The following is a 171,631-nucleotide window of genomic DNA, read 5'->3' as shown; positions in this document are numbered from 1 at the left end:
TTATGTCCCGGTTCGGCCTCGACGGGGGCGCGCCCCAAACGCTGGACCAGATCGCGGTCGTTCAGGGGGTGACCAGGGAGCGGGTTCGCCAGATCGAGAAACGCGCCCTGGCCCTGCTGCACGTCCCCCGTCTGGAGCGGTATCTGCGCGACTGACCCCCGGTGGACCCCGGCCGAGCGTGATGCCCGTGTGAACCCTGAAGTGGAGCATAGCCACGGGCACCCGTTCACGCTAACCTCGAAGTCAACTTTGTCAACGGGGGTCACATGGGAAAGCTCACCTACAACTCGACCCTGACCGCAGATTTCGATGACCGGGTGCTTGCTCACATCCAGGTTGTCATCGGGGCGAAGTTGCGTCGAGGTGAGTGTTTCTACTTCACATGGCGAGACGACCCGCAGGGCGGAGACGGCCGCAGCACGATCTGGCTGCACCCAGCCATCCCCCTGTCCTACAAGTACTTCGGCGGGCGCTCCCCCAGCCTCAACCGCGAATGGATTGAGGCCCTGATGCTGTCCGCCAATTCCTCCGGCGGTCTACAGCTGGTGCCGGAACCGCACCGCCCCACGTCAGTACTGGTGAAGGATGAATCGTGAAGCGAGTCGATATTGTCTATGGCGGCGGGCAGTACTCGCTCGGCGGCCGGACCCTGGAATCCATCCAGAACGAGGTTGAGACAGCGCTGGCATCCGGCAAGCCCTATTGGCTGCGGGTGAACAGCGGCGGCGGGGTCTTCGAAGACGCCTACCTGCTGATCGTGCCGGGCATCCCCTTCGCCATTCTCAACGTCAAGTCGGACAACGGCACGGGCATCGATCTCGACGTGGACGGGGCGTTCAACCCCGACGTGCTCTGACCCCTCAGACCCGAGTGCTCTTGCCACGGGTTGTCGACGCCTTCCGCGTCACCTGGGCAGGCCCCTGGCTGGCACACTGGGAACATGCTGCCAACACTGCCTGAGTTGCTCGGATCTGCCCGCGTCGTCGCGTTGCCGCTGGTGACGCGGTTCCGCGGTATCGACACCCGGGAGGCGATGCTCCTGCACGGGCCGCACGGCTGGGCGGAGTTTTCCCCGTTCGCCGAATACGGCGACGCCGAGGCCACGGCCTGGCTGCGGGCGGCCATCGATTTCGGCTGGGAAGCGACCCCCGCTCTGCTCCGCGAGCGCATCCCGGTGAACGCCACCGTGCCGGCGGTCGCCGCCGAAGAGGTCCCCGGCGTGCTCGCCCGGTTCCCCGGATGTCGCACCGCCAAGGTGAAGGTCGCCGATCCCGGCCAGACCCTCGCCGACGACGTGGCTCGGGTGCGCGTGGTGCGCCGGGTGCTCGGACCCGAGGGGCGCATCCGCGTCGATGCGAACGGCCTCTGGAACGTCGATGAGGCCGAGCACGCCATCCATGCCCTGAACGAGTTCGACCTCGAATATGTGGAGCAGCCCTGCGCCACGATCGAGGAGCTCGCCGAGATCCGTCGGCGCACCGCGTACCTCGACGTCGGCGTGGCCGCGGACGAAAGCGTGCGCCGTGCGGAAGACCCGCTGCTGGTGGCCCGCACAGGCTCCGCCGACATCCTCGTGATCAAGGCCGCGCCACTCGGCGGGATCCACGCCGCCCTGGCACTGATCAAGCAGGCGGGCCTTCCCGCCGTCGTCTCCAGCGCCCTGGACACCTCGGTGGGCATCTCGATGGGCGCGCATCTGGCCGCAGCGATCCCCGAGCTCGACTTCGACTGCGGGCTCGGCACGGCTTCGCTCCTCGCAGCCGACGTCACCACCGAACCGCTCCTGCCGGTTGACGGCGGCATCCCGGTGCGCCGGGTGACCCCCGACCCCGAACTGCTGGAGCGCTACGCTGCCCCGGATGACCGACGCGATTGGTGGCTCGCCCGCCTCACCCGCTGCCACGCGCTGCTCACCGACTGACGCCGGCGCCGAACCGATTCGACGGAGATTTTGGACCGGAAGACGACTTTCGGCCGATTTGGGGCCCATCCGAGCAAAATCACCGTCGAATTCGTGCGCGTTCGCCTCGGCGACGGGGAGGCGTTGGCTCAGAGGCCGGAGTAGGCGTGCAGACCCTTGAAGAAGACGTTCACGATCCCGAAGTTGAACATGACGGCGGCGAAACCGATGATCGACAGCCACGCCGACCGTGAGCCACGCCAGCCGCGGGTCGCCCGGGCGTGGATGTAGCCGGCATAGATGGTCCAGATGATGAACGTCCAGACCTCTTTGGTGTCCCAGCCCCAGTACCGGCCCCAGGCCTGTTCGGCCCAAATGGATCCGGCCATCAGGGTGAAGGTCCAGAGGATGAAGCCGATTATGGTTACGCGGTAGGCGAGGTTCTCCAGCGTGGCCGCCGACGGCAGCGTGGCGAGGAAACGCAGGCGCGCGCTCCTCGCGGACGCGACGAGCGACTCGCGTCGGAACTGCAGCAGATGCACGGTGGACAGGGCGAACCCGAGGGCGAAGAAGCCCGTGCCGAGCGAGGCGACAAAGACGTGGATGACCAGCCACGCCGACTGCAGCGCCGGCGGCAGGGGTGCGACCTCGACGTAGAAGCGCAGCGCCGCGATCCCGAGCAGTACCAACACCATGCCCGTGACGAAGGTGCCGAGGAAGCGCAGGTCGGCGCGGGTGAGCACGATCAGGAACACGGCCACGATGAGCAGGGTGCCCGTCATAGCGAACTCGTACATGTTCGCCCACGGCACGCGTTCGGCCGCCACGCCTCGGAGAACTGTGGCCATCAGGTGGGTCAGGAAGGCGAGCACGGTGAGCGAGACGCCGACCCGCAGACTGGGCGACCGACCGTAGGGCGTTGCCGCGTCGTTCTTGATCCGAGCACTGATGCGCGTGAGGGTCGTGGTCCCGCCCGACGCGCCCGCGGCATCCGTGCGCGGCGTTTCCGCCTGGCGTTCCGCCTCGTCTGCCGCCGCGGTGGAACCGACCGCCGCAGACCGCTTGGCCAGGTCGAAGGAGAAGGCGATGAAGGCCAGTGCGTACACGGCCATGGCCGAGTAGAGGCTCAGGATCGAGAGCTCGTTGAGATTCACTGTTTCAGCCTATTTCTGTTCGAATGCCGGGGTGGCCGATTGGGAGGATAACAGCAGGTCGGTGTGCCGGTCGGCAATGTCGCCGACGGCGGATTCCAGGGCCGGGTCCTCACCCCGGGCCAGCCCCGCGTACTCGAGGCGCAGCGATCCGTCGGCCTCAGGCACGGCCTTCACCCACACCCGCCGGCGCGGCACGAACAGCGACGTCAGCAGACCGAGCAGGGCCAGCACGGCGAAGGACAGCACCCAAAGCTGGGTGGGGTCGTGGTGGATGTCGAACGAGGCGAACCGGAGCACCGAACCGGAAAAGTCCCCGGTTTTTGCGCCCGGGGCGGCGTCATCGAAGGTGACGGTGCCGAGGCCGTTCGGCAGCTCGCTGGACTGGCCGGGCTTGAGCTCGATCGACTCCACCCTGGTCTTGCCGCCGGTGAGCTGATCCATCTGATCGGTGTCGAGCGAGTAGACCGACGTGGGCACCCCCGCGTCGAGCCCGAGGTCGCCCGAGTAGACGTTGAGGGTCAGCAGCGGGTATTCGAGGTCAGGGTACGACGAGAAGTACGCCCCCGACTCCATGGTGGCCTGCGTCGGGTAGAAGAATCCGATCATGCCGAGCTGTTCCGCCAACCCATCGGGAACCTTCACCACTCCGAGGGAGGTGAGGTTGGCGTCCTGCGGCAGGAACGGAACGGAATCGGTGAAGACGACCACCCCGTTCGGGTCCTTCACGGTGATGGTCGGGGCGTAACCGTTGCCGAGCAGGTAGACGTCGGTGCCGCCGGTGCGGGCGGGCCCGTTCACCTTCACCTGGCTGGCCTCTGCAACCTCGCCCCGGGGAGTGATGGTGACGTCCGCGGTGAAGTCGATCGGCTGGCCGTAGGCCTTGAGGTTCTTGTCCTCGTAGGTGACGTCGAAGTCGTCGAGGGTGAGCTTGTACGGAGTCAGGCTTGCGTCATTGAAAAACCGGCCCGGGTTGAATGAGTCGTAGGCCAGCAAGGTGTTCACGAACGTTTGTCCCTCAACAAGAACGCGCTGCCCACTGAAACCGAACCCGCCGCCGAAACCAACCGTGATCAAGATGCCGACCAGAGCGAAGTGGAAGACCAGGTTGCCGGTTTCGCGCAGGTAGCCGCGCTCGGCCGAGACCGAGGTCTCCCCGCGATTCTTGAAAACCGATGCCCGGTAGCCGCTGGTTTTCAGAAGCCGGCGGGCGGACTCGACGGCGGCCTGAGCATCCGTGCCGGCCGGGGCCGTGCGCGTCGTGAAGCCGGCCAGCCGGGACAGCCGGGCGGGCGTGCGCGGCGGCTTGGCGCGCAATGCCAGGTAATGGTGTTTGGTGCGTGGGATGACGCAGCCGATCAGCGAGACGAACAACAGCAGGTAGATGGCCGAGAACCACGCCGACGAGTACACGTCGAAGGCCTGGACCTTGTCGAGCAGGGGAGCCAGGTCGGGGTTGTCTGTGAAGTACTGGGTGACCCCGTTCGGATCGGAGCTGCGCTGGGGCACCAGGGAACCCGGCACGGCGGCGATCGCGAGCAGCAGCAGCAGGAACAGCGCCGTGCGCATATTCGTCAGCTGGCGCCAGAACCAGCGCAGCCAGCCGACGAAGCCAAGGTGCGGCTGGACGATCCCCGCGGAGGCGGGCGCGTCGTAGTGGTCAGATGGCCGGGACATAACTTCCGATCGTTCCTTGCAGGTCGAGGAGCCAGGCATTCCACACGCCGCTCACCATGAGCACGCCGATGACCACGAGGAGGAGGCCACCGAACAGGTTGATGGCCCGGACGTGGCGTTTCAGGAAGGAAACGGCGCCGGTCGCCCAGCTTAGGCCGAGCGCGATCAACAGAAACGGGATGCCCAACCCAAGCGCGTAGAACAGGGCCAGTAGTCCGCCCTGCCAGGGCGAACCCGTGGTCAGGCTCAGCGAGTTGATGGCGGTGAGGGTTGGGCCTGTGCAAGGCGTCCAGCCGACCGCGAAAACGGCTCCGAGCACTGGCGCGCCGGCCAAGCCCATCCTCGGTTTCCAGGCGGCCTTCACGCTGCGCTGGGCGAACCCGAACTGGCCGACGAAAACCAGGCCGAGCAGGATCACCAGAACACCGGCGATGCGGGTGATCGCGTCGCGGTACTGGTTCAGCCAGAAACCGGCCACCCCGAAGATCACCCCGGTCAGCACGAAGACGAGAGTGAAGCCGAGGATGAACAGAACAACCCCGAGCAGCAGGCGGTTGCGGCCGCGGCGGTCGCCGCGGGCGGCGGTCGAGCTGCCGTCGGCGAAGCCGCCGATATAGGCCAGGTAGCCGGGGACGAGCGGCAGGATACAGGGGGAGGCGAACGAGACCAGGCCGGCCAGCACGGCGATGGGAATGGCCAAGAAGAGCTGGCCGCTGAAGACGATTTCGCCGAACGGGTTGTCCACGCCTACGATTCCTCGGCGATCGCGTCGCGCACGAGGGTCTCGAGGATCGTGGGTTCCGAGACCGCACCGAGGATGCGCGCTGCGACCCGGCCGGACCGGTCGAGCACGAGGGTGGTGGGAACGGCGTTGGGCGGGATGCTGCCGCTGAACGCGAGCTGCATGCTCCCGTTGTCGACGTCCATCACCGACGGGTACGTTATGCCGAAGCTCTCGTTGAACGCCGTGGCGTTTGCGGCCTGATCCCGAACGTTGACTCCGACCCAGCGGGCATCCGTGCCGGCGAATTCCTCGTTGAGCTTCTGCAGGGCCGGGGCCTCCGCCCGGCACGGCGCACAGCTGGCGTACCAGAAGTTGACCACGACGACCGTGCCGGCGTAGTCCGCGCTGGAGAGCGCGGCGCCGTTCTCGTCTACGCCGCTCCAGACCACGGGATCGCCGCGCTCAGCGATCGGAATCTCGGTCCAGCTGCCGTCTCCGGCTATGAAGCCCTTATTGCTGCCCTCGCGGTACTGTTCGGCAAGTGGGTCGGTGGAGCACCCGGTCAGCAGCAGCGCCACGGCGACGAGGCCGACCAGAGCGGCACGCGGACGGAGTTTCATACGGCCCCCACATCCGTGGCACCGGCCTGCAGCGACAGGGCCGGGTTCGCGTAGCCGGTTTCGGCCGGGTGCCCGCCCGGCCAGGAGAGCGTCGTGATGCTCGACAGGTCGCAGCGGCGCTTGCGCGGGTCGTGGGCGAGGCGCTGTCCGGCGAGCGCGCGATGCATCATCCAGATCGGCAGCTGATGACTCACGAGCACGACGTCACCTCCATCCACGGAGCGGCGGGCGTCCTCGATGGCGGCCAGCATGCGCTTCGCGATCGAGTCGAACGACTCACCCCAACTGGGTCGCAAGGGGTTGGCCAGGGCAGGCCAGTTGCGCGGGTCGCGCAGCGCACCGTTCGAACCTCGCATCCGTTTGCCCTCAAAGAAGTTGGCCGGTTCGATGATGCGTTCGTCGATGTCGACGGGAAGACCGAACGCCGCGGCGATCGGCACGGCCGACTCGCGGGCCCGCTGCAGGGGTGAGGAGATGATTCGGGCGACGGGGCAGGCGCGCTGCAGCAGATCGGCGGCCGCGGCCTCGGCCATCTGCACGCCCAGGTCGGAGAGCCGGAATTCGGGCAAGCGTCCGTACAGCACGCGTTCGGGGTTGAAAACCTCACCGTGCCGCACGAGATGTACCTGATTGGCTACCACCCTTCCAGTGTACGGAGGAGGTACCCGCGAATACGCCGAGAGCCGTGCGGCTAAACTTGACTAGTGACTGAGCGCATATTGATCAAGAACCTGGCCGCCCTCGACAACGGCCCCGTAACGGTATCCGGATGGGTCGACACCGTCAGAGACCAGAAGAAGGTGCAGTTCGTCGTGCTGCGTGACGAATCCGGCGCGGTGCAACTTGTGAACCCGCGCACCACGGATGCCGCGGGTGTCGTTGTCGCCGACGAACCGGCCAGCACGATCTCTACCCTGTCGCAGGGCAGCTTCGTCACCGTCACCGGCGAACTCAAGCACGACGAGCGCGTCAAGCTCGGCGGCATCGAGATCAAGCTCGCAACCCTCGAGGTCGTCACGGTCGCGATCCCCGAGACGCCCATCGCCGCCGACTCCAGCCTCGACAAGCGCCTGGATTGGCGCTTCCTCGACCTGCGCCAGCCCAAGCAGAACCTGATCTTCCGCCTGCAGACCACGTTCGAGCACGCCATGCGCACGTATTGGATAGACAACGACTTCATCGAGCTGCACACCCCGAAGCTGATGGCCAGCGCGAGCGAGTCCCGCGCCGAGTTGTTCGAGGTGGAGTACTTCGACACCAAGGCCTACCTCGCGCAGAGCCCCCAGTTCTTCAAGCAGATGGCCCAGTCCGCCGGCTTCGGCAAGATCTTCGAGGTCGGCCCGGCATTCCGCGCCGACCCGTCGTTCACCAGCCGCCACTCCACCGAGTTCACCAGCGTCGACTCCGAGATCAGCTGGATCGACAGCCACGAAGACGTCATGCAACTGCACGAGAAGCTGCTCGTCGCCGGATTCACCGCAGTCAAGGAGAAGCACGGTGAAGAGGTCCTGGCCCTCTTCGGCGTCGAGGTCACCGTGCCCAGCACGCCGTTCCCGCGCATCCCGCTGGCCGAGGCCAAGGAAATCGTCAAGAACCGCGGCTACGAGGTCCCGCGCGACGACGACGACATGGACCCGGAGGGCGAACGTCAGATCGCCGCCTACGTGCTCGAGACCTTCGGCCACGAGTTCGTCTTCCTCACCGACTACGCCTCGAGCATCCGGCCGTTCTACCATATGCGCCACGAGGGTGACGCGAGCATCACCAAGAGCTACGACCTGATCTTCAACGGCACCGAGATCTCGACCGGAGCACAGCGCGAGCACCGCATCGACATCCTGGTCGAGCAGGCCAAGGACAAGGGCGTCGACCCCGAAGAGATCGAGGGTTACCTCGACTTCTTCCGATACGGCGTTCCGTCGCACGGTGGATTCGGCATGGGCCTCGCACGGGTGCTCATGCTCATGCTGCATCAGGCCAGCATCCGCGAGGTCACCTATCTGTTCCGCGGTCCGACCCGCCTCGAGCCGTAGGCGGGAAGGCTGTCCCGCCTCGGCGGGGCAGCCCACACTTCGGCCCGAGCAGGTCAGACGACGATATCGACGGCCATCCTGGCCGAGACGACAGAGCGGATGAAGGCTCCCGCCGCCTGATGCGCGGGATGAACCTGATAGCGGCTGACCGCGTCCAGGTCGTCGAAGTCCGCCACGAGCACTACATCCCAGTTGGTGCCACCGGCCACGTCGGCGCCCACCCGCAGTGCTTTGATCTCGTCGACGACGCCCACAAGTGCTTCGAGGCTGGCCGCGATCTCGGCCGCGTCGGCGGCTTTCCGAGCCGGGTCGGACTCGGAGAGCTGCCAGGAGACGATGTGCCGGATCATCGCACGGCCAGAATCGCGCCGCGCAGTCGCACCGGATCGATGCGCCAGTAGTTGTGCACCTTGCCGTTGAGCAACAGCACCGGGATGTCGTCGAGGTAGAGGGCGTGCAGTTCGGCATCGTCGAGGATAGAACGTTCCTCGAGCACGATTTCCGGGGCGGACGGATCGTCGGCCAGCTTGGTCACGACACTGCCGACCAGGTCCCGCGCGTCGTCGCAGAGGTGACAGCCGGGCTTGCCGATCAGGGTCAGGAGGACGGTAGCCATGGCACCAGCCTATGCGGGCCCCGTGAGCGATTGAGGCAACTAGACTTATTTGCACACATGTCCGAAGCCACTGCCGCCCCAGCCATCGCGTTCTTCGACGTGGACAACACCCTCCTGCGCGGGGCCAGCCTGTATCACCTCAGTATCGGCGCCTGGCGACGGCGACTGCTCACCGGCCGGGACATCGCGTCGTTCGCCTGGAAGCAGGCCCGCTTCCTCGCGGTCGGCGAGAACGGGGTGCACCTCGCCACCATCCGCGAGCGCGCGCTGGAAGTGGTCGTCGGCTACACCCGTGCCGACCTCGTCGCGTTGAGCACGGAAATCGTCGATGCCCGCCTGCTCCAGCGTCTCTGGCCCGAGACGGTTGCCGTGGCCAGGGCCCACCTGAAGGCCGGCCGCGAGGTCTGGCTCGTCTCCGCGACGGCCCAGGAAGTGGCCGACGTCATCGCCGAGCGCCTCGGGCTCACGGGCGCGCTCGGCACGCGTCTCGAAGCCATCGACGGCGTTTTCACGGGCCGACTGACGGACGGCGTCTGCCATGGTGCCCAGAAGGCGCGCGCGGCCAGCATGCAGGCTCTCAGGAGCGGGGCCGACCTGGCCGGCTGCTGGGCCTACTCCGACTCGCACAACGACATCCCGTTACTGGATCTGGTCGGCAACCCGGTCGTCGTGAACCCGGATGCGACGCTCCGGCGCTACGCCGCAGCGCGCCACTGGCCGGTCATGATCCTCAAACGCCGCAGCATCAAGGCTGCTACCCGGGCAAGCAAAAAGCGCTAGGCCCCGAGGGCCTAGCGCTCACGCCAGTACAACTTGCTGACGGGTGAACCGTCTACTTCTTGTTACGACGCTGGTGACGAGTCTTGCGAAGCAGCTTGCGGTGCTTCTTCTTCGCCATACGCTTGCGTCGCTTCTTGATTACAGAACCCACACGGACCTCACAAAAGAAATTGGTTTCGCCGCGGGATTCGCGACAGACACGGTAAATGGCAGTCTACCGGAAAAAGAACGCACTCCTACGCGGTGTGCGCATTCGGGCGCTGGGCAGCCTCTCGGCTCAGTCGTTTTTGCGCCATTTCCGGGGCTTGGCGTCCTTGACCGCATGCGCCATTTGGAATGACGTGTCGGCGAAGGCCTTCCCGATGGCGGCAGCGAATGCCCGCTGTTCGTCCTTGAGCCCTTCGGCCTCTTCGGCGATCTCCCCGACCGTGGCGTCGAAGTCGACACTGAGGAAGGGAATCAACCAGTCCTCGATCTCTTCGAGCGGCGCGTAGTCCAAATGGTAATAACGGTGCTGACCGGCTTCCCGAACCCCGACCAGGCCGGCTTCCCGCAAAACCTTGAGGTGCTTCGAGATAGTCGGCTGGCTCAGTCCGAGTTTGTCGACGATGTCAGACACGCTGAGTTCGCCACCGGCCGTGCTCGATTGGTTGTATCGCTCAAGGAGAATGCGTAGAATTTCGCGTCGGGTCGAATCCGCCACCACGCCGAATATGTCTGCCATGCCCCAAGGCTAGTCATTCCCGGTGGGGGATACCATGGCGGCGGTCGTTCGTCGCGGGTGAGTCGGAGGTTTCAATGCAGACACGGATGGCGGGTTCCGCCTTCGCGCCGCGTCCCACCAGCTGGTATGCCTGGCTGCGCGACTCCATCGACGGGCTGGTGCGCCGCTCGCCGTCCCGCTTCGCCATCCTCGTGTTCACGGCCCTGATCATGGTGTTCACCCTCCTGTTCTCCCTGCCCATCGCAACCGCGGACCGCACCGTCACCCCCCTGCACGACGCCCTCTTCACCGCGGTGTCGGTGATCTGCGTGACCGGCCTCGCGACGGTGGACATGGCAACGCACTGGTCGGCGTTCGGCAACGTCCTGGTGGTGGTCGGCGTCAATATCGGCGGTGTCGGCGTGTTGACCCTCGCCTCCCTGATGGGCATGGTCATCTCTCGGCGCCTGGGCCTGCGGGCCCGGCTCATGGCCGCCAGCGACACGAACCCGTCCCGGATCCATGCCGGCCCGGTCAATGAAGGCCAAGCCATCCGGTTGGGCGAGGTCGGCAACCTTCTCGTGACGGTCGCGATCAGCGCCTTCGTGATCGAACTGGTCGTGACTGCGCTGATCTTCCCGCGCATCCTGGCTGTCGGGACTCCCGCCGGCGAGGCCGTCTGGCAGAGCGTGTACTACGCGGCCATGGCTTTCACCAACAGCGGTTTCTCCCCCAACGTCGGAGGCCTCGCCCCCTTCGCGAACGACTATTGGTTCCTCAGCGCCCTCATGCTGGGAGCCTTCCTCGGCAGCCTGGGCTTTCCGGTGATCTACGCCATCGCCCGGGGCTGGCGCAGCCCCCGGCGATGGTCGCTGCACGTGAAGCTGACCCTCTTCACGACCATGGTGCTGATTGTCGCGGGCATCGCGGTATACATCGCGCTCGAGTTCGACAACCCGAAGACGTTCGGGTCCCTGAACGCGGGCGACACGATCTTCCAGTCGCTGTTCATGTCGGTGATGACCCGGTCGGGCGGTTTCGCGACCATCACCGTCAGCGACCTGCACGGGTCGAGCCTGCTCGTCACGGACATGCTGATGTTCATCGGCGGCGGTTCGGCGTCCACCGCGGGCGGTATCAAAGTGACCACCCTGGCCATCCTGTTCCTGGCCGCGTTCGCCGAGGCCAGCGGGCGAAGCCAGATGGAGGCGTTCGGCCGCCGCATCCCCGGGGACATCCTTCGGCTCGCGGTCAGCGTCGTGCTGTGGGGTGCCACGACTGTGGCTGTGTCCAGCATCCTGATCCTGGAGATCTCCAAGGCGCCGTTCGACCTGGTGCTCTTCGACGTGATCTCCGCGTTCGCCACCTGCGGCCTGTCGACGGGGCTGACCGCCGACCTCCCTCCGGCAGGGGTGTACGTGCTGGCGGCGACCATGTTCATGGGCAGGATTGGTACAGTGACTCTCGCGGCTGCCCTCGCCGCGAGCCAGAGCAGGCAGCTGTTCTCCCGTCCGGAAGAGAGACCCATAGTTGGCTGACCGCTTCAAACACGACGCTCCCGTGCTCGTGATCGGACTCGGCAGGTTCGGCGCGGCCACCGCCGGTCAGCTCGACCGTCTCGGCCGAGAGGTGCTCGCCGTCGACGACAGCGAGGCCCTCGTGCAGAAATGGTCCGAACGGGTCACCCACGCGGTGCAGGCTGATGCCACGTCCATCGACGCGCTGCGCCAAATCGGTGCGCAGGAATTCTCGATCGCTGTCTGCGCCGTCGGCTCATCCGTCGAGGCCAGTGTGCTCATCGCGGCGAACCTGGTCGATCTCGGGATCCCGCAGATCTGGGCAAAGGCGATCTCCAAGTCCCACGGCACGATTCTCGAGCGCATCGGCGTGAACCACGTCGTCTTCCCTGAGGCTGAGGCCGGCGAACGCCTCGCGCATCTGGTGTCCGGACGAATGCTCGACTTCATCGAGTTCGACGACGATTTCGTCTTGGTCAAGATGATCCCGCCGAAGCCGATCAGGGGGCTCAACCTGACCGAATCGGGGCTGCGTCGCAAGTACAACGTCACCGTGGTCGGCGTGCAGAGCCCCGGCCGTCCCTTCACCTACGCCACCGAGAAAACGATCGTCACCGACCGGGACCTCATCATCGTCTCCGGCACGGAGTCCGACATCGAACGGTTCGCGGCACTCGAGGTCTAAACCTGGGTCTAGTGGCCCGCGAGTTCGCGCGCTCGGGCGAGCGCGGCATCCGTCGCACGATCGAACAGTTCTTTGAGGCCACCCTTTTCGAGTTCCCACACGGCGCGCTCGGTGGTGCCGCTCGGACTCGTCACCTGGCGGCGCAGCTCGGTCGGGGACAGGTCGGATGCCGCCAGGAGCGTGGTCGCGCCGAGGAAGGTGCCGTTCACCATGACCGCGGCCTCCTGCGGGGTGAAACCCTTGTCGAGGGCCGTGGCCGTGAGTTGCTCGATCAGGTAGAAGACGTAGGCCGGACCGGAGCCGGAGATCGTGCTGAGGGCGTCGAGCTTCTCCTCGGGCACGACCAACACATCGCCGACGGTGGCGAATAGGGCAGTGGCGAGCTCGAGATCGGTGGCGCTGGACCGCGTGCCCGCGCTCAGCCCCGTGACGGCCTTGCCGACGAGGGCCGGCGTGTTGGGCATCGAGCGGATGACCGACACCGATTCGGGCAGCCGGGATTCGAACGTCGCGATGGTGACGCCGGCAGCGACGCTGACGACGAGGGCTCCGGGCTCCAGACTGTCGGCGATCTCGGTCAGGAGGTCCGGGACCATCGCGGGCTTCACCGCCACGATCACGATGCGCGCCCCGGCCACGGCCGTGCGGTTGGCTTCCGGATCCTCCGCGGTGGCGTAGGCGGTCACACCTTCGGTCGCACGGAGTTCGGCGGCCTTGGCGGCGCTGCGGTTGGTGGCCCGGATGCCGCCTTCCACGGTCACACCCGGCTGCAGCAGTCCGGTGAGCACGGCCCTCGCCATGGAGCCGGCGCCGAGGAACGCGATCGTGGGCAGGGTGGTCGATGCAGTCGAAGTCATCTGACGAGTCTACTTTTGAGCCCCGGGCCCGAAGCCGGGCGTGGTGACCAGCGTTCTAGGATTGCCCCATGAGAACATCGGGCGGGAACAGGGCAATCGTGGCGGCACTCGGGGCCAATCTGGGCATCGCGATCACGAAATTCGTGGCCTGGGCGTTCTCCGGTTCCTCCTCGATGCTCGCTGAGGGGGTGCACTCTCTCGCCGATTCGGGCAACCAGGTGCTGCTGCTGGTGGGCGGACGCAAGGCGCGGCAGAGAGCCGACACGGAGCATCCGTTCGGCTATGGCCGCGAACGCTTCGTCTACGCCTTCGTCGTGTCGATCATCCTGTTCTCGGTGGGTGGCGTGTTCTCCCTGTACGAGGGCGTGAACAAGCTGCAGAACCCGCACCCGCTCGAGGTGCCGTGGCTGCCCATCGTGGTGCTGTTGGTCGCCATGGGTCTCGAGTCCTTCTCACTGCGCACTGCCATCAGGGAATCGAACCTCGTGCGCGGCACGCAGAGCTGGGTGCAGTTCGTGCGGCACTCCAAGGCGCCCGAACTGCCCGTGGTGCTGCTCGAAGACGTCGCCGCGCTCACGGGCCTGGTCTTCGCATTCCTCGGCGTGGGCCTCACCATCATCACCGGCGACCCGATCTGGGACGCCATCGGCACCCTGTTCATCGGCCTGCTGCTCGTTCTCGTCGCGATCGTGCTGGGCATCGAGACGAAGAGCCTGCTGGTCGGGGAGGGTGCCGGCACCACGGATGCCGCGGCCATCGAGCGCGCCATCCTCTCGGGCCCGGAGACGCAGAAGATCATCCACCTCAAGACCCTGTACCTCGGTCCGGACGAACTCCTCGTCGCCGCAAAGATCACCTTTGACGCCGACAACCGATTCGCCGATGTGGCGGCGGGCATCGACACCGTCGAAGCCCGCATCCGTGAGGCAGTGCCGTCCGCCCGCGTGATCTACCTGGAACCAGACCTGTACGTCGATCCCAACCGGCGCCAGCCGCCCACCGACGCCATCGTCATCAAGGGCAGTGAGTGAGCCGCGTCGCGATCGTTCTGCGGCACGATGACACGATCCACCTCGGCAACCTCGAGCCCGTGCTGCGGGAGCACGGCTACTCCGTCCGTTATGTCGACACCCTTCGGGAGGACGTACGCGGCCTAGACCCGGCGCGGATCGATCTGCTGGTCGTGCTCGGCGGTGAGATGGGGGTGTACGAGGCCGACAACTTCCCGGCGCTGAACGACGAGATCGCCCTGCTCGAGCAACGGCTCGCGTCGGGCCGTCCCGTTTTCGGCGTGTGCCTCGGCGCCCAGCTCATGGCCGCCGCCCTCGGCTCCCGCGTCTACCGCGGGCCGACGAACGAGATCGGCTACCGGTCCGTGGAGCCCACTCTGGCCGGGGCGACTTCCCCCGTGCGACACGTAAGCGGCGTCCCCGTCTTCCAGTGGCACAGCGACACCTTCGATCTGCCCGAGGGAGTGACGAGACTGGCCGGGTCGCCCCAGTACGGCAATGAGGCCTTCTCCATCGGCGACTGGGCTCTGGCCGTGCAGTTCCACCCGGAGGTCACCGCCGAGATGCACGAGGTCTGGCTGGTTGCCTCGGAGGCCGAGGTGGCCGCAGAAGGTTACAACCCGGCCGACCTTCGCCGCGACCGTGAACTCTACTCCAGGGGCATGCAGGGCGCGTCCAGAGCCATGTTCAGCGAATGGCTCGACGGGCTGGATCCAGAAAGAACGTCCTGAGCAGTTCCCCGCACTCCTCCGCGTCGACTGCGGCATACACCTCGGCCCGATGATTGAGCCGGCGGTCCCGCAGCACGTCGTACACGGACCCGGATGCGCCGGCCTTCTCGTCCCACGCGCCGAATACGACCACGGGCACCCGCGCCGCCAGGATCGCCCCCGCACACATCACGCAGGGTTCCAGTGTGACCACGAGGGTGCAGCCGGTCAGGTGCCAGTCCCCCATTGACGAGGCGGCCTGACGGATGGCGACGATCTCGGCATGGCCGGTGGGATCCTGCCGCGCTTCGCGCTCGTTGCGCCCGCGCCCGATGACCGTGCCGGTGGCGTCCAGCACGACCGCGCCGACGGGAACATCGCCCGTTTCAAGGGCTGCCCGGGCCTCGTGCAGCGCGAGCCGCATCCATTCACTGTGCCGGCGATCGACCTCGCCCATCCGGATTCCTTCCCCGACTAGTAGATTGAGCCTATGCGAGTCCACGTAGCCGACCACCCCCTGATCACCCACAAACTCACGGTTCTCCGGGACAAGCGCACCCCGTCGCCGATCTTCCGGTCACTTGTCGAAGAACTGATGACCCTCCTCGCCTATGAGGGAACGCGCGGCGTGCGGGTCGAGGAAGTGACCGTGCAGACCCCGGTTGCCACAACCCGCGGCGTGCAGATCAGCAACCCCAAGCCTCTTGTCGTGCCGATCCTCCGCGCCGGGCTGGGCATGCTCGAGGGCATGGTCAAGCTTCTGCCGACCGCAGAGGTCGGCTTTCTCGGGATGGCCCGCAACGAGGAAACCCTTGAACCCACGACCTACGCCGAACGTCTGCCCGACGACCTGTCGGACCGCCAATGCTTCGTTCTCGACCCGATGCTGGCAACGGGAGGTTCACTGATCGCGGCCATCCAGTTCCTCTTCGACCGTGGAGCCGTCGACGTCACGGCAATCTGCATCCTCGCCGCACCGGAAGGACTCGCCGCAGTCGAGAAGGCCCTCGAAGGCCGTGAAGTGACCATCGTGCTCGGCGCCGTCGATGACCACCTCGACGAGCACGGCTACATCGTGCCCGGCCTCGGCGACGCCGGCGACCGTCTCTACGGTCTGGTGTAGTAGACCCGACTGTTCACCGCCGGTCGCGAATGCAGGTCCTGCGACCCACACAGCATTCATGCCTAACAAATTCACGAATCTTTGATGGACTGCCCTTTGGTCAAGGATCATTTTCTCAATTTCTCTCTCTGCGGCGGATCCTCCGATCCGTCGCAGAGTCACCGAACGTGATGCGCGTCGCACAGTGTCATCCTCGGTCATAAAATTGACACACGCCGTAACAGTGGGCTTTACTCGCAACTATGACAACGAGCGCACGCCCCCAGACCTCCTTCGAGGCCCCCGGGACTGCCGGCATGATGCTGATGCCCGGCAGCTGCTTTGCGTGTTGCCGAATGTCCCGCTAACGAGCGACCGAATCGCCCCGTTCCCGCCCCGCTGACGTATCGCGGTCGGCCGGTTGAACTCCGAGTCTCTCCGACTCCCCTCCGGCCTTTCTCCGGCCGATATTTTACGAACCTGAATTCGCTTAACGCATCGGGTTCACCTGCAGCATCCCAGCCAAGGATTACTCCCATGTCGCTTGCACACATTGACTCCGCCCGGTCGGCCCAGGCCGCCCGCCTCGAACTCCAGGCCCCTTCCGCACCGACCGCGCCGCGCATCCGCGCCGTGCCCGATGGCACGCAGGCCCGCGGCTTCGTTCTCTACGTCGGCATCGACGAAGCCACCGCAGCAGCGGCAGGCACCAGCCTCAGCCGCATCGTCGAGGCCCTCAAGGCTCTGACCAGCACGATCGCGCCGGCCGCGGAGACTCATGCAGCCGTGGCACTGGCCCCGGCCGGAGCCGGCGGCCGCGACGTGGACGTCGTACGCCTCGCCTTGCAGGACCCGACCGCGCTGGCCAAGCACCGCAACGTCGCCGAGGACCCCGACCGGGCACCGGGCGGCGTCGTGGTGGACATCTCTCGCAAGCGCGTCATCCTCGACAACGAGACCGCGGCGCTCACCTATAAGGAATTCGAGCTGCTGCAGTACCTCGTGCTGCGCGAGGGTCGCACCATCGAACGCGCCGAACTGATCTCCAAGCTGTGGAACGCCGCGGACGAAGAGGATGCCCCCAACGAGCGAACGATCGACGTGCACGTGCGTCGCCTGCGTGCCAAGCTCGGCCGCTACGAGGACATCGTGCGCACTGTGCGCGGCGTCGGCTACCGCTTCGACCGCCACGCCGACGTATCGATCCGTCAGTCCAGCACCCCGAGCCCGGACGTCTTCTAACGTCTGGCGTGGTGAGTCCCGCCCGCGACCCACCACGCCGAGTGGCCCATCCTGCCGAAGGGGGCCGGCATGACAGAGGGCCGGTCGTAGTAGCTACGACCGGCCCTCTTCCCTTGCACCAAGAGTGTCCTGCAATCACATTTCGCGTCTTCCGCCACAGCAAACGGTTGACGCACTCCGAATATATAACGAATGCGTAACGAGAAGCTAGTTATCTGATCGTTATTTTTCTCTGAATTCACCATGTGTGGATGAGGCGGCTCAGAATGGAGTCCCTATTCTTGAAGTTCAGAGATGTGGAGGCAGCGTGACCGATCGAGCCGTGGCTGTGGCCGCTTGGGAGTCCCTGTTCCGCGCCCAGGTCGCCATCATGCGCAGCATCGCCGCCGACTTCCCTTCCCGGGACATCTCCTTCAACGAGTACGACGTGATGTTCAACCTGTCCCGGGCCCCCGAATGGCGGCTCCGGCTGCGCGATCTGAACCGGAACGTGCTGCTCACCCAACCAAGCGTGAGCCGCCTGGTCGACCGGCTGGCCTTGCGCGGCTATGTGCAGAAACACATCGACCCGGCCGACGGCCGCGGCGCATTGATCGAGTTGACGGATGCCGGCTTCGAGCTTTTCCGCCGGGTCGCGCTGCAGCACATGGCCACCATTACCGAGCGCATCGGCGACAGTCTCAGCACCGACGAACTGACACAGCTCATCGGACTCTGTGATCGCCTGCGCGCCGGCGACTGACCCGCGCCGCGCCGCGTGCGGCCCCGGCCGGCAACCCCGCATCCCCTGTGCAGGCAGGGCGGGCGGGCGTACGGTAAGCCGCGAGGAGGTGATTCCCATGCACGCAGCGCAGGGAGACCGGATCGTCATTCGAGGCAGGACGGTGGAAACCCCCGACCGGCACGGCGAGATCCTGGAGGTTCGCGGGCCGAACGGCGAACCGCCCTACCTCGTGCGGTTCGGTGAGGGGCACGAGAGCATCGTCTACCCCGGCACGGACTTCATGATCGAGCAGATCGACCGCACCTAGATCAGCGCTCCGAGACGGCCGAGCACACGCATCCGCCTGGGTCAAGGGGGTACTGCGCCGACCTGACGCGAGTTAATTTCGAACTACGCGTTGCAGATCGTGGCGGGTACGAGAGCAGGAGCCTCAGCCATGAGAATCACGTGTCCCTTTTGTCATTCGGCCGCTCGCCTGACGCCGAACCCGGCGCACGCCGAGAGTCACGCCCACCCGGTCTACGTTCTGAACTGCAACGGATGCGATCGCACCACTGTGCGCCCGAAGGGATTCGAAACCCCAACCTTCTGATCCGTACTAGTTGTCAACGACTGGTGTTGTGTGAGGGTGTTGGCCTGTCAGGCCCGGCATGGTTCTTGCCCCCAGTCGCCCATGATCCGAGGGGTGTTGTCACCGGGCCCGACTGGCATCAGGTGATCGCTGATAGGGGCTGGACCGGGACTCGTCCCAGGCCTGCCGAACAGCTCGCCGCGCTCCGCCGGCAACGGGACGAGATCGCCGTCGAAGTCGAGCGGCTCGTGGAGGCGCACCCTCTTCACCCCGTCCTGATCAGCAGGCCCGGAGTCGGGGTCGGGACCGCAGCCAGCCTCCTCACCGAAGTCTCCGGCAAGGACTTCGCGACCGCCAACCACCTCGCCGCCTACGCTGGCCTCGCCCCGGTGACCAGGCGCTCCGGCAGCTCCATCCGCGGCGAACACCCGTCCCGGCGAGGCAACAAGATCCTCAAACGGGCACTATTCCTCTTGGCCTTCGCGGCCCTCCGCGACCCGGTCTCACTAGAACCACACGAGAGTGGCCCTGTTTTCAGTCGGCAGGAGTGGCCCTGTTTTCAGTCGGCGTGAACAGCCGGGGCTCCCCGGCCAGAGGTGCAGGGCCAATTCGGCTAGGTTCCGACGTCTCGGAGGAGCGACATGGGGAGACTTGAACGGGCAGTAAATCCTGAGAGCTTGTTCCCAGCCGAGAGATCCTGGTTGGGCCAACCCGGCCTATAACAGGGGCGTGGAGCCCGAGACCGGAGGTATGCCGGAGCCGAGGCGGTCTCGTAGCGCAGCGGCTACTTGTTCACGTGCTCGCGCAGCTAAGTTCCCTCAGCAAGCCACGGCCGTGCGGACGAGTTCGGAGAGTTGCTTGACCGGAACCTCACGCCGATAGAGGAAAGCCTTCAAGGCTTCGTTGTAGATGGCGCTGCGCACGGGGAAGGGACGACCTTTGCCGATCTGGAGCATTGTTTGACCGTTCCTTGACTCGAGCTTGTGGCCTTTGTAGATCACCCATGTCGCGTCGGGACGGGCCTTCGTCATCACTTCCGCGACATACGCCTGCATCTCGTCGATAAGAGCGAGCTGCATCGAGGTGAACGGGCCGCTCCCCGGCATACCACTCTCGGCTGTTGGTCTTGCCGGGTTCCACCAGGACGGCAGGTCCGCCGTCTCCGCGTCTCTTGGTTCGAGTACTCGTGTCAGGAACCATGCATTGACTGCGTCCAGACTTTCAATGCTGTCGTCGAGCCGCGGATCGCCAGGTTCGCTCAGACGCACGCGAAACCGGGCCTGCGCCGGCTCCAAACTTCGCAGGTACGCCTCGTGCAGCTCCACGACCTTCTCGCGACTGGCGTTCATGGTGTCCCACATGGACTCAGGCTACCCAAAGGGTGAAGGGGATGCCGAGCCGGGCTAGCCTCTCGAGCAGCGCGACGTCTGGTCCGAGGGTGTTGTTGTGGCTGGTGAAGAAGTGCCATTCGACAGACAAGACGTCGCTCAGAGGGTCTTTCGTCATCGCATAGTCTCGCTCTGCCTGGCTTGCTGCGCGTCCGACATCTCGTGCCCGGCCGTGCTTGATTTCGATCGCGTGTCCGGTTTCGGGGTCCAGAACGTCGTAGTAACGCTTGTCGCCGGCGGCCGTTTGGGACCTGATCTGCGTCGGCAGAGCTCCGGGAGTGTTGGCTCGTAGGAATGTTTCGGCGTCTTTTTCGAGCCGGTAGGTGTTCGGTGCCTTCTTGATATCGTTCGCCGCTTTGACCATGTCGTCGAAGTGTTTGGCGCTGATCATCCGTGAGGCGAGGCGGACGATATCGGCGTCTGGAAGTCCCACGGCGGCGAGCTTGGTCACCGCGGTCGGTGAGACTTTCCGCAGCAGGTCCATCTTGTCGGCGGTCGACTTGCCGAAGTCTTTCATGGTGGAGCGGAGCGCGGCCCCCGACGGGATCTCGTCCGCAGCCTTGATGAATTTCTCGGTCTTCTTGATTCCGGCCGCGATGTCGCCACCGATGGGGATGAGGGCGGCGACGCTGAATGCCGTGGAGATGAAGTCCAGGTTCACAACACCAGCGATCGCATCACGGATGTCACCGATGAAGATCACTCCGCTGGAGATGTTTCCGGCGAGGTAGGCGAGGCTTTGTCCCTCACAGAAGGGGCCCACATCTGTGATGTCTCCGCACAGCGCACCGCGCGAGAATTCGCCGATGTACTCGAGGACGCTTGTCTGATAGTCGAGGATGAGGGGATCGAATCCCTCGCTGGCGTGATCGATCTCCCACGTGTCGGTGTAACCGTCGACGTCCGTGTCGTCGCTGAACGCCTCCGTGCTGTTGGTCTGTGTCTCCTGGGCGTCGTTCAGGCCGTCATGGTCGAGGTCGGCTTTCCACGCCGAGAGTCCTTCCGCCCGCTCATACAGGTCGCTGAGGGTGTCGCGGTCGGTGTCTGCCCGGGTGGGGTCCGAGAATGCGCTGTAGTACGTTCCCCGGCCGAAGGCGCCGCCGGTCGTGAGCTGCCCGGCTTCTTCGCCGTCGCTGAGTCCGTCGTTGTCGGTGTCTGCGTCGTTCGGGTCGGTGTGGAACACGCGGCCGCTGCCGTCGCGCCATCCGCTGGTCTCTGCAGTGTCGGCGAGTCCGTCGTTGTCGGCGTCGGGTTCGCCGGTGTCACTGCCGATGCCGTCGAACACGTCGGGCAGACCACTCGCATCGGGCACGTAATAGAACTTGCCGCCGGTCGAGGCCGCGATCGAACTCAGCAGGGCGGCGTTGGTCCCGTACCCGAGGCCCACCGTGTAGACGGTGGTGTCGCTGGCCGCGGCACGAGTCGTGGACGATTCGTCGTAATAGCCGTCCCCATCGGTCAGGAACACGATGACCCGTTGGTGTGCGGAGTCGCCGTTAGTGTCGAGTTCGTTCAGGGCCGCGTCCATGCCAGCTGAGAGGTTGGTGCCACCGCTGTCGTCGACCCGGTCGATCGCGGACTTCACGGCGTCAAAGTCTGTGGTCATCGATTGATACACGGACGCTGAGTAGTCGAAGTCCACAACAGCAGCCTGATCCCCGGCCCGCAGGGAATCGACGAAGGACTTCGAGGCCGTCTTGCGGGCCCCGCCAGGGTCATTCCACGACATCGATCCCGAGGAGTCGAGTGTGAGGACTACGTCGATATTCCCTGACGCATTGCCTCCGCGTGGGGTCGCTATCTCGGCAGCCCAGATGGCGTCGAACTCGTCGACATCGACAATGACGAATTGTGAAGTCGGTGTGGCTGGAGCAGCAGTCGCCAACGTCTGAGAGAAGCGCGAGCCCGAAACCGCTTCTCCTTCGGGGATCCCGGCTCCGCTATCGAGCTCGGCCCAGTCGGCCGGACGCGTCTGAGTGGAGCGTTGCGCCGAGATGATCCCGCCATCGGGGGTCTGAACTGTCGCGATTCCCCTCTCAAGGTCGACGGCCTGATCGGCCGGGAACTCAAATGTTTGGGTGTCATTGTTGAAGCGGAGTACCGCCAGGTTGGCCCCCGGGTCGAGGTCCGCCGTGTCGAACGGGATCGTGAGTATGCCCGGCTCCAGCGCCAGGGGGGCATCGATCTCGATCGGCGGGGCTCGCTGGCCCGGCACTTCATTGAGCCGCTCGTCGTCAGAGACGCTTAGGCTCACGGACAGCACCGCCTTGCCGAGTCCTCGGGCTTCGTAGGTTGCAGCGGATTCGGCGGCAAGGACATTCTTAGCAAAGCTGTCGTCACCGTCAGCGATGCCGTTTGCGTCCGAGTCGACGACGGTCGGGTTTGAGCCCAGGGTGACTTCCTCGAAATCAGAGAGGCCGTCCAGATCGGTGTCGACCGCGAGTGGGTTGCTCCCTCGCGCGACCTCTTGTCCGTCAGTCAGCGAGTCACCATCCGTGTCGGGTTCGCCGGCCTTGGTGCCGCGGCCCAGTTCATCCGCCGTCGTCAGCCCGTCAGCATCGGGGTCGTCGGCTGCGTCGGAGATCCTGTTCCCGTCGGCGTCAGCCTTCGTCGGGTCCGTGATGCTCTGGAGTTCGGCGCTATCCGAAAGACCGTCAGCATCCGTGTCCGCCTTGAGAAGGTCGGTACCAGCCCGGATCTCAATCGCGTCGACGACTCCATCGGCGTCAGTGTCAGCCCATTCCCCAGCCGGATCGGCGCCGCCCGGGTTCACCGTCGTCGAGCAGCCAGCGAAGACGTTGATGCCGGTTCCACCGTCGCAGGTGTTCTTACCCTTGTCGCCGTTGAGGTTGTCGTCGCCGGGGCCGCCATAGAGAGCGTCGTTTCCGAGCCCAGCGAGGAGGGAGTCGTTCCCAAATCCGCCATACATGCTGTCGGCGCCGTTCTCACCGATGAGCCGGTCAGTGCCCGGCCCGCCGTCGAGAACATCGTCGCCCAGCTGGCCGTTGACAACGTCATCGCCCGCCCCGCCCTGCAGGGTATCGGCATCATTGCCGCCGTCCACGGCGTCGTCGCCCTCACCGCCATCAAGCTTGTCCGCACTGTTTCCGCCACTCAGCGTGTCATTGCCGACCTGACCGAAGAGAACGTCCTGCTCGTTCCCGCCGAAGAGAACGTCATCCCCGTCACCGCCGGAGAGGACATCCCTGCCACCGCCACCATAGATCGTGTCGTTTCCGCCACCACCGTCGATCGCGTCGGAACCGTCTCCGCCGCAGATGACGTCGTCACCGCTAGTGCCACGGAGAACATCATTGCCAGCGGTCCCCGTGATCGTGCACGACAAGGCGAAGGCCGGGGCGGTCACGACAGGAAGCGCCGTGGCCACCAGGGCCAGACCGGTTGCGATGGCGATCAGCCTCAGGAGGCGAGAGCCTGGCAAAATCGGGGTCGAGAATGGTCTGGTCTTCATGGGGCGTCCGTCTCTGCGTGATGTTGCCCAGCACGTGCAGGTGTCAATCCGACGCAAAGCTATCGGTGCGCACTCACCTCTGAACACCCCCACGTTCGGGAAACCCATCTGTGAGGACGGATGAGGTACGTCTCATGGCACTCGTTTACGCGAAACGGTCGAGTGGCTGGAGATCCCGTCCATGTTCCGCACGGGAACGGCTTACGCGACGATGGTCGAGCTGTCGGTGCATCTTGGAGTCACAACCAGGGTGACGTACAGTTTTTTGTACGTGAAAGGATCCCAATGCGCACCATGACATATTCAGGATCCCGAGCGAAGTACGCCGAGACACTCTCAGCAGTGGTGGATGACCGAGAAGAAGTTGTTATCACTCGTGCAGGACACGAACCCGTGGTCATCGTCTCCCTCGACGACTACGAGTCGCTCAAGGAAACCTCCTACCTGCTGAAGAACCCCGCGAACGCGCGACGCCTCCTCGGATCGATCGATCGACTCGAGGCCGGCCACGGCACGCAGCACGACCTTGACGAATGAGGTTGATCTGGGACGAGGATGCCTGCGACGACTCCTGCTGGAGGCAGCCGCAAGACCGCAAGATCCTCAAACGCATCAATACGCTCCTGAGCGACGTTTTTCGCAACGGCACTGAAGGCATCGGAAAACCCGAACCCCTCGAGCACGGCTTCCACGGGTATTGGTCACGTCGGATTACAGACGAACATCGCCTGATCTACACGGTCGAGAACGACGAAATCCGTATCGCCGGATGTCGATACCACCACGGGCGCTAACGCAGGGCCGTAGGCGGAACCCTCAACGGGAAGGCCATGCATCGTGAGCACGTGCGCCCTGTCGAGTCGTGCTTGTTCGCCTGGTATGGAAGGGGATGTGTCCGAGGATCCGACATGTGATCGCAGAGAAATTCGGGGTGCGATCACGAGAACTTTCGACACGTGTAAAACTAAGTGTTGTATTAACCTCTGTCGAATGCGTATTATGGCGTGTGACCGGCACTGCAGACCCAAGTCGTCGATCCTGGTGGGCGCCACGCCTTGTGAAAGTCTCTCTCGTCACCGCCTCAAGGAAGGCTCTCCCAGAGCCCGCGCATTGTTCCGCATCACACTCAAACAAAGGATTTTCAATGAGGAAAATGACCACTCGGGTGCTGGCACCCATCGTCGTCGTGGGTTTGGCTCTCAGCCTTGCCTCATGCGCTGCGCCCTCAGCATCGGACACCGCTGACGCGGCTTCCGGCCCGCTCACCGTATGGGTGATGGGCGACTCCGGCGAGAACCTGCAGGCGCTCGTGGAACCGTTCACGGAAGACACGGGGGTCAAGGTCAAGGTGGTCGCGATCCCGTGGGACAGCATCGACGAGAAGCTGACCACAGCCGTCGCCTCCGGTAAGGGGCCTGACGTTCTGCAGATCGGCTTGTCCAAGCTGCGCGCCTTCGCGGATGCCGGCGCCCTGCTCCCCCTCGACGCCGCCACACTGGCCGACTATCCCGCTCTCGACGCGTCGAACTTTCCCGACGGAGTGGGGGGAGACGCCACGGCGGTCAACGGCGAGGTCGTCAGCGTTCCCTGGGTAAGCGACACTCGCGTGCTCTTCTACCGTTCGGACATCCTGGAGGCCAGCGGCATCGCTGCACCCCCGTCCACCTGGGAGGAATTGCGTGCAGACGCCAAGGTTCTCGCCGGCCGCGGCGAAGGCCAGTACGGCTTCTACATCCAGCAGTGGGCCGCCCCACTGCCCGTCACCATGACCTGGAGCAACGGCGGAGACGTGATCACGACCGACGGTGCTGTCGACTTCAACACACCCGAATTCGAAGCGGCCGTTGACACCTACACTGGCCTGTACGCCGACAAGAGCGTGCCCACCAACAGTGACTTCGACGAGATCCAAGGATTTGTCTCGGGCGTAGCACCGATGGTGGTCAGCGGCCCGTACCTCGGCAAGGGAGTCGCCGACTCTGCCCCCGAGCTGGACGGCAAGTGGGCGGCCGCTCCGCTTCCCGCCGGTTCCGACTCGTCGACCTCGCTGTTCGCCGGATCCAACCTGGGCATCTGGGCCAACACGGAGAACAAGGACTCCTCGCTGGAGCTGCTCGACTTCCTGGCCCAGCCCGAGACCCAGCTCGAGTGGTATTCCGTCTCCGGCGAGCTGCCCAGCGTCAAGGCCGCCCTCTCCGATGCCTCGCTCAATGAAGACCCGAACGTCAAGGTCTACACAACGCAGCTTGATAGCGCCAAGGTGCTTCCGCTGGTCTCAAACTGGGACGGCGTGGTGGGAACGGAACTACTCACGGCCCTCAACGGGATTGTGCTGCAGGGCGCGGACCGTGATTCGACACTGTCGACCTTCTTCAAGAAGACCGGCAGTCTCAGCGTCGACTAGCTGAAGGGGGCCGTCCCCCGCTCCGCGGGACGGCCCCCTTCCTCTCCTTCCATTTCCCCTCTGCCCGAGGAAAGGCTCTCGTGCGCACCCGCCTCACCCCCTACCTTTTTGTTTCCCCGGCCATGCTGCTGCTCATCGCCTTCGGCATCGTTCCCATCCTCATCGCCGCCGTGATCAGCACCACCAATATGAACATCTCGGCTTTCATGAACTGGGGCAACGTCAAGTTCATCGGCATCGACAACTACACCACGCTCTTCGCCGACCCGGACTTCTGGAACTCCATCGGCAACACGGCGCTCTTCGCTGTGGTGGGCGTACCGGCAATCCTGGTCCTGTCCCTGTCGGCTGCCCTGCTGCTCAACCACAGCCAGAACCGTTTCTTTCAGGCCCTGCGCTCTTTCTACTTCATTCCCGCGATCACCGCGATCGTGGCCGTGTCGCTGGTCTGGGGATACCTCTATAACACCCAATTCGGTGTCTTCAACTACGTGCTCTCACTCGTTGGAGCGGATCCGGTGCAATGGCTGTCCGACCCGACCCTGGCAAAATTCTCGGTCGGCCTCGTTGCCGTCTGGCGAGGGACGGGCCTGAACATCATCATCTTCCTGGCCGCCCTCCAGGCCGTGCCCAAGGAGTATCTGGAAGCCGCGTCCCTCGACGGCGCCTCCGGGTGGAAGAAGATCTTAACGATCACCATTCCACTGCTGCGGTTCGCGATCTTTTTCGTGGGAGTCACCACCACAATCGCCTGGTTGCAGTTCTTCGACGAACCGTTCGTCCTCACAGACGGCGGGCCATTGGGTGCCACCACGTCGGCATCGATCTTCCTCTACAAGGAAGGCTTCCGGCTCAACCAATTCGGTTACGCGAGCGCCGGTTCCATAGTGCTGTTCGTGATCATCGCGGTGATCACCTTGGTGCAACTACGCGTGAAGGGCAACGACGATGACTAACCGGCTCAGCGGGCGCAGTGAGCTGCGCACTGTGTCACGCACGCTGCTTCAGCCAGAGTCGGACGTGGAGGGTGGCCGGGTCTACCAGCAGCCTCAGCGCGCCCGCAACAAGTCGGCGTCGTCCCGCGGTCGTACCGTGACCGTGATAATCGGTGTCGCTCTGGTCATCGGTGCGCTGATCACCGCCTTCCCGTTCTTCTGGATGATCGCATCCTCGTTCAAACCACAGCGCGAGGCGGTGCAGTATCCGCCGTCGCTGCTTCCGCAGGCACCCACCCTCGAGTACTACCTGCGCCTATTCACCGAGCTGGACTTCGGTCGATACTTCGTCAACACAGTGATCGTCGTGCTCATCGGGTTCATCGGCCTGTTCCTGATGGCCATGGCCGGCTACGCGTTCGCAAAATTCGATTTTCGGGGCCGCAAGGTGCTCTTCTTCATCGTCCTGGCCACGATGATGATCCCTGTCCAGGTGACGATGATCCCGACCTACCTGATGCTCAACGGGATGAAACTGACAAACACCCTGCTCGGCATCGCCCTGCCCACGCTTGTCAGCGGATTCAGCATCTTCCTGTTCCGGCAATTCATGAGCACGATCCCAACCGAACTCCTCGAAGCCGCCCGCCTCGACGGCGCCGGCGAATTCCGCACCTTCTGGCAGGTCGTGCTCCCCATGTCCGGGCCCATCCTCGCCGTGCAGGTAGTACTCACTTTCATCGCGGGCTGGAACAGCTTCCTCTGGCCTCTGGTAATCGCCAGCGATCAGCAGTTCTACACGCTTTCCGTCGGCCTTGCGCTGCTCAACCAACAAATCGCGGTGAACCCATCCCTGCAGATGGCCGCCGCATCGATCATGGTCGTCCCGATTCTGATCGTTTTCATCATCTTCCAGCGCCATGTAATCCAGGGCTTCGCGCTCTCGGGCCTCAAGTAACAATCGGAGTCCACTATGACTGACACCACGACCACCATCGCCCCCGAGCGATCATTCGAACCACGTCCGGCCACCTTTGACGGCTTCGTGCACGCTCGCAACGCCCGGCTCGTCGACGGGCTGGGCCGCGAACTGCTGCTTCGCGGCGTGGGCCTGGGCAACTGGATGCTGCCGGAAGGCTACATGTGGAAATTCGGGGAGGGCGCCGCATCACCACGCGAAATTGAATCCCTGGTCGAACGACTCATCGGCCCCGAACGGGCATCCGAATTCTGGACCGCGTTCCGCGCTTCGTTCATTACAGAGGCTGACATCGAACAGATTGCCCGAAGCGGCTTCGATCACGTGCGCCTGCCGATCAATTCACGCCTGATCCAGAACGAGGACGGTTCACCAATCGAGGCCGGTTACGCCCTTATCGACCGGCTGATCGGCTGGTGTCGCACCCACAAAGTGTGGGTGCTCCTCGACCTGCACGGCGCGCCAGGCGGCCAGACCGGCACCAACATCGACGACTCGCCCCACAACCTGCCTGAGCTGTTCATGGACCCGATTTATCGCGACCGAACGATCCAGCTGTGGCGGCAGCTGGCCAAGCGCTATGCCCACGAGACGGTGGTGCTGGGCTACGACTTGCTCAATGAACCCCTGCCCAACGAGTGGCAGTACCGCTATGCCGGCGAGCTAGCGACCCTGTACCGCGACCTGACCGCTGAGATTCGCCTTGTAGACCGGGATCACCTCATCGTGTACGAGGGCTCGCACTGGGCGACGAACTGGGACATCTTCACCGAGGTGTGGGACAACAATTCGCTGCTCCAGTTTCACAAGTACTGGTCCTCTCCCGACCGGGCCAGCATCGCTGCCTTCCTCGAAGTGCGGGACCGACTCGGCCTGCCGATCTACATGGGCGAGGGCGGCGAAAACACCCTCGAGTGGATCTACGCCGCGTTCCGGCTCTACGAAACCCACGACATCGGCTGGAACTTCTGGCCCTGGAAAAAGATCGACACGCTCACCTCACCCGCCTCGATCGTCGCCCCCCGCGGCTGGAGCAAGGTCGTCGCCAGCGTCCAAGATCCCTCAGCACTCAGCCGGGACGAGGCGCAGGTCATCTTCGACGGCCTGCTGAGCGCGATGAGGATGGAAAACTGCACCTGGCAGGCCGACGTTGTGGCCGCGCTACTCGCCGACCGGCCGACCGTCATCCCCGGCTGGGGATTCGGCTACCGTGGTGCGGGCGAGTCATATTCAGTGGCCGATGCGCGGCCCCTCCCCGGCATCCGCGACGACGAGAAGGTCACGCTAATATGGGCGTGGCCGGGTGAAAACCCTCAGAACCCATTCGAACAGACCGATGGCCGGCCGTATAGCCCAAACGAGCAACTGGTCGTGCGACTCGCGACCGACGACTGGCTGGAATTCGAGCTTGCGGCCAGCGCCGGAACGTGTCGGGTACTCGACGCTTTCGGTGAGGACGCCCGGGTCACCACTGAAATTACAAGCCGAGGATTGCGGGTCACCGCCACCGATATGACATCCATCGCACAGATCGTATTGGAGCCCAGGACGTGAAAGGTTCAGAACAGAAGAACACACGCGCCGCTCACTCCCGTCCGGGAACGCCAGGATCGGCTCCTGCGACGGTAGGTGATGTGCGCCAACGAAACCGGCGCCACGCCCTGCGGAGCATCATCCTGTCCGGCCAGACCACGCGCGCCGAAATCGCTCTGGAGTGTGGGCTGTCTGTCGCGTCGGTGACGAACCTCGTGTCGGAGCTCATCAACGAGGGCCTAGTAATCGAAGCCGGCCTGATAGCGTCCACCGGCGGCAGGCCGATCACACTGCTCACCCCCAACCCCTCCGGCGCATACATGATCGGCGCCGACGTTGGCGAGCGTGGTGTCGCCGTGGAGCTCTTCGACCTCTCCATGACACGGATCGACCGGGAGTTTCGGGGCGGCACTGCCGGCGAACCCGTCGAAGCGATCGCCCGCGATCTCGACGAAGCCCTCGACGCACTCCAGCTACGAAACCCCGACGCCTGGGAACGCATGGTCGGGGTGGGCCTCGGCCTTCCGGGCATCGTCGAGACGGATGCGGACGGTCGCCAGGTGCTCCATGCGCAAGGCCTCGGCTGGCCGCCCATCCCAGCGCACCAACTGATCTCCCACGACATTCCGGTCTTCGCCGAGAACGGGGCGAAGACCCTGGCGATGGCCGAACTGTGGGATGGCGCCGCCCGCGGCATCGACGAAGCCCTCGTCGTGCTCCTCGGTCGCGGCGTGGGCCTGGCCATCGTGAGTGGCGGCGAACTCGCCCACGGCTGTAGAAGTAGCGCCGGAGAATGGGGTCACCTCAAGATCGCCCGCAATGGTCGCCCCTGCCGTTGCGGCGGCCGCGGCTGCGTTGAGGCGTACCTGGGCGCTGACGCGATCCTGGATACGTGGCGCGATGAAGGCGCCACTGTGGAGGGGTCAGGCTGGCGCGCCATCGGCGAGCTCCTCGACGCCGATAGAGCCGGTGACCCCGTTGCGGTTGCCGTGGTTGAGGAACTGGTCGCCACGCTGGGCTCCGCCTTGGGTGGTCTGGTCAACCTCACCAACCCGCAGCGCGTCATTGTCGGCGGGTGGGTGGGCCTACGCCTGATGGAAACCTTGGGCGATCGAATCTTCGCGGCAACCCAGACCGAGGCGCTCGACCGTCCGGGCAGCCAGTTCGAACTCGTAGCCTGCCACTTCGGTGGCGACACCGTGGCCCTTGGAGCCGCGATGATGCCTCTGGGGGCGCTCATGAACGAACCTCGCGGAACTCGCACTGTTCGGTCCGCCCCGGAACAATCATCGCTTGCCCTGAAATAGGGCGTCACCGGAAGCGCGGGTAGCCGGCCTAGGCCGCCAGCTCGCGGCCTGCAGCACGCCCAGAATCACCGTCGAGGCAATCCGTCAGGAAGCGACGTTGGGCCCCAGTTTCGTCCCTCCGCACTGGTTACACGCCGTCAGTCGACCACGGGCACCGTGATGGAGACGGTCGCCGTCTGCTCCGGGTCGAGGGGCACCTGGGTAAAGGCCTTCAGCGCCATATCAGCCCAGCTCACCGAGGTGACCAGGACAGTCACATAGGCCTGCACTGTCTCGACAACCGCACGATCGCCGACGTTGTGCAGTGTGATTTCGGCCCTCACGGTGTCAATTCTCGACAGGTCGGCACACTGAAGCCGCAGGTTCGAATACTCAACCCGCGTGTAGGGAAGCCCCTCGCCGAAGCTAAACGACGGGCTCTGGTTCAGATCGGCGTACCGGTCGCCGTGCTGCCCACGGATCTGGTTGTAATAAGTCGGCTGCTGGCCAACGTGCCGGGCGAACGAGATCGGCAGCCGCATTCATCGCCGATCCCGGCAGCACCAAAGGTTTGGACGCCATCAGCAGGACAAGCATAGGAGTTCCAATGACCGCCAACGCGTCCAGCAAGGCAATTTGACCGCCCACCAATTCGAGCGTCGCGGTTGACCGGCCCTCGCCGACCAGCTCTATCCGATCACCCACGACGGCCACCACGTAGTCTGCGGCAGTCGTGGCTTCGACGGCCTCGTGAATCAAGTCCACGTCAGGCCGACATTGCCGCAGTTACCACTAACGGCCGGAGTCGCCCCGGTCGGAGTGACCCTTGTCGTCACGGTCCTTGTCGGCGCTGCGATCACGCTTCTTCCCCTCTGCGGCAATGGCGAACAACGTCGTCGTTCCGGAGACCTCGTTGCCGACCGCGAGCATCGGCCTACCGCTCGGCGAGTCCTTCGCAGAGACGAAGACGAGGCCCTCCGGGCCGAGGTCGCCCGCCCGCGGCAGATCGGCCGCGCCCGTTCCGGCCTCAACCGACCCCTCCATCGAAACGGAAAAGTCACGATTGTTGATATAGAGCACGAACGTGGCCGAGGCGGGGTCGGTGATGTCGTAGGCCATGATCCCGCCGACGCGCTCAAGTCCGATGAAGGCGTAGCTGCGGCCGTCGATCTCGCCGATCGCGAGGTTTTCCGGCTCAGGACCCTTGTCGTCGCTGCGGCCCTCCAGGTTGGACACACTGTGGTTGGAGTTGAAGAAGTCGGGGTTGGCCGCGGCCGTGATCTCCTCGAGCTGCTGAGCCGAGTCGAAGACCTGCTCACCGCCGGTCGTCCAGATCGAGAAGGAGCGAGCACCGAAGGCGTAGAGCTCCTGGTAGCAAGTGCCTGCCTCGTTCAGACCGTTCTCGGTGGTCACGTTCAGCCGGCCGAGATCGGCGTCGCCGGTCAGGCCGGCCAGTGGGCTGTCCGCGCAGATCGGCAGGAGGCCATCCGCGCCCAGATCCTTCACCCTGACACCCTCCTCGTAGTCACCCCATTCGCGGGCGTCGCCCTCGTTGGCGGTGACCAGGTAGGTCTCGTCGTCGGCGGTGTATGCGGTGATTCCGTCGGGCATGTACATGCCCTTGAGACCCTCATAGCTTTTGATGTTGAGGGTCGGCGCGCCCGTCGGATCGCGGTCCGAGGCGTCGATTCCGTTTCCGTCCAGGCCGTGGTCCTTGAACCCGAGCGGCCAGATTTCGGTGATGTCGGCCTCCGCGAGGCTCACGACGGCCACCGCGTTGGCCTCCTGCAGGGCGACGTAGGCGACCTCGCTCCCGGCGTCGATCGCGACATACTCCGGTTCAAGGTTCACCGAGACCGGGTTGGCCCCCAATCTGGGCCCGAAGACGCGAACATCCTCCGGCAGGGTCTTGCCGCCGCCCGCCTCGAACGCGTGGAAGTCGGCGGCTCTGACCACCGATTGCACCGGCGCGGTCACGCGCCCCGGCAGGGTGACGATGCTGACCGAACCCTCCGGGTCGACGGTGAAGTCCTCGTTGGGCTCCCCCTCGTTTGCGACGACGGCATAGCGGCCGTCGGCCGAGATGCTGACCATGTCGGGGAGCGCGCCCACCCGCACGGCTCCCAGCACGGCCGCCTCGTCGGTGTTCGCGTCGAAGAAGACCAGCCAGCCGGCATCCGTCTTCACGTCGGATTCGATGGCGATCGCACCGAGCCCGTCCTCGCGGACCGCAACGGAGTTCGCGGTGGTTCCCGCCGGGATCACCGAACCGTCGTCGGCCGTGATGCCCTCCGCCGTGAGGTCGAAGAGCTTCGTGGGGACCGCGGGGTCTACGGCGTCGAGCACGTCGACCGCGCCGGCCTGCGCGTTGACGACAAAGAGGCGCTCGCTGTCGGCGTGATAAGTGACGATCTCGGCGGCCGACGCGTCAAAGACGCCGGTCTCGTAGCGGCCGAGCACACTCAGCGTGAGCCCGGCGGCCTTTCGCGAGGGCGAGTCGCGCTCGTCGCCGTCGTCAGCTGATGCCGCCGGTACCATCGCCCCGGTGGCGAGGACGCTTCCGATAACGAGCGCCAATACGGTGGCCGAGGCACTGCGGCGGCGGCTGATTGCGGGCATTCGAAGTCCTCCAGGGTCGTGGTCAATCGTTCCCCCTGTTGAGGGGCAGCAGATGGCGAACGGGTGAATTCCAGATGTCGGCGAGGGGAACTACGGGATCAGGGGCGGGCGCTGAGGAATTCCCTGAGGCCGACCAGATCGTCGGTGTTGATGTGGTCGACTCCGGCCTCATAGAGCTGCGTCCAGACCGCGTCGCGCGCCGCACCGGCCACATCCGTCGTCGCCCAGAAGCGCACGCGGTAGCCCTTGTCGTGCGCGGTCTGCACGTACTCGTGGAGCTTCGCCCGCTCGGCCTCGGGCATAGCGCCTTCACCGTTCCAGGTGAACAGCCTGGTCCAGTTTTCGCTGACCAGCGGCATGAGTGTGGCCGGGATGTCGCCGGCGAGGTCGCCGGAACGGCCATCGTAGAAGCTGAACCGGTTCGTCTGGGCCCGCATCGTCGCCAGGGGGCGATTGCCGCTCACCACCGCGGTGACCGCCCCGCGCTTGGTCTTTCCGTCGGAGTAGCGGGTCATGATTCCGGAGTGTTCCGCGAGGGCTGCTTCGATCGCCGCGTACGTCGTCTCCGGCTCGGACTTGATGTCGATCAGCAGCTGCACGCTGCCTTTCCAACCGGGGTACACGCTGCGACCCTTCGCGATCTCGTCCAGCGGTTCGAGGTAAAGGCTCTCGAGCGTGACGCCCGGCCGTACCGCCTCGAGGCTGTGCGCGACGAGAAGTTCGCCGCCGATCAGCCAGACGTCGGCCTCCACGCTGGTGAAGCCCTGCTCGAGGGCATCGAAGAGCGGGCGCTCGTGCTCGTAGTCGTTGTGGGCGTGCGCGGCCGCCAGCGGCTCGCCGAGCACGACGTCGACGCCGCGTGAGCGCGCAGCCGTGTGCTGCTCCGGTGGTGCCGCGGCGCCAGCGAGCGTCGCGAAGGCAAGGGCGGCCACGAGGGCCGAGGAAACGGGTGCGAAACGGATGGGAGACTCCTTCAGACTCTGAGCTGCGGTGCGCGTGGTGCTGCAACTTCCTGTGGAAGCCTGCCGAAGTCCCCCTGCATGCTCAAGCCGGCGCGGCGGTGTTCACCAGGGCGTCTTCCGCCCGCCGGTATCTGTTCACGACGACGGATGCGCCTCGGCGTCGGCGTCCGGCGTCGCGGTCAGCAGCCGTCACCAAATCGGTGTGACAAGACATCGCGGTCCATGACCTTCGGAGTTTCCCAGTGCGCGAATGACGCGGAGAACGAAAAGAGCCACTCACCCATGGCCTCGTAGACGGCTGATTCGGGGCCTCGGGCGCCCAAGCTCGCGGCCAGGTGTTCGCGGACGATGAGGTCAGGAGCGCGCCGACGAAGGGATTCGTTTGGTGTGCGCGCACGTAGCAGGTGGATCGGGTATGGCTGACCGTGTGACTGAGCATGGCCCCTCACTCCTTCTGATGAGGAGTGAGCGACGGCCGAAGACCCGCGGAGTTCCGGTCTTCTCTTACTGTGCGCCCGAAGGGATTCGAACCCCCAACCTTCTGATCCGTAGTCAGATGCTCTATCCGTTGAGCTACGAGCGCAGGCTGTCAAACAGCTAAGCGCTCTATGACAACTTGAAAACTATAACAGCTATTCGGCGTGCTCTGGTGCCGCAAGCGCAGCCGGGGTGCGAATTCCGAGCCAGGACACGATCCCACCGGCGATCATCAGGCCCGCCACGACCACCATCACACGCTGGAATCCGCCCACATCGAGCGCGCTCCCGATGATCGTTCCGGCCAGGGCCACCGCGATCAACCCGGCCACGCGGGCCACGGCGTTATTGACGGCCGACCCGATCCCGGCCTGCTCGGCGGGGATCGAGCCCAGCACCGCGGAGGTCAGAGGCGCCACGGTGATGGCCAGACCCAGTCCGATCATCACGATGGCCGGAACGACTTGCACCCAGAGGTCGATGGGCGGCACCGCCCCACGCAGCAGCAGGAAACCGAGGCCCGCGACGACCGGACCGACGGCCATGAACATCCGTGGACCGTAGCGGCCGGCGAGCGTGCCGAACAGGGTCGCGAGCAGGAGCAGCATGACGGTCGCCGGGATTCCCGCGAAGCCGGCCGCGGTGGCGGAGAAGCCGCCGACCTGCTGCAGATAAAGCGTGAAGACGAAGAACCCGAGGCTGAGGGCCGCATAGACGCCGACCGTGGCGAGGTTGCCGACCCCGAAATTGCGGATCCTGAACAGGTCGAGGGGCATCATCGGATGCGGTGCGCGCGCCTCCCACCACAGGAACCCGGCGAAGGCGAGCAGCCCGACGATGAACGGAACGAACACGATTGGGCTGGACCAGCCCAGACGGCCCTGCTCGATCAAGGCGAAGACGGCACCGCCCAGGCCGAACGCCGCCAGACCGGCACCCCACCCGTCGAGGGGCGCGGCCGGCCGGGTGCGCACGGGCTCGTGCAGTCCCACCAGCAGGTACAGGGTGACCGCGATGGGGATCACGTTCAGCCCGAAGATGAGGCGCCAGCTCAGGGTGTCCACCAGGACGCCGCCGAGTACCGGGCCCATGATGCCCGCGATCCCCGTCCAGCCGGTCCAGGTGCCGATCGCTCGGGCCTGTGCCGGCCCCGAGAAGTTAGAGGTGATCAGCGCTAGGGAGCTCGGCACGAGCAAGGCGGCTGCCATGCCCTGCAGCACCCGGGCGACCACGAGGGCGCTCCCCCAGGGTGCTACCGCGCACGCGAGAGAAGTGATTCCGAAGCAGACCAGGCCGATCCGAAGCACCCGCACCCGGCCGAACGTGTCGGAGAGCGACCCGGCCACGAGGATCAGGGCACCCAAGGAGAGCAGATAGCCGTCGACCACCCACTGCTGCAGCGCCAGCCCGCCGCCGAGCTCCCCCGAGATCGCCGGCAACGCGACCGTGACGATGGAGCCGTCCAGAAATGCCACGAACGACGCCAGAATCGCCACGATCAGCACCTGGCGTTCTCTGGACATCATCCTCACACTCAACCTCCTCGGAGCCTGCGGGCGCACCCCGGAGCCCCGCGAGCCGCCCTTGCCGAGGTCGGCGGCCGGTGCAAAACTAGTATCCATGACCGCGACCCACAACACCCAGTCATCCTTAGAATATGCGGGCCTGCGGGCCTTGTTCATCAATTGCACCCTGAAACGAAGTCCGGAAGTCAGCCACACGCAGGGTCTGATGAATCTCAGCATCAACCTGATGCACGAGCAGGGCGTCCACGTCGAGACCATTCGGGCCGTCGACCACGACATCGCCACGGGCGTCTACCCCGATATGACCGAGCACGGCTGGGCGACGGATGCCTGGCCCGCCCTGTTCGAAACGGTGCGTACCTCCGACATCGTCGTGATCGGCGGTCCGATCTGGCTCGGCGACAACGGCTCCGTCACCAAACGCGTCATCGAACGCCTTTACGCCATGTCGGGCGAGTTCAACGACCAGGGTCAGTATGTTTACTACGGCAAGGTGGGCGGCGCCGTCATCACCGGCAACGAAGACGGTGTGAAGCATTGCGCGTCGAACGTGCTCTACAGCCTGCAGCACATCGGGTTCACGGTCCCCCCGGCGGCGGACGCCGGCTGGATCGGTTCGATCGGCCCGGGGCCGAGCTACCTGGACCCGGGATCCGGCGGACCGGACAGCGACTTCACGAACCGCAACGTGACCTTCATGACCTGGAACCTGATGCATTTGGCTGCGATCCTGAAGGCCAGCGGCGGCATCCCCGCGTACGGCAATCTGCGCGGCGAGTGGGATCAGGGCGAGCGGTTCGGATTCCAGCCGAACCCGGAGTACCGGTAGCGGCGCCGTCGCGCCGGAAGAGAGGGCACTGCATCCCTGACCCTGACCTTAGTTCCGGGCAGCCGGGGGCAGCGGATCGGCTATTCATTCACGAGCACGGGCACACCGAGAGCCACTCCGACAGCCTGGCCGGCCAGGACAGCCGGGACCTCGATCCGGAAGATCATTCGTTCGTCCGGAGCTGTCTCGTGGGCATGCGACGGGTCAGTCGAGCCGAGATGGTGCACGAAGCGATCGGTGCCGAGCAGATTCCCCTGCTCGTCGTAGAACCCGGCCAGAACCTGTAGGTCGATCACCTCACTTACGTCGCTGGTGACCCGCACGGCCCCGGTGACGGAGGCGCCGTCGAAGGCCAAGTCCTCCAGGGAGAACCGGTCATCGAACGGGCCGGCCACCTGAACGATCTCACCACGGCTCGGCTGGGCCTGCGCCATGCCGACAAGTTCGGGCTCCCCCGTCGCCGCGGCGAGCCCGGCAAAAGACATCTGCGGTGTCACCACGGCGGGCACAGCATCCGTGCCCGCCGGGTTGGTGACGGCCAGTGTGACCGTGGCCAGTCCGGCGACCAACCCCACCACGATGACCAGGGCCGCAAGCTGAGGTGTTCTGAGTTTCATTCGATTCTCCTGAGGTGCGGTCGCCGGCTGGGTGGTTGGTTCGGTCCGCGCTATCGGATGACGCGCAGGGCGTGGCCGACGATGGTGAACAGGGCCGTGTTGTCGGTGGTGCCTTCCAACTGGTCGGAGCCGGGACCGGAGGCGTAGACCGGGACATCCGCGCCGGTGTGGTTGCTGGAGAGGTAGCTCAGCCACAGACCGGCCTCTGGGGAACCGTCGGTGACACCGGCCGGGTCGGTGGGTGTGCGGAAGGTGGCCGGGCCGAAGTTCTTCGCGTCGGCCGCGCCCGATCCGTTCACGATGCCGGTGGATCGGGCCGCATCCCGCGCATTGCTCGGCCTGGTCGGCGCGGAGTTGTTGGCGGTGTTGCCGCTGTCGACGTTGGCCGGAGGGGTCGACGCCTCAGCATTGGTGAAGGTTCCCTTTTCAATGATGTTGAACCCGGCGCATTCGTGGTCTGCCGTGACGATGACGAGGGTGTTACCGTCGCGCTGGGCAAAGTCCTGCGCGATCGTGACGGCGTCGTCGAAGGCCTTGATCTCATCGAGGGTCTGGGCTGCGTCGTTGGCGTGGGAGCGCTTGTCGATCAGCGCCCCTTCGATCTGCAGGTAGAAGCCCTTGTCGCTCTTCTCGCCCTTCTCGTTCTTCTCACCCTTCTCGCCCTTATGGCTGAGCAGCTCGATGGCCTTGCTCGTCATCTCCGGCAGGCTCGGCTCCTGCGCTTGGGCCGACGAGGGGTTGTCACGTTTGGACTTTTCGACGGTGAGGTTGCCTCGGTTGAACAGCCCGAAGACCTTCTGGCCGGTGGCGGCCGCGAGGTCGGTTTTCGTGGCCGTCCTCTGGTTCGCGATCGAACCGAGCACCGAGTAGCCCTGGGCGGTCAGCGCTGCCTCGTCGGCGGCATCGAAGCGGCCGAGGCCACCGCCGAGGATCACATCGGCGGTGCCGTTGCGGGCAATCTGATCGGCGATGGGGGTCACCCGTACGTCGGTCGTGGGCAGAGCGGACCCGGTCAGCGCGAGGTCCTGGCAGGACGCGTCGGAGTAGACCGGCCCCTGGCATCCTCGGGCGAGGGCGTGGCTCATCTGGCCGGCCGGCGTGGCGTCGGTGACCTCCGCCGTGGACACGTTGCCGGTGCGATAGCCGGCCTTCTTGGCAAGTTCCATCATCGTCGGCACGGCGACGCCTTTGGCATCGACGCCGAGGGCGGCGTTGTACGTCTTGACACCCGAGGCCCAGGCGGTCGCGGCCGAGGCGGAGTCCGTGACCGGGTTGGGGCGGAAGTCTGCCTGGCCGGGCTGACCGGAGAGTTTCTCCACCGCATAGGTGCTCACATGCCCCTGCGCCTCCAGAGTCTCCATGGCCAGCTTTCCGTCCGAGCCGTAGAAGCGCTCCCGGGCAGCGGTGACGTGGGTGCGACCCATGCCGTCCCCGAGCAAGTAGATGACATTCTTCGCTCGACCCTTGTCGTCGTCGGCCGAGGCCGAGAGGGAGGTGCCGACCAGGCCGGTGAGGGTGGCGGTGGCCGCCAGGGCCACCACCAGTGTTGTGGCAGCCAGCGCCGAGAAGGGACGTCGCATGTTTCTCCTGAGGTGGGGACAACGAGAGTGACAGCTTCTGTTGCCACCCTCGGACTCTAGATGTCAGTGGTGTCCCCCGAATGGCCGCCGGATGAACAACCTTTCCGGCTCGGCTTGCTCGGCTTGCTCGGCTTGCTCGCACCCGGCTTCAGTATCGATGGAGCGAAATGGTTTCGATTTAAGTTGTTAACATATTGACGCTATATTAGAAGATAGCTACTATATAGGTATGGCAGGAGCCCCCACTCCGAACTCTCCGACCGCCTCTATTCCGGCGGTTTCTTCCCTCGTGCAGCAGCTGCAGCAGACCCGTGACCTGGCCGCGGCGGTTCTCGATTCGGTGTCCTTCTCGCTGCTGAGCGAGGCGGATGCGATGGCAGTGCTGGGCACGGTGGAAGACCTCGGCCGTCGAGTCGATGCCGCCAGGGTCGCATCCGCCGCTGACATCGCGGTGCGGTCCCGAAGCATCCTCGGCCACGAGTCCCTCGCCCACAAGAACGGCGCCTCCAGCGGCACCGACCTGATCACCCGGTTGACGCGCATCTCATTCCGGGAGGCGAACCGGCGGGTGCGACTCAGCGACAACGTACTGCCTCGCATGGCCGGCACGAGCGTGTTGCCGCCGTTCTACCCGGCCGTGGCGGATGCCCTCGCGGCCGGTGACCTCGGTGTGGATGCGGCGGAGAATATCGTCACCGCCCTCGACCGAGTCGCGGCGCGGGTCGCGCCGGACGACCTTGGCATGGCCGAGCGCACCCTGGTCGCCCATGCGACCGGTGCTGTCACCGAAGAGACCCTCGGGCTTCCCGGTGAGGGGTTCGCGTTCCCGGCGGACCTGGTGCGGGGGATGGCAGGGCAGTGGCAGGCCCACCTCGACCCTGACGGCACCGCCCCCACTGAGCCCGTCGCTCAGGCCCGCAGCACTGTCGGATTCGGCCTCTTCCGCGACGGCCTCTATCCGCTCCGCGGCGGGGTCACCCCAGAACTGCGCGGCATCATGAACGGGATCTTCGACACCTACCTCTCCGCGCACGCGGCGCCAGCGTTCCCCACCGAGGAGGAGCAGGCGCGGATGGATGCTGGGGAGCTCATCCCGGGAGCCGAGGCCGCGGCCCTCAGCGATGACCGAAACGGTGGTGAGAAGCGGGCCGACATCCTCCGGGGTGTCCTTGAGGCTGCCACTCGGGATGCGGGAACCCCGTCGATGGGTGGTGCCGCGCCGACGGTGATGATCCACGTGAACCAGTCTGACCTGGTCGCCGACCGCGGAGTGGGCTGGATCGACGGCGTCGAAGCGCCGATCTCGCTGACCAGCGTGACGCAAGCCATCTGCGCCGGCGGTTTTCAGCAGATCGTGTGTGGACCGAACGACGAGGTGCTCACCCTCAGCACCGAGAGACGCTTCTTCAACCGGTCCCAGCGCCGCGCCATCGCCGCCCGCGACGGCGGTTGCATCATTCCGGGGTGCACGGTGCCGGCAGCCTGGTGCGAGGTTCACCACGTGATTCCCTGGTCCCGAGACGGGAGGACCGCGATCGAGAACGGGGTGCTGCTCTGCTGGTATCACCACCACAGCATCGACACCTCCGGGTGGGAAATCCGCATGGCGAGAGGCAAACCCGAAGTCAGGGCACCGCTCTGCTTCGACCCTGGCCGCAGATGGCGGGCAGCTGGGAATAATCGGGCGGGGTCTGGGCTCCGGTCTCGACAGGCTCGACCAGCGCCAGACTAGTTTTCTGGGATCGGGGTGCCCGGTAGACGGGCTCAACCAGCGCTGGCAGCCGATTTCCTGGGCAATCACGCGCTCCACTTCGTCCCTCGTCGCGCCGAGCAGTCGACGTCGCGCGACCCATCGCCAGGGTCTCCGCGCAGTCCACCAGGTGCAGCGGATCGCGCGTGAAGAACGTCGAAGCCCACCCGGCCGCTGGCAGGCCGCAGAGGGGTACCCTCGGAGCATGGTGAACCCCGACGGGACTGAGGCATCGAACAAGTTTCCCGCCGACCCGGTCGAGTTATTCTTCGATCTCGCGTTCGTCTTCGCGTTCTCCCAGCTCGTGAAGCTCCTTCTGGGGGGCGCCGACCTGGGCCACCGTCGGTCAGGCAACGCGACTGTTCCTGATGCTGTGGCTGCCATGGACCCAATTCACGTGGTCGGCCAACGCTGTCCCCAGGCGATCGAGAACCGTCCGCGTGCTGTTCCTGATCGCGACCGCTGCCAGTGTCCCGATGGCGGCGGCGCTCCCGAGCGCCTTCGCTGAAAGCGGCCCCTTCTTCGCGATTCCTTTGGCCGCCATCTCTCTCATGGGTGTCGCCCTCATGGTCATCGGCCTCCCTGTGCAGGCGCGGGCGTACCGATCGGTGCTGAAGTACTCGGCGCCCACGCTAGTGGCCATGACGCTGTTCGTGATCGGCGGGTTCCTGACAGATATAGCCCGTGACGTGGCATGGATCCTCGGCGTGCTCGTCATGAAGCCCCCGATCCAGGCCGGCGGACAAGACTGGGTGATCCGTCCGTACCACTTTGCCGAACGCCACGCGATGTTCATCATCGTCGCACTCGGGGCCCCCGGCGTATCGAACGATGGGCGCAGTCGGCTTCGTGCTGTACTTCGGCAGTATGGGCTACGCCGCGCGCCGCTCCCACGGAATAATCACCTACGAACGGTTCATCGCGGTCGCGCTGATCGTCGCCCTCTTGTTCATCGGCAGCAATATAAGTGGCGTCGTCCTGCTGGTCGCTATCGACCTCATCCTGCTCACCGCACTAGTCCTCGAACACCGGCGATTCGAACCCACCCCGACCGGGGCACCAGAAGAAACTTCGACTGCAACCTGAGTCCCGAAAATTGTCAGCCCTGCAAGCCTTTTCCAGCGAATTGTTCGCATCAGTCGCGGAGGGGTCAAGCCGAAACGACTCTGCTCTGCCGATCACCGCCGGCAAGCGTCGCGCAGTGTGAGTATGCTGCCACGCTTCGGGGCCCACCTCGGGCTGTGCCTCTACAATGTGGGCGAACGCTGTGCTCCACACATATGCGAGAAAACCCCCAGCTCGCCAGGGGTTTTTCAGCGGAGACGGTGGGATTTGAACCCACGGTACCCCGTGAAGGGTACTCCACCTTAGCAGGGTGGTGCACTAAGCCGTACTATGCGACGTCTCCTTGGTGCCTGCACTGCAAACACACGATAGCAATCATAACCGTACTGACGGCATCCGCACGAACCGGGCCGCGTGGTGCCCGTCGGGCGCTACTGGTCGTCGAGCGTGCGCCCGACCGAACAGGTGAGTTCGCCCGCGGTCTGGCCGGTCACGGAGTCCGAGAGCACGGTTGTCGACGGATCCGTCACAGCCGGGTCGGGGACGGCGGGGTTCGCAACCTCGCCGGTCTCCGGGTCGGTGGTGGCTACCGGCGCAGGTTCGGCTTCCACTGGAGCGCTCGGGTCGATGGTCGCGCCTCCCCCGGTAGTTCCGCCCAACTGGAGCGAGGCGTCAGCGGCAACCGCAGCGAAGAGGTCCTCAAAGTCGGGTTCGATCGCCTCCACCCCGCCGTCGACCGTGCCGGTCGGCACCTGAATGAAGACGACCTTGCTGAGGTCGATGTCCTTCAGCGCCACCGCGATCGAGGCAAGAGTGGAGACATCGTTCAGATTCGTGGACAGGCTCATGTTCGCCGTCACGGCTTTGGCCAGCGAGTAGACCTTGAGCGGATCGGTGAGGGTCTCGGCGCTCTTGACCGTGCGCATGAGCGAGGAGAGGAACACCTGCTGGTTGCTGATCCGGGTCAGGTCACTGCCGTCGCCGACGCCGTGGCGGGTGCGCAGGAACTGGAGCGCGGCCGTGCCCTCCAGGGTGTGCATGCCGGCCTCCAGGTACGTGTTCGTGTACTCGTCCTCGATGTCCTCGGCGACACAGACCGGAACGCCTCCGACCGCCGTGGACATGGCGATGACCCCGTTGAATTGCACCTCCGCCGCGTAGGGGATGCTCAGACCGGTGAGCTTCTCCACGGTGAGCACCGTGCAGGCCAGGCCGCCGTAGGTGAGCGTGGTGTTGATCTTCTGGCTGCTCATCGCGTTGAAGGTGCCACCCTCCGGGTCGGGGCACTCGGGGATGGGCACGTACAGGTCCCGAGGAAAGCTGATCACGGAGGCGTTGCTGTGGTCCTCGGAGATGTGCAGCAGCATGGTCACGTCGTTGAGGTCGCCGGTGGAGTCTTCGGGACCGAATGATTCGCCCTGGCCTTTGCGGCTGTCACTGCCGACGATGAGCAGGTTCACCCCACCTTTGATCGCATCGATGCTGGGTGCCGGGCCCTCGGTCTCGTTGGCGAGCTTCACGCTCGGCTGCACGCTCGCGGCGACGTCGTAGGTCGCGATCGCGGCAACGGACACGCCGCTCACGAGCAGGACGGCCAGTGAAGCGGCAAGAACCTTGGCCAGGGCGGTGAATGGGTTGGAGCGACGGAGGCGACCGTGGCGGGCGATGGTGGCGAGCTTCCTCGTTCGTGACGAGCGGGGGCGCATTTGGTCGCTCACTCAGGTCCCTTCGTTGATGCAGGCCGTGCAGAGTAAAGGTGCGGAGGGCGTGGGATTCGAACCCACGAGACATCTCTGCCCACCAGTTTTCAAGACTGGCTCCATCGGCCGCTCGGACAGCCCTCCCGATTCACTGCCCGACTGCGCTGATCGAACACGCGACGCGGACTTGCGAATACCGACCGATTCTAACCGCTCGCCGACTGACCACAGTGCCAGAAGATGCTGGCAGCCGGCTGGGCACCCGCTACAGGCTGCCTAGAACGACAGCGAGCCCGTCTTCGTGCACGGCCCCGGTGATCTCGCTCGCCACGGAAAGAACGTCCTGCGGTGCCTGGCCCATGGCCACTCCACGGCCGTGAATCGCCGCCCACTCCAGCATCTCGATGTCGTTGCGGCCGTCGCCGACGGCCATCACCCGGCTGCGCGGAATTCCGAACTCGGCCCGCACCCGTTCCATGGCCGTGGCCTTGTTCACGCCGTCAGGGGCGATGTCCAGCCACGCGGTCCAGCCGATCGCGTAGCTCACCCGGTTCAGACCCATCCGGTCCACGACCTTGAGGAAGTCCTCCATGTCATGATCGGGCGAGATCACGACCACGCGGGTGGCGTCCTGGGTCAGGAGATCGTCGAAACCGACGTGCTCGCTGTCCAGCCCGATCGTGGCATCCGGGAAGGGCTCGGTGTACCGGTAGAAACCGTGTTCGTCCTCGACCGCATATCGGGCGCCGACCAGGTGCGAGCGGATCTGGAGGAGCACAGCCGTCGGATCGAAGGTCTCGACCCATTCGCGCCGGTAGCCGGTGGGTGCGTCCGGGTCGCGGTGCAGGGTGATCGCGCCGTTCGAGCAGACCACGAACCGCGGCTTGATGTCGAGACGGTCCAGCACCGGCAGTGTGGCGGCAGCCGAGCGGCCGGTGGCGAGCATGACCTCGTGACCGACGGCAGTGAGCCGCTGAATCTGGTCGACTACTCCGGCGCTGATCGTGCCGTCTTCGTGCATGGTGGTGCCGTCGATGTCGAGGGCGACCAGCCAGGGGGCATCCGTCATCATTGTCATGCACCCACCGGACGGATGATCTCGAGGCCGCCCAGCCAGGGGCGCAGTGCCTCGGGGATCAGCACCGAACCGTCCGCTTGCTGGTGCGTCTCGAGCAGGGCCACGATCCAGCGCGTGGTCGCCAGGGTGCCGTTGAGAGTGCCGACCGGCGCGGTCTTACCCGATTCGGTTCGGTAACGGATGTCCAGGCGACGTGCCTGATATGTGGTGCAGTTGCTGGTGCTGGTCAGCTCACGGTAGGCGTTCTGGGTGGGGATCCAGGCCTCGATGTCGAACTTGCGAGCGGCGCTGGAGCCGAGATCGCCGGCAGCCACGTCGATGACACGGTAGCTGAGGCCGAGAGCCTGGAGCATGTCTTCCTGCAAAGCGACGAGGCGGTCGTGCTCGGCCTCCGCGTTCGCAGGCAGCACGTAGGTGAACATTTCCAGCTTGTTGAACTGGTGCACGCGGATGATGCCGCGGGTGTCCTTGCCACCCGAACCAGCCTCGCGGCGGTAGCAGGTGGACCAGCCGGCGTAGCGGAGCGGGCCGTCGGTCAGGTCGAGAATCTCGTCCGAGTGATAGCCGGCTAGCGCGACCTCGCTCGTGCCGGTGAGATAGAGGTCCTCGGCGGGCAGGTAGTAGATCTCGTCGGCGTGCTCGCCGAGGAAGCCGGTGCCGTCCATGATCTCCGGACGCACCAGCGTGGGGGTGATCAGCGGGATGAAACCGGCCGTGAGCGCCCGGTCGAGCGCCATGTTCATCAGCGCGATCTCGAGGCGGGCGCCGATGCCGCGCAGGAAGTAGAACCGGGCGCCGGACACCTTGGCCCCGCGTGCCATGTCGATGGCGCCGAGCAGTTCACCCAGCTCGAGGTGGTCGCGCGGCTCGAAGTCGAAGGTGGGCACGGAGCCGTGGGTGCGGAGAGTGACGAAGTTCTCCTCGCCGCCGACTGGGACACCGTCGATGACGGGGTTCGCGAGGGTGCGCAGGACCGTCGTGAATCGAGCCTCCGCCCCGGCGGAGGCTGCAGCGGCCGCCTTGACCTCGGCGGCCAGGTTCTGCGCCTGGGCGACGAGGGCTTTCTTCTCCGCGGGGGGCGCGGCAGCGACCTCCCTTCCAAACTGGTTCTGAGCCGCGCGCAGCGCCTCGAACGCCTGGATCGTGGCGCGACGCTCCGCGTCGGCGGCGAGCGCATCGTCGACCGCCTCGACCGACGCACCGCGCGCTTTCTGCGAACGCTTGATGAGGTCGGGATTCTCTCGCAGCAGCACAGGATCAATCACCGGACCAGTCTACAAGCGCCTGCCCCGGCAGCTTGCTAGCCTTGCCGGGTGGATACTCCCGATCAGCCTCACGTTGTTCGGCGAGCCGCGGTCGTCTACAACCGCCTCAAAGTCGACCAGGACCGTCTGCGGGCCAGTGTGGCCCGAGCCGAGGGCGCGGCCGGCTGGGCGGAGTCCCTGTGGTTTTCCACCAGTGCCGATGATGCGGGCCAGGATGCCGCTCGGCTGGCACTCCGGCAGGGCGCGACCCTGGTTCTCGCGGCCGGCGGCGATGGCACCGTTCGAGCCGTCGCCCAGGTGCTGCAGGGCTCGGGCGTGCCTCTGGCCATCGTGCCGCTCGGAACCGGCAACCTACTGGCCCGCAACCTGCGCCTGCCGCTGTCGAGCGTGGACGAGGCCACCACGATCGCATTCACGGGCCTGGACAAACCGATCGACGTCGGGGTGGCATCCGTTCGCAGCGACGACGGCACCACGTCCGACCATGTCTTCCTCGTGATGGCGGGCATCGGCATCGACGCACAGATGATCGCCAGCACCCGACCCGATTTGAAGAAGACGGTGGGCTGGCTGGCCTACGTCGACGCCGTGGCGCGGGTGCTGCCCCGGGTGAAGCCGTTTTTGATCCGGTACAGCCTGAACGGTCGCCCCCACCGGCCGGCGCACGTCAGCACCATCCTGATCGGTAACTGCGGCCAACTGCCGGGCAATATCCAAATCCTGCCGGATGCCCGCATCGACGACGGCATCCTCGACATTGCGATGCTGCAGCCCAAGGGATTCCTCGGCTGGCTCACGATCTGGCGCCGGGTGACGTGGGAGAACGGCGTGCTGCGGCGTTCGGCCGTTGGGCGGCGCATCCTCAAGCGCACCGAATCGACCACGGCCCGGGTGATGACGACGCTGCAGGCCGCCGACGTGCGCATCGTGCTGGTCGAGGCCCACGATTTCGAGATCGACGGCGACGCGCTCGGTCCCGTGCGCGCGGTCTCGCTGCGCACCGACCCGGTCTCTCTGGTGATGCGCGTCCCCGCCACGGCCTGAGCGCCTCAGCGGGCTGGGTCTGGGACTAGTCCTCGCCGAGCAGGCCGCTCAGCCAGGCCCGTGCGCCGCTGAAGACCTCGTCGTCATAGCGAGAGGTGAACTCGATCGGTTGCTTGTCGGCCCGCGGGTACGACCCGAGGAACATCACCTGCGGGCTGAACCGGCGCAGGCCGAGCAGCGCATCGGCCACCCGCTCGTCGTGGATGTGACCGTCGGCGTCGATCACGAAGCGGTAGCGCCCCATCGCGTCGCCGATCGGACGTGACTGGATCAGGCTCAGGTTCACCCCCCGAGTGGCGAACTGTTCAAGCATCTCGAGCAGGGCGCCGGAGCGGTCCTCGGGCAGCTCCACGATCAAGCTGGTCTTGTCGGCGCCCGTCCGGGGAGGCAGTGCGGTCGTGCGACTGACGAGAACGAAACGGGTGACCGCATTCGGGTTGTCGCCGATGCTGCGGGCCAGCACGTCTACATCGTGGTGCTTCTCGATGCCGGGCGGGGCGATGGCGGCATCCGCCTGCGCGGATTCGGACAGCGACGCGGCGGCGGCCACGTTGCTCGACGCGGGAAGGTGGCCGTGGTGCGGCAGGTTCGTCTCCAGCCAGCGGCGGCACTGCGCATAGGCGACCGGATGCGCGTTGACGGTTTTCACATCGGCCAGCTCGGTGCCCGGACGAGCCACCAGGACGAAGTTCACCGGCACCAGGTACTCACCGATGATGCGGAGCCCGGGAACGCTGGCGAGAGCGTCCTGCGTGGCGGACACTCCGCCGTCGACAGAATTCTCGATCGCGATCATAGCGGCGACGCTGCGTCCGGACACGACGTCGTCGAATGCCTCTCCCACGTTGTTCACGGCCCGCCACGGTTTGTTCCTGGCTTCGGCGACCTGGGCGAGGGCAGCCTCCGTGAACGTGCCCGTCGGCCCGAGGAAGCTGTAGCTGACATTGGAGGACTCGGGCATGGAGATCAGCCTAGTTGCAGTGCAAGACTGGGAACCATGAACGAACGCGCGGGCACAGCGGCCCTGGAATCTGACCTTGTCGATGTCGAAGCGCTGGTGAAGGCGTACTACAACCTGAAACCGGATGTCACGGTACCAGCCCAGCGGGTTGCCTTCGGCACCTCCGGACACCGAGGGAGCTCCCTCAACACCGCCTTCAACGAAGACCACATCATCGCGACCACTCAGGCGATCGTGGAATACCGCGCATCCCAGGGCATCTCCGGGCCGCTCTTCATCGGCACCGACCCGCACGCCCTCAGCGCGCCGGCGTACACGACCGCCCTCGAAGTGCTCGTCGCCAACGGCGTCCGCGTTCTGGTCGACGAATTCAACGACTACGTGCCGACCCCGGCGCTCTCGCACGCGATCCTGGCTTACAACCGAGCGGGGAACAGCGACGAGGCCGACGGGATCGTGGTCACCCCGAGCCATAACCCGCCCTCCGACGGCGGCTTCAAGTACAACCCGCCCCACGGCGGACCGGCCGACAGTGATGCCACCTCCTGGATCGCCAACCGGGCCAACGAGCTGATCGCGGGCGGGCTCACAGACGTGAAGATGAGCGAGCCCAGCGCGGTCGAGACCTACGACTTCCGCGGCGCGTACGTGAACGACCTCGAGAACATCATCGACATGGCCGCGATAAAGGCCAGCGGCATCCGGATCGGCGCCGACCCGCTCGGCGGGGCGAGCGTCGGATACTGGGGCGCCATCCGCGACCGCTACGAGCTCGACCTGACCGTGATCAACCCCCACGTCGACCCCACCTGGCGCTTCATGACCCTGGACTGGGACGGCAAGATCCGGATGGATCCGTCGAGCCCCTCGGTGATGGCATCCGTCGCCGCCCATAAGGACGAGTTCGACATCGTCACCGGCAACGACGCCGACGCCGACCGCCACGGGATCGTCACGCCCGACGGCGGGCTGATGAACCCGAACCACTTCTTGGCCGTGGCCATCGATTACCTGTACAGCCACCGCGACGGCTGGCGGGCGGATGCCGCCATCGGCAAGACGCTCGTCTCCTCCACCATGATCGACCGGGTCGCGGGCTTCCTCGGCCGTGACCTCTGGGAGGTTCCGGTCGGATTCAAGTGGTTCGTTCCGGGTCTGATCGACGGCTCGGTCGCCTTCGGCGGGGAGGAGAGCGCTGGCGCCAGCTTCGTGCGCTTCGACGGAACCGTCTGGACCACCGACAAGGACGGCATCCTGCTTGCCCTCCTTGCCTCCGAAATCCTAGCCGTGACCGGCAAGACCCCCAGCCAGCGCTACGCCGAACTGGCCGAGCACTTCGGCGCCCCGGCCTACGCCCGAGTGGATGCCGCGGCAACGCCGGCCCAGAAGGCCCAGCTGTCCAAGCTCGACGGCGACGCGATCACGGCCACCGAGCTCGCCGGCGAGAAGATCATCGCGAAGATGAGTCATGCGCCCGGCAACGGTGCGGCGATCGGCGGAGTCAAGGTCGTCACCAAGAACGCCTGGTTCGCAGCCCGACCCAGCGGCACCGAGGACGTCTATAAGATCTACGCCGAGTCGTTCCAGGGCCCGGAGCACCTGAAGCAGGTGCAGATCGAGGCGAAGGCCATCGTGGACGACGCGATCGCCTAGCGCACCCCCAGCGCCGTTACGCGGGTGGCGTGCCACCCGCGTAACGGCGCTGCTTCAGCGCGAGGCCGTGGCGACGTGCCCACTGCGGTTTACGTGACGACGGTCGAGCCTGTCGAGACCAGCGCTAGGGAATGCTCCAGTAGTACGCCGTGGCGCCCGGGTGCTTCTCGGTGATCGCGTAATCCACCGAGCGGTAGTCGGTGTCGTCGGTGTGTCCGGCGTAGAAGATCTGGATGTCGTCGCCTGATCCCTCGATCCGGGTCACCACCCCGGTGTGGTCGCGGTCGCCCGAATTGTCCCAATCGAACTGGGCAACGTCGCCGATCTTGACCTGGTCACGCTGATCATCCGTCAGAGCCGTGGCCCGTCCGGACTGCGCGATGTAGTCCCGGAATGCGGTGGAGCTGATCCAGGGCGAGGATGTCTCGAAGTCGGAGCCGGTCCCCTCGGACCACCACTCCTCGTCCATGGTCCAGCCGCGCTCGATCAGGGACTGGCTGGTGAAGTTGACACAGTCATTGTCGGTGATCACGCCGTAGGCGTCGGTGTTGTAGTTGGTCCAGTGGGCGAGCATGTAGTTCACCTGGGCCTGCACCCGGGAGTCGATGGGAACGGGCTCTCCAGCGTCGGCCGGCTCGGCCCGCTCCGGTTCCGTCGCGTCGGCACCCGTCGTGCCGGTGCCGTCCGCGGAATTCGTCGACGCAGCATCCGGGGCAGCCGGGGTCGAGGTGGCCGAGGGCTCGTCTGTGCCCATCGAGGCCACCGCAGCCGTTCCGGCGACCAGGCCGCCGAGGACGAGTACGACAACGCCGATACGGAAGCGTCGAGTCAAAACCACAGATATCTCTATTCGATCGGGGTGTCACACATGCGGGCGACGAAAGACCCCGGATGGGGGACACGTCCAGATAATCACACTTATCCGGGAAATGTCAGAGTGTTCCTGTGAGGCGTGGACTCAGTTGTAGCCGGGAGCCGCCGGCAACCCGAAGAACTCCTCGAGGGTGGTCACCCCGACGGCGTGCATTTCGGTCGCGAGCTCGGTGCCGATGAAACGGAAATGCCAGGGTTCGTAGGCGTAGCCGGTGATCTCCACCTTGTCGGCGGGGTACCGCAGCAGGAAGCCGAATCGCCACCCGTTCTGCGCGAGCCACTGCCCCTGCACGGTGTCGCCGAAGCAGGTGGCCAGGGAACAGTTGCCGGGCAATGCGCTGATGTCGATGGCCAGCCCGGTCTGGTGCTCACTGGTTCCCGGGCGTGCCGTGCTCCTGTCGGCGACCGCTTGGCCGTTGGCGTCGACGTCGCCGGCGTAAAGGTCGACCTGAGTGGTGTAGCTGCGGTAGGCGCTCTGCGATTGCAACTGCAGCCCCGTTTCCGCCTCGAAGGCCGCGAACAGCGAGACGACGGAGGCGGCGGCCTCCTGGCGCAGCAACGGAGTCCAGACGTGGGCCACCGGCACCTCGACGAGGTCCGTCGGGGCGTAGTCGGCGGGGTTCAGCGGCCGGGTCTTGTCGACGACGAGCCACAAGCTGGCCGGGTCGTCGAGGGAACGCGCCGACCGGTCGAAAGTCGGCACGACGGCCGGCTCCGGGGAGTCGGTCGGGGCAGCCCGAGTCGGGGTGGGGCTGATGGTCGGTTCACTCAGGGGTACGGATGTCGGATCCACGACGGGGCTGACGGCCAACGGCGACGTCACCCCAGTGACGGCTCCGGCCAACACCGCCACGGCAGAAAGCACGGCTATGACGATGGACAGCGCAATGATGCGCCTCCGCCGGAACGGGGGTGCTGCCCCCTGTGCTTGTTTTCCCCACACGTTCGCGAGCCTAGACCGGCCGGGGCCGGGCGGGCATCCGACGGCCCGAAGATGCTTGAATATTGTTTGCTTGTCCTGTAAATTTGCGCTTGATGCAAACTTCTCCTGCCCTCTCCGCCCCGCCGCTCATGTCCCACCGGCAGATTCTGTTCGTCATCGTCGGGCTGATGGCCGGCATGTTCCTCTCGGCTCTCGACCAAACCATCGTGGGCACGTCGATGCGCACCATCGCCGACGACCTCGACGGGATGGCGCTGCAGGCCTGGGTGACGACCGCCTATCTCATCGTGTCGTGCATCAGCACGCCCATTTACGGCAAGCTCAGCGACATCTTCGGTCGGCGTCCATTGTTCCTGATCGCGATCACCATCTTCCTGGTTGGTTCGCTCCTGGCCGGAATGGCGAACTCGATGTACGAGCTCGCGATCTTCCGGGCCGTCCAGGGGCTTGGGGCCGGCGGTCTGATGGCACTCCCCCTCACGATCATGGGCGACATGCTCGCTCCCCGCGAGCGCGCGAAATACCAGGGGTACTTCCTGGCCGTCTTCGGGGTGTCCAGCGTGATCGGGCCGCTCATCGGCGGCGTGCTGTCGGGATCGGAGTCCATCCTCGGCATCACGGGCTGGCGCTGGGTCTTCCTGATCAACCTGCCCATCGGCATCGTCGCCCTGTTCGTCGTGCTCAAATTCCTGCACGTGCCACACTTCGCCCGCCCCGTGCGCATCGACTGGTGGGGGGCGGTGACCGTGATCCTGGCGGCCGCCCCGCTGCTGCTCGTGGCCGAACAGGGCCGCACCTGGGGCTGGGGCTCGGTCGCCTCTGTCACCTGCTACGTGATCGGCGCACTCAGCGTCGTGGGCTTCATCCTGGTCGAGCGCAGAATGGGCGACGACGCGCTCATCCCGCTGAAGCTGTTCAGGTCGTCCACCTTCTCGATGGCGACCGTCCTAGGCGTCCTCGTCGGCTTCGGCATGTTCGGCGCCATGATGACGGTGCCGCTCTACCTCCAGCTGGTGAACGGTGCCACGCCCACCGAGAGCGGTTTCCTGATGCTGCCGATGATCGCGGGACTGATGATCTCCTCCATCGTGAGCGGCCAGCTGATCGCCCGCACCGGGCGCTACAGGATGTTCCCCACGATCGGCACGGCCTTCATGTCGACTGGTTTCCTGCTCCTCACATTCGCCACCGCCGACAAACCGGTCGGCTTCATGATGGCCGGGATGCTTCTGATCGGCCTCGGCCTCGGCCAACTCATGCAGACGCTCACGATCGCCAGCCAGAACGCCGTCGGCCCGCGGGACATCGGGGTGGCCACCTCCGCCTCGACCTTCTTCCGGCAGATCGGCGGCACGCTCGGCACTGCAGTGCTGTTCTCAGTGCTGTTCAGCCGCATCCCGGATACGATCGGTGCGGCGTTCGGCGATTCCACCCTGGCTGCCGGCGTCAGGGCCGCCTCAACGGACCCTGCGGCGCAGGCGGATCCGGCCAACGCCGGCATCCTGAAGCTGCTGGCCGACCCGGGGGCGGTGGGCGGTGCCCTGGACGGGGACACCTCGTTCCTGAACGCGGCCGACCCGCGGCTCGCCCAGCCGTTCCTGGTTGGCTTCAACGACGCATCCGTCACCGTCTTCTGGGTCAGCCTGGCCGTCGTGCTGACGGCGTTCGTGCTCAGCTTCTTCCTCACGGCCCCGCCGCTGCGCACCACCTCTGCTCTGCAGGAAACGGCCGACGAGAACGCAGCCGAACTGGCCGGGCAAGCCGAGCTGACCCTGGACGCGCAGCGGGCCGCGGACACCATGGGAGCCCTGATCGAGCCAGGGATCGACGGGGGCGAATTCGAACGTGCGGCGCGCGCGAAGTCCCACTAGCGCCCCTCACGAATTCGACGGAGATTTTGCTCTCCCGGCCCTGTTCTGGGCTCAGATCGTCGAGTTGAGCCGACATCTCCGTCGAATTCGCACAGCGGGCCGGGAATTGTGCGGGTCGGCCGGGCGTTGTTCTCTGCATGCGCATTGTTATTGCAGGTGGACATGGAAAAATCGCTCGTCAGCTGGCACGGAAGCTGGCACAGGACGGCCACGAGGTCGTCGGACTGATCCGCTCGGACGAACAGCGGGCGGATCTCGTCGCCGACGGGGCCGTGCCGGTGGTGATCAGCCTTGAGCAGTCATCGGCCGCCGACGTCGCCCAGCTCTTGGCCGGCGCCGACGTGGCGGTGTTCGCCGCGGGCGCCGGGGCAGGCGGCAGCGAGGAGCGCCGGCAGGCCGTCGACTTCGGCGGCTCGGTGCTGCTGGCCGACGCGGCCGAAGCAGCGGGGGTGCCCCGTTTCATTCAAATCTCCTCGACCGGCACCGAGAAGGTGCGGAACGGCCAGACCCCGGCGGATGTCCCGGCGGACTTCCTTGGCTACCTCCAGGCCAAGCTGGCGGCCGAAGACGACCTCGTCGCCCGCTCCCTGAACTGGACGATCGTTCGTCCCGGCGGCCTGCTCGATGAGCCCGGCACCGGCATGGTGCGCCTGAGCCCCGCCGGCCCCGGCCTGCCGGAGGCACAAGCGAGCGTGCCCCGCGCCGACGTCGCCGCCGTGCTGGCCGAGCTGATCACGAGTGGCGCCGCACCACGCCGGGTGCTGCATCTGGTCACCGGTGACGACTCGGTCACCACCGCTGTGGCCGCGTTCGCCTAGACCGATCCGGCTCTAGACCGGCCCGATGTCCTGGCGAACCGAACCAACGGCGCCTGGACCATCACGCACTGAGTCACCTCGGGGCATGCTCGTCTGGAGAGCGGCAGCTTGAATGCGCGACGGATGTCTGAAATGCTGTGAGAGCGCTCTCTCGGTGACCCGGGAAGCCCAATCCCGCCGGAACATCCGTCGGGGTGAATTCAATGGAGGATCCCATGTCCCTCGAGCCCATCATTCAGCACACCGACCGGGGCGAGATCCCGCTCGACCCCGCGGAGGGCTCTGTTCGGGGTGGACCGGTGGATCTGGACGGGCGCCGGTTCTACCGGATCGAGGCCTACGACCAGATGCCCCCGTTCTTCATGACCCTCGTCGGCGCGAGCGACGTCTGGCTCTTCATCTCGAGCACGGGCGGTCTGACGGCGGGCCGCGTCGACGCCGACCGGGCTCTGTTCCCGTATTACACCGACGACAAGGTCACCGAGAGCGCCGGGCGCACCGGCGGATTGAGCGTGCTGCTCGTCCGACGCCCCGACGGCACCAGCACTCATTGGCAGCCGTTCGCAGAGCTGCGCCCGGGCGATGAGCACGTGCAACGCACGCTCTACAAGGACGCCCTCGGCACGACTCTGGTCTTCGAGGAGACCCGTCCGGATCTCGGCCTGCGCCTGCGCGTGACCTGGCAGACCAGCGCCCGCTTCGGCGTCGTGCGCGGCTGCGCCCTCACCTCGCTGGCCGACACCCGGCAGTCCCATCCCGCAGAGCCCCTCGACGTCGACCTCCTCGACGGCCTGGTGAACATCCTTCCCGCCGGGGCGGGCAAGAAGACGCAGAACGAGTTGAGCGTGCTGCTCGACGCCTACAAGCGCGCCGAGCTCGACCCGTCGACGGGCCTCGGCCTGTTGACACTGAGCGCGACGCTCTCCGACCTCGCCGAGCCCAGCGAGTCGCTACAGGCCAACGTGGCCTGGCAGGTCGGGCTGAACAACGCCGAGCACCTGCTCTCGACCAGCCAGGTCTCCGCCTTCGCCCGGGGCAGGGGCATCACCGGCGAGACGGATGTCCGCGGGCAGCGCGGCGCCTACCTCGTGCGCACCCGGATCACGATGGCCCCCGGCAGCACTGTCCGCTGGCAGATCGTCGCCGACGTCAACCAGGACGCGGCCGATGTCGTGGGCCTGCGTGCGAAGCTTCGCGATCCGCTCGCCCTCGCCGAGGAGCTGGCGGCCGATATCTCCGGCACCCGGTCCGACCTGGAGACGATCCTCGGGGCCACCGACGCTGCCCAGCACACCGGTGACGAGCTGGCGACCATCCACCACACCGCCAATGTGCTCTTCAACACCATGCGGGGTGGCGTTCCCGCCGAAGGCTACACGGTGGAGTCGAGCGACGTGCGGGCGTTCATCTCCCAGCGGAGCCAGGCGACGGCCAGGCGCTGCGCCGCAGTGCTGGAGGCCCTGCCCGAGCGGCTGCGAGCCGACGAGCTCATCGCCATCATGCAGGCGCACGGCGATGTTGACCTGTGGCGCCTTGCCACGGAATACCTGCCGCTCACGTTCAGCCGCCGGCACGGCGATCCGAGCCGGCCGTGGAACCAATTCCGAATCGTGCTGAACGACGAGCGCGGCATCCGTCGCCTGGAATATCAGGGCAATTGGAGGGACATCTTCCAGAACTGGGAAGCGCTGGCCTGGTCGTTTCCCGAATACGTGGAGTCGATGATCACGATTTTCCTCGACGCCACCACCGCCGACGGCTACAACCCGTACCGGATCTCACGCGAGGGTATTGACTGGGAGATTCCGGAGCCCGAGGACCCGTGGGCCAACATCGGCTACTGGAGCGACCATCAGATCATCTACCTACTCAAACTGCTCGAAACCTCGCACCGCTTCCACCCGGGGCGCCTCGACGCCCTCGTCAACCGGGCGGCCTTCACGCACGCCGACGTGCCGTACCGGATCGCCGCGTACGCTGACATCCTCTCCGACCCGTACAACACCATCACCTTCGACGACGAGCGGCAGCGAACGATCACCCGGCGGGTCGCCGCAGAGGGGTCGGACGGCCGCCTCGTGCACGGCGCCGACGGCGACCTCGTTCGGGTGACGCTGGCCGAGAAGGTGCTGCTGCTGCTGCTGGCCAAGCTCGTCAACCTGGTGCCGGACGGCGGCATCTGGATGACGACCCAGCGCCCGGAATGGAATGACGCCAACAACGCGCTCGTCGGCCGGGGCCTGTCGGTGGTCACGCTCGCCTACCTGCGCCGCTATGTGGTCTTCATGCAGGGCCTCCTGTCGGTCGACGTCGAGCTCTCGAGCGAGCTCGCCGGACTGCTCACCGCGGTGCGCGACGTGCTTTTCGAGCACACGGATGCCCTGGCAACCGGTTTCGATCCCACTCGCCGCAAGACCGTCATGGACGGGCTGGGCGAGGCAGGGACCAGCTACCGGGAGCAGGTCTACGCCGGGTTCGGCGGCGACCGGTCCACGGTCGCCGCTGAAGACGTCGCCGAGTTGCTGGATCTGGCACGGCGCTTCGTCGAGTCCGGCCTGCGGGCCAACCGGCGGGGCGACGGGCTCGTGCACTCCTACAACGTGCTGCACCTCGAAGGCGATACCGCCGACGTGCGACGGCTCGCGGAGATGCTCGAGGGCCAGGTCGCCATCCTCTCATCCGGCCTGCTCAGTCCGGAGACGTCCTTGGACCTGCTCCGCGCCCTGCGCACGAGCCGGCTGTACCGCGCCGACCAGCACAGTTATATCCTCTATCCCGACAAGGAACTGCCGTCCTTCCTCGCTCGGAACACCTTCAGCACCACACGCGCCGCCGACTGCCCTCTCGCCCTGCGCCTCGCCGCGTCCGGCGACCGCAGCATCGTCGTGCGCGATGTCCAGGGAGACCTGCACTTTGCCGCCCACATCCGAAACGCCGGGGGCGTGTCGGAGGCGCTGGACCGGCTCAGCGCCGACCCTGCCCTGCATCACGCCGTGGAACAGGACCGGGCAGAACTACTCGCCATCTTCGAGGAGGTCTTCCGGCATGCTGAATTCACCGGGCGCTCCGGCTCGTTCTTCGCTTACGAGGGTCTCGGCAGCATCTACTGGCACATGGTCTCGAAGCTGCTTCTCGCGGTGCAGGAGACACTCGAACGGGCCGTCGTCGAGCAGGCGGATGAGACGGCGATCTCTGGGCTGAAGGCGGCGTACGAGGATGTGCGGGCCGGCATCGGCTACCGCAAGGACCCGCTGACCTACGGCGCGTTTCCCACCGATCCCTACTCGCATACGCCCGCCGGTCACGGCGCCCGGCAGCCGGGCATGACCGGGCAGGTCAAGGAGGAGGTGCTCACCCGGTTGGGCGAGCTCGGCTTGCGGGTCGAGGACGGTCGCATCCGGCTCCGGCCCATTTTGCTCCGGGCCGGCGAGTGGACCACGACGCCCGGCACGTTCACCTATCGGGACGTCACCGGTGAGCAGCAGAGCGTCGAGCTGCCCGCGGGAGCGCTGGCGTTCACGTTCTGCCAGGTCCCCGTCGTGTTCCGCCGGGGCGGCCCGCTCGAAGTGGTCGCATCCCTGGCGGGCGGCACTCAGGTGACCGAGACGGGCGGCGCGCTCGACGCCGACGTGAGCGCGAGCGTCTTCCGCCGCGACGGCCGGGTGCGCTCTCTCACGGTGACCGTGCCGGAGCACACCGGAATCTGACCAAACCGGGGCGGCGGCCGACCAGTCGCCTCCGCCTCCGCCCCGTCTCGAGCACCATATGAGAGCGCTCTTTTGACAAACGACCAATCCGCGCACTAGCGTGATCACCAACACGTGAGAGCGCTCTCACAGAACTGATGAGAGCGGTTTCGCATCCACCCATCAGCACGCACACAAGGGAGTGACCGTGAAGCGTTTCCCACGCAGCACACTTGCAGTAACCGTCGCCGGAGCAGCATCCTTCGCATTGCTCATGTCCGGCTGTTCAGCCGGTGGCGGAACCGGGCAGTCGACAGACAAGAACGTCAAGCTGACCGTCGCCACCTTCAACGAATTCGGCTACGAGGACCTCTTCGCCGAGTACGAGAAGACCAACCCGAACGTCACCATCACGCACAAGAAGGCCGCCACGACCAACGAGGCCCGCGACAACCTCACGACCCGCCTCGCCGCCGGCAGCGGCCTGAGCGATGTCGAGGCCATCGAGGTCGACTGGCTGCCCGAACTGCTGCAGTACTCCGACCAGTTCGTCGACCTCACCTCCGACGAGGTCGAGGGCCGCTGGCTGGACTGGAAGTCCGACGCCGCCACGGATGCCGACGGCCGCCTGATCGCCTACGGCACCGACATCGGTCCGGAGGGCGTCTGCTACCGCTCCGACCTGTTCGCCGCGGCCGGTCTCCCGACCGATCGCGCCGAGGTCGCCACCCTCCTCGGCGGCAGCTGGGAGAGCTACTACGCAGCCGGAGAGAAGTTCGCTGCTGCCGGCACGAACGTGCCGTGGTTCGACTCGGCCGGAGCCACCTGGCAGGGCGTCGTCAACCAGATCCCCAACGCCTACGAAGAAGAAGACGGCACCATCATCGCCACCGAGAACCCGGAGGTGAAGGAGGCCTACACGAGCGTGCTCGCAGCCAGCGGCACCCTGTCGGCAAAACTCGGCCAGTGGAGCGACGACTGGACCGCCAGCTTCCAGAACGACGGCTTCGCCACCATGCTCTGCCCCGGCTGGATGCTCGGCGTGATCTCCGGCAACGCTGAAGGCGTCGCCGGCTGGGACATCGCCGACACGTTCCCGGGCGGCGGCGGCAACTGGGGCGGCTCGTACCTGACCGTTCCCGAGCAGTCCAAGAACCAGGTCGAGGCGCAGAAGCTCGCCGCCTGGCTGACCGCCCCGGAGCAGCAGCTCAAGGCGTTCGAGTCCAAGGGCACCTTCCCGAGCCAGGTCGACGCTCTCGCGAGTGACGAACTCCTCGGCGCCACGAACGAGTTCTTCAACGACGCGCCGACCGGTGAGATCCTCGCCAACCGCGCCGCTGCGGTCGACGTGACCCCGTTCAAGGGCGAGTTCTACTTCGCGATCAACGACGCCATGCAGCAGGCGCTCACTCGCGTCGAAGACGGATCGATGACGCCCGACGAGTCGTGGGCGCAGTTCACCACTGACGTCGAATCGCTCGGCTAAACAGCACCATTCACCGGTTGACCGGTCGAGACCCTCTGGTCTCGACCGGTCCGACCCCCGGGTTTAGACAAGCTCAACCACCGAAGGACTGTCCATGACTACCGCCGCCGCCGCCGAGGTGAATGCCCGCAGCATCCGCCGCATCGCCCTTAGCCATAAACTCAGCCGCTGGGACGTGCGCTTCTCGCCGTACCTCTACATCTCCCCGTTCTTCATCGTCTTCGCAGTCATGGGCCTTTTCCCGCTGCTATACACGGCGTGGGTATCGGTGCACGACTGGAACCTCATCGGCGGCCAAGGCGACTTCGTCGGATTGGACAACTTCGTCACGGTGCTGACTCAGGGATACTTCTGGAACTCCCTCCGCAACACGTTCAGCATCTTCCTGCTTTCGAGCATCCCTCAGGTGCTGCTCGCGCTCGGCATCGCCGCCGTTCTCGACTTCAACCTACGCGGCAAGACCTTCTGGCGCATGGGCGTTCTGCTGCCCTACGTCGTGGCCCCGGTCGCGGTGGCGCTGATCTTCAACGACCTGTTCGGCGACAAGTTCGGCCTCATCAACAGCGGGATCATGAGTCTCGGCCTCGAGCCCATTCGCTGGCACGTCGACGTGATCCCCAGCCATATCGCCATCGCCACAATGGTGAACTTCCGCTGGACCGGCTACAACGCCCTCATTTTCCTGGCCGCCATGCAAGCAGTCCCCCGCGACTACTACGAGGCCGCCATCATCGACGGCGCCAACCGCTGGCGCACCTTCCGGTCGATCACCCTGCCGCTGCTGCGACCGATCATCATTTTCGTCATCTTGACCTCGACCATCGGCGGGCTGCAGATCTTCGACGAGGCACGCATGTTCGACAACCTCGGCCAGGGTGGCGCCAGTCGACAGTGGCAGACGCTCACCCTGTACATCTACGAACTCGGCTGGGGCCAACGCAACTTCGGCCGGGCATCCGCTGTCGCCTGGCTTCTCTTCCTGATCATCATCCTTATCGCCGTGATCAACTTCCTCATCACCCGGCGCATCGCGGGCACCGCCGACCGCAAGCTGCGTGTCCGCGCGAAAGGCATCTCATGAGCAAGACCATCATCGGCGGCCACGACCGTCGGCCGTCCCTCTGGGTCTACGGCATCCTCATTGCGGTTCTCCTCGGTTCCGCCTTCCCGATCTGGTGGTCGTTCCTGATCGGCAGTCAGGACGCGTCCGCGCTGAACCAGAACGGGATGATGTGGATTCCGGGCGGTAACTTCTTCGCCAATGCGGCCACGGTCATCGACAGCATCCCGTTCTGGACGGCCCTCGGCAACAGCATCATCGTGTCGTCCGTGGTGTCGCTCACCGTCGTGATGTTCTCGACCCTCGCCGGCTACGCCTTCGCAAAGCTCAAATTCCGTGGCCGAGAAGGACTGCTCATCTTCGTGATCGCGACCATGGCCGTGCCGACCCAGCTCGGTGTCGTGCCGCTGTTCATCGTCATGTCGAGGCTTGGCTGGACGGGCAGCCTCTGGGCCGTGATCGCGCCGGCCATGGTGACAGCGTTCGGAGTCTTCTGGATGACCCAGTACCTGCGCGACGCGCTGCCCGACGAACTGATCGAGGCAGTGCGAATGGACGGCGCATCGATGATCCGCAGCTTCTGGCACATCGGCCTCCCGGCCGCCCGACCAGCCGCTGCGATGCTCGCCCTCTTCACCTTCATCGGCACCTGGACGAACTTCTTCTGGCCGTTCATCGTGCTCGGGCCGGGAAACCCCACCCTCCCCGTGGCGCTGCAGCAGTTGCAGGCCGCGTTCTACGTGGACTACTCCCTCGTTCTCGCCGGCGTCGTCCTGTCGATCATCCCGCTGATCCTGGTCTTCATCTTCCTGGGCAAGCAGCTGGTTGCCGGCATCATGCAGGGCGCGGTCAAGGGATGACCGCGGTACTGAACCTTTCCACCGTGAACCAGAATATGGATATGACCTCTCACGCTCGCTCCTTCCCGCCCGCATTCCTGTTCGGAGCGGCAACGGCCGCCTACCAGATCGAGGGTGCCGCCCACGAGGACGGGCGCACGGATTCCATCTGGGACACCTTCAGCCGCGTGCCGGGCGCCGTCATCAATGCCGACAACGGGGACGTCGCCTGCGACCACTACCACCGCTATCAGGACGACGTCGCCCTGATGAAGGACCTGGGGCTGCAGACCTACCGTTTCTCCACCTCCTGGTCGCGGGTTCGGCCCGACGGCGGGCCGGTCAACCCCAAAGGCGTCGACTTCTACTCCCGGCTGGTCGACGAACTCCTCGGCGCCGACATCAAGCCGTGGCTGACCCTTTACCACTGGGACCTCCCGCAGGCACTGGAGGAGAAGGGCGGCTGGGCCAACCGCGACACCGCCGAACGATTCCGTGACTACGCACTCACGGTGCATGACACCCTCGGTGACCGCGTGGGCGTATGGACGACCCTCAACGAGCCGTGGTGCTCCTCCTTCCTGAGCTATACCGCCGGCGCTCACGCCCCCGGGCGCCAGAGCCCCCGGGACGGCCTGGCCGCCGCGCACCACCTGCTTCTGGGCCACGGTCTTGCGGTCGAGGCGCTGCGCGAACGCGATCCCGCCCTCGAGCTGGGCATCACGCTCAACCTCACAGTCGCGAAGCCGGTCGACCCTGCCCGGGCCGGAGACGTGGACGCCGCCCGCCGTATCGACGGGCAGTTCAACCGCATCTTCCTCGACCCGATATTCCGCGGTTCCTACCCGGAGGACGTGCTCCAGGATGTCGCCGCCTTCGGACTGACTGATTTCGTCCACGAGGGAGACCTGGCTCAGATCAACCAGCCGATCGACACGCTCGGCGTCAACTATTACCACGGCGACCTCGTCAGCGATCGCCCGGCGGAGCATCCGTTGCTGGCGCAGGCGCCGACCAGCCGCCCCACCCGCTCGCCGTACCCGGCGGCCGACGGCGTCTTCGACCACCCGCAGGGGCTGCCGCTGACGGCCATGGAGTGGGAGATCCAGCCCGACGGGCTGCGCGAGCTTCTCGTGCGCGTCAACACCGAATACGCGGCCCCGACCGGAACGAGCCTGTACGTCACCGAGAACGGCGCTGCCTTCGACGACGTCGTCGCCGAGGACGGCAGCATTCCGGATGTCCGACGCACTGAATTCCTCACCGCCCACCTGGGTGCCATCCTCGACGCGATCGATGAGGGTGTCGACGTCAAGGGCTACTTCTACTGGTCGCTGATGGACAACTACGAGTGGGCCTGGGGCTATGAGAAGCGCTTCGGCATCGTGCGGGTCGACTATGAGACCCAGGAGCGCTTCGTCAAGGACAGCGGCAGAGCCTACGCCGACATCATCCGCAACCGCGCCATCTCCTGATCGGAATGGCAATGGCCGCCGGCGAATTAGACTGACGCCATGACTACCAGTGTGCGCCAGGCGCGTCCGTCGCAGCCCACCCTGGAAATGGTGGCGGAGGTGGCTGGGGTCTCCCGGGCCACCGTGAGCCGGGTGGTGAACGGGTCGACGAAGGTCAGCCCTGAGATCGTGACCTCGGTGACGAAGGCCATCAACGAGCTCAACTACGTTCCGAACCGTGCGGCGCGCTCGCTGGCGAGTCGGCAGACCGAGGCCGTGGCCTTGGTCGTGCCCGAGGACATGACCCGGTTCTTCGGAGACCCCTATTTCGCAGCGGTCGTCCAGGGCATCACCCGCCGCCTCGACCAGAGCGACTACACGCTCAACCTGCTCGTCGCCTCGAGCGACCCGCGGCACAAGACTCTTCGTTACCTGCGCTCGGGCAACGTCGACGGCGCCCTCATCATCTCGCACCACACCGGTGACGATTTCGTAGCCGAGCTCGAGACGACCATGCCGGTGGTCTTCGGCGGCCGGCCGTCGAACGCCGACGACCTCGACGCCTTCTTCGTCGACGTCGACAACGCGGCAGGTGCCGAGACGGGCACCCAGCGCCTGATCGACATCGGGCGCCGTCGCATCGGCTCGATCTCCGGGGCCGTGGACATGCCGGCTGGAATCGACCGCCTCACCGGATTCAGGCGCACTCTCGAGCGGGCCGGGCTGCCCGCGGATGCCGTCGAGCTCGCCGACTTCACGGCCGCCGGCGGTGCGGCAGCCACCCGCCGACTGCTCGAGCGATGCCCCGATATCGACGGGCTCTTCGTGGCGAGCGACCTGATGGCCACCGGCGCCGTTGCCGTACTGCGCGAGTACGGCCGCTCGGTGCCCGAGGACGTGGCCATGGTCGGGTTCGACGACAGCCCGGCCGCAGTGAGCGGCCCGGTGCCGTTGACCACCGTGAGCCAGCCGTCCGAGGAGATGGGCTTCGCGATGGCGGACATCCTGCTGCGCCGCCTCGCCGGCGATGAGAGCATGCCGCACCGCACCCTGATGCCGACCCGGTTGGTGCTGCGCGAGTCCGCCTAACCCTGACACCGTGTCGGTCGGGAGCGACGGCACTCTCTGCCGGACTGGGCACTCCGCGGGGGTTGCGCCGCTACGCGCGCGGCGTGCCGGCAGCGCAGCGGCGCAGCACGCGCGCGGCGGGACGGCAGCGGCGGGACGGCGATCAGGCGAGCTGGGGCATGACCTCGCGGGCGAGGAAGTCCAGGTGGTCGAGGTCGGACAGGTCCATGATCTGCAGGTAGACGCACTCGACGCCGTCGATGGCGAGGGCGCCGAGCCGGTCCACAACCTCGGACGCGGTGCCGGCCACACCGTGCGCCCGCAGTTCGGCGGGTTCCCGGCCAACGGCCGCAGCACGCCGGGCGAACTCGGCCTCGTCGGCGCCCGCGACGGCGATCAGCGCCGCCGAGTAGACGAGCTCACGGGGATCACGGCCGATGGTCTCGCAGGCCGCACGCACGCCGGCGAACTTGGCCGGGACATCCGTGAACTCGGGGAACGGCAGGTTGAACTCGGTGGCGAAACGAGCCGCCATGGCGGGGGTGCGCCTGGCGCCGCCGCCACCCACGATCACCGGGATGCGCGCCTGCACGGGCTTGGGCAGCGCGGGCGAGTCCACGAGCGTGTAGTGCTTTCCGGCGAAGCTGTAGCGGTCGCCGACCGGGGTCTCCCAGAGCCCGGTCACGATCTCCAGCTGCTCCTCGAGCATGCCGAACCGCTTGGCCGGAAACGGGATGCCGTAGGCCAGGTGCTCCTGCTCGAACCAGCCGGTGCCGAGGCCGAGCTCGACCCGCCCGCCGGACATCTGGTCGACCTGCGCCACCTGGATCGCGAGGATCCCCGGCGGGCGGTAGGTCACCGACGAAACCAGGGTGCCCAGACGGATGCGCCGGGTCTCCCGAGCGAGACCGGCCAGGGTGGTCCAGGCATCCGTCGGTCCAGGCAGAGCAGATGCCGTGTCGCCCATGGCGAGGTAGTGGTCGGAGCGGAAGAACGCGTCGAAGCCGAGCGTCTCCGTGGCCTGGGCCACGGCCAGGATGTCATCGTAGGTGGCACCCTGCTGCGGTTCGGTGAAAATGCGGAGTCTCATGCTCCCAGTCTTGCCTCGGCCCCGTCGGAGGCGAAATCGGGCAGCGGGGACCGTGCCTGTTCGAGCTCGGGCAGGAACTCCACTTCCGGCAGCAGCGCGAAGCGTGAGCGCATGACTTGGATCGACTCGGGGTTCTGGTCCACCAGCACGAACCGGCGGCCGAGGGCTGCGGCGACGGCGCCGGTCGTGCCGCTGCCGGCGAAGAAGTCGAGCACCCAGTCCCCCTCGCGGCTGGACGCCTGGATCATGCGGCGCAGGATGCCGACGGGCTTCTGGGTGGGATACCCGGTCTTCTCCTTGCCGGTGGGCGACACGATGGTGTGCCACCAGACATCCGTCGGCAGCTTGCCCTTCGCGACCTTCTCGGGCGTGACCAGCCCGGGCGCCATGTAGGGCTCCCGGTCGACCGTGGTCGAGTCGAAGTAATACCGGGCCGGGTTCTTCACGTAGACCAGGATCGTGTCGTGCTTGGTCGGCCAACGGTTCTTCGACTTCGCGCCGTAGTCGTAGGCCCAGATCAGCTCGTTCAGGAAGCAGTCCCGGCCGAACAGAGCATCGAGCAGCACCTTGGCGTAGTGCGCCTCGCGATAGTCGAGGTGCAGGTACAGAGTTCCGTCGTCGGCGAGGAGCCGCCAGGCCTCGATCAGGCGCGGCTCGAGGAAGGCCCAGTAGTCCTCGAACTGGTCGTCGTAGCCCAGCAGGTCACCCTTGATCCGCTCGTAGCGCTGCCCCTTGAAGCCCGTGATGGTGCCGGCCGCACTCGCACCGAGGGCAACGGATGCCGCCTGTGCCGGCGCTCGAACCGACGTCGTGCTCTGCCGGTTCTGCTTGCGTCCCGTGTTGAACGGCGGGTCCAGGTAGATGAGCGTGAAGGCCCCGTCGGGCAGGTGCGGGAGCACGTCGAGGTTGTTCGCGTGGACGACACGGTTGGATGAGGAGGGAGACCACGCGGTTGGCATTCCCTCATTGTGTCAGGCACCCTACGCTGAGGGGATGACAACAGACGCTGCGGCCCCGGAATCCACCACGGAATCGACCGAGACGACCACCGAGGAATCGAGCTCGGTCGAGTTCCGCCACGAACCCGCCCTCGCCCGGTACACGCTGGAGCTCGCCGGTACCACCGTGGGTTTCGCCGACTACGAGGTCGCCGGCCAGGAAGTGCTGTTCACGCATGTCGAGGTGGACCCGACGCACCGGGGCGAAGGGTTGGCGGGCATCCTGGTCGAGCAGGCGCTCGACGACGTGCGCACCCGCACCACGCTCACCGTCGTGCCGGTGTGCCCCTACGTCGTGCGCTGGATCGACCTGCACGCCGAGTACCAGGATCTGCTGACGCGCGGAAGATAGCCACCCGCGCCTAGGGGACCCGGCCGATCCACTCCTCGGTGCTGAATTTGGTCTCGACCAGTTCGGCGGCCCGGGCGTATTCCGCTTCGGTGATCTCGCCCGTGACCGCGCCGTACAGCCCGGTGAAGGTGGTCTTCATTCGGTCGATGATCGCGTCCCGGCTGAGGCCGGTCTGGCTGCGCAGCGGGTCGACGCGCTTTGCGGCGCTCGTGATGCCCTTGTCACTGAGTTTCTCGCGGCCGATGCGGAGCACCTGCACCATCTTGTCGCCGTCCATGTCGTAGCTCATGGTGACGTGGTGCAGCACGGCACCACTGCCGAGGCGCTTCTGGGCGGCGCCGCCGATCTTGCCCTTGGGGCTCGTGATGTCGTTCAGCGGCTGGTAGTACGCGTCGATGCCCAGCGATTTGAGGGCAGTGAGCACCCACTCGTCGAGAAAGGCGTAGGAATCGGCGAACGTCATGCCCTGCACGAGGTCCGTCGGCGCATAGATGGAATAGGTGATGACCGAGCCGGCCTCCATGAACATGGCACCGCCGCCGCTGATCCGGCGCACGACGGTGAAACCGTGCTTGGCGGCCTGCTCCGCGTCGACCTCGTTCTTGAGGGACTGGAAGCTGCCGATCACCACTGCCGGTTCCGTCCATTCCCAGATCCGGAGCGTCGGACTACGGCGCCCCTCGCCGACCTCGATCGCGAGAACCTCGTCGAGCGCCATCTGCATGACGGGGGCGACCGCCTTGGTGTGGATCAGCTGCCATTCGTAGTCCCGCCAGCCGCTGGCGCGAGCGAGCGAGCGTCGGACGGCCACCGCGACCGACTCGGGTGAGAACCCGAGCAGGGTGGCCTGCGCCGGAAGCGCGGCACGCACGGCGGCGGCGATGCTCACGGCGTCGCTGTCGGCGGGCAGTCCGTTCACGGCCGCATTGATGTCGCCGAGCGCGCTGTCGGGCTCGAGGAAGAAGTCACCGGCCAGTCTGAAGTTGACGATCGCGTTGTCGACGACGTCGAGATCGACGACGACGAGTTTGCCGCCTGGAACCTTATATTCACCGTGCATGACGCCAGCCTAATCGGCGCGCACGGCATATCGCTCGCCTAGCCACCCGATCAGGTCGTCGAAGACGTCCGCACGGTTCGTCTCGTTGAACACCTCGTGCCGGGCGCCCGGGTAGACGATGACACGGATGTCCTTGAGCCCCGACCGCCCGGAATAGGCCCGAACCAGCCTGCGAACGCTGCGCTCCCCGCCCACGATGTCGTCGCCGCCGACCAGGATCAGCAGCGGCAGGTCCGGCGGCAGGCCGCGGCTCGGCCTGCCGAGGAGGCGCGCTGCCTCGCGCAGCCCGAACAGCTTCGCCAGCGGGGTCGTGGTCGTGAGCGGGTCGGCGATGAAGGCGCGAGCCACCTCAGGGTCGCGGCTGAGCCACTCCACCCCGGTGTCACCCAGGTGCTTGTGCCGGCGGTTCAGGTCGCCGCTGTCGAGGTAGCCGGGCATCCGGTAGGCCGTTCCACTGAGCACGACCGCGTCGTAGTCCGCGGCGTGCGCATTGACGATCATCTGCACCATGAACGACCCCCAGCTGTGCCCGAGGAGCACGAGCGGCAGGTCAGGGTGGGCGGCACGGATGATCCCGCTCAGCTGGTGCACCCCGGCGACGGCCGCGCGCAGGCCTCCCGGGCCGAGACGGCCGAGGCAGGTCAGGTCGCCGTCGTACTGGTGAACGCCGGTGTGACCGTGGCCACGGTGATCGTCGGCGTAGACGGAGTAGCCGGCGGCGTTCAGGCGGGCGGCGAGTTCCGCGTAGCGCTGCGCATGCTCACCGACCCCGTGGGCGATCTGGACGATGGCCCGAGGGCGATCGACGGCCCAGGTGAAATACGTGATCGAGACGCCGAAGTCATCCGTGTAAGTAGGCACGGGGCCAGTCTGGCAGTACTCGTCCTGCTCGTCTGCTGGTTGCAGTCCATTGCAGCCAACCTGAACTAGGCTGCGAACAGGGAATACTTAGCAAGGCTAAGTGGTTAGGGTGTGTACCCATGGAATCTTCACCGTCAGCTCTCACGTCAGATGCAGCCCCAACCGGCGATCGGCGCACGACGGTTGCCGAGTTGAGCCACGACTTCAGGCTGGCCAACGGCCGCCTGGCCCGGCGCCTGCGGCAGGAGAAGGCCGACAACGAACTGAGCAGCAGCCAATTCTCGGCCCTCGGCACCATTTTCTTCCAGGGTCCCTTCACCCTCCGCGAGCTCAGCGAGCATGAGCGGGTCACTCCACCGTCGATGAATCGGACGGTCAACGCGCTGGTCGAGGCGGGCCTCGTCAACCGGGCCGGCTCGGTTGACGACGGTCGCAAGGTGGTGCTCACGGTGACCGACCAGGGGCGCAGTCTGATGCGGGAGACCCGCAAGCGCCGGGATGCCTGGCTCGCCCAGCGCATCGTGAAACTGACCCCCGATCAGCGCCGGGTGCTCACCGAGGCCGTCGACATCATGAAGGAGCTCGCCAACAGTTGAGTACCATGTTCCGCTCCCTGAGCGTCCCGAACTATCGAATCTGGTTCGCGGGCGCTCTGGTGTCGAACATCGGAACGTGGATGCAGCGCACCGCCCAGGACTGGATCGTTCTGACGGAACTGACCGACCACAACGCCACGGCAGTGGGCATCGTGATGGCGCTGCAGTTTGGGCCCCAGCTTGTGCTGATGCCGTGGTCGGGCCTGATCGCCGACCGGTTCGACCGGCGCCGGCTGCTCATCCTGACCCAGAGCGTGATGGGACTGCTGGCGCTCGGGCTGGGTCTGATCACGGTCACCGGAGTGGTCGAGCTGTGGCACGTCTACCTCTTCGCCCTCGGGCTCGGCATCGTGGCGGCCATCGACGCGCCGGCCCGCCAGACTTTCGTGTCGGAGCTGGTCTCCGACGACAACCTCTCGAACGCCGTGGCACTCAACTCCGCTTCATTCAACGGCGCCCGCCTCTTCGGCCCCGCCGCCGCCGGCCTATTGACGGTGGCCGTGGGTGCCGGTTGGGTGTTCATGATCAACGCCGTGACCTTCGCCGCCACGGTGTTCGCGATGACGCTGCTGCGCACCGCGCAACTGCGCCGGCAGCCACGCGCCCCCCGAGAGCGCGGCCAGTTGCTGGCCGGTTTCCGCTATGTCTCCCACCGACCCGACATCGTCGTCGTGCTGATCACAGTCTTCCTGGTGGGCACTTTCGGGTTCAACTTCGCGATCTTCACGGCGACCATGGCGACCGTCGAGTTCGGTATGGGCGCCAGTGAATTCGGCCTGCTCAGCTCGATCATGGCGATCGGCTCCGTGGCGGGAGCCCTGCTCAGCGCCCGGCGCAGCCGACCGCGACTCCGGCTCGTCGTGGCCGGGTCTTTCGTGTTCGGGCTCTCCTGCGCCCTGGCTGCCGTGATGCCCAACTACGTGACGTTCGCCATCTCCCTGACCCTCGTGGGCCTGTCATCGCTGACCCTGATGACCACCGCGAACGCGTATGTGCAGACCACCACGCGGCCGGCCATGCGCGGCCGCGTAATGGCGCTCTACATGGCGATCTTCGCCGGCGGCACTCCGCTCGGGGCGCCTCTGGTCGGCTGGGTGGCCGACCAGTTCGGCCCGCGCTGGGCCCTCGGCGTCGCAGCGCTCTCGGGCATCCTGGCGGCCGCGGCGGTGCTGTTCTGGATGGTGCGGTACCGGAGCCTGCGGGTGAGGATCCGCCGGGGCGTGTCTCCCCGGATACGGGTGCACCACGACGGCGACGGCCGAGACGCCGAGACGGCCACCCGCGAGATCGCCATAGTCGAGGCCACGGCCACCCGCTAGCCTGCTGATCATCCGGACCGGCGGAACGGCAGCCGTTGGCGGCGGCAGGAGATCTCTAATGTTCGTATTCGACTCCGCCCATTCGCGCACCCCTCACCGCCGTCGGTTCACCGGATGCCGGCCCCTGCCCGTCGGTTCGCCGGAGGTCGGTCAGCGCACGCCGTTCATCAGCCGCAGGATCGGGCGGGCGATCAGCGCGAGCAGCAGGCCGAGCACGATCGCGACTCCGCCGATGACGCTGAAGTAGACCGTCTCCGGCACCGTGGTGTACCACTCGGCGAGCCAGCCGGACATCGCGCTGCCCAAAGCGATCGAGAGGAAGAACAGCGCGACCATCTGGGTCTTGAACGGCTCGGGCGCCAGCCGCGTCGTGACGGCCAGCCCAACCGGGCCGATCATCAATTCCGCCACCGTGAGCACGAAGAGGATCACGATCATCGCGACCAGAGGAGTCGAGTTCGCGCCGCCGTCGACGAACGGAAGGAACAGGAGGAATGCGGCGCCCATCAGCGCGGTGCCGGCTGCGAACTTGACCGGAGTGGACGGCTGACGGGAACCCCAGCCGGTCCACAGCGCGGCGAAAACGCCGGAGAGCAAGATGATGAAGACCGGGTTGAACGACTGCACCCACGACACGGGCAGCTCCCACCCGAACACGTCCCGGTTGAGCCGCTCGTCGGCGTAGATGGTGACCACCGTGAACTGCTGCTGGGAGAGGGACCAGAACGCGGCGCTGGCCACGAACAGGGGCATGAAGGCGTAGACGCGCTTGCGTTCGATGGCGGTGATCTGCCGGTTGCGCAGGATCACCACGAAATAGGAGACCGTCGCCACCAGAGTCAGCGCGATCACGATGGTGACGAGGCCGGATGCCGTGATCCCGCCCAGCAGCACCAGCACCACGATCAGGGCGATGGCCGCGATCATGGCCCAGAGGTACGCTGCGTAACGCGAGGCCGGCAGCGGGTTCGGAACCTCGTGCACGATCGCCGGCAGCCGTTTGCGGCCGAAGGAGTACTGCACCAGGCCGATCGCCATACCCACGGCCGCGAGGCCGAATCCGTAGTGGAAGCCGAGGGTCGTCTGCAGCAGCCCGGTCAGGACCGGCCCGAAGAACGCGCCCAGGTTGATCCCGAGGTAGAAGAGGGAGAATCCCGCGTCGAGTCGAGGGTCGTCCTTGGCATAGAGCGCCCCCACGACGCTCGTCGCGTTGGCCTTGAGCCCGCCGCTGCCGATGGCGATCAGGATGAGCCCCGCCACCACCCCGGCGGCGCCCGGCAGCAACGCCAGGGCCAGGTGGCCCACGGCGATCACGATCGCGCTGTAGAACAGCACCCGCTCGGAACCCAGCAGGCGGTCGGCGATCCAGGCGCCCAGGATGGTCGACAGGTAGACGCCGCCGCCGTACGCCCCCACGATGCCGGCCGCGGTGGCCTGCGGGATGCCGAGGCCGCCGTCGGCCGCGGAGTAGTACAAATACAGCAGCAGGATGCCCTGCATCCCGTAGAAGGAGAAGCGCTCCCACATCTCCACGCCGAACACATTGGCGAGGGAACGGGGCTGGCCGAGGAAGCTTCGGTCGTCACGTGGAGGGGCTTGTTCAACAACCGAGGACATTGCTTGACCTTACCGCTTGCCCCCAGAATCGGGGGCATCGGCGCCGTTGCGGCACCCGGCCACGGGGCACGATACGATTTGCCCGGTACCGTTAGAACCTCTGGAGAAAGGGCCGGCATGGACGCTCTATCGCTGGTCTCACTTCTCAGCGAGGTACTGACCCTGGTCGGACTCGTCGTCGGCGGAGTCCTCTTCGCAGCCGGCCTGGTCGTGCGCGGCGTGAAAGGCCGCTGGATGCTGACGGACGGCGTCATCGCCTCCTCGCCGGCGGGCACGGTCATCCGTTGGTTCGACCGTGACGGAGACGTGCACGAGTGTCCCGCCGACACGCACGAGACGCACCGGCTCGCGCCCGGCGAGGACGTGCCGGTCTGGTTCAACCTCCGCACTCCCTCCCGGTGCCGCACGCACACCCCCGAGGCAGAGGGCCGGGCCCTGCGCCTCACTGGACTGATCCTGCTCGGTATCGGCGCCGCGTCCGGTGTGCTCGGCATCGTGCTGCTCTTCGTCTGACCCGCCGGCGGCCGCCGCCCCTGAGAGGCGGCCTGCCCTGCCCAAGATTTTCATTCAGACCGGGGACGCCACCGAGACGCTGGAGGTGTTCAACCCGCACCAGCGCCTACTCGAATCGGGCTGCGAGGTGCACGTCGTCGCCCGCGCGAGGCTTCATCCCTGTAGCATGTGGTCAGACCACACCCCACCACCCCAATGTCGAGGAGGAGACCGTGAGCGCTGTGCTTCGCGCCTGGGAAACCGTGCTGCAGAGCATCGAGCTGGATCTGCTCAGCGGACGGCTCCGACCCGGCGACCACCTCCCACCCGAACGTGCCCTCGCCGCCGAGCTGGGCGTCGGACGCTCCAGCGTGCGCGAGGCCATCCGGGTGCTCGAGGTGCTCGGACTGCTGCGCACCTCCTCCGGATCGGGCCCCGGCGCGGGTGCGATCATCGTGGCCCTTCCTGGCGGCGGCATGTCGGCGCTGATGCGCCTGCAGGTGGCGGCCCATGGGTTCCCCGTCGCTGACGTGGTCAAAACCAGGCTCGTGCTCGAGGCGTCGGTCGTGACCGAGCTTGCCGAGGCATCCGCGCAGGCCGACTCGACCATGGTGGCCACCGTGTCGCTGCGTCCGAATCTGTCGACCCCCGTGCAACTGCTGGACGCGATGGAGTCCCCCACACTCACCGAGGCGGAGTTCCTGACCCTTGACGCCGAATTCCACCTGGCCCTGGCGGAGGCCTCCGGAAACCAGGTCGTCACCGCCACGATGGCCGGGCTCCGCAGCGCGATCGAGGGCTACGCCAGGGCCGGCGCGACCGGCCTCGCCTCCTGGGCGCACACCTCGATCCGGCTCAGGGCCGAACACCGCGCGATCGTCGCCGCGATCGAGGCCGGTGACGCCCCGGCGGCCCGCAGCCTCGTGCACGACCACATCGCCGGCTACTACGCCGAAACCCACCAGACCCACCTCCTCGCCGCCCACCACACGGATGCCTCCGGGCAGCCGGTGGCCCGATAGAAGAACGGACACATCCCAATGGTTCAACGCCGCATCCCGAAGATCAAAGACCTCGCCCCGCTGATGCACTTCAAGACCCCCGAGCTGAACGCGAAGAAGCGCCGGCTCGAAAGCGCACACACGATCTACGACCTGCGGAACATCGCCAAGCGGCGCACCCCGAAGGCCGCATTCGACTACACCGACGGTGCTGCCGAGGCCGAGCTGTCGCTGGGCCGCGCCCGCCAGGCCTTCGAGGACATCGAGTTCAACCCGTCGATCCTGCGGGACGTGTCGACCGTCTCGACCGGCTGGGACGTGCTCGGAGCCCCCGTGGCGCAGCCGTTCGGCATCGCCCCGACGGGCTTCACCCGGATGATGCAGACCGAGGGCGAGATCGCGGGTGCCCACGTGGCCGCCCGGGCCGGCATCCCCTTCTCCCTGTCGACAATGGGCACCACATCGATCGAGGACGTCAAGGCCGCCAACCCCCACGGGCGCAACTGGTTCCAGCTGTACATGTGGAAGGACCGTGACCGGTCGATGGCTCTGGTCGACCGGGCCGCACAGGCCGGCTTCGACACCCTGCTGGTGACCGTGGATGTGCCCGTCGCCGGCGCCCGTCTTCGCGACAAGCGCAACGGCTTCTCGATCCCGCCGGCCCTGACCGCCGGAACCGTCATCAACGCACTGCCGCGGCCGGAGTGGTGGATCAACTTCCTCACCACCGAGCCGCTCGCCTTCGCATCGCTCGATCGCTGGAGCGGCACGGTCGCCGACCTGCTCGACACCATGTTCGACCCCACCGTCACCTTTGAGGACCTCGCCTGGATCAAGGCGCAATGGCCCGGCAAGATCGTCGTCAAGGGCGTGCAGAGCCTGGCGGATGCGCGCACCCTCGCCAACCTCGGCGTGGACGGCATCATCCTCTCGAACCACGGGGGCCGCCAGCTCGACCGTGCCCCGATCCCGTTCCACCTACTGCCGCAGGTCGTGCGCGAGGTGGGCCGCGAGTACGAGGTGCACCTGGACACGGGCATCATGAGCGGTGCCGATATTGTCGCGTCCGTCGCCCTCGGCGCCCGGTTCACCCTCATCGGCCGCGCCTACCTCTACGGTCTGATGGCCGGCGGCGAGGCCGGCGTCGACCGGGCCGTCTCAATCCTGTCCGAGCAGGTGTCGCGCACGATGCGGCTGCTCGGCGTGAACTCCCTGGAGGAGCTCGAGCCCGGTCACGTCACTCAGCTCGCCCGGCTCGGCCGGATCGCGCCGCCCGTCACGGCATCCGTCGACGTCTAGCGCCCGACCGTCGGATCGGCTACGCCTCCGCGAGCACGGCGGCGAGCTGTTCCACGGCCCAGTCGAGGTCGGCCTCGGAGACCACGATCGGGGGAGCCAGGCGAATGGTCGACCCGTGGGTGTTTTTCGCGAGCACGCCGCGAGCAAGGAGGGCTTCGCAGACCGCCCGGCCGGAGGCCAGCTTCGGGTCGATGTCGACGCCGGCCCACAGGCCCGCGCCGCGCACGGCCAGAACGCCCTGGCCGATCAGCCCGGTCAGCCTGTCGTGCAGGCGGGCGCCGAGCACGCGGGCACGCTCCTGCTGCTCTCCGGTGCCGAGCAGCTCCACCACGGCGAGGCCGACTGCCGCCGCCAGCGGGTTGCCGCCGAAGGTCGAGCCGTGCTCGCCGGGGTGCAGCACGCCCAGCACGTCGCGGTTGCCGACGACCGCGGACACCGGCACGATGCCGCCGCCGAGGGCCTTACCGAGCAGGTAGAGGTCGGGAACGACGCCCACCAGGTCGCAGGCGAAGGTCGCTCCCGTGCGACCGAGGCCGGACTGGATCTCGTCGGCGATGAACAGTACATTGTGCCGCGTCGTGATCTCGCGCACGGCGGGCAGGTAGTCCGCCGGCGGCACGACGATGCCGGCCTCACCCTGGATGGGCTCGAGTAGCACCGCCACCGTGTTCTCATCGATCGCGGCCTCGAGCGCCGCGGCATCCCCGTAGGGCACCGTGCGGAACCCGGGCGTGAACGGCCCGAAGTCCGTGCGGGCCGACTCGTCGTCGGAGAAGCTGATGATCGTGGTGGTTCGGCCGTGGAAGTTCTCCTCGGCCACGATGATGTTGGCCTTCCCGGCGGCGACGCCCTTGACCCGGTAGCCCCAGGCGCGAGCCACTTTGATGCCGGACTCAACCGCTTCGGCGCCCGTGTTCATCGGCAAGACCATATCCTTGCCGGCAAGAGCGGCGAGCGCGGTCACGAACGGGCCGAGCTGGTCGTTGTGGAAAGCGCGGCTGGTGAGCGTGATGCGGCCCAGCTGCTTGCGGGCGGCCTCCAGCAGGAGCGGGTTCGAGTGCCCGAAGTTGACCGCGGAGTACGCGGCGAGGCAATCCAGGTAGCGGCGGCCGTCGACATCCGTCACCCACGCGCCGTCACCGGAGGCGACGACGACGGGCAGCGGATGGTAGTTGTGGGCCGCGTGCTCGTCTTCCAGCGCGATGTACCCGGCCTGGCCGAGCGCGGTCACCGTGGCGGGTGTTGTCGTCTGATCGGTCACCGGCGCAGCTCCAGCGTGCAGCATTTCACTCCTCCGCCGCCGAGCAGCAGCTCGGACAGGTCGAGCCCGATCGGGTTGAAGCCGCGGGCGCGCAGCTGGCGCTCGAAGTCCTTCGCCCGGGCGGCGATGACCACGTTGTAGCCGTCGGAGTAGGAGTTGAGGCCGAGGATGGCCGCGTCCTCCTCGGTGACGATGATGGCGTCAGGGAACCGCTCGCGCAGGATGGCAAGGCTGGGCTCGTCGAACGCGCTCGGCAGGTAGGCGATCTCGCCGTTGCCCGTGGCCGGTGACGCGTCGAGCACGGCGATGGCCGTGTCCAGGTGGTAGAAGTTCGGGTTGATCAGGTTGAGCGTGATCACCGGGCGGCCGTAGATCGCGGCGACCTCTGCGTGGCTGTCGGAGGCACTGCGGAAGCCGGTGCCCGCGAGGATCACGTCTCCCACGAGGAGGAAGTCACCCTCGCCCTCTTGGATCTCGACGGGCACGCGCACGTCGAAGCCGTGGGCGCCGAACCAGTCCATGTAGGCCGGCCCCTCCGGCTGGCGTTCGGCGTAGGTGAAGGCTGCGCCGTAGGCCACGTTGTCGATGACGAAGCCGCCGTTGGCCGCGTAGACCATATCCGGCAGACCCTCCACCGGGTCGATCAGGTGCACGTCGAAGCCGAGTCCCACATAGGTGTCGTAGAGCGTCTGCCACTGGGCGACGGCCAGCGCGGTGTCAGTGGGTATGGCCGGGTCCATCCAGGGGTTGATGCGGTAGACGACGGTGAAGTAGTCGGGCTTGCACATCAACACGGTGCGCTTGACGGGCGTGCGCACGGGCTGGTCCGGCGAGACGAGCTCGTCCGGGTTCGGGGCGGTGAGGTTGGTCGACATGGTGACTCCTTCGGCGGCCATCCGCCCTCTTCGGGTGAGGTCGGCTGGCGGGGTGGATGGCGGACCAGGTCACTCACGAGAGCTCTGCCGGTCACGAGGACAACCCCGGCAGAGACGCCGGTTCCAGTTTCACACAGCCTGATTCGGAGTTGCACGCTAATTTGCGCCGAAAACATGCGCGCTTTCGACCGTTCGCGCAAGTTTCTGCCGCACGAGGCAACGACGGATGCCCCAAGCCGGCCCGTCTGCCGGCCTAGCACCACGCAGCTATCGAGTGATTAGCGCCCACGGGCGCTGCTTTTCTGCGTGGGTACGTGCGTCAGCGCAACGATGCCCCCTAGACTCTCGGCATGGACAACCTTGACCGTGGCATTCTCGACCTGCTCCGCCAGAATGCTCGGGCGGGCTACGGCGATATCGGCTCGGTCGTGGGGCTGTCGGCTTCGGCCGTGAAGCGCCGGGTCGACCGGCTCGTCGCCGACCGCGTCATCCGTGGTTTCACCATCCAGGTGGATCCGGCCATCGACGGCATGAGCACCGAGGCCTACGTCGAGCTCTTCTGCCGTGGCACCGTCGCGCCTGAGGAACTGCTGCGCATCCTCTCCGGGGTGCCGGAGGTCGTGGACGCCGGAACGGTCACCGGTAGCGCTGACGCCATCGTCCACATCAGGGCCAGGGACATCCCCGGCCTCGAGGCGGCGCTGGAGAAGGTGCGCCTGGCCCCCAACGTGGACCACACGCGCAGCGCGATCGTGCTCTCCCGGCTGATCCACCGCTCGGCGGAATAGCGGCCCGCCGACGCGTCCGAGCGCGAGCCCGGGGCGCTAGCCGGGAACCGGAGCCGGACGACGAGTAACGGGGGCGAGCAGATGGATCAGGGTGACGGCCGCGATCGATCCGGCGCAGAGGATGCCGGCGAGCACCACGATCTGGAATCGCCCGGCCTCGAGCGGTGAGGCCCCGCCGAAGATGGCGCCCACGAAGGCTCCCGGCAGCGTGACCAGCCCGGTGGTCTTCGTCTGGTCGGTCGAGGGGATCAGGGCGAAGTACACCGCGCGGCGGGCGAGCTCCCGGGTGGCCTGGCGCGGGGTTCCGCCGAGGGCGAGCCAGCCCTCGACCTCCTCCCAGTGCTCGGTGACGCCCTCGGTAAAGCGCCGACCGGAGAGTGTGGCGATCGACATGGCGTTGCCGATGATGATGCCGCCGAATGACAAGACGTACCGCGGCGTGAACTCGAGTGCCCCGGTGCCGAAGACCACGAGGAGGGCGACCGCCACGCCCAGGCCCATCGCGGCGGCCACCCAGGCCGCGTGCCGCGGGGTGGCTCCGATCCGACGGGTCACCGTGGCGACCGCCGCCGCGAACATGACGGCCAGACCCACGCCCACCCAGAGCGGGTCGGAGATGATGCCGCTCAGGATCAGGCTGATCGCGGCGAGCTGCAGGGCTCCGCGCAGCACGGCGAGCGCCGGGGCGAACGGATGCGGCACCCGGTAGGTTCGCAGCACCACCGTGACGATCGCGATGAGCAGTACGACACCCAGCAGGGTCGGCGCCAGTCCGGCCAGCTGTTCAGGGAGGTCACGGGGCCAGGTCACGTATCGAGCCTAGCGAGCCGCCGCGCCGGGTCGCCGCCGATCCGGGCCATCGGTTGCCACAGGAGAGTTCCGTGGCTAGCTTGATACACAACCGGAACAACGGATGCCCATGAATTCGCTCGCCATCTCCGTGCTGAATCTCGTGCGAGCCTGGTCGGAATTGGAACGCCGTGATCTTGACGATTGACCCACAGGTCCCCATCCCGCCCTATGAGCAGTTGCGGGCGCAGGTGATCGAGGGAGTGCGCACCGGCACGCTGTCGCCGGGTGACAAGCTGCCCACCGTGCGCCGGCTCGCCGCGGACCTCGGCCTGGCGCCGAACACGGTCGCACGCGCCTACCGGGAGCTGGAGCAGGACGAGGTGATCGAGACCCGCGGACGGCTGGGCTCCTTCATCGCCGCGACGGGGGATGCCACGCACAGGCAGGCGCAACTGGCCGCGATCGCGTACGCCGAACGGGTGCGGTCCCTCGGCCTGCCCGCAGAGGAGGCGCTGGAGATCGTGCGGGCGGCCCTGCGCATCCGTTCGTAGGTATGCGTTCGTAGGGATTCGTTCGTGGGGCCTAGCGCCCGTACGACGCGGCCAGGCGCCGGAAGCCCTCGTCGAGGCTCACCGCGGGCTTCCAGTGCAGCTCGGACCGGGTGCGACGCTGGTCGAACCAGTGCGCGGTCGAGAGCTGCTCGGCCAGGAACCGTGTCATCGGCGGCTCGTCGGCCCCCGGGCGGATATGCCAGGCTGCCTCGATCAGCGCCCCGGCACAGCGGGCGGCCCCGGCCGGCACCCGCCAGGCCGGGGCAGGCACCCCCGCGGCGGCGCACATCCCGGCGAGCAGCTCGGCGACCGGCCGCGGCTCCCCGTTCGTGATCACGTAGGAGCGCCCGTGCACGGCGGCGGCTTGCTCGAGGGCGGCGGCGATGGCCGAGGCTGCGTTGTCGATGTAGGTGGTGTCGATCAGGGCTGCGCCGTGGCCGAGCAGGGGCAGGCGCTTGGCCCGGGCGCGCTCCACGATCCGGGCCACGAGCTGGGTGTCCCCGGGACCCCAGACCAGGTGCGGGCGCACAGCGACCACGCGCAGATCGGCCGAGTCGGCGGCGAGCGCGAGCAGTTCGGCCTCGGCCTTGGTGCGGGCGTAGGGCCCGCGGGCACGGGCCGGATCGGCCGGTTCGGCGTCGCTGCCGATGATGGATGTCCCGGCATGGGCGACCGAGGGCGACGACACGAAGACGAAACGGGAGGCTCCGGCATCCGCGGCCGCGGCTAGCAGTGCGCGGGTCCCGCCCACGTTCACGGCGGAGAAATCGGCCGGACTTCCCGCGAGCGACACCTTCGCGGCCAGGTGCACGACCGCGTCCATTCCGGCGACGGCGCGCAGCACCTCGTCGGGCGCGGTGACCGAGCCGAGCAGGTCGGTCACGCCGGGCACGCCCGACGGGCGACGCTGAAAAGCGCGCACATCATGCCCGGCGGCCGCGATCTCGGTCGCGACGGCCCGGCCGAGGAAACCGCTGGCCCCGGTCACGAGCACCCTCACGGCAGCACCGTCACGGCAGCACCGTCGGCGAAGACACGCTGCGCGGGTGCTGCGCCGCTGCGCGCGTGGCGTGCCGACAGCGCAGCGGCGCAGCCTGCGCACGACGCGAGAGTCGCGTCACGGGCGGATCATCCGTGCACCGGAAAGGATTCCGGCGGCCCAGCGACCCAACCGGGTGCGGTCGATCTTCGAGTTGTGACGGATGTCTGTCGGCAAGTGCGGCACGACCAGCACCGCGGCCAGCGGAAGCCCCACGGCGGCGCGCACGGCGGCGGCCAACTCGGGGTCGGCCAGTGCGACGCGGCGGGCCGGGGCGACGGTCTCGACCACGGCGACCACCTGTTGGGTGCCGGCCGGCCCGATCCCGACCACGGCGGCGCGGGCCACCGCGGCGACGGACTCCACGCGCTGCTCGGGCCCGACCGGCGTCACGACGCCGGTCGCCGTCGTGATGACGTGTGGCAGGCGGCCCTCCACCCAGAGTCGTCCGGCGGCATCGAGGTGCCCGACGTCGCCCGTACGGTGCCAGCGTTCGCCGGGCACGGCGCCGCGGCGGGCCGCCCGGTCGGTCAGCCAGAGGCGGTCGTAATGGTCCTCGACGTGGGGCGCGGAGACCACGATCTCGCCGGTGACCCCGGCGGCCTCGGAGAGCGCACCGGTGGCGTGGCCCTCGGCGTCGAGGGCGCTCGTGCGGATGCGCGTGGTGGCCGTCGCCCGACCGACGCAGACCCCGCCGGGGCCGGCCGGGGCATCCGTTGAATTCGACGGCGAGCCGGCCGACGAGCCAGCCGACGGGCTCGTCGTCGCCATCGCCTCGCGGATGCCGTCGAGCGTGATGTCGGCCATCAGCAGCCCCTCTGTCATTCCGTAGGGCGTGTGCGCGGAGGCCGACGGCATCAGGCGGGCCGCCGCGGCGAGCAGGGGCTCGGAGACCGGCGCACCGGCGGAAAGGAAGCTCGCCACGCCCGCGAGGCTGGCGTGGTCGGCGGCGGTCAGGCTGTCGGCAGTGGCGACGACGTTCGCCAACGCGGCCGGCGACAGGAACACCACGGTTGCGTCGATGGCGGCCACCGCGGCGGCCACGGATGCTGCGGTCAGGGTCTTCGGCTTCGTCACGTCCATGTCGGGGGTCACCGAACGGGCCCCGAGGGCCGGGCCGAGCAGCGCGAACGGGGCGAAGCCGGCCACCAGTCCGGTGCCGCGACCCACGCCGTACTGCGCGTACAGCGCGTCGCTGACCGCGGCGAGCTGGCCGTGCGTGTAGACGACGCCCTTGGCCGGACCGGTCGAGCCGGACGTGAACAGCACGGCGGCCGTGTCGCCGGGGTCCGGCGACGGTGGCAGCTGCTCGTCCACCCCCAGCGCGATCACCTCGGCCAGAGTGGCGGAGATGTCGAGGGCGCGCATCGCTGCGCGAGGGAACCGCGCCACGGAGATCTTCTGGCCGGGCCAGTCGAGCGCCCGGGCGGCAATCAGCCCGGGGGCTGCGCCGATCACGTGGTCGGGGCGCGCGCCGCGCACGGCGCGGGTCAACCCGCGCAGGCCGAGGCCGGCATCCGCCACCACCACGATCGCTCCGATCCGCACGCAGGCGTAGAGCACCGCGGTGAGGTCCGCGCCGGGCGGGATCAGCAGGGAGACCCGGTCGCCCTTCCGCACGCCGAGGCGGTCGAGGCCGCAGGCGAGCTGCCGCACCCGCCGGGACAGCAACCGCCAGCTGACGACGCGCGGGGCGCCACCGCCCGGCGGGGCCATGTCGATCAGCGCGGTCTCGTCGCTGTTCTGCAGTTCGTCGAGGTAGTGCCAGAGCGGATTCCGCCCTCCGCCCTCCCAGCGCCCCTCACCCTCGTTCTGCTCAGCGGCAGGCAACGCGCGGTCGCCGAGCCAGGTGAGGGCGGCCGCGGCGTAATCGACATCTTCCATGACGAGGTGCCCGGCCCCCTCGAAGCGGTGCACGTCCGCGTGGGGCAGGCGGTCGACGAGGTCGTCGAGGTAGCGGTCGCTGAAGATCGGGTCGGTCGGACCCCAGAGCATCAGGGCCGGCACGGTCAGGTCTCTGATGCCGCCGGAGATCCGGGCGAGTTCGGCCGCGCTCTCGTGCGCGTCGTGCACCGGGATATCAGCGACGAACGCGCCGATCCCGCCGCGCCGGGCCGCACCGAGATAGGGCGCGCGGTAGGCCTGCTTGACCGCGCCCGCCAGCGGGGGATGCGCGAGCGCCAGCGTCGTCTCCAGGAACGCGGGCGTGGTCACGGTGCCACGCCCGAGCACGCTGCTCCGCAACGCCAGCCGCAGCGGGGCAGGCACGGGTGCGTCTTCCGGCTGGTGCACGGCCGTGTTCAGCAGCATGACCCCGGCGAGCAGTTCCGGATGGTCCACGGCCCAGCCGAGCGAGATCGAGCCGCCCCAGTCGTGCCCGAAGGTGACCACCGGCCCGGCCAGCCCGAGGGTGTCAGTCAGTTCGCCGAGGTCCCGCACGCGCGTGGCGAGCGGACGCCGAACGCCGCTCCGCTCGGAGAAGCCCATTTCGAGTTGGTCGACCGCGATCACACGCCACGCCTCGGCGCCGTTCGCCGCCGCATCCGTCGCCGAGGCGACGAACTCGCGCCACAGGTACGACCAGGTGGGATTACCGTGCACGCAGAGCACCGTGCCCACAGGGGTGACGCCCAGCTCAGCGAGGCGGTCACCGTTGTCGAGCAGGTGCCAGGTGCGGGTGACCGGATGCCCGGACGCGTCCGACACGACCGGCACCAGCCTCGAGAACGCGGTGTCCATCCCCGGCAGCCCGGCCGGGGGCAGGGTCGCGGGCGCCGGCGTGGCAGCGGCGCGCGGGAGGCGGTAGGACACGGGGGCAGGGGCGCGGTTCACCAGGCGAGTTCCATCATTGCCGTATTGAGGCCGCTGCCGACGCCCATCAGGAGCACGCGGTCGCCGCGCTTGAGGGTGCCGGCCTCCCCGGCGAGGGTGATCGGGATCGACGCGGGACCCACATTGCCGTACAGCGGGTAGGTGAGCGGCACCCGGCTGCGGTCCAGCCCGGTCGCCTTCACGATGGCGTCCGTGTGCACGTCGGAGACCTGATGCAGGATGTAGCGGTCCATGCCCGACCAGTTCCAGTCGCGCTTGGCCTCGGTCCAGGCCGAAACGACGAGCTCCATGCCACCCTTGAGCAGCGCCTTCGCGTCGGTGAACATGCCGTCGACGCTGCCCACGCAGAGCCCGTTGAACTGAGTCGCCGCGCGGGTCACGCCGCCGAGCATCCGGTGGCCTTCCGGATGCGCGTCGGCCCGCCCGAGTACCGCCGCCGCTGCCCCGGAGCCGAGCGTCAGGCTAGCGAACTCGCTCATGAAGTCTTTGCGGCTGATGTCAGGGCGGCCGAGCCGCTCGATGGTGTTGGTCTGGATCTCGTCGGCGTCTTCGCCGTCGATGATCACGGCGTACTCGATCTGGCCGGAGTCGATCAGCTGGGCGGCCAGGGTCATGCCGTTGACGAAGCCGAGGCAGGCGTTCGCGATGTCGAAGTTCGTGGCAGAAGAGGGCAGTCCGAGCCCATGATGGATGCGTACGGCAACGGAGGGCTCAAGGTGTTTGCGGGTGACCGAGGTGTTGATCATCAGACCGACCTGGCCCGGCTCGATGCCGGCGGCGGCCAGGGCGCGCTTGCCGGCCGTGACGGCCGCGTCGTCAAAGGCCTGACCGGGGGCCCAGTTGCGCCGTTCGTGCACACCCGCCACCCGCTGGAGCAGTCCGCTGGGCAGCCTCAGGCGCTTGAGGGCCGGCTGCAGGCGACGATCGATGTCCACCGACGTGGTGATCTGCGGAGCGAGCTCGCTCGCCACCGAGAGCAGGGCGACGTTCCGGTGCGTCGTCGTTGCATTACCGTCCAACTGTGGTTCCCCTGTCGAATTGCAGCAGTGGCAACCGCGGCCCCGGCTATCCTGCACCTGAAGCCTGATTGTTGTCCGTACTCCTGCTGGGCACGGCCGATCGCAGACCGCGACCGCCAAGGGCCCATTTTAGCCTTGCGGGCCGCCGCCGTCGTGCGGGCGCACACCCGTGCCGAACGATCGCCGCTAGATGATCCCCTCGGAGAGGGTGCTCGGGTTGCCGAAGCGGTGCGCCGTGATCGAGATCGCCTGTTCGCGCAGGAACGGAAGCAGCTCGACCCGGCCGGCCTGGGTGACGGGGTGCGCGTAGACGGCCACGTCCGGGCTGCCGCCGAGCGCCTGGGCCAGTCGAGAAGCCGCCGATTGCGCCCCGCGCAGGCGGTCCCCGCCGATCAGGCGCACCCGGCTGGTGCGGATGCCGCCGTGCGCGGCCCGCTCCAGCCATTCGGCGTCGCTCTCCACCGCGACCGTGATCTCGCGCGCGGCGAGCACGTTGCGCACCATCGGCGGCACCGGGATCGCGCTGGACACCTCGAACCGCGCCGTCGACACTGTTGCCGCGGCGATGACCCGCAGCAGGTCGGACAGCGTTCCATCCTCGGTCAGGCGCACGGTGACGGGCAGCGGGCGGTAGCGGAACAGGTTTCGTTCTAGTCCGAGGTCCGAGACGTCCTTCACAGCGTTGAACTCGTCGCGCCAGGCCAGCGCGTCGCTCAGCGCCGACCGGCGCAGCACGTCGAAGTCGACGTAGTCGAGCACGGTCTGCGCCGCTTCGATCAGGTCCGTGACGCTCTGATCGAGGCCACGCAGGTGCAATGTCGAGCTGTTGCGGCCGGGATCGCTCACCCAGCTGCCGAATCCGTACAGGTAGTTCGGACCGCCGGCCTTGGTGCCCGGGCCCACGGCCGACCGCTTCCAGCCGCCGAAAGGCTGCCGTTGCACGATCGCGCCCGTGATGCCGCGGTTCACGTAGAGGTTTCCGGCCTCGATGCTGTCCAGCCACTCGGACAGCTCGGCCGGGTCGAGCGAGTGCAGCCCCGAGGTGAGGCCGTAGTCGACCGCGTTCTGGAACCGGATGGCCTCGGCCAGGCTTCGCGCGTGCATCACGCCGAGCACCGGGCCGAAGAATTCGGTCAGGTGGAAGTAGGAGCCGGGCAGCACCCCGGTGCGAATGCCCGGCGACCACAGCGCGCCAGACTCATCGAGCTGCTCAGGCTCGACCAGCCACCGCTCGCCGACGCCGAGCGTGGTGAGGGCGTGCAACAGTTTGCCCTCGGCCGGCTCGATCAGCGGGCCCATCTGGGTGACCGGGTCAGCCGGACGTCCGACGCGCAGGGACGTCGCGGCATCCGTCAGCTGGCTGAGGAAGCGCTCCGACTTGGCGACGGATCCGACCAGGATCACCAGACTCGCAGCCGAGCACTTCTGCCCGGCGTGACCGAAGGCACTCTTGATGACGTCGGCCGCAGCCAGGTCGAGGTCGGCGGAGGGGGTGACGATGATGGCGTTCTTGCCGCTCGTCTCGGCCAGGAGGGGCAGGTCCTCGCGGAAACTGCGGAACAGCTGCGCGGTCTCGTAGGCCCCGGTCAAGATGACCTGGTCGACGGCCGGGTGCGAGATCAGGCGGGTCCCGAGCTCCCGGTCCGCAAGATCCACCAGCACGAGCAGGTCGCGCGGCACGCCGGCCTCCCAGAGCGCCTCGACCATGACGGCGCCGGAGCGCTGGGCGAGCTTGGCGGGCTTGACGATGACGCCGGACCCGGCGGCGAGCGCGGCAAGCACACCGCCTGCCGAGATGGCGACCGGGAAATTCCACGGCGGGGTGACCACGGTCAACTTCGAGGGCACGAAGATGGCGCCCTGGACGGCATCAAGGTCGCGGGCGCGTTCGGCGTAGTAGTGGGCGAAGTCGATCGCCTCACTGACCTCCGGGTCACCCTCGGCGATGGTCTTGCCGGTTTCGGCGGCCATCACCTCGATCAGGCGGTCGCGGTTTGCGGCGAGCGCGAGCCCGGCCCGGTGCAGCACGGCGGCGCGCTCGGCGCCGGTGCGCTGGCCCCAGGCGGCGCCACTGGCCGCGGCGGCCTCGATCAGGCGGTCCAGCTCGCCCGGGTCGCTGACCCTGGCAGCACGGATGGCGTCCAGCCCGAGCGTGGACGTCTCGACCCGGCCCAGGATGCGACGTCCCCATGCCCGGTTGGCCGGCAGCGACGGGTCCGTGTCGGCTTCGTTGTGGAAACCCGTGTGCGGAAGGGTCGTGACCGAGCCTCGAGTGAGGCCGAGCACGGCAGCGGTGAGCCCCGCCTCGGACTCGTCGCCGAATTCGTCGTCGTAGTCGTCGTCGCCGGAGCGCGCCTGTCCGGCGGCGTCGAGCTGCGCGGCCTCGGTACGGTCCTGGCCGCGGTTCGGCTGCGGCACGATGGTGTCGAGGCCCGCGATGGAGGCCAGGAAGCGCTCCTTCTCCCGGTCGAAGAGTTCCGGGGAGCTGGTCAGCTCGAACACCGCCGACATGAAGTTGTCCTGGCTGGCATTCTCCTCGAGGCGGCGGATCAGGTAGCTGATGGCGACGTCGAACTCGGCCGGGTTGACCACGGGCGTGTAGAGCAGGAGGCGACCGACGTCCTTGCGGACGGCCTCGGCCTGGCTGGTGGCCATTCCGAGCAGCATCTCGAACTCGACCCGGTCGTCCACTCCGCGCTTCTGGGCGAGCAGGTGCGCCCAGGCCACGTCGAAGAGATTGTGTCCGGCGACGCCGATTTTGACGGCATCCGTGTTCTGAGGGGTGAACGCCCAGTCGAGCACGCGCTTGTAGTTCGTGTCGCTGTCCTGTTTGGTGGAGTAGGTCGCCAGCGGCCAGTCGTGCACAGCGGAGTCGACGTGTTCCATCGCCAGGTTCGCGCCCTTGACCACGCGCACCTTGATCGGCGCTCCGCCGGCGGCCCGGCGGCCCTGGGCCCAGTGAGTCAACCCCTGCAGGGCACCTAGAGCGTCAGGCAGGTAGGCCTGCAGCACGATGCCGGCCTCGAGGTGCAGCAGCTGGGGCTGGTCGAGGATGCGCTCGAACACCGCGATAGTGAGGTCGAGGTCGCGGTACTCCTCCATGTCCAGGTTGATGAACTTGGGCGACGCCGACGATTCGGCCAGCTCGTAGAGGGGAGTCAGTCGCTCGACGACCCGGTCGACAGCTTCGTCGAACGACCACATCGACAGCTGGCTGGCGATCGAGGAGACCTTGATCGAGACGTAGTCCACGTCGTCGCGGGCGAGCAGCGCGCGGGTGCCTTCGAGGCGGCGGAGTGCCTCCTTCTCCCCGAGCACGGCCTCGCCGAGCAGGTTGATGTTGAGCCGGTTGCCGGACTCGCGCAGGTGAGCGATCGCCGGGCCGAGCTTGTCCGGCGTGGCGTCCACGACGAGGTGGCCGACCATCTGGCGCAGCACCTTCCGCGCCGCGGGGATGACCACCCACGGCAGCACCGGTCCGAGCACTCCGCCGAGGCCGATCGCCCCGCGCATGTACGCGGGCAGGAACCCGGGCGCTTGCTTCGCCACTTTCTGCAGGTTGTACCCGGCGACCATGAGGTCTTCCGGGCGCATGACGCCGTCGACGAAGCCCACCGTGAAGTCGAGCCCGTTCGGGTCCTTCAGCACGCCCGCAAGGCGCTCGGCCGACACGTCGGCGGGGATCGTGGCGCTCTCGGCGAGCCATTTCTGCACGAGGGCAACCACATCGGCGCTGAGATCGTGCTGCACGGATGGAGTGGAGTTGGTCATGGTCACGAGGCTAGTTCTTTCGTTCACGGCGGGGCTGCTGATTTCAGTGTGTGGTTTTCGTTCCTTTAGCAAAAGCGAATCTTTATGATCGATATTGATTAGCATTAGTGACCAATACTGGGTTGATCGAGGAGGGTGACGCATGCTGGATGTCCGCCGCCTGCGTCTGCTGCGCGAGCTCAAGATTCGGGGCACCCTGGCCGGGGTCGCCGAGGCCCTCGCCTACAGCCCCTCCGCCGTCTCCCAGCAGCTCGCCCTGCTCGAGAAAGAGGCCGGGGTCCCGTTGCTGCAAAAAGTCGGTCGCCGGGTGCGGCTCACCCCGCAGGCCGAGGTGCTGGTGTCGCACACCACCCACCTGCTGGAGCGCCTCGAGCTGGCCGAGGCGGAGATGACCACCTCCCTGACGACCGTGTCCGGCACCGTGCGCGTGGCCCTGTTCCAATCCGCGGCACACGCCGTCATCCCGCAGGCCCTCACGCTGCTCGCCGAAGAGTTCCCCGAGCTTCGGGTCGAAGTCACCGAGCGCGAGCCCGAGCGCGGCCTGTTCGAGGTCTCCGCGCGCGATTTCGACCTGGTACTCGCAGAGCAGTATCCCGGGCACACCCGGGCGCATTGGCCCGACCTCGACCGGGTGAACCTGGCGACGGATGCGCTCCGGCTCGCCGTTCCGCCCCCGCGCCCCGGCCACGCCTCCCCGGCCGGGCTCACGGATGCCGCCGATCTGCCGTGGGTGATGGAACCCGAGGGCACCGCCTCGCGGCACTGGGCCACCCAACTCTGCCGGTCGCAGGGTTTCGAGCCCGACGTGCGGTTCGAGACCGCGGACCTGATCGCGCACATCCGTCTGATCGAATCGGGCAATGCCGTCGGCATCCTGCCCGACCTGATCTGGGCCGGGGCCCCACCGACGGTGACCGTCGTCGACCTGCCCGGCAGCCCTCTGCGCACCGTCTTTTCCGCCACCCGCCGCTCGAGCGCGAGCCGGCCGGGGGTGCTGGCCGTGAGGCAGGCGCTGTCCCGCGCCGTCCAGCGGGTCGCCGCCACCGGGGCGGCTTGACCTTACCCCCTTTCGAACGTTGAATGGGCGCATCCGGCACCCCCGCCGGCATGTGAACGGAGCCCGTCATGACCAAGCCAATCGCACTGCTCACCTTCGCCGCGGTCACCCTCGCGGTCGGCCTCGCCGGGTGTTCCGCAGGCACCGGCAGCAGCGACGTGTCAGGCGTCTGGGGCACCCCAGACGCCACGGACACGCCCGGCCTTGAACTGAAGGCCGACCAGTCCGCGACAGGGACGGACGGCTGCAACCGGCTGGTCGGCACCTGGTCGCTGACCGGCGACACCATCGAGTTCGGCACGTTCGCGTCGACCCTGATGGCCTGCGAGGGAGTCGACACCTGGCTCGGAAAGGCCAGCACCGCCACCGTGGACGGCAGCGTCATGACCGTGCAGGACTCCGACGGAGCCGAGATCGGCACACTCGACCGCGCCGATTGACGCCCCGGCTAGTCTCGGTGCATGATCGAACGCAGCATGATCGAACCCACACACGACGTCGTGATCGTCGGCGGCGGCCACAACGGGCTGACCGCGGCCGCCTACCTGGCCCTGGCCGGCAAGACCGTCCTCCTGCTCGAGCGCGCTGACCGGGTAGGCGGCGCTGCCGTCTCGGCCGAGGCTTTCCCCGGCGTCGACGCACGGCTTTCGCGTTACTCCTACCTGGTCAGCCTGCTGCCGCAGCGGATCATCGACGAGCTCGGCCTCGAAATCGAACTCGCCCAGCGCCGCTACTCGTCGTACACCCCCGACCCTGCCGACACCCGCGCGGGGCTCCTGGTCGACCGTGGTGACACGGATGCCACCGGCACGAGCTTCGACCGGGTCGGCGCGGCCGCCGACTTCCCGGCCTGGACCGCCTTCTATCGCGACACCGAACGAGTCGCGCGCGCCCTGTTCCCCACGGTCTGCGAGCCGCTGCCGACCCGCGCCGAGGCTCGGGTGCTGGTCGGCGACGACATGCTCTGGGAGCAGTTCATCGAGCGGCCCCTCGGCACCGCCCTGCGAAACCGCTTCCAGAGCGACCTCGTGCGCGGGGTCGTCGCCACCGACGGCCTGATCGGCACCTTCGCCTCGGTCGACAGCCCGGACCTCGCCGCGAACCGGTGTTTCCTCTACCACGTCATCGGCAACGGAACCGGGGACTGGGACGTGCCGGTCGGCGGCATGGGCGCCGTCTCCGGCGAGTTGGAGCGGGCCGCCAGGCAGGCGGGCGCCCGGATCGTGACCGAGGCGGAGGTCAGCGCAATCACCCCCGACGGCGAGGTGCGCTACCGGCACGGTGCCGTCGACCGGGTCGTCCAGGGCCGGCACGTGCTGGCCAACGTGGCACCCTGGGTGCTGCAGCAACTGCTCGACGGGCACGCGTCGGCATCCGTTCGCACGGAGGCTGCTCCCGGCGCTGCTCCCGCCGCCAAGCCGGAGGGCGCGCAGGTCAAGGTCAACCTGCTGCTGACCCGGCTGCCGCGACTGCGGGACGCGACAGTGTCGCCCGAGGCCGCGTTCGGGGGCACGTTCCACATCAACGAGACCCTGACCCAGCTGGAGAATGCCCACGCCCAGGCCGACCGCGACGGCTTCCCCGAGCTGCTGCCCTGCGAGATCTACTGCCACTCGCTCAGCGACCCGAGCATCCTCTCGCCCGAACTCGTCGCAGCCGGAGCCCAAACGCTCACGGTGTTCGCGCTGCACACCCCGCACCGCTGGCTCACCGAGGAGAACAGTGACGCCAGCCGCGACCGACTCCAGGCCGCAGTGCTGGCGTCTCTGAATTCCGTTCTCGCCGAACCGATCGAAGACCTGCTGTTGACGGATACCGCCGGCCGGCCCTGCATCGAAACGAAGACCACGCTCGACCTGGAGCACGCCCTCAACCTGCCCGGCGGCAACATCTTCCACGGCCCGCTGGAGTGGCCGTTCCTCGATGACGACGAGGCGCCGTCCACCGCGGCCGAGCGTTGGGGAGTGGCCACGGGGCATCCTCGGATCCTGCTCTGCGGCGCCGGCGCGAGGCGCGGCGGCGGCGTGAGCGGCATCGGTGGGCACAACGCTGCCATGGCTGTGCTCGAGGAGTGAGGCGGGCTGCGTGGCCGGGCTGCGTGGCCGGGCTGCGTGGCCGGGCTGCGTGGCCGGGCTGCGTGGCCGGGCTGCGTGGCCGCTGGCCCCGGCCCGGAGAAAGGCATAGTTTTGTACTGAGGCCCGTGCCTCACTCACCGTGGAGGTTCGCATGTCATTCAAGCCAACCGGACGCCTCGCCTATCGCGAAGACGGTCTCTACCTCATGCTCGACCGGCTCTTCACGGCGTCGAAAGAAGACGTCTGGGCGAGCGTGAGCCGGGCCGGTGGCCTGCACGGCTGGATCGGCACCTATACGGGCTCTCCTGAGACCGGCGCCGTGCGCTTCAAGTTCGATGACCTGGATGCAGAGTGGGAGTACGTGAGCATCATCAGGTGCATCCCGCCGAAGCGGTTCACCGCCGACATCGGCGAGGGCGACGCTGCCCGGCACGTGATCCTGCACCTCGTCGAGGGCGCGGGGATGACCACCCTCACGTTCGGTCAGCGCCTGCATTCCGCCGCGGAGGCCGCCATCGCCGGCCCGTTCTGGGACTACTATCTCGACCGCCTCGTGGCGGCGCGCGCGGGAGCGCCGCTGCCCGTCCGGGCGCACTACAAGCCGCACGTGGAGTACTACAGCGAACTGATCGTTCCCAGGAAGGCCGCCGAACCCACGATCTAGCTGCGACCGTGGGCGTGTTCGAAACCCGAACCGCCCGCCCGTCGCGGCATCCGGCGTGCGTTGTGGCTAACTCCGGAAATCCGTCCGCCCGGGGCCGGCCATCCGCACCGGTTCCGCACTGGTCCGCGGTGGGCAGACAACACGGGCGACGGATGTCCTGAGTTGGCCACACCCACGGGCTCGGCCGGGTCCGCCTCACGGAAAAATCAGGCGGCCGGTCCAATCGTTCCGGGTGGATTTACCGCGGGGTCTCGGATGCGGAAGACACGGCAGGGAGAACTCGGTTCCGCTCAGCTCCAGTGGCTGGGAGCGGCGGCACGAGTGGCGGGCATCGCGACGTCCCCGCTCCACTCCAGCAACCAGGACGGCACCGTCACGTCGTCGGGCACCTCGCCCACGGCGTCGACGAGTTCGTCGATGCCCACGACCCCTCCGCTGCGCTTGAGGAACCGGCCGCGGATGAAGCCCTGGGCGTAGACCTCCGGGGTGCCGTCGGCGTCGGGCCGCACGAACCGCTGCTCCACGTAGACGGCCTTCGCGTCGAAGCCCAGGATGCGTGACTCCACCGTGAACTTCTGGCCGAGGGTCAGCGACTTGCGAAAACTTATCGTCTCCGACACCACCACGGGGTACCAGCCACGCCTCCGGAAGATCGCCCAGATTCCCGTGCGGTGCAGCAGGTCGAAGCGGGCGATGTCCATGATCGACAGGTACACGCCGTTGTTCATGTGCCGAAGGATGTCCTGATCGGTCGGCAGAGTGAGGAACCGGGTGCGGGCCACGTCGTAGTGGCCGAGGCGCGGGCCGAAGCGGGAGATCACGCCGTGCAGGAGGGTGCGCCAGAACATATGCATCCTGAGATGCTAGCCACCGGCCGGCCCGAGGCCGCATTCTGCTGCCGCCGGCCACAAGCATCCGGCCCCGCACGCTCGGAACCTGCACGATTGCCACAGCGCCCGGCCAATGCAGCGCCCGGTCCCGTCCGGATTCGGCATTCGCATATGGTTCTGCTGCCCGCCCTGTTGACGTTCAGACCGGCTTCCGTCGCGGTAATCGTGCTGGCAACGCCCTGGGCCTGATCCCGGAGACCGTGGCCGTGGCTCTGGACCCGATGCGGTCGTGACCGGGTCGGTCGCGGGGGTGAACGGAGCTCTCTTGGTCATCGGTCGCCACCGCCACGTGCGCAGCTTTTCCCGGCGTCGAGCTCCCGCCCGCTCCCGTAAAATGTCATGGTGGCCATTCCGAAGATTCTTCTCTACTACGTCTTCACTCCGCTGGCCGACCCCGAAGCCGTGCGGCTCTGGCAGCGCGACCTGTGCGAATCGCTCGGTCTGCGCGGCCGCATCCTGATCTCGGCCGATGGCCTCAACGGCACCGTCGGCGGCGACCTGCCCGCAATCAAGCGCTACCTGCGCAAGACCCGGGACTACGCCCCGTTCAAGCAGCTCGACGTCAAGTGGAGCGAGGGAACCGGCCTCGACGAGCAGGGCCTGAGCCTCGACTTCCCCCGGCTGGTCGTGAAAGTGCGGGACGAGATCGTGAGCTTCGGCGCGCCCGGCGAGCTACGGGTCGACGCCAATGGTGTGATCGGCGGCGGCGCCAAGCTCTCCCCGTCCGAGCTGCACGCCCTCGTCGGCGAGCGAGGCGACGACGTCGTGTTCTTCGACGGCCGCAACGCGTTCGAGGCCGAGATCGGCCGCTTCCAGAACGCGATCGTGCCGGATGTCGCCAACACCCGCGAGTTCGTGGCCGAGCTGGAGAGTGGCAAGTACGACCACCTCAAGGACAAGCCCGTCGTCACGTACTGCACCGGCGGCATCCGCTGCGAGGTACTCAGTTCCCTGATGAGGAATCGCGGTTTCGGAGAGGTGTACCAGCTCGACGGCGGCGTCGTGCGCTACGGCGAGGCCTTCGGTGACAACGGCCTCTGGAACGGCTCGCTCTACGTCTTCGACCAGCGGATGTCCCTGGACTTCGGCGACCGCACCGCCGTGATCGGGCGTTGCGCCGCCTGTGGCGAGCCGACGAAGAACATGCTCAACTGCAGGGATGCCTCCTGCCGGGAGCAGCTTGTCGTCTGCCCGAGCTGCGTACTCGCGGAGGCTCCGTCCTGCGCGGCGCACGGAGACACGCACGCCGACACGCACGCCGAGGCCTAACCGGCCGCTGTGCGTCGCCTGGCGCAGTGCGTCGCCTGGCGCTGTGCCGGGCCGCCGCTCGACAGCGCCACCAGGATCAGAACGTCGAGCGTGGGAGCGAGCAGCAGTGCCAACCCGTCGAGGCCCCGCAGGATCCCCAGCCCGAGGCTGGCGGCCGAGATGCGCCCCCCGACGTCTCGAGTGCCGGCGTGCCCGCGAACGAATTCGACGGAGATTTTGGTCCAGACAGCGTCTTTGGGGCCATATGCGGTCATTGGACCGAGAATCTCCGTCGAAGTGGTAACCGAACGATCAGGTCTCATTCCCCTAGGCTGGAACCAGATTCCAGCGACGGAGTACCAGCGACGGAGGGGGAACGGATGCCGGACGGCGCGGTCATCGAGTTCAGCAACATCACCAAGACGTTCGGCGGTGTCACCGCGGTGAACGACCTGTCCTTTACCGTGGAGCCCGGCCGGGTCACCGGCTTCCTCGGCCCCAACGGCGCCGGCAAGACGACCACGCTGCGCATGCTCCTCGGCCTGGTCGCTCCCTCGTCCGGCTCCGCAACGATCGGCGGCATCCGCTACCGGGACCTACCTCGCCCACTCCAGACCGTCGGTGCCGCCCTCGAGGCAGCCAGCTTCCATCCCGGGCGCACCGCCCGGAACCACCTGGCGGTCTACGCCGTCGCGGCGGGGCTGCCGGCTGCGCGCATCGACGCGGTGCTGCACACGGTCGGACTCAGCGACCACGGCGCACAGCGCGTCGGCGGCTACTCGCTTGGCATGCGGCAGCGCCTCGGTCTGGCCTTCACCCTGCTCGGCGACCCGGGCGTCCTGGTGCTCGACGAGCCGATCAACGGCCTCGACCCGGAAGGGATCAAATGGATCCGGGGCTTCCTGAGGGCCATGGCCGACGAGGGCCGCACGGTGCTGGTCAGCTCCCACCTGCTGTCCGAGGTGCAGCAGAGCGTGGACGACGTGATCATCATCGCCGCCGGCGCCCTCGTGCACCGGGGCACACTGGCGAGCCTTGAGACCGAGGCTGCGCCGCGCATCCTGGTCGATTCCCCGGACCGGCAGGCCCTGGCCACCGCACTCGGCCAGGCCGGAATCGAATTCTTCACGGGACGAAGCGGGCTGCTCGCCGCCGCGCCCGATACCGCCCTGATCGGGCACATCGCCTTCCTGGCCAGTGTGGAGGTCAGCGCCCTGCACCGGGAGAGGAGAGGGCTCGAAGAGGCCTTTCTCGCCCTGGTGAACGGCGGCGCACCCACAAACGGAATCGACAGCCCAAGCGCAAACGCAGACAAAGGGGAATCGCGATGACGTCCTTCAGTCGCGCCATCGGAGCCGAGTTCGCCAAGATCGGCACCACGCGCATGTGGTGGATCCTCGCCGCCGTGATGTTCGGCTACATCGCCCTGCTCGCGGGCGGATTATCGGCGCTGTTCGCGGGCATCGAGAGCGGTGTGATCAGCCCGGATGCCGCCGGTTCCGGCTCGCAGGGGCTCCCGGCGTTCGGCAGCCTCCCGCCCTTGATCTACAGCTTCGCCTCATCGATCGGCTATGTTTTCCCGGTTCTGCTGGGGGCTCTGGCGACCACCGGGGAGTTCCGGCACCAGACCCTCACCCCCACGTTCCTCGCGAATCCCCGGCGAGGCCAGGTTCTGGGAGCCAAGACGATCGCGCTCTTCGTGGTGGGGGCGCTCCTCGGGGTCGTCGCGCTGCTCGCATCCGTCGGCGTCGGCGCGCTCGTGATCAGCGCCTTCGACCTGGACCCGTTGCTCGGCGAAGGCGCCACCTGGGCGCTGATCGGCCGCACAGTGCTCGCCATGGCCGTTTGGTCGGCCATCGGGGTCGGCCTGGGCGTGCTCGTGCCCAGCCAAGTGGCGTCGATCGTGATCGTGCTCGCCTTTACCCAGTTCGTGGAGCCCCTGCTGCGCTTCGCATCGTTGTTCACCGAGGTGACGCAGGGGATCGGCAACTATCTGCCGGGCGCCGCCTCCGACGCCCTGGTCGGCGCGAGCTTCTTCACCATCGCCGCGCCGGGAGGCACCGCCGGGGCGATGTTGGAGTGGTGGCAGGGCGGACTCGTGCTGCTGGCGTATGCGGTGGCGGCCACCGTCATCGGCTACGCGGTGAGTTGGAAGCGCGACGTCACCTGACCCGGCGCGCGTAGGCTCGACTCATGGGTATTGAGACTGAGTTCCGCGCCATCGTCGTCGACCGCACAGAGGATGCCGACGGTCGGAAGACTCAGGGCGCGACGCTCCGCGTGATCGACGACACCTTCCTGATGCCCGGGGACGTCACGATCGCCGTGGACTTTTCGAGCATCAACTTCAAGGATGGCCTTGCCCTGACGGGCCGCCCCGGGGTCGTGCGCACCTGGCCGCTGATCGCCGGGATCGACCTGGTCGGAACGGTCGAGCACAGCGCCGACCCGCGCTGGTCGGCGGGGGACCAGGTCATCCTCAATGGGGCCGGCCTGAGCGAAACCCACCACGGCGGACTCGCGGAGCGGGCCCGCGTCTCGGGAGGCTCCCTGGTGCGGCTGCCGGAGGGCATCAGCCCCGCGCAGGCCGCGGCGATCGGAACGGCCGGATTCACGGCCATGCTTTCCGTGCTCGGCCTCGAACGTGCCGGGGTCACGCCGGAGTCCGGCCCCGTTCTCGTGACCGGCGCGGCCGGCGGCGTCGGCAGCATCGCGGTCGCCTTGCTCGCCGCCGGCGGCTACCAGGTGCACGCGTCGACCGGTCGAATAGAAGAACTCGGCGACTACCTGCACGGGCTCGGCGCCGTCGAACTCGTCGACCGCGGCACCCTGAGTGAGGCCGGAAAGCCGTTGCAGGGTCAGCGCTGGGCCGGAGCGATCGACTCGGTCGGCAGCTTCACCCTCGCCAATGTCCTCGCCCAGACCACCTATGGCGGAGCGGTCACCTCCTGCGGCCTGGCGCAGGGGGCCGACCTTCCGGCCACGGTCATGCCCTTCATCCTGCGCGCCGTCAGTTTGATCGGAATCAACTCGGTCGAGGCCCCGCTCCCCCAGCGCGAGGAGGCCTGGCACCGCCTCCGCACCGACCTCGACCTCGGCCTGCTGGACAGCCTCACCCAGGTGATTCCCCTTGAGATGGCCTTCGACGCCGCAGCGGGCATCCTCGCCGGCACTCTTCACGGTCGCACGGTCGTAGATGTGCGCGCCTGAGTCTCAGGCTTCGAGCTGAGTCAGGTTCAACCACCCAGCTTGAGCGACGCAATCAGGTCGGGCGCGTGGTTGGTGGTCAGGATCACCCGGGAGAACTCATCGTCGATGAGATCGACGATGACCGCCTGGCGCTTGCGCTTGATCGCCAGGAAGTCCTTGCCGCCGTGGAACTTCCAGGTGCCGACCGCGACCACGAGCGGCAGGCCGACCCCGGGGGATCGGATCCCGCGGATCCAGATCCACGGGTCATCCGTGATCGTCACCGAACGGATGTTCTCCCGCGGCACGACGATGTCGTCGCGCCGCAGGGAGAGCGCCTTCTCCGCCCTCGTGAGGAGGATCTCAAGCCGGTCAGGGTGAACGCGGAGGGAAGCCATACGTCTAGTGTGCCTGTTCACGACCGAAATGGGCTTGTCATATCCTCACTGAGGAACGCGCCGCACCCGTGACGGGGTCACTCCCCGGCGGTTGCCGCCGCTGCGGCCTTCGCTGCGGCCGGCAGAGCCTCGAGGATCCAGCCCACCGCGCTCTCGTCGTGGGCGTCGGACACAAACCACGCCTCGAACACCGATGGGGGAAGCGATATGCCCTGGTCGAGCATGGAGTGGAAGAACGGCCGGTACCGGAACGCCTCCTGCCGCTGAACGTCGGCGTAGTTGCGGGGCGCGGCGGCCGCGGCCTCGGCTCCGAAGGCGAAGCTGAACAGGCTGCCGGCCCGCTGCACGCTGTGCTCGACGCCCTCGGCGGCGAACGCGGCGGAAACGGCCTCCGAGAGCAGGAGGGACGTGGCATCGATGTGCTCGTAGACACCGGCGTCCAGAGCCCGCAGTGTGGCGATGCCCGCGGCGACCGCCACCGGGTTTCCGGAGAGCGTTCCGGCCTGGTAGACCGGTCCGTTCGGTGCCAGGAAGTCCATCACGTCGGCGCGTCCGCCGAGCGCCGCCACCGGCAGGCCTCCGCCGATGACCTTGCCGAAGGCGAACAGGTCGGGCGTGTAGCCCGCTTCACCGCCACCGGCGGTGTCCAGTCCCCAATAGCCGGCCGGGTGCACGCGGAAGCCGGTGAGGACCTCGTCGATGATCAGGAGCGCGCCATGCTCGTGCGCGAGGGAGGTGAGCGCGGCGTTGAAGCCCGGATCGGGAGCCACGACGCCCATGTTCGCCGCCGCCGCCTCGGTGATCACGGCGGCAATCCGGCCCGGGTGCGCCTCGAAGGCGACCCGTACGGCATCCAGATCGTTGTAGGGCAGCACGAGGGTCTCTGCGGCGGTCGCCGCCGTGACCCCGGCCGAGCCGGGCAGGGCCAGCGTGGCCAGACCGGAGCCCGCTTGGGCCAGCAGCCCGTCCGAGTGGCCGTGGTAGTGCCCGGCGAACTTGATCAGCAGGTCGCGACCGGTGAAGCCGCGGGCCAGGCGGATGGCCGTCATGGTGGCCTCGGTGCCAGTCGAGACCAGGCGCAGCTTTTCGACCGCGCTGACGCGTTCCTCGATCAGTTCGGCCAGGATGGTCTCGCCGGGCGTGGAAGCGCCGAAGGACAGGCCGAGCGCTGCGGCATCCTGCACCGCCTGCACGACCTCCGGGTGGGCGTGGCCGAGGATGGCCGGACCCCAGGAACTGACCAGGTCGACGTATTCACGCCCGTCCGAGTCGGTGACGTAGGCGCCCTTCGCTTTCACCAGGAACAGCGGGGTGCCCCCGACCGACCGGAAGGCCCGAACGGGTGAGTTCACTCCCCCGGGGATGGCGCGCTGCGCGCGGGCGAAGAGGTCGTCGTTGCGGGTCATCATCGGGCCTGCCTTTCGTTGAGCCAGGTGGCCAGTTCGACCGCCCAGTAGGTGAGAACGGCGTCCGCGCCGGCGCGACGGATGCTGAGCACCGACTCCTCGACGGCCCGGCGGCGATCGATCCAGCCGTGCGCGGCCGCAGCTTCGATCATGGCGTATTCGCCGGAAACCTGGTATGCCCAGACGGGGATATCACTGACTCCGGCTACCTCGGCGAGCACGTCGAGGTAGCTCATGGCCGGCTTCACCATGACGATGTCGGCGCCCTCCTGGATGTCGAGCAGGGCCTCGCGAACGCCCTCCCGGCGGTTGGCGGGATCCAGCTGGTAGCTGCGACGGTCACCCTCGAGGGTCGACTCGACGGCGTCGCGGAAGGGACCGTAGAAGGCCGAGGCGTACTTGGCCGAGTAGGCGAGGATCGCCGTGTTGACGTAGCCGTTCTGGTCGAGCGCCTGCCGCACGGCGGACACCTGGCCGTCCATCATCCCGCTCAGTCCGAGCAGCTGCGAGCCGGAGGCTGCCTGCACGAGCGCCATCTCGCGGTAGCGCTCGAGGGTGGAGTCGTTGTCGACGCTGCCGTCGGCGGCGAGCACGCCGCAGTGACCGTGGTCGGTGAACTCGTCGAGGCAGAGGTCAGTCTGCACGACGAGGGAGTCGCCGACCTCGTCGACCAGGGCGCGGGTGGCTGCATTGAGGATGCCGTCGGGATCTGTGGCTCCGGAGCCGACGGCGTCGCGCACGGTCGGCACTCCGAAGAGCATGACCCCGCCGATGCCGGCTGCCGCGGCGTCCGTCACGGCCCGCCGGGCGCTGTCAATGGTGTGTTGGAGTACACCGGGCATCGACTGGATCGGCAGCGGGTCTCCCGTGCCCTCCCGGACGAACATCGGGAGAACCAGTTCGGAGGGGTGCAGGCGGATTTCGCTGGCCAGGCGGCGGAGCGCAGGAGTGGTGCGCAACCGTCGCGGGCGGATGACGGGGTTTATCACCCGTCAACCCTACGTCGCCCGGCTGGACGTGCGCGAACCGTGAGTTTCACCCCTCCGCGGGCTCGGAGAGGGAGTGAAACCCACAGCTCGGCGAGGCTGTGCCGGGAATGCGGTCAGCTCGTTTGGGCGACGTGTACGAGGGCCTCGATCAGAGCATCGGCGCTGGGTGCGTCGGCTACGACGTCGACCCGCAGGCCGATCGCGGCGGAATCCTTGGCAGTCCTTGGTCCGATACAGGCCACCAGGGTCGATAGCGGGATGGGACCGAGCTGGTCCTGAACCTGCTGGGCGACACTTCCGGAGGTGACGAGAACCGCCTGCACGTTGCCGGCGGCGACGTCCGCCACGACCCGCGGGTCGACAGGGACGCCGACGGTGCGATACGCGACGACCGACTCGACCTCGTGGCCGATGCGGCGCAGACCCTCGGTCAGAAGCGGCTTGGCGATTTCCGAGCGCAGGGTGAGGATGCGCAGTGGAACCTGGCCGGCGGTGGCCGCCTCCCACTCGGCAAGCAGTCCGCGGGCCGAGTTGTCTTCGGACGGCACGAGGTCGACGTGGTAGCCGGCGGCGACCAGGGCGGCAGCCGTGGTCTCACCGACGGCCGCGACGCGGGTGGTCGACGCCACGACGGCGCGGTGCGACGACAGCACATCGACTGTCGTCGCGCTGGTGACCGTCATCCAGTCGAAGTCTCCGGCGGCAAGGCGCGCCAGTGCCTCCTCGAGTGCGGGGGCGTCGTCGGTCGGGGCGAAGTTGATCATGGGAGCCACGATCGGCTGGGCACCCTTGGAGCGCAGGTCGGCGGCGACGTGGTCGCCCCACGGGCCGCCACGAGGCACGAGGACGCGCCAGCCGGTGAGCGGCTTGGTGAGGCTGGTTTTGGTCTTGTAGCGCGAGGTCATCACGAAGTCACCTTCATCGGGGCGAAGTCGGCAGCGCCGCCGGCGAGCAGGTCACGCGAAACACGGTCAGAGACATCTTGCGCGGCCTCGGTCAAGTGCGCAATGGAATGCGAATCGGGGGTCGCGGCGTGCGAGCTCACGACGCTGCGGGCGCCGTCCGGGCTGTACACCGTGGCCGTGAGGAAGAGCAGCCCGTCGTCGATGGCGGCCATGGCCCCGATCGGCGCCGCGCAGCCGGCCTCAAGCCGTGCCAGTACGAGACGCTCGGCCGTGACCGTGGCCTGGCTGGTGGAATGGTTGATGGCGGTGAGCGCGCCGGCGAGGGCCCGGTCAGGCCTTTCGTCGCGTACCTCGATCGCCAAAGCACCCTGTCCGGGCGCGGTGGGCCAGTCGGACAGCTCCAGGTACTCGCCGTCGACGGACTCGAGCAGCGCGAGGCGGCTGAGCCCGGCGGCGGCGAGTACGACGGCATCGAGATCGCCCTCGGCCACTCGGGACAGCCGGGTGTCGACGTTGCCGCGGATGTCGACGACGTCGAGATCCGGGCGCAGCGACAGAAGCTGGGCCATCCGGCGGGGTGAGCCGGTGCCGACCCGGGCACCGCCGGGCAGAGTGGTCAGGTTGAAGCCGCCGCGGGCGCACAGCACGTCGCGCGCATCCGCCCGCTTCGGCGTGGCTCCGACGCGGAGACCGGGGTACACGGCCGTCGGCAGGTCCTTGAACGAGTGCACGACCACGTCGCATTCTCCGGCCAACAACGACTCGCGCAGGGCACTGGCGAAGACGCCCGTGCCGCCGAGGGTGGACAGTGACTCGCGAGAGGTGTCGCCGTGCGTCGTGATGGCGATGATCTCGACCTCCGAACCGGATGCAGTCGCGATGCGGTTCGCGATCGCCGTGGTCTGCGCCAGGGCGAGGGCGCTGCCCCGGGTGCCAACGCGGATCAGGCTCACGGAGCCATCCCGGCCACAGCGGGCTTGAAGCCCAGGCGCACATTCTCGCAACAGCCCGGGCGGCAGACGTCGTACCAGGGACCGAGGTCGGTCTCGTGCGGGCGCGCGTCAGCGGGGGTGTCGTTCAGTCGCTCCTCGACCAGGTCGATCAGGCCGCTCACGAACGCCGGGTCGACACCCGGCGTCGGCACCCGCACGGACACGAGACCGAGCTCACCGGCCGTCTCGGTCGCCTCATTGTCGAGGTCCCACATGACCTCCATGTGGTCGCTGACGAAGCCCAGCGGCACGATCACGATGGCACGGATGCCCCGGGCGGGCAGCAGGGCGATGGCGTCGTTGATGTCGGGCTCGAGCCACGGCATGCTGGGCGGCCCGCTACGGGACTGGAAAACCAGCTGCCACGGGGTGTCCACGCCGACCATGACCTTCTGGGCGACGGCAAGGTGCTGCGCCGCATAGGCGCCACCCTCGCCGAAGCCGCGCTCGGACGGCCCGCTTTTGTTGGCGTCGGTCATCGGGATCGAGTGGGTCGAAAACAGGATCTCGACCTCGGTGGCCAGGTCGATTCCGGGGACCTGGGCCTCGACATCCGCGAGCCCCTTGTGCAGGGCGGTCACGAACGGGGTGACGAAACCCGGGTGGTCGAAGAACTGGCGCACCTTGTCGATGTGCACCACACCCTCCAGCCCGGTCGCGGTGAGCGCCGCCGCGAAGTCCTCGCGGTACTGGCGGCATCCGGAGTAGGAGCTGTACGCACTGGTGGCGATGGCCAGGAGCCGGGTCTGACCGTTGTCGTTGGCCTCGCTGATGGTGTCGCGGAGGTAGGGCGCCCAGTTGCGGTTGCCCCAGAGCACGGGCAGGTCGATGCCGCGCCGCTCGAGCTCAGCCTGAAGCGCGGCACGGAGCACGCGGTTCTGGTCGTTGATGGGGCTCACCCCGCCGAAGTGGCGGTAGTGCTTGGCAACCTCTTCGAGGCGCTCCTCGGGGATGCCGCGACCGCCGGTGACGTTGCGCAGGAACGGGATCACGTCGTCTTGGCCCTCGGGGCCGCCGAATCCGGCAAGCAGGATTGCGTCGTAGGTTGTCATTACTGCAGAACCTCCACGAGTTCGGCCGTCGAGATGCGGCGGCCGGTGTAGAACGGGACCTCTTCGCGCACGTGGCGGCGGGCCTCGGTGGCCCGCAGTTCGCGCATCAGGTCGACGAGCTCGGTGAGCTCGTCGCTTTCGATCGGCAACAACCATTCGTAGTCGCCGAGGGCGAACGACGAGACGGTATTGGCAATGGCGCCGCGGAAGGCCGCGCCCTTGCGGCCGTGGTCGGCAAGCATGGCGCTGCGCTCGGCCTCGGGCAGCAGGTACCACTCGTAGCTGCGCACGAACGGGTAGACGGTGAGCCAGGCCTTCGGCTCCACCCCGCGCAGGAACCCCGGAACGTGGCTCTTGTTGAACTCGGCGTCGCGGTGCACGCCCATGGCGTTCCAGGTCGGCAGGAGGCTCTTGAGGAGGCGACTACGACGCAGCTGGCGGTGGGCCCACTGCAGGGTCTCGGCGTCCGGTGCGTGGGTCCAGATCATCACGTCGGCGTCGGCGCGAAGGCCTGACACGTCGTAGAAACCGCGCACCGTGACACCCTCGTCCTCGACCAGGGCAATGACGTCGTCGAGCTCGCGCACGGCGTGCGGCACGTCGTGGCCGTCCAGGTCATCGGGGTTGCTCGGGTCCTTGCGCAACACCGCGAACAGAGTGAAACCCTGCTCCGACGCGGCTGGCGTGTCGGTGGTTCCGTGGGTCTCGGCAGAGGTGGTGGAGTGAGGTTGGTTTACTGCCTCTCCGGCAGCCGGGTGAGTCATAACTACTAGTCTCTACTTCTTTGCTGCGAGAGCCAAAACTACGCGGCCGACGGCCGGTTCCCCGGGACGTCAGCGGCGTTGCACGGCCTTCACGCCGAGCCAGACGGCGCCCACCGTGGCCGAGACGCCACCCAGGACGATTCCGGCCAGCGCGAGGGGGTTCTTCTCGCCGAAGTCGCGCAGGCGCATCGTGAACAGGCGCGAGCGCACGCGCACCTGCCTCGGCACGTTGAGCTTGTACTCGATCGCATCGAGCGTCTGAGCCAGTTCGACGCGGGCCCGCGTCGCCTCAGCCCGCAGCTCCGTCTTGCCCTTCGGGGCGGCCTTGGCCGCAGCGTCACTCTCGCTCACGGCGACAACGGTCTTCGCGTCCTGTTCAGTGCTCATACTTGCCAACTCCCTTGAACGCGTCGACGTCGCTACGGATGCTCGCCGTCACTCCGTCTGGATCGGATGAGGTTCCGGCCTTCACCCGATTTTTACCGATCAGCGCCAGGACCAGGGCGATCAGAAGCAGGGTGAGGGCCACAATCAGGGTCGCGAGCCAGAGCGGCAGCACGAGGTCGAGTGCGATGACGGCGAGCGCGACCAGCACCAGGACGGCGAAGAACGCGAACACGGCGGCCGCGACGAACAGGGCGACACCCAGGCCGATGTTCTTGGCCTTGCCGGCGAATTCCGCTTTGGCCGCTTCGAGCTCGGCCCTGACCAGAGCAACGATCTGGCCGGGCAGCTCACCGAGCAGCTCGAACGTGGATCTCCGGGACTTCGGATTGAATTCGCTGTTACTCACTGAATCCCCTTCATTCGGGCTGTCGAGGCAATTGCGATTGACGCGGCGATTACTGAGTGGCGGTGACGTCGGTGGCGTCCGGCACCGTCGATACCGGCGCAGTTCGCGCGGTTGGCGCGGTTGCGGCGGGTTCAGCCGGGTTCGGAACCGTATAGCTGGTGCCGGTGGAGCCAGGGGATTTGCTCTGCACCGCGGCGACGAGCTTCCTGCCGGTCGCGAGGAGCGCAGACGGCACATCCCCGACACGTTCGAGTGCGAAGTCGCGGGCCTCGTTCACACGGCGCTGCACGGGTGGCGCGTTCCACAGGTTTTCCGCTGATGCCACGATCTGGTCGTAGCGCTTGCGCCCGGCGCGGGCACCCAGCACATACCCGACGAACCCACCCGTGATGAACAGAAGCTTTCCCCGCATTGTGACTCCATTCCTTAAGATGTACGTAGTTCTCAGAGTATCCCCCATCCGGGATGGAAGCTGATTTTGCCCTTGTTGGAGGGGGAATCAGATGCCGAGAGCGTCGTGCCGGGTGCGGGAGGCCGCGGCGACGGCATCCGGGATCACCGATGCGAGCCCGGTGCCGGCCAGCCAGGCGCCCGTCAGCTCGAGCCCTGGCGTGGCGGCAACGACCTCCCGGACGTGGTCAACCCGCCCGGGCGCGCCCACGGTCGCAGGAGAGAGGGCGTCTGCCCAGACGGTTCGGGCGAACCCGCGCACGGCCTCGGCGTCGAGGTCCACACCTAAGATCGTGCGGGCGTCGTGCAGGGAGAGGGCGAGCAGCTCATCGTCGCTCAGGCGGGCCGTCGGGCTCATTTGGCCGGCCCGGCCATAGGACAAGCGGATGACGTGCCGGCCCGGTCCGGCCGCCTCGGCCAGCCACTCCCACTTGGCGGTCGCGTGTGTGAGCGCCTTCGCGGTGACCCCGGGCGTTGCAGCCGCGACGAGCACGCCGGTTCCGCGCGGGTGCGCGTCGAGCGCGGGGGCGTCGATCACGATCGTGGCCAGCTCGATTGCGGTCGGCTGCGGCCAATCGAGTTCGGCGAGCGCCGCGTGGGCGGGACTCAGGTCGGCCATCAGGCCGAGCGCCTGCGCTCCGGGGGTCGCGATGATCACGAATCGGGCGTCGAGGGTGGCCTCCGGTGCGCTGGCGTTCGTTCCTGAAGTGGCGGTTTCCGGTGCGGCTGCGTCCCGGTCCGCGGTTTCCGTCGCAGCCGGAGCGCGGGTGACCGTCCACGAGGGCGCGTCGTCGATGCCGGCGCGATGCAGGCCGGTGACAGGGGCATCCGTCACGATCTCCACACCGAAATGTCGGAGGTCCGCCATCAGCGCGGCCACCAGCCGGGACATGCCGCCGCGGAGCCCTGCCACGTTCGAGCCTGCCGGGGCAGCCGAGCGGAGCGAGAGCACGGCACCGGAGAGGGAACCGGTCACCGTGAGGGCGGAGTTGAGGCCCGGGGCTACGACGTCGATCTCGAGATCGTCGGCCGCAGAGGAATACACCCCGGTCGTCACGGGCTCCACGAGGCGCTCCAGTACGCGCCGGCCCATGCGCTTGCGCACAAGCTCGCCGAGGCTGTGTTCCCGGCCGATTGTCAGCACCGGCATCAGCCGGTCGGCGTAGGCGCGCCAAGCGCCGCTCCAGCCGATCACGCGACGCACGTCGTCGGCGAGCGGGGAACCGGGGATGCCCAGCACGCCGGCTTTGGGCAGAGGCACGCTGACCGAGCCGTTCGGCACGCGGTCGTTGGGAAGCTGCAGCCACGCCCCCGCGGGGTTCGGGGCGACGACCTCGTCGGACAGGCCGAGATCGTCGATGAACTCGGCCACTGCGTTGCGGCGCACGGCGAAGCTTTCGGCGCCGCTGTCGAGGGTGAGCCCGGCAACCTCATGGCTGCCGAGCGCGCCGCCCGGCACCCCGGTGGCTTCGAGTACGGTCACGCTCAGCCCGACCCGGGCGCAGGCACGGGCAGCGATCAGGCCGGCCACTCCTCCACCGATGACGATGACGTCTTTCATTCTCTGCCTCTGCGCTTCCCTCTGCGTGCGTGTGCTCCGTGTGCCGTCGATCAGGAAGCGGCCGGCGGGGACTGGTCGCCTGCGTCAGCCGTGACCGCGGTGACCTCGTGCACGAACGACACCAGCCGGGTCAGAACGTTCGGGTCAGTCATCGGCGGAACGCCGTGGCCGAGATTGAGCACGTGGGCTGGTGCCGTGCGCCCGCGCTCGAGCACGTCGAGGACATGGGCTTCGAGCACCGGCCACGGAGCGGCGAGGAGGGCCGGATCGATGTTTCCCTGCACCGGAACCAGTCCGCCGAGACGCCGGTTGGCTTCGTCGAGCGGAACCCGGTAGTCGACTCCGACAACGTCCGCGCCGACGGCGTGCATTTCCCTGAGCAGTTCTCCGGTGCCGACGCCGAAATGCACGACGGGCACGTTTCGGCGCACGGATGCGGCGCCAGCGGCGCTCGGGCCTGCGAGGCTCTCGTCATAGGTGAGGTCGCGCACGTGGGCGATCGCCGCGGTCGAGGCAGGTGCCACGTACCGGGTGTAGTCATCGAGGGAGAGCGCGCCGGCCCAGGAGTCGAATAGCTGGGCAGCGGAAGCTCCGGCCAGGACCTGCGCGCGCAGGAATCGTCCGGTGACCTCGGCCGTCCAGGCCATCAGCGCGGCCCAGGCGTCGGGGTCGGCGTGCATGAGCGTGCGGGCGTGGATGTGGTCTTTCGACGGGCCGCCCTCAACGAGGTAGGCCGCCAGCGTGAACGGAGCGCCGGCGAAACCGATCAGCGGCGTCGCGCCGAGTTCCGCGACTGTGCGAGCGACAGCGGCCCGGATGGGAGCCAAGGTCGTGTCGAGCACGGCGGGGTCGAGGGCGGTGAGCTCTTCGACATCCTTTGCGTTGCGCACGGCCTTGCCGAGTACCGGGCCCATGCCGGCGACGATTTCCACGTCGACGCCCACGAGCTTCAGCGGAATGACGATGTCACTGAAGAGAATGCCGGCGTCGACGTTGTGCCGTCGCACCGGCTGCAGCGTGATCTCGCTCGCCATCTCCGGCTCGAGGCAGGCGTCGAGCATGCGGGTGCCGACCCGCAGCGACCGGTATTCGGGCAGCGAACGACCGGCCTGGCGCATGAACCAGACGGGCGTCTTGTCTGGCCGGGTGCCCTGATAGGCGCGAATGAGGCGGGAATCGGCAGTGAGTCCGGTTGCGAGGGGGTGTTGCGCGTCAAGGTTCATTTCTTTGATTCTGTCAAACTTCCACGGCCCGGGCGATTCGAGGGCTCCAGCCGCAGGTCGTAGAATCGATGAGTGTTGATCTGTCTGTCCGCCAGCCATAAGAACTCCAGCTTCGACGTGCTGGAGAAATTGTCTGTCGGTGCGAGCGACACGGCAGGCGGAATCCTCGAACGGCATCCAACCCTGGTCGGCGCCGTCGTCGTGGCCACCTGCAACCGGTTCGAGGCCTACCTCGACCTGGACGAACCGGTGGGCTCCTCCCCGCTGACGGCCGTACACGCCGCTATCGACGGCGTCAGCGCGTCGACCGGAGTAGCAGTCGACGTGCTGCGGAACACCCTTGATCTCGTGCACGGCGGCGGCGTCGCCGAGCACCTGTTCGCTGTGACGAGCGGCCTCGAATCCGTGGTCGTCGGCGAAGGCGAGATCGCCGGTCAGGTGCGCCGCTCGCTCGAGCAGGCCCGAGTCGGCGGCACCACCAGCCCCGAACTCGAACGCCTCTTCCAACGCGCCTCGCAGACCTCGCGCGGTGTGAAGAACCGCACCGGCATCGGCGCCGCCGGGCGTTCGCTCGTGCGCCTGGCCCTCGAACTGGCCGAGAGCCGCATCACGGACTGGGCCGAGACCCGCGTGCTGCTGGTCGGCACCGGACGCTACGCGGGGGCGTCCCTCGCCGCGCTGCGCGAGCTCGGCGCCGAGGACGTGCGGGTGTACTCGCCATCGGGCAGAGCCCACAAGTTCGCCACCTCGCATCAGATCACCGCCGTCACCGAATCCGCGTTCGCCGTGGAGGCCGCCGAGGCCGACCTGATCCTCACCTGCACGACCGCCGACGTCCACGTGATCGACGCGGCCTTGCTCCACTCCGGGCGCGCTCTCTCCCTGCAGCTGCCGGCCGCCGAAGCGCGCACGCTCCCCGCCTGCCCGATGAAGGATGCCCCGACCGAGATCCCGCGTCGACTCATCATCGACCTGGGCCTGCCCCGCAACGTCGACCCGGACGTCACGGACCTGGCCGGCGTCGAACTGCTCGACCTTGAGACCATCCGCATCCACGCGCCGCTTGAGGAGCTCAACGCCACCAGCGACGCCCGATTGATCGTGGGACGCGCCGCCCGCAAGTTCTCAGCAGTCGCCGAGGAGCAGAGCCTGGCGCCGGCCGTCGTGGCCCTCCGCAGCTACATCTTCGACATCCTGGACGGGGAGATCGAGCGCGCGCGCAACCGTGGCGACAACAGCGAACAGACCGAGTCGGCCCTTCGTCACCTCGCCGGCGTGTTGCTGCACACCCCGATGGTGCGCTCCCGCGAGTTGGCCAGGGCGGGAGAGCAGGCCGCGTTCCTGACCGGGCTTGATGCCCTGTTCGGCATCCAGGTTGAGCTTCCCGCCGCCGGATCGGTTGCCGCTGTCGTCGATATCGGACCCGCGGCATCCTGACCGCGTCCGCTCGCCGCCGGCCTGACCCCGTCTGACCCGGCCTGACCCGGCCTGACCCAGTCTGACCCGGCCTGACCCCGTCGCGCGCGTCGCCGCGCCGAGCATCCGTTCGCCTGTGCGGCAAGCGCGCCAGTGTGGCTAATTCAGGAGATCCGGCGCGCCCTGTCGCCGCAGCCCAGTCGTTCCGGGGACACCGTGGCGCGCGCCCGGCAGTTCTCCTGAGTTAGCCCCACCAGCACGACGGGCCGCCGTGCACGCGGACGGCTGCCGGCTGCCGGCTCCAGCGACTAGACGGGTGCGAGTGCGAGTGGGCTAGGCGCCGCGCAAACGCACAGCGAGGTAGGCGTCGAGCTCGTCGAGGGGCACGCGTTCCTGCGCCATGGTGTCACGGTCGCGCACGGTGACGGCCTGATCCTCGAGCGAGTCGAAGTCGACGGTGACGCAGTACGGGGTGCCGATCTCGTCCTGGCGGCGGTAGCGGCGGCCGATGGCGCCGGCGTCGTCGAAGTCCACGTTCCAGGACTCGCGCAGCCGGGCCGCAAGGGACTTGGCCATGGGCGAAAGCGCCTCGTTGCGAGACAGCGGGAGCACGGCCACCTTGATCGGGGCGAGTCGCGGGTCGAGCCTCAGCACGGTGCGCTTGTCGACGCCGCCCTTCGCGTTGGGCACTTCCTCCTCGTGATAGGCGTCCACCAGGAACGCCATCAGCGAACGGGTCAGCCCGGCCGCGGGCTCGATCACATAGGGAACCCAGCGCTCGTTCTTCGTCTGGTCGAAGTAGGAGAGATCCTTGCCGGATGCCTCCGCGTGCGTCCTGAGGTCGAAGTCGGTGCGGTTGGCGACACCCTCGAGCTCGCCGAATTCGCTGCCGCTGAAACCGAATCGGTATTCGATGTCCACGGTGCGCTTGGAGTAGTGCGAGAGCTTCTCGGCCGGGTGTTCGAACAGGCGCAGGTTGTCGATGTTGATGCCGAGGCCCGTGTACCACGCCATCCGCTGGTCGATCCAGTACTGGTGCCACGTCTCATCCGTACCCGGCTCGACGAAGAATTCCATCTCCATCTGCTCGAACTCGCGGGTGCGGAAGATGAAGTTTCCCGGGGTGATCTCGTTGCGGAAGCTCTTGCCGATCTGCCCGATGCCGAACGGCGGCTTCATGCGGGCAGCCTGCAGCACGTTGGCGAAGTTCACGAAGATTCCCTGCGCGGTCTCGGGGCGCAGGTAGTGCATGCCGGCCTCGTCGTCGACCGGGCCGAGGTAGGTCTTGAGCAGGCCGGAGAAGGCGCGGGGCTGCGTCCAGATGTGCCGGTTGCCGCAGTTGGGGCAGGGGATGCCGTCGATGCCGCCTTCGGGCGGGCGGCCCTTCTTTTCCTCGAATTCCTCTTCGAGGTGGTCGGCGCGGAAGCGCTTGTGGCAGCTCGTGCACTCGACCAGCGGGTCGCTGAAAACCTCGACGTGACCGGATGCCTCCCACACCTTTCGGGGAAGGATCACCGAGGAGTCGAGGCCGACCACGTCATCCCGGCTGGTGACCATGAAGCGCCACCACTGCTTCTTGATGTTCTCCTTGAGCTCCACGCCAAGAGGTCCGTAATCCCAGGCGGACCGGGATCCGCCATAGATTTCACCGGCCTGGAACACGAACCCGCGGTGGCGGGCAAGGGCGATGACGGAATCGAGGCGGGACAGGGCGGCCACGGTGGCTCCAATGGTCGAGAGGGCGGAAAGGCTGGATAGCACGGAGAACAGACCGAAGCCGAACGGCGCTCAGCCCATTTTAGGCATCCGTCAGGAAACTGTCGCAAAGCTGTTAGCCTTGCTAAGGATTTCCGCAGACCTTGCGGGCACCTCAAAGGAGAGATCATGGGCACCAAGCCCCGCACGCCACACGATTCACCCAAGCGGGGTGAGGAACTGGACCGGGATCCCCTCCTGTTGCCTGTTGCCCTCGACCAAACCACGCATGACGCCGAAGAGGCCCACTGGACCCCGGCGAAGATCGTCCTCTGGGGTGCCATCTCCCTGCTCGGCGGACTCAGCTGGGTCATGCTCGCCGTCGTTCGCGGTGAGACCGTCAACGCCATCTGGTTCGTCTTCGCGGCCGTCTGCACGTACCTGATCGGCTACCGCTTCTACTCCAACTACATCCAGAAGCACCTGCTCCGCCCGGATGACCGGCGGGCGACGCCGGCCGAGTACAAGGCCGATGGCAAGGACTTCGCGGCCACCGACCGCCGGGTTCTCTTCGGCCACCACTTCGCCGCCATCGCCGGTGCCGGGCCGCTCGTCGGCCCCGTGCTGGCCGCCCAGATGGGCTACCTACCCGGCACGATCTGGATCATCGTCGGTGTCGTATTCGCCGGCGCGGTGCAGGACTACTTGGTGCTGTTCTTCTCGATGCGTCGCGGCGGCCGCTCCCTGGGCCAGATGGCCAGGGACGAGCTCGGCAAGGTGGGCGGCACGGCCGCCCTCATCGCGACTCTGGCGATCATGGTCATCATCGTTGCCATCCTCGCGCTCGTCGTGGTCAACGCCCTCGCCGACAGCCCCTGGGGAGTCTTCTCAGTCTCGATGACCATCCCGATCGCGCTGTTCATGGGCGTCTACCTGCGCTTCTTCCGCCCCGGCCGGGTCACCGAGATCTCGGTGATCGGTTTCGTGCTGCTGCTGGCCGCCATCATCGGCGGCGGCATGATCGCAGACACCGAATGGGGATCGACCTTCTTCGCCATCGACCCGCTGCCTCTCGCGATCGGCATCATCGTCTACGGTTTCGTGGCCGCCATCCTCCCGGTCTGGCTGTTGCTGGCCCCCCGCGACTACCTGTCCACCTTCATGAAAATCGGCACGATCGGGATGCTGGCACTCGCCATCATCGTCGTCCGCCCCGAGATCTCGGCCCCGGCAACCAGCGAGTTCGTGAACGGCGGCGGCCCCGTGGTGAGCGGCACGCTCTTCCCGTTCCTGTTCGTCACCATCGCCTGCGGAGCCCTCTCCGGCTTTCACGCCCTGATTGCCTCCGGCACCACGCCGAAGCTGATCGAGAAGGAACGCCAGACCCGGTTCATCGGCTACGGCGGCATGCTGATGGAATCATTCGTCGCCATAATGGCGCTCGTCGCCGCGCTGTCGATCGACCGCGGCATCTACTTCGCCATGAATTCCTCGCCGGCTTTGACCGGCGGCACCGTTGAGGGTGCCGTCACGTTCGTGAACAGCCTCGGCCTGACCGGAGTCAACCTGACTCCCGAGATGCTCACCGAGACCGCGAAGAACGTGGGCGAGGAGACCATCGTGTCGCGCACCGGCGGCGCCCCGACCTTGTCGGTCGGCCTCGCCAACATCATGCAGCAGGTGGCGGGCGGCTCGGGAATGATGGCGTTCTGGTACCACTTCGCCATCATGTTCGAGGCACTGTTCATCCTCACCGCCGTGGACGCCGGAACCCGCGTGGCCCGGTTCATGCTGCAGGACAGCCTCGGCAATTTCTTCCCGAAGTTCAAGAACACCTCCTGGCGCCTGGGCGCCTGGGTCACGACCGGCATCATGGTCGCCGCCTGGGGTGCCGTGCTCGTGATGGGCGTCACCGACCCGCTCGGCGGCATCAACACCCTGTTCCCGCTGTTCGGGATCGCGAACCAGCTGCTCGCGGCCATCGCCTTGGCCGTCTGCCTGGCAATCGTGGCCAAGCGCGGGCTGTTCACGTATCTCTGGGTCGTGGCCCTGCCACTGACCTTCGCGGCCGTCGTGACCATCTACGCGTCGTTCCTGAAGATCTTCTCGAGCGTTCCCAACGTGGGCTACTTCGCCCAGAACCGGGCGTTCTCGAAGGCCCTTGACGAGGGGCTCACCAGCTTCGGCACCGCCAAGACCGTCGAGGCGATGGAGGCCGTCGTGCGCAACACGATGGTGCAGGGCATCCTCTCGATCCTGTTCGTCGTGCTGGCCATGATCGTGATGGTCACCGCCGCGCAGGCCACCTGGAAGTCTTACCAGACCCACAGCTTCGGCACCAACGAGGATGACGCGGTGGCATCGCAGATGTTCGCCCCGTCCGGTTTCGTCGCGACCCCGGAAGAGAAGAAACTCGCCTCGCGCTGGGACGCGCAGATCGCCCAGGCCAAGCTGGACAAGGCGAGGAAGACGCCCCGCCGATGAGCTTCCTCGCCAGCGTCCGTGAGGGCGCGAAGGGATTCGCCTGGTTTATGAGGGGGGTCATGGGCGAGGACGCGTACGACAAGTACAGGGCTCACCATGAATCGCTTGACGAGGCCCACGAGCATTCGATTCACGACCCGGCTGCGGTCGCCTGCGACAGACCGGTGATGATGACGGAACGCGAATTCTGGCGCGACCAGACCGACCGGCAGGACGTGAACCCCCAGGGGCGGTGTTGCTGACGAGCTCCACCTCCACAGCCCCGAACTGCCCCCGCGAAGAGATCCTTCGCGGGGGCAGTTCGGTTTCGCCGACGGCTCAGTTCAGTGCACGTATTCGAGCAGGTCGAGGCCGACCGCCCGCATGCCGTCGAGCACAGCGAGCCGGGACGAGAGGCGGGTGTCGGCGAATGACATCGAGACCATGTAGGTCAATCCGGCACGCGGACCGCGCAGGATGCCGACCTCGCTGCGGACGCCGGCATCCGTTCCGGTCTTGTTCACCAGCAGCAGGCCGTGGTCGCCGGCGCGGTGGGCGAGCGGGTCGAAGCCGAAGGCGCTGGCGACCATGGACAGGTCGGCGCCCAACGACAGCCAGCCGATCACGCGTTCGCTCGCCGCGGCGTCGACGATCTCGCCGCGGGCCAACGCGGTGAACAGCCAGGTGAGCTCCTTGGCGCTGCCCACCGAGAGCTGCGGCGCGTCGTCGGGTCCCCGCTGGTCACGCACGAGGTCGAGCAGTGCGGTTCGGCTGAGCCCGAGCTGCTCGGCGCGGGCACGCACGGCGTCGAGGCCGACGGCGCGAAGCAACACGTTGGTGGCCAGGTTATCGTTGGCTGCCCCGATCAGGGCCGCGAGGTCGGCAACCGGAAGCGAAGGTGCCTGCAGGTGCTGCCAGAGCCCGGAACCGGCAACCGAATCGGCGACGCTGCGATCCAGGATCGTGTACGCGCCGAAGTCGGCGTCCCGCAGCCGGGCGGCCACCTCGATCAGCAGGAGCACGGTGCCGATCCCGGCCGTGGGCATGACCACGTGGTCGTCCACGGAGAACAGCACTCGACCGGTGACCAAATCGGTGGCACGGGCCGAGACCTGCACGCCGTCAACCGCGAGGTCGCCCAGTGCTTGGAATCCGCGGCCGAAATTCGCCGTTGCCTCCGCGCCACCGTGCCGCCCGCGCCGAACCGCGGAATGGCGCGACCGGCGCTCTGATTCCTGGGATGAGATGACCACAGTGGACAGGTCCTTTTATGGGTTCGGGCGGCTGGTCCCCGGCACCGCGATGACTTGCGGGTGGAGCGTTGAGGTCACCAGATCGTAACGCGCTTCTCCGGGTCCAACCAGAGACCGTCGTCGGGGGTGACCCCGAACGCCGTGTAGAACTCGTCGATGTTGCGCACGATCTGGTTGCACCGAAATTCGTTGGGAGAATGCGGGTCGATCGAGAGCAGACGGATGGCCTCCTCGTCGCGCATCTTGAGCTGCCAGGCCTGGGCCCAGGAGAGGAAGAACCGCTGGGCACCGGTGAACCCGTCGATCACGGGCGGCTCCTGGCCGTCGAGCGAGATCAGGTAGGCCTTCCAGGCGATCGAGAGCCCACCGAGGTCGCCGATGTTTTCGCCGATGGTGAGCGCGCCGTTGACGAAATGGTCGGGAATCTGCTTCGGGGCGAGCGTGTTGAACTGCTCGATCAGCGAACTGGTGCGTTCCTCGAAGGCCGCGCGGTCTTCTTCGGTCCACCAATCGGTGAGCAGCCCGGTGCCGTCGTACTTCGAGCCCTGGTCGTCGAAGCCGTGGCCGATCTCGTGACCGATCACGGCGCCGATTGCACCGTAGTTGGCGGCAGAATCGCGCGCATCGTCGAAGAACGGCGGCTGCAGGATGGCGGCGGGGAAGACGATCTCGTTGAACCCCGGGTTGTAGTAGGCGTTGATGGTCTGCGGGGTCATGAACCACTCGTCCCGGTCGAGCGGGTTGCCGATCTTGCCCAGTTCGCGCTGGAACTCGAACTCGTTCGTGGCGCGCACGTTGGCAATCAGGTCGGCCGGGTCGATCGTGAGGGTCGAGTAGTCGCGCCACGTGGCCGGGTAGCCGATCTTTGGGGTGAATTTCTCGAGCTTGTCCAGCGCCCGGGACCGCGTCTCGGCGGTCATCCACTCGAGGTCGGTGATGCTGCGGCGGTACGCCTCGACCAGATTGGCCACCAGCACGTCCATGCTCGCCTTCGCGCTGGGCTTGAAGTGCCGCTCCACGTAGATGCGGCCGACGGCCTCGCCAAGAGCGCCCTCGACCAATGAGACACCGCGCTTCCAGCGCTCGCGCAACTGGGGCGTGCCGGTCAGGGTGCGACCGTAGAAGTCGAAGCTGGACTCGACAAAACTTCTTGACAGGAACGCGGCACCGGAACGGATGACCTGCCACCGCAGCCAGTCTTTCCAGCTTTCGAGCTGGTCCTCCGTGAGCATCTCCGCCAGCCCGGTCACGAAACTGGGCTGGCGCACGACGACCTCGTCGAGTGCGCCCGCCGGGGTGTCCAGGCCCTCGAGCCACAGGTGCAGGTCTGCGCCAGCGGCCAACGCCGTGACCTGGCCCCAGGTCTTGAGGTTGTAGGTCTTCTCGCTGTCGCGCGAGCGCACCTTGTCCCAGTGGTGCGTGGCGAGCTCGGTCTCGAGTGCGAAGACGCGCTGGGCGCGGTCGGCGGCGTCCGAAACTCCGGCGAGACCGAACATCCGTTCAAGGAATGACTGGTAGGCCTCGCGGATCGCGGCAGATTTCTCGTCGCGGTAGTAGGACTCGTCGGGCAGGCCGAGCCCGCCCTGCTCGACGAAGACGAGGTAGCGCTCGGGGTCGCCCGGGTCGTTGTCGACGAAGAGACCGAAGGCGCCGGACACTCCCACTCGCTCGAGGCGTCCGAGGGTGGCTAGCAGTTCGGGGAGGGAGGTGACGGCGTCGACCGTGGCGAGATCGGCCGCGAGCGGGGTGGCGCCACGCTCTTCGACGCGGGCCTCGTCCATGAAACTGGCATAGAGGTCGCCGAATTTGCGTTCCTCGGTGCCGGGGGCGGCCGACTGGGCCTCAAGGATGATCTCGCGCACGGCCTTCTCCGATTCCTCGGCGAGAAGATAGAACGAACCCCAGCGGGCCTTGTCGGACGGGATCTCGCTCCGGTCGATCCACTGGCCGTTCACGTGCAGGAAGAGGTCGTCCTGCGGACGCACCTCCAGGTCAAGTTCGTCGCGGTCGATTCCGGATGCAGGCCCCTGGTCAGTCATACCTCCACCCTATTCGCTGCACCTTGGCGGTGGTCGAGCTTGTCGAGTCCCGGCGGTCGTGCCCGGGGCGTTAGAGCGCCAGGTCGCGGCGACGGATGCCCACCCCGGCCGATACCCCGCCCACCAGGGCGAGGCCCAGCATCCCTAGAGCTCCGGTCCAATCCACGTCTACAGCGCCGATCACGGGCGTGTGGGTGAACGGAGACAGGTTGAGTAGCCAATCGGGCAGTCCGAAGAGCTCGCCGAACTCGCCGATGAACCCAGCGGCCAGCAGCACACCCCAGCTCAGGCCGGTGCTGATCCGCGGCACGACCGCGACGAGCAGCGCCGCGATCGCCAGGATGAGCAGGGCCGCGGCGATACCGTGCACGGCCGTGGCCAGCAACGGCTCGAGCCGGCCCGCCGGCGTCGCGGGCGACCGCACCGGTCTGGGCGAGGACAAGGTCGTGAGCGGTGGGGATGCGTGCCGCCAGTCCGTGCAGATCGGCATCGGTCAGTCCCGTGCTCGCGAAACTGATTTCGATGCGAGTGAGGTGCCGCAATTGGGCCAGGTTTCCGGTCTCCACCGTGCGACCGGCCCGGATGATACTCACCCGATCGCAGAGATGTTCCACCTCGGAGAGGATGTGGCTGGAGAGCAGAACCGTAGCCCCGCCCGCCATCGCCGCCTGCAGCTCCCGGCGGAGGACGGCGTCCATCAGCGGATCGAGCCCCGAGGTCGGCTCGTCGAGGATGAACAGGTCCGCCGGGGCGGCCAGTGCCGCGATGAGAGCGACCTTCTGTCGATTGCCCTTGGAGTAGGTGCGGCCCTTCTTGGTGGGGTCGAGCTGGAAGGTGTCGATGAGGTGCGCGCGACGGTCCCGATAGACCCCGACATCCTTGGTTCCCCCGCGCAGCCGGGTGAGGAGGTCGATGGCCTCGCCACCGGACAGATTGGGCCACAGCTAACGTCTCCGGGCACATAGGCGATGCGTCGATGGAGATCATCGGCATTCCTCCGGGACCGCCTCGGGCGGGCCAGGTCGCGACCAGCTCGACCACCGGAGGCGGGCGCGGAAGGGCTGAACTAGAGTTTTGGGATCAGCCTCACCGTGCTACGCCCGCAGCCCATCGACCGCGAGATCCTGCGCCTCGCCATTCCCGCCGTCGGCGCGCTCATCGCCGAGCCGCTATTCCTGCTCGCCGACTCCGCGATGGTTGGACACCTCGGCGCCGTTCCGCTCGCCGGACTCGGCCTGGCGAGCGCCGTCCTGCAGACGATCATCGGCCTGATGGTCTTTCTGGCCTACAGCACCACTCCCGCGGTGGCCCGCTGGCTGGGCGTCGGCGACCGCCGCCGGGCCGTCGGAGTCGGCATCGACGGGCTCTGGCTCGCCCTGGGCCTCGGCCTGCTGCTCGCCGCTGCCGGCTGGTTCGCCACGCCTCTCCTCGTCGGTGCCTTCGGCGCCGAGCCCGCCGTCACCGCTGCGGCCGCCAGCTATCTGGGCATTTCGATGTTCGGCCTTCCGGCCATGCTGCTCGTCTTTGCGGCAACCGGCCTGCTCCGAGGCCTGCAGGACACCCGCACCCCACTGTGGGTGGCCGGGATCGGTTTCTCGGCCAACATCCTTCTCAATGCGGTCTTCATCTACGGGCTGAACCTCGGCATCGTCGGATCCGCCCTCGGCACGATCATCGCCCAGTGGGCAATGGTCGGCGTCTACCTGGCCGTCGTCGGCCGCCACGCCCGCCGCGAGGGCGCGCCGCTGCGCCCGCATCGAGCCGGGATGTTGCTGGGCGCGGCATCCGGCGGCTGGCTGTTCCTGCGCACGGTGAGCCTGCGTGCGGCCATGCTGCTCGCGGTGTTCGTGGCCACGAACCTCGGTTCCCCCGAGCTGGCCGCCTTCCAGATCGCGATGACCCTGTTCGCCACCCTGGCGTTCGCCCTCGACGCCCTCGCGATCGCGGCGCAGGCACTGGTAGGTCGGGGTCTCGGCGCCGGCAACCTGGCCGAAGTGCGCGCAGTGCTCAAGCGCTGTCTCGAGTGGGGCGTGCTGAGCGGGGCCGCGCTCGGACTGTTGGTGATCGCCGCGAGTGGGGTGCTCGGCCGTTTGTTCACGAACGCGACCGAGGTCAGCGGCCTGCTGCCGGCGACCCTGATCGTGCTCGGACTTTCCGTTCCGCTCGGCGGCGTCGTGTTCGTGCTCGACGGGGTGCTGATCGGCGCGGGTGACGCGCGCTACCTCGCCCTCACCGGACTGGTGAACCTGGCCGCGTTCGTGCCGCTGGCCGTCGCGGTGCTGCTGTTGGCGCCTTCCGGGGCCACCGGGTTGGCCTGGCTGATGGCAGCGTTCGCGTTCGGCTACCTCGGTGCTCGCGCGGTGACCCTGGGTTTGCGGGCCCGGGCATCTCATTGGATGGTCGTCGGCGCGCGCTGATCCCGGGGCCCCGGGCGCTGGGGGACGCCCGGACCACCCGACGCTCGCGGCTCAGGGTGTGGAAGCAGGCGCAGGATGTAACGTGCGCCGGCTTCCACAACCTGCGCCAGGCGGGTCGGGCGCGGGCAACGGATGCCGCGGCGGGCGCTAGCTGAAGGAGTCGCCGCAGGCGCAGCTGCTGCCCGCGTTCGGGTTGTCGATCGTGAAGCCCTGCTTGGCGATGGTGTCCTCGAAATCGATCGAGGCACCCTCGAGGTACGGCACGCTCATCTTGTCCAGTACGACCCCGACCCCGTCGAAGTCCACAACGACGTCGCCCTCGAGAATGCGCTCGTCGAAGTACAGCTGGTAGATCAGTCCGGAACAGCCACCGGGCTGCACGGCAACGCGCAGGTTCAGGTCTTCACGACCCTCCTGGCTGAGCAGGCTGCGCACCTTCAGCGCGGCGGCGTCAGTCAGGCCGACGCCGTGGGCCGGTGCGATGGGGGCAATGGTGTCGGTCATGGGGCTCCTCGGACTCACTCTGCGTGACCGCGCAGGGCCGCCCCTCCGGAGCGATTCGCCTGCGCGAGTATCCAGTCACTCTAAGCTCCCGCGGCCATTCCGCGAACTCGGTGCACCGGGATGCCGGACTACCGCCCTGCGCACGGGCAGACCGGGCACGGGCCGCGTCGTCGGATAGTTTGGAGGTGTCGTTTCGAATCGTCCGCTTGTCGGATCCCCTCTCACCGACAGGACACCCATGACCCAGCCACCACACACCCCCGGGACCGTCACCCCGGCAGAAACCCGGAGCGGCCTGCTCGCCTGGCGCAATGCTGTTTTCGCGATCTTCTTCGTCAGCGGGCTGACCCTGGCCACCTGGATGTCCCGGATCCCCGCCGTGCGTGACGGTCTCGACCTCACGACGGCACAGGTGGGCCTGGTCATCTTCGGACTTTCGGGCGGGTCGGTGCTCGGCCTCATAGCTGCGGTCGGGCTGCTCGCCCGCCTCGGCACGCGGCGCGCGATGACACTCAGCGTTGGTGTCTCCACGGTCGGGCTCATCACGGCGGGAGTCGGCGCGAGCCTGATACCCACGGCAGGGCTTGTCTTCGCAGGCCTGGCACTGATGGGTTTCGGCATGGGCGCCCTCGACGTGATGATGAACGTCGAGGGCGCAGCCGCCGAACGGGCCGTGGGAAAGACCCTGATGCCGCTGATGCATGCCTGTTTCAGCCTCGGAACCGTCATCGGCGCGCTGATCGGAGCCGGGGCATCCTTCGTAGAACTGCCCGTGTTCTGGCACCTCGCGGTGATTGCGGTCCTCGTGCTCGTGACGGCCGTGGCCGCGGTGCGCACCATCCCGCAGCGGGAGCACGACGCGGAGCCGGAAACGGATGCGCCGGGCGCGGCGACATCGAGCGCATCCGTGGCCGGAAACTGGCGGGAACGCCTGCGCGCGAATCTGGCCGTCTGGGGCGACGTCACGGTGCTCCTGATCGGCGTGATCGTGCTCGGAATGACGTTTGCGGAGGGCTCCGCCAACGACTGGCTGGCCCTGGCGGCGGTTGACGGGCACGCCATGAGCAACACCGAGGGCGCGATCGTGTTCGGGGTCTTCGTGACGGCGATGACGGTCGGGCGGGTGTTCGGCGGTCCGGTCCTCGACCGGTTCGGGCGGGTTCCCGTGCTGCGCGTGTGCGCGGTGCTGGGAGTCGTCGGCCTGCTTCTGTTCATCCTCGCGCCGAACCAGCCGGTTCTCTACACCGGGACGGTGCTCTGGGGTTTGGGCGCCTCGCTCGGGTTCCCGGTCGGCATGTCGGCCGCCGCCGACGACACCCGCAACGCGGCCGCCCGGGTCAGCGCCGTCGCCATGATCGGGTATTTCGCGTTCCTCGTCGGTCCGCCCGTGCTCGGCCTGCTCGGCGAGTCCTGGGGCATCCTGAACGCCTTATACCTGATCCTCGTGCTGATGATCCTGGCCGGTCTGGCGGCCCCCGCGGCTCGCGAGCGGGGAACCGCACGCGCCGGGCGCGGTTAGGCTCGAACGGTGCGCCTTGTGATTGCGAAATGTTCCGTCGACTACGCCGGAAGGCTCAGTGCGCATTTGCCGCTGGCCACCCGCCTCCTCATGATCAAGTCGGACGGCAGCGTGCTCGTGCACTCCGACGGCGGCTCATACAAGCCGCTGAACTGGATGAGCCCGCCGTGCAGCCTGGCCCACTCTGAGCCCGACGACGACCAGACGGATGCCGGTGTCACGGCCATCTGGACGGTCACCCACGCCAAAACCGCTGACGAGCTCATCGTCAGCATCCACGAGGTGCTGCACGACTCAGCCCATGAGCTCGGCATCGACCCCGGCCTGATCAAGGACGGCGTCGAAGCGCACCTGCAGAAGCTGCTGGCCGAGCACATCCACCTACTCGGCGACGGTCACACTCTCGTGCGGCGGGAGTACATGACGGCGATCGGCCCCGTCGACATCCTGGCGAGGGATGCGTCGGGCGGTTCCGTCGCCGTCGAGCTCAAACGACGCGGCGACATCGATGGCGTGGAACAGCTCACCCGCTACCTCGAGTTGATGAACCGCGACCCGCATCTTTCCCCGGTCAGGGGTGTCTTCGCGGCACAGATCATCAAGCCGCAGGCGCGCACGCTGGCCGAGGACCGCGGCATCCGTTGTCTCCTGCTCGACTACGACGCGATGCGCGGGCTAGACGACACGCAGTCGAAACTCTTCTAGGACTGGTGCGCCGGGGGAAACCGCGTTAACCTCACGTTTTCAATGTTTTCGAACGAAACCGGCTCTCCGCACCTTAGTATGAGCGAGTGAATTCGACATTGACTCGCACCTGGAGTGCCATTCTCTTTGACCTCGACGGAACGATCACGGATTCCGCCCCGGCCATCACCAGTTCCCTCGCCCGCACCTTCGCCGTCCTGGGTCGCCCCGTTCCCTCCGTGTCCGAGTTGCTGGCCTATGTGGGGCCGCCTCTGCTGGCTGCCTTCCGCGAATACGCCGGAATGACTCCGGACGAGGCCGTCGAGGCCGTCGCCGTCTATCGGGCCGACTACCAGAACGGGCACCTCCTCGACACAGCCATTTTCCCGGGGGTCGCCGGGGTGCTCGAGCGCATTCACGCAGCGAAGATCCCGATGGCCGTGGCCACCAGCAAGACCCAGCACAACGCGATCGCCGTGTTGGAGCACTTCGACCTCGCCCGGTACTTCGCTGCGATCGTGGGATCGACAGACACCGAGACCCGCAGCTCCAAGGCGGATATCGTGGCCGAGGCACTCGAACGCCTCGGTGCCGCCGGCGCCGACCTCACCGCCCCCGTCATGGTCGGCGACCGCCGCTACGACGCCGAGGGAGCCGCGGAGCATGGCGTGCCGACCATTCTCGTGGAGTGGGGCTACGGGTCACCGGCCGAGGCGACCGCCGCGGCCACCACGGTCTACTCGTCCGACAGGCTCGCCAAGCTGCTGCTCGGCTAGCGCCACGCCTCACCCGACGACAGGGCACCCTGGTTTTTGAACCTGAGCGCCCTGTCGTTCGCGCGGGAGCCGCCGCCCCGAACGGGGGATATCCGAGCGAGAAAACGTCCCGATAAAATCCAGGTGTCCGCCTAAAGGGGGACACCCCGCCGGGCCCGTGACACGCGATCTGCCCGACGACGTGTAGCTGCGCGCAGTCCTGCCGCACCCGTCGCTCCCACAGAAATGGAACCTACAGTGAGCCGCACGCGACTTGTCCGGGGCGTCGTAGCCACGATCGCCACCTCGTCCCTCGCCCTCGTCGGTGTTGGTCTCGGCGCCGGTTCGGCGGCTGCGGACATCCAGTCAGAAATTTTCACCTCCTCAGTGGCCTGGTCATATATCGACGACCAGACCGGGAGCATCGGGGATGCCCGACAGTACGACTACGAAAGTGACGTCACAGGCTGGACCGACGACGCCTTCGACGATTTCGGTTACCTCACTCTTACCGACCCGGTCTCCGGCGGCTACTGGAATTTTCTTGCCGACCAGCCGGCAATGAGCACCATCAACGACGGCGGCACGTCGACCCTCACCATGACCGGCACCTCCGTCTGGACGTACCCCGCAGACTCACCATCACCACTGGCGGAGGGCTTCGTTCCCCCGGCCCAGTACACGGTCGTGCTCACGCTGACCCTCGAGGGCAACTACGCACGATGGTCCTACGCCATCGACGGACCCGACGTTGAAGGACTCGAGCTCGAGTTCGGCGGCAACCTCGGCTCGGACACCGACTCGGTCTTCCTCACGGACGACACCACCGTCGTATCGTCCGATGGTGGAACCTACACCCCGGGTGACCCGGTTCTGGGCTACAGCGCGGTTACCGACGGCACGTTCAACGGCTGGTTCACTAACGACCTGGACGACGAGGTCTCGGCCAGGGCCACGGGAGCTGCCAACTTCGCCGTGACACTCGTCGCCGCTGACTGGACCGTCTGCGGATTCGACGAGGCGCAGACCTTCGTCGAGTCGATCGTCTCCACCCTGCCGACCACCTTCGGCGAGTCCTACGAGACCTTCGGTAGCTGCTTCACCTTCGAACCGGTGGCCCTCAAGCAGGGCGTCGCCGTCAACCAGGTCCTGGTCTACACGGTGGCGCCCGAGTTGATCGAATTCGGTTACTTCGTCGACGGGTACGTCACCGCCGAACTGCCTGACCTTCCGGCAGGCCTCTCCTACGCGTCGGAGACTCTGGAGGACGGCACCGTGCAGATCACCCTGACCGGAACCCCGACCGAGGGCGGCTCTTTCACCCCCACGGCCGTGTTCTACCAGATTTACCCGGAGGATGCGGAACCGGGCCGAGACCGCCTGACCCCGACCGTGCAGGCTGGTCAGCTTCCCATCTACTCGGCTGTGAGCCTGTTCGTGGAACCCCTGGCCGTTCCGACACCGGTCCTGCCGGGCGCTGCCGCGCCGGCCGCTCTTGCCGCGCCGGCCGTTCTCGCCGCGACGGGCTTTGACGGTGGACTCGCCGCCGGGCTCGGTGGCCTGGTCGCCCTCCTCGGCACCGCGCTCCTGGTCATGAACGCCCGCCACAAGCGGCAGGCCTAGCCACCACCGGCCGGGCCAGACGCCCGCCACGAAAAGCACCCCCGTTCCTCAACGGGGGTGCTTTCTTCGTTGTGCGGCCGTTTTCCCACGGGCGGGGCAGGGCTAGATGATGGCGGCTCGCAGGGCGGCCGCGGCAGCGGCCGGGTCATCGGCGCCGTAGATCGCTCCGCCGGCGACGGCGACCCGGGCACCCGCACGCTGCACGGAGGCAATGGTGGCGACATTCACACCGCCGGCCAGGGAGAATGGCACCCGCGCGGTCTCACCCTGGTTGAGCAGGGTCGTAAGCGAGAATCCGGGCTCGGCCTGTTCGTCGAGGCCGGCGTGCATCTCTACGAAGACTGCGCCCAACACGGTCACCTCGCGGGCCCGGGTCACCTTGTCGGCGACGCCGATCAGGTCGACGACAACACCTTTGCCGTGCTTCGTGGCCGCAGCGACGGCTCCCACGATGGTGCTGTCCCCGGCCGTGCCGAGTACGGTCACCAGGTCGGCGCCTGCCGTGAACGCCATATCGGCTTCGAGCTCACCGGCATCCATCGTCTTGAGGTCGGCGAAGACCGTCTTGTCGGGGTGAGCGGCCTTGATTGCGGTCACGGCGCGCAGTCCTTCCGCCTTGATCAGCGGAGTACCGAGTTCGATGATGTCCACGTAGGGGGCGACCTGCGCGGCCAGCTCGAGGGCGGCATCCGTGGTGAGTACGTCCATAGCGACTTGCAGCTTCATGGGGATCTTCTTTCTGGTTCTGGTCGGTCTGATTGCAGAGAGGGAAGTAGTGCTACTCGAGGTTCGCGTGGCGCGGCCACAGCTCGTCGGCCGTGGCGCCGGATGCCTTCCACAGGCTGTGGAAGATCGCGTCCCCGAGCACGACGACGGTCTGCTCGAAGAGCGCGCCCGAATACTGGAGCGACAGGAGACCGTCGTGGTCCTGCTTCTGCGCCGCCGGCACGACCACGGTCACCGCAGCCAGTGCGGCAAGCGGGGAGTCCGGGGCCGTGGTGATCGCGATCACCTGGGCGCCGGATGCCGTGGCCGTCTCGGCCGCGCGCACGACGGCCGCCGTCGTTCCGGAACCGCTCGCGGTCAGCAGCACGTCGCCGGCCGCGATGGCCGGGGTGGTCACCTCGCCGACCACGTGCACGGCGAGCCCCAGGTGCATCAGGCGCATCGCGGTCATGCGCAGGGCCAGTCCGGATCGACCCGCCCCGAGCAGGAACACCCGCCGAGCACCCGTGAGGGCGGCAGCGGCCCGGTCGAGGGGCGCGGTGGCGACCAAGAGCTGGCGCACGATACTCGCGTTCTCAGCCGCAATCGCAGCGAGCGCCAGGTTCACGGCGGGAGGGGTGTCAGTGCGAGAAGGCATTGCATCATCATCTACTTTTTCGGGTGGGCATGCTGCCCGCCGAACGGGCAGTCCACCTACCCGAACGGATGGCCACAGCACACATGGGTAGGCTGCAGAGGTGACCACACAGTATTCGTCCCACTCGATCGAGCCGTACGACATCCGCTCGGCCGCTGCTGAACGCGCCCGGGTTGTCGCCGACCTCACCGACACTCAGGCGACCACACTCGAGTCCCTGCTCGCCGTGCTCCGCTCGCGGGAGACGAGCGACGCTTCGGCCCGGCAGACCGCGATCGACCTGGCCGCGACGGCCATGGTGGCGCTGCGCGCCGTCTCCGACCACGACCGCTCCCTCTCCGAGGAGCCCGTGGCGCAGGCCTTCGAGCGGCTGCGCGACGACCTGCGCCCGCTCGTGCGCTTCGGCGACCTGGACGTGCAGTTCATCGAGCCGCCGGTGAACGGCCGAGCCCTGCCCGGCGAGGTCGCCCACGCCGCCCGCTCCATCGTTCGCGGCGCGGTTCTGGCTCTGGTCGAGCAGGCCGGGGTGGCCCGGGTGCGGGTGCACTGGGACTGCGACGGCAGCAACCTGCTGATTCACATCCGCGACGACGGATCCGGCGAACTCACCTCGGACAGCCCGAGCGTCAGCCGGTTGACGAGCCGGGTCGCCGCACTGAACGGTACGCTGCGGCTGGAGGCGACGCCCGACTGGGGGTCCGAAATGGCCGTCAGCCTCCCGCTCGACGTGCCGCTCGCGCCGCTCACCCCGTCCGCTGCCTGGGGCCTCAGCCCGCGGGAGAAGGACGTGCTCGCGCTGGTGGCCTCCGGGGCGCGCAACCGGGCGATCGCGGCGACGCTCTCGATCAGCGAGAACACGGTCAAGTTCCACGTTGCCAATCTGCTGCGCAAGGTGGGTGCCTCCACCCGGGCCGAGCTCGCGGCGCTCTCCCGCTGAACCGCCGCGGCGTGCGAAACTGGCCTTCGCGCAGCATCCGCTCATATCGACGAATGTCCGCCGAGAGGACGCACCTTGGACGCCACCGACTGGGACACCCGCTACCGCCTCGCCCGTGAGGCGCAAGCCGGCCAGGCCGGACGCTTGTGGTCGGCACTGCCGGCGCAGATCGTGCAGGACACCGTGACCACGTTCACGCCGGGGCGCGCGCTGGACTTGGCCACCGGCGACGGCCGCACTGCGATCTGGCTCGCCGGTCACGGCTGGACAGTCACGGCGGTCGACTTCTCGGCCGAGGCCATCGGCCAGGCCGGCGAGCATGCCGCCGCCGCGGCCGTGGCGGTGGACTGGCAGGTCGGGGACGCCATGATCTGGGACCCGGCTGGCGAGACGTTCGACCTGATCACGGTGATGTATCTGCACCTGCCGGAGCCCACGCTGCGGGCCGTATTGGCGCGCGCCGCAGCCTGGCTCTCACCTGGCGGGCACCTGGTCGTACTCGGGCACGACCAGGCGAACCTGGAGACCGGGGCTCCGGGACCGAGGAACCGGGACATCCTCTACACACCGGTTTTGCTGCGCTCGAGCGTCGAACCCGCGGGCCTCGGCGCCCTGCGCGTGGTGCGCTGCGAGACCGTCAGCCGCGACCTGGCCACCGACCCGGAGGCACCCGGCGACGGCGGCGCCGCCGTCGCCCTCGATACCCTGCTCATCGTCGAGGCCTGAGACCGAGTACCCCCCGGGGTATACTGAAGCACCGCCCGTCCACGCCGCAAGGGAGCCCGATGTCCACCAATCCGGATGCGCCCGCGCCGGCAACCCCGGAGGCCGGCACCGTGAACACGTCGGCCGACCACACGCCGCTGCAGCGCACGGTGGTGCGCGTACTCATCGCCGGCCAGATCCTGGGCGGGATCGGAATGGGGGCCACGCTCTCCCTTGGCGCCCTGCTGGCCGCGCAGCTCTCCGGCTCAAGCGCCTGGTCGGGCATGGCAGCCACCATGAGCACCCTCGGCGCGGCGCTGGTAGCAGTGCCCCTTGCCCGCCTGGCCCAGCGCCGCGGGCGCAGCCGCTCCCTCGCGACCGGCTCGCTCATCGCCGGCTCCGGAGCTGTTCTCGCCATCACCGCGGTGGCGGTCGACGTCTTCCCGCTGCTCCTGCTGGCCCTGATGCTTCTGGGCGCCGGATCGGCCACGAACCTGCAGGCCCGCTTCGCCGCCACCGACCTCGCGAGCACGAAGTACCGGGCGCGGGATCTGTCCATCGTGGTCTGGTCGACGACCATCGGCGCCGTGCTCGGCCCGAACCTGTTCGGCCCCGGCGAGGTCGTGGGCGGGGCCCTCGGCCTGCCGCCCCTGACCGGCGCCTTCGCCTTCTCCCTGATCGCCACGGTCGGCGCGGCCGTGGTCTACACCGTCGGGCTCCGCCCGGACCCGCTGCTCACCGCCCTCGCCGCGCGGGAGGTCGACCCCTCCGGCGGAACACGGCGGGGCGGACTGGCCATCGTGCGTGCGAACCCGCAGGCTCGCTATGCGGTGGCCGTGATCGCCTTCAGCCACGCCACCATGGTCGCCCTGATGTCGATGGCCCCGGTACACCTGCGCGACCACGGTGCCACCCTGACGGTGGTGGGTCTGACCATCAGCCTCCACGTCGCCGGAATGTACGCGCTCTCCCCCGTCTTCGGCTGGCTCGCGGACCGCCTTGGCCGGTTGCCCGTCATCCTCGTCGGCCAGATCCTGCTACTGGCCGCGTTGGCCATCTTCTGGCTGGCCGGGGAGTCACAGACCGCGATGACCGTGGGACTGATCCTGCTCGGACTGGGCTGGTCGGCCTCCGTCGTCGCCGGGTCGGCGCTGATCGCGGAGGCCGTGGATGTGCACGACCGGGCTGCCCTGCAGGGCTTCTCCGACCTGTCGATGAATGCGGCCGGCGCCCTCGGCGGCGCCCTGGCCGGCCTGGTGCTGAGCGCCGTCGGCTACTCAGGGCTGGGTCTGGTCACCATGGTGCTGGTGATCGCAATCGTCGTTTGGTCGGCTGTGCGCAGCGCCACGGCCCGGCCGGTCCTGCGCTAGCCGGGTCGCTCGTCGCGGGCGGAGCGCCGCGACCGCCGTGGAACCAATTCGACGGAGATTTTGTCGTGAAAGCGCTCTTTTCCAGCGTTCCAGCCTGACTTGGCCAAAATCTCCGTCGAATTCGTTCGGGCCGGTGTGGCTACCGGGCATCGGACTCGACCCGCGCGTCGACGTGAACGCCGGCCAGCCCGCTAGCGAACGGATGCCGGCGCGGGCTGCCTCCCCGCGGCCAGCGCGAGCAGCGCGGGAATGCCGACCGGCTCCTCCGCCAGCAGCGGCACCACCGCGAGCCGCGGGGCGCGCTTCTCGTGCACATGCTCGAGCTCGATGAGCTCATTCCGGGCCCGCGCGAGCAGCAGCGGGCTGGTCGGCGCCGCCGCAGCGATGGAGTTGTTCACGATCCACGCCCACGGCGTGATCCCGGCCCGCTCCAGGTCGGCCTGCAGCTCCGCGGCCTCGAGCACAGGCGTTGTCTCGGCGAGGGTGACCAGGATCACTTTCGTCTGCTTCGGGTCCTGCAGCCGCATCATCGGCGTCGTCAGGCGGATGCCGCCACCCAACTGCCTGGTGACCTCGCGGTGGTACGACCCGGTCGCATCCAGCAGCAGCAGGGTGTGGCCCGTTGGCGCGGTGTCCATCACGACGAAGGTGTTCCTCGCCTCCCGGCTCACGCGGGAGAAGGCCTGGAAGACGGCGATCTCCTCGGTGCACGGCGACCGCAGGTCCTCGCGGAGCATGGCTTGGCCCTGCTCGTCCAGCTGCGCGCCCTTCGTGCTCATGACCCGCTCGGTGTAGGCGGCGATTTCGACGGCCGGGTCGATCCGGGAAACGGTCAGGTGCGGCAGACCGCCGGCCAGGGTGTCGTCGAGGTGCGCGGCCGGGTCGGTGGTGGTGAGGTGCACGGGCAGGCCACGTTCGGCGAGGCTGACGGCGATGGCCGCCGCGAGGGTGGTCTTGCCCACGCCGCCCTTGCCCATCAGCATCACCAGGCCGTGACCGCCGGCCTCGATCTCGTCAATGAGAGCCGAGAGCGGGGCCCCCGGCACGACCGCGTCGACGACGACGGCGACCGGCGTCGGGACGACCTCCGGCTCGAGCAGACTGCGGAGTGCGAAGAGGCCGACCATGTTGGCGCTTTTCAGCTCGACGTGGTCGGTGGGCGCCGAGCGAAGCCCCTCGGGCATCGCGGCGAGCGCCTTCTGCTCCCGCGCCCGGATGGCGGCGAAGAGTGGGTCGGCCGCGGCATCGGCAGGCGTGGCCGTGCCCGGGCCGGCCGGCAGGATGCCGTTGACCACCAGGTACTGCCGCTCCATTCCGATGGCGGACAGTTCGGCCTGGGTGCGGGCCGCCTCGCGCAGTGCGCCGTTCTGGGCGCGGGCGACCAGCACCAGCCGCGTTCGCGCAGGGTCGGCGAGCGCCGCCACGGCGTCGGCGTAGACGGCGCGCTGCTTCTCGAGGCCGGAGAGCGGCCCGAGGCAGGACGCGTCGCCCGTGCCCTCGGTGAGGAAGTCGGTCCACGACCCAGGCAGTTGCAGCAGTCGGATGGTGTGCCCGGTGGGGGCCGTGTCGAACAGGATGTGGTCGTACGCGGCCGTCCAGGCGGCATCCGTCAAAAGGTCGGTGAACTCATTGAAGGAGGCGATCTCGGTGGTGCAGGCGCCCGAGAGCTGCTCCTCGATCGTGGCCACCTCGGCGGGCGGCAGCAGGCCGCGCACCGGGCCGACGATGCGTTCGCGGTACTGTTCGGCCGCCTGCTCTGGGTCGATCTCGAGAGCCCACAGACCGGGAACCGCCGCGATCGGGGTGACCGTGTTGCCGATGCTCACCCCGAAGACTTGACCCACATTGGAAGCCGGATCTGTGCTGACCAGCAGCACGGATGCCCCGGCCTCGGCCAGGCGAACCGCGCTCGCGCACGCGATGGAGGTCTTGCCGACCCCGCCCTTGCCGGTGAAGAAGAGGAAGCGCGGGGCGTCGGCGAGGAAGCGCAGGGTCGACATGATCGGCCCTAGCAGCAGCCGCCGGTGCCGCAGCAACCGGCTTCGGCACTGGCCTCCGCGCCCGCAGCCGGTGTAACCGACGCCATGGCGAGCAGCTGAAGCGAACCCTCGGGCTGCACGGCCGCGAGGTGACTGGCCGCTCCGGAGTCGGTTGCAGCCCCAGCGGCGGTGTCGACAGACGGTGATCCGGTCCAGCTCGCGAGCTCGGCCCGGGTGGGGTAACGGCCGGTGAGCACGGTGGCTCCGCCCACGAGCGTGACCGGCAGGCCCTCCTGGCCGACGGTGTGCAGGAACTGGCGGGCCACCTCGTTCTCCACGAACGCGAGCGGCTCCTGGGCCAGGTTGAACCGGGCGACGTCGCCGCCGTTCGTGCGGGCGAAATCGAGGTCGGCAGAGAAGGTGACCAGCGCCTGGTCGACGTCGACTCCGCAGATGCCCGTGCCGCAGCAGAGTCCCGGTTCGAAAATTTCGATGTGTGCCATGGGTGACCATCTCCTAGACCGGCATCCAGAGGGGACGAGTTGTCCGTGATGACGGTCCTCCCAGCATATCGATGGTTATCGATATTGGATCGACTGCATCCGGCTCGGCGCAGACGAAGGCGTGATGCGCGCGGGCGACCCGCGCTTCTGTCACTGGCTGTGGGGGTTGGCGAAGGCGGAAAGGAGCTCCCCGATGCGATGATCGCGATCCAACGGGTGCCGAAGTGGCATCGCGGTGTTGAGCCGGTACGTGTTACGTCGACCTTCGCGTTCGCGGTTCAGGTAGCCTGCCTCCTCCAGCTCGGAGACGATGCGTTGCGCCGCGCGCTCAGTGATGCCGACCTGAACGGCGACGTCGCGTAGCCGGACGTTCGGGTTGTCCGCCACGCACAACAACACGTGGGCGTGGTTGGTCAGAAACGTCCAGGTCGCCATCTTCCGATTATCTCCCACCAGATGATTTTTTCTCTACACTCGATTCCCGACACACAACATGTGCTATGTTTTTCCTGTTTTGTAAGTCGTGCTTCGAGAGGTGCCGATGTCTGATTGGCTTGTTGTGGGTGGTGTGACCCTGACCCCATGGATCGCGGGGCTCTTCACCCTGCTCCTCGGCTGGTCGGGAGCGAGCGGGGACAGGGCTGCCCGACTGGCAGCGACCGTGGTCGGGTTTGGGTTCGCCGCGACTGTCGCTGTCGCGATCGCATCCGTTGGCGCGCCGCATCGGAGCGCGCAGGTGGTGGTGGGGTCCACCTCCGTGCGCCTGGATGCCGTGGCCTTGACCTTGTCGGTGCTGGTGCTGGGGCTCAGTGCGCTGATCCAGGTCTTCGCGATTCGATACCTACGGGGTGATCGTCGACAGGTCTGGTTCATCGTCGCAGCCAACCTGCTCACGGGTTTCACGGTGTTGCTGGTGTGCGCCGGGTCGGTTGCCCTGTTCACCGTGGCCTGGCTCGGGGCAGGGGCGGCTCTCGTGGCGCTCCTGGCAACCTATCGTCCGCTGGCACAGGCCCGCGACGGGATCCGGCGCACCGGATCCCGGTTCATGATCGCTGACACTGCCTTCCTGGTATCTGTCACCATCTTGCTGGTCACCGCCAAAGGAGACCTTCCACTGGATCAGCTTGGTGAGGTCGCGGAGTCGTTGCCGCTGCCGCTTCAATTGACCTGCGCCGCGCTGCTCGTGGTCTCGGCGTTAGCTCGCTCAAGCCAGATCCCCTTCCAGGACTGGTTGCCGTTCACGTTGGCGGCGCCCACGCCGGTGTCCGCGCTGATGCACGCCGGCGTTGTCAATGCCGGTGCGATTCTGCTGATCCGATTCGCTCCGGCCATCGCGCCGCACCAGGCAGTCATGATCGGGGTATTCGTGGCCGGTGCCGTGACCCTGGTCTACGCGTCGGCGGTGCGCCTGGCCCGGCCGGATGTGAAGGGGCGGTTGGTCTTCTCGACGATGGCGCAAATGGGGTTCATGATCATGGCCTGCGGTCTGGGTGTGTTCGCGGCCGCACTCTTCCATCTGGTCGCTCACTCCCTGTTCAAATCCACCCTCTTCCTCGGGGCCGGAATGGGGGTGCGCCAGCATGCCGTCGACAGGGACCTTCCAACTCGAGGGATCCGCTCGCCGTTCACACTCGCTGCAGCCGTGACCCTGTCGGTGCTGGTGCCATCGGCGGCGCTGGCGGCAGCCGAATGGGCGTTCTCCCCCACCGTGTCAACGGCCAGTACTGCTCTGCTTGCGTTCGTTTCCGTGACCGCCAGCGTCGCTCTGGGCACAGCACTGAGCACCGATTTCTCGCTCCGAACGCTCCTCGGCGGCACGGCATCAGTCGTGGTGCTGATGTTCGGATACGTGGCCCTCCTGCAGATCTTCACGGCGGCCTTGGAAGCCGAGACCACTATCAACGGCGCTCCCGCCTGGCTTATGGCATTGCCCGCCGGCGGCCTGATCGTGGTCCAACTGCTCTCCCGCAACCCGCACCAGCTCGCACACCTGCGTGACCACGTCTACACCAGGACCGTGACGGCCGCCCTCCCCCGCCGTCCGGCTCTTCCCCGCCCGCCGGCTGTCCCCCACTCGTCAGCGACCACAGGAGTGCCGTCATGAATTTGATTCTTCGCGCCCAGGTGGCCACAGCCGCCCACGACATTGTGCCGTCCTGGCCGATGGAGTCCTTCATCGCCGTGAACCCTCTTGCCGGCCACGAACCTCGCCCATTCGAGACCGCCGCCGCCCCGGGCGTGGTCCTCGCCCGATCCCGGGACGCCTACCTCGCCGACGCCGACCGTGGCCGCATCGTCGACACCGACCTCGAAGCAGCCTTGGCCGAGCGTGTCCCGGAACTCGCCGGGCAACTCACCATCGGCGGGAAAAGCGTGTCCGCGGTGAGCGTGGCGATCCTGGACATGAGGATCACGCCGTGGACCTCCCCCGTGGCAGCTGCACCTACCGCGCCTTGGCTGGACGAGTACCTGGCCATCTGGGTGTCGTCCTATCTGAACCCTGACCCGCTCTGGGCGATGCCCCACAAGCAGCACGGCTTCTACCAGGCCTGGCGAACCCTGGCCCGCAGAGACCCGTCACTCCCCCGAACGGTGCGCCGGACGGTGGCCGAACTGCCCGTCGAGCCCGACGCCGCACTGGCGTGGGCGCTGGTCAAACTCGGAGTCCCGGCGGACGCGGTGACGGAGACGCTCCGAAGCGAGCTCCACCATCTGCCGGGCTGGGTCGGCCACATCAAGTGGCGGGCCGAAAGGATTGGGGACATCGACCTGCTCTCCTATCTGGGCGTGAGATTGACCCTCCGAGCCCTCCTCGGCCTGACCCGTCTCACTGCACCCCCCGGACCCACCCAAGCCGACGTGACCCCACCGGCCCTCTGGCACAGAGCCGAGCACGTTGCCCGGTCGATCGGCGGCGGCCGAGCAGACCGGGACGACATCGCGGCGGTGAGCCGGATCTTGGCAACCCATCCGGTGCCCGACCACGCGTTGACCTGGCAGCAGGCCTACGAACTGCACTACCGCGCCGCCCTGGTGGACGGCCTCAGGGACACCGATCCCTTCACCCCTCGTCCCCAACTGCAACTGGTGATGTGTATTGACCCTCGGTCCGAAGGAATGCGGCGTCACGTCGAGGTCCTCCCCGAAGTGGAGACGTTCGGGTTCGCCGGATTCTTCGGCGTCCCCGTGCGGTTCTCCCGGTACAAAGCCCGAGGAGCCATCAATTCGTTGCCGGCCCTCCTGACTGCCCGGCACCACCTCACCGAGCACCCAACCCACTCAGCGCAGGCTGAAAACCACACCATGCGCGGTCGCGCCCGCGACGCGCTCCGGCGGTCGACCCACCGTGCCGACTCCGGCACGGTGACACCATTCGCCTTCGCGGAGGTATCCGGTTGGCTGTTCGGCGCCATCAGCGTGCTGCGCACCCTGACCCCCACACTGCAGGCACGAATCCACCGATTCCTGACCCCGGCGACGGCCACACTCCCGAGCAACGTCACAGTCGCCGACGCGTTCACACTGGAGGAGCGGGCCGCGATGGCTGAAACTGCGGTGCGGATGATGGGCATCACCCAGTTCGCCCCGCTGGTCGTGCTCGCCGGCCACGCGTCCGAGTCGATGAACAACCTGTACCAGTCAGCGTTGGATTGCGGTGCCTGCGGCGGCAACCCTGGAGCGGCCAACGCCCGCGCCTCGGCCGCCATCTTCAACGCCCCCGACGTGCGAGTCCTCCTGGCGGCACGCGGTATCGACATCCCCTCCGACAGCTTCTTCATCGCAGCCGAGCACAACACCGTCACCGACGCCGTCACACTCCTGGACCAGCACCTCATCCCGCAGAGCCACGTCGATGCGGTGCACACCTTCAACCGAGCCCAGCACACAGCCGCCGAGATACTGATCAGAGAACGCGCCCAGGACCTGCCCGGAGCATCCCCGCACTCCCCCTCCCGAGTCCAGAGGCGCGCCCACGACTGGGCGGAGGTGTATCCCGAGCTGGGGCTTGCCGGAAACGCCGCCATGGTCATCGGACCGCGTCGGATGACCCGCGGCGTCAACCTGGACCGGCGCGTGTTCCTCCACTCCTACCAAACTGAGTTGGACCTGGACGGTGCCGCATTGGAAACGATCATGACCGCGCCCTTGGTGGTCGCCCAGTGGATCAACCACCAGTACTACTTCTCCGCCCTCAACCCCGCCACCCTCGGCGCCGGAACCAAAACCATCCACAATGCCGTCGGCACCATCGGAGTTCTCGCCGGCCACACCGGCGACCTGCGCCGCGGCCTGCCCTGGCAATCCGTCGGCCTGGGCGACCAACTGTTCCACGAACCCATGCGCCTGACCGTCATCATCCAAGCGCCCTTGGACAGCATCGGCCGCATCGTCTCCCGCAACCAGGTGCTCCGCAACCTGCTCGACAACAGCTGGATCACCCTCACCGCACGCAACGACTCCGCAGCCCCCTGGCACCGATACACCCCGTACGGCTGGACGGCCGCCCCCACCGCGCTGAAAGGAACATGACCATGAACAACCTGACCCAAATGACACGGCTGGAGGTTGTCGTGCCCGCCCGAGACGCCCCGGCAATCCGCGACCTGATCACCTCCGCCGGTGCCACCGGCTACACGTCCGTGTCAGGGGTATCCGGAATCGGACATCACGGCCAACACTCCGGGGCTTTACTCTTCAATGAATACGACACCCTCACCATGCTCATCACCGTCCTCCCGCCCAACAACGCCGGCGAACTGATCGACGCCGTCCAAGAACTTCTCAGCACCTCCAGTGGTGTCATGTTCGTCTCCGACACCTACGTATCCAGGCCCGACTATTTCCGGTGACCAGCCCGCGCGTGCGCGTCAGCTATCGGCTTGCCGGGCCAAGGAGTGATCCTGCAGAGCTCACAGAACGACCGCCCACAAAGACATCACGCAACTCGAGGTCCTCGGCGACACCGCTGACGCGCTTCTGAATCAGCACCACTCCGTTGTGATCCTTCCGGACTACCGTGCCCACAGGGCACCGTCCCGCGCCGCAGCCATCCACGCACTCTGCGAGAAAATGGCCCAGCGACGTGCAATAGAGTGACCGCACTCCCGGGCGCCAGGATTTGGCCACATCAACGTCGAACCCGACCTGCCCTGATCCACCTGCGGATCGGCAACCCAGGCCGTCGCAGCCGATGTCCAGGGCTGCGGCAGGTGCACTCACCAAACCCGGACACCGCGAAATCATTCCCAGGCCGACCCAGCATGGTGCGACCACTGCAATCCATGACGTGGCGACCGAACGCCAACGGAGCGCCGGAGTGAAAGACTGGCTGCCGGGCGTTCCGGCACGTGTGCAGACGCTCCACCCGTTTCAGACGACTGTCCCGACCGGAAAGGCCTGTGATGACCGACGCCTCCGAGGCTGCTGCCCTCCTTCCGCTGCTTCTGGAGCAGGAACGGCTCATCCAATTCGACTCCTTCGACGTGGGCGACGCCTGGGCCGTCGGCTCCCGGCTGGTGGAACTGGGAAACCTTCGCCGACATCCGATCGCCATCTCGATCATGTTCGGCGACCAACGCGTCTTCCACGCGGCACTGCCGGGCGCCTGCGCCGACAACGACGCGTGGCTCGAGAACAAGTTCCGAGTGGTGCGGCGCTTCGCCAGCTCGTCCTTCGCCGTGGGCACGCGATTTCGGGCGAACTCACGCGACTTCCGCACCGAGTCGAATCTCGACCCGGGCACGCACGCCGCGCACGGCGGTGCTTTCCCGCTGCGCGTGCGCGGCTCACTCATCGGCGTGGCCGGGGTCTCCGGGCTGCCCCAGCGCGACGATCACGACCTGATCGTCGAGGTTCTCAACGAGCACCACCGCTCGCAGTCCTGAGCCGCGCCGTTCTCCGGCCCGGAGGTGACAGCCTGAAGCAAATCCCCTGGCCCGCTTCCGCCGGAGCATCATCCACACCGGGCGCACGAGCATGCATATGCTCGTCACGGTCGAAACCACGAATGCGCGCGCCGGGAATACGCCTCGGCGACCCGCTGCATCCGCCTCTTCGTGGCCGTCCAGAGTGCCGGGAGGCGGACGTGGCCGGCTACTCGGGCCGGATCCACTTCTAGCGGCCGACTCCTGTCGGGCACCTCGTCGAAGTGGACAAGCGCCTCGATCAGCACGTCCGGGAGCTGATCGAGCGGCGCGCACCGCTGGCCACGATGCCCGTCGACCACCTCCGCCTGCCGTAGTCGAGCGACCCTTCGGTGCCCCGAACGAATTCGACGGTGATCTTGTCACATCCGACGCGGAAAGTGCCGAAGGACCACTCTCACGAGAAAATCTCCGTCGAATTGGTTCACCCTCGGTCAGGGCGAACCGACAGTCAGTCCTGTGGGTCGTTGGCGCGCTCGGCGGCGGCTGCCAGGGCGGCGCGGTCGGCCTTGGGGAGCCGCGCGACATAGGCACGCTTGAGCTCGGCCCACCGGGGCACCGAAACCTGGTTCGCCGGGGCCGGTTCGGCCGGCGTGCTGGGATAGTTGCGTTCAGCCATGAGTCGCTCAGCTTCGTTCTGCTGCTGCGTCATCACTCGACGTCGACTGACGGGCGAGGAATTCGCGCTTAAGGGCAGCCCACCGTTGGATCGAAACGAAGTGGGTAACGGTGTTTTCGGAAGTATCAGCCATGGGTCTCTCGGTCTCAAACGTGTTGAACGGCACGCCGCTGAGCCTGATCAGGGAAAGGAGCGATCGAGATTGTCACGGTTGAGCATCGAGATCTGTCACGGTTGAGCATCGAGATGAGTACCGACCCACCACCATCAGTGGACGGGATCGCAATCCGCCTATTATACCTCGCCTCCTCCCAGCTCCGGCATCCCGGTCCGGCACCTGCCCAGACGCACGGACTAGAGTCGGGCGGATGCCCCAGCCACTCCCTGCAGCCAACTCTGCCGCTTCGACCCGGAATGCACCGGGCACCGCTCCGTCAGCCGGGTTCGTGCAGGTGCGCGGGGCCCGGGAGAACAACCTTCGGGATGTCGACGTCGACGTGCCCCGGGACGCCATCGTCGCCTTCACGGGGGTCTCCGGCTCGGGCAAATCGTCCCTGGCGTTCGGCACCATCTTCGCGGAGGCGCAACGCCGCTTCCTAGAGTCCGTCGCGCCGTACGCCCGGCGGCTGATCCAGCAGGGCCACACCCCTCAGGTCGACGAGATCACCGGCCTGCCGCCGGCGGTCGCCCTGCAGCAGCGCCGAGGCGCACCCAGCTCCCGGTCGAGCGTTGGCACCCTGACCACGCTGTCCAACTCCCTGCGCATGCTCTATTCCCGAGCAGGCCTGTACCCGACGGATGCCCAGCGCCTCGAGTCCGACTCCTTCTCCCCCAACACCGTGGCCGGCGCCTGCCCCCGGTGCCACGGTCTCGGCACGGCACACACCGTGACCGAGGCGACTCTCGTGCCCGACGTGACCCTGAGCATCCGTGAGGGCGCCATCGCGGCCTGGCCGGGCGCTTGGCAGGGCAAGAACCTGCGGGACATCCTGATCACGCTCGGCTACGACGTGGACACCCCCTGGCAGAGCCTGCCGCACGAGGCGCGGGACTGGATCCTCTTCACCGCGGAGCAGCCAGTGGTCGAGGTCACCCCGCAGCGCGACCGCATCGCCAAGCCGTACCAGGGGCGGTTCTGGAGCGCGAAGAGCTACGTGCTGCACACCCTGGCCGACTCGAAGAGCCAGAGTCAGCGTGAGCGCGCACTGCGCTTCGTCGAATCCGGCCCCTGTCCGGTCTGCGACGGCAGCGGACTGACCCCCGCAGCCCTGGCCGTCACTGTGGTCGGCCGGTCGATCGCGGAGCTCAACCTGATGCCGCTGACCGGGCTCGCCGAACTGCTGCGGCCGACGCTGCGCCCGGGTGCCGGGGCGCAGACGGCCGAGCCGGGCATCGAGCCCACCGATGCCGCGGTCACCCTCACCCGGGACCTGCTCGCCCGCATCGAGGTGCTGCTCGAGTTGGGCCTCGGCTACCTCAGCCTCGGGCGCGCAACCCCCACCCTCTCCCCTGGCGAGATGCAACGGCTTCGCATCGCCACCCAGCTGCGCTCGGGCCTGTTCGGCGTGATCTACGTCCTCGACGAGCCCTCCGCCGGGCTGCACCCGGCCGACGCCGAACCGCTGGTGCTCGTTCTGGAGCAACTCAAGGCGTCCGGCAATTCGGTCTTCGTGGTCGAGCACAACATGGACATCGTGCGCCGGGCCGACTGGGTCGTCGACGTGGGCCCGCTGGCCGGCGCCGGCGGCGGCGCCGTGCTTTACAGCGGGCCGATCAGCGGCCTGGCCGAGGTGACGGACTCGGTCACCCGACAGTTCCTGTTCCCCGCCGCGCCGGAATCGGAGTCGGCGCCTGAAGCCCAGCCTGCGGCCGTGCGCACGCCAGCGCGCTGGCTCGGTCTGCACGGGGTCACCCGTCACAATTTGCAGGGCGTCGACGCGAGCTTCCCGATCGGGGTGCTGACGGCCGTGACCGGCGTATCCGGTTCGGGCAAGTCCACCCTGGTCAGCCAGGTGCTGGCGGATGCCGTGCGGCTCGCGCTGCATCCGGACGTCGACGCATCCGTCGCATCGACCGTCACCGCGCCCGACGACGCAGACGGCGACGACGACCTCGGAGACTCCCCCGGTGCGCAGGAACCGCGGGCGCGCGTCGACCGCATCACCGGGCTCGAGGCCGTGGACCGGCTGGTCAGGGTGGACCAGAAGCCCATCGGCCGCACCCCGCGCTCCAACCTGGCCACCTACACCGGGCTCTTCGACGCCGTGCGCGCGACGTTCGCGGCCACCGAGACGGCCCGGAGCCGCGGCTACGGCGCCGGGCGGTTCTCCTTCAACGTGCCCGGCGGCCGGTGCGAGACCTGCCTCGGCGAGGGCTCGGTGAGCGTCGGGCTGCTCTTCCTGCCCGGCAGCTACACGCCCTGCCCCGCCTGCCAGGGCTCGCGTTACAACCCGGAGACCCTCGAGGTGACCTACCGGGGCAAGTCCGTCGCCGACGTGCTCGGCCTGAGCGTCGCGGAGGCCGTCGGCTTCCTCGCCGACGTGCCGGCCGCCGCCCGCAGCCTGGCCACCCTGAGCGAGGTCGGGCTCGGCTACCTTCGCCTCGGCCAGCCGGCGACCGAGCTCTCCGGGGGCGAGGCGCAGCGCATCAAGCTCGCCACCGAGCTGCAGCGCGCCCGCCGCGGGCACACGATGTACCTGCTCGACGAGCCGCCTACGGGCCTGCATCCCGCGGATGTCCGCCTCCTCCTGGCCCAGCTGGGCCGCCTCGTCGACGCCGGCAACACGGTGATCGTCGTCGAGCACAACCTCGACGTGGTGGCCGCCGCCGACTGGGTGATCGACCTGGGTCCGGCCGGCGGCGATGCGGGCGGCCGGATCGTGGCGACCGGAACCCCGGATGCCGTCGCGCGGCATCCGCACAGCCGCACCGCTCCCTATCTGGCCCGCCGCCTGGCGGGCGGTTAGTAAATCCGACCCGCGGGCGGGGTGCCATAGATTGGGTAGCGTACGTGTCGGCGCAAAGGAGCTCTCATGACTGGTTGGCGGATCCGCGATTTTCACTCGGATGATCTAGACGGCATCCTGCGCCTCTGGGAAGAGCTCACGGCGGCCAAGACGGAGCCCGTCTACGGCCTCTCCGAGGTGCTGGCCTCCTGCCAGAAAGATGACGCCGTGATCGCCCTCGCCGGCGACGAGGTGATCGGGGCCGCAGTGGGGCGCGCCGCCCACGCTCAGGGGTGGGTCGTCTTCCTCGCCACCGCGCAGCGCTACCAGGGCCGCGGCGTGGGCACGGCGCTGCTGGCCGCCCTCGAGAAGAAGATGTCCCGGCACGCGCTGACCAAGCTTTCCGCGCTGATGCCTGAATCGGCCACCCGCGTCGACGCCTTCGTGAAACGCGGCTTCGAGGTCAAGCACCACCTGCGCTACTTCGAGCGCCACATTCCGGTGCAACGGGAGGAGCTGCGGTCCCTGACCGAACTGGGCGGGCGCATCCTGGCCCGCGATCTGTGGGAAGGCGTCGGGGGCATGCGCACCGAGAAGGAGCTACTCGAACGCCGGCTCGTGATGCCGCTGGCCAAACCGGACATGGCCGAGCAGTACGGTGTCGTGCCGCCGAAGGCGGTTGTGCTCTTCGGCCCTCCCGGAACCGGCAAGACCACCTTCGCCAAGGCCATCGCCTCGCGGCTGGAATGGCCCTTCGTCGAGGTCTTCCCCTCCCGGCTCGCGGCCGACCCCAAGGGTCTGGCCGGTGCGCTCCGGGAGACCTTCCTGAAGATCTCCGAACTGGAACACGCGGTCGTCTTCATCGACGAGGTCGAGGAGATCGCGGCGCAGCGCGGCGGCGAGCCGCCTTCGGCCCTGCAGGGCGTCACGAATGAGCTGCTCAAGATCATCCCCGCCTTCCGCGAGCAGCCCGGCCGGCTGCTGGTCTGCGCGACGAACTTCATCCGCGCCCTCGACTCCGCCTTTCTGCGGCACGGGCGCTTCGACTACGTGATCCCGATCGGGCTTCCGGATGTCGCTGCTCGCCAGGCCATCTGGGAGCGCTACGTCCCCGAGGGCAGGAAGAGCGCGGTCGACCTCGACGCGCTCGTCGACGCGAGCGACGGCTTCTCACCGGCCGACATCGAATATGCCGCCCGGCGCGCCTCGCAGCAGGCGTTGGAGCGGGCGCTGTTCGAGGGCGCGGACGAGTCGACGCCCGGCGGACCGGACACCGACGACTACCTGGCCGCGATCCGCTCGACCCGCACCACCGTCTCGGCACAGGTCGCCAGCGAGTTCCTGGAGGACATCGAGCGGCTCGCCCGGCTCTGAAATCAGACCTCCGAAGGGTCAGACCCCGAGGCCGAGCTCGGCGCTGTGCGATTCCGCGATGAACTCGACGAGGGTGGCCTCGATCGTCGCGTACGACCAGCGGTACGCGCCGTTTTCGTCCCGGGCGCACAGTGCCTCCGCCAGCTGGTTGTGGCGGTGGGCCGAGGGGGGCGTGTATTCGGTGATCGTGAACCGCTTCTCCTCCTCGCGCGTGCGCAGCAGCGCCTCGACCGTGCCCGCGAAGTGCCCCATCACGCTGTTGCCGGAGCCGACCAGAATCAGGGAGTGGAACGCCACATCCGCCTCGAGGAAGCGCCGGCCGTCGCCCGCGAGGTTGGCCTCGACCATGGTCTCGGCTGCCGCCCGCACCGCGGCCAGCTGCTCCGTTGTCATCAGGCGCGCACTCAGCCGGGCGGCCACAGGCTCGATGCCGAGCCGCATCTCGAGCATCTCGCGCATCTGGGTGAGGTAATCGGCCCCACGTCCGCGCCAGTAGATGGTCTGCGGGTGCATGAGGTCCCAGTTCTCCCGGGAGAGAACCTGAGTGCCCACGCGCTGCCGCGGTTCGACCATGCCGAGGGACTGCAGCACCCGCAGGGTCTCGCGCAGCACGGAGCGGGAGACGGTGAACTCCTCGCTGATGCTTTCGAGGTTCAGGATGTCGCCGGGCGCGTAGCCACCGTCGACGATCTGTTGACCGAGTGCGTTCAGCACCCGCGCATGAAGTCCTCGTTCACGCCAGACTCCGGCGCCCACCCCACGGTTCATCGCTGCTTCTCCCTGCGCGGCCCGGCCGCGCGTCATCCCCCTCGCGATCGTAGCGGCGATCGCCGAGCGGTGGTGGTCACGACGGTTGTAATCGTGTGCCACACTCAATTATCTGATTAATCAGATTTATTGGACGATGGGGTCGCAGAGAAGCCGCCTCGGAATGGACATTCAGATGAATCTTCCCCTTGCGGTTCCGGTGGTTCCGATCGAACCGGCCGGCACCGACCTCCAGCTCATCATCTCCGCCCTTGTCGGAGTCGCGGTGATCATCCTGCTCATCACCTGGCTCAAGGTGCATCCATTCCTCGCCCTCTCGATCGGCGCCGTGGGCGTCGGCGTCGGGGCCGGCCTCGCTCCGGCCGCGTCCGTCACGAGCTTTAGCGCCGGATTCGGCTCCACCATGGCCGGTGTCGGCATCCTGGTCGGCTTCGGTGCCATGTTCGGCAAGCTGCTGGCCGACTCCGGCGGAGCCGACCGCATCGTCGATTCGCTGGTCACCCGCTCGAGCGCCCGCACCTTGCCCTGGACGATGGCGTTGATCGGCGGTCTGATCGGCCTGCCGATGTTCTTCGAGGTCGGCCTCGTGCTGCTCATCCCGGTGATCATCCTGGTGGCCCGCCGCAGTGGGCTCTCGCTCATCCGCATCGCCATCCCGGCCCTGGCCGGCCTGTCCGTCATGCACGGCCTGGTGCCCCCGCACCCCGGCCCCCTCGTCGCCGTGACCACGCTCGGGGCCAACCTCGGCCTGACGCTCGCGATCGGCGTGCTCATCGCCATCCCGACCGTCATCATCGCCGGCCCGATCTTCAGCAAGTTCGCCAGCAAGTGGGTCTCCGTACCCGTGCCGCAGTTGTTCCTGACCAACGAGGAACAGGGACTGGATGAGAACGCCAAGCGCCCGAGCTTCCTGATCACGATCTCGGGCATTCTGCTCCCCGTCGTGCTGATGCTCGCCCGCTCGATCGCCGACGCGATCAACCCGGGCTCCACCGCCCCGCTCAACGCCACGCTCGACTTCCTCGGCACGCCCATGATCGCCCTCGGCATCGCCGTGATCTACGCAATGGTCGTCTTCGGCCGCGGCGGCGGCATGGACCGCTCCGCGGTCGCCAAGTCACTCTCCGACTCTCTGCCGCCGATCGCCGGCATCCTGCTCATCGTGGGTGCGGGTGGCGGGTTCAAGCAGGTGCTCATCGACACCGGTATCGGCACCGTCATCGCCGACGCCGTTGCCGGAAGCAGCGTGTCGGTGCTCGTGCTCGCCTGGTTCGTGGCCGCCCTGATCCGCGTCGCCACCGGATCGGCGACCGTCGCCACCGTGACAGCCGCCGGCATCCTCGCCCCCGTCGCGGCCAGCCTGGGCGGCACGGATGTCTCGTTGATGGTTCTGGCCATCGGCGCCGGTTCCCTGTTCCTCTCCCACGTCAACGACGCGGGATTCTGGCTCGTCAAGGAGTACCTCGGCACGACCGTCGGGCAGAACCTCAAGACCTGGACCGTGATGGAATGCCTCATCTCTGTCGTCGGCCTCGCGGGCGTCCTCCTCCTGAATATCGTGATCTAGCATGTTCGACACACAACAACCCGTGCTCGTGATCATGGGCATCTCGGGATCCGGAAAGTCCACCGTGGCAGGCCTCCTCGCAGGCCAGCTCGGCTGGGACCTCGAGGAGGGTGACGACCTGCATCCGCAGGAGAACATCGACAAGATGTCCGCCGGCCAGCCGCTCAACGACGAGGATCGCGCGCCCTGGCTCGACACAGTCTCGTCCTGGATCATCGAGCACACCATGGCGGGGGTGCCGGGCATCATCACCTGCTCGGCGCTCAAACGCCGTTACCGTGACGTGCTGCGCGAGCACAACGTGATCTTCGTGCACCTGACCGGGTCGACGGACCTGATCGGGCGCCGCCTCGCCGCGCGGCACGACCACTACATGCCGACCTCGCTGCTCGATTCGCAGGTGGCGACCCTCGAGGTGCCCGGTGCCGACGAGCACGCGATCTCCATCGACGCCGGCCGCGCTCCGGCCGAGGAGGCCGCCGAGATCGTGCGGCGGCTCGGGCTGACTCCCCGACCGGGCTCGTCGAGCCTGGGCGCGCCGGAACCGGGAAAATCTTCGGTGCCGCGCGCCCTCCCCCAGCCGTCGGCTTGAGCCGCCGACAGACAGCACCCCTGACCATCGGTTCCCTTGCCATGGCCGCGGGCGCTTTCTGTTGCCACCGAAAAATCCCACCGGCGGCGGGGGGAGACCTCAGGCGAATTCCTGATCGATTCTGGCGCGTGTCAGGGGCATGAACTACACTCGCAGAATCGAATAGACGTTCGAGAGAATCAAGGGAGCCACGCATGCCTCAGATCGTTGACGCAGTCGTCGACGTGGAGCTGTCCATCGACGGCGACCCGCGCGCGTTCATCTGGAACCGGTTCGAACACACCGTCATCGGCCAGCCGCAGGCCATCTTCACGCGCACCCGCTGGTGGGAGAACGCCGGCGGCATCCCGTCCCGCATCGACACCGAACTCTGGCGCCTCGACGCTTCGCGGGGCGACGAGGAACAACACCGCTACGACCTACGGCGCGATACCGACGGGTCGTGGGTGCTCGCCCTCGACTGGGGCTAGACGACGGGTCGTTCCCAGCGGGCGCCGATCCGCTCGGGTATACCCTGAGAGGGCATCCAGGCGATCGACCGGCCACAAGGATGCCCAGACCACGGTTCGGACGGAGATGGCATGCTGCACACGCGCGATGCGATCTCGCTCCGTGGTGGCCGCCGGGTCTTCCACTCCGCCGTTCTGGCGGCGCTCACGATGGCCGCAATGTTGCTCTGCCTGCTCGCGGTGCACTCCGCCGGTGCCGGGCACGGTCTGGGACATGGGCCGGGCCACAGTCTGTCCTCAGCATCGACAGGGACCGCGGCCCCGATCTCGGCCCCAACCGCGATGACGGCCGGCTCACATTCCGCAGCCGCGCACGCCGCTTCCTCCGCCGGAGCGGCCGTTGTCGCCCTGGCCGCCGCCGTGAGCAGCGCCGACATCCAGGTGATGTCCGGTCTGGCCGCCCTCTCCATGACCTGTTCCATGCTGATGGTCCTGAGCGGCCTGCTTCTGCTGTTCCGGCGCCCGTCGTCCTGCCGATGCCTGCTCGAGGCCGGCGGCTTCATCGTCGGCTCCGTCAGGGAGATCCCGCTGCACCTGCATCGGCCCAGCCTCACCCTGCTCTCCATCAGCCGCATTTAGGCCGAAACCCTCGCCAGCGCACCCGACCAGTTGCGCGGCAACGCCGAACCCCGGCCCCGGTTTCTCACCCTTTTGTCGACGAATGGAACACCAATGCTCAGAACCACCCGCACCCTCCGCTCCTCGCTGATCGCCGCAGCCGTGCTGACCACGGCGCTCACCCTCAGCGCTTGCAGCAGCACATCCCCGGCCGCCGACGCCCCAACGTCCGACACCGGTGAGTCCACCGCCACTTCGTCGGCCGCCAACGCCGCAGATGTCGAGTTCGCCCAGATGATGATCCCGCACCACGAGCAGGCCGTGCAGATGAGCGAAGACCTGCTGGCCAAGCTCGACACCGACCCGCGCGTCGTGGCTCTGGCCACCGAGATCAAGGCCGCTCAGGAGCCCGAGATCACCCAGCTGACCGACTGGCTGACCGCTTGGGGCGCCGACACCGGCGGCATGGCAGACATGAACCACGGCACCGACGGAATGATGAGCGAGGCCGACATGATGACGCTGTCCGACGCCTCGGGCGCCGACGCCGACCGGGTCTTCCTCGAGCTGATGATCACTCACCACGAGGGCGCCATTGCCATGGCAGAGACGCACATCGACGAGGGCAGCAACGCCGACGCCCAGGCCCTCTCGGCCGCCATCGTCGCCGCGCAGTCCGCCGAGATCGCCGTGATGACCGACCTCCTCGCCGCGTCGTAGGTTCTGCTCCGTGACGAATCTCAGAAGCACCTTCCGCCTCGGTGGCATTGCAGTGGTCACCCTCAGCCTCGCGGCCGCGCTGGCCGGTTGCACGCCCACTCCGGAATCTTCGGCAACCGGTGAAAACACCACCAATACGGCGGCCTTCGAACACATCCACGGGCTCGGCGCCGATCCGTCCACCGGGACGACCTACGCCGGCACCCATCAGGGCGTGTGGCAGATTCCTACTGGCCTGCTCCCCGACAGCTACCTGGCCGGCGCGCCGAATGACGGGAGAACCCAGGCCTCGGCAAGTGACGGGCCCGCCTTCGACGCCATGGGCTTCACGGTGGCTGCGCCGGGCCTGCTGCTGGCCTCCGGGCATCCAGGCGCCGACGAGTCCACTCTGTCGGCCCCGAATGTGGGACTGATCAGCAGCACGGATGCGGCGACCACTTGGTCTAACCTCTCCCTCGCCGGCACGACCGACTTCCACGACCTCGATGCGGTGGCCCTGCCGTCCGGTGTCCTGCGCGTCTACGGCTACGACGCCGCCGATGGCACGGTCAGCATCAGCGACGACGACGGCGCCACCTGGTCGTCCGGCGCCGCGGTGGGGCTCCGCGACCTCGCCGCCGACCCGGCGAACCCCGATCAGGTCTTCGCCACCACCGAGAGCGGACTCGTTCGCAGCGACGACGCCGGGCGCACCTTCCTGCCGGTCCCCGGTGCGCCGATGCTGTACCTGATCGACGTTCAGGATGCCGCGGCCGGCGGCGGCGTCGTCGGCATCGGTCCTGAGGGTGTGGTCTGGCACCAGGACGCCGAGGGCGAAATCTGGACCCGTGGAGGGCAGACAGAGGGCAGCCCTGAGGCACTCGGCTTCGTGGGCGGCAGCGCGCCCTGGCTGCTCGCCGCCGACCGGCGCGGGGTCGTCGCGAGCGACGACTTCGGCCTCACCTGGACCGTGCTCGTTGCGACCCAGGCCTAGCGCGGTGCGACAGATGCTCAAAATCAGCCGCGGGGACATCCGTGCGATGACGGGGATTTCTGGAGCCACGGCCACCGGAGCCCCCGCCCGCAGCCGGGCCCCCCAGATCCTCGACGAGCGCTTCACGACCGGGGAGCTGAGCCAGGTGCAGTATCGCGAGCAGGTCCCGGTCCTTGGCGGGGGCCCGGCATGAAGCCGCTCAGCCGCCGGGCCGCACTCACTCTCGGCGGACTGGGCGTGGCCGGGACCGTCGTCGGCGGGGCCGGATTGCTCTGGAGCCGCCAGCCCGACCAATCCGTCGGCCCTGACGCAGCACCCGCGCCACTCTCCGGTTACGTCGGCGGTGAGCCGCTGCGCCAGCCGCCCGAGCTGCGGAGCACCGACGGGCTGCTTGAGGTGCAGTTGGAGGCCGCTCCCGGCCCGGCCGTGATCGGCGGCCGAACCGTGACGGTCCTCGCCTACAACAAGGGGCTGCCCGGCCCGACCCTGCGCCTGCAGCCCGGCGACCGGGTGCGGGTGGGTCTGCGCAACGGGCTCGCCGAAGCCACCAATCTGCACGTGCACGGCCTGCATGTCTCCCCCACAGACAACGGCGACAACCCTTTCGTCATGGTCGAGCCCGGCGCCACGTTCGACTACGACTACCGGCTGCCTCCCGACCACCCGCCAGGCCTGTTCTGGTACCACCCGCACCACCACGGTCTCGTCGCCGACCAGATCTTCGGCGGCCTGTATGGCGCCATCGTGATCGACGACTCCGAGCCCCTGCCGGTTGCCCGCGAGCGCGTGCTGGTGATCTCCGATTTCACTCCGGGCGGCGCCGCTGGCGTTGCCTCGGTGGGCCAGGCCGAACGGATGCGCGGCCGCGAGGGCCGTCTCGTGCTGGTGAACGGGCAGCTGAAGCCCGACATCGGCATCCGCCCGGGCGAATGCGAGCGCTGGCGCATTGTCAACTCCTGCGTCTCCCGGTACCTGCGGCTCAGCCTCGCCGGCCAGGGGCTGCAACTGCTCGGCCTCGATTCCGGCCGGTTCGAAACCCCGCGCGACGTGGAGGAGGTGCTGCTCGCGCCCGGCAATCGGGCCGACCTGCTGGTCACCGCGGCCGCCACCGGCACGACCACCACCACCCATTCCACACTCCGCGCCCTGCCCTACGACCGGGGCAGCGCGGGCATGGGCGGCATGATGGGCGGCTCCTCCCCGTCGACTGCGACGCTCGACTTGGCCTCCGTGACCGTGTCCGGTGAGCCGGTGCCCGCGGCATCCGCTTTTCCCCGCCAGCCGGCGCCCCGCGACCTGCGCGGCGCTGCCGTGACGGCACGCCGGGAACTGGCCTTTGCCATGGGCATGGGCATGGGCGGTGGCGGCATGCGGTTCACCATCAACGGCGAATCCTTCGACGGCGACCGAACCGACACCACGGTGCAGACCGGCAGCGTCGAGGAATGGCTACTGTCGAACTCGAGCCCGATGGACCATCCGCTGCACCTGCACGTCTGGCCGATGCAGCTGATTGAGCAGAACGGCCGGGCCGTGGAAGCTGTCCAGTGGCAGGACGTGGTCAACGTGCCGGCCGGCGGAACGGCTCGGGTGCGCATCGCTTTCGACGATTTTCCAGGCCGCACGGTGTACCACTGCCACATTCTCGACCACGAGGATCTCGGCATGATGGGCGTGATCGAGGCCCGAGGCGGACCCGCGCCCGGCGCAGGGTAAGCGCACCGCCGCCCACTACACCCGCACGACTACCTCCCCGCTCCCAGCCAGCTCCCAGCAGCGGCAGGTCAAACAGGCTGCTCGCCTAGAATGAGCCGGAAAGAATCGAAGGACATGAAGCACTCTGGGTTGTTCCGGCGCACACCGCCGGTCGCGGTCGAAACCGGCCGTCTCGCTGATTTCGCTTACCTCGACCCAGGAGCCGTCTACCTCGACTCCGCCTGCCAGAGCCTCCGGCCGCAGCCAGTCCTCGACGCCCTGACCGAGTACTACACGGCGTACAACGCCTGTGGCGGGCGCGTGAAATACGCCTGGGGAACCCGAGTCGACCGCGAGGTGCAGGACACGCGCAAGGCCGTGCTCGACCTGCTCGGCCTCTCCGGCCGGGGTCACGCAGTCTCCTTCACCCTCAACACGACCTTCGGCCTCAACCTGCTGCTGCAGCAGCTGCCGCGGGATCGGTTCGCGCAGGTGGTCACGAGCCATATCGAGCACAACTCGGTCTTCCTGCCCACTATGACGGCCGCCACCCGACTCGGCCTGCCCCGCCTGGTGCTCGACCGTGCCCCCGATGGCGCCCTGGTCTACCAGCCGGCCCAGCTCGAACGCTCGGTCGTGGTCGTCAACGTGGCCTCGAACATCGACGGACGTCTGCTCACCAACCTCACCGACCTCGTACGCGACACCCACGCCCGCGGCGGCATCGTCATCCTCGATGCGGCCCAGGCCATCGCGCATGAGCGCGCACTGCTGGCCAAAACCGAGGCTGACGCGCTCTGCTTCTCCGCCCACAAGATGTACGGCGCCAGCCTCGGTGTGGTCGTCGCCAGCCACGAGCTGCTCGGCTCCCTCGACCTCACCTTCGTGGGCGGCGGCATGGTCGCGGATGTCCGCGAAGACTCCTACGATCTGCTGACCAACGACCCGGGCGCCCTCCTCGAACCCGGCCTGCAGGCCTGGGGCGAGATCATCGCCCTCGGGCGCGCGATCGAGTGGCTGGGGCAGGTGCGCCCGGGCAGCCGGCCCGCGGCCGAGCACGTTGAGGGCCTCTCGCAGCGCCTCTTCGAGGGGCTCAGCGACATCCCCGGTCTAACCCTGTTCAACACCGAGGCCAGCCCCGTGATCAGCCTCTACGCGCCGAAGCAGGATTCACACCGGCTCGCGGTGTTCCTGTCCCAGTCGCAGATCATGGTGCGCAGCGGGTATTTCTGCGCCCACCATTACCTGAAGGACCAGCTCGGGCTACCGCCGCTGCTGCGCTTCTCGCTCGGACTGCACTCGACCACGGCCGATATCGATCAGGCCACCCAGGCCCTCGCGCGCCTGATGAAAGGCCTCTCCTAAGTGTTCTGCATCGCCGCATTCATCGTTCTCATCTTCATGGCGGCCGTGTCGGCCCGCTACCGCCGTTACCTCCGCACGGCCTGGAACTGCACTCTCCGCCGCGTCACGTTCCGCCCCTGCGACACCACCTTCAAGCAGGACATCAAAGACCACCTGCTGGCGCCGCTGGCGGTGCGCAGTCCGAAGCTCGTCGGACCGGCATCCGTCGCCCTCGAGGTGGTCGCGCTGCTGGTGATTCTCACCACCGTCTGGAGCGCCTACGTCGTCGTCAAGAGCGGCGTCAACCTCTATGTCTACGGCACCTGCAACAAGCAGGATTCCGCGTCATGCAGCCTGGGCGCCGAGGCCTGCTCGATCCCCGACCAGACGCCGACCTTCGGCGACTCGCTGCTGTCCGGCGACGTGATCGGCGCGTTCGGCAACGACTTCGCCAGCCTCGCCGAGACGTTCTCGGCTATCCCCTCCCGCATGCAGAACTGGGAAGCCGAGGAGTACCTGCCGGCCAACGCCAGCTACCTCAGCACCTTCGACGCGCAGAGGGGAACCGCCCTCGAGGTCATCGACCCCGGCTGCACCTACTGCCTGCAGCTGTTCAACAACATCGAAGAGTCCGGGTTTGACGATCGGATGAACCTCACCTACATCGCCTACCCGATCGCATCTGACGACGGCTACAAGTTCGAGAACTCGCTGCTCGTCACCCAGTATCTCGAGGCACTGCGGCTGAACCCACGGGAGGGCGCGAAGACGCCGGTCGACTGGGAGATCCTGCGCCGAATCTATACCGAGGACAACGACAAGGGCGTGTCCTGGCAGAGCGTGATCAACGGCGCCGAGCCGGATGTCGCCACCGCTCTGCTGCAGGACTGGTCTGCCGAGTTCGGTCTCACCGCGGAACAGGTGGCCACCGTGGCATCCGTCGCCGCCTCGGACGAGGTCGCCGACATCATCGCCGCCAACACGCGGCTGGTCGAGGAGAGCATCCACACCGTGAAGATCCCGTCGATCATCTTCGACGGCCGCCGGCACGACGGCCTGGTCTCGGTCGACGACCTCAGGTAGCCGGTCCGGGGGAACGGGTCTTCGTCGCCCTCCGAGTGCTGCGGCAAGGCATTCCACCTGCGATCAACAGAGTCCAGTCGGTGCGGCCGCCCGTGACCTGCTAGAGGGGCTTCAGCACCATGAGCACGACCACGACGACCAGGAGCAGCGAGGCGATGCCCGAGCCCATGGCCACACGCGAGTAACCGGCGACCTTGACACCGGCGACCCGGGTGCCGCCGGCGGACTGCTCGGCGAGGATCTCGGAGACCGACTTCATGGCCGGAATCACCACAAACAGACTGACGGCGACGGATGCCGCGTAGAGCACGATCGACAGCCAGATCCAGGTTGAGGCAAAGGAGACGTTGTCCCGGAAGCCCAGCGCGCCGAAGCCGAGGAGCGCGACCAACAGGGACAGCAGAGTGAAGATATTGGTCGATTTCGCGATCGAGGCCACCTGACCGGCCTCGCCGGCGCGCATGGAGCGCATGGCGGACATCGGCATGATGGCCATCGGCCCGACGATGAAGACGCCGGTGACAATGTGCAGGGTGCTGAGCAGGGGTTCCATTTCTTCAGAGTAGGCCCGGCTCGGACGCTCCGGTGAACCGACACGTGGGAGAGGTCGGTGGCGGCTCGCACCACGCACAGGTGTCGTCTCGACGCCGTCACGCGCAGCCGACAGGTCAGGCGCGGCGCTTCTGCACCTCGGGGTGGTCGTCGGGCAGGGCGTGGCGGGAGGCGGCACGCAGCAACACGAGGTTCTTCCGCTCCCAGTCCAGCACGGCCTGGCGCTGCGGGTCGAGAGCCCGCCCCTCCGCGCAGGTTGCCGTGTTGCGCCCGCAGACGCAGGCGAGCGGCGCGCCCTCGACAGCATGGTGCAGCTGCCCGACCTGCCAGAGCACAGCCATCGCCCAGTCGAGCTGGCGGTGCGCGAGCTCGGTCTTGCGCTCCGCGCGCCGCACCAGGTCGCTCTCGAGGAGTGCGCGCACCCCGGCGCTCTTCGCGCGGTCGGATTCTCCGGCCACGACGCTGCGCAGCTCGGCCACCTGCGCGGCGAGCCCGTCGATCACCGACTGTTGCGCGGCATCAGCCACCGCCGACTTCTCGGCGAACTGACGGTGGTTCTCCTGCTGGTCGGCATACTGCCCGACCCAGAGCCTGATGTGCTCGGCGTCGCGGCGCTCCGCCTTCTCGGCGCTCAGGTGGTGCAGGCAGGCCGCGCAGACCACCTGGTCGGTCGGCGAGGTGAAGGTGAACGGCTGCAGCGACTGACAGCAGAAACACTGCGCCCGGATGGCCACATACAACGGATACGAGTGGGTCATGGTTGCTCCCTGCCTAGCCCTCAGCCGAGCGTACCGTCACCCGCCCGTGACGCCGGCGACGGATGCGGCCGGGTGCTCCGCACCTCGGGCCGGCCCCTTTTCGCAGCATCCCGCCGGGCACGCATCCGGCCACGGTCCGAGCGCGGTGAGCGCGCAGCGTTCCGCCGGCACGGCCGGTGTCAGTCGCTCGAGCAACAGGTCGACGAGCCCCGCGACGAAGACCGGGTGCAGGCCCGGAGTCGACACCCGGGTGAATTCCATATCGTGCGCGGCGGCGGTGGCTGCCGCCTCGGTGTCGAGGTCCCAGGTGACCTCCATATGGTCGGAGATGAAGCCGATCGGCACCACCACGACAGCCCGCGTGCCGGCTTCGGCGAGAACGGTGATGGCGTCGTTGACGTCGGGTTTGAGCCAGGGCATGCCGGGCGGGCCGGACCGCGACTGGAAGACCAGCGACCAGGCCGGTGCAGCGCCGGCCGTCACAGCGACACCCTCCCTGCCGCCTTCTGCAACGACGGCTGCCGAGCCACGGGCCTGTGCGGCGGCAACCGCGGCCATCACCACCTCGGCGACGGCGCGGTGCTGGGCCTCGTAGGCTCCGCCCGCACCGAAGGAGCGTTCGCGGGGCCCACTGCGCTCGGCATCCGCCTGAGGTATGGAGTGCGTCGTGAAGAGCACGTGCAGCTCGGCGGCGGCCAGGCCTTGCCGCTCGAATTCGGCGAGGGCCGACCGCACTCCCAGCACGAAGGGCGTCACGAAGCCGGGATGGTCGAAATAGGGGCGCACCGCATCGATGCACACGGCGTCCCCGGGCAAGGTGGCGCCCCGCGCCTCGGCCAGGTCGTCCCGGTACTGTCGGCAGCTCGAGTAGGAGCTGTACGCGCTGGTCGTGAGGGCGAGCAGCCGGGAGTGGCCGGCCGCGACGGCCTCGGCCACGACGTCTCCCAGGTACGGCGCCCAGTTGCGGTTCCCCCAGTACACCGGCACGACGGTGCCCCGGCCGGCCAGCTCGGCCTGCAGCGCGTCGCGAAGGGCGCGGTTCTGCGCGTTGACCGGGCTCACCCCGCCAGATGCGCGGTAGTGCGTGGCCACGGTTTCAAGGCGGGACTCCGGCACGCCGCGACCTCGGGTGACGTTCCGGAGGAACGGGATGACATCGTCCTGGCCCTCGGGTCCACCGAAGCCGAGCAGGAGCACCGCGTCGTACCCGCGCGCCTCCATCCCGCGCGCCTCCATCCCGCGCGCCTCCACCCCGCGCGCCTCCACCCCGAAACCGGGCCCGGCCACGGTCAGACCTCGACGAGGGTGGGCGCCGCTGTCGCTCCGGGCTGGAACGGGCAAGCAGGGTCCTCACCCAGCGGGTCGCCGCTGGACGCGAACGCGCGTGCCCGGGAACCGCCGCACAGGTCGGAGTACTCGCAGCTGCCGCAGCGACCGCTGAACTCGGTGGCCCGGATCTGCTTCAGCAACGGATTGTCGCGGTAGATCTCGGCCAGCGGGGTGGTACCCACGTTGCCCAACCCGAGCGGCAGGAACCCGGCCGGGTAGACCTCGCCGTCGTAGGCAACGAAGACAATGCCCTTGCCGTCGCGGGTTGAGGCGGTCTGGGCCCGCGGCATCCCCGCCGGCGCACCCATCAGGGTCTCCAGCCGCGCGCTCAGCTCGCGGTACGGCTCGCTGGTCGGGGCAGGGTCACCGGCCCGGCGCCGGGCCACGACCCGGCGGAAGAAGGGCGCCTCGACCGTGCGCACGATGAAGCCGTGCTGGGACGCGTCGAAGAGGAAGTGGCAGATGTCCTCGTGCTCGGCGGGGCTGACGGCCTCGGTCGAGACTCCGCGGCCGACCTGCACGAGAAAGAAGACCTCCCAGATGGCGGCGCCCGCGTTCTTGATCAGGGCGGCGACATCCGCGAGCTCCGCGACGTTGGCGCGCATGACGGTCGTGTTGACCTGCACGGTGAGTCCGGCTTCGGCCAGGGCGCGGATCGCGCGCACGGTGTCGTCGAAGTGCCCGGGAATGCCGCGCACACCCTCGTGGGTCGCGGCCACGGCCCCGTCGAGGCTGATCGACACCGCCTTGACCCCGCTCGCGACGATCCGTTCGATCATCTGCGGGGTGAGGGTCGGCGTGACCGACGGCGAGAGGGCAGTCGGAAGACCCAGGCCGGTGGCGTAGTCGACGAGCTCGAACAGGTCCGGCCGCATCAGGCAGTCTCCACCGGTGAGCACCAGGATCGGGTACGGCCGGCCGAATCCGGCCACCTGGTCGATCAGGTCTTTGCCCTGGGCCGTGGTGAGTTCACCGGGCAGAGCGGCCATGGTCGCGCTGGCCCGACAGTGCTTGCAGGCGAGCGCGCAGGCGCGAGTGGTTTCCCAGAAGACGAGCATGGGCCGCTTCGCGAAGTCCGGTCCGGGCCCGCGGCGCGCCGCCGGCAGGGTGGGCAGCACGCCCGTGTGCCCGAGCGGGATACTGAGGTCGCTCATGCGAGCACCTCGCTCACGGGGCTCGAATCGGTGAGACGCTGCACGAGCCTGTCGGCGGTGCGCTCGGCATCGGCCACGCAGCTGGCCAGCCCGACCCCGCGGTAGGCGGAACCGGTCAAGTAGATCCCCGGCAGCCCGCCGAGGGCCTCCTCGGCAGCGACGAGCCGGGCCTGATGCCCCACGATGTACTGCGGCATCCCCTGCAGCCAGCGTTCGATGTGCTGCTCGGTGGGCCGACCGGTCAGCCCCATGGCTTCGACGAGCTCGGCGTGCACCTGGCTGACCAGCGTGTCCTCATCGAGGTCCAGCCAGCGCTGATCGCGGCGCCGCCCCACCATGCACCGGATGAGCACGGTGGCGTCATCGGCGAGGTGCGGCCACTTGGCGCTGGACCACGTGCATCCAACGATGAGTTTGCCTTCCTCGGGCGGCACCAGGAACCCGGTGCCCGAGAGGTCATGCGCGAAGGCGGAGCGCGGATAGGCCAGGCAGATCGTAGCGACGTCGACGTAGGGGATGCCGGCCAGCGCTGTCGCCAGGTCGGGAGCCTCCTCGCGCACGATACCCGCCGTGACGGATGCGGGGGTTGCCAGAACGACAGCGTCGGCCTCGAGGACCGTGCCATCGCTCAGTGCCACCGCGTAGCCTCCGACGACACGCGACACGGAGACGACGGCCGTGCCGACGCGCACGTCGTCTCCTGCGACGCGGGCGGCCAGTGCGTCGATCAACCGGGCCAGGCCGCCTCGGAGCGTGATGAGGGCCGCGCCGCCGGCACCGCCGGGCTTGGCCGGGGCATTCCTGCGCCGTCGGCGCAATCCGAGGTAGAGGCTGCGATTGTCGCGGGCGAGGGCCTCTATGTCGGGCGCGGTGCTGCGGGCGCTGAGCTCGTCGGCCCGGCCGGCGTGCACACCGCCGAGCAGCGGATCGACCAGGCGGTCGAACACCTGCGCGCCCATGCGCGGCCGCACAAGTTCGGCGATCGTGGGGTCGTCGGGCAGTGCGGCCGGCGCGGCCTTCACCAGGTCCAGGGCCGCGCGGGCGAGACCGAGCGGCGACAGCAACCGGGACCTCATCAGCGGCAGCAGACGGTCGGGGATGCCGAAAAGGGTGCCGGAGGGAAGGCGACGCAGGCGCCCGCGCGACCAGATCCGCGCGCCGGAACCGGCAGGGGCGACGACGAGGTCGGCGAGCCCGAGGTCCTCGATGAGTGCTGCCGCCACGGGCGCCCTGACCATCAGCGCATCCGGACCGACGTCGATGACATGCCCGCCGAACTGCACACTGGAGATCTTGCCGCCCAGCCGGGCACCGTCCTCGACGAGGGTGAGGTGCACCCCGTCGCCGAGCCGGCGATGCAGGTAGTGTGCTGTCGCCAATCCGCTGATTCCGCCGCCGACGATGACGACCCGTGGTTGAGAGAGCACTGTATATTCCTCCAGTTGCCGAGAAATCCGGCGCAACCGGCAACCTGTGGCAATCCTTGTTGCCTTCGATCCTACGACTGTCGTCTCGATCCGCTCTTCACGGCCCGGCGTCAATGGCCACGCTCACCGGACGCATCGCCGCCCGGCGGGCACTGATCGGGCGTGGATTCAGAATCGGAGCCGGTCCTCAAACCCGGTATATTCCCTGGTCTGCATTTTCCGTCGGACGGTCGCGCGGGACCGTAGCCGCGGCGCGCTCCACGGCCGCGACGGCGAGGGCCACGTCATTCGTATCCGTCGACCAGTTGCTCACCGACACCCGCAACACGTCGCGGCCCTGCCAGCGGGAACCCGACATCCAGGCGGTTCCCTCTGCCAGCAGCGCTTCGGTCACCCGGCGGGTGCGCGCGTCGTCTCCGAAGCTGACGCAGACCTGCGTGAAGACCACGTCGTTCCGTACCTCGGCACCGGGGATGAGCGCCAGCCCCTCGGAAATGGCCCGGGCCTGATCGACCAGCCGCTCCACCAGGGCCACGGTGCCCGACCGGCCCAGGGAGCGTAGCGCAGCCCAAACCGGAACGCCGCGCGCCCGGCGGGACAGCTCGGGCACCTTCTCGAAGGGGTCGCCGGGACCGCCGTCGGCTGCCATCAGGTAGCTTGTGTGCACTCCGAAGGAGGACCGCACCTCGGCGGGCCGGGACACGATGGCCATGCCGCAGTCGTAGGGAACGTTGAGGGTCTTGTGCGCGTCGGTGGCCCAGGAATCCGCGGCGCCGAGGCCCGCCAGTTGTTCGCGGTAGCGCGGACTCGCGGCCGCCCACAGGCCGAAGGCACCGTCGACGTGAACCCAGGCGCCGTGCCGGTGGGCGAGGTCGGTGAGTTCGCCCACCGGATCGAAGGCGCCGGAGTGCAGGTTACCCACCTGCAGGCAGACGATCGTGGGACCCGTGCACGCGGCGAGCGCGGCCGCCAGGGCGTCGGGGCGCATCCGGCCCTGGTCGTCGGCCGCCACCACGACAGGGGCACCGAGACCCAGGTAGCGCAGGGCGAGGTCGATCACGGCGTGGCGTTCATCGCCGACCAGAACGGAAACGCGCGGCGACCCGGACAGTCCCCTGCCTGCGACGTCCCAGCCCACCTGACCGAGAACGTGGTCCCTGCCGGCGGCCAGCCCCACGAAGTTGGCCATGGTGGCCCCGGTGGTGAACCCCACGTCGGCGCCCGTCGGCAAGCCGAGCAGGTCAAGGATCCAGCCACCCGCGGCCTCCTCGGCTGCCGCGGTGGCCGGCGTCGCGAAGCGCATCCCGGCGTTCTGGTCCCAGGCGCTGACCAGCCAGTCGGCGGCCAGGGCCGCCGGAAGCGTGCCGCCGATCACCCAGCCGAAGAAGCGGCCCGAGGGCATGGCCATCAGCCCTGGCTCGGCCAGCCGGGCCAGCTCATCGATCACGACTGCCGGGTCCGTCGGCTGAATCGGCAGAGGCGCCGCGAAGCCCGCGGCCAGGGTGTCGGCGTCGGCCTTCGGCCCGACCGGGCGGGTGGGAAGGGAGGCAAGCCACTCCAGCGCATGCACTTTTGCCCGTTCCAGGGCTGGGCGATAGTCCTCAGGGTGAGCTGACATGCCGTGACTTTACGCCCGCCCGGAGACCACCGGAAGAGCGCTGCTCGCCAGGCGTTGGTCGAGTCGTCGCAGCAGATGGGCGTTCAGCGCGGCGGCCATCTCGACGCCGACACGAGCAGCACGAAACCGACCGGAGCCCGACACGCGGCGAGTCGACAGGAACGCTCGGACGGAGGATCGACCCGGCGACCGACAGTCGTGCTCGCGTCATCGTGCGAGACGGTCCGTGGGGAATCTTCTCCGTGCTGGCTCACGTCGGAGCCGTCACCTATTTCGTCTCCATCTCAGACGGCTCCCTCGGGGCATCATCCTCGGGCTGCTGCAGGCGATCGTCTGACCGGTCGACGTGGTCTACGACGCGCTGGTCCAGATGAGCGCCTGATCGGGACTCAGCGTACGACGTTCGCCTCGGGGCGCAGCCGGATGAGCCGATGGGGGCCGTCCTCCTGCAGCTCGGCCACGCCACTGCGCGAGGAGAGAAAATCGGTGAATGAACGGAAGCCGAGCGGCTTCTCGTTGAATGAGGGATCCATCCGGCGCATCTGGTTCTTGACCGACCCGGTGTTCAGCCACTCGTCGTCGTCGCCCTTGGCATGACCGATCTGTAGGGCGCGCACCAGGAGCTCGGTCGCGATGGTCTGCGGGTCGATGTCATCGGCCGGTTCCGGCTCGTCGAATGGCGACTCCTCGGTGTGCGAGAACATCGGAACCATCGTCAGATTGCGGGCTGGCATGGGGGTCGGTTCGGGTTGCGCATCCGCGACTGCGGGCGCGGCGGCCTTCCGGCCCGACGGGTGTTTGTCCACAGTCGCCGCGACCGCAGGCGCACTGGGGGTGACCTTGGCAATTCCGGGCAGGGAGTCATAGTCCTCGAACTCATCACACGCCGCCGCGAGGGAGGTGCTGGTCGAGCCGGCGACGCCGATGCCCACGACGAAGCGGCCGAGCCGCTTCGACTTCTGGGCCAGGGCGATGTAGTCCGAGTCGCCGGCGATGATGATGACGTGGGTGAGGTCCGGCAACCGGAAGAGGTCCTCGACCACGTCGACGGCCAGACGGATGTCTGCACCGTTCTTCGTCCCCCGTGTGGTCGTAGTGAACAGCTGGGTGAGGTCGACGGCGCGCGACATGAGTTGGCGCTGGTAGCTGGCATTCACGGGCACTGACCAGTCGGCGTACGCGCGGTTGACGACCAGCGTGCCGAATGACGCGGCGAAGTCGATGATGGCGTTGAAGTCGACGGTCGCGGCGTTCAGCCGAGCTGCGATGACGGGGTCGGCATCCGCGATCGACCGGTCGAAATTACGGATGCCATCACGCTGGAACGCATTGCGCCCGTGCAGTTGCTGATAGCGCGAGATGACGATGTTGTCGAAGTCGATGTAGAGGCCGACGCGGGCGTCGTTCGGTTCAGTCATGATGGGTTCCTTAGCTACCGGGCAGACGAAGCAGCCGCAACCCGGGTCTTCAGTCTGCTGCGAGCGACGGGGAGACAGCAAGTCGCGGACAGATCCGCCTCGCCCGACGGCGTCAGAATCGCACCATCCTGGGCCCGCGCCTGTTCAGCCGCGGCGCACTGGTCACTCACACATCACGGGGCCGAGTGGGCTGCCGTTCTCGGGCGTCGACCGCCGGCACGTCGGCGTCGGTGGGGCATTCATCTGTCGTCCTCATACGCCCCGCATCGGTCTGCGGTGGCCGGTCACAGGGGGCGCGCGGCGCAACGAGCTGCCCCGGGCAACCGCGGAGGTACACAATGAATCATGGCCAACGACGACCCATGCCCGGTTTTCTTTCTCTCCGACAGCACCGGCATCACGGCGGAAACGCTCGGGAACACCCTGCTGTCCCAGTTCCCCACGGTGGAGTTCGACCGCACGACCATTCCGTTCATCCTGAACGTGGAGCAGGCCCAGGCGGTGGTCGACCTGGTCGACGGGCTGGTGGCGGGCGGCAAGAAGCCGATCGTCTTCTCAACGGCCGTGACCAGCGACATCCGTCACACTCTGGGCACCTGCCGGGCCACACTGATCGACCTGCTCGGCACCCACCTCGGCCAGCTCGAGGGCGCGCTGGCAACCCCGGCCAGCAACGAACCGGGACGCGCACACGGCCTCGGGAACGCAGCCCGGTATCAGTCGCGCATGACGGCCGTCGAATATGCCATGGAACACGACGACGGGCAAAGCCTGCGCGCGCTGGAGAAGGCGCAGCTGATCCTGGTGGCTCCGTCGCGCTGCGGCAAGACACCCACGACCATGTACCTGGCCTTGCAGCACGGCATCTTCGCGGCGAACTTCCCACTGGTCGACGAGGACTTCGAGCGGGAGGGGCTGCCGAAGCCGCTCGAGCCGTTCGTAGACAAGTGCTTCGGCCTCACCACCAACCCCCTGCGGCTGAGCCAGGTGCGCACCCAGCGTCGCGAGGGGTCACCCTACGCCTCCCTGCGTCAGTGCGGATTCGAGCTGCGCAGTGCCGAACGCCTGTATGCCTCCCACGGCATACCGTTCCTGAACTCGGCGAGCATGTCCGTGGAAGAGATGTCGGCCACGATTCTCCAGCAGATGAAACTCAAACGGTAATGGCACACAGGTGAACATGTCTGTCAAGTAAGCAAATCGCGTCCGGGTCGGAGAGACCTGACACTATGGGAGCAGAGGGCTCATCCATAAGGCGAGTCACTCACCCCGGCGGCCGCACCTCTGGCCGCACACCTGCAAAGGAGCAGACAATATGACGACGGACATCCTCTGGTTCTCAGAAATCGGACTTGCTGACCTCGACCGGGTCGGCGGCAAGAACGCCTCCCTCGGTGAAATGGTGCACAACCTGGCGTCGGCAGGCGTCAAAGTGCCTGACGGCTTCGCCACCACTGCGGACTCCTACCGACGCTTCCTCTCCGATTCCGGCCTGGACCAGCGGATCATCGAACGCCTGCGCGGACTCGACATCGACGACGTGACGGAACTGGCCGCGGCCGGCCAGGAGATCCGCGGTCTCATGCGCGACACGCCTTTCCTGCCCGAATTCGAGGCGCAGATCCGCGAGGCCTATTCGGCACTGATGGCGAAGCACGGCGGCTCAGACGACCTCTCCTGGGCGGTGCGGTCCAGCGCGACGGCCGAGGACCTGCCGGATGCCTCCTTCGCCGGCCAGCAGGAGACGTTCCTGAATGTGCGCGGGATCGAGAACATCCTGCCGGCCATCAAGGACGTCTTCGCGTCGCTCTACAACGACCGGGCGATCGCGTACCGGGTGCACCACAACTTCGAGCACGCCGAGGTGGCCCTCTCCGCTGGAGTCCAGCGCATGGTGCGCTCGGACATCGGCTCCTCCGGCGTCATGTTCACCATGGATACCGAGTCCGGCTTCCGCGACGCAGTGTTCATCACCTCCTCGTACGGTCTAGGCGAGGCAGTCGTGCAGGGTGCCGTGAACCCGGACGAGTTCTACGTCTACAAGCCCGCGCTCGAAGCCGGTCGGCCCGCCATCCTCAAGCGCACCCTTGGCGAGAAGGCGCTGCAGATGACCTTCACACAAAACCGCGAAATCGGTCGCACCATCGACTTCGTGCCCGTGGAACCCGGCCTGCGCAACCTGTTCAGCATCACCGACGCCGACGTTGACGAGCTGGCCCGGCACGCCCTCCTGATCGAGGCACACTACGGGCGCCCGATGGACATCGAGTGGGGCAAGGACGGCGTCGACGGCGGCATCTACATTCTGCAGGCCCGCCCCGAGACCGTGCAGTCGCGGGCGACTGGGGTGTTGCAAAGCCGGTTCAAGATGAAGGAGACCGGCAAGGTCCTGGTCGAGGGCCGCGCGATCGGTCAGCGGATCGGGGCCGGGAGCGTGCGCATCCTCTCGTCAATCGACCAGATGGCGAGCTTCGCCACCGGCGACGTGCTCGTTGCCGACATGACCGACCCCGACTGGGAGCCGATCATGAAGCGCGCCAGCGCGATAGTGACCAATCGCGGCGGACGGACCTGTCACGCCGCGATCATCGCCCGCGAACTAGGCATCCCCGCGGTCGTCGGCACCGGGACCGCCACCGATATCCTGTTCGACGGGGTGCCGGTCACGGTGTCCTGCGCCGAGGGCGAGGCCGGTCTGATCTACGAGGGAATCCTCGACTTCGGCATCGAGGAGACCGCGCTGACCACCCTTCCACCTGCCCCGGTCAAGGTGATGATGAATGTCGGCACCCCGGAGCAGGCGTTCACCTTCGCCCAACTGCCCAACCACGGCGTGGGTCTCGCCCGGCTGGAGTTCATCATCAACCGGCAAATCGGCATCCACCCCAAGGCCCTGCTGAATCTGGCGGACCAGCCCGCCGCAGTGGCCCGGGAGATCAACACCCGCATCGCCGCCTACGGCTCCCCGCGCGACTACTACATCAAGCGCCTGGCCGAGGGCGTTTCGACCATCGCGGCCGCGTTCGCGCCGGAGACCGTGATCGTGCGGATGAGCGACTTCAAGTCGAACGAGTACGCCAACCTGATCGGCGGGCCGGCCTACGAGCCGCACGAGGAGAACCCCATGCTCGGGTTCCGCGGCGCGTCGCGCTACCTGGAGCCCTCATTCCGGGACTGCTTCGACCTCGAGTGTGAGGCACTCTCGTTTGTGCGCAACGAAATGGGTCTGACCAACGTCAAGCTGATGATCCCCTTCGTGCGCACCCTCGACGAGGCCGCCGGCGTCATCGAGCTGCTCGCCGAGAACGGGCTGCGCCGCGGGGAGAACGGCCTCGAGATCGTCATGATGTGCGAGCTGCCGGCCAACGCGCTGCTCGCCGATGAGTTCCTGGATTACTTCGACGGGTTTTCGATCGGCTCCAACGACATGACGCAGCTGGCGCTCGGCCTTGACCGCGACTCGGCGATCGTCTCGGGAGGCTTCGACGAGCGCAACCCGGCCGTGAAGAAGCTGCTCAGCATGGCGATCGCGGCCTGCAAGGCCCGCGGAAAATACGTGGGCATTTGCGGCCAGGGTCCCAGCGACCACCCGGACTTCGCCGAGTGGCTCGTCGCCGAGGGCATCGACTCGGTGTCGCTGAACCCTGACACCGTGGTCGACACCTGGCTGCGGCTCGCGGGTGTCACGGCGGGCAGCAACCACTTCGCCGCGGATGGCGCCGCGCCCGCCGGAGGAGAGGGCACGGCCGCCTGACCGCTCACCACCGGCCGGTCGCGAAGTCCACCGGCGCCGTGCGCGACCTCGACGTCATTCAGTACACGTATGGCTCGGCAGGCTGGTCGGTGGGCGTGATCTCGCTCGGGACGAGGGCGATGGCCTCCTCGCTGCTGATGCTCGGGTTGGTGTCGAAGCCGCTCTCGATCGACACCCAGCTGTCGATCGGGTACTCGTCCTGCCAGCCGGGGTAATAAACGGGGATGCCGACCGGCTGCGCGTCGACCGCGCAGCAGGCCACCACGAACCGGGCCAGGAAGAACACGTTCTCCGGGTCACTCGTGTCGGGGGTGACGAAACCGGTCACCGTGGCGGTCTTGTCGGCGAAGAAATCTTCGCCGGCACCCTGGCGCAGCAGTGAAGACCAGTCCCGCACGGTGAAGGAGGAGTAGTCGCCGCCGACGAGGTCGCTCGCCTCGCTCTGCGTCAGGTTTGATGTCGAGCCGTTGAGGTCGCGTTTGGCGACCGTGGCCGTGGTCAGGGTCGCCGGCGGCAGCACCAGGAGCCCCACCGTGGCCGAGGCGATAAGCAGGATACTGCCGGCCGACCAGAGCCACGCCCAGCGTCCCTGGTCGTCATCGGGTAGTGCGTGCTCGTGCTCGGTGGCCGGAAGGAGGGCGAACGCGACCACCACGAGCACCCCGGCGATGAACGCCATGACCAGGGTGAACACGAAGTAGCGGGGGTGGATGTAGAGGCCGAGCTGCCCACTGAATCCCAGCCAGACCGTTGCCACGATGCCGACCACGCTGAGGAGCGCGCCCTGCCAGCGTCGCAGAAGACGTCTAAACGGCATAGTTGATCGCCAATCCGAGCACCGCGGAACAGAGCGCCACAATCAGGGTGAGTTGCACGAGGGTCTTCGCCGTGAAGGTCGTGCGCAGGAGGGCCAGCATCTTGATGTCGATCATCGGGCCGAAGACCAGGAAGGCCACAATCGCGCCGGGGAGGAAGGTCGCGCCGAAGGAAAGGATGAAGAAGGCGTCGACGTTGGAGCAGATCGACACCACGAACGCCAGCCCCATCAGCGCCAGAACCGACCACACCGGGTTGCTGCCGAGTGTCACGAGCACGTCGCGGGAGACGGCGGTCTGGATCAGCCCGGCCAGGCCCGCGCCGATGAAGAGCGCCGGGAGCATCGCGCTGGTCTCCTTGGTGAACAGCGCCGCACTGCGCCGTGCCTTCCCATCGGCCGCATTGTGGCCGTCCCCGAGAGCGCAGGCTTCCCGGAATCGGGGAGTGAGCAGGGACTCAGGTTTCGGATGCCGGCTGTAGATGTAGCCGATCAGGTTGGCGATCAGGAAGCCGCCGGCGATTCGCCAGGCGAGGATGCCACCGTCCCAGCCGAACGCCTGCTGGGTTGTGATGATGGTGACGGGGTTCAGGATCGGCGCGGCGAAGAGGAATGTCATCGATTCCCCGACCGTGAGGCCCTTGGCGATCAGGCCGCGGGCGAGCGGCACGTTGCCGCATTCGCAGACGGGAAGCAGCATTCCCAGCAAGGAGAGCACGACCCGGCGCGCGACCACGTTCTTCGGCAGTCGCCGGAGCAGGAACCCCTCGGGCAGCCAGATCTGAACCCCGATCGAGAGCACGATGCCGAGGAAGACGAACGGCAGCGACTCGATGACCACGCTGATCGACAGAGTGACGAAATCCCGGGCTGTGTCTGCGAGGCTGTCGGCGGGAGGCGCCGGGGCGAAGGCCCGGAGCAGGGTGAGGATCCCGATGATGATGAGGCCGACGTAGAGGCCCCGACCGGGCCTCCGACGTGCAGCTACGGGCCGCACAGCGGTGGTCTGGCTCATATGCATATCTTGTGGTGTTTCGGCTCGGTCGCGCTAGAGGAAGGGAACCATGTGTCGGAGGTGTGTGGCGGCATCCGTCGGTTAACCACACCAGTCAGGAAGAAAACCGGACACACTTCGGCTGCTCGTGCCGCGGTCGAGGTCGACGAGGGTGGTCGTCATGCCCGAGAACGCGGCGAGGGTCGGATACTCATCGGCGAGGCCGGCGGCAGGGATCGTCTCAACGGCGAGGTACTGGCCGTTCGGGGAGACGCAGAAATCCCGCACGCTGGACGACTCCGACGCGGGCGCGAATGCCACACTCGAGTCGTCGGGGTCGGTGACGGCGATCAGGGACGCCAGCTGGTTGATGCCCGTGGTCTCCTGCAGGAATAGGCGGGCGTAGCGCCCCTGCTCGTTCAGCAGCACGACCTTGCCGGGGTAGGCGCTCCGGTCGAGCAGGCTGGGTGCGAGGTCGAGGGTGGTCACGGACCCATCGGCGAGGTCGATGGTGGCGCCCTCGTTCGGGTCGGCGACAACGAGCGCGCGGGTTCCGGGCACGAAATCGCGCAGCTCCGCATGCTGGCCCAGGGGGGTCAGCACGGCGTCGCCGAGCATGTCAACGAGGAACATGCTCAGCTCGGATTTCTGCACGACGAGGGTGGTGGAATCCGGCACGAATACCAGGTCCATGACCGCCATAGGCAGGTCGTCCACCCCGGTGACTTCGACCGGCAGGCCCGAGTACTCGGTCAGGTCGTACACGAAGGGGGTGCGGTCATGGCGGCGGCCCTGGGCATCCGGGCCGCTGGTGAAGGTGTAGGCGATCAGGTATTTCGACGGGGAAGCCCGCAGGTTCTCGATTGTCCCGGCACCCGGCAGCGGCACCTGTACGTTGTCCCCGCCCGCGAACGAGACCACCTCGAGGGTGGCGGCATCGTCGTCGCCCAGCGTGACGGCCGCGAGGTGGGATTCCAGGGCCACGTACTGCTGGATGCGCGGGGCGCTGAACACGACGTCACCGTCACCGCGTCCCAGTAGGGTCGTGCGGCGCACGGTGTCGGGCAGCTTCACACCGGAGTCGCCCAGTCGGCGCTCGCGCTGCAGCGCATAGATATCGATGTCCGGGGTCGTGAACTTGTATTCCAAAGTGGAGGTGGCGCTCTGGGACGTGCCCGCGACATCCGTCACCGTCACTGTATAAACAGTGTTGTAGCGCAGTATTCCCGCGAACTCCACCGTGAGCGCGCGGTCGTTGACGCTGGTGGAGACCTCGGTGGCCGGGCTCACCGAGACCTGGCCGGCCGCGACCTCGGCGAGCGGCAGGTTGGCGGTGAGCAGCAGTCGGGGGTTGCCGCGGGCGACGGAGGCGTCGAGGTTGATCTCAGCCGAGGCCAGGCGGGGTCCCTGGCTGAAATTGGCCGCCGCGAGACCGGCCACCAGCAGCACGAGCACCGCGATCGTGACCGAGAACAGCCGGGTGAAGCGCCGACCTGCTGTTCGAGCGGAGCGCGAGGACTCCGTCGGCGCGGCCGACGCCGGGCTCCCGTGTGGTTCGCGGCTCATCGGACAATCGTACCGGGCTGTTTCCGGGCCACGGCCGAGCCCGGCGACCGAGACGGCGAGCAGTGCGGCGGACGCCAGGCCGATCTGGTCGAACAGGCGCGCCACGGACGCCGACCCGGTGGTGCCGGCCGGAAAAAGAGCGCAGTGGCGTGGGGGCATAGGATCGTGGGTGTATTCAGGCGAATGCAGCCCTAGACCTGGTCCGCATCGTCGTCAATCGCGTTCTCGCCGCGTTGGCGCACATCACGACGATTTCCCCCGATCGAGATCGTGACCCTTTGACCGATCAGACTCCACGTCTGAGGACCTACCGAACAAGGCACCAGCAATGACTTCTACGCGATCTCCCCTGTCGCGCGCGGAAACGCGCGACCGGCTCCTGTCCCTCCGCGGCGTACTCTTCGACCTCGACGGGGTACTGACGCCCACAGCCGATGTGCACATGGCCGCGTGGTCGCGCTTATTCACGCCCTTCCTCGAGGAGCAGGGGGTGAGCCCCTCTTACAGCGACGCCGACTACTTCCGGTACATCGACGGCAAACCCCGCTACGACGGCGTGCGCTCCCTGCTCGACTCACGCGGCATCCTCCTGCCTGACGGCGAACCGGAGGATGGCCCCGAGCTGAACACGGTCTGCGGCCTCGGCAACCGCAAGAATGAGGCGTTCAACGAGACCCTCGCCGAAGACGGCGTGACCCCGTACCCTGGGTCGATCGAGTTCCTCGACTACGTCGTGGCTGCCGGGCTCTTAGTGGCCGTCGTGACCAGTTCACGCAACGGGGAGAAGACCCTCGCGGCCGCCGGCATCCGTGGTCGCTTCGAGATCGTCGTCGACGGCCTGCTGTCCGCCGAGCGCGGACTGGCCGGCAAGCCGGCCCCCGACACCTATGAGCTCGGCGCCGCGCTGCTCGGCCTCAACGCCTCCCAATGCGTCGTCGTCGAAGACGCGCATTCGGGCATCCAGGCCGGTCGCAGCGGTAACTTCGGCCTCGTGCTCGGCGTGGACCGCGGCGTGGGCACGCAGACCCTGCTCGACGCCGGCGCCGACGTCGTCGTGCCTGACCTGCACGACCTTCTCCCCAACGCCGAAACGGAGGCCGGGGCATGAACCGGCACACAGACACGACCGACCCGCTCGACCGCAACCGGTTCCCCATCGACGAATGGGCCCTGGTCGAAAAGGACTTCTCCGGCGACGACATGGGTCGCACCGAGACCCTGTTCGCCGTCGGCAACGGCTACCTCGGCCTGCGCGGCAACGTCGACGAGGGCCGCGACGGCCACGCCCACGGCACCTTCATCAACGGCTTCCACGAGACCTGGCCGATCCGGCATGCCGAAGAGGCCTTCGGCTTCGCGCGCGTCGGGCAGACCATCGTCAACGCGCCGGACGCCAAGATCATCCGCATCTACGTCGACGATGAGCCGCTCGTCCTGACCCTCGCGGACCTGCTCAGCTATGAGCGCCGCCTCGACTTCGCCGGCGGCATCCTCTCCCGCTCCCTTGAATGGCGCACGCCCTCAGGCAAGCGCGTGCTAATCCAGTCTCGCCGCCTGGTGTCGTTCACCGAACGCCACCTCGCGATCCTCGAATACGAGGTCACCATGCTCGACGCCGACGCGTCGGTGGTCATCTCCAGCCAGATCCTCAATCGCCAGGACGGCATCAGCGAGTACGACGCCCCCAAGCCCACCAACGGCAAGGACTTCGACCCCCGCAAGGCCGAGTCCTTCACCGACCGGGTGCTGCGTCCCCGCTTCAAGCGGGCATCCGATGGTCGTTACATCCTCGGTTTTCGCTGCACGAACTCGGGCATGACCATCGCCTGCGCCGCGGACCATCAGCTGGAGACGCTCAACGAGTACGACGAGGCCTCTCACATCGGTGACGACATCGCCAAGCACGTCTACCGCATCAAGGCCAAGCAAGGCCAGTCCATCCGCCTGACCAAGACGCTCAGCTACCACACGTCCACGGGCGTGCCCACACACGAACTCGCCGACCGGTGCGACCGCACGCTCGACCGCGCCGTCGCGGCCGGAACCGAGCACTACGTCGCCGAGCAGCGCGACTGGCTCACCGCTTTCTGGGCGCGAACGGATGTCGAACTCGCCGGCCAGCCTGCCCTGCAGCAGGCCACCCGCTGGAACTTCTTCCAGCTCGCCCAGGCCTCCATGCGGGCCGACGGTCAGGGCGTGTCCGCAAAGGGCGTGTCCGGCTCCGGCTACGGCGGCCACTACTTCTGGGACACGGAAGTGTACGTGCTCCCGTTCCTGACCTACACGTCGCCGAACGCCGCGCGCAACGCGCTGCGGTTCCGGCACGCCATGCTCGATCACGCCCGCGCGCGGGCCACCGAGCTGAACCAGCTCGGCGCACTGTTCCCGTGGCGCACGATCAACGGCCTGGAGTCGTCGGCGTACTACGCCGCCGGCACCGCGCAGTACCACATCGACGCCGACATCGCCTATGCACTCACCCAGTACGTGTCGGCAACCGGCGACGAGGACTTCCTCTCCCGCGAGGCAATCGACATCCTGGTGGAGACGGCCCGCATGTGGGCCGACCTCGGCTTCTGGCGCGGCAACGGCAACGACGTCTTCCACATCCACGGCGTCACGGGGCCCGACGAGTACACCACCGTCGTCAACGACAATCTGTACACGAACATCATGGCCCGGTCGAACCTGCGGGCCGCAGTCAAGGGCGTGCGCCGGCTGCGCGAGGTCGACATCGCCTCCTACGACTTCATGGTCGCCCGTCTCGGACTCGACGAGGCCGAGATCATCGAGTGGTCGTTCGCCGCGGAAGCGATGCACATTCCGTTCGACACGACCCTGGGCATCCATCCGCAGGATGCCCAGTTCCTGGAGAAGGAACGCTGGGACCTGTCACAGACGCCGCCGGCCAACCGTCCCCTTCTGCTGCACTACCACCCCCTCGTGATCTACCGCTTCCAGGTTCTCAAGCAGGCGGATGTCGTTCTCGCGCTCCTGTTGCAGGGCGACGAGTTCACGGCGGAGCAGAAACGCGCCGACTTCGACTACTACGACCCGATCACCACGGGTGACTCGACCCTGTCGGACGTCGTGCAATCGATCATCGCGGCCGAGGTCGGCTACCACGAGCTCGCGCTCAAGTACTTCACCTCGGGCCTGTTCGTCGACCTCGCCGACCTGCACCACAACGCGGCGGACGGCGTGCACGTCGCATCCGCCGGCGGTGTCTGGAGTGCGCTCGTCTACGGCTTCGGCGGAATGCGCGACCACGGCGGCAAAATCACCCTCGACCCGCGTCTGCCCGAGACCTGGGAGGCACTAACCTTCCGCGTCACTCTGCGGGGCACCCGACTGCGCGTGGACGTTCGGCAGACCGAGGTCAACCTCACGGTCGAAGAGGGTGTCGACGTCATGTTGGCCGTGCGCGGCGTCTCCGTCATCGTGCGGATGGGCCTGCCCGTCACCGTTCCGCTGGCCCACCAGGGCCCGCGCGACGCGGGATCACCGTCGCGGGAGCTGGTTGAGGGCGGTCGACGGGCCGACGGCACCGTCATCACGTCGTCGATCCCGACGATCGCGCACACCGCGGAGTTCCTGGAGCCGAACGACTAACTCCGGACACCCGCACTCCGGCAGGAAGCCTGACCTAGGTTCGGCGCGCCCCGGCCGGGAACGGGCCCGGGCGCGAAACCGGGCGTCGACTACCGGGCCTCGGGTGCACCGCCGCGCTAGAGAGCCACCTGGATAGCCTCCGCATAGGCTTGGTAGCCGGCGGGCGTCGGGTGGAAAGCATCCGGGCCGGTGAAGTTGACCCACGAGTCGACGTTGCCGATGGCGTGGCCTGCGAAGGCCGCGGACACATCGACGTATTCGATGCTGGAGTTCGGTCGGGTTGACTGGGCCTGGGCCACGACGCCCTGGATGGTCTCGTTCAGCGCCATCGTGGCTTCGTTGAGCTGGGCGATGAGCGGGTCGGCCGAGGGGGCGAATAACAGCGGGTAGCCGGTGACGACCACGTGGGCCTTCGGGGCGGCCGCCGCGACCTGGGAGTACGTGGTGGCCAGGCGCGCTGCCAGTTCACCGGAATAGAGGAGGGCTCCGGCGGTGGAGATGGCATTCCCGCACGCCACCGGATCTGCGGAGGCGCACACCGCCGCCACCCCGGCCACATTCAGGTCATTGCCGCCCACCGTCAGCGTCACCAGGGTGGTCCCCCGGTTCAGGGACGACAGCTGCGTGGTGGTGACATCCCCTGTCGTGGCCAGGCTGCAGCTGACGTTCCGTAGGAGGTTGGTGCCCTTCACCGCATCGAGGAGAGCCGGGTAGCCGTACGGGCTCTGCAGGCAGCTGTCCGCGTAGCCACCGCCACCCTGCCCGGCCGCATAGGAGTCGCCCAGGGCGACGTATTTGTTGACCGGGGCCGTGGGCGCGGCGGATGCCGGAAGGGCACCCGCAGCTAGCACCCCCGAGGCGGCGAGAACGGCAACGATGACGCTGGACACGACACGGGTTCGGAGTTTCATGGCCCGACTGTACTCGCAACCGCGCGGCGGGCACAGGACTATTTTCGGCGCGACCTCAGCGACTCCGTGAAAGCGGCCCTGCGCCCAGCCGTGACGGCCTACTGAGTCGCTCGGCGCATCCGCTGCCTCGCGCTGAGAACGGTTGAGCTCCCATCTGGCTCGGTCCATGACACCGCCAACGTCGATGAGGATGCATTCCTGCCCTTCCCGGGGCACCAGGCCACTTCGGAGCAGCCGGTCGATCAGCTTCTCGACCAGATCGAGCTGCACGAGCTGCACGAGCTGTTGCAGCGGCTTCGTCAGAAGCCACGGAGAGGTCAGAAACAGCCGAAGCACGACGAGGAGGTCCTCCGCATCCATGGTGCGGGAGAACGCCCCTTCGCCTCACAATTTTGCTCGGCCCCGAGAAGGATGCGATCGGACGCGGTCAGAATTTTCTCGCCGTCGATTTCCAGGCACTCCCGCAGGAGTGACTCGACGAGCATGATCCGCAGTTGCTTGATCCCGCCGCCGCATCCGCCCGCCGCCCGCATTTCTGAACTCCGCGCTAACCAATTCGACGAAGATTTTGCCGCTGTCACCCCGATTCGGGCGAAATCCCTCTGCGTCAAGCTGCTTGTGAGTCACTTCACAAGCAGTAGGAGGCAAGGGAATGTCGATCAGCCCGGGGTTCAACGCGGCGGAGATCCGCGAGTTCGTCCATGAGTACCAAGGGG

The 171,631-nt window shown here is 67.6% G+C and carries 156 protein-coding genes, 3 tRNA genes and 4 pseudogenes; 84 read left to right on the top strand and 79 right to left on the bottom strand.

Annotation, left to right across the window (positions count from 1 at the left end):
* Nucleotides 1-2: 2 nt before the first annotated feature.
* The 4 genes from E3O65_RS14320 (at nucleotide 3) to E3O65_RS14305 (ending at nucleotide 1,921) form a co-directional block, all read left to right on the top strand.
* Complete coding sequence (locus E3O65_RS14320) at nucleotides 3-155, top strand: sigma factor-like helix-turn-helix DNA-binding protein (RefSeq protein ID WP_241988666.1); 153 nt, start codon at nucleotides 3-5, stop codon at nucleotides 153-155.
* Nucleotides 156-266: 111 nt separating this feature from the next.
* Nucleotides 267-596, top strand: a complete 330-nt coding sequence (locus E3O65_RS14315) for a DUF7882 family protein (protein WP_134364394.1) — start codon at nucleotides 267-269, stop codon at nucleotides 594-596.
* Nucleotides 593-856 (top strand): hypothetical protein, encoded by a 264-nt coding sequence (locus tag E3O65_RS14310; protein WP_134364393.1) that lies wholly within the window; start codon nucleotides 593-595, stop codon nucleotides 854-856. Before E3O65_RS14315 ends, E3O65_RS14310 begins: the two co-directional genes overlap by 4 nt.
* Before the next feature lie 84 nt (nucleotides 857-940).
* Nucleotides 941-1,921 carry an o-succinylbenzoate synthase gene (locus E3O65_RS14305; protein WP_134364392.1) on the top strand — a complete coding sequence of 327 codons (981 nt, stop codon included), beginning with the start codon at nucleotides 941-943 and terminating at the stop codon, nucleotides 1,919-1,921.
* A 128-nt stretch (nucleotides 1,922-2,049) separates the two neighbouring features.
* On the opposite strand, the gene ccsB is transcribed toward E3O65_RS14305, so the two are convergent.
* Genes ccsB through E3O65_RS14280 form a run of 5 tightly spaced genes read right to left on the bottom strand, consistent with a single transcriptional unit; the run spans nucleotide 2,050 to nucleotide 6,713 of the window.
* Entirely contained in the window at nucleotides 2,050-3,012 is a 963-nt protein-coding gene (gene ccsB, locus E3O65_RS14300; RefSeq protein ID WP_134364410.1) for a c-type cytochrome biogenesis protein CcsB, read from the bottom strand.
* A 51-nt stretch (nucleotides 3,013-3,063) separates the two neighbouring features.
* Complete coding sequence (gene resB, locus E3O65_RS14295) at nucleotides 3,064-4,728, bottom strand: cytochrome c biogenesis protein ResB (RefSeq protein WP_134364391.1); 1,665 nt, start codon at nucleotides 4,726-4,728, stop codon at nucleotides 3,064-3,066.
* Complete coding sequence (locus E3O65_RS14290; protein ID WP_134364390.1) at nucleotides 4,712-5,473, bottom strand: cytochrome c biogenesis CcdA family protein; 762 nt, start codon at nucleotides 5,471-5,473, stop codon at nucleotides 4,712-4,714. The genes resB and E3O65_RS14290 overlap by 17 nt, the downstream gene beginning before the upstream one ends.
* A 2-nt stretch (nucleotides 5,474-5,475) precedes the next feature.
* Nucleotides 5,476-6,072 (bottom strand): TlpA family protein disulfide reductase, encoded by a 597-nt coding sequence (locus E3O65_RS14285; RefSeq protein WP_134364389.1) that lies wholly within the window; start codon nucleotides 6,070-6,072, stop codon nucleotides 5,476-5,478.
* Complete coding sequence (locus E3O65_RS14280) at nucleotides 6,069-6,713, bottom strand: histidine phosphatase family protein (RefSeq protein WP_134364388.1); 645 nt, start codon at nucleotides 6,711-6,713, stop codon at nucleotides 6,069-6,071. The genes E3O65_RS14285 and E3O65_RS14280 overlap by 4 nt, the downstream gene beginning before the upstream one ends.
* 63 nt (nucleotides 6,714-6,776) lie before the next feature.
* On the opposite strand from E3O65_RS14280, the gene aspS reads away from it, so the two are divergent.
* Entirely contained in the window at nucleotides 6,777-8,105 is a 1,329-nt protein-coding gene (gene aspS / locus E3O65_RS14275; RefSeq protein WP_166785766.1) for an aspartate--tRNA(Asn) ligase, read from the top strand.
* Between the two features lie 53 nt (nucleotides 8,106-8,158).
* On the opposite strand, the gene E3O65_RS14270 is transcribed toward aspS, so the two are convergent.
* The gene (locus E3O65_RS14270) at nucleotides 8,159-8,455 is read right to left on the bottom strand and encodes a Dabb family protein (RefSeq protein WP_134364387.1); all 297 of its coding nucleotides are present in this window, start codon (nucleotides 8,453-8,455) and stop codon (nucleotides 8,159-8,161) included.
* The gene (locus tag E3O65_RS14265; RefSeq protein WP_134364386.1) at nucleotides 8,452-8,721 is read right to left on the bottom strand and encodes a glutaredoxin family protein; all 270 of its coding nucleotides are present in this window, start codon (nucleotides 8,719-8,721) and stop codon (nucleotides 8,452-8,454) included. The genes E3O65_RS14270 and E3O65_RS14265 overlap by 4 nt, the downstream gene beginning before the upstream one ends.
* A gap of 57 nt (nucleotides 8,722-8,778) precedes the next feature.
* On the opposite strand from E3O65_RS14265, the gene E3O65_RS14260 reads away from it, so the two are divergent.
* Nucleotides 8,779-9,501, top strand: coding sequence for an HAD family hydrolase (locus E3O65_RS14260; protein WP_134364385.1), 723 nt, complete (start codon nucleotides 8,779-8,781; stop codon nucleotides 9,499-9,501).
* A gap of 52 nt (nucleotides 9,502-9,553) precedes the next feature.
* Here E3O65_RS14260 and E3O65_RS14255 read toward each other — a convergent pair whose 3' ends face one another.
* Both E3O65_RS14255 and E3O65_RS14250 read right to left on the bottom strand, forming a co-directional pair.
* On the bottom strand, nucleotides 9,554-9,652 hold the full coding sequence (locus tag E3O65_RS14255; protein WP_003792170.1) for a 30S ribosomal protein bS22: 99 nt from the start codon (nucleotides 9,650-9,652) through the stop codon (nucleotides 9,554-9,556).
* Between the two features lie 126 nt (nucleotides 9,653-9,778).
* The gene (locus E3O65_RS14250; RefSeq protein ID WP_134364384.1) at nucleotides 9,779-10,225 is read right to left on the bottom strand and encodes an ArsR/SmtB family transcription factor; all 447 of its coding nucleotides are present in this window, start codon (nucleotides 10,223-10,225) and stop codon (nucleotides 9,779-9,781) included.
* Between the two features lie 74 nt (nucleotides 10,226-10,299).
* Between E3O65_RS14250 and E3O65_RS14245 the strand changes: the two genes are divergently transcribed.
* Nucleotides 10,300-11,742, top strand: coding sequence for a TrkH family potassium uptake protein (locus E3O65_RS14245; protein WP_241985555.1), 1,443 nt, complete (start codon nucleotides 10,300-10,302; stop codon nucleotides 11,740-11,742).
* The gene (locus E3O65_RS14240; protein WP_134364383.1) at nucleotides 11,735-12,406 is read left to right on the top strand and encodes a potassium channel family protein; all 672 of its coding nucleotides are present in this window, start codon (nucleotides 11,735-11,737) and stop codon (nucleotides 12,404-12,406) included. The genes E3O65_RS14245 and E3O65_RS14240 overlap by 8 nt, the downstream gene beginning before the upstream one ends.
* Nucleotides 12,407-12,414: 8 nt before the next feature.
* Here the strand turns inward: E3O65_RS14240 and proC are convergent, their stop codons facing one another.
* Entirely contained in the window at nucleotides 12,415-13,263 is an 849-nt protein-coding gene (proC, locus tag E3O65_RS14235; protein ID WP_134364382.1) for a pyrroline-5-carboxylate reductase, read from the bottom strand.
* A gap of 68 nt (nucleotides 13,264-13,331) precedes the next feature.
* On the opposite strand from proC, the gene E3O65_RS14230 reads away from it, so the two are divergent.
* Complete coding sequence (locus E3O65_RS14230; RefSeq protein ID WP_134364381.1) at nucleotides 13,332-14,294, top strand: cation diffusion facilitator family transporter; 963 nt, start codon at nucleotides 13,332-13,334, stop codon at nucleotides 14,292-14,294.
* The gene (locus E3O65_RS14225; protein ID WP_134364380.1) at nucleotides 14,291-15,004 is read left to right on the top strand and encodes a glutamine amidotransferase; all 714 of its coding nucleotides are present in this window, start codon (nucleotides 14,291-14,293) and stop codon (nucleotides 15,002-15,004) included. Before E3O65_RS14230 ends, E3O65_RS14225 begins: the two co-directional genes overlap by 4 nt.
* Here the strand turns inward: E3O65_RS14225 and tadA are convergent.
* Nucleotides 14,961-15,440 carry a tRNA adenosine(34) deaminase TadA gene (tadA, locus tag E3O65_RS14220; RefSeq protein ID WP_206750124.1) on the bottom strand — a complete coding sequence of 160 codons (480 nt, stop codon included), beginning with the start codon at nucleotides 15,438-15,440 and terminating at the stop codon, nucleotides 14,961-14,963. The two genes, E3O65_RS14225 and tadA, sit on opposite strands and share 44 nt — an antisense overlap.
* A 33-nt stretch (nucleotides 15,441-15,473) precedes the next feature.
* Between tadA and upp the strand changes: the two genes are divergently transcribed.
* The 5 genes and pseudogenes from upp to E3O65_RS14195 form a co-directional block, all read left to right on the top strand.
* On the top strand, nucleotides 15,474-16,106 hold the full coding sequence (gene upp, locus E3O65_RS14215) for a uracil phosphoribosyltransferase (protein ID WP_134364379.1): 633 nt from the start codon (nucleotides 15,474-15,476) through the stop codon (nucleotides 16,104-16,106).
* Nucleotides 16,107-16,622: 516 nt separating this feature from the next.
* Nucleotides 16,623-17,327: a winged helix-turn-helix domain-containing protein gene (locus E3O65_RS14210; protein WP_134364378.1), complete on the top strand. Its 705-nt coding sequence runs from the start codon at nucleotides 16,623-16,625 to the stop codon at nucleotides 17,325-17,327.
* Between the two features lie 307 nt (nucleotides 17,328-17,634).
* Nucleotides 17,635-18,069: a MarR family winged helix-turn-helix transcriptional regulator gene (locus E3O65_RS14205; RefSeq protein WP_241985556.1), complete on the top strand. Its 435-nt coding sequence runs from the start codon at nucleotides 17,635-17,637 to the stop codon at nucleotides 18,067-18,069.
* 97 nt (nucleotides 18,070-18,166) lie between these two features.
* On the top strand, nucleotides 18,167-18,358 hold the full coding sequence (locus E3O65_RS14200) for a DUF1918 domain-containing protein (RefSeq protein WP_134364377.1): 192 nt from the start codon (nucleotides 18,167-18,169) through the stop codon (nucleotides 18,356-18,358).
* A gap of 440 nt (nucleotides 18,359-18,798) precedes the next feature.
* A pseudogene (locus E3O65_RS14195) lies at nucleotides 18,799-19,128 on the top strand (transposase); the annotation flags it as partial.
* Between the two features lie 312 nt (nucleotides 19,129-19,440).
* Here the strand turns inward: E3O65_RS14195 and E3O65_RS14190 are convergent.
* Both E3O65_RS14190 and E3O65_RS14185 read right to left on the bottom strand, forming a co-directional pair.
* The gene (locus E3O65_RS14190; protein ID WP_134364376.1) at nucleotides 19,441-19,983 is read right to left on the bottom strand and encodes a hypothetical protein; all 543 of its coding nucleotides are present in this window, start codon (nucleotides 19,981-19,983) and stop codon (nucleotides 19,441-19,443) included.
* Nucleotides 19,984-19,987: 4 nt separating this feature from the next.
* On the bottom strand, nucleotides 19,988-23,482 hold the full coding sequence (locus tag E3O65_RS14185) for a VWA domain-containing protein (protein WP_166785765.1): 3,495 nt from the start codon (nucleotides 23,480-23,482) through the stop codon (nucleotides 19,988-19,990).
* Nucleotides 23,483-23,767: 285 nt separating this feature from the next.
* Between E3O65_RS14185 and E3O65_RS14180 the strand changes: the two genes are divergently transcribed.
* The 7 genes from E3O65_RS14180 to E3O65_RS14150 all read left to right on the top strand — a co-directional run bounded on the left by E3O65_RS14180 (nucleotide 23,768) and on the right by E3O65_RS14150 (nucleotide 30,640).
* Nucleotides 23,768-24,019 (top strand): type II toxin-antitoxin system Phd/YefM family antitoxin, encoded by a 252-nt coding sequence (locus E3O65_RS14180; protein WP_134364374.1) that lies wholly within the window; start codon nucleotides 23,768-23,770, stop codon nucleotides 24,017-24,019.
* Entirely contained in the window at nucleotides 24,016-24,276 is a 261-nt protein-coding gene (locus tag E3O65_RS14175; protein WP_134364373.1) for a Txe/YoeB family addiction module toxin, read from the top strand. The genes E3O65_RS14180 and E3O65_RS14175 overlap by 4 nt, the downstream gene beginning before the upstream one ends.
* A gap of 350 nt (nucleotides 24,277-24,626) precedes the next feature.
* Entirely contained in the window at nucleotides 24,627-25,886 is a 1,260-nt protein-coding gene (locus E3O65_RS14170) for an extracellular solute-binding protein (protein WP_134364372.1), read from the top strand.
* Nucleotides 25,887-25,966: 80 nt separating this feature from the next.
* The gene (locus E3O65_RS14165; RefSeq protein WP_134364371.1) at nucleotides 25,967-26,842 is read left to right on the top strand and encodes a carbohydrate ABC transporter permease; all 876 of its coding nucleotides are present in this window, start codon (nucleotides 25,967-25,969) and stop codon (nucleotides 26,840-26,842) included.
* Nucleotides 26,835-27,779, top strand: coding sequence for a carbohydrate ABC transporter permease (locus E3O65_RS14160; RefSeq protein ID WP_134364370.1), 945 nt, complete (start codon nucleotides 26,835-26,837; stop codon nucleotides 27,777-27,779). Before E3O65_RS14165 ends, E3O65_RS14160 begins: the two co-directional genes overlap by 8 nt.
* A 15-nt stretch (nucleotides 27,780-27,794) precedes the next feature.
* Complete coding sequence (locus E3O65_RS14155; protein WP_134364369.1) at nucleotides 27,795-29,354, top strand: glycoside hydrolase family 5 protein; 1,560 nt, start codon at nucleotides 27,795-27,797, stop codon at nucleotides 29,352-29,354.
* 80 nt (nucleotides 29,355-29,434) lie between these two features.
* Nucleotides 29,435-30,640, top strand: coding sequence for an ROK family transcriptional regulator (locus E3O65_RS14150; protein WP_241985557.1), 1,206 nt, complete (start codon nucleotides 29,435-29,437; stop codon nucleotides 30,638-30,640).
* 137 nt (nucleotides 30,641-30,777) lie between these two features.
* Here E3O65_RS14150 and E3O65_RS17490 read toward each other — a convergent pair whose 3' ends face one another.
* The 6 genes from E3O65_RS17490 to E3O65_RS14125 all read right to left on the bottom strand — a co-directional run bounded on the left by E3O65_RS17490 (nucleotide 30,778) and on the right by E3O65_RS14125 (nucleotide 36,203).
* Nucleotides 30,778-31,161, bottom strand: coding sequence for a fibronectin type III-like domain-contianing protein (locus tag E3O65_RS17490; protein ID WP_338419192.1), 384 nt, complete (start codon nucleotides 31,159-31,161; stop codon nucleotides 30,778-30,780).
* The gene (locus E3O65_RS17485; protein ID WP_338419193.1) at nucleotides 31,046-31,324 is read right to left on the bottom strand and encodes a hypothetical protein; all 279 of its coding nucleotides are present in this window, start codon (nucleotides 31,322-31,324) and stop codon (nucleotides 31,046-31,048) included. Before E3O65_RS17485 ends, E3O65_RS17490 begins: the two co-directional genes overlap by 116 nt.
* Before the next feature lie 87 nt (nucleotides 31,325-31,411).
* The gene (locus E3O65_RS14140; RefSeq protein WP_134364367.1) at nucleotides 31,412-33,238 is read right to left on the bottom strand and encodes a choice-of-anchor I family protein; all 1,827 of its coding nucleotides are present in this window, start codon (nucleotides 33,236-33,238) and stop codon (nucleotides 31,412-31,414) included.
* A gap of 98 nt (nucleotides 33,239-33,336) precedes the next feature.
* Entirely contained in the window at nucleotides 33,337-34,170 is an 834-nt protein-coding gene (locus tag E3O65_RS14135) for a phosphatidylinositol-specific phospholipase C/glycerophosphodiester phosphodiesterase family protein (protein WP_134364366.1), read from the bottom strand.
* Between the two features lie 540 nt (nucleotides 34,171-34,710).
* Nucleotides 34,711-34,783, bottom strand: a tRNA-Arg gene (locus tag E3O65_RS14130).
* Between the two features lie 49 nt (nucleotides 34,784-34,832).
* Nucleotides 34,833-36,203, bottom strand: coding sequence for an MFS transporter (locus E3O65_RS14125; protein ID WP_134364365.1), 1,371 nt, complete (start codon nucleotides 36,201-36,203; stop codon nucleotides 34,833-34,835).
* Between the two features lie 94 nt (nucleotides 36,204-36,297).
* Between E3O65_RS14125 and E3O65_RS14120 the strand changes: the two genes are divergently transcribed.
* On the top strand, nucleotides 36,298-37,032 hold the full coding sequence (locus E3O65_RS14120; RefSeq protein ID WP_134364364.1) for a flavodoxin family protein: 735 nt from the start codon (nucleotides 36,298-36,300) through the stop codon (nucleotides 37,030-37,032).
* An 80-nt stretch (nucleotides 37,033-37,112) separates the two neighbouring features.
* On the opposite strand, the gene E3O65_RS14115 is transcribed toward E3O65_RS14120, so the two are convergent.
* A complete protein-coding gene (locus E3O65_RS14115; protein WP_134364363.1) occupies nucleotides 37,113-37,649 on the bottom strand; it encodes a hypothetical protein in 537 nt (178 codons plus the stop codon).
* Between the two features lie 50 nt (nucleotides 37,650-37,699).
* Complete coding sequence (locus E3O65_RS14110) at nucleotides 37,700-39,229, bottom strand: alkaline phosphatase (RefSeq protein ID WP_134364362.1); 1,530 nt, start codon at nucleotides 39,227-39,229, stop codon at nucleotides 37,700-37,702.
* Between the two features lie 229 nt (nucleotides 39,230-39,458).
* On the opposite strand from E3O65_RS14110, the gene E3O65_RS14105 reads away from it, so the two are divergent.
* The 3 genes and pseudogenes from E3O65_RS14105 to E3O65_RS14095 all read left to right on the top strand — a co-directional run bounded on the left by E3O65_RS14105 (nucleotide 39,459) and on the right by E3O65_RS14095 (nucleotide 42,065).
* Nucleotides 39,459-40,961, top strand: a complete 1,503-nt coding sequence (locus E3O65_RS14105; RefSeq protein ID WP_134364361.1) for an HNH endonuclease signature motif containing protein — start codon at nucleotides 39,459-39,461, stop codon at nucleotides 40,959-40,961.
* A gap of 386 nt (nucleotides 40,962-41,347) precedes the next feature.
* Nucleotides 41,348-41,731 (top strand): annotated as a pseudogene (locus tag E3O65_RS17630) (low temperature requirement protein A); the annotation flags it as partial.
* A gap of 79 nt (nucleotides 41,732-41,810) precedes the next feature.
* On the top strand, nucleotides 41,811-42,065 hold the full coding sequence (locus tag E3O65_RS14095) for a hypothetical protein (protein WP_134364360.1): 255 nt from the start codon (nucleotides 41,811-41,813) through the stop codon (nucleotides 42,063-42,065).
* Nucleotides 42,066-42,296: 231 nt separating this feature from the next.
* Here E3O65_RS14095 and E3O65_RS14090 read toward each other — a convergent pair.
* From E3O65_RS14090 to serS, 5 genes are all read right to left on the bottom strand, one after another.
* Nucleotides 42,297-42,387: transfer RNA gene (locus tag E3O65_RS14090), tRNA-Ser, on the bottom strand.
* An 88-nt stretch (nucleotides 42,388-42,475) separates the two neighbouring features.
* A complete protein-coding gene (locus E3O65_RS14085; RefSeq protein ID WP_134364359.1) occupies nucleotides 42,476-43,762 on the bottom strand; it encodes an LCP family protein in 1,287 nt (428 codons plus the stop codon).
* 41 nt (nucleotides 43,763-43,803) lie between these two features.
* Nucleotides 43,804-43,888 (bottom strand) — tRNA-Ser (locus E3O65_RS14080).
* A gap of 121 nt (nucleotides 43,889-44,009) precedes the next feature.
* Nucleotides 44,010-44,822: an HAD family hydrolase gene (locus tag E3O65_RS14075; protein ID WP_134364358.1), complete on the bottom strand. Its 813-nt coding sequence runs from the start codon at nucleotides 44,820-44,822 to the stop codon at nucleotides 44,010-44,012.
* Nucleotides 44,819-46,087 carry a serine--tRNA ligase gene (gene serS / locus E3O65_RS14070; RefSeq protein WP_134364357.1) on the bottom strand — a complete coding sequence of 423 codons (1,269 nt, stop codon included), beginning with the start codon at nucleotides 46,085-46,087 and terminating at the stop codon, nucleotides 44,819-44,821. The genes E3O65_RS14075 and serS overlap by 4 nt, the downstream gene beginning before the upstream one ends.
* 48 nt (nucleotides 46,088-46,135) lie before the next feature.
* Between serS and E3O65_RS14065 the strand changes: the two genes are divergently transcribed.
* Nucleotides 46,136-47,131 (top strand): diacylglycerol/lipid kinase family protein, encoded by a 996-nt coding sequence (locus tag E3O65_RS14065; RefSeq protein WP_134364356.1) that lies wholly within the window; start codon nucleotides 46,136-46,138, stop codon nucleotides 47,129-47,131.
* 25 nt (nucleotides 47,132-47,156) lie between these two features.
* Here E3O65_RS14065 and pheA read toward each other — a convergent pair whose 3' ends face one another.
* Nucleotides 47,157-48,092: a prephenate dehydratase gene (gene pheA / locus E3O65_RS14060; protein ID WP_134364355.1), complete on the bottom strand. Its 936-nt coding sequence runs from the start codon at nucleotides 48,090-48,092 to the stop codon at nucleotides 47,157-47,159.
* 36 nt (nucleotides 48,093-48,128) lie between these two features.
* On the opposite strand from pheA, the gene pgm reads away from it, so the two are divergent.
* Nucleotides 48,129-49,745 (top strand): phosphoglucomutase (alpha-D-glucose-1,6-bisphosphate-dependent), encoded by a 1,617-nt coding sequence (pgm, locus tag E3O65_RS14055; protein ID WP_134364354.1) that lies wholly within the window; start codon nucleotides 48,129-48,131, stop codon nucleotides 49,743-49,745.
* A 124-nt stretch (nucleotides 49,746-49,869) separates the two neighbouring features.
* On the opposite strand, the gene E3O65_RS14050 is transcribed toward pgm, so the two are convergent.
* Together E3O65_RS14050 and E3O65_RS14045 are read right to left on the bottom strand one after the other, a co-directional pair.
* A complete protein-coding gene (locus tag E3O65_RS14050) occupies nucleotides 49,870-50,577 on the bottom strand; it encodes an amidase domain-containing protein (RefSeq protein WP_206750831.1) in 708 nt (235 codons plus the stop codon).
* Between the two features lie 126 nt (nucleotides 50,578-50,703).
* Nucleotides 50,704-51,561 (bottom strand): M15 family metallopeptidase, encoded by an 858-nt coding sequence (locus E3O65_RS14045; protein ID WP_241988665.1) that lies wholly within the window; start codon nucleotides 51,559-51,561, stop codon nucleotides 50,704-50,706.
* 92 nt (nucleotides 51,562-51,653) lie between these two features.
* Between E3O65_RS14045 and E3O65_RS14040 the strand changes: the two genes are divergently transcribed.
* The 8 genes from E3O65_RS14040 (at nucleotide 51,654) to E3O65_RS14005 (ending at nucleotide 63,864) form a co-directional block, all read left to right on the top strand.
* Nucleotides 51,654-53,432: an MDR family MFS transporter gene (locus E3O65_RS14040; protein WP_241985560.1), complete on the top strand. Its 1,779-nt coding sequence runs from the start codon at nucleotides 51,654-51,656 to the stop codon at nucleotides 53,430-53,432.
* A gap of 137 nt (nucleotides 53,433-53,569) precedes the next feature.
* Nucleotides 53,570-54,250, top strand: a complete 681-nt coding sequence (locus E3O65_RS14035) for an SDR family oxidoreductase (protein ID WP_134364352.1) — start codon at nucleotides 53,570-53,572, stop codon at nucleotides 54,248-54,250.
* Between the two features lie 215 nt (nucleotides 54,251-54,465).
* Complete coding sequence (locus E3O65_RS14030; protein ID WP_134364351.1) at nucleotides 54,466-57,957, top strand: hypothetical protein; 3,492 nt, start codon at nucleotides 54,466-54,468, stop codon at nucleotides 57,955-57,957.
* Between the two features lie 253 nt (nucleotides 57,958-58,210).
* The gene (locus E3O65_RS14025) at nucleotides 58,211-59,422 is read left to right on the top strand and encodes an ABC transporter substrate-binding protein (protein ID WP_134364403.1); all 1,212 of its coding nucleotides are present in this window, start codon (nucleotides 58,211-58,213) and stop codon (nucleotides 59,420-59,422) included.
* 94 nt (nucleotides 59,423-59,516) lie between these two features.
* Entirely contained in the window at nucleotides 59,517-60,503 is a 987-nt protein-coding gene (locus E3O65_RS14020; RefSeq protein WP_134364350.1) for a carbohydrate ABC transporter permease, read from the top strand.
* Entirely contained in the window at nucleotides 60,500-61,342 is an 843-nt protein-coding gene (locus E3O65_RS14015) for a carbohydrate ABC transporter permease (protein WP_134364349.1), read from the top strand. The genes E3O65_RS14020 and E3O65_RS14015 overlap by 4 nt, the downstream gene beginning before the upstream one ends.
* A 41-nt stretch (nucleotides 61,343-61,383) precedes the next feature.
* Nucleotides 61,384-62,796 carry a GH1 family beta-glucosidase gene (locus tag E3O65_RS14010; protein ID WP_134364348.1) on the top strand — a complete coding sequence of 471 codons (1,413 nt, stop codon included), beginning with the start codon at nucleotides 61,384-61,386 and terminating at the stop codon, nucleotides 62,794-62,796.
* A gap of 39 nt (nucleotides 62,797-62,835) precedes the next feature.
* A complete protein-coding gene (locus tag E3O65_RS14005; protein ID WP_134364347.1) occupies nucleotides 62,836-63,864 on the top strand; it encodes a LacI family DNA-binding transcriptional regulator in 1,029 nt (342 codons plus the stop codon).
* Between the two features lie 142 nt (nucleotides 63,865-64,006).
* Here E3O65_RS14005 and E3O65_RS14000 read toward each other — a convergent pair whose 3' ends face one another.
* Both E3O65_RS14000 and E3O65_RS13995 read right to left on the bottom strand, forming a co-directional pair.
* On the bottom strand, nucleotides 64,007-64,933 hold the full coding sequence (locus E3O65_RS14000) for an LLM class F420-dependent oxidoreductase (protein ID WP_134364346.1): 927 nt from the start codon (nucleotides 64,931-64,933) through the stop codon (nucleotides 64,007-64,009).
* Nucleotides 64,930-65,892 carry a DNA-methyltransferase gene (locus E3O65_RS13995; RefSeq protein WP_134364345.1) on the bottom strand — a complete coding sequence of 321 codons (963 nt, stop codon included), beginning with the start codon at nucleotides 65,890-65,892 and terminating at the stop codon, nucleotides 64,930-64,932. The genes E3O65_RS14000 and E3O65_RS13995 overlap by 4 nt, the downstream gene beginning before the upstream one ends.
* Nucleotides 65,893-65,926: 34 nt before the next feature.
* On the opposite strand from E3O65_RS13995, the gene E3O65_RS13990 reads away from it, so the two are divergent.
* Nucleotides 65,927-66,283 carry a GNAT family N-acetyltransferase gene (locus E3O65_RS13990; protein WP_134364344.1) on the top strand — a complete coding sequence of 119 codons (357 nt, stop codon included), beginning with the start codon at nucleotides 65,927-65,929 and terminating at the stop codon, nucleotides 66,281-66,283.
* A 10-nt stretch (nucleotides 66,284-66,293) separates the two neighbouring features.
* Here E3O65_RS13990 and E3O65_RS13985 read toward each other — a convergent pair whose 3' ends face one another.
* On the bottom strand, nucleotides 66,294-67,343 hold the full coding sequence (locus tag E3O65_RS13985) for a lipoate-protein ligase LplAB (RefSeq protein WP_134364343.1): 1,050 nt from the start codon (nucleotides 67,341-67,343) through the stop codon (nucleotides 66,294-66,296).
* A 9-nt stretch (nucleotides 67,344-67,352) separates the two neighbouring features.
* Nucleotides 67,353-68,204, bottom strand: a complete 852-nt coding sequence (locus E3O65_RS13980) for an alpha/beta fold hydrolase (RefSeq protein ID WP_134364342.1) — start codon at nucleotides 68,202-68,204, stop codon at nucleotides 67,353-67,355.
* Nucleotides 68,205-68,323: 119 nt separating this feature from the next.
* Here E3O65_RS13980 and E3O65_RS13975 point away from each other — a divergent pair, with 119 nt between their 5' ends.
* Together E3O65_RS13975 and E3O65_RS13970 are read left to right on the top strand one after the other, a co-directional pair.
* Nucleotides 68,324-68,800 (top strand): MarR family winged helix-turn-helix transcriptional regulator, encoded by a 477-nt coding sequence (locus tag E3O65_RS13975; protein ID WP_134364341.1) that lies wholly within the window; start codon nucleotides 68,324-68,326, stop codon nucleotides 68,798-68,800.
* A gap of 5 nt (nucleotides 68,801-68,805) precedes the next feature.
* Nucleotides 68,806-70,119, top strand: a complete 1,314-nt coding sequence (locus E3O65_RS13970; RefSeq protein WP_422386432.1) for an MFS transporter — start codon at nucleotides 68,806-68,808, stop codon at nucleotides 70,117-70,119.
* 150 nt (nucleotides 70,120-70,269) lie between these two features.
* Here E3O65_RS13970 and E3O65_RS13965 read toward each other — a convergent pair whose 3' ends face one another.
* Nucleotides 70,270-71,736, bottom strand: coding sequence for a peptide MFS transporter (locus tag E3O65_RS13965; RefSeq protein ID WP_134364339.1), 1,467 nt, complete (start codon nucleotides 71,734-71,736; stop codon nucleotides 70,270-70,272).
* A gap of 117 nt (nucleotides 71,737-71,853) precedes the next feature.
* Here E3O65_RS13965 and E3O65_RS13960 point away from each other — a divergent pair, with 117 nt between their 5' ends.
* The 3 genes from E3O65_RS13960 (at nucleotide 71,854) to E3O65_RS13950 (ending at nucleotide 74,528) form a co-directional block, all read left to right on the top strand.
* Nucleotides 71,854-72,249 carry a sortase gene (locus tag E3O65_RS13960; RefSeq protein ID WP_134364338.1) on the top strand — a complete coding sequence of 132 codons (396 nt, stop codon included), beginning with the start codon at nucleotides 71,854-71,856 and terminating at the stop codon, nucleotides 72,247-72,249.
* Nucleotides 72,250-72,461: 212 nt separating this feature from the next.
* The gene (locus tag E3O65_RS13955; RefSeq protein WP_134364337.1) at nucleotides 72,462-73,250 is read left to right on the top strand and encodes a FadR/GntR family transcriptional regulator; all 789 of its coding nucleotides are present in this window, start codon (nucleotides 72,462-72,464) and stop codon (nucleotides 73,248-73,250) included.
* Between the two features lie 18 nt (nucleotides 73,251-73,268).
* Nucleotides 73,269-74,528 carry an alpha-hydroxy acid oxidase gene (locus E3O65_RS13950; RefSeq protein ID WP_134364336.1) on the top strand — a complete coding sequence of 420 codons (1,260 nt, stop codon included), beginning with the start codon at nucleotides 73,269-73,271 and terminating at the stop codon, nucleotides 74,526-74,528.
* Nucleotides 74,529-74,547: 19 nt separating this feature from the next.
* Here the strand turns inward: E3O65_RS13950 and rocD are convergent, their stop codons facing one another.
* A complete protein-coding gene (gene rocD / locus E3O65_RS13945; RefSeq protein ID WP_134364335.1) occupies nucleotides 74,548-75,813 on the bottom strand; it encodes an ornithine--oxo-acid transaminase in 1,266 nt (421 codons plus the stop codon).
* Nucleotides 75,786-76,664, bottom strand: a complete 879-nt coding sequence (gene ddaH, locus E3O65_RS13940; RefSeq protein ID WP_134364334.1) for a dimethylargininase — start codon at nucleotides 76,662-76,664, stop codon at nucleotides 75,786-75,788. The genes rocD and ddaH overlap by 28 nt, the downstream gene beginning before the upstream one ends.
* 350 nt (nucleotides 76,665-77,014) lie before the next feature.
* Here ddaH and E3O65_RS13935 point away from each other — a divergent pair, with 350 nt between their 5' ends.
* Complete coding sequence (locus E3O65_RS13935; protein WP_104099917.1) at nucleotides 77,015-77,452, top strand: Lrp/AsnC family transcriptional regulator; 438 nt, start codon at nucleotides 77,015-77,017, stop codon at nucleotides 77,450-77,452.
* A 36-nt stretch (nucleotides 77,453-77,488) separates the two neighbouring features.
* On the opposite strand, the gene E3O65_RS13930 is transcribed toward E3O65_RS13935, so the two are convergent.
* Nucleotides 77,489-78,262, bottom strand: a complete 774-nt coding sequence (locus tag E3O65_RS13930; protein ID WP_174722325.1) for an ABC transporter permease — start codon at nucleotides 78,260-78,262, stop codon at nucleotides 77,489-77,491.
* 170 nt (nucleotides 78,263-78,432) lie between these two features.
* Here E3O65_RS13930 and E3O65_RS13925 point away from each other — a divergent pair, with 170 nt between their 5' ends.
* Nucleotides 78,433-78,795: a GntR family transcriptional regulator gene (locus tag E3O65_RS13925; RefSeq protein ID WP_134364333.1), complete on the top strand. Its 363-nt coding sequence runs from the start codon at nucleotides 78,433-78,435 to the stop codon at nucleotides 78,793-78,795.
* A 31-nt stretch (nucleotides 78,796-78,826) separates the two neighbouring features.
* On the opposite strand, the gene E3O65_RS13920 is transcribed toward E3O65_RS13925, so the two are convergent.
* From E3O65_RS13920 to E3O65_RS13905, 4 genes are all read right to left on the bottom strand, one after another.
* Nucleotides 78,827-79,795, bottom strand: a complete 969-nt coding sequence (locus E3O65_RS13920) for an NAD-dependent epimerase/dehydratase family protein (protein WP_134364332.1) — start codon at nucleotides 79,793-79,795, stop codon at nucleotides 78,827-78,829.
* Between the two features lie 117 nt (nucleotides 79,796-79,912).
* Complete coding sequence (locus tag E3O65_RS13915; RefSeq protein WP_134364401.1) at nucleotides 79,913-82,573, bottom strand: alpha/beta fold hydrolase; 2,661 nt, start codon at nucleotides 82,571-82,573, stop codon at nucleotides 79,913-79,915.
* Nucleotides 82,574-82,662: 89 nt separating this feature from the next.
* Complete coding sequence (locus tag E3O65_RS13910; RefSeq protein ID WP_134364331.1) at nucleotides 82,663-83,685, bottom strand: 3-oxoacyl-ACP synthase III; 1,023 nt, start codon at nucleotides 83,683-83,685, stop codon at nucleotides 82,663-82,665.
* Between the two features lie 186 nt (nucleotides 83,686-83,871).
* Nucleotides 83,872-87,456 (bottom strand): proline dehydrogenase family protein, encoded by a 3,585-nt coding sequence (locus tag E3O65_RS13905; RefSeq protein WP_134364330.1) that lies wholly within the window; start codon nucleotides 87,454-87,456, stop codon nucleotides 83,872-83,874.
* Nucleotides 87,457-87,598: 142 nt separating this feature from the next.
* Between E3O65_RS13905 and E3O65_RS13900 the strand changes: the two genes are divergently transcribed.
* The 4 genes from E3O65_RS13900 to E3O65_RS13885 all read left to right on the top strand — a co-directional run bounded on the left by E3O65_RS13900 (nucleotide 87,599) and on the right by E3O65_RS13885 (nucleotide 91,252).
* Nucleotides 87,599-88,513, top strand: coding sequence for a LysR family transcriptional regulator (locus E3O65_RS13900; RefSeq protein ID WP_134364329.1), 915 nt, complete (start codon nucleotides 87,599-87,601; stop codon nucleotides 88,511-88,513).
* Between the two features lie 68 nt (nucleotides 88,514-88,581).
* A complete protein-coding gene (locus E3O65_RS13895) occupies nucleotides 88,582-88,953 on the top strand; it encodes an META domain-containing protein (protein ID WP_134364328.1) in 372 nt (123 codons plus the stop codon).
* A 21-nt stretch (nucleotides 88,954-88,974) separates the two neighbouring features.
* Nucleotides 88,975-90,588, top strand: a complete 1,614-nt coding sequence (locus E3O65_RS13890; protein ID WP_241985772.1) for a phytoene desaturase family protein — start codon at nucleotides 88,975-88,977, stop codon at nucleotides 90,586-90,588.
* Nucleotides 90,589-90,739: 151 nt separating this feature from the next.
* The gene (locus tag E3O65_RS13885; protein ID WP_134364327.1) at nucleotides 90,740-91,252 is read left to right on the top strand and encodes an SRPBCC family protein; all 513 of its coding nucleotides are present in this window, start codon (nucleotides 90,740-90,742) and stop codon (nucleotides 91,250-91,252) included.
* Nucleotides 91,253-91,542: 290 nt separating this feature from the next.
* Here E3O65_RS13885 and E3O65_RS13880 read toward each other — a convergent pair whose 3' ends face one another.
* Nucleotides 91,543-92,106, bottom strand: coding sequence for a thioesterase family protein (locus E3O65_RS13880; protein ID WP_134364326.1), 564 nt, complete (start codon nucleotides 92,104-92,106; stop codon nucleotides 91,543-91,545).
* 378 nt (nucleotides 92,107-92,484) lie between these two features.
* Between E3O65_RS13880 and trhO the strand changes: the two genes are divergently transcribed.
* A complete protein-coding gene (gene trhO / locus E3O65_RS13875) occupies nucleotides 92,485-93,411 on the top strand; it encodes an oxygen-dependent tRNA uridine(34) hydroxylase TrhO (protein ID WP_134364325.1) in 927 nt (308 codons plus the stop codon).
* Here the strand turns inward: trhO and E3O65_RS13870 are convergent.
* Nucleotides 93,408-93,665, bottom strand: coding sequence for a hypothetical protein (locus tag E3O65_RS13870; RefSeq protein ID WP_134364324.1), 258 nt, complete (start codon nucleotides 93,663-93,665; stop codon nucleotides 93,408-93,410). The genes trhO and E3O65_RS13870 overlap by 4 nt on opposite strands.
* Before the next feature lie 105 nt (nucleotides 93,666-93,770).
* Between E3O65_RS13870 and E3O65_RS13865 the strand changes: the two genes are divergently transcribed.
* Genes E3O65_RS13865 through E3O65_RS13855 form a run of 3 tightly spaced genes read left to right on the top strand, consistent with a single transcriptional unit; the run spans nucleotide 93,771 to nucleotide 96,600 of the window.
* A complete protein-coding gene (locus tag E3O65_RS13865; protein WP_134364323.1) occupies nucleotides 93,771-94,721 on the top strand; it encodes an ABC transporter ATP-binding protein in 951 nt (316 codons plus the stop codon).
* Nucleotides 94,718-95,560, top strand: coding sequence for an ABC transporter permease (locus tag E3O65_RS13860; protein WP_134364322.1), 843 nt, complete (start codon nucleotides 94,718-94,720; stop codon nucleotides 95,558-95,560). Before E3O65_RS13865 ends, E3O65_RS13860 begins: the two co-directional genes overlap by 4 nt.
* A 23-nt stretch (nucleotides 95,561-95,583) precedes the next feature.
* Nucleotides 95,584-96,600 (top strand): MDR family oxidoreductase, encoded by a 1,017-nt coding sequence (locus E3O65_RS13855; protein WP_134364321.1) that lies wholly within the window; start codon nucleotides 95,584-95,586, stop codon nucleotides 96,598-96,600.
* A 26-nt stretch (nucleotides 96,601-96,626) separates the two neighbouring features.
* Here the strand turns inward: E3O65_RS13855 and E3O65_RS13850 are convergent, their stop codons facing one another.
* From E3O65_RS13850 to hemE, 12 genes are all read right to left on the bottom strand, one after another.
* The gene (locus tag E3O65_RS13850; protein ID WP_134364320.1) at nucleotides 96,627-96,977 is read right to left on the bottom strand and encodes a hypothetical protein; all 351 of its coding nucleotides are present in this window, start codon (nucleotides 96,975-96,977) and stop codon (nucleotides 96,627-96,629) included.
* 77 nt (nucleotides 96,978-97,054) lie between these two features.
* Nucleotides 97,055-98,383: a glutamate-1-semialdehyde 2,1-aminomutase gene (hemL, locus tag E3O65_RS13845; RefSeq protein ID WP_134364399.1), complete on the bottom strand. Its 1,329-nt coding sequence runs from the start codon at nucleotides 98,381-98,383 to the stop codon at nucleotides 97,055-97,057.
* Nucleotides 98,383-99,369, bottom strand: coding sequence for a porphobilinogen synthase (hemB, locus tag E3O65_RS13840; protein ID WP_422386430.1), 987 nt, complete (start codon nucleotides 99,367-99,369; stop codon nucleotides 98,383-98,385). The genes hemL and hemB overlap by 1 nt, the downstream gene beginning before the upstream one ends.
* Before the next feature lie 116 nt (nucleotides 99,370-99,485).
* A complete protein-coding gene (locus E3O65_RS13835) occupies nucleotides 99,486-100,277 on the bottom strand; it encodes a uroporphyrinogen-III synthase (RefSeq protein WP_134364398.1) in 792 nt (263 codons plus the stop codon).
* Nucleotides 100,277-101,230 carry a hydroxymethylbilane synthase gene (gene hemC / locus E3O65_RS13830; protein ID WP_134364318.1) on the bottom strand — a complete coding sequence of 318 codons (954 nt, stop codon included), beginning with the start codon at nucleotides 101,228-101,230 and terminating at the stop codon, nucleotides 100,277-100,279. The genes E3O65_RS13835 and hemC overlap by 1 nt, the downstream gene beginning before the upstream one ends.
* Nucleotides 101,227-102,321, bottom strand: a complete 1,095-nt coding sequence (locus E3O65_RS13825) for a ferrochelatase (protein WP_134364317.1) — start codon at nucleotides 102,319-102,321, stop codon at nucleotides 101,227-101,229. The genes hemC and E3O65_RS13825 overlap by 4 nt, the downstream gene beginning before the upstream one ends.
* Nucleotides 102,321-103,085 (bottom strand): hydrogen peroxide-dependent heme synthase, encoded by a 765-nt coding sequence (gene hemQ / locus E3O65_RS13820; RefSeq protein ID WP_134364316.1) that lies wholly within the window; start codon nucleotides 103,083-103,085, stop codon nucleotides 102,321-102,323. Before hemQ ends, E3O65_RS13825 begins: the two co-directional genes overlap by 1 nt.
* A 69-nt stretch (nucleotides 103,086-103,154) precedes the next feature.
* Nucleotides 103,155-103,472 carry a DUF3618 domain-containing protein gene (locus tag E3O65_RS13815; RefSeq protein ID WP_134364315.1) on the bottom strand — a complete coding sequence of 106 codons (318 nt, stop codon included), beginning with the start codon at nucleotides 103,470-103,472 and terminating at the stop codon, nucleotides 103,155-103,157.
* On the bottom strand, nucleotides 103,462-103,878 hold the full coding sequence (locus E3O65_RS16770) for a phage holin family protein (protein ID WP_166785764.1): 417 nt from the start codon (nucleotides 103,876-103,878) through the stop codon (nucleotides 103,462-103,464). Before E3O65_RS16770 ends, E3O65_RS13815 begins: the two co-directional genes overlap by 11 nt.
* Before the next feature lie 49 nt (nucleotides 103,879-103,927).
* The gene (locus E3O65_RS16765) at nucleotides 103,928-104,290 is read right to left on the bottom strand and encodes a hypothetical protein (RefSeq protein WP_166785763.1); all 363 of its coding nucleotides are present in this window, start codon (nucleotides 104,288-104,290) and stop codon (nucleotides 103,928-103,930) included.
* Nucleotides 104,291-104,377: 87 nt separating this feature from the next.
* Nucleotides 104,378-105,889: a protoporphyrinogen oxidase gene (hemG, locus tag E3O65_RS13805; protein WP_134364313.1), complete on the bottom strand. Its 1,512-nt coding sequence runs from the start codon at nucleotides 105,887-105,889 to the stop codon at nucleotides 104,378-104,380.
* A 50-nt stretch (nucleotides 105,890-105,939) separates the two neighbouring features.
* Entirely contained in the window at nucleotides 105,940-107,112 is a 1,173-nt protein-coding gene (gene hemE / locus E3O65_RS13800) for a uroporphyrinogen decarboxylase (protein WP_134364312.1), read from the bottom strand.
* A 72-nt stretch (nucleotides 107,113-107,184) separates the two neighbouring features.
* Here hemE and E3O65_RS13795 point away from each other — a divergent pair, with 72 nt between their 5' ends.
* The gene (locus tag E3O65_RS13795) at nucleotides 107,185-108,549 is read left to right on the top strand and encodes a glutamyl-tRNA reductase (protein WP_134364311.1); all 1,365 of its coding nucleotides are present in this window, start codon (nucleotides 107,185-107,187) and stop codon (nucleotides 108,547-108,549) included.
* 312 nt (nucleotides 108,550-108,861) lie between these two features.
* On the opposite strand, the gene E3O65_RS13790 is transcribed toward E3O65_RS13795, so the two are convergent.
* The gene (locus E3O65_RS13790; RefSeq protein WP_134364397.1) at nucleotides 108,862-110,247 is read right to left on the bottom strand and encodes a glycine--tRNA ligase; all 1,386 of its coding nucleotides are present in this window, start codon (nucleotides 110,245-110,247) and stop codon (nucleotides 108,862-108,864) included.
* Between the two features lie 165 nt (nucleotides 110,248-110,412).
* Between E3O65_RS13790 and E3O65_RS13785 the strand changes: the two genes are divergently transcribed.
* Both E3O65_RS13785 and E3O65_RS13780 read left to right on the top strand, forming a co-directional pair.
* A complete protein-coding gene (locus E3O65_RS13785; protein ID WP_134364310.1) occupies nucleotides 110,413-112,707 on the top strand; it encodes a carbon starvation CstA family protein in 2,295 nt (764 codons plus the stop codon).
* Nucleotides 112,704-112,949 (top strand): YbdD/YjiX family protein, encoded by a 246-nt coding sequence (locus E3O65_RS13780; RefSeq protein ID WP_134364309.1) that lies wholly within the window; start codon nucleotides 112,704-112,706, stop codon nucleotides 112,947-112,949. Before E3O65_RS13785 ends, E3O65_RS13780 begins: the two co-directional genes overlap by 4 nt.
* 81 nt (nucleotides 112,950-113,030) lie before the next feature.
* On the opposite strand, the gene E3O65_RS13775 is transcribed toward E3O65_RS13780, so the two are convergent.
* The 4 genes and pseudogenes from E3O65_RS13775 to E3O65_RS17265 all read right to left on the bottom strand — a co-directional run.
* Nucleotides 113,031-113,939, bottom strand: coding sequence for a serine hydrolase (locus E3O65_RS13775; protein ID WP_134364308.1), 909 nt, complete (start codon nucleotides 113,937-113,939; stop codon nucleotides 113,031-113,033).
* 74 nt (nucleotides 113,940-114,013) lie between these two features.
* Complete coding sequence (locus E3O65_RS13770) at nucleotides 114,014-115,978, bottom strand: M13 family metallopeptidase (protein ID WP_134364307.1); 1,965 nt, start codon at nucleotides 115,976-115,978, stop codon at nucleotides 114,014-114,016.
* A gap of 70 nt (nucleotides 115,979-116,048) precedes the next feature.
* Complete coding sequence (locus E3O65_RS17270) at nucleotides 116,049-116,420, bottom strand: hypothetical protein (protein WP_241985771.1); 372 nt, start codon at nucleotides 116,418-116,420, stop codon at nucleotides 116,049-116,051.
* Nucleotides 116,419-116,972 (bottom strand): annotated as a pseudogene (locus E3O65_RS17265) (AAA family ATPase); the annotation flags it as partial. The pseudogene E3O65_RS17265 and the gene E3O65_RS17270, both read right to left, overlap by 2 nt.
* A gap of 97 nt (nucleotides 116,973-117,069) precedes the next feature.
* Here E3O65_RS17265 and E3O65_RS13760 point away from each other — a divergent pair.
* Nucleotides 117,070-118,395: an MATE family efflux transporter gene (locus E3O65_RS13760; protein WP_241985770.1), complete on the top strand. Its 1,326-nt coding sequence runs from the start codon at nucleotides 117,070-117,072 to the stop codon at nucleotides 118,393-118,395.
* Between the two features lie 147 nt (nucleotides 118,396-118,542).
* On the opposite strand, the gene erpA is transcribed toward E3O65_RS13760, so the two are convergent.
* Complete coding sequence (erpA, locus tag E3O65_RS13755; RefSeq protein WP_104099952.1) at nucleotides 118,543-118,899, bottom strand: iron-sulfur cluster insertion protein ErpA; 357 nt, start codon at nucleotides 118,897-118,899, stop codon at nucleotides 118,543-118,545.
* Nucleotides 118,900-119,137: 238 nt separating this feature from the next.
* Between erpA and E3O65_RS13750 the strand changes: the two genes are divergently transcribed.
* From E3O65_RS13750 to E3O65_RS13735, 4 genes are all read left to right on the top strand, one after another.
* Complete coding sequence (locus E3O65_RS13750) at nucleotides 119,138-120,418, top strand: MFS transporter (RefSeq protein ID WP_134364305.1); 1,281 nt, start codon at nucleotides 119,138-119,140, stop codon at nucleotides 120,416-120,418.
* Nucleotides 120,419-120,427: 9 nt separating this feature from the next.
* Entirely contained in the window at nucleotides 120,428-121,123 is a 696-nt protein-coding gene (gene nucS / locus E3O65_RS13745) for an endonuclease NucS (protein ID WP_134364304.1), read from the top strand.
* A gap of 86 nt (nucleotides 121,124-121,209) precedes the next feature.
* Nucleotides 121,210-121,878, top strand: coding sequence for an HAD hydrolase-like protein (locus E3O65_RS13740; RefSeq protein ID WP_134364303.1), 669 nt, complete (start codon nucleotides 121,210-121,212; stop codon nucleotides 121,876-121,878).
* A gap of 237 nt (nucleotides 121,879-122,115) precedes the next feature.
* On the top strand, nucleotides 122,116-123,480 hold the full coding sequence (locus tag E3O65_RS13735; protein ID WP_134364302.1) for a hypothetical protein: 1,365 nt from the start codon (nucleotides 122,116-122,118) through the stop codon (nucleotides 123,478-123,480).
* A gap of 102 nt (nucleotides 123,481-123,582) precedes the next feature.
* On the opposite strand, the gene hxlA is transcribed toward E3O65_RS13735, so the two are convergent.
* Both hxlA and hxlB read right to left on the bottom strand, forming a co-directional pair.
* Complete coding sequence (gene hxlA, locus E3O65_RS13730; protein ID WP_134364301.1) at nucleotides 123,583-124,206, bottom strand: 3-hexulose-6-phosphate synthase; 624 nt, start codon at nucleotides 124,204-124,206, stop codon at nucleotides 123,583-123,585.
* 52 nt (nucleotides 124,207-124,258) lie between these two features.
* Nucleotides 124,259-124,843 carry a 6-phospho-3-hexuloisomerase gene (gene hxlB, locus E3O65_RS13725; RefSeq protein ID WP_134364300.1) on the bottom strand — a complete coding sequence of 195 codons (585 nt, stop codon included), beginning with the start codon at nucleotides 124,841-124,843 and terminating at the stop codon, nucleotides 124,259-124,261.
* Nucleotides 124,844-124,943: 100 nt separating this feature from the next.
* On the opposite strand from hxlB, the gene E3O65_RS13720 reads away from it, so the two are divergent.
* From E3O65_RS13720 to E3O65_RS13710, 3 genes are all read left to right on the top strand, one after another.
* Complete coding sequence (locus tag E3O65_RS13720) at nucleotides 124,944-125,780, top strand: helix-turn-helix transcriptional regulator (protein WP_134364299.1); 837 nt, start codon at nucleotides 124,944-124,946, stop codon at nucleotides 125,778-125,780.
* 75 nt (nucleotides 125,781-125,855) lie between these two features.
* On the top strand, nucleotides 125,856-126,506 hold the full coding sequence (locus tag E3O65_RS13715) for a class I SAM-dependent methyltransferase (RefSeq protein WP_166785762.1): 651 nt from the start codon (nucleotides 125,856-125,858) through the stop codon (nucleotides 126,504-126,506).
* Nucleotides 126,507-126,565: 59 nt separating this feature from the next.
* Entirely contained in the window at nucleotides 126,566-127,855 is a 1,290-nt protein-coding gene (locus tag E3O65_RS13710) for an MFS transporter (RefSeq protein WP_134364297.1), read from the top strand.
* Nucleotides 127,856-128,046: 191 nt separating this feature from the next.
* Here E3O65_RS13710 and arsA read toward each other — a convergent pair whose 3' ends face one another.
* From arsA to E3O65_RS13695, 3 genes are all read right to left on the bottom strand, one after another.
* Nucleotides 128,047-129,855 carry an arsenical pump-driving ATPase gene (gene arsA / locus E3O65_RS13705; protein ID WP_277870441.1) on the bottom strand — a complete coding sequence of 603 codons (1,809 nt, stop codon included), beginning with the start codon at nucleotides 129,853-129,855 and terminating at the stop codon, nucleotides 128,047-128,049.
* Nucleotides 129,856-129,863: 8 nt separating this feature from the next.
* Nucleotides 129,864-130,337 carry an arsenite efflux transporter metallochaperone ArsD gene (gene arsD, locus E3O65_RS13700; RefSeq protein ID WP_134364296.1) on the bottom strand — a complete coding sequence of 158 codons (474 nt, stop codon included), beginning with the start codon at nucleotides 130,335-130,337 and terminating at the stop codon, nucleotides 129,864-129,866.
* A 150-nt stretch (nucleotides 130,338-130,487) separates the two neighbouring features.
* Complete coding sequence (locus E3O65_RS13695) at nucleotides 130,488-130,772, bottom strand: helix-turn-helix transcriptional regulator (protein ID WP_134364295.1); 285 nt, start codon at nucleotides 130,770-130,772, stop codon at nucleotides 130,488-130,490.
* Between the two features lie 106 nt (nucleotides 130,773-130,878).
* Here E3O65_RS13695 and E3O65_RS13690 point away from each other — a divergent pair, with 106 nt between their 5' ends.
* The 5 genes and pseudogenes from E3O65_RS13690 (at nucleotide 130,879) to E3O65_RS13675 (ending at nucleotide 136,222) form a co-directional block, all read left to right on the top strand.
* Nucleotides 130,879-132,441 (top strand): proton-conducting transporter transmembrane domain-containing protein, encoded by a 1,563-nt coding sequence (locus E3O65_RS13690; protein WP_134364294.1) that lies wholly within the window; start codon nucleotides 130,879-130,881, stop codon nucleotides 132,439-132,441.
* Nucleotides 132,438-134,867, top strand: coding sequence for a DUF2309 domain-containing protein (locus E3O65_RS13685; protein WP_134364293.1), 2,430 nt, complete (start codon nucleotides 132,438-132,440; stop codon nucleotides 134,865-134,867). The genes E3O65_RS13690 and E3O65_RS13685 overlap by 4 nt, the downstream gene beginning before the upstream one ends.
* Nucleotides 134,868-134,869: 2 nt before the next feature.
* On the top strand, nucleotides 134,870-135,187 hold the full coding sequence (locus tag E3O65_RS13680; RefSeq protein ID WP_198411698.1) for a P-II family nitrogen regulator: 318 nt from the start codon (nucleotides 134,870-134,872) through the stop codon (nucleotides 135,185-135,187).
* 319 nt (nucleotides 135,188-135,506) lie between these two features.
* Nucleotides 135,507-135,623, top strand: a pseudogene (locus E3O65_RS17675) (hypothetical protein); the annotation flags it as partial.
* 116 nt (nucleotides 135,624-135,739) lie between these two features.
* Nucleotides 135,740-136,222 (top strand): heme-degrading domain-containing protein, encoded by a 483-nt coding sequence (locus E3O65_RS13675; protein ID WP_134364291.1) that lies wholly within the window; start codon nucleotides 135,740-135,742, stop codon nucleotides 136,220-136,222.
* Between the two features lie 490 nt (nucleotides 136,223-136,712).
* Here the strand turns inward: E3O65_RS13675 and E3O65_RS16760 are convergent, their stop codons facing one another.
* On the bottom strand, nucleotides 136,713-136,880 hold the full coding sequence (locus tag E3O65_RS16760; RefSeq protein WP_166785761.1) for a hypothetical protein: 168 nt from the start codon (nucleotides 136,878-136,880) through the stop codon (nucleotides 136,713-136,715).
* A 368-nt stretch (nucleotides 136,881-137,248) separates the two neighbouring features.
* Between E3O65_RS16760 and E3O65_RS13670 the strand changes: the two genes are divergently transcribed.
* Nucleotides 137,249-139,846: an excinuclease ABC subunit UvrA gene (locus E3O65_RS13670; RefSeq protein WP_134364290.1), complete on the top strand. Its 2,598-nt coding sequence runs from the start codon at nucleotides 137,249-137,251 to the stop codon at nucleotides 139,844-139,846.
* A 66-nt stretch (nucleotides 139,847-139,912) separates the two neighbouring features.
* Nucleotides 139,913-141,199, top strand: a complete 1,287-nt coding sequence (locus tag E3O65_RS13665; protein ID WP_134364289.1) for an ATP-binding protein — start codon at nucleotides 139,913-139,915, stop codon at nucleotides 141,197-141,199.
* Nucleotides 141,200-141,217: 18 nt separating this feature from the next.
* Here E3O65_RS13665 and E3O65_RS13660 read toward each other — a convergent pair whose 3' ends face one another.
* A complete protein-coding gene (locus E3O65_RS13660) occupies nucleotides 141,218-141,913 on the bottom strand; it encodes a FadR/GntR family transcriptional regulator (RefSeq protein ID WP_166785760.1) in 696 nt (231 codons plus the stop codon).
* 229 nt (nucleotides 141,914-142,142) lie between these two features.
* Here E3O65_RS13660 and E3O65_RS13655 point away from each other — a divergent pair, with 229 nt between their 5' ends.
* The 10 genes from E3O65_RS13655 to E3O65_RS13610 all read left to right on the top strand — a co-directional run bounded on the left by E3O65_RS13655 (nucleotide 142,143) and on the right by E3O65_RS13610 (nucleotide 151,008).
* A complete protein-coding gene (locus E3O65_RS13655; RefSeq protein WP_134364287.1) occupies nucleotides 142,143-143,534 on the top strand; it encodes a GntP family permease in 1,392 nt (463 codons plus the stop codon).
* Nucleotide 143,535: 1 nt separating this feature from the next.
* The gene (locus tag E3O65_RS13650) at nucleotides 143,536-144,126 is read left to right on the top strand and encodes a gluconokinase (RefSeq protein WP_134364286.1); all 591 of its coding nucleotides are present in this window, start codon (nucleotides 143,536-143,538) and stop codon (nucleotides 144,124-144,126) included.
* 194 nt (nucleotides 144,127-144,320) lie between these two features.
* Entirely contained in the window at nucleotides 144,321-144,596 is a 276-nt protein-coding gene (locus E3O65_RS13645) for a hypothetical protein (protein ID WP_134364285.1), read from the top strand.
* A gap of 111 nt (nucleotides 144,597-144,707) precedes the next feature.
* Complete coding sequence (locus tag E3O65_RS13640) at nucleotides 144,708-145,214, top strand: hypothetical protein (protein ID WP_134364284.1); 507 nt, start codon at nucleotides 144,708-144,710, stop codon at nucleotides 145,212-145,214.
* 93 nt (nucleotides 145,215-145,307) lie between these two features.
* On the top strand, nucleotides 145,308-145,913 hold the full coding sequence (locus E3O65_RS13635) for a DUF305 domain-containing protein (RefSeq protein WP_134364283.1): 606 nt from the start codon (nucleotides 145,308-145,310) through the stop codon (nucleotides 145,911-145,913).
* 10 nt (nucleotides 145,914-145,923) lie between these two features.
* Entirely contained in the window at nucleotides 145,924-146,886 is a 963-nt protein-coding gene (locus E3O65_RS13630; RefSeq protein WP_134364282.1) for a F510_1955 family glycosylhydrolase, read from the top strand.
* A gap of 13 nt (nucleotides 146,887-146,899) precedes the next feature.
* Nucleotides 146,900-147,079 carry an SHOCT domain-containing protein gene (locus tag E3O65_RS17260; RefSeq protein WP_241985769.1) on the top strand — a complete coding sequence of 60 codons (180 nt, stop codon included), beginning with the start codon at nucleotides 146,900-146,902 and terminating at the stop codon, nucleotides 147,077-147,079.
* Entirely contained in the window at nucleotides 147,076-148,602 is a 1,527-nt protein-coding gene (locus tag E3O65_RS13620) for a multicopper oxidase family protein (RefSeq protein WP_134364281.1), read from the top strand. Before E3O65_RS17260 ends, E3O65_RS13620 begins: the two co-directional genes overlap by 4 nt.
* Nucleotides 148,603-148,716: 114 nt before the next feature.
* Nucleotides 148,717-149,946, top strand: a complete 1,230-nt coding sequence (locus E3O65_RS13615) for an aminotransferase class V-fold PLP-dependent enzyme (protein WP_166785759.1) — start codon at nucleotides 148,717-148,719, stop codon at nucleotides 149,944-149,946.
* Entirely contained in the window at nucleotides 149,947-151,008 is a 1,062-nt protein-coding gene (locus tag E3O65_RS13610; protein ID WP_134364279.1) for a DsbA family protein, read from the top strand.
* A 100-nt stretch (nucleotides 151,009-151,108) separates the two neighbouring features.
* Here the strand turns inward: E3O65_RS13610 and E3O65_RS13605 are convergent, their stop codons facing one another.
* The 7 genes from E3O65_RS13605 to E3O65_RS13575 all read right to left on the bottom strand — a co-directional run bounded on the left by E3O65_RS13605 (nucleotide 151,109) and on the right by E3O65_RS13575 (nucleotide 159,264).
* Nucleotides 151,109-151,561 carry a DUF2269 family protein gene (locus E3O65_RS13605; RefSeq protein WP_134364278.1) on the bottom strand — a complete coding sequence of 151 codons (453 nt, stop codon included), beginning with the start codon at nucleotides 151,559-151,561 and terminating at the stop codon, nucleotides 151,109-151,111.
* A gap of 115 nt (nucleotides 151,562-151,676) precedes the next feature.
* Nucleotides 151,677-152,318, bottom strand: a complete 642-nt coding sequence (locus E3O65_RS13600) for a hypothetical protein (RefSeq protein WP_134364277.1) — start codon at nucleotides 152,316-152,318, stop codon at nucleotides 151,677-151,679.
* A gap of 36 nt (nucleotides 152,319-152,354) precedes the next feature.
* The gene (locus E3O65_RS13595; protein ID WP_134364395.1) at nucleotides 152,355-153,554 is read right to left on the bottom strand and encodes a ferrochelatase; all 1,200 of its coding nucleotides are present in this window, start codon (nucleotides 153,552-153,554) and stop codon (nucleotides 152,355-152,357) included.
* 53 nt (nucleotides 153,555-153,607) lie between these two features.
* Nucleotides 153,608-154,801 carry a TIGR04053 family radical SAM/SPASM domain-containing protein gene (locus tag E3O65_RS13590; RefSeq protein WP_134364276.1) on the bottom strand — a complete coding sequence of 398 codons (1,194 nt, stop codon included), beginning with the start codon at nucleotides 154,799-154,801 and terminating at the stop codon, nucleotides 153,608-153,610.
* The gene (hemG, locus tag E3O65_RS13585; protein ID WP_166785758.1) at nucleotides 154,798-156,228 is read right to left on the bottom strand and encodes a protoporphyrinogen oxidase; all 1,431 of its coding nucleotides are present in this window, start codon (nucleotides 156,226-156,228) and stop codon (nucleotides 154,798-154,800) included. Before hemG (E3O65_RS13585) ends, E3O65_RS13590 begins: the two co-directional genes overlap by 4 nt.
* A gap of 187 nt (nucleotides 156,229-156,415) precedes the next feature.
* Entirely contained in the window at nucleotides 156,416-157,846 is a 1,431-nt protein-coding gene (locus E3O65_RS13580; RefSeq protein WP_134364274.1) for a pyridoxal phosphate-dependent decarboxylase family protein, read from the bottom strand.
* A gap of 389 nt (nucleotides 157,847-158,235) precedes the next feature.
* Nucleotides 158,236-159,264 (bottom strand): NYN domain-containing protein, encoded by a 1,029-nt coding sequence (locus E3O65_RS13575; protein WP_134364273.1) that lies wholly within the window; start codon nucleotides 159,262-159,264, stop codon nucleotides 158,236-158,238.
* A 345-nt stretch (nucleotides 159,265-159,609) separates the two neighbouring features.
* Here E3O65_RS13575 and E3O65_RS13570 point away from each other — a divergent pair, with 345 nt between their 5' ends.
* The gene (locus E3O65_RS13570) at nucleotides 159,610-160,428 is read left to right on the top strand and encodes a pyruvate, water dikinase regulatory protein (RefSeq protein ID WP_134364272.1); all 819 of its coding nucleotides are present in this window, start codon (nucleotides 159,610-159,612) and stop codon (nucleotides 160,426-160,428) included.
* A 151-nt stretch (nucleotides 160,429-160,579) separates the two neighbouring features.
* Nucleotides 160,580-163,018, top strand: a complete 2,439-nt coding sequence (ppsA, locus tag E3O65_RS13565) for a phosphoenolpyruvate synthase (protein WP_134364271.1) — start codon at nucleotides 160,580-160,582, stop codon at nucleotides 163,016-163,018.
* Nucleotides 163,019-163,076: 58 nt separating this feature from the next.
* On the opposite strand, the gene E3O65_RS13560 is transcribed toward ppsA, so the two are convergent.
* From E3O65_RS13560 to E3O65_RS13550, 3 genes are all read right to left on the bottom strand, one after another.
* Complete coding sequence (locus E3O65_RS13560) at nucleotides 163,077-163,835, bottom strand: TIGR03943 family putative permease subunit (RefSeq protein WP_134364270.1); 759 nt, start codon at nucleotides 163,833-163,835, stop codon at nucleotides 163,077-163,079.
* Entirely contained in the window at nucleotides 163,825-164,847 is a 1,023-nt protein-coding gene (locus E3O65_RS13555; RefSeq protein ID WP_134364269.1) for a permease, read from the bottom strand. Before E3O65_RS13555 ends, E3O65_RS13560 begins: the two co-directional genes overlap by 11 nt.
* An 81-nt stretch (nucleotides 164,848-164,928) precedes the next feature.
* The gene (locus E3O65_RS13550) at nucleotides 164,929-166,551 is read right to left on the bottom strand and encodes an Ig-like domain-containing protein (RefSeq protein WP_134364268.1); all 1,623 of its coding nucleotides are present in this window, start codon (nucleotides 166,549-166,551) and stop codon (nucleotides 164,929-164,931) included.
* Nucleotides 166,552-166,720: 169 nt separating this feature from the next.
* Between E3O65_RS13550 and E3O65_RS13545 the strand changes: the two genes are divergently transcribed.
* The gene (locus E3O65_RS13545; protein WP_134364267.1) at nucleotides 166,721-167,500 is read left to right on the top strand and encodes an HAD family hydrolase; all 780 of its coding nucleotides are present in this window, start codon (nucleotides 166,721-166,723) and stop codon (nucleotides 167,498-167,500) included.
* Entirely contained in the window at nucleotides 167,497-170,004 is a 2,508-nt protein-coding gene (locus E3O65_RS13540; protein ID WP_134364266.1) for a glycoside hydrolase family 65 protein, read from the top strand. The genes E3O65_RS13545 and E3O65_RS13540 overlap by 4 nt, the downstream gene beginning before the upstream one ends.
* 116 nt (nucleotides 170,005-170,120) lie before the next feature.
* Here the strand turns inward: E3O65_RS13540 and E3O65_RS13535 are convergent, their stop codons facing one another.
* Nucleotides 170,121-171,275, bottom strand: coding sequence for an SGNH/GDSL hydrolase family protein (locus tag E3O65_RS13535; protein ID WP_134364265.1), 1,155 nt, complete (start codon nucleotides 171,273-171,275; stop codon nucleotides 170,121-170,123).
* Between the last annotated feature and the right edge of the window lie 356 nt (nucleotides 171,276-171,631).

This window comes from Cryobacterium breve (genome assembly GCF_004402375.1).
GTDB lineage: Bacteria > Actinomycetota > Actinomycetes > Actinomycetales > Microbacteriaceae > Cryobacterium > Cryobacterium breve.
Note: the sequence above shows the minus strand (reverse complement) of the source record. Positions and strands in the feature narration are given on the sequence as shown.

Bases quoted from the DNA above. Each gene is read 5' to 3' on its own strand.
- E3O65_RS14320 (WP_241988666.1), top strand. From the start codon at position 3: ATGTCCCGGTTCGGCCTCGACGGGGGCGCGCCCCAAACGCTGGACCAG.
- E3O65_RS14315 (WP_134364394.1), top strand. From the start codon at position 267: ATGGGAAAGCTCACCTACAACTCGACCCTGACCGCAGATTTCGATGAC.
- E3O65_RS14305 (WP_134364392.1), top strand. From the start codon at position 941: ATGCTGCCAACACTGCCTGAGTTGCTCGGATCTGCCCGCGTCGTCGCG.
- ccsB (WP_134364410.1), bottom strand. From the start codon at position 3,012: ATGGCCGTGTACGCACTGGCCTTCATCGCCTTCTCCTTCGACCTGGCC.
- resB (WP_134364391.1), bottom strand. From the start codon at position 4,728: ATGTCCCGGCCATCTGACCACTACGACGCGCCCGCCTCCGCGGGGATC.
- E3O65_RS14285 (WP_134364389.1), bottom strand. From the start codon at position 6,072: ATGAAACTCCGTCCGCGTGCCGCTCTGGTCGGCCTCGTCGCCGTGGCG.
- E3O65_RS14270 (WP_134364387.1), bottom strand. From the start codon at position 8,455: ATGATCCGGCACATCGTCTCCTGGCAGCTCTCCGAGTCCGACCCGGCT.
- E3O65_RS14265 (WP_134364386.1), bottom strand. From the start codon at position 8,721: ATGGCTACCGTCCTCCTGACCCTGATCGGCAAGCCCGGCTGTCACCTC.
- E3O65_RS14260 (WP_134364385.1), top strand. From the start codon at position 8,779: ATGTCCGAAGCCACTGCCGCCCCAGCCATCGCGTTCTTCGACGTGGAC.
- E3O65_RS14250 (WP_134364384.1), bottom strand. From the start codon at position 10,225: ATGGCAGACATATTCGGCGTGGTGGCGGATTCGACCCGACGCGAAATT.
- E3O65_RS14245 (WP_241985555.1), top strand. From the start codon at position 10,300: ATGCAGACACGGATGGCGGGTTCCGCCTTCGCGCCGCGTCCCACCAGC.
- proC (WP_134364382.1), bottom strand. From the start codon at position 13,263: ATGACTTCGACTGCATCGACCACCCTGCCCACGATCGCGTTCCTCGGC.
- E3O65_RS14230 (WP_134364381.1), top strand. From the start codon at position 13,332: ATGAGAACATCGGGCGGGAACAGGGCAATCGTGGCGGCACTCGGGGCC.
- tadA (WP_206750124.1), bottom strand. From the start codon at position 15,440: ATGGGCGAGGTCGATCGCCGGCACAGTGAATGGATGCGGCTCGCGCTG.
- upp (WP_134364379.1), top strand. From the start codon at position 15,474: ATGCGAGTCCACGTAGCCGACCACCCCCTGATCACCCACAAACTCACG.
- E3O65_RS14210 (WP_134364378.1), top strand. From the start codon at position 16,623: ATGTCGCTTGCACACATTGACTCCGCCCGGTCGGCCCAGGCCGCCCGC.
- E3O65_RS14200 (WP_134364377.1), top strand. From the start codon at position 18,167: ATGCACGCAGCGCAGGGAGACCGGATCGTCATTCGAGGCAGGACGGTG.
- E3O65_RS14190 (WP_134364376.1), bottom strand. From the start codon at position 19,983: ATGTGGGACACCATGAACGCCAGTCGCGAGAAGGTCGTGGAGCTGCAC.
- E3O65_RS14185 (WP_166785765.1), bottom strand. From the start codon at position 23,482: ATGAAGACCAGACCATTCTCGACCCCGATTTTGCCAGGCTCTCGCCTC.
- E3O65_RS14180 (WP_134364374.1), top strand. From the start codon at position 23,768: ATGCGCACCATGACATATTCAGGATCCCGAGCGAAGTACGCCGAGACA.
- E3O65_RS14175 (WP_134364373.1), top strand. From the start codon at position 24,016: ATGAGGTTGATCTGGGACGAGGATGCCTGCGACGACTCCTGCTGGAGG.
- E3O65_RS14170 (WP_134364372.1), top strand. From the start codon at position 24,627: ATGAGGAAAATGACCACTCGGGTGCTGGCACCCATCGTCGTCGTGGGT.
- E3O65_RS14160 (WP_134364370.1), top strand. From the start codon at position 26,835: ATGACTAACCGGCTCAGCGGGCGCAGTGAGCTGCGCACTGTGTCACGC.
- E3O65_RS14155 (WP_134364369.1), top strand. From the start codon at position 27,795: ATGACTGACACCACGACCACCATCGCCCCCGAGCGATCATTCGAACCA.
- E3O65_RS17490 (WP_338419192.1), bottom strand. From the start codon at position 31,161: ATGCGGCTGCCGATCTCGTTCGCCCGGCACGTTGGCCAGCAGCCGACT.
- E3O65_RS14140 (WP_134364367.1), bottom strand. From the start codon at position 33,238: ATGCCCGCAATCAGCCGCCGCCGCAGTGCCTCGGCCACCGTATTGGCG.
- E3O65_RS14125 (WP_134364365.1), bottom strand. From the start codon at position 36,203: ATGATGTCCAGAGAACGCCAGGTGCTGATCGTGGCGATTCTGGCGTCG.
- E3O65_RS14120 (WP_134364364.1), top strand. From the start codon at position 36,298: ATGACCGCGACCCACAACACCCAGTCATCCTTAGAATATGCGGGCCTG.
- E3O65_RS14115 (WP_134364363.1), bottom strand. From the start codon at position 37,649: ATGAAACTCAGAACACCTCAGCTTGCGGCCCTGGTCATCGTGGTGGGG.
- E3O65_RS14110 (WP_134364362.1), bottom strand. From the start codon at position 39,229: ATGCGACGTCCCTTCTCGGCGCTGGCTGCCACAACACTGGTGGTGGCC.
- E3O65_RS14105 (WP_134364361.1), top strand. From the start codon at position 39,459: ATGGCAGGAGCCCCCACTCCGAACTCTCCGACCGCCTCTATTCCGGCG.
- E3O65_RS14095 (WP_134364360.1), top strand. From the start codon at position 41,811: ATGGGCGCAGTCGGCTTCGTGCTGTACTTCGGCAGTATGGGCTACGCC.
- E3O65_RS14075 (WP_134364358.1), bottom strand. From the start codon at position 44,822: ATGACAATGATGACGGATGCCCCCTGGCTGGTCGCCCTCGACATCGAC.
- pheA (WP_134364355.1), bottom strand. From the start codon at position 48,092: ATGCCCGAGTCCTCCAATGTCAGCTACAGCTTCCTCGGGCCGACGGGC.
- pgm (WP_134364354.1), top strand. From the start codon at position 48,129: ATGAACGAACGCGCGGGCACAGCGGCCCTGGAATCTGACCTTGTCGAT.
- E3O65_RS14040 (WP_241985560.1), top strand. From the start codon at position 51,654: ATGCAAACTTCTCCTGCCCTCTCCGCCCCGCCGCTCATGTCCCACCGG.
- E3O65_RS14035 (WP_134364352.1), top strand. From the start codon at position 53,570: ATGCGCATTGTTATTGCAGGTGGACATGGAAAAATCGCTCGTCAGCTG.
- E3O65_RS14030 (WP_134364351.1), top strand. From the start codon at position 54,466: ATGTCCCTCGAGCCCATCATTCAGCACACCGACCGGGGCGAGATCCCG.
- E3O65_RS14025 (WP_134364403.1), top strand. From the start codon at position 58,211: ATGTCCGGCTGTTCAGCCGGTGGCGGAACCGGGCAGTCGACAGACAAG.
- E3O65_RS14020 (WP_134364350.1), top strand. From the start codon at position 59,517: ATGACTACCGCCGCCGCCGCCGAGGTGAATGCCCGCAGCATCCGCCGC.
- E3O65_RS14015 (WP_134364349.1), top strand. From the start codon at position 60,500: ATGAGCAAGACCATCATCGGCGGCCACGACCGTCGGCCGTCCCTCTGG.
- E3O65_RS14010 (WP_134364348.1), top strand. From the start codon at position 61,384: ATGACCTCTCACGCTCGCTCCTTCCCGCCCGCATTCCTGTTCGGAGCG.
- E3O65_RS14005 (WP_134364347.1), top strand. From the start codon at position 62,836: ATGACTACCAGTGTGCGCCAGGCGCGTCCGTCGCAGCCCACCCTGGAA.
- E3O65_RS14000 (WP_134364346.1), bottom strand. From the start codon at position 64,933: ATGAGACTCCGCATTTTCACCGAACCGCAGCAGGGTGCCACCTACGAT.
- E3O65_RS13995 (WP_134364345.1), bottom strand. From the start codon at position 65,892: ATGCCAACCGCGTGGTCTCCCTCCTCATCCAACCGTGTCGTCCACGCG.
- E3O65_RS13990 (WP_134364344.1), top strand. From the start codon at position 65,927: ATGACAACAGACGCTGCGGCCCCGGAATCCACCACGGAATCGACCGAG.
- E3O65_RS13985 (WP_134364343.1), bottom strand. From the start codon at position 67,343: ATGCACGGTGAATATAAGGTTCCAGGCGGCAAACTCGTCGTCGTCGAT.
- E3O65_RS13975 (WP_134364341.1), top strand. From the start codon at position 68,324: ATGGAATCTTCACCGTCAGCTCTCACGTCAGATGCAGCCCCAACCGGC.
- E3O65_RS13970 (WP_422386432.1), top strand. From the start codon at position 68,806: ATGTTCCGCTCCCTGAGCGTCCCGAACTATCGAATCTGGTTCGCGGGC.
- E3O65_RS13965 (WP_134364339.1), bottom strand. From the start codon at position 71,736: ATGTCCTCGGTTGTTGAACAAGCCCCTCCACGTGACGACCGAAGCTTC.
- E3O65_RS13960 (WP_134364338.1), top strand. From the start codon at position 71,854: ATGGACGCTCTATCGCTGGTCTCACTTCTCAGCGAGGTACTGACCCTG.
- E3O65_RS13950 (WP_134364336.1), top strand. From the start codon at position 73,269: ATGGTTCAACGCCGCATCCCGAAGATCAAAGACCTCGCCCCGCTGATG.
- rocD (WP_134364335.1), bottom strand. From the start codon at position 75,813: ATGCTGCACGCTGGAGCTGCGCCGGTGACCGATCAGACGACAACACCC.
- ddaH (WP_134364334.1), bottom strand. From the start codon at position 76,664: ATGTCGACCAACCTCACCGCCCCGAACCCGGACGAGCTCGTCTCGCCG.
- E3O65_RS13935 (WP_104099917.1), top strand. From the start codon at position 77,015: ATGGACAACCTTGACCGTGGCATTCTCGACCTGCTCCGCCAGAATGCT.
- E3O65_RS13915 (WP_134364401.1), bottom strand. From the start codon at position 82,573: ATGGACACCGCGTTCTCGAGGCTGGTGCCGGTCGTGTCGGACGCGTCC.
- E3O65_RS13905 (WP_134364330.1), bottom strand. From the start codon at position 87,456: ATGACCAACTCCACTCCATCCGTGCAGCACGATCTCAGCGCCGATGTG.
- E3O65_RS13900 (WP_134364329.1), top strand. From the start codon at position 87,599: ATGCTGGATGTCCGCCGCCTGCGTCTGCTGCGCGAGCTCAAGATTCGG.
- E3O65_RS13895 (WP_134364328.1), top strand. From the start codon at position 88,582: ATGACCAAGCCAATCGCACTGCTCACCTTCGCCGCGGTCACCCTCGCG.
- E3O65_RS13890 (WP_241985772.1), top strand. From the start codon at position 88,975: ATGATCGAACGCAGCATGATCGAACCCACACACGACGTCGTGATCGTC.
- E3O65_RS13885 (WP_134364327.1), top strand. From the start codon at position 90,740: ATGTCATTCAAGCCAACCGGACGCCTCGCCTATCGCGAAGACGGTCTC.
- E3O65_RS13880 (WP_134364326.1), bottom strand. From the start codon at position 92,106: ATGCATATGTTCTGGCGCACCCTCCTGCACGGCGTGATCTCCCGCTTC.
- E3O65_RS13870 (WP_134364324.1), bottom strand. From the start codon at position 93,665: ATGACCGCATATGGCCCCAAAGACGCTGTCTGGACCAAAATCTCCGTC.
- E3O65_RS13865 (WP_134364323.1), top strand. From the start codon at position 93,771: ATGCCGGACGGCGCGGTCATCGAGTTCAGCAACATCACCAAGACGTTC.
- E3O65_RS13860 (WP_134364322.1), top strand. From the start codon at position 94,718: ATGACGTCCTTCAGTCGCGCCATCGGAGCCGAGTTCGCCAAGATCGGC.
- E3O65_RS13855 (WP_134364321.1), top strand. From the start codon at position 95,584: ATGGGTATTGAGACTGAGTTCCGCGCCATCGTCGTCGACCGCACAGAG.
- E3O65_RS13850 (WP_134364320.1), bottom strand. From the start codon at position 96,977: ATGGCTTCCCTCCGCGTTCACCCTGACCGGCTTGAGATCCTCCTCACG.
- hemL (WP_134364399.1), bottom strand. From the start codon at position 98,383: ATGACCCGCAACGACGACCTCTTCGCCCGCGCGCAGCGCGCCATCCCC.
- E3O65_RS13835 (WP_134364398.1), bottom strand. From the start codon at position 100,277: ATGACCTCGCGCTACAAGACCAAAACCAGCCTCACCAAGCCGCTCACC.
- E3O65_RS13825 (WP_134364317.1), bottom strand. From the start codon at position 102,321: ATGACAACCTACGACGCAATCCTGCTTGCCGGATTCGGCGGCCCCGAG.
- hemQ (WP_134364316.1), bottom strand. From the start codon at position 103,085: ATGACTCACCCGGCTGCCGGAGAGGCAGTAAACCAACCTCACTCCACC.
- E3O65_RS13815 (WP_134364315.1), bottom strand. From the start codon at position 103,472: ATGAGCACTGAACAGGACGCGAAGACCGTTGTCGCCGTGAGCGAGAGT.
- E3O65_RS16765 (WP_166785763.1), bottom strand. From the start codon at position 104,290: ATGCGGGGAAAGCTTCTGTTCATCACGGGTGGGTTCGTCGGGTATGTG.
- hemG (WP_134364313.1), bottom strand. From the start codon at position 105,889: ATGAAAGACGTCATCGTCATCGGTGGAGGAGTGGCCGGCCTGATCGCT.
- hemE (WP_134364312.1), bottom strand. From the start codon at position 107,112: ATGAACCTTGACGCGCAACACCCCCTCGCAACCGGACTCACTGCCGAT.
- E3O65_RS13785 (WP_134364310.1), top strand. From the start codon at position 110,413: ATGGGCACCAAGCCCCGCACGCCACACGATTCACCCAAGCGGGGTGAG.
- E3O65_RS13780 (WP_134364309.1), top strand. From the start codon at position 112,704: ATGAGCTTCCTCGCCAGCGTCCGTGAGGGCGCGAAGGGATTCGCCTGG.
- E3O65_RS13770 (WP_134364307.1), bottom strand. From the start codon at position 115,978: ATGACTGACCAGGGGCCTGCATCCGGAATCGACCGCGACGAACTTGAC.
- erpA (WP_104099952.1), bottom strand. From the start codon at position 118,899: ATGACCGACACCATTGCCCCCATCGCACCGGCCCACGGCGTCGGCCTG.
- E3O65_RS13750 (WP_134364305.1), top strand. From the start codon at position 119,138: ATGACCCAGCCACCACACACCCCCGGGACCGTCACCCCGGCAGAAACC.
- hxlA (WP_134364301.1), bottom strand. From the start codon at position 124,206: ATGAAGCTGCAAGTCGCTATGGACGTACTCACCACGGATGCCGCCCTC.
- hxlB (WP_134364300.1), bottom strand. From the start codon at position 124,843: ATGCCTTCTCGCACTGACACCCCTCCCGCCGTGAACCTGGCGCTCGCT.
- E3O65_RS13710 (WP_134364297.1), top strand. From the start codon at position 126,566: ATGTCCACCAATCCGGATGCGCCCGCGCCGGCAACCCCGGAGGCCGGC.
- arsA (WP_277870441.1), bottom strand. From the start codon at position 129,855: ATGTCGACCCTGCGCTTCCTCGCCGACGCCCCGCGCTTCCTCTTCTTC.
- arsD (WP_134364296.1), bottom strand. From the start codon at position 130,337: ATGGCACACATCGAAATTTTCGAACCGGGACTCTGCTGCGGCACGGGC.
- E3O65_RS13695 (WP_134364295.1), bottom strand. From the start codon at position 130,772: ATGGCGACCTGGACGTTTCTGACCAACCACGCCCACGTGTTGTTGTGC.
- E3O65_RS13690 (WP_134364294.1), top strand. From the start codon at position 130,879: ATGTCTGATTGGCTTGTTGTGGGTGGTGTGACCCTGACCCCATGGATC.
- E3O65_RS13685 (WP_134364293.1), top strand. From the start codon at position 132,438: ATGAATTTGATTCTTCGCGCCCAGGTGGCCACAGCCGCCCACGACATT.
- E3O65_RS13680 (WP_198411698.1), top strand. From the start codon at position 134,870: ATGAACAACCTGACCCAAATGACACGGCTGGAGGTTGTCGTGCCCGCC.
- E3O65_RS13675 (WP_134364291.1), top strand. From the start codon at position 135,740: ATGACCGACGCCTCCGAGGCTGCTGCCCTCCTTCCGCTGCTTCTGGAG.
- E3O65_RS16760 (WP_166785761.1), bottom strand. From the start codon at position 136,880: ATGGCTGAACGCAACTATCCCAGCACGCCGGCCGAACCGGCCCCGGCG.
- E3O65_RS13670 (WP_134364290.1), top strand. From the start codon at position 137,249: ATGCCCCAGCCACTCCCTGCAGCCAACTCTGCCGCTTCGACCCGGAAT.
- E3O65_RS13665 (WP_134364289.1), top strand. From the start codon at position 139,913: ATGACTGGTTGGCGGATCCGCGATTTTCACTCGGATGATCTAGACGGC.
- E3O65_RS13655 (WP_134364287.1), top strand. From the start codon at position 142,143: ATGAATCTTCCCCTTGCGGTTCCGGTGGTTCCGATCGAACCGGCCGGC.
- E3O65_RS13650 (WP_134364286.1), top strand. From the start codon at position 143,536: ATGTTCGACACACAACAACCCGTGCTCGTGATCATGGGCATCTCGGGA.
- E3O65_RS13645 (WP_134364285.1), top strand. From the start codon at position 144,321: ATGCCTCAGATCGTTGACGCAGTCGTCGACGTGGAGCTGTCCATCGAC.
- E3O65_RS13640 (WP_134364284.1), top strand. From the start codon at position 144,708: ATGCTGCACACGCGCGATGCGATCTCGCTCCGTGGTGGCCGCCGGGTC.
- E3O65_RS13635 (WP_134364283.1), top strand. From the start codon at position 145,308: ATGCTCAGAACCACCCGCACCCTCCGCTCCTCGCTGATCGCCGCAGCC.
- E3O65_RS17260 (WP_241985769.1), top strand. From the start codon at position 146,900: ATGCTCAAAATCAGCCGCGGGGACATCCGTGCGATGACGGGGATTTCT.
- E3O65_RS13620 (WP_134364281.1), top strand. From the start codon at position 147,076: ATGAAGCCGCTCAGCCGCCGGGCCGCACTCACTCTCGGCGGACTGGGC.
- E3O65_RS13615 (WP_166785759.1), top strand. From the start codon at position 148,717: ATGAAGCACTCTGGGTTGTTCCGGCGCACACCGCCGGTCGCGGTCGAA.
- E3O65_RS13605 (WP_134364278.1), bottom strand. From the start codon at position 151,561: ATGGAACCCCTGCTCAGCACCCTGCACATTGTCACCGGCGTCTTCATC.
- E3O65_RS13600 (WP_134364277.1), bottom strand. From the start codon at position 152,318: ATGACCCACTCGTATCCGTTGTATGTGGCCATCCGGGCGCAGTGTTTC.
- E3O65_RS13595 (WP_134364395.1), bottom strand. From the start codon at position 153,554: ATGGAGGCGCGCGGGATGGAGGCGCGCGGGTACGACGCGGTGCTCCTG.
- E3O65_RS13590 (WP_134364276.1), bottom strand. From the start codon at position 154,801: ATGAGCGACCTCAGTATCCCGCTCGGGCACACGGGCGTGCTGCCCACC.
- E3O65_RS13580 (WP_134364274.1), bottom strand. From the start codon at position 157,846: ATGTCAGCTCACCCTGAGGACTATCGCCCAGCCCTGGAACGGGCAAAA.
- E3O65_RS13575 (WP_134364273.1), bottom strand. From the start codon at position 159,264: ATGACTGAACCGAACGACGCCCGCGTCGGCCTCTACATCGACTTCGAC.
- E3O65_RS13570 (WP_134364272.1), top strand. From the start codon at position 159,610: ATGGCCAACGACGACCCATGCCCGGTTTTCTTTCTCTCCGACAGCACC.
- ppsA (WP_134364271.1), top strand. From the start codon at position 160,580: ATGACGACGGACATCCTCTGGTTCTCAGAAATCGGACTTGCTGACCTC.
- E3O65_RS13560 (WP_134364270.1), bottom strand. From the start codon at position 163,835: ATGCCGTTTAGACGTCTTCTGCGACGCTGGCAGGGCGCGCTCCTCAGC.
- E3O65_RS13555 (WP_134364269.1), bottom strand. From the start codon at position 164,847: ATGAGCCAGACCACCGCTGTGCGGCCCGTAGCTGCACGTCGGAGGCCC.
- E3O65_RS13550 (WP_134364268.1), bottom strand. From the start codon at position 166,551: ATGCCCCCACGCCACTGCGCTCTTTTTCCGGCCGGCACCACCGGGTCG.
- E3O65_RS13545 (WP_134364267.1), top strand. From the start codon at position 166,721: ATGACTTCTACGCGATCTCCCCTGTCGCGCGCGGAAACGCGCGACCGG.
- E3O65_RS13540 (WP_134364266.1), top strand. From the start codon at position 167,497: ATGAACCGGCACACAGACACGACCGACCCGCTCGACCGCAACCGGTTC.
- E3O65_RS13535 (WP_134364265.1), bottom strand. From the start codon at position 171,275: ATGGATGCGGAGGACCTCCTCGTCGTGCTTCGGCTGTTTCTGACCTCT.